At 69.0% G+C, this 221,550-nt stretch carries 213 protein-coding genes, 3 tRNA genes, 3 rRNA genes and 2 pseudogenes (2 of these 221 running past the window's edge); 101 read left to right on the top strand and 120 right to left on the bottom strand.

Annotated elements, in window-relative coordinates; all coding sequences use genetic code 11:
- Together yaaA and K8940_RS21680 are read right to left on the bottom strand one after the other, a co-directional pair.
- On the bottom strand, window positions 1–513 hold the 5' portion of the coding sequence (gene yaaA / locus K8940_RS21675) for a peroxide stress protein YaaA (RefSeq protein ID WP_223392109.1). The gene continues 255 nt to the left of window position 1, outside the view; only the first 513 of its 768 coding nucleotides appear in the window; it begins with the start codon at window positions 511–513; the stop codon falls past the left edge of the window.
- Between the two features lie 42 nt (window positions 514–555).
- On the bottom strand, window positions 556–954 hold the full coding sequence (locus K8940_RS21680) for a DUF1801 domain-containing protein (RefSeq protein WP_223392110.1): 399 nt from the start codon (window positions 952–954) through the stop codon (window positions 556–558).
- Between the two features lie 91 nt (window positions 955–1,045).
- On the opposite strand from K8940_RS21680, the gene K8940_RS21685 reads away from it, so the two are divergent.
- The gene (locus K8940_RS21685; RefSeq protein WP_223392111.1) at window positions 1,046–1,348 is read left to right on the top strand and encodes a hypothetical protein; all 303 of its coding nucleotides are present in this window, start codon (window positions 1,046–1,048) and stop codon (window positions 1,346–1,348) included.
- A gap of 10 nt (window positions 1,349–1,358) precedes the next feature.
- Here the strand turns inward: K8940_RS21685 and K8940_RS21690 are convergent, their stop codons facing one another.
- Genes K8940_RS21690 through K8940_RS21705 form a run of 4 tightly spaced genes read right to left on the bottom strand, consistent with a single transcriptional unit; the run spans window position 1,359 to window position 5,662 of the window.
- Window positions 1,359–2,768, bottom strand: coding sequence for an FAD-binding oxidoreductase (locus K8940_RS21690; protein ID WP_223392112.1), 1,410 nt, complete (start codon window positions 2,766–2,768; stop codon window positions 1,359–1,361).
- A gap of 23 nt (window positions 2,769–2,791) precedes the next feature.
- Window positions 2,792–3,769, bottom strand: coding sequence for an L-threonylcarbamoyladenylate synthase (locus K8940_RS21695; protein WP_223392113.1), 978 nt, complete (start codon window positions 3,767–3,769; stop codon window positions 2,792–2,794).
- Window positions 3,700–4,995, bottom strand: coding sequence for a YceI family protein (locus K8940_RS21700; RefSeq protein ID WP_223392114.1), 1,296 nt, complete (start codon window positions 4,993–4,995; stop codon window positions 3,700–3,702). The genes K8940_RS21695 and K8940_RS21700 overlap by 70 nt, the downstream gene beginning before the upstream one ends.
- A 34-nt stretch (window positions 4,996–5,029) precedes the next feature.
- Window positions 5,030–5,662, bottom strand: coding sequence for a YceI family protein (locus K8940_RS21705; RefSeq protein WP_223392115.1), 633 nt, complete (start codon window positions 5,660–5,662; stop codon window positions 5,030–5,032).
- A 183-nt stretch (window positions 5,663–5,845) separates the two neighbouring features.
- On the opposite strand from K8940_RS21705, the gene K8940_RS21710 reads away from it, so the two are divergent.
- Complete coding sequence (locus K8940_RS21710) at window positions 5,846–7,603, top strand: acyl-CoA dehydrogenase (protein ID WP_223392116.1); 1,758 nt, start codon at window positions 5,846–5,848, stop codon at window positions 7,601–7,603.
- Between the two features lie 52 nt (window positions 7,604–7,655).
- Here K8940_RS21710 and K8940_RS21715 read toward each other — a convergent pair whose 3' ends face one another.
- Complete coding sequence (locus K8940_RS21715) at window positions 7,656–8,633, bottom strand: alpha/beta fold hydrolase (protein WP_223392117.1); 978 nt, start codon at window positions 8,631–8,633, stop codon at window positions 7,656–7,658.
- A 147-nt stretch (window positions 8,634–8,780) separates the two neighbouring features.
- Between K8940_RS21715 and K8940_RS21720 the strand changes: the two genes are divergently transcribed.
- Window positions 8,781–9,203, top strand: a complete 423-nt coding sequence (locus tag K8940_RS21720) for a MarR family winged helix-turn-helix transcriptional regulator (RefSeq protein ID WP_223392118.1) — start codon at window positions 8,781–8,783, stop codon at window positions 9,201–9,203.
- 143 nt (window positions 9,204–9,346) lie between these two features.
- Here K8940_RS21720 and K8940_RS21725 read toward each other — a convergent pair whose 3' ends face one another.
- On the bottom strand, window positions 9,347–9,829 hold the full coding sequence (locus K8940_RS21725) for a peroxiredoxin (protein ID WP_125155039.1): 483 nt from the start codon (window positions 9,827–9,829) through the stop codon (window positions 9,347–9,349).
- 129 nt (window positions 9,830–9,958) lie between these two features.
- Between K8940_RS21725 and K8940_RS21730 the strand changes: the two genes are divergently transcribed.
- Window positions 9,959–10,564 carry a YqgE/AlgH family protein gene (locus K8940_RS21730; RefSeq protein WP_223392119.1) on the top strand — a complete coding sequence of 202 codons (606 nt, stop codon included), beginning with the start codon at window positions 9,959–9,961 and terminating at the stop codon, window positions 10,562–10,564.
- A gap of 9 nt (window positions 10,565–10,573) precedes the next feature.
- Here the strand turns inward: K8940_RS21730 and K8940_RS21735 are convergent, their stop codons facing one another.
- The 12 genes from K8940_RS21735 to coxB form a co-directional block, all read right to left on the bottom strand.
- Window positions 10,574–12,241 (bottom strand): putative bifunctional diguanylate cyclase/phosphodiesterase, encoded by a 1,668-nt coding sequence (locus K8940_RS21735; protein WP_223392120.1) that lies wholly within the window; start codon window positions 12,239–12,241, stop codon window positions 10,574–10,576.
- A 36-nt stretch (window positions 12,242–12,277) separates the two neighbouring features.
- Window positions 12,278–12,856: a GNAT family N-acetyltransferase gene (locus tag K8940_RS21740; protein ID WP_223392121.1), complete on the bottom strand. Its 579-nt coding sequence runs from the start codon at window positions 12,854–12,856 to the stop codon at window positions 12,278–12,280.
- A 40-nt stretch (window positions 12,857–12,896) separates the two neighbouring features.
- Entirely contained in the window at window positions 12,897–14,165 is a 1,269-nt protein-coding gene (locus K8940_RS21745; RefSeq protein ID WP_223392122.1) for a M16 family metallopeptidase, read from the bottom strand.
- Window positions 14,166–14,211: 46 nt separating this feature from the next.
- Window positions 14,212–15,609, bottom strand: a complete 1,398-nt coding sequence (thrC, locus tag K8940_RS21750; protein ID WP_223392123.1) for a threonine synthase — start codon at window positions 15,607–15,609, stop codon at window positions 14,212–14,214.
- Entirely contained in the window at window positions 15,609–16,295 is a 687-nt protein-coding gene (locus tag K8940_RS21755) for an SURF1 family protein (RefSeq protein ID WP_223392124.1), read from the bottom strand. Before K8940_RS21755 ends, thrC begins: the two co-directional genes overlap by 1 nt.
- Window positions 16,288–16,650 carry a DUF983 domain-containing protein gene (locus tag K8940_RS21760; protein WP_223392125.1) on the bottom strand — a complete coding sequence of 121 codons (363 nt, stop codon included), beginning with the start codon at window positions 16,648–16,650 and terminating at the stop codon, window positions 16,288–16,290. The genes K8940_RS21755 and K8940_RS21760 overlap by 8 nt, the downstream gene beginning before the upstream one ends.
- Window positions 16,651–16,722: 72 nt before the next feature.
- A complete protein-coding gene (locus tag K8940_RS21765) occupies window positions 16,723–17,595 on the bottom strand; it encodes a cytochrome c oxidase subunit 3 (RefSeq protein WP_223392126.1) in 873 nt (290 codons plus the stop codon).
- A gap of 71 nt (window positions 17,596–17,666) precedes the next feature.
- Window positions 17,667–18,323, bottom strand: a complete 657-nt coding sequence (locus K8940_RS21770) for a cytochrome c oxidase assembly protein (protein WP_223392127.1) — start codon at window positions 18,321–18,323, stop codon at window positions 17,667–17,669.
- Window positions 18,304–18,462, bottom strand: a complete 159-nt coding sequence (locus tag K8940_RS21775; RefSeq protein WP_223392128.1) for a hypothetical protein — start codon at window positions 18,460–18,462, stop codon at window positions 18,304–18,306. The genes K8940_RS21770 and K8940_RS21775 overlap by 20 nt, the downstream gene beginning before the upstream one ends.
- Complete coding sequence (gene cyoE / locus K8940_RS21780) at window positions 18,459–19,481, bottom strand: heme o synthase (RefSeq protein WP_223392129.1); 1,023 nt, start codon at window positions 19,479–19,481, stop codon at window positions 18,459–18,461. Before cyoE ends, K8940_RS21775 begins: the two co-directional genes overlap by 4 nt.
- A 105-nt stretch (window positions 19,482–19,586) precedes the next feature.
- A complete protein-coding gene (ctaD, locus tag K8940_RS21785) occupies window positions 19,587–21,251 on the bottom strand; it encodes a cytochrome c oxidase subunit I (protein ID WP_223392130.1) in 1,665 nt (554 codons plus the stop codon).
- 22 nt (window positions 21,252–21,273) lie between these two features.
- Window positions 21,274–22,215: a cytochrome c oxidase subunit II gene (coxB, locus tag K8940_RS21790; RefSeq protein WP_223392131.1), complete on the bottom strand. Its 942-nt coding sequence runs from the start codon at window positions 22,213–22,215 to the stop codon at window positions 21,274–21,276.
- A gap of 388 nt (window positions 22,216–22,603) precedes the next feature.
- Between coxB and K8940_RS21795 the strand changes: the two genes are divergently transcribed.
- From K8940_RS21795 to tldD, 4 genes are all read left to right on the top strand, one after another.
- Window positions 22,604–22,930, top strand: coding sequence for a PadR family transcriptional regulator (locus K8940_RS21795; RefSeq protein ID WP_223392132.1), 327 nt, complete (start codon window positions 22,604–22,606; stop codon window positions 22,928–22,930).
- Complete coding sequence (locus K8940_RS21800; RefSeq protein WP_223392133.1) at window positions 22,927–23,490, top strand: DUF1700 domain-containing protein; 564 nt, start codon at window positions 22,927–22,929, stop codon at window positions 23,488–23,490. The genes K8940_RS21795 and K8940_RS21800 overlap by 4 nt, the downstream gene beginning before the upstream one ends.
- Before the next feature lie 18 nt (window positions 23,491–23,508).
- The gene (locus tag K8940_RS21805) at window positions 23,509–24,327 is read left to right on the top strand and encodes a GIN domain-containing protein (protein ID WP_223392134.1); all 819 of its coding nucleotides are present in this window, start codon (window positions 23,509–23,511) and stop codon (window positions 24,325–24,327) included.
- A 64-nt stretch (window positions 24,328–24,391) separates the two neighbouring features.
- Window positions 24,392–25,828, top strand: a complete 1,437-nt coding sequence (gene tldD, locus K8940_RS21810) for a metalloprotease TldD (RefSeq protein ID WP_223392135.1) — start codon at window positions 24,392–24,394, stop codon at window positions 25,826–25,828.
- Here tldD and K8940_RS21815 read toward each other — a convergent pair.
- A pseudogene (locus tag K8940_RS21815) lies at window positions 25,825–26,321 on the bottom strand (GNAT family N-acetyltransferase). The gene tldD and the pseudogene K8940_RS21815 sit on opposite strands and share 4 nt — an antisense overlap.
- A gap of 200 nt (window positions 26,322–26,521) precedes the next feature.
- Between K8940_RS21815 and K8940_RS21820 the strand changes: the two are divergent.
- On the top strand, window positions 26,522–28,612 hold the full coding sequence (locus K8940_RS21820) for a TonB-dependent receptor plug domain-containing protein (RefSeq protein ID WP_223392136.1): 2,091 nt from the start codon (window positions 26,522–26,524) through the stop codon (window positions 28,610–28,612).
- Window positions 28,613–28,740: 128 nt separating this feature from the next.
- Here K8940_RS21820 and K8940_RS21825 read toward each other — a convergent pair whose 3' ends face one another.
- Entirely contained in the window at window positions 28,741–30,624 is a 1,884-nt protein-coding gene (locus tag K8940_RS21825; protein ID WP_223392137.1) for a peptide MFS transporter, read from the bottom strand.
- A 212-nt stretch (window positions 30,625–30,836) separates the two neighbouring features.
- Here K8940_RS21825 and K8940_RS21830 point away from each other — a divergent pair, with 212 nt between their 5' ends.
- Both K8940_RS21830 and K8940_RS21835 read left to right on the top strand, forming a co-directional pair.
- The gene (locus K8940_RS21830) at window positions 30,837–31,364 is read left to right on the top strand and encodes a DUF427 domain-containing protein (protein WP_223392138.1); all 528 of its coding nucleotides are present in this window, start codon (window positions 30,837–30,839) and stop codon (window positions 31,362–31,364) included.
- A gap of 84 nt (window positions 31,365–31,448) precedes the next feature.
- Window positions 31,449–31,595, top strand: coding sequence for a hypothetical protein (locus K8940_RS21835; protein ID WP_223392139.1), 147 nt, complete (start codon window positions 31,449–31,451; stop codon window positions 31,593–31,595).
- An 8-nt stretch (window positions 31,596–31,603) separates the two neighbouring features.
- On the opposite strand, the gene K8940_RS21840 is transcribed toward K8940_RS21835, so the two are convergent.
- The 3 genes from K8940_RS21840 to K8940_RS21850 form a co-directional block, all read right to left on the bottom strand.
- On the bottom strand, window positions 31,604–32,122 hold the full coding sequence (locus K8940_RS21840; RefSeq protein WP_223392140.1) for a molybdopterin-binding oxidoreductase: 519 nt from the start codon (window positions 32,120–32,122) through the stop codon (window positions 31,604–31,606).
- Window positions 32,123–32,180: 58 nt separating this feature from the next.
- A complete protein-coding gene (locus tag K8940_RS21845; RefSeq protein ID WP_223392141.1) occupies window positions 32,181–33,542 on the bottom strand; it encodes a glutamate--cysteine ligase in 1,362 nt (453 codons plus the stop codon).
- A 140-nt stretch (window positions 33,543–33,682) separates the two neighbouring features.
- Entirely contained in the window at window positions 33,683–34,399 is a 717-nt protein-coding gene (locus tag K8940_RS21850) for a 16S rRNA (uracil(1498)-N(3))-methyltransferase (RefSeq protein WP_223392142.1), read from the bottom strand.
- Window positions 34,400–34,445: 46 nt separating this feature from the next.
- Between K8940_RS21850 and ppk2 the strand changes: the two genes are divergently transcribed.
- Window positions 34,446–35,207 carry a polyphosphate kinase 2 gene (gene ppk2 / locus K8940_RS21855; RefSeq protein WP_223392143.1) on the top strand — a complete coding sequence of 254 codons (762 nt, stop codon included), beginning with the start codon at window positions 34,446–34,448 and terminating at the stop codon, window positions 35,205–35,207.
- On the opposite strand, the gene K8940_RS21860 is transcribed toward ppk2, so the two are convergent.
- Window positions 35,204–35,590 carry an iron chaperone gene (locus K8940_RS21860; RefSeq protein WP_223392144.1) on the bottom strand — a complete coding sequence of 129 codons (387 nt, stop codon included), beginning with the start codon at window positions 35,588–35,590 and terminating at the stop codon, window positions 35,204–35,206. The genes ppk2 and K8940_RS21860 overlap by 4 nt on opposite strands.
- 150 nt (window positions 35,591–35,740) lie before the next feature.
- Here K8940_RS21860 and K8940_RS21865 point away from each other — a divergent pair, with 150 nt between their 5' ends.
- The gene (locus K8940_RS21865) at window positions 35,741–37,522 is read left to right on the top strand and encodes a DUF4153 domain-containing protein (protein ID WP_223392145.1); all 1,782 of its coding nucleotides are present in this window, start codon (window positions 35,741–35,743) and stop codon (window positions 37,520–37,522) included.
- Here K8940_RS21865 and K8940_RS21870 read toward each other — a convergent pair whose 3' ends face one another.
- Genes K8940_RS21870 through K8940_RS21880 form a run of 3 tightly spaced genes read right to left on the bottom strand, consistent with a single transcriptional unit; the run spans window position 37,523 to window position 39,922 of the window.
- Window positions 37,523–39,316, bottom strand: coding sequence for an ABC transporter ATP-binding protein (locus tag K8940_RS21870; protein ID WP_223392146.1), 1,794 nt, complete (start codon window positions 39,314–39,316; stop codon window positions 37,523–37,525).
- Window positions 39,317–39,358: 42 nt separating this feature from the next.
- On the bottom strand, window positions 39,359–39,637 hold the full coding sequence (locus K8940_RS21875) for a DUF454 family protein (RefSeq protein WP_223392147.1): 279 nt from the start codon (window positions 39,635–39,637) through the stop codon (window positions 39,359–39,361).
- Between the two features lie 39 nt (window positions 39,638–39,676).
- Window positions 39,677–39,922 carry a hypothetical protein gene (locus tag K8940_RS21880; protein ID WP_223392148.1) on the bottom strand — a complete coding sequence of 82 codons (246 nt, stop codon included), beginning with the start codon at window positions 39,920–39,922 and terminating at the stop codon, window positions 39,677–39,679.
- 152 nt (window positions 39,923–40,074) lie between these two features.
- On the opposite strand from K8940_RS21880, the gene ubiA reads away from it, so the two are divergent.
- Window positions 40,075–41,016 (top strand): 4-hydroxybenzoate octaprenyltransferase, encoded by a 942-nt coding sequence (ubiA, locus tag K8940_RS21885; RefSeq protein WP_223392149.1) that lies wholly within the window; start codon window positions 40,075–40,077, stop codon window positions 41,014–41,016.
- Between the two features lie 4 nt (window positions 41,017–41,020).
- Here the strand turns inward: ubiA and K8940_RS21890 are convergent, their stop codons facing one another.
- Entirely contained in the window at window positions 41,021–41,371 is a 351-nt protein-coding gene (locus K8940_RS21890; protein WP_223392150.1) for a lysozyme inhibitor LprI family protein, read from the bottom strand.
- 67 nt (window positions 41,372–41,438) lie between these two features.
- On the opposite strand from K8940_RS21890, the gene K8940_RS21895 reads away from it, so the two are divergent.
- From K8940_RS21895 to K8940_RS21920, 6 genes are all read left to right on the top strand, one after another.
- Complete coding sequence (locus tag K8940_RS21895) at window positions 41,439–42,392, top strand: fatty acid desaturase family protein (RefSeq protein WP_223392151.1); 954 nt, start codon at window positions 41,439–41,441, stop codon at window positions 42,390–42,392.
- 85 nt (window positions 42,393–42,477) lie between these two features.
- Window positions 42,478–43,137: a class I SAM-dependent methyltransferase gene (locus tag K8940_RS21900; RefSeq protein WP_223392152.1), complete on the top strand. Its 660-nt coding sequence runs from the start codon at window positions 42,478–42,480 to the stop codon at window positions 43,135–43,137.
- A gap of 43 nt (window positions 43,138–43,180) precedes the next feature.
- On the top strand, window positions 43,181–43,534 hold the full coding sequence (locus K8940_RS21905) for a VOC family protein (RefSeq protein WP_223392153.1): 354 nt from the start codon (window positions 43,181–43,183) through the stop codon (window positions 43,532–43,534).
- A 52-nt stretch (window positions 43,535–43,586) separates the two neighbouring features.
- Window positions 43,587–44,123, top strand: a complete 537-nt coding sequence (locus K8940_RS21910) for a hypothetical protein (protein WP_223392154.1) — start codon at window positions 43,587–43,589, stop codon at window positions 44,121–44,123.
- 79 nt (window positions 44,124–44,202) lie between these two features.
- The gene (locus K8940_RS21915; protein ID WP_223392155.1) at window positions 44,203–44,640 is read left to right on the top strand and encodes a YkgJ family cysteine cluster protein; all 438 of its coding nucleotides are present in this window, start codon (window positions 44,203–44,205) and stop codon (window positions 44,638–44,640) included.
- Window positions 44,637–45,170, top strand: a complete 534-nt coding sequence (locus tag K8940_RS21920) for a YkgJ family cysteine cluster protein (protein ID WP_223392156.1) — start codon at window positions 44,637–44,639, stop codon at window positions 45,168–45,170. Before K8940_RS21915 ends, K8940_RS21920 begins: the two co-directional genes overlap by 4 nt.
- Here the strand turns inward: K8940_RS21920 and K8940_RS21925 are convergent.
- Complete coding sequence (locus tag K8940_RS21925) at window positions 45,167–46,027, bottom strand: SDR family oxidoreductase (RefSeq protein ID WP_223392157.1); 861 nt, start codon at window positions 46,025–46,027, stop codon at window positions 45,167–45,169. The genes K8940_RS21920 and K8940_RS21925 overlap by 4 nt on opposite strands.
- 35 nt (window positions 46,028–46,062) lie before the next feature.
- On the opposite strand from K8940_RS21925, the gene K8940_RS21930 reads away from it, so the two are divergent.
- The 14 genes from K8940_RS21930 (at window position 46,063) to K8940_RS21995 (ending at window position 59,059) form a co-directional block, all read left to right on the top strand.
- Window positions 46,063–46,419, top strand: a complete 357-nt coding sequence (locus K8940_RS21930) for an MmcQ/YjbR family DNA-binding protein (protein ID WP_223392158.1) — start codon at window positions 46,063–46,065, stop codon at window positions 46,417–46,419.
- Entirely contained in the window at window positions 46,416–47,057 is a 642-nt protein-coding gene (locus K8940_RS21935) for a Pr6Pr family membrane protein (protein WP_223392159.1), read from the top strand. Before K8940_RS21930 ends, K8940_RS21935 begins: the two co-directional genes overlap by 4 nt.
- A 20-nt stretch (window positions 47,058–47,077) precedes the next feature.
- A complete protein-coding gene (locus tag K8940_RS21940; protein ID WP_223392160.1) occupies window positions 47,078–47,917 on the top strand; it encodes an aldo/keto reductase in 840 nt (279 codons plus the stop codon).
- A 66-nt stretch (window positions 47,918–47,983) separates the two neighbouring features.
- Complete coding sequence (locus K8940_RS21945) at window positions 47,984–48,955, top strand: DUF6624 domain-containing protein (protein WP_223392161.1); 972 nt, start codon at window positions 47,984–47,986, stop codon at window positions 48,953–48,955.
- 121 nt (window positions 48,956–49,076) lie between these two features.
- Window positions 49,077–50,351, top strand: coding sequence for a glutamate-5-semialdehyde dehydrogenase (locus K8940_RS21950; RefSeq protein WP_223392162.1), 1,275 nt, complete (start codon window positions 49,077–49,079; stop codon window positions 50,349–50,351).
- Window positions 50,317–51,000: a nicotinate-nucleotide adenylyltransferase gene (locus tag K8940_RS21955; protein WP_223392163.1), complete on the top strand. Its 684-nt coding sequence runs from the start codon at window positions 50,317–50,319 to the stop codon at window positions 50,998–51,000. The genes K8940_RS21950 and K8940_RS21955 overlap by 35 nt, the downstream gene beginning before the upstream one ends.
- Before the next feature lie 133 nt (window positions 51,001–51,133).
- On the top strand, window positions 51,134–51,565 hold the full coding sequence (gene rsfS, locus K8940_RS21960) for a ribosome silencing factor (RefSeq protein WP_223395952.1): 432 nt from the start codon (window positions 51,134–51,136) through the stop codon (window positions 51,563–51,565).
- A gap of 176 nt (window positions 51,566–51,741) precedes the next feature.
- Window positions 51,742–52,206, top strand: a complete 465-nt coding sequence (gene rlmH / locus K8940_RS21965; protein ID WP_223392164.1) for a 23S rRNA (pseudouridine(1915)-N(3))-methyltransferase RlmH — start codon at window positions 51,742–51,744, stop codon at window positions 52,204–52,206.
- A 15-nt stretch (window positions 52,207–52,221) separates the two neighbouring features.
- Window positions 52,222–53,283: a murein hydrolase activator EnvC family protein gene (locus K8940_RS21970; RefSeq protein WP_223392165.1), complete on the top strand. Its 1,062-nt coding sequence runs from the start codon at window positions 52,222–52,224 to the stop codon at window positions 53,281–53,283.
- A gap of 114 nt (window positions 53,284–53,397) precedes the next feature.
- A complete protein-coding gene (locus tag K8940_RS21975; RefSeq protein ID WP_223392166.1) occupies window positions 53,398–54,789 on the top strand; it encodes a S41 family peptidase in 1,392 nt (463 codons plus the stop codon).
- Window positions 54,790–54,950: 161 nt separating this feature from the next.
- Window positions 54,951–56,132: a divergent polysaccharide deacetylase family protein gene (locus K8940_RS21980; protein WP_223392167.1), complete on the top strand. Its 1,182-nt coding sequence runs from the start codon at window positions 54,951–54,953 to the stop codon at window positions 56,130–56,132.
- 38 nt (window positions 56,133–56,170) lie between these two features.
- Complete coding sequence (locus K8940_RS21985; RefSeq protein ID WP_223392168.1) at window positions 56,171–56,659, top strand: RNA pyrophosphohydrolase; 489 nt, start codon at window positions 56,171–56,173, stop codon at window positions 56,657–56,659.
- A 31-nt stretch (window positions 56,660–56,690) separates the two neighbouring features.
- Window positions 56,691–58,295, top strand: coding sequence for an alpha/beta hydrolase (locus tag K8940_RS21990; protein WP_223392169.1), 1,605 nt, complete (start codon window positions 56,691–56,693; stop codon window positions 58,293–58,295).
- 14 nt (window positions 58,296–58,309) lie between these two features.
- Window positions 58,310–59,059, top strand: coding sequence for an alpha/beta hydrolase (locus K8940_RS21995; RefSeq protein ID WP_223392170.1), 750 nt, complete (start codon window positions 58,310–58,312; stop codon window positions 59,057–59,059).
- Here the strand turns inward: K8940_RS21995 and sugE are convergent.
- The 10 genes from sugE to K8940_RS22045 all read right to left on the bottom strand — a co-directional run bounded on the left by sugE (window position 59,056) and on the right by K8940_RS22045 (window position 66,591).
- Window positions 59,056–59,385 carry a quaternary ammonium compound efflux SMR transporter SugE gene (gene sugE / locus K8940_RS22000; protein WP_223392171.1) on the bottom strand — a complete coding sequence of 110 codons (330 nt, stop codon included), beginning with the start codon at window positions 59,383–59,385 and terminating at the stop codon, window positions 59,056–59,058. The genes K8940_RS21995 and sugE overlap by 4 nt on opposite strands.
- A 127-nt stretch (window positions 59,386–59,512) precedes the next feature.
- Window positions 59,513–60,274: a hypothetical protein gene (locus K8940_RS22005; protein ID WP_223392172.1), complete on the bottom strand. Its 762-nt coding sequence runs from the start codon at window positions 60,272–60,274 to the stop codon at window positions 59,513–59,515.
- Window positions 60,275–60,433: 159 nt separating this feature from the next.
- Window positions 60,434–60,694: an ATP synthase F1 subunit epsilon gene (locus tag K8940_RS22010; RefSeq protein WP_004621865.1), complete on the bottom strand. Its 261-nt coding sequence runs from the start codon at window positions 60,692–60,694 to the stop codon at window positions 60,434–60,436.
- The gene (locus tag K8940_RS22015) at window positions 60,694–60,945 is read right to left on the bottom strand and encodes a hypothetical protein (protein ID WP_223392173.1); all 252 of its coding nucleotides are present in this window, start codon (window positions 60,943–60,945) and stop codon (window positions 60,694–60,696) included. The genes K8940_RS22010 and K8940_RS22015 overlap by 1 nt, the downstream gene beginning before the upstream one ends.
- The gene (gene atpD / locus K8940_RS22020) at window positions 60,945–62,558 is read right to left on the bottom strand and encodes a F0F1 ATP synthase subunit beta (protein ID WP_223392174.1); all 1,614 of its coding nucleotides are present in this window, start codon (window positions 62,556–62,558) and stop codon (window positions 60,945–60,947) included. The genes K8940_RS22015 and atpD overlap by 1 nt, the downstream gene beginning before the upstream one ends.
- A gap of 47 nt (window positions 62,559–62,605) precedes the next feature.
- Window positions 62,606–63,484: a F0F1 ATP synthase subunit gamma gene (locus tag K8940_RS22025; RefSeq protein WP_223392175.1), complete on the bottom strand. Its 879-nt coding sequence runs from the start codon at window positions 63,482–63,484 to the stop codon at window positions 62,606–62,608.
- Between the two features lie 34 nt (window positions 63,485–63,518).
- Window positions 63,519–65,051 (bottom strand): F0F1 ATP synthase subunit alpha, encoded by a 1,533-nt coding sequence (gene atpA / locus K8940_RS22030; RefSeq protein ID WP_223392176.1) that lies wholly within the window; start codon window positions 65,049–65,051, stop codon window positions 63,519–63,521.
- A gap of 49 nt (window positions 65,052–65,100) precedes the next feature.
- Window positions 65,101–65,655: a F0F1 ATP synthase subunit delta gene (locus K8940_RS22035; RefSeq protein WP_223392177.1), complete on the bottom strand. Its 555-nt coding sequence runs from the start codon at window positions 65,653–65,655 to the stop codon at window positions 65,101–65,103.
- A 203-nt stretch (window positions 65,656–65,858) separates the two neighbouring features.
- On the bottom strand, window positions 65,859–66,098 hold the full coding sequence (locus K8940_RS22040) for a hypothetical protein (protein WP_223392178.1): 240 nt from the start codon (window positions 66,096–66,098) through the stop codon (window positions 65,859–65,861).
- Window positions 66,099–66,252: 154 nt separating this feature from the next.
- On the bottom strand, window positions 66,253–66,591 hold the full coding sequence (locus K8940_RS22045; protein WP_223392179.1) for a CC_3452 family protein: 339 nt from the start codon (window positions 66,589–66,591) through the stop codon (window positions 66,253–66,255).
- A 363-nt stretch (window positions 66,592–66,954) separates the two neighbouring features.
- On the opposite strand from K8940_RS22045, the gene K8940_RS22050 reads away from it, so the two are divergent.
- From K8940_RS22050 to K8940_RS22070, 5 genes are all read left to right on the top strand, one after another.
- Window positions 66,955–68,274 carry an acyl-CoA dehydrogenase family protein gene (locus K8940_RS22050; protein ID WP_223392180.1) on the top strand — a complete coding sequence of 440 codons (1,320 nt, stop codon included), beginning with the start codon at window positions 66,955–66,957 and terminating at the stop codon, window positions 68,272–68,274.
- A gap of 80 nt (window positions 68,275–68,354) precedes the next feature.
- Window positions 68,355–68,990 (top strand): LemA family protein, encoded by a 636-nt coding sequence (locus tag K8940_RS22055; protein WP_223392181.1) that lies wholly within the window; start codon window positions 68,355–68,357, stop codon window positions 68,988–68,990.
- Between the two features lie 109 nt (window positions 68,991–69,099).
- Window positions 69,100–69,873, top strand: a complete 774-nt coding sequence (locus K8940_RS22060) for a TPM domain-containing protein (protein WP_223392182.1) — start codon at window positions 69,100–69,102, stop codon at window positions 69,871–69,873.
- Between the two features lies 1 nt (window position 69,874).
- Window positions 69,875–70,576 (top strand): TPM domain-containing protein, encoded by a 702-nt coding sequence (locus K8940_RS22065; RefSeq protein WP_223392183.1) that lies wholly within the window; start codon window positions 69,875–69,877, stop codon window positions 70,574–70,576.
- A gap of 59 nt (window positions 70,577–70,635) precedes the next feature.
- On the top strand, window positions 70,636–71,043 hold the full coding sequence (locus K8940_RS22070; RefSeq protein WP_223392184.1) for a YybH family protein: 408 nt from the start codon (window positions 70,636–70,638) through the stop codon (window positions 71,041–71,043).
- A 1-nt stretch (window position 71,044) separates the two neighbouring features.
- Here the strand turns inward: K8940_RS22070 and K8940_RS22075 are convergent, their stop codons facing one another.
- Window positions 71,045–72,802, bottom strand: coding sequence for an N-acyl-D-amino-acid deacylase family protein (locus tag K8940_RS22075; RefSeq protein ID WP_223392185.1), 1,758 nt, complete (start codon window positions 72,800–72,802; stop codon window positions 71,045–71,047).
- 107 nt (window positions 72,803–72,909) lie between these two features.
- The gene (locus K8940_RS22080) at window positions 72,910–75,300 is read right to left on the bottom strand and encodes a TonB-dependent receptor (RefSeq protein ID WP_223392186.1); all 2,391 of its coding nucleotides are present in this window, start codon (window positions 75,298–75,300) and stop codon (window positions 72,910–72,912) included.
- A 264-nt stretch (window positions 75,301–75,564) separates the two neighbouring features.
- Here K8940_RS22080 and K8940_RS22085 point away from each other — a divergent pair, with 264 nt between their 5' ends.
- The gene (locus K8940_RS22085; RefSeq protein WP_223392187.1) at window positions 75,565–76,752 is read left to right on the top strand and encodes an acetyl-CoA C-acyltransferase; all 1,188 of its coding nucleotides are present in this window, start codon (window positions 75,565–75,567) and stop codon (window positions 76,750–76,752) included.
- Window positions 76,753–77,055: 303 nt separating this feature from the next.
- Window positions 77,056–77,193, top strand: a complete 138-nt coding sequence (locus K8940_RS22090; RefSeq protein ID WP_223392188.1) for a hypothetical protein — start codon at window positions 77,056–77,058, stop codon at window positions 77,191–77,193.
- Between the two features lie 72 nt (window positions 77,194–77,265).
- On the opposite strand, the gene K8940_RS22095 is transcribed toward K8940_RS22090, so the two are convergent.
- Window positions 77,266–79,164 carry a methyl-accepting chemotaxis protein gene (locus tag K8940_RS22095; protein WP_223392189.1) on the bottom strand — a complete coding sequence of 633 codons (1,899 nt, stop codon included), beginning with the start codon at window positions 79,162–79,164 and terminating at the stop codon, window positions 77,266–77,268.
- A 228-nt stretch (window positions 79,165–79,392) separates the two neighbouring features.
- Entirely contained in the window at window positions 79,393–82,302 is a 2,910-nt protein-coding gene (polA, locus tag K8940_RS22100) for a DNA polymerase I (protein WP_223392190.1), read from the bottom strand.
- A 126-nt stretch (window positions 82,303–82,428) separates the two neighbouring features.
- Here polA and K8940_RS22105 point away from each other — a divergent pair, with 126 nt between their 5' ends.
- From K8940_RS22105 to K8940_RS22120, 4 genes are all read left to right on the top strand, one after another.
- Window positions 82,429–83,787, top strand: coding sequence for a TonB family protein (locus K8940_RS22105; protein WP_223392191.1), 1,359 nt, complete (start codon window positions 82,429–82,431; stop codon window positions 83,785–83,787).
- A gap of 193 nt (window positions 83,788–83,980) precedes the next feature.
- Complete coding sequence (locus K8940_RS22110; RefSeq protein WP_223392192.1) at window positions 83,981–85,009, top strand: aspartate-semialdehyde dehydrogenase; 1,029 nt, start codon at window positions 83,981–83,983, stop codon at window positions 85,007–85,009.
- A 91-nt stretch (window positions 85,010–85,100) separates the two neighbouring features.
- On the top strand, window positions 85,101–86,006 hold the full coding sequence (rarD, locus tag K8940_RS22115; protein WP_223392193.1) for an EamA family transporter RarD: 906 nt from the start codon (window positions 85,101–85,103) through the stop codon (window positions 86,004–86,006).
- A 21-nt stretch (window positions 86,007–86,027) separates the two neighbouring features.
- Window positions 86,028–87,467 carry an MFS transporter gene (locus K8940_RS22120; protein WP_223392194.1) on the top strand — a complete coding sequence of 480 codons (1,440 nt, stop codon included), beginning with the start codon at window positions 86,028–86,030 and terminating at the stop codon, window positions 87,465–87,467.
- Here K8940_RS22120 and K8940_RS22125 read toward each other — a convergent pair.
- From K8940_RS22125 to ahcY, 4 genes are all read right to left on the bottom strand, one after another.
- Window positions 87,412–88,212, bottom strand: coding sequence for a transporter (locus K8940_RS22125; protein WP_223392195.1), 801 nt, complete (start codon window positions 88,210–88,212; stop codon window positions 87,412–87,414). The genes K8940_RS22120 and K8940_RS22125 overlap by 56 nt on opposite strands.
- 62 nt (window positions 88,213–88,274) lie before the next feature.
- Window positions 88,275–89,402, bottom strand: a complete 1,128-nt coding sequence (locus tag K8940_RS22130; protein WP_223392196.1) for a serine hydrolase domain-containing protein — start codon at window positions 89,400–89,402, stop codon at window positions 88,275–88,277.
- A 3-nt stretch (window positions 89,403–89,405) separates the two neighbouring features.
- A complete protein-coding gene (locus K8940_RS22135) occupies window positions 89,406–90,254 on the bottom strand; it encodes a bifunctional hydroxymethylpyrimidine kinase/phosphomethylpyrimidine kinase (protein WP_223392197.1) in 849 nt (282 codons plus the stop codon).
- 111 nt (window positions 90,255–90,365) lie between these two features.
- Window positions 90,366–91,757 carry an adenosylhomocysteinase gene (gene ahcY / locus K8940_RS22140; RefSeq protein ID WP_223392198.1) on the bottom strand — a complete coding sequence of 464 codons (1,392 nt, stop codon included), beginning with the start codon at window positions 91,755–91,757 and terminating at the stop codon, window positions 90,366–90,368.
- Between the two features lie 181 nt (window positions 91,758–91,938).
- On the opposite strand from ahcY, the gene K8940_RS22145 reads away from it, so the two are divergent.
- Complete coding sequence (locus K8940_RS22145) at window positions 91,939–92,700, top strand: hypothetical protein (protein WP_223392199.1); 762 nt, start codon at window positions 91,939–91,941, stop codon at window positions 92,698–92,700.
- A gap of 1 nt (window position 92,701) precedes the next feature.
- Here K8940_RS22145 and K8940_RS22150 read toward each other — a convergent pair whose 3' ends face one another.
- A complete protein-coding gene (locus K8940_RS22150) occupies window positions 92,702–95,014 on the bottom strand; it encodes an ATP-binding protein (RefSeq protein WP_223392200.1) in 2,313 nt (770 codons plus the stop codon).
- A gap of 165 nt (window positions 95,015–95,179) precedes the next feature.
- Between K8940_RS22150 and K8940_RS22155 the strand changes: the two genes are divergently transcribed.
- Window positions 95,180–95,581, top strand: a complete 402-nt coding sequence (locus K8940_RS22155; protein ID WP_223392201.1) for a metallopeptidase family protein — start codon at window positions 95,180–95,182, stop codon at window positions 95,579–95,581.
- Complete coding sequence (locus tag K8940_RS22160; protein ID WP_223392202.1) at window positions 95,578–95,997, top strand: SWIM zinc finger domain-containing protein; 420 nt, start codon at window positions 95,578–95,580, stop codon at window positions 95,995–95,997. Before K8940_RS22155 ends, K8940_RS22160 begins: the two co-directional genes overlap by 4 nt.
- Here K8940_RS22160 and K8940_RS22165 read toward each other — a convergent pair.
- Complete coding sequence (locus K8940_RS22165; protein ID WP_223392203.1) at window positions 95,994–96,479, bottom strand: GFA family protein; 486 nt, start codon at window positions 96,477–96,479, stop codon at window positions 95,994–95,996. The two genes, K8940_RS22160 and K8940_RS22165, sit on opposite strands and share 4 nt — an antisense overlap.
- Window positions 96,480–96,594: 115 nt before the next feature.
- Here K8940_RS22165 and K8940_RS22170 point away from each other — a divergent pair, with 115 nt between their 5' ends.
- Window positions 96,595–97,218, top strand: coding sequence for a class I SAM-dependent methyltransferase (locus tag K8940_RS22170; RefSeq protein WP_223392204.1), 624 nt, complete (start codon window positions 96,595–96,597; stop codon window positions 97,216–97,218).
- Here the strand turns inward: K8940_RS22170 and K8940_RS22175 are convergent.
- Complete coding sequence (locus K8940_RS22175) at window positions 97,215–97,919, bottom strand: NAD-dependent deacylase (RefSeq protein WP_411675571.1); 705 nt, start codon at window positions 97,917–97,919, stop codon at window positions 97,215–97,217. The genes K8940_RS22170 and K8940_RS22175 overlap by 4 nt on opposite strands.
- 157 nt (window positions 97,920–98,076) lie before the next feature.
- Here K8940_RS22175 and K8940_RS22180 point away from each other — a divergent pair, with 157 nt between their 5' ends.
- Both K8940_RS22180 and K8940_RS22185 read left to right on the top strand, forming a co-directional pair.
- A complete protein-coding gene (locus K8940_RS22180) occupies window positions 98,077–99,204 on the top strand; it encodes a ferritin-like domain-containing protein (RefSeq protein WP_223392206.1) in 1,128 nt (375 codons plus the stop codon).
- A 173-nt stretch (window positions 99,205–99,377) separates the two neighbouring features.
- On the top strand, window positions 99,378–99,911 hold the full coding sequence (locus K8940_RS22185; RefSeq protein WP_223392207.1) for a lipocalin family protein: 534 nt from the start codon (window positions 99,378–99,380) through the stop codon (window positions 99,909–99,911).
- Here K8940_RS22185 and K8940_RS22190 read toward each other — a convergent pair.
- Window positions 99,908–100,921 (bottom strand): 2-hydroxyacid dehydrogenase, encoded by a 1,014-nt coding sequence (locus K8940_RS22190; protein ID WP_223392208.1) that lies wholly within the window; start codon window positions 100,919–100,921, stop codon window positions 99,908–99,910. The two genes, K8940_RS22185 and K8940_RS22190, sit on opposite strands and share 4 nt — an antisense overlap.
- A 129-nt stretch (window positions 100,922–101,050) precedes the next feature.
- Between K8940_RS22190 and mmcB the strand changes: the two genes are divergently transcribed.
- Complete coding sequence (gene mmcB, locus K8940_RS22195) at window positions 101,051–101,521, top strand: DNA repair putative endonuclease MmcB (RefSeq protein WP_223392209.1); 471 nt, start codon at window positions 101,051–101,053, stop codon at window positions 101,519–101,521.
- Here the strand turns inward: mmcB and K8940_RS22200 are convergent, their stop codons facing one another.
- Together K8940_RS22200 and recQ are read right to left on the bottom strand one after the other, a co-directional pair.
- The gene (locus K8940_RS22200; RefSeq protein ID WP_223392210.1) at window positions 101,522–101,845 is read right to left on the bottom strand and encodes a hypothetical protein; all 324 of its coding nucleotides are present in this window, start codon (window positions 101,843–101,845) and stop codon (window positions 101,522–101,524) included.
- Between the two features lie 48 nt (window positions 101,846–101,893).
- Window positions 101,894–103,735: a DNA helicase RecQ gene (gene recQ / locus K8940_RS22205; protein WP_223392211.1), complete on the bottom strand. Its 1,842-nt coding sequence runs from the start codon at window positions 103,733–103,735 to the stop codon at window positions 101,894–101,896.
- Window positions 103,736–103,969: 234 nt separating this feature from the next.
- Here recQ and K8940_RS22210 point away from each other — a divergent pair, with 234 nt between their 5' ends.
- Complete coding sequence (locus K8940_RS22210) at window positions 103,970–105,928, top strand: transglycosylase domain-containing protein (RefSeq protein WP_223392212.1); 1,959 nt, start codon at window positions 103,970–103,972, stop codon at window positions 105,926–105,928.
- 37 nt (window positions 105,929–105,965) lie between these two features.
- Here K8940_RS22210 and K8940_RS22215 read toward each other — a convergent pair whose 3' ends face one another.
- The 3 genes from K8940_RS22215 to K8940_RS22225 all read right to left on the bottom strand — a co-directional run bounded on the left by K8940_RS22215 (window position 105,966) and on the right by K8940_RS22225 (window position 108,719).
- Complete coding sequence (locus tag K8940_RS22215; protein ID WP_223392213.1) at window positions 105,966–106,685, bottom strand: M48 family metallopeptidase; 720 nt, start codon at window positions 106,683–106,685, stop codon at window positions 105,966–105,968.
- A 46-nt stretch (window positions 106,686–106,731) separates the two neighbouring features.
- Window positions 106,732–107,994 (bottom strand): polyhydroxyalkanoate depolymerase, encoded by a 1,263-nt coding sequence (locus K8940_RS22220; protein WP_223392214.1) that lies wholly within the window; start codon window positions 107,992–107,994, stop codon window positions 106,732–106,734.
- A gap of 134 nt (window positions 107,995–108,128) precedes the next feature.
- Window positions 108,129–108,719 carry an SCO family protein gene (locus K8940_RS22225; RefSeq protein WP_223392215.1) on the bottom strand — a complete coding sequence of 197 codons (591 nt, stop codon included), beginning with the start codon at window positions 108,717–108,719 and terminating at the stop codon, window positions 108,129–108,131.
- Window positions 108,720–108,794: 75 nt separating this feature from the next.
- Here K8940_RS22225 and K8940_RS22230 point away from each other — a divergent pair, with 75 nt between their 5' ends.
- Window positions 108,795–110,195 carry an ActS/PrrB/RegB family redox-sensitive histidine kinase gene (locus K8940_RS22230; protein ID WP_223392216.1) on the top strand — a complete coding sequence of 467 codons (1,401 nt, stop codon included), beginning with the start codon at window positions 108,795–108,797 and terminating at the stop codon, window positions 110,193–110,195.
- 76 nt (window positions 110,196–110,271) lie between these two features.
- A complete protein-coding gene (gene spdR / locus K8940_RS22235; RefSeq protein ID WP_223392217.1) occupies window positions 110,272–110,829 on the top strand; it encodes a stationary phase response regulator transcription factor SpdR in 558 nt (185 codons plus the stop codon).
- A gap of 42 nt (window positions 110,830–110,871) precedes the next feature.
- Here spdR and K8940_RS22240 read toward each other — a convergent pair whose 3' ends face one another.
- The 3 genes from K8940_RS22240 to K8940_RS22250 form a co-directional block, all read right to left on the bottom strand.
- Window positions 110,872–111,657, bottom strand: a complete 786-nt coding sequence (locus K8940_RS22240; protein ID WP_223392218.1) for an SDR family oxidoreductase — start codon at window positions 111,655–111,657, stop codon at window positions 110,872–110,874.
- Between the two features lie 208 nt (window positions 111,658–111,865).
- Complete coding sequence (locus K8940_RS22245; RefSeq protein WP_223392219.1) at window positions 111,866–112,153, bottom strand: 4a-hydroxytetrahydrobiopterin dehydratase; 288 nt, start codon at window positions 112,151–112,153, stop codon at window positions 111,866–111,868.
- 29 nt (window positions 112,154–112,182) lie between these two features.
- Window positions 112,183–112,824 carry an HAD-IA family hydrolase gene (locus K8940_RS22250; protein ID WP_223392220.1) on the bottom strand — a complete coding sequence of 214 codons (642 nt, stop codon included), beginning with the start codon at window positions 112,822–112,824 and terminating at the stop codon, window positions 112,183–112,185.
- A gap of 84 nt (window positions 112,825–112,908) precedes the next feature.
- Between K8940_RS22250 and K8940_RS22255 the strand changes: the two genes are divergently transcribed.
- Window positions 112,909–115,008 carry an AsmA family protein gene (locus K8940_RS22255; protein WP_223392221.1) on the top strand — a complete coding sequence of 700 codons (2,100 nt, stop codon included), beginning with the start codon at window positions 112,909–112,911 and terminating at the stop codon, window positions 115,006–115,008.
- Here K8940_RS22255 and K8940_RS22260 read toward each other — a convergent pair.
- Together K8940_RS22260 and K8940_RS22265 are read right to left on the bottom strand one after the other, a co-directional pair.
- A complete protein-coding gene (locus tag K8940_RS22260; protein WP_223392222.1) occupies window positions 114,998–115,789 on the bottom strand; it encodes a CPBP family intramembrane glutamic endopeptidase in 792 nt (263 codons plus the stop codon). The genes K8940_RS22255 and K8940_RS22260 overlap by 11 nt on opposite strands.
- A 34-nt stretch (window positions 115,790–115,823) precedes the next feature.
- Complete coding sequence (locus K8940_RS22265; protein WP_223392223.1) at window positions 115,824–116,141, bottom strand: antibiotic biosynthesis monooxygenase family protein; 318 nt, start codon at window positions 116,139–116,141, stop codon at window positions 115,824–115,826.
- A 417-nt stretch (window positions 116,142–116,558) separates the two neighbouring features.
- Here K8940_RS22265 and K8940_RS22270 point away from each other — a divergent pair, with 417 nt between their 5' ends.
- Window positions 116,559–116,834 (top strand): YjhX family toxin, encoded by a 276-nt coding sequence (locus K8940_RS22270; RefSeq protein WP_223395953.1) that lies wholly within the window; start codon window positions 116,559–116,561, stop codon window positions 116,832–116,834.
- 43 nt (window positions 116,835–116,877) lie between these two features.
- Here the strand turns inward: K8940_RS22270 and rsmD are convergent, their stop codons facing one another.
- Window positions 116,878–117,441: a 16S rRNA (guanine(966)-N(2))-methyltransferase RsmD gene (gene rsmD / locus K8940_RS22275; RefSeq protein WP_223392224.1), complete on the bottom strand. Its 564-nt coding sequence runs from the start codon at window positions 117,439–117,441 to the stop codon at window positions 116,878–116,880.
- On the bottom strand, window positions 117,441–118,052 hold the full coding sequence (locus K8940_RS22280) for a TMEM175 family protein (protein WP_223392225.1): 612 nt from the start codon (window positions 118,050–118,052) through the stop codon (window positions 117,441–117,443). Before K8940_RS22280 ends, rsmD begins: the two co-directional genes overlap by 1 nt.
- 132 nt (window positions 118,053–118,184) lie before the next feature.
- Between K8940_RS22280 and K8940_RS22285 the strand changes: the two genes are divergently transcribed.
- Window positions 118,185–119,174, top strand: a complete 990-nt coding sequence (locus K8940_RS22285; protein WP_223392226.1) for a CPBP family intramembrane glutamic endopeptidase — start codon at window positions 118,185–118,187, stop codon at window positions 119,172–119,174.
- Here the strand turns inward: K8940_RS22285 and K8940_RS22290 are convergent.
- Window positions 119,171–120,415, bottom strand: coding sequence for a pseudouridine synthase (locus K8940_RS22290; protein ID WP_223392227.1), 1,245 nt, complete (start codon window positions 120,413–120,415; stop codon window positions 119,171–119,173). The two genes, K8940_RS22285 and K8940_RS22290, sit on opposite strands and share 4 nt — an antisense overlap.
- A 54-nt stretch (window positions 120,416–120,469) precedes the next feature.
- Between K8940_RS22290 and tadA the strand changes: the two genes are divergently transcribed.
- Window positions 120,470–120,970, top strand: coding sequence for a tRNA adenosine(34) deaminase TadA (gene tadA, locus K8940_RS22295; RefSeq protein WP_223392228.1), 501 nt, complete (start codon window positions 120,470–120,472; stop codon window positions 120,968–120,970).
- Here tadA and K8940_RS22300 read toward each other — a convergent pair.
- Window positions 120,963–121,382 carry a hypothetical protein gene (locus K8940_RS22300; protein ID WP_223392229.1) on the bottom strand — a complete coding sequence of 140 codons (420 nt, stop codon included), beginning with the start codon at window positions 121,380–121,382 and terminating at the stop codon, window positions 120,963–120,965. The genes tadA and K8940_RS22300 overlap by 8 nt on opposite strands.
- A gap of 130 nt (window positions 121,383–121,512) precedes the next feature.
- On the opposite strand from K8940_RS22300, the gene pseB reads away from it, so the two are divergent.
- Both pseB and pseC read left to right on the top strand, forming a co-directional pair.
- Entirely contained in the window at window positions 121,513–122,553 is a 1,041-nt protein-coding gene (gene pseB, locus K8940_RS22305; protein WP_223392230.1) for a UDP-N-acetylglucosamine 4,6-dehydratase (inverting), read from the top strand.
- Window positions 122,550–123,707 (top strand): UDP-4-amino-4,6-dideoxy-N-acetyl-beta-L-altrosamine transaminase, encoded by a 1,158-nt coding sequence (pseC, locus tag K8940_RS22310; protein ID WP_223392231.1) that lies wholly within the window; start codon window positions 122,550–122,552, stop codon window positions 123,705–123,707. Before pseB ends, pseC begins: the two co-directional genes overlap by 4 nt.
- Here the strand turns inward: pseC and K8940_RS22315 are convergent.
- The 3 genes from K8940_RS22315 to K8940_RS22325 form a co-directional block, all read right to left on the bottom strand.
- The gene (locus tag K8940_RS22315; protein ID WP_223392232.1) at window positions 123,704–124,018 is read right to left on the bottom strand and encodes an EthD family reductase; all 315 of its coding nucleotides are present in this window, start codon (window positions 124,016–124,018) and stop codon (window positions 123,704–123,706) included. The two genes, pseC and K8940_RS22315, sit on opposite strands and share 4 nt — an antisense overlap.
- A gap of 91 nt (window positions 124,019–124,109) precedes the next feature.
- On the bottom strand, window positions 124,110–124,334 hold the full coding sequence (locus tag K8940_RS22320; RefSeq protein ID WP_223392233.1) for a hypothetical protein: 225 nt from the start codon (window positions 124,332–124,334) through the stop codon (window positions 124,110–124,112).
- A 152-nt stretch (window positions 124,335–124,486) separates the two neighbouring features.
- Entirely contained in the window at window positions 124,487–126,184 is a 1,698-nt protein-coding gene (locus K8940_RS22325) for a hypothetical protein (protein WP_223392234.1), read from the bottom strand.
- A 246-nt stretch (window positions 126,185–126,430) separates the two neighbouring features.
- Here K8940_RS22325 and K8940_RS22330 point away from each other — a divergent pair, with 246 nt between their 5' ends.
- The 5 genes from K8940_RS22330 to K8940_RS22350 all read left to right on the top strand — a co-directional run bounded on the left by K8940_RS22330 (window position 126,431) and on the right by K8940_RS22350 (window position 129,936).
- Window positions 126,431–127,144 (top strand): response regulator transcription factor, encoded by a 714-nt coding sequence (locus K8940_RS22330; RefSeq protein ID WP_223392235.1) that lies wholly within the window; start codon window positions 126,431–126,433, stop codon window positions 127,142–127,144.
- Window positions 127,119–128,735, top strand: a complete 1,617-nt coding sequence (locus K8940_RS22335; RefSeq protein WP_223392236.1) for an ATP-binding protein — start codon at window positions 127,119–127,121, stop codon at window positions 128,733–128,735. Before K8940_RS22330 ends, K8940_RS22335 begins: the two co-directional genes overlap by 26 nt.
- Window positions 128,732–129,178: an HPr kinase/phosphorylase gene (locus tag K8940_RS22340; protein WP_223392237.1), complete on the top strand. Its 447-nt coding sequence runs from the start codon at window positions 128,732–128,734 to the stop codon at window positions 129,176–129,178. Before K8940_RS22335 ends, K8940_RS22340 begins: the two co-directional genes overlap by 4 nt.
- 75 nt (window positions 129,179–129,253) lie before the next feature.
- The gene (locus tag K8940_RS22345; RefSeq protein WP_223392238.1) at window positions 129,254–129,661 is read left to right on the top strand and encodes a PTS sugar transporter subunit IIA; all 408 of its coding nucleotides are present in this window, start codon (window positions 129,254–129,256) and stop codon (window positions 129,659–129,661) included.
- Window positions 129,658–129,936 (top strand): HPr family phosphocarrier protein, encoded by a 279-nt coding sequence (locus tag K8940_RS22350; RefSeq protein ID WP_223392239.1) that lies wholly within the window; start codon window positions 129,658–129,660, stop codon window positions 129,934–129,936. Before K8940_RS22345 ends, K8940_RS22350 begins: the two co-directional genes overlap by 4 nt.
- 6 nt (window positions 129,937–129,942) lie before the next feature.
- On the opposite strand, the gene K8940_RS22355 is transcribed toward K8940_RS22350, so the two are convergent.
- Window positions 129,943–131,331 (bottom strand): PLP-dependent aminotransferase family protein, encoded by a 1,389-nt coding sequence (locus K8940_RS22355; protein ID WP_223392240.1) that lies wholly within the window; start codon window positions 131,329–131,331, stop codon window positions 129,943–129,945.
- A 121-nt stretch (window positions 131,332–131,452) separates the two neighbouring features.
- On the opposite strand from K8940_RS22355, the gene K8940_RS22360 reads away from it, so the two are divergent.
- On the top strand, window positions 131,453–132,325 hold the full coding sequence (locus K8940_RS22360) for a DMT family transporter (protein ID WP_223392241.1): 873 nt from the start codon (window positions 131,453–131,455) through the stop codon (window positions 132,323–132,325).
- Between the two features lie 314 nt (window positions 132,326–132,639).
- Here the strand turns inward: K8940_RS22360 and K8940_RS22365 are convergent, their stop codons facing one another.
- Window positions 132,640–133,881: a serine hydrolase domain-containing protein gene (locus K8940_RS22365; protein WP_223392242.1), complete on the bottom strand. Its 1,242-nt coding sequence runs from the start codon at window positions 133,879–133,881 to the stop codon at window positions 132,640–132,642.
- A 348-nt stretch (window positions 133,882–134,229) separates the two neighbouring features.
- Between K8940_RS22365 and K8940_RS22370 the strand changes: the two genes are divergently transcribed.
- Both K8940_RS22370 and K8940_RS22375 read left to right on the top strand, forming a co-directional pair.
- Window positions 134,230–135,168 carry a pepsin/retropepsin-like aspartic protease family protein gene (locus K8940_RS22370; protein ID WP_223392243.1) on the top strand — a complete coding sequence of 313 codons (939 nt, stop codon included), beginning with the start codon at window positions 134,230–134,232 and terminating at the stop codon, window positions 135,166–135,168.
- 94 nt (window positions 135,169–135,262) lie between these two features.
- A complete protein-coding gene (locus K8940_RS22375; protein ID WP_223392244.1) occupies window positions 135,263–135,418 on the top strand; it encodes a hypothetical protein in 156 nt (51 codons plus the stop codon).
- Between the two features lie 10 nt (window positions 135,419–135,428).
- Here the strand turns inward: K8940_RS22375 and bioB are convergent, their stop codons facing one another.
- Window positions 135,429–136,460 carry a biotin synthase BioB gene (gene bioB / locus K8940_RS22380; protein ID WP_223392245.1) on the bottom strand — a complete coding sequence of 344 codons (1,032 nt, stop codon included), beginning with the start codon at window positions 136,458–136,460 and terminating at the stop codon, window positions 135,429–135,431.
- A 137-nt stretch (window positions 136,461–136,597) separates the two neighbouring features.
- Between bioB and K8940_RS22385 the strand changes: the two genes are divergently transcribed.
- Window positions 136,598–138,079 (top strand): CHAD domain-containing protein, encoded by a 1,482-nt coding sequence (locus tag K8940_RS22385; protein ID WP_223392246.1) that lies wholly within the window; start codon window positions 136,598–136,600, stop codon window positions 138,077–138,079.
- A 64-nt stretch (window positions 138,080–138,143) separates the two neighbouring features.
- On the opposite strand, the gene K8940_RS22390 is transcribed toward K8940_RS22385, so the two are convergent.
- From K8940_RS22390 to sdhC, 12 genes are all read right to left on the bottom strand, one after another.
- Window positions 138,144–138,220: transfer RNA gene (locus K8940_RS22390), tRNA-Met, on the bottom strand.
- A 59-nt stretch (window positions 138,221–138,279) separates the two neighbouring features.
- Window positions 138,280–138,394: ribosomal RNA gene (rrf, locus tag K8940_RS22395) — 5S ribosomal RNA — on the bottom strand.
- A gap of 103 nt (window positions 138,395–138,497) precedes the next feature.
- Window positions 138,498–141,286 (bottom strand): 23S ribosomal RNA (locus K8940_RS22400).
- 254 nt (window positions 141,287–141,540) lie between these two features.
- Window positions 141,541–141,616 (bottom strand) — tRNA-Ala (locus K8940_RS22405).
- 66 nt (window positions 141,617–141,682) lie between these two features.
- Window positions 141,683–141,759, bottom strand: a tRNA-Ile gene (locus K8940_RS22410).
- Between the two features lie 190 nt (window positions 141,760–141,949).
- A 16S ribosomal RNA gene (locus K8940_RS22415) occupies window positions 141,950–143,435 on the bottom strand.
- The 16S, 23S and 5S rRNA genes sit together here with 3 tRNA genes alongside, the layout of an rRNA operon.
- Window positions 143,436–144,246: 811 nt before the next feature.
- Complete coding sequence (locus K8940_RS22420) at window positions 144,247–144,567, bottom strand: 2Fe-2S iron-sulfur cluster-binding protein (RefSeq protein WP_223392247.1); 321 nt, start codon at window positions 144,565–144,567, stop codon at window positions 144,247–144,249.
- Between the two features lie 30 nt (window positions 144,568–144,597).
- Window positions 144,598–145,836, bottom strand: coding sequence for an NAD(P)/FAD-dependent oxidoreductase (locus K8940_RS22425; protein WP_223392248.1), 1,239 nt, complete (start codon window positions 145,834–145,836; stop codon window positions 144,598–144,600).
- Between the two features lie 209 nt (window positions 145,837–146,045).
- On the bottom strand, window positions 146,046–146,828 hold the full coding sequence (locus K8940_RS22430) for a succinate dehydrogenase iron-sulfur subunit (RefSeq protein WP_223392249.1): 783 nt from the start codon (window positions 146,826–146,828) through the stop codon (window positions 146,046–146,048).
- A 7-nt stretch (window positions 146,829–146,835) separates the two neighbouring features.
- Window positions 146,836–148,623: a succinate dehydrogenase flavoprotein subunit gene (gene sdhA / locus K8940_RS22435; protein WP_223392250.1), complete on the bottom strand. Its 1,788-nt coding sequence runs from the start codon at window positions 148,621–148,623 to the stop codon at window positions 146,836–146,838.
- Window positions 148,623–149,078, bottom strand: a complete 456-nt coding sequence (gene sdhD, locus K8940_RS22440) for a succinate dehydrogenase, hydrophobic membrane anchor protein (protein ID WP_223395954.1) — start codon at window positions 149,076–149,078, stop codon at window positions 148,623–148,625. The genes sdhA and sdhD overlap by 1 nt, the downstream gene beginning before the upstream one ends.
- A complete protein-coding gene (sdhC, locus tag K8940_RS22445) occupies window positions 149,045–149,452 on the bottom strand; it encodes a succinate dehydrogenase, cytochrome b556 subunit (RefSeq protein ID WP_223392251.1) in 408 nt (135 codons plus the stop codon). Before sdhC ends, sdhD begins: the two co-directional genes overlap by 34 nt.
- 183 nt (window positions 149,453–149,635) lie before the next feature.
- Between sdhC and K8940_RS22450 the strand changes: the two genes are divergently transcribed.
- Window positions 149,636–151,072: a PAS domain-containing sensor histidine kinase gene (locus K8940_RS22450; protein ID WP_223392252.1), complete on the top strand. Its 1,437-nt coding sequence runs from the start codon at window positions 149,636–149,638 to the stop codon at window positions 151,070–151,072.
- 6 nt (window positions 151,073–151,078) lie between these two features.
- On the opposite strand, the gene K8940_RS22455 is transcribed toward K8940_RS22450, so the two are convergent.
- On the bottom strand, window positions 151,079–151,663 hold the full coding sequence (locus K8940_RS22455) for an NUDIX domain-containing protein (protein WP_223392253.1): 585 nt from the start codon (window positions 151,661–151,663) through the stop codon (window positions 151,079–151,081).
- A gap of 9 nt (window positions 151,664–151,672) precedes the next feature.
- Window positions 151,673–152,791 carry a cell division protein ZapE gene (gene zapE / locus K8940_RS22460; protein WP_223392254.1) on the bottom strand — a complete coding sequence of 373 codons (1,119 nt, stop codon included), beginning with the start codon at window positions 152,789–152,791 and terminating at the stop codon, window positions 151,673–151,675.
- A 109-nt stretch (window positions 152,792–152,900) separates the two neighbouring features.
- Here zapE and K8940_RS22465 point away from each other — a divergent pair, with 109 nt between their 5' ends.
- The 7 genes from K8940_RS22465 (at window position 152,901) to trxA (ending at window position 162,943) form a co-directional block, all read left to right on the top strand.
- Complete coding sequence (locus K8940_RS22465) at window positions 152,901–153,776, top strand: 1-acyl-sn-glycerol-3-phosphate acyltransferase (RefSeq protein WP_223392255.1); 876 nt, start codon at window positions 152,901–152,903, stop codon at window positions 153,774–153,776.
- Window positions 153,773–154,219, top strand: coding sequence for a tRNA (adenosine(37)-N6)-threonylcarbamoyltransferase complex ATPase subunit type 1 TsaE (gene tsaE / locus K8940_RS22470; RefSeq protein ID WP_223392256.1), 447 nt, complete (start codon window positions 153,773–153,775; stop codon window positions 154,217–154,219). Before K8940_RS22465 ends, tsaE begins: the two co-directional genes overlap by 4 nt.
- Window positions 154,209–155,315, top strand: a complete 1,107-nt coding sequence (amgK, locus tag K8940_RS22475) for an N-acetylmuramate/N-acetylglucosamine kinase AmgK (RefSeq protein ID WP_223392257.1) — start codon at window positions 154,209–154,211, stop codon at window positions 155,313–155,315. The genes tsaE and amgK overlap by 11 nt, the downstream gene beginning before the upstream one ends.
- Window positions 155,312–156,040 (top strand): N-acetylmuramate alpha-1-phosphate uridylyltransferase MurU, encoded by a 729-nt coding sequence (murU, locus tag K8940_RS22480; RefSeq protein WP_223392258.1) that lies wholly within the window; start codon window positions 155,312–155,314, stop codon window positions 156,038–156,040. Before amgK ends, murU begins: the two co-directional genes overlap by 4 nt.
- A complete protein-coding gene (addB, locus tag K8940_RS22485) occupies window positions 156,037–159,024 on the top strand; it encodes a double-strand break repair protein AddB (protein ID WP_223392259.1) in 2,988 nt (995 codons plus the stop codon). Before murU ends, addB begins: the two co-directional genes overlap by 4 nt.
- Window positions 159,021–162,491, top strand: coding sequence for a double-strand break repair helicase AddA (addA, locus tag K8940_RS22490; protein WP_223392260.1), 3,471 nt, complete (start codon window positions 159,021–159,023; stop codon window positions 162,489–162,491). The genes addB and addA overlap by 4 nt, the downstream gene beginning before the upstream one ends.
- Window positions 162,492–162,610: 119 nt before the next feature.
- Window positions 162,611–162,943, top strand: coding sequence for a thioredoxin (trxA, locus tag K8940_RS22495; protein ID WP_223392261.1), 333 nt, complete (start codon window positions 162,611–162,613; stop codon window positions 162,941–162,943).
- Between the two features lie 62 nt (window positions 162,944–163,005).
- On the opposite strand, the gene K8940_RS22500 is transcribed toward trxA, so the two are convergent.
- From K8940_RS22500 to K8940_RS22530, 7 genes are all read right to left on the bottom strand, one after another.
- On the bottom strand, window positions 163,006–163,113 hold the full coding sequence (locus K8940_RS22500) for a hypothetical protein (RefSeq protein WP_223392262.1): 108 nt from the start codon (window positions 163,111–163,113) through the stop codon (window positions 163,006–163,008).
- An 86-nt stretch (window positions 163,114–163,199) separates the two neighbouring features.
- Window positions 163,200–164,516 (bottom strand): bifunctional folylpolyglutamate synthase/dihydrofolate synthase, encoded by a 1,317-nt coding sequence (locus K8940_RS22505; protein ID WP_223392263.1) that lies wholly within the window; start codon window positions 164,514–164,516, stop codon window positions 163,200–163,202.
- 8 nt (window positions 164,517–164,524) lie between these two features.
- On the bottom strand, window positions 164,525–165,454 hold the full coding sequence (locus tag K8940_RS22510) for an acetyl-CoA carboxylase carboxyltransferase subunit beta (protein WP_223392264.1): 930 nt from the start codon (window positions 165,452–165,454) through the stop codon (window positions 164,525–164,527).
- 12 nt (window positions 165,455–165,466) lie between these two features.
- Complete coding sequence (gene trpA / locus K8940_RS22515) at window positions 165,467–166,294, bottom strand: tryptophan synthase subunit alpha (protein WP_223392265.1); 828 nt, start codon at window positions 166,292–166,294, stop codon at window positions 165,467–165,469.
- Window positions 166,295–166,306: 12 nt separating this feature from the next.
- Window positions 166,307–167,527 (bottom strand): tryptophan synthase subunit beta, encoded by a 1,221-nt coding sequence (trpB, locus tag K8940_RS22520; RefSeq protein ID WP_223392266.1) that lies wholly within the window; start codon window positions 167,525–167,527, stop codon window positions 166,307–166,309.
- Window positions 167,528–167,542: 15 nt separating this feature from the next.
- Entirely contained in the window at window positions 167,543–168,199 is a 657-nt protein-coding gene (locus K8940_RS22525; protein ID WP_223392267.1) for a phosphoribosylanthranilate isomerase, read from the bottom strand.
- Window positions 168,200–168,265: 66 nt separating this feature from the next.
- On the bottom strand, window positions 168,266–168,535 hold the full coding sequence (locus K8940_RS22530) for an usg protein (protein ID WP_223392268.1): 270 nt from the start codon (window positions 168,533–168,535) through the stop codon (window positions 168,266–168,268).
- Window positions 168,536–169,161: 626 nt separating this feature from the next.
- Between K8940_RS22530 and K8940_RS22535 the strand changes: the two genes are divergently transcribed.
- Complete coding sequence (locus tag K8940_RS22535) at window positions 169,162–169,761, top strand: YdeI/OmpD-associated family protein (protein ID WP_223392269.1); 600 nt, start codon at window positions 169,162–169,164, stop codon at window positions 169,759–169,761.
- 141 nt (window positions 169,762–169,902) lie between these two features.
- On the opposite strand, the gene K8940_RS22540 is transcribed toward K8940_RS22535, so the two are convergent.
- Window positions 169,903–172,188, bottom strand: coding sequence for an NADP-dependent malic enzyme (locus K8940_RS22540; protein WP_223392270.1), 2,286 nt, complete (start codon window positions 172,186–172,188; stop codon window positions 169,903–169,905).
- Between the two features lie 251 nt (window positions 172,189–172,439).
- Between K8940_RS22540 and dapB the strand changes: the two genes are divergently transcribed.
- From dapB to K8940_RS22565, 5 genes are all read left to right on the top strand, one after another.
- Complete coding sequence (dapB, locus tag K8940_RS22545) at window positions 172,440–173,228, top strand: 4-hydroxy-tetrahydrodipicolinate reductase (RefSeq protein ID WP_223392271.1); 789 nt, start codon at window positions 172,440–172,442, stop codon at window positions 173,226–173,228.
- 52 nt (window positions 173,229–173,280) lie between these two features.
- Window positions 173,281–176,535 (top strand): YdbH domain-containing protein, encoded by a 3,255-nt coding sequence (locus K8940_RS22550; protein ID WP_223392272.1) that lies wholly within the window; start codon window positions 173,281–173,283, stop codon window positions 176,533–176,535.
- A gap of 35 nt (window positions 176,536–176,570) precedes the next feature.
- Window positions 176,571–176,756 carry a YnbE family lipoprotein gene (locus K8940_RS22555; RefSeq protein WP_223392273.1) on the top strand — a complete coding sequence of 62 codons (186 nt, stop codon included), beginning with the start codon at window positions 176,571–176,573 and terminating at the stop codon, window positions 176,754–176,756.
- Between the two features lie 14 nt (window positions 176,757–176,770).
- Window positions 176,771–177,127: a YdbL family protein gene (locus tag K8940_RS22560; protein ID WP_223392274.1), complete on the top strand. Its 357-nt coding sequence runs from the start codon at window positions 176,771–176,773 to the stop codon at window positions 177,125–177,127.
- Between the two features lie 102 nt (window positions 177,128–177,229).
- Window positions 177,230–178,102 (top strand): EamA family transporter, encoded by an 873-nt coding sequence (locus K8940_RS22565; protein ID WP_223392275.1) that lies wholly within the window; start codon window positions 177,230–177,232, stop codon window positions 178,100–178,102.
- Here K8940_RS22565 and cysQ read toward each other — a convergent pair.
- Both cysQ and K8940_RS22575 read right to left on the bottom strand, forming a co-directional pair.
- Window positions 178,099–178,881: a 3'(2'),5'-bisphosphate nucleotidase CysQ gene (gene cysQ, locus K8940_RS22570; protein ID WP_223392276.1), complete on the bottom strand. Its 783-nt coding sequence runs from the start codon at window positions 178,879–178,881 to the stop codon at window positions 178,099–178,101. The two genes, K8940_RS22565 and cysQ, sit on opposite strands and share 4 nt — an antisense overlap.
- The gene (locus tag K8940_RS22575) at window positions 178,878–179,069 is read right to left on the bottom strand and encodes a DUF3553 domain-containing protein (RefSeq protein ID WP_223392277.1); all 192 of its coding nucleotides are present in this window, start codon (window positions 179,067–179,069) and stop codon (window positions 178,878–178,880) included. Before K8940_RS22575 ends, cysQ begins: the two co-directional genes overlap by 4 nt.
- 65 nt (window positions 179,070–179,134) lie before the next feature.
- Between K8940_RS22575 and chpT the strand changes: the two genes are divergently transcribed.
- The 3 genes from chpT to K8940_RS22590 all read left to right on the top strand — a co-directional run bounded on the left by chpT (window position 179,135) and on the right by K8940_RS22590 (window position 181,116).
- Complete coding sequence (gene chpT / locus K8940_RS22580; protein WP_223392278.1) at window positions 179,135–179,812, top strand: histidine phosphotransferase ChpT; 678 nt, start codon at window positions 179,135–179,137, stop codon at window positions 179,810–179,812.
- 102 nt (window positions 179,813–179,914) lie between these two features.
- The gene (locus K8940_RS22585; protein ID WP_223392279.1) at window positions 179,915–180,292 is read left to right on the top strand and encodes a response regulator; all 378 of its coding nucleotides are present in this window, start codon (window positions 179,915–179,917) and stop codon (window positions 180,290–180,292) included.
- Window positions 180,289–181,116, top strand: a complete 828-nt coding sequence (locus K8940_RS22590) for a CheR family methyltransferase (protein ID WP_223392280.1) — start codon at window positions 180,289–180,291, stop codon at window positions 181,114–181,116. The genes K8940_RS22585 and K8940_RS22590 overlap by 4 nt, the downstream gene beginning before the upstream one ends.
- Here the strand turns inward: K8940_RS22590 and K8940_RS22595 are convergent.
- The 5 genes from K8940_RS22595 to K8940_RS22615 all read right to left on the bottom strand — a co-directional run bounded on the left by K8940_RS22595 (window position 181,077) and on the right by K8940_RS22615 (window position 185,078).
- Window positions 181,077–182,192, bottom strand: a complete 1,116-nt coding sequence (locus tag K8940_RS22595) for a hypothetical protein (protein ID WP_223392281.1) — start codon at window positions 182,190–182,192, stop codon at window positions 181,077–181,079. The genes K8940_RS22590 and K8940_RS22595 overlap by 40 nt on opposite strands.
- A 171-nt stretch (window positions 182,193–182,363) precedes the next feature.
- Complete coding sequence (locus K8940_RS22600) at window positions 182,364–182,498, bottom strand: entericidin A/B family lipoprotein (RefSeq protein WP_125159551.1); 135 nt, start codon at window positions 182,496–182,498, stop codon at window positions 182,364–182,366.
- Between the two features lie 95 nt (window positions 182,499–182,593).
- Window positions 182,594–184,228, bottom strand: a complete 1,635-nt coding sequence (locus K8940_RS22605; protein ID WP_223395955.1) for a sensor histidine kinase — start codon at window positions 184,226–184,228, stop codon at window positions 182,594–182,596.
- A gap of 56 nt (window positions 184,229–184,284) precedes the next feature.
- A complete protein-coding gene (locus tag K8940_RS22610) occupies window positions 184,285–184,890 on the bottom strand; it encodes a sigma-70 family RNA polymerase sigma factor (protein WP_223392282.1) in 606 nt (201 codons plus the stop codon).
- A 2-nt stretch (window positions 184,891–184,892) separates the two neighbouring features.
- Window positions 184,893–185,078, bottom strand: coding sequence for a NepR family anti-sigma factor (locus tag K8940_RS22615; protein WP_081612907.1), 186 nt, complete (start codon window positions 185,076–185,078; stop codon window positions 184,893–184,895).
- 228 nt (window positions 185,079–185,306) lie between these two features.
- Between K8940_RS22615 and K8940_RS22620 the strand changes: the two genes are divergently transcribed.
- Window positions 185,307–186,104: a response regulator gene (locus K8940_RS22620; protein ID WP_223392283.1), complete on the top strand. Its 798-nt coding sequence runs from the start codon at window positions 185,307–185,309 to the stop codon at window positions 186,102–186,104.
- A gap of 149 nt (window positions 186,105–186,253) precedes the next feature.
- On the opposite strand, the gene K8940_RS22625 is transcribed toward K8940_RS22620, so the two are convergent.
- From K8940_RS22625 to K8940_RS22640, 4 genes are all read right to left on the bottom strand, one after another.
- Window positions 186,254–186,514 carry a hypothetical protein gene (locus K8940_RS22625; protein ID WP_223392284.1) on the bottom strand — a complete coding sequence of 87 codons (261 nt, stop codon included), beginning with the start codon at window positions 186,512–186,514 and terminating at the stop codon, window positions 186,254–186,256.
- Window positions 186,515–186,526: 12 nt separating this feature from the next.
- A complete protein-coding gene (locus K8940_RS22630) occupies window positions 186,527–186,763 on the bottom strand; it encodes a hypothetical protein (protein ID WP_223392285.1) in 237 nt (78 codons plus the stop codon).
- 284 nt (window positions 186,764–187,047) lie between these two features.
- Complete coding sequence (locus K8940_RS22635) at window positions 187,048–187,509, bottom strand: OmpA family protein (RefSeq protein WP_223392286.1); 462 nt, start codon at window positions 187,507–187,509, stop codon at window positions 187,048–187,050.
- 107 nt (window positions 187,510–187,616) lie between these two features.
- Entirely contained in the window at window positions 187,617–187,961 is a 345-nt protein-coding gene (locus K8940_RS22640) for a YMGG-like glycine zipper-containing protein (RefSeq protein WP_223392287.1), read from the bottom strand.
- 136 nt (window positions 187,962–188,097) lie between these two features.
- Between K8940_RS22640 and K8940_RS22645 the strand changes: the two genes are divergently transcribed.
- Together K8940_RS22645 and K8940_RS22650 are read left to right on the top strand one after the other, a co-directional pair.
- A complete protein-coding gene (locus tag K8940_RS22645; RefSeq protein ID WP_223392288.1) occupies window positions 188,098–188,961 on the top strand; it encodes a diacylglycerol/lipid kinase family protein in 864 nt (287 codons plus the stop codon).
- A 10-nt stretch (window positions 188,962–188,971) separates the two neighbouring features.
- Complete coding sequence (locus K8940_RS22650; protein ID WP_223392289.1) at window positions 188,972–189,760, top strand: metallophosphoesterase family protein; 789 nt, start codon at window positions 188,972–188,974, stop codon at window positions 189,758–189,760.
- A gap of 56 nt (window positions 189,761–189,816) precedes the next feature.
- Here K8940_RS22650 and K8940_RS22655 read toward each other — a convergent pair whose 3' ends face one another.
- The 4 genes from K8940_RS22655 to K8940_RS22670 form a co-directional block, all read right to left on the bottom strand.
- Window positions 189,817–189,996 carry a DUF1328 domain-containing protein gene (locus tag K8940_RS22655; RefSeq protein WP_223392290.1) on the bottom strand — a complete coding sequence of 60 codons (180 nt, stop codon included), beginning with the start codon at window positions 189,994–189,996 and terminating at the stop codon, window positions 189,817–189,819.
- Between the two features lie 96 nt (window positions 189,997–190,092).
- A complete protein-coding gene (locus tag K8940_RS22660) occupies window positions 190,093–190,713 on the bottom strand; it encodes a superoxide dismutase (protein ID WP_223392291.1) in 621 nt (206 codons plus the stop codon).
- Between the two features lie 233 nt (window positions 190,714–190,946).
- Complete coding sequence (locus K8940_RS22665; protein ID WP_223392292.1) at window positions 190,947–191,345, bottom strand: hypothetical protein; 399 nt, start codon at window positions 191,343–191,345, stop codon at window positions 190,947–190,949.
- Window positions 191,342–191,683: a hypothetical protein gene (locus K8940_RS22670; RefSeq protein ID WP_223392293.1), complete on the bottom strand. Its 342-nt coding sequence runs from the start codon at window positions 191,681–191,683 to the stop codon at window positions 191,342–191,344. The genes K8940_RS22665 and K8940_RS22670 overlap by 4 nt, the downstream gene beginning before the upstream one ends.
- A 217-nt stretch (window positions 191,684–191,900) precedes the next feature.
- Here K8940_RS22670 and K8940_RS22675 point away from each other — a divergent pair, with 217 nt between their 5' ends.
- Window positions 191,901–193,739, top strand: a complete 1,839-nt coding sequence (locus K8940_RS22675) for an HWE histidine kinase domain-containing protein (protein WP_223392294.1) — start codon at window positions 191,901–191,903, stop codon at window positions 193,737–193,739.
- Window positions 193,740–193,752: 13 nt separating this feature from the next.
- On the opposite strand, the gene K8940_RS22680 is transcribed toward K8940_RS22675, so the two are convergent.
- A complete protein-coding gene (locus tag K8940_RS22680) occupies window positions 193,753–194,964 on the bottom strand; it encodes a CaiB/BaiF CoA transferase family protein (RefSeq protein ID WP_223392295.1) in 1,212 nt (403 codons plus the stop codon).
- Window positions 194,965–195,085: 121 nt separating this feature from the next.
- Between K8940_RS22680 and K8940_RS22685 the strand changes: the two genes are divergently transcribed.
- Complete coding sequence (locus K8940_RS22685; RefSeq protein ID WP_223392296.1) at window positions 195,086–195,718, top strand: DUF4142 domain-containing protein; 633 nt, start codon at window positions 195,086–195,088, stop codon at window positions 195,716–195,718.
- A 59-nt stretch (window positions 195,719–195,777) separates the two neighbouring features.
- Here the strand turns inward: K8940_RS22685 and K8940_RS22690 are convergent, their stop codons facing one another.
- Window positions 195,778–199,368 carry a M1 family aminopeptidase gene (locus K8940_RS22690; protein WP_223392297.1) on the bottom strand — a complete coding sequence of 1,197 codons (3,591 nt, stop codon included), beginning with the start codon at window positions 199,366–199,368 and terminating at the stop codon, window positions 195,778–195,780.
- A gap of 14 nt (window positions 199,369–199,382) precedes the next feature.
- The gene (locus K8940_RS22695) at window positions 199,383–200,261 is read right to left on the bottom strand and encodes an ABC transporter ATP-binding protein (protein ID WP_223392298.1); all 879 of its coding nucleotides are present in this window, start codon (window positions 200,259–200,261) and stop codon (window positions 199,383–199,385) included.
- 214 nt (window positions 200,262–200,475) lie between these two features.
- Here K8940_RS22695 and K8940_RS22700 point away from each other — a divergent pair, with 214 nt between their 5' ends.
- From K8940_RS22700 to K8940_RS22710, 3 genes are read left to right on the top strand one after another with little or no spacing between them, the layout of a single operon-like run.
- The gene (locus K8940_RS22700) at window positions 200,476–201,156 is read left to right on the top strand and encodes a fumarylacetoacetate hydrolase family protein (RefSeq protein ID WP_223392299.1); all 681 of its coding nucleotides are present in this window, start codon (window positions 200,476–200,478) and stop codon (window positions 201,154–201,156) included.
- A gap of 8 nt (window positions 201,157–201,164) precedes the next feature.
- Window positions 201,165–201,797 (top strand): maleylacetoacetate isomerase, encoded by a 633-nt coding sequence (gene maiA, locus K8940_RS22705; protein WP_223392300.1) that lies wholly within the window; start codon window positions 201,165–201,167, stop codon window positions 201,795–201,797.
- Window positions 201,798–202,457, top strand: a complete 660-nt coding sequence (locus K8940_RS22710) for a carbonic anhydrase (protein WP_223392301.1) — start codon at window positions 201,798–201,800, stop codon at window positions 202,455–202,457. It abuts the gene before it with no gap.
- A gap of 5 nt (window positions 202,458–202,462) precedes the next feature.
- Here the strand turns inward: K8940_RS22710 and pbpC are convergent, their stop codons facing one another.
- From pbpC to K8940_RS22730, 4 genes are all read right to left on the bottom strand, one after another.
- Window positions 202,463–204,631 carry a penicillin-binding protein 1C gene (gene pbpC, locus K8940_RS22715; protein WP_223392302.1) on the bottom strand — a complete coding sequence of 723 codons (2,169 nt, stop codon included), beginning with the start codon at window positions 204,629–204,631 and terminating at the stop codon, window positions 202,463–202,465.
- Between the two features lie 27 nt (window positions 204,632–204,658).
- Window positions 204,659–209,722 carry an alpha-2-macroglobulin family protein gene (locus K8940_RS22720; protein ID WP_223392303.1) on the bottom strand — a complete coding sequence of 1,688 codons (5,064 nt, stop codon included), beginning with the start codon at window positions 209,720–209,722 and terminating at the stop codon, window positions 204,659–204,661.
- A gap of 114 nt (window positions 209,723–209,836) precedes the next feature.
- Window positions 209,837–210,658 (bottom strand): carbonic anhydrase, encoded by an 822-nt coding sequence (locus K8940_RS22725; RefSeq protein ID WP_223392304.1) that lies wholly within the window; start codon window positions 210,656–210,658, stop codon window positions 209,837–209,839.
- 73 nt (window positions 210,659–210,731) lie between these two features.
- Window positions 210,732–211,205 carry an Lrp/AsnC family transcriptional regulator gene (locus tag K8940_RS22730; RefSeq protein WP_223392305.1) on the bottom strand — a complete coding sequence of 158 codons (474 nt, stop codon included), beginning with the start codon at window positions 211,203–211,205 and terminating at the stop codon, window positions 210,732–210,734.
- 119 nt (window positions 211,206–211,324) lie between these two features.
- Here K8940_RS22730 and ald point away from each other — a divergent pair, with 119 nt between their 5' ends.
- Complete coding sequence (gene ald, locus K8940_RS22735) at window positions 211,325–212,437, top strand: alanine dehydrogenase (protein ID WP_223392306.1); 1,113 nt, start codon at window positions 211,325–211,327, stop codon at window positions 212,435–212,437.
- A 157-nt stretch (window positions 212,438–212,594) separates the two neighbouring features.
- On the opposite strand, the gene K8940_RS22740 is transcribed toward ald, so the two are convergent.
- Together K8940_RS22740 and K8940_RS22745 are read right to left on the bottom strand one after the other, a co-directional pair.
- Window positions 212,595–213,299 carry a glycosyltransferase family protein gene (locus K8940_RS22740; RefSeq protein ID WP_223392307.1) on the bottom strand — a complete coding sequence of 235 codons (705 nt, stop codon included), beginning with the start codon at window positions 213,297–213,299 and terminating at the stop codon, window positions 212,595–212,597.
- Window positions 213,300–213,465: 166 nt separating this feature from the next.
- Complete coding sequence (locus K8940_RS22745) at window positions 213,466–214,344, bottom strand: bifunctional regulator KidO (protein WP_223392308.1); 879 nt, start codon at window positions 214,342–214,344, stop codon at window positions 213,466–213,468.
- Here K8940_RS22745 and K8940_RS22750 point away from each other — a divergent pair.
- Window positions 214,337–215,432: pseudogene (locus K8940_RS22750) on the top strand (XdhC family protein). The gene K8940_RS22745 and the pseudogene K8940_RS22750 overlap by 8 nt on opposite strands.
- Here K8940_RS22750 and K8940_RS22755 read toward each other — a convergent pair.
- Window positions 215,429–216,184 (bottom strand): creatininase family protein, encoded by a 756-nt coding sequence (locus K8940_RS22755; protein WP_223392309.1) that lies wholly within the window; start codon window positions 216,182–216,184, stop codon window positions 215,429–215,431. The pseudogene K8940_RS22750 and the gene K8940_RS22755 overlap by 4 nt on opposite strands.
- A 145-nt stretch (window positions 216,185–216,329) precedes the next feature.
- Between K8940_RS22755 and K8940_RS22760 the strand changes: the two genes are divergently transcribed.
- From K8940_RS22760 to K8940_RS22775, 4 genes are all read left to right on the top strand, one after another.
- On the top strand, window positions 216,330–217,289 hold the full coding sequence (locus K8940_RS22760) for a GAF domain-containing protein (RefSeq protein WP_223392310.1): 960 nt from the start codon (window positions 216,330–216,332) through the stop codon (window positions 217,287–217,289).
- 113 nt (window positions 217,290–217,402) lie between these two features.
- Window positions 217,403–218,923, top strand: a complete 1,521-nt coding sequence (gene adh, locus K8940_RS22765) for an aldehyde dehydrogenase (RefSeq protein WP_223392311.1) — start codon at window positions 217,403–217,405, stop codon at window positions 218,921–218,923.
- Between the two features lie 117 nt (window positions 218,924–219,040).
- On the top strand, window positions 219,041–220,984 hold the full coding sequence (acs, locus tag K8940_RS22770) for an acetate--CoA ligase (RefSeq protein ID WP_223395956.1): 1,944 nt from the start codon (window positions 219,041–219,043) through the stop codon (window positions 220,982–220,984).
- A gap of 95 nt (window positions 220,985–221,079) precedes the next feature.
- Window positions 221,080–221,550, top strand: partial view of an SRPBCC family protein gene (locus tag K8940_RS22775; protein ID WP_223395957.1) — the 5' portion only. 87 nt of this gene lie beyond the right edge of the window; 471 of the gene's 558 nt are visible here — the first part of the coding sequence; the start codon lies at window positions 221,080–221,082; its stop codon lies off the right edge, out of view.

A 221,550-nucleotide genomic window follows, 5' to 3' on the forward strand; every position in this document is an offset into this window, starting at 1 on the left:
CTGGCTGGCCAGGTTCACCAGGGTGGGATCCGTATGCCCCTCGGCGGCGGCGTTCAGGGTCTTGGAGATCGTCTCGCCCCAATAGTCGTAAAGATTATGGCCGCGCTTGGTCTTCAGGCGCGTGCCCATCTCCAGGCGATAGGGCTGCAGGGCGTCGAACGGACGCAGCACGCCGTACAGACCCGACAGGATCCGCAGGTGGTCCTGGGTCCACTCCAGGGCGGGACGGTCCAGCTCGCGCGCGGCGAGGCCCGCATAGACGTCGCCATTGAAGGCGATCACGGCCTGCAGGCCCTCTTCCAGCTCGGAGTCGAAGGCCTGGAACCGCTCGCGGTTCAGCTTGGCCAGGGCGTCGGAGATATGCATCAGGCGTTTGAGGTCGGCGGCCGTCAGCTTGCGCGTGACCTTGGCCAGCTCGACGATCTGGGCCTTGAGCTCAGGCGTCGTCAGAGGCAGGGCCTGGGCGGGCGCGGTGAAGTCCAGCGACTTGGCGGGCGAGATGACCATCAGCATGAGCGGGGAGATAGAGGCTTAAGCGCGACGGCGCCAGCTATGTCATTCCCCGGAATCGACACGTCGCCGCATGTCCCTATGGGCGGCCAAGATCAGGTCAGCCAACGCCGCCTCGGCCACCGGCCGCCCCCAGTGGATCTTCACGTGCCGCATGCGCTTGCCGCCGCCTTCCAGCAGGCCCGCGGGATCCTCCAGCGCCGCGCCCTCGTAGAAGCCGACGCTCACGTGCGCCTTGAAGGCGTCGACATAGGCGAAGGCGACGTCCTCGACACAGGCGGTCGGATGGCCATCGTGCATCAGCTCGCGGACGTCGGGGCCGCTCTCACGGAGGCGCTCGAACCAGGACCGAGCGACCTGGCGCAGGGGGTCGTCCCCGGACAACCAGGCCTGGACCTCGGCGTCGCGCCGCACGGCGCTGGGAAACCTGAACAGCGTGCTCACGCCGCCAGATTGGCGCCTTGGCCGAGGAAGTCGAGGGGATACCCGACGGCTGAGCCTCGACCCCGGCGCGCGGCGAGGCTATCAGCGGCGCATGACCCAATCGCTCGGCCTCGCCGCCGCCCTCGCCTGGCCCGTCCCGATGATCGTGGCCCTGTTCCTGGTCGCGCGGGACCGGACGCTGAAGTACCGCATCCTCTGGGCCGTGGTCTGCTTCGTCGGCATCGGGGCGCTGTGGGTGCAGCAGTCGACCGGCCGTTGGGGCTTCATCCCGGTGGCGATCAACCTTCTGGGGCCAGGCTCGCAGCCAGGGTTCTACAAGGCGACCTTCCCGGCCGGCGCCGTCGCCGTGCTGATCCTGCTGTGGCTGCGCGCCCGCAAGCGCGCGAGCCTCTAGACCAGAGCCCTCAGAACAGGATCCGGGGGTTCATGATCCGCTTGGGATCCAGCGCCCCGCGGATCGCCCGCAGGGCGGCGACCTCGATCGGATCCTTGTAGGTCAGGGCCTCGGCCGTCTTCATCGCGCCCAGGCCGTGCTCGGCGCTGATCGAGCCCGAGAAGGTCGCGGTGATGTCGTGGACGATCTTGGCGCCCGCCTCACGCAGGGCGTCGTGGGCGTCGTCGTCGGCGCCCGGAGCCCTCAGCACGTCATAGTGGACATTGCCGTCGCCGACATGGCCGAAGGCGACGATGCGCGTTCCGGGAAAAGCCTTCTCGATCGCGGCGTTGGCCTGGCCGATGAAGTCGGGAATCTTGGAGACCGGCACCGAGATGTCGTGCTTCCACACCGCGCCTTCCGGCTTCTGGCCCGCCGAGTGCCCCTCGCGGATGTGCCAGAAGGCCTTCATCTGGGTTTCGGTCTGGGCCACGGCCGCGTCGGCGATCAGGCCGCGCTCCAGGGCGCCGGTCAGCAGCCTTTCGAGGGCCGCCTCGGCCGCGCCGGGCTCGCCGCTGGCGATCTCGATCAGCACGTACCAGGGATGCTCGGTCGGCAGCGGGTCGCGCAGGCCCGGCACGTTGCGGACCGTCAGGGCGAAGCCCAGCCGGCCCATCAGCTCGAAAGCCTCGACCGCGCCGCCCGTCTCGTCCTTGGCCCGGGCCAGCAGCTGGATGGCGTCGGCCGGCGAGCCCAGGCCGACGATCGCCACCGCCCGCGAGGCCAGGGGCGCGTGCAGCTTCAACGAGGCGGCGGTGACGACGCCCAGCGTGCCCTCGGCCCCGATCAGCAGCTGCTTGAGGTCGTAGCCGGTGTTGTCCTTGCGCAGGCGCTTGAGGCCCTTCCAGATCTCGCCGTTGGGCAGGACGGCCTCGATCCCCAGCACCTGCTCGCGCATCATGCCGTAGCGCAGGACGGCCGTGCCGCCGGCGTTGGTCGAGATCAGCCCGCCGATCGTGCACGAGCCTTCCGAGGCCACGCCCACCGTGAAGCGGCGACCGACCTTGGCCGCCTGCTGGTGGGCCTCGTACAGGGTGACGCCGGCCTCCAGCACCATGGCGTCGTCGATCGGGTCGACGTCGCGGATCGCCGTCAGCTTCTGGGTCGACAGCAGGATCTCGCCGTGCGGGATCTGGCCGGCGACCAGGCCGGTGTTGCCGCCTTGCGGCGTGATCGCCACGCCCTCGGCCGCGCAGATCCCCACCACGGCGGCGACCTCGGCGGTCGTGCGCGGGGTGACCAGCAGCGGCGTCTCGCCCGTCCAGCGGCCGCGCCACTCGACCAGCTTGGGCGCGATCACGTCGGGATCCTGACTCCACCCGCCCTCGCCGAGCACGGCCTTCAAGCGGGAGACGACATCGGCGGGAACGGGCTTGGTCATGGTGGGATCATACCCCTGGAAAGTCAGCCGATGAAGCCCGCCGCGCGGCGCAGGCGGTCGTTGATCGCCTCGCCCAGGCCGTCTTCCGGGATGGGCGCGACGGCGATGGCCGAGGGCTTGGTGCGGTCGGCGGCGCGCAGGAACGAGAACAGATTGGCCGCGGCCTCGGCCAGATCGCCGGTCGGGCTGAGATTGAAGATCCCCTCCCCGCTGGCGCCGCCGCCGAACGCCAGATAGGCCTCGCCCGCCTCGGGCGCCTTGGCGTTGATCCGCACCGGGGCGTCGGGGGCGTAGTGCAGGGCCAGACGGCCCGGCGAACGCTTGGCGTCATCGTCGGCCTCGGCCAGCGGGCCGACGATCTGCTGCAGCTGCACGCGGGTGACGGCGCCCGGACGCAGCAGACGCGGCTGGCCCTCCAGCACCGAGACGACCGTGGACTCCAGGCCGACGGCGCAGGGTCCGCCATCCAGCGCGGCGGCGGCCTTGTCGCCGGTCTCGGCCACGGCGTCGGCGAAGGTGGTGGGGCTGGGCCGGCCCGAGCGGTTGGCCGAGGGGGCCACGACCGCGCCGCCGAACGCCTCCAGCACCGCGTGCGAGATCGGATGACCCGGCACGCGGATGGCCACGGTGTCCAGGCCCGCGCGGGCCAGGTCGCAGACCGCGCTCGTATCCTTGATCGGCGCGACGATGGTCAGAGGGCCCGGCCAGAATTCGCGGGCCAGGGCGTAGGCGCGATCGTCGAGATCGGCGATCCGGGCGGCGGTCTCCAGGTCGGCGACGTGGGCGATCAGCGGGTTGAAGCGTGGTCGGCCCTTGGCCTCGAAGATCGCCGCCACGGCCGCCGGATTCGAGGCGTCGGCCCCAAGCCCGTAGACCGTCTCGGTCGGCAGCAGCACCAGCCCGCCGGCGCGCAGCGCGTCGGCGGCCTTGGCTATTTCGTCTTGGCGGTCAGCGCGAAGCTCACCGTCACCTTCGCCGCGATTTCGTCCGTCGACGCCCATTCGCCCTGTCCAACTCCGAACGTCGTCCGGTCCAGGGTGGTTACACCGCGCGCGGTCGCCGTGTCGCCGTCGATCTTCAGGGTGAAGGGCAGGCTGAGCGGCTTTTTCACGCCGCGCAGGTCCAGGGTCCCGTCGGCGACGTACTTGTTCTCACCGGTCTTGCGGAACTTGCTCGCGGCGAAGACGGCCTTGGGATGCGCGGCGGTGTCGAAGAAGTCGCCGCTGGGCAGGCTTTCGTCGCGCTGGGCGTCGCCGGTGGCGGCCGAGGCCATGTCGATGGTCACCGTGACCTTGGAGCGGTCCAGGGCCTGCGGCGAGAACAGGATGTCGGCCTTCCAGGTCTTGAACTGACCCTCGATGGCGCTGCCCGACCAGGTGGCGGTGAAGCCCAGGGACGCGCCCTTCTGGACGGTCCAAGCGACGGGATCCTTCAGGGCCGCTTCCGGAGCGGCCTCGGCGGCGGCGGGCGCGGCGGCGGTCGGCGTCTCGGCGGTTGCGGCCGGCGGCGAGGCGGCGGGGGCCTCGACCGGCGCGGGCTCGGGCGTCGCGGGGGCGGTGGGCGCGGCCGCCTTGACGGCCGGCATGTAGAGATAGCCGGCGGCGATCACCGCGATCAGGCCGGCGGCGGCCAGCCAGGCGCGCGGCTCCTTGATCCCCGGCTTGGCGCCTGGCGCCATGTTCCCGAACACCTCGTCCTTATCGAGGATCTGGTGCTTGGCCACCGCGCCCAGGTGCAGGACCAGAAGCAGGTAGGTCAGCTTGACCAGCACGCCGTGGCCGATCTCGCCGATCTCGTGCCAGACATGCTTGGGCGCGGCGGCCAACTCGGGCAGGCCCGGGATGTGCGGCCACGGGATCGCGCCGAACAGCAGGGTCGGGATCGGCACGCGGCTGGTCGAGACCAGGATCCAGCCCGTCAGCGGCAGGCCGATCATGATCACATAGAAGCCGATGTGCACCAGCTTGGACGCCGCCTGCTCCCACTTCGGTTGCCCCTCGAGCGCGGCCGGCGGCTTGTTGAACAGCCGCCAGGCCAGCCGCAAAAGGCTGAGCAGCAGGATGGTGATGCCGATCGACTTGTGCAGCTGGAACAGGGCGTAGGTGGTCGGCCCCTTGGGACCGTCCCCCATCCGCCAGCCCAGGATGATCTGGAAGATGATGGCCGCGGCGATCAGCCAGTGAATGACGATCGCCACCGTCGTGTAACGCGTACGGCTCGCGGCCATGGACATCTCCCAGACTTCCTAGATCAAGCTTGGCTTACTTCTTTTCGAACTCGACCTCGATGTTCAAGGTCACGTCGTCGCCGATCAGCGGGACATACTTACCCACGCCGAAGTCCGAGCGTTTGATCGTTGTCACGGCCGAGAAGCCCGTGCGCGTCTGCAGAGGGTTCATCCCCGAGCCGACGCCGTTGAAGGTGACGTCCAGGACGACCGGCTTGGTCACGCCATGGAAGGTCAGGTCGCCGGTCACCGAGCCGTGCTGGCCGTCGCCGACATTGATCGCCGTCGAGACGAAGGTGATGGTCGGGTACTTGGCCGCTTCCAGCCAGCCGTCACCGACCAGCTCCTTGCTGAACTTCAGGCCGAAGGCGTCGGCGCCAGTGGCGGTGTCCAGCGAGCCCGGATCGACCGTGACGTTGATCTTCGAGGCTTCCGGAGCCTTGGGATCATAGGTGAAGTCGGCGTCCAGCTTGGTGAAGCGCAGGGTGTAGTTCGAGAAGCCCATGTGCTTGAGCTTGGCGGTCAGCACCGCGTGGGTCTTGTCGAGCACATAGTGACCGGCGGGCAGGTCGGCCGGCTTGGTCGAGGTCACGCCCGGCGCGGCCAGCGCGGCGGGGGCCGTGAAGAGGGCCACGGCGAGGGCGGCATAGGCGTAGGGACGGATCATCGGGGGAGAGCTCCTAAAACTAGAACAGCACTAGTTACGGTTCCCCGACTTAGGCACTCCAGCACGGCTTTGAAGGGCCAGCCGATCACGAGACCGTGATCCTGCACATAAAGCTGTGGCCGACTTGGTGACGCCGCGTCACCCCGCCTAAAGAGTGGCCGAGATTTTTGGAGTTCCCCGGCCATGACCTACCGCGCCCCCGTCCGCGACCTCGCCTTCTCTCTGCGTCATGCGGCGGATTTCGGGCGGCTGGCCGACGCCTTCCCCGAGGCCGACGCCGACACGGTGGCGGCGGTGCTGGAGGCGGCGGGCGCGTTCGCCGCCGACGTGCTGGCCCCGCTGAACCGCCAGGGCGACCTGGTCGGCGCCCGGCTGGAAAACGGCGTGGTGCGCAGCGCTCCGGGGTTCGCCGACGCCTACAAGCAGTTCGCCGAGGGCGGCTGGGCCAGTCTCGCCGCGTCGCCGGAACATGGCGGCCAGGGTCTGCCCAAGACGCTGGAGGTGGCGGTGCTGGAGATGGTCCAGGCGGCCAACATGGCCTTCGGCCTCTGCCCCATGCTGAGCCTGGGCGCGATCGAGGCGCTGGAGCACCACGGCGACGACCGCCAGAAGGCCCTCTATCTGCCGAAGTTGGTCTCGGGCGAGTGGACCGGCACCATGAACCTGACCGAACCCCAGGCCGGCTCGGACCTGGCGGCCCTGACCACGGTGGCCACGCCGGATGGCCAGGGCGGCTGGAAGATCACCGGCCAGAAGATCTTCATCACCTGGGGCGACCACGACGCGGCCGACAACATCGTCCACCTGGTCCTCGCCCGCACCCCCGACGCGCCTCCCGGGGTGAAGGGGATCTCGCTGTTCCTGGCCCCGAAGGTGCTGGTGGGCGCGGACGGCTCGCTGGGCGAGCACAACGCCCTGCGGGTCGGCGGGCTGGAGCACAAGCTGGGCATCCACGGCTCGCCCACCTGCGTGATGCTGTTCGAGGGCGCCAAGGCCGAGCTGGTCGGCGGGCTGGGCCAGGGCCTGCCCAACATGTTCACGATGATGAACGCCGCCCGGCTGCAGGTCGGCACGCAGGGCACGGCCATCGCCGAACGCGCCTACCAGCAGGCGTTGAACTTCGCCCAGGAGCGCGTCCAGGGCCGCTCGGCCTGGACCGGCGCCAGCCCGGCCCGGATCTTCGACCATCCGGACGTGCGCCGCACACTGGTTCTGATGAAGGCCCATATCGAGGCCGCGCGCGGCATCTGCCTGTCGACCGCCGTCGCCGCCGACCTCTCGCGCGCCGCCGCCGACGAGGCGACCCGGACCAGCGCCAAGCTGCGCGAGGAACTGCTGACCCCGATCGCCAAGGCCTGGTCGACCGACGTCGGCGTCTGGGTGGCCTCCCAAGGGCTGCAGATTCACGGCGGCATGGGCTTCATCGAGGAGACCGGCGCGGCCCAGCACTATCGCGACGCCCGTATCGCCCCGATCTACGAGGGCACGAACGGCATCCAGGCCATCGATCTCGTAGGCCGCAAGCTGATGCTGGGCGAAGGCCAGGCGCTCGGCGACCTGATGGACGACATCCGCGACACGATCGAGACGCTGGTCGCCGGCGATCTCAAGGCCGTTGGCCTGCGCCTGGAGGCGGCCCTGGACGCTGCGGCCTCGGCCACCGCGTGGCTGATCGAGCGTCGCACCAAGTCGATGCCCGACGCCCTGTCGGGCGCCTCGGCCTATCTGAAGCTGCTGGGCGACGTGGTCGGCGGCTGGATGCTGGCCAAGGGCGCCCTGGCCGCCGCGGGCGAAACCGATACGGCCTGGGCCGAGAGCAAGCGGGCCCTGGCCCGGGTGTTCGCCGAAGCGGTGCTGGCCCAGGTCCCGGGCGCGGCGGCGGGGGTGATGATCGGGGCCGAGGACTTCGCGGCGATGACGCCGGACGTGCTGGGGGCCTGACGCGAAAGCGCCCGTCCGCAGGGACGGGCGCCGCCACGCGATCGCTAGAGTCCTAAGCCTTGAAGAAGGCCAGGAGGTCGGCGTTGATGATGTCGGCGTGGGTGGTGGCCATGCCGTGGGGCAGGCCCGGATAGGTCTTCAGCGTACCCTTCTTGAGCAGCTTGATGCCGATCAGGGCGCTGTCGGCGATCGGGACGATCTGGTCGTCCTCGCCGTGCATCAGGAAAACCGGGACGTCGACGGTCTTCAGGTCGTCGGTGAAGTCGGTCTCGGAGAAGGCCTTGATGCAGTCGTAGTGGGCCTTGGCCCCGCCCTGCATGCCCTGGCGCCACCAGTTCTCGACGACGGCGGGGCTGACCTTCGCGCCGGGACGGTTGAAGCCGTAGAACGGACCGGCGGCCACGTCGTGGAAGAACTGGGCGCGGTTGGCGACCAGCGAGGCGCGGAAGCCGTCGAACACCTCGATCGGCAGGCCGCCGGGGTTCTTGTCGGACTTGACCATGATCGGCGGCACCGCGCCGATCAGCACGACCTTGGCCACGCGGCCGGGCTTGGCGCGCGCCGCGTAGTGGATCGCCTCGCCGCCGCCGGTCGAGTGGCCGACGTGGAAGGCGTTCTTCAGGTCCAGGTGGTCGGCCAGGGCGATGACGTCGGCGGCGTAGGTGTCCATCTCGTTGCCGGTGTCGGTCTGGGTCGAGCGGCCGTGACCGCGACGGTCATGGGCGATGACGCGAAAGCCCTGCAGGCGGAAGAACATCATCTGAGCGTCCCAGTCGTCGGCGCTCAGCGGCCAGCCGTGGTGGAACACGATCGGCTGGGCGTCCTTGGGGCCCCAGTCCTTGTAGAAGATCTGCACGCCGTCCTGGGTGGTGACGAAGCCGCTTTCGGCGCGATCCTTGCCGGCGGCCTTGGCGGGGGTGGCGGCCTTCGGGGTCGCGGCCTGGGCGGAAGCGCCCAGCGAGGCGGCGGCGGCGAGACCGAAGCCGGCGGTCATCACGCCGCGGCGAGAAGCTTGGTTCGACTGGCTCATGATCATCCCTCATTTCCTTGTCCGCGATAATCGTTATCGCGATAACGAAATAGCTAAACCCGAACCGAGGGCCTGTCCAGCATTTTATTTATCGCGATATCCTTTTTCGTGGTAAGAAAGAGTCAGTAGCGAATGGAGACGCCGCCGATGCGCCCCTTGGATCAGCAGATCTGCTTCACCCTGTACGCCACCAGCATGGCGATCACGCGCGCCTACAAGCCCCTGCTCGACGAGCTGGGCCTGACCTATCCGCAGTATCTGGTGCTGAGCGCGCTGGGCGAGAACGACGGTCTCACCATCGGCGGCGTCGCCGCGCGGCTGGACCTGGAGTCCAGCACCGTGACGCCGCTGGTCAAGCGCCTGGAGGCCGCCGGCCTGGTGGAACGCCGGCGCGGGCTGGAGGACGAGCGCAAGGTCGAGGTGACGATGACCAAGGCCGGCGCCGCCCTGCTGGAGCGCTCGGCCTGCCTGGGCGACCTGATGCTGGACCGGTCCGGCATGGACGGCGAGGCGCTGGAGGCGCTGAACCAGAAGATCCTGGCCCTGCGCGGATCGATCGTCGGGAAGTAGGCGGCGAGGCCGCGAAAATCCTCTTCCTACCGGGAGAGGTGTCGGTCCTAAGGGACGACGGAGAGGGAAGACGCAGGCTCGGCCACGCTTCCCCCTCCGGTCACTTCGCGACCACCTCCCCCGCCAGGGGGAGGATCAAGATCCTACAGCTGCTCCAGCAGGTACTCGGCCGACGAGACCTTGAACTGGCCGGCTTCCTCGACGTTCAGCTGGGTCACGACGCCGTCCTTGGCGATCAGCGAGTAGCGCTGCGAGCGCGGGCCCATGCCGAACTTCGACCCGTCGAAGTCCAGGCCGATGGCGCGGGTGAAGTCGCCGTTGCCGTCGGCCAGCAGCAGGACCTCGCCGTCGATGCCCTGGTCCTTGCCCCAGGCCTTCATCACGAAGACGTCGTTGACCGAGACACAGGCGATCGTATCGACGCCCTTGGCCTTCAGCTCGGCGGCCTTCTCCTTGAAGCCCGGCAGGTGCTTGGCCGAGCAGGTGGGGGTGAAGGCGCCAGGAACGGCGAACAGGGCGACGGTCTTGCCCTTGAAGATATCGTCGCTGGTGATCGGCGCCGGCCCTTCGGCCGTGCTGGTCATGAAAGTCGCCGCGGGCAGCGTGTCGCCAACCTTGATCGCCATGGGCCGTGTTTCCTCGTGTGTGCGATTGAATTGCGACTGATCGAATATCCCTCGGCGAGCCGGCCGCCAAGCACGCTTTGATGCGTTGTACGACTTGAAACCGTCACATCGAAAGCCAATGCTCGACCCATGGCCAGCTCCATCGAAGACGACGACCTTCCTGGCGACGAAGACGCCGAGTTCCTGACCGGGCGCCTGCTGGTGGCCATGCCCGGCATCGACGACCCGCGCTTCGAGCGGACGGTGCTGTATCTCTGCGCCCATGACGAGGAGCAGGCCATGGGCCTGGCCGTGAACCGCCCGGTCGACGGCCTGACGGTGTTCGAACTCCTGGAGCGGCTGGGCGTGAAATCCGACATCCAGGCGCCCAGCGACCTCGTCCTGCTGGGCGGGCCGATCGAGCGCGAGCGGGGCTTCGTCCTGCACACCGACGACTTCAACTCGCCGGACTCGACCCTGCCGGTGGCCGACGGCGTCGGCCTGACCGCCACCCGCGACGTGCTGGACGCCATGGCCAGCCCCCTCAAGCGCCCGCGCAAGGCCGTCCTGGCCCTGGGCTACGCCGGCTGGGGCCCGGGACAGCTGGAGCAGGAGCTGCGCGACAACATCTGGCTGATCTGCGACGCCGACGAAGGTCTGCTGTTCGACGAGGATCACGAGCACAAGTGGACCCGGGCGCTGGCGAAGCTGGGGGTCACGGCGGATCACCTGTCGGCGACCGCCGGGCGGGCTTAGCCCCTTGGCCTAGCCTCGCGCCTTCACCGGCGCGGCGCCGTCGACATAGGCCTCGTTCAGATAGACCTCGGCTTCCTGCGGCGACAGGGCCGGCGCGTAGCCGAAGCCCTGGCCGTAGTCGCAGCCCAGGGTCTGCAGGAGGCGGGCCATTTCGGCGTTCTCGACCCCCTCGGCGACGACTTCCAGGTCCAGGTCCTGGCCCAGCTTGACGACCGAGCGGACGATCTTGGCCGAGCCGGCGTTGGAGCCCATGGTGCGGACGAAGTAGCGGTCGATCTTCAGCGTGTCGAACGGCAGGCGCGTCAGGTACGACAGCGACGAGAAGCCGGTGCCGAAGTCGTCCAGCGCCAGGCCGGCGCCGGCCTCGCGCAGGGTGCGCAGGATCACGGCGGCCCGCTCGGGGTCGCGCATGATGTCGCTCTCGGTGACTTCCAGCTTCAGGGCGCCGCGCGGCAGGCGGTTGACGCGCAGGGTCTCGGCCACGTCGGCCACCAGGCCAGGGCGGTCGATCTCGCCGGTCGATAGGTTGACGCTGACGGTCAGGGCGCCCATCGCCGGGTGGGCGTCGCGCCAGGTGGCCAGCTGCTTGGCCGAGGTGTGCATCATGTGCGCCCCCAGCTCGCTCATCAGCCCCATCTCTTCGATCAGCGGCAGGAACTCGTCGGGCGGCAGCATGCCCCGGCGCGGGTGGATCCAGCGGGCCAGGGCCTCGAAGCCCGACAGCGCGCCGGTCGACAGGCGCACGACGGGCTGGAAATACGGAGTGATCTCGCCACGGCCGATGGCGCCGCGCAGGTCGGCCTCCAGCGCCAGGCGCGAAAGTCCGTCGGTCTCCATCGAGCGGCCATAGGCGGCGGCTCCGCCGCGACCGGCGGCGGACGCGGCCTCGACGGCCAATTCGGCGCGGCGCAGCAGCTCGGCCGCGTCGGGCGCGTCGAGCCCGCCTTCGGCCGAAACCGCGCCGATCGACAGGGTCGGGTGGATGTCGAAGCCGGCCACGCGCAGCGGCTGCTCCAGGGCCGAGCGCAGCACCTCGGCCGGCTCGTAGCCCTTGGGCTCGCACAGCACGGCGAACTCGTCCTCGCCAATGCGGCCCATCACGGCCTCGGCCGGGAAGGCGGCGGCCAGGCGCGAGCCGAGGGCGGCCAGCACCAGGTCGGCGCGCTCGTGGCCCAGGGCCTCGTTCAGGCGACGCAGGCGATCCAGGTCGGCCACGACCAGTTCGTGCACGCCGTTCTGACGCAGGCGCTCGCGGGCGCGGGCGATGAAGCCGCGACGGTCCAGGAGACCGGTCAGCTCGCAACGTCCGGACGCGGTGAATTTCGTTTCGGGCGCGACAACGCCGGCGGCGCGGACGCCCTCCTCCAGCCAGACGCCGCGCCAGAGGCAGATGTCGCCGCCGCGCACGCGGAAGCGGGCGATGACTTCCGAACCCGGCTCGCGAGTCTTGAGGACTTCCTCGGCCTGGGCGCGATCCTGCGGCAGGGCCAGGGCCCGGAAGGCGGCGGACGAGCACTCCGGGGCCAGCGGGCCCAGGCCCAGGGCGCGCGCCGCGCCGTTCAGGCGCAGGCGGTCGGCTTCGGGCTCCCAGATCCACAGGGCGACGTCGGCCCCGCCCAGCGCTTCAAGCGTGGCCGTGGTGTCCCAGATCCGTCGCTCACCCGTACGAAAAGACATGCCCGTCCCAAACTCGTCGGCGGCAGTCCCCAGCGCTTACTCGGGCGCGACCATGCCGAACAGACGATGATCTCGCCAACCGCCGTTAATTTTCAAATAAGCGGGCGCGTATCCTTCCTCCAAAAACCCGCATTTCAGCAAAAGCGCGGCCGAGGCCTGGTTTTCGGGCATGCAGGCGGCTTCAAGTCTGTGGAGGCCCAGACCCTTGAAAGCAAAGCGGATCACCACCTCGACCGCGTCGCGCATGTGGCCCTGACGCGTGAACGGCTGGCCGATCCAGTAGCCGACCGAGCCGGTCTGAGCGACGCCACGTCGCACGTGGAAAAGCCGCACGGCGCCGACCAGGGCGTCGTCGGCCCGGCGGAAGATGAAGAACGGATAGGCCTCGCCCAGCTCCAGCTCGCGGGCATAGGCCGACAGGCGGGCGCGGAAGGCCGCGCGGGTCAGGTCATGCTCGGGCCAGGTCGGCTCCCAGGGCTCCAGGAACGGGCGGGACTTGGCGCGCAGGGTCGCCCAGGCGCGATGGTCGCCGGGACGCGGAGGCCTCAGATAGACCTCACGTCCCTCCAGGCGCAGGCGGGGACGCGGCTTCAGGAACGGCAGCAGGACGGACACGGACGAAGCTCTGAATCGATCACGGCCGCACCTTCCGCTGTCACGCCGCCTGGAACAACGCCTTGGAGAACGCCTCGCCGGCCTTCAGCGCCGACTTGGCCCCGAGGACGGCGGTGGCGGCCTGGCCGCTCAGAAGCCGCTGGCCCAGGCGCGCGACGTCGGCGGCGGTGACCGCGTCAACCTCGGTCGCCAGCTCCGACGGCGGATAGAGACGGTCGAACAGCAGCACCTGCCCCGCGCCCTGCTCGGCCCGCGACAGCGGCTGTTCCCGGGCCATGAACATGTGGGCCTTCAGCTGGGCCTTGGCGCGGGCCAGCTCGGCCTCGTCGATGCGCTGCGCCAGCTTGGCGACTTCTTCGGCGCAGACCTTGGCGGTCTCGACCGCGTCGCCGGCCGCGCAGCCGGCATAGATGCCCAGGCCGCCATGGTCGGCGTAGGTGTCGGCATAGGCGTCGATATTGTAGGCTAGACCCCTCTTCTCGCGGGCTTCCTGGAACAGGCGCGAGGACATGCCCCCGCCCAGGGTCTCGGCGAAGATCCGCAGGGCGAAATAGTCGCCGTGACGCGAACCGCAGGCGGGCAGCATGAACACCAGATGCGCCTGTTCCAGTTTGCGGGCCTCGGCCTGGGGCCCGCCGACGAAGGCCGCGGGCGCGGGGATCTCGGCGCCGGGCGCGGCGGGCAGGTCGCCGAAGGCGCGCTCGGCGGCGGCCATCAGCTCGGCCTCGTCGACCGCGCCCGTGGCGCTGATCACCAGGCGGTCGGCGGCGTAAAGGGCCGCGCGCCAGTCCGACAGGGCCTCGACCGTGGCGGCCTCGACGGTCTTGTCGCTTCCCAGGATCGGACGGCCCACCGGGTGGTCGCCCCAGCTCGCGCGCTGGATCAGGTCGAAGACATAGTCGTCGGGCGCGTCGGCGGCCTCGGCGATCTCCTGGGCGACGACCTGCTTCTCGCGGGTCAGGTCGGCCGGATCGAGCGTGGGGCGGCGGAGCAGATCGGCGATGACGTCCATGCCAAGGCCCAGGCCGCCCTTCAGGGCGCGGACCTGGAAGCTGGTGCGCTCGTAGCCGGTGGCGGCGTTGATCGAGCCGCCCTGGTTCTCGATGACCTCGACGATGTCGCGGGCCGAGCGGCCGCCCGCGCCCTTGAACACCATGTGCTCCAGCAGATGCGACCAGCCCGACCGCGCCGGGTCCTCATAGGCCGCCCCGCGTCCCGCCACGACCGTCAGGGCCAGGGTTTCGAGGCCCGGCATCGGGTCGCAGACGACGCGGACGCCGTTGGGGAGGGTGCGGAGTGTCGTCGTCATGAGGCGCGGTATCTAGGCGCTCGCGCGGCTAGATACCAGCTTTCCCTCAGCTATTGGCCGCGAAGGTCCGCACGAAAGCCTTCACCGACGAGCCGTCGGCGGGCAGACGCTCGAACTTTTCCGGCTTCTTGGAGAGGTCCGGCGTGGCGCGCGGCGTGCTGGGCAGCAGGCCCGTGGCGGCCTGGACCGCCTCGGGGAACTTGGCCGGGTGGGCGGTCGACAGCACGACAACAGGCGTCGAGGCCGGGACGTCCACGCCCACGGCCGCGGCGAGGCCAACGGCCGTGTGCGGATCGACCACCTCGCCGGTCTCGTTCAGGGTCGACAGCATGGTCTTGGCGGTGTCGGCCTCGCTGACCGACGCGCCGCGGAACAGCTCGCGCATCCAGGCGTGGGCGCCCGGCGGGATGTCCAGCAGGCCGGTGTCGGCGAAGGCGCGGAAAGCCCGCCCCGTCTCGGTGCCGTCGCGACGGACGGCCTCGAAATAGAGCCGCTCGAAGTTGCTGGCGACCTGGATGTCCATGGCCGGGCTCTGGGTGGCGGCCACCGCGCCGCGCGAATAGCGGCCGGTCTCGATGGCGCGGGCCAGGATGTCGTTGGAATTGGTGGCGGCGGTCACCGAGTGGATCGGCAGGCCCAGCTTCTTGGCCACAAAGGCGGCGTAGGCGTCGCCGAAATTGCCGGTCGGCACCACGAAGGCCACTTCCCGCTCGGGCGCGCCCAGGGCCACGGCCGAGGTGAAGTAGTAGACGCTCTGGGCCGCGATCCGCGCCCAGTTGATCGAGTTGACGCCCGACAGGTCGACCGCGTGGCGGAACTGGTCGTCCTGGAAGGCCTGCTTGACGATGGCCTGGCAGTCGTCGAACGAGCCCAGGATCGAGACGCAGGCGACATTGGCGTCGGTGGCCGTGGTCATGAACCGGCGCTGCACCTCGCTGATGCGGCCTTCCGGGAAGAGGGCGACGATGCGGGCGTTCTTGCGGCCCCGGAACGCCTCGACGGCCGCGCCGCCGGTGTCGCCCGAGGTGGCGCAGATGATGGTCATCTTCCGCGACTGGCGCTCGAGCACGTAGTCATAGAGACGGCCCAGCAGCTGCATCGCCACGTCCTTGAACGCCAGCGTCGGGCCGTGGAACAGCTCCAGCAGGTAGCGGTTGGGCGTCAGCTGCTTGATCGGCGTGACGGCCGTATGGGCGAAGCTGGCATAGGCCTCGTCGCACATCTGGGCCAGGTCGGCGGCCGGGATGTCGTCGCCGACGAACTTGCCGACCACGGCGGCGGCCACCTCGGCATAGGGCTTGCCGGCGAAGGCGGCGATGTCCTTGGCCGTGAAGCTGGGCCACTCGGCGGGCACGTACAGGCCGCCATCGGGGGCCAGGCCGGCCAGCACCGCATCCAGGAAGCCGATGGACGCGGACTGGCCGCGGGTCGAAACGTAGCGCATCAGGGTCTCAGTCTCCGCCAGAGCATGGCGGCATAGATAAACAGCAGGGTTACGGCAAGACCGAACCACGTCAGGGCGTATTCCAGGTGCCGATTGGAAATTTCTGCCGGCAGCGGCGCGGGGGTGATTCCGGCCGGCGCGGGCGTTTCGCTTTCGGCCATCAGCACCAGCGGCGCGGGCTTGCGACCGGGGAAGCGCTTGAGAATCTCGGCGCGATCGCCGCCCAACTGCTTGATCGGGGTCAGAACGCCGACGACCCGGCGCGGCGCGTCGAAGGATCGCGGCGCCGGCGCGACCTGGCCCGTCAGGGCCGGAACGACGCCACGGTCCACCAGGATCATGTTGTAGGGGCCGGCCAGGACCGCGCAGGGGGCCTGGGCGCGCCAGACCACGTCACCGTCGCGAATGCCGTAGACCAGCGGCAGCGGCGGACCGGCGACGTCGCCGCAGTCGACGCTGACCCGGGTCCAGGCCAGGTCCTCGGGCCGCGCCTCGGCCGTGAGCACCTGGATCAGCGGCAGGGCCGGCGCGGTCTTCAGGGCCTCGATCCGCGCGAGCACACCTTCCTTCCAGTGCAGGCGCTGGACCTGCCAGGCGCCCAGGCTACAGAGGATGGCGAACGCGACGCCCGTGGCGACCGTCAGGCCGATCGGGAAGCCGGGTTTCTTGGGTTGAGGCTCAGACATCGCGGCGGCCGGCTTCCGAGGCCTTCTGGGCGATCTGGGCGGCGACCATCAGGCCCTTGGCCGGGCGCATCAGCCCAAGCGTGATGACCAGCACCGCCGGCAGCCAGACGATCAACAGGGCCCAGACCGGCCAGTTCCAGGCGAACATCGAGAACAGCGCCCCGAACGCGCAGATCGACCCGGCGATCAGGATCACGAAGGTCGCCGCCCCGTCGCCGGTCTCGAACTTGCCCAGCTCGAAGCCGCAGGCCTCGCAGGTCGGGGCGACCTTGAGGAAGCCGTCGAACAGATGGCCTTCGCCGCAGTGGGGACACAGGCCGCGCGCGCCGGCGGCGTAGGGATTGGTCTTGGTCATAAGCGCCAGGCCTTAAAACGAAAAAGGCCCGGAACGCTGGTCTGCGTTCCGGGCCCCTCGGGATCTTGCGATCTAGTGGGCCGAGGCCCCGAAGATCACGTAGATGAACGCGAACAGGAACAGCCAGACCACGTCCACGAAGTGCCAGTACCAGGCGGCCGCCTCGAAGCCGAAGTGCTGCTTGGGCGTGAAGGCGCCGTTCAGCAGCCGGATCAGGCAGACGATCAGGAAGACCGTGCCGACGAACACGTGGAAGCCGTGGAAGCCGGTGGCCAGGAAGAAGGTCGAACCATAGAGGCCCGAGTTGGCGGCGGCTTCCGAGTAGAACAGCTGCTCGTGGTTGATGTGGGCGTATTCGTAGACCTGGATGGTCGTGAACAGCGCGCCCAGCAGGATAGTCAGGATCAGGCCCCACTTGGCGCCCTTGCGGTCGCCGACCTGCAGGGCGTGGTGCGCCCAGGTGACGGTGGTGCCCGAGAGCAGCAGGGTCAGGGTGTTGACCAGCGGCAGGTGCCAGGGCGAGACGGTCTCGACGCCGGCGGGCGGCCAGGTGGCCCAGGCGGTGCGGACTTCCTCGATCGCCGACAGGGTGCGGTGATGATGGAACAGCGCCATCTCGAAGAACATCCAGAACCACGCCACGAAGAACATCACTTCCGAGGCGATGAACAGGATCATGCCGTAGCGCAGGCCGATCGAGACGACCGGGGTGTGGTCGCCGGCCTTGGCTTCCTTGGCCACGTCCGACCACCAGCCGAACATGGTGTAGAGCACACCGGCGATGCCGGCGGCGAAGATGGCCCAGTTGCCCTTCTCGATGCCGAGCACGCCGCCCTTGATCCAGCCGATCAGACCGATCGCCATGACGGTCGCGGCCATCGAGCCGACGAACGGCCAGGGGCTGGGCGGAAGGATGTGGTAGTCGTGTTTGACGGCGCCGGCCATGTTGCTGCTAACCCTTATATCCCTCTGATCCCGGTCGTGGTTTCCCCCCGCGCCGAAATCGTTGTGAAACGCTATAGCCCCCTCGACGGTGCGCCGCCAAGGGGTTCCACGATGCGCGGCGTCGCCGAAGCGGCCACTTTAGTGTTCTTGCCGTCGTCGACGGCCGGGAAGAACGTGTAGCTGAGCGTGATCTCGTTCTTGCCCTTGGTCTCGGGATCGTCCGCGAATTGGGGATCCACGAAGTAGACGACCGGGAACTCCACCGTCTGGTGGGGCTGGATCGTCTGGCTGGAGAAGCAGAAGCACTCCAGCTTCTGGAAGTACGGCCCCGCCGATTCCGGCACCACGTTGTACAGCGCCCGGCCGGTCTGCGGCTTGTCGGTGGGGTTGGTGACCTTGAAGAAGGCCAGGCCCGTATCGCCGATGCGGATGTCCTGGCTGGCCTGCATCGTCTGGAACTGCCACGGCAGCTCGCGGATGTTGGCGTCGAAGCGGATCGTGACCTTGCGGTCCAGGATCCTGGTCGGCTTGGCCTCGGCCTTGCGGACGGTGCCGTCGAAGCCCGTGGCCTGGCAGAACAGCTTGTACAGCGGCACGGCGGCATAGGCCGCGCCGACCATGCCGAAGAACGCCGCCGCGCAGATCAGGGCCACCTTGCCGTTGCGGCGGGCGGCCAGTTCCTGCGGGGTGAGTTCGCTGTCCGGTTTCTTAGTGCGGGTGCGCGACATTGCCGCCGAGCCTCACGAGGGTGACCACGAACACCAGGACGACGAACACCGCCAGGCCCAGGGCCAGGGCGATGTTGCGGCCATCGCGGGCCTTCTTAGCCGCGTCCTTGGCGGCCTTGTTGTCGACCGGTTGATTCACTTGAGCAGCTCCAGGGCGTGCACGCCCGCCACGGCCTCGCCCAGCAGGGCGGCGAACAGGGCGAAGAGATAGAGGATAGAGAAGGCGAACAGGTTGCGCGCGGCTTTCGAGCCGGCGGCCTTTTCATCCTCGGTGACGTCGTAGAGGGCGCGGTCGGCCACGCGCGGGTCGGCCGCGTCGCCGGCCTTGCTGGCGAACACCCGCCAAGCCAGGACCAGGAACACCGCCCCGCCCAGGGCCGCCACGGCCAGGTAGATCGGGCCGCCCAGGCCGGTCAGCACCGGCGACAGGCAGATCGGGATCAGCAGCAGGCTGTAGAGCAGGATCTGCTTGCGCGTCTCCTTGGCGCCCTTGACCACCGGCAGCATCGGCACGCCGGCCTTGGCGTAGTCGGTGGTGACGTACAGCGACAGCGCCCAGAAGTGAGGTGGGGTCCAGAAGAAGATGATCGCCACCATCAGCCACGCGTTCAGCGGCGCGTGGCCGGTTGCCGCGGCCCAGCCGATGGCGGGCGGCAGGGCGCCGGCCAGGCCGCCGATGACGATGTTCTGCGCCGTCCAGCGCTTGAGCCACATCGTGTAGACGACGGCGTAGAAGACGATGGTGAAGGCCAGCAGGCCGGCGGCGAACCAGTTGATGGCGAAGCCGAGGAACATCACCGAGAGCAAGGAGAGCACCACGCCCAGCGAGGCGGCTTCCTCGCCCTTGACCTTGCCGGCGGGCACCGGACGGCCGCGCGTGCGGCGCATCTGACGGTCGATGTCGGCGTCGTACCACATGTTCAGCGCGCCCGAGGCGCCGGCCCCGATGGCGATGCACAGCACCGCGATCGCGCCCAGCACGGGGTGGATCGGCGCGCGCGCGGCCAGCAGGCCGGTCAGGCCGGTGAACACCACCAGCGACATGACGCGCGGCTTCATCAGCTGGAAGTAGTCCTGCCAGCGGGCGGTCTGAGTCAGATCAGACTTTTGCGTGTCCGGCGAAACGGTGTCCGGAGTCATGGCGGCGGTCTTCGACATCGGATGTGACTGTAAACGGTCTTCAATGGGCGAAGGGCGCGGCCCAGACCCTTAAGGATCCCGACCGCGCCCCTCTTTTCGGTCCAGTGTTCGGACGACGGCGACCTAATGGTGGCTGTCTTCCTTGATCACCGGCGGTTCGCTGAACTGGTGGAACGGCGGCGGCGAGGACAGGGTCCATTCCAGCGTGGTGGCGCCTTCGCCCCACGGGTTGGCCTCGGCCTTGCGGCGACGGATCGCGGCTTCCAGCAGCACGACCAGGAAGATGCCGACGGCGGCGACCGTGATCATGTAGCCGACCGACGACCAGTAGTTCCACTTCGCGAAGGCTTCCGGATAGTCGACATAGCGACGGGGCATGCCTTGCAGGCCCAGGAAGTGCTGCGGGAAGAACACCAGGTTCACGCCGACGAACATCACCCAGAAGTGGGCCGCGCCGAGGAACTCGTTGTACTTCACGCCCCACATCTTCTCGAACCAGTAGTAGAAGCCCGCGAAGATGGCGAAGACGGCGCCCAGCGACAGCACGTAGTGGAAGTGGGCCACCACGTAGTAGGTGTCGTGCAGGCTGTAGTCGATGCCGGCGTTCGACAGGACGACGCCGGTGACGCCGCCGACCGTGAACAGGAAGATGAAGCCCATCGCCCACAGCATGGGCGTCTTGAAGCTGATCGAACCGCCCCACATCGTGGCGATCCAGCTGAAGATCTTCACGCCCGTCGGGACGGCGATGATCATCGTGGCGGCCACGAAGTAGGCGCGCAGGTTGATGCTCATGCCGACGGTGTACATGTGGTGCGCCCACACGACGAAGCCGACGAAGCCGATGGCGACCATCGCGTAGGCCATCGCCAGGTAGCCGAAGACCGGCTTCTTGGAGAAGGTCGAGACGATATGGCTGATGATGCCGAAGCCCGGCAGGATCAGGATGTACACTTCCGGGTGGCCGAAGAACCAGAACAGGTGCTGGAACATGACGGGGTCGCCGCCGGCGGCCGGGTCGAAGAAGTGGGTGCCGAAGTTACGGTCGGTCAGCAGCATGGTGATGGCGCCGGCCAGGACGGGCAGCGACAGCAGCAGTAGGAAGGCGGTGATCAGCACCGACCAGGCGAACAGCGGCATGCGGTGCAGGGTCATGCCCGGCGCGCGCATGTTGAAGATCGTGGTGATGAAGTTGATCGCGCCCAGGATCGACGAAGCGCCGGCCAGGTGGAGCGACAGGATCGCCAGGTCCATGGCCGGACCCTTGTGACCGATGGTCGACAGCGGCGGATAGATCGTCCAGCCGCCGCCGAAGCCGTGGCCCGGGCCGCCGTCGACGAACATCGAGGTGACCAGCAGGATCCAGGCGGCGACCAGCAGCCAGAACGAGATGTTGTTCATCCGCGGGAAGGCCATGTCCGGCGCGCCGATCATGATCGGCACGAACCAGTTGCCGTAGCCGCCGATCATGGCGGGCATGACCATGAAGAAGATCATGATCAGGGCGTGGGCGGTGACCACGGCGTTGAAGCCGTGCTTGCCCTTGAACAGGCCGAGCTGGGCCAGCAGGCCGTTATCGGTGAACACCTGGATGCCCGGGTGCATCAGCTCCCAGCGGATCAGGCCCGACAGGGCGCCGCCGACGATGCCCGCCATGATGGCGAACAGGATGTACAGCGTGCCGATGTCCTTGTGGTTCGTCGAGAAGAACCAGCGGGCGAAGAAGGGCGGCTTGTGGTCGGCGTCGTCGTGACCGCCGTGGCCATGAGTGTCTGCGGCGTGAGCCATCGGACTTCTATCCTACGTAGTCTTAGGCCGCCGGCGCGGCGGGAGCCGCGGCCGGAGCGGAAGCGGGGGCGGCGGCCGGAGCCGAGGCGGGGGTCGCGGCGGCTTCAGCCGGAGCGGCCGGCGCGGCGGCCGGGGCCGGCGGAGCGACCTTTTCCTTAACCCACGCGTCGAACTGGGCCTGGGTCACGACCTGGATCTCGATCGGCATGTTCGAGTGATCGACGCCGCAGAGTTCCGAGCACTGGCCGTAGTAGACGCCGGTCTTCTCGGCCTTGAACCAGGTTTCGTTCAGGCGGCCCGGGATGGCGTCGATCTTCAGGCCGAACGCCGGCAGGGCGAAGGCGTGGATCACGTCGGCGCCGGTGACCTGGACGCGGACGACCTGGCCCACCGGCACGACCATCGCCTTGTCGGCGGCCAGCAGGTACGGGACCTTCTTGGCGTCGGCCTGCTCCTTGGTGAGCGGCAGCGACACGATCTCGCTGATCTTCTGGTCGGGATACTCGTAGCCCCAGTACCACTGATAGCCCGTGGCCTTCACGGTCATGTAGGGCTTGGGCATGTTGTTGTAGTGGAACAGCAGGCGGAACGAGAAGATGGCGATGACCATCAGGATCAGGACCGGAACGACCGTCCAGATGATCTCGACCGTGGTGTTGTGGCTGAACTTGGCCGGGACCGGGTTCGCCTTCTTGTTGTAGCGGACCACGATCCAGATCAGCAGGCCCAGCACCAGCAGGGTGATGGCCGTGATGATCGGCATCAGGACCAGGTTGTGGAACTGGATCGCGTGGTGCTTCAGCTCGGAAGCGGCCGGCTGAAGGTCGATCGCCCCCGGCGTCGGCTGGCCCAGCAGATCCTCGGCGAGGGCGTTCCCCGCGAACATCACCGAAAACACCATTGAGGCGGCGAGCGCGGACGCGCCCGACATGATCCGCCGAATCCCCGAAAATTGCGCCTTCATATCCCTCACGGCCCGTTTCGGCGGCGATTTGTCCCCGATCGATTGACCTCGATCAAAGCCACGCCGCGCCGAGTCTGCGTATTACGACCCTCGATACGACCCCCTGCAATCGACGTCGCTCAAAGGTGAGTCGCGCGTCGACGCCCAGTCCGCCCGATGGTCGGTCCGAGGCTGCATACGCGCATCGCCAGCGGTTGCCAAGCACCAGAGACCACGCGCGCGCCATGGGATTGCGCGGTCCTCCCCGACATGGGCCGCCCCAGTTAAGAACCCCTCTCAACAAAGCCGAGAACGGCGTTCCGCATCATTACGTATTGTTCATGGCCAGGTACCTTGCGATGCCCAGTACCACTCGATACAAGGGAGCATCCAAGGAGGCGAGGACATCGTGCCCGAAGCCATTGAAATTCAATTGAAGAAAGGCGTGCTGGCGCTGTGCGTGCTGGCCCTGCTCTCGCACGCCGACAGCTACGCCTACGAGATCGCCAGCAGGCTCACGAAGGACATCGATATGGGGGAAGGGACGATCTATCCGCTGATGCGCCGCATGCAGTCGGATGGGCTGGTCGAGACCTATCTGGTGGAAAGCCAGAGCGGTCCGCCGCGCAAATACTACCGCCTGACCGCCGCCGGGCGCCAAAGCCTGACGCAGCAGAAGGCCGAATGGAGCGCCTTCGCGCAGGCGGTCAACGACATCGTGGGAGCCGCCGCATGACCCGCGCCGAGTTCATCACCCGCCTGCGTCGGGGCCTGGCCGGCCTGCCGGTGACCATGATCGCCGACATCGTCGCCGACCACGAGGCCCACTTCGCCGACGCCCAGGCCGCCGGCCGCAGCGAGGCCGAGACGGCCGCCGCGCTCGGCGATCCCGACCGCCTGGCCCGCGAGCTGCGCGCCGAGAACGGCCTCAAGCAGTGGGAAGAGCGGAAGAACCCTTCCAACGCCCTGGCCGCCGTCATCGCCCTGCTGGGCCTGGGGGCCCTGGACGTCATGATCCTGCTGCCCGTCCTGATGGGCGTGCTGGGCGCGCTGTTCGGAATCCTGGTGGCCGTGGTGGCGATCTTCGTCTCCGGCGGCTTCGTCTTCGCGGTGGGACCGCTGACCGCCCCGCCCGGCGGTCCGATCACCGCCTTCCTGGCGGGCCTGGGCCTGATGGGCCTGGCCACCTGCCTCGGCGCCCTGCTGACCCTGGTCACCGTCGGGGTCTTCAACGCGGTCGTCTGGTACGCCCGCCTGCACTACCGGCTGCTGAAGCCGGCCATCGAACAAGTCTGAGCGGAACAGGAGGGGACCATGTTGATCCGCAATACGCTCATCGTCGCCGGGGCCAGCTTCGCGCTCGCCGTCGGCTGCTTCGCCGGGGTGGCGGCCATCGCCGGCCCGGAGATCATGAAGAACGGCTGGACGCTGCCATTCGACAACGATGGCGACATCGTCGTCGTCCGCGACAACGGCAAGGTGATCCACGCGGGCCGCCGCGCCGCCCTGCGGGGCGGTCCGACCGAGCCCAGCATCGACCGCACCTTCGCCTGGACCGGCAAGGACGCGCTGCAGATCGACCTGCCGGTCGACGTTGTGTTCGTCCAGGGCGCCGAGGCCCGGATCGTCGCCTCGGGGCCGAAGTCCTATATCGACCGCCTGCGCGTCGACGGCGGCCACATCCGCCTGGCCGACGGCGATGACGGCGACCACGACAGCGTCACGATCAACGTCTTCGGCGTGCATGTGCAAAGCGACTCCGAGCGGGTGAAGATCACCGTCATCGCCCCCGACGTCACCAAGTTCGACGTGCGCGGCTCGGGCGATCTCGACATCCGCCGGTACGAGCATCCGGCCCTCGCCTTGACCGTCAGCGGCAGCGGCGACGTCGAGGCCGCCGGCCGGGTCGAGGCGATCGCGATCGACAATTCGGGCTCGGGCTACGTCAACCTGGCCGACCTGAAAGCCAAGGACGCGGTCGTCGACGTCTCGGGCAGCGGCGGCGGCGCGATCTTCGCCACCAACAAGGCCAAGATCGACATCTCCGGCAGCGGCGACGTCGAGCTGCGCACCGAGCCCAAGTCGGTCAGCAGCGAGATCACCGGCTCCGGCAACGTCCGCCGCGAGTACTGATCCCGCCACATGTGACAAAAGGGGCGGGGTGACGGACGCGTTCGGAAAGCCTACCTGTAAGGCCATGAACGCTCCGATCCCCGCCTCCTCCCTTTCGCTGCTGGACGCCGCCGGCGTCGATCCCGACAACGCCCGGGCGATCCTGGGCGAGGCCCTGGCCGGCGCCGATGACGGCGAACTGTTCCTCGAGCGCTCCGAGAGCGAGGCCTTCGTCTTTGACGACGGGCGCCTCAAGAGCGCCTCCTACGACAGCGGCGAAGGCTTCGGCCTGCGCGTGGTGGCCGGCGAGACCGCCGGCTACGCCCACGCCGCCGAGATCAGCGAAGCCGCCATCCGCCGCGCCGCCGATTCGGCCAGCCTGGCCAAGCGCGGCCACGCCGGCGTCGTCGCCGAGGGCCCTCGCGCCACCAACGAAAAGCTCTATGGCGAGGACAATCCGGTCTCCTCGCCCGACTTCTCCGACAAGGTCAGCCTGCTGCAGGAGATCGACGCCTTCGCCCGCGCCCGCGACCCGCGCGTCGTTCAGGTCATGGCCTCGATGGCCGGCGAGCGCCGCGTGGTCGAGATCCTGCGCGCCGACGGCAAGCTGATCCGGGACGTGCGCCCGCTGGTGCGGGTCAATGTCCAGGTCACCGTCGAGAAGGACGGCCGCCGCGAGAGCGGTTCGTCCGGCGCCGGCGGCCGCGCCGGTTTCTCGGCCTGGATCTCTCCAGACAAGTGGCAGGGCCAGGTCGACGAGGCCCTGCGCATGGCGCTGGTGAACCTCGACGCCGTCGCCTGCCCGGCCGGCGAGATGGACGTGGTCCTGGGTCCGGGCTGGAACGGCGTGCTGCTGCACGAGGCCGTCGGCCACGGCCTGGAAGGCGACTTCAACCGCAAGGGCATCAGCGCCTTCTCGGGACGCATCGGCGAGCGCGTGGCCGCCAAGGGCGTCACCGTGTTCGACGACGGCTCCATCCCCGGCCGTCGCGGCTCGCTGACCGTCGACGACGAGGGCACCCCGACCGAGCGCACCATCCTGATCGAGGACGGCATCCTGGTGGGTTACATGCACGACCGCATGAGCGCGCGCCTGATGGGCATGAAGGCCACCGGCAACGGCCGCCGGCAATCCTACGCCCACATGCCGATGCCGCGGATGACCAACACCGGCATGCTGGCCGGCAACGACGACCCGCAGGAAATGATCGCCTCGCTGAAGCGCGGTCTCTACTGCGCCAATTTCGGCGGCGGCCAGGTCGACATCACCAACGGCAAGTTCGTCTTCCAGTGCACCGAGGCCTATCTGGTCGAGGACGGCAAGATCACCGCCCCGGTCAAGGGCGCGACCCTGATCGGCGACGGTCCCAGCGCCCTGACGCGGGTCACGATGATCGGCAACGACTTCGGCTTCGACCCCGGCATCGGCGTCTGCGGCAAGTCCGGCCAGGGCGTGCCCGTGGGCGTGGGCCAGCCCAGCCTGAAGATCACCGGCCTGACCGTGGGCGGGACGGCGGTCTAGAGCCGCCGCTCCAAGTAGGTGACGACCTTCTTCCCGCCATGGATCGCGGCCGTCCCCACGGTCACGAACCCCAGCGCCGCGTGGAAGGCGTCGGACGCCGGATTGGGCGGGTCGGCATTGACCTCGCAGACAATGCGCTCGTGGCCGGCCGCCCTGGCCGCCGCGAACAGGTCGTCATAGAGCCGCCGCGCCAGGCCCCGGCCCCGCGCACTGTCAGCCACCACCACCCGGTCGACATAGACAAAGGTCGGTAGCGCTCGCGGAACCACAGGAAGTTGACGCTGTCATAGTCGGCGGCCTGGTCGAAGGTCAGCAGCAGGGCGTCGGCCACGCCCACGCGGCGGGCCACGAAGGCCTCGGCCACCAGATGCGCCAGCCGCTCGGGCTCCAGCCACGACAGCGCCACCGCGTGGGCGTTGTTCAGCGCCAGAAGCGCCTCGCCGTCCGCGCCGGTGAAGTCCCTCGTCGTCAGCGGTGTCACGGTGTCGGCCATTCGCCCCCCTCTTCGGACGCCAGTCCCTAGGCCGCGCCAAGCCCCACCGCAAGCGGCCAGGCGCGGGTGATCACCGACAACATGTCGGCGATTTAATCCACATTTCACGCTTGTAACTTTCTTCGCGCGGCGGCCAGCGCCACCGTCCCTCACGACGGAGAGGCGGGCCCGGGGAGGGCCCTTCAGGGGACCGAACGCCGATGCTCGCGACCGCGCTGCTGATCGCCCTGGCGAGTGTCACGCCCCTCGACGACGACCGGGCCGTCGGCGCGGCCGCGACCTCGACCACCCCCGCCTCCCCCAACACCTCGTCCCCCGCATTGGCTGACGTCGAGGACGTCGATCCCGCCCAGCGCGGCGTCATCCCCTACGCCCCCGCGTTCTTCGCCGCCGCCCAGCCCAGCACGGCGCTGGACATGATCACCCGCCTGCCCGGCTTCACCCTGGACCAGGGCGACAGCGCGCGCGGCTTCGCCGGGACCGCCGGCAACGTGCTGATCAACGGCGAGCGTCCGACCACCAAGAGCGAGTCGCTGGAGGACATGCTGCGGCGGATCGCGGCCCCGACGGTCGAGCGCATCGACCTGATCCGGGGCGGCGCGCCGGGGATCGACATGCAGGGCCGCACGGTGATGGCCAATATCGTGCTCAAGCGCACGGTGCAGGTCCAGAAGGTGGCCAACCTGCAGACCTACGTCTATCCGGACGGCTTCCTGGGCCCGGTCCTGGAGCTGGAGGGCTCGCGCCGCGAGGGCGACAACGCCCTGGAAGGCTCGCTGAAGGCCACCCGCGACCGCACCGACAACACCTTCGACGGCGCCACACGCCTGCGGACCAACGGGGCCGGCGTCCCGGTCACCAAGGACGCCCTGAAGGGCTACGACGTCTTCGAGAACTACATCGTGCGCGGCGCGGTGCAGCGGCCGATGCTGGGCGGCAAGACGCGGGTGAACGCCAAGATCGAGTACTTCACCTTCGATCGCGACGTGACCGCCACCCGCGTGTTCCCGGCGCCGGGCCGCGAGCTGAACGGCGAGACCGTGGAGGACTGGGCCGGCGAGTTCGGAGCCCGCTACGACGCGCGCCTCTCGCCGCGCACCGACCTGCAGCTGGTCCTGCTGCAGAACCTGGAACGCGAGACCTACGGCTCGACCTTCGAGACCCCCGGCCTGTTCGTCGACTACACCTCCAGGACCGACACCGGCGAGAGCATCCTGCGCTCCGAGCTCAAGCACCGCCGCAGCGACAGCCTGTCGTTCGAGGCCGGGCTGGAAGGCGCCTACAACGTCCTGGACGGCGACACGCGCTATGCCGAGAACGGCGTCGCCATCCCGCTGCCGGCCGCCCAGGTCAAGGTCGAGGAGCTGCGCGGCGAGCTGTCGGGCAAGACCATCTGGCGGGCCAGCCCCAAGCTGAACATCGAGGCGGGGGCGCGGCTGGAGGTCTCGCGCATCAGCCAGAGCGGCGACACGGACCTGGCCAAGTCGTTCTTCTATCCCAAGCCCCGGGTGCTGGCGACCTGGTCGCCGACCACCACCGACCAGCTGCGCGTCCGCTTCGAGCGCGAGGTCGGCCAACTGGACTTCGGCGACTTCGTCTCGTCGGCCGGGACCGAGACCGGCACGGTCGACGCCGGCAATCCGGACCTGGTGCCCGAGCGCAAGTGGGTCATGGAGACGGCCTGGGAAAAGCGCTTCTGGGGCGGCGGCGCCCTGGTGGTCAGCTGGCGCCACGCCGAGCTGCAGGACGTGGTCGACGTCATCCCGATCAACACGGTCTTCGAGGCGCCGGGCAATATCGGCGACGGCAGGAGCGACGTCTACCAGGCCAACCTGACCCTGCCGACCGACAAGCTGGGCGTCAGCGGCGGCCAGCTGAAGGCGCGCTTCTCGTGGGCGCAAAGCGAGGTCCGCGACCCGGTCACCCACGCCAAGCGGCGGATCTCGGGCCAGACGCCGTTCACCTGCAACGTCAGCTTCACGCGTGACATGCCGGGCGGCCGGTGGAGCTGGGGCGTCATCACCAACTGCCAGAACGAGGAGCGCTATTACCGGATCGGCGAGGTGCGCACCTTCAAGTTCGAGCAGTGGCTGGAAGGCTTCGTCGAATGGCGGCCGCGCAAGGACCTGACCATCCGCACCGAGCTGGCCAACTGGACCAGCCGCCACAAGACCCGCACGCGCGTGATGTACGCCGGCAGCCGGGCCTCGGGGATCGTCACCCAGGTCGAGCAGCGCGAACTGCCGTTCGAGCCGTACCTGTTCGTCAAGGTGCGCAAGAGTTTCGGGTAGGGAGCGGAAACGGTCCTGGCGGTCTGAGCCTCCGTCAGGACCGTCCCTACCCGGAGTGAGGCGTGGCCCCTCCACGCCTCCGTGAAGGGCCCCGGATCGTCGCCGGGGCCCTTCTTTGCGCCCGGGCTCTAGGCCTCTGTCGGATCCGCGATCGTCTCGTCGGCGCCGTGCGACCATGTCTTGAGGATCGGCGACAGGATCAGGAACAGCACGCCCAGGCCGATGGCGGCCAGGCCGATCACCTTGAAGACCAGCAGCGACTGGACCATGGCCGCGCCCGGATCCAGCACCTGGCCGCCGATGGTCTCGGTCGAGGCGATGGCGGCGATCCAGCTGCCGAACAGATTGGCCATGGCCAGCGCCATGTACCAGACGGCCATCACGAACGAGACCATGTGCAGCGGCGACAGCTTGGTCATCTGCGACAGGCCGACCGGCGACATGCACATCTCGCCGCCCGTGTGCAGCATGTACATCAGCACCAGGAAGACCAGCGGCATGCGGAAGGCGCCATCGGCGAAATGGGCCCCGACCAGCAGGATCAGGAAACCGGCCCCGACCTGGATCAGCGACAGGCCGAACTTGATCATCGGATTGGGATTGATCCCGCGCGCGGTCAGCAGCGTCCACAGGGCGGCGAAGACCGGGGCGAAGATCAGGATCCAGCCGGCGTTGATCGCCTGGGTCTGGGCGGCGTTGAAGTCGGTGTTGATCCAGAACTTGCCGACCGTCGAGATCCCGGCCGCGGCGAGCTGGGAAGGCGCCCCCAGCACCACCGCGCCGCCGAACCATTCCACCGGCTTGGACAGCAGCTTGAGGTCGACATTGGTGGCCGCGAACAGGTTCAGCGACGAACCGGCCTGTTCGAACAGGGTCCAGAACACCACCGCGCCCAGCACCAGCACCGTGGCCAGCAGCAGGCGCTCGCGCTCGACCTTCTGGCACTTGGCGAAGGCGAACCACAGGATGTAGCCCAGCGAGCCGAACATGCCGGCCAGCAGGGTGACGTTGACCACCGGCGTGCGCTGCACGACCAGGAACACCGCGATCACCGCCAGGATCGAGACCCCGTAGATGACCAGTTCGCGGGTGATCGGGCCGGCGACCTTCTCCTTCAGGTTCGCGCCTTCCGGCGGCTCGCCCTTGCCCAGCAGCCAGGGCTTGCCCAGCACGAAGATCACGAAGCCGGCCAGCATGCCCAGGCCGGCCGCGCCGAAGCCGGCCCACCAGCCGACATTGACCCCCAGGATGCCGCACAGGATCGAGGCCCAGAACGAGCCCAGGTTGATGCCGAAATAGTAGAGGGTGAAGCCGGGGTCCCGGCGCGGATCGCCCTGCGGATAGAGCTGGCCGACCAGGGCCGCGACGTTCGACTTCATGAAACCCACGCCGACGATGATCAGCGACAGGGCCAGCCAGAAGATGTTCAGGTACGTCGGGTCGCGGCCGGTGACATCCAGCTTGTACTGGCCCTTGGGCAGTACGGCGGGCAGGCCGGCGTCGGCCGGCAGGTCCTTGATCGCGAAGTCGCCCTTCTCGGTGGCGGTGACGTCGTAGGGCTTGCCCGCCACGATCATCTTGGCCACCCGCTCCTCGCCGCGGCCGGCGGCCTGGAACTCGTAGGTCTGGCCGGCGTAGGTCAGGGTCTGGACGGCCGGCTTGCCCTCGACCGCCATGGCCAGGTGGCCGGCGACCAGCAGGATGGCCCCGAACGCCACGGCCTTGCGGGTGCCCAGATAGCGGTCGGCCAGGAAGCCGCCCAGCAGCGGCACGATGTAGACCAGCGAGGTGTAGGAGCCGTAGTGGCCGCTGGCGACCTTCGGGTCGAACAGGAAGTGCTGGGTCAGGTAGAAGATCAGCAGGCCGCGCATGCCGTAGTAGGAGAAGCGCTCCCACATCTCGGCCAGGAAGCAGATGATCAGGCCGCGCGGATGGCCCTTCAGCAGTTGGACCAGAACGGGTACGCCGGTCACGAGCGTGACCAGGATGCCCGCGGCGATAACGATGTTCATACGCTAGCCTTGAAACGTGCGAGGGGCGCGGACCCGACCCCCCATGGTCAAATCACCCCGCCGGCCCCAATTTGGCGGGGAGAAGATCACGCGTCAGGCGGTTTCACAAGCAACGCCTTGCCGGGCGGTTCTCGCATTCCGTGTTCGACTTGAAGCTTTGCGGCGGGCTCGCGCGTTTGCGGAAAGACCCCATATTCACGCGGGAGGCCCCGATGAAGATCCCCGACGAAAGCCATCCGATCACCCTGACCCGCGCGCCGACGACGGTGCGCGTGCTGTTCGAGGGACACGAGATCGCCGACAGCGACGACGTGCTGGTCCTGAAGGAAGCCAGCTATCCGCCGGTCTACTACTTCCCGCGCGACGACGTGCGGATGGTGTTCCTGCGCCGGACCGACAAGGTCACCCACTGCCCCTACAAGGGCGACGCCAGCTATTTCACTATCTATCGCGACGCCCAGGTGATCGAGAACGCGGTGTGGTCCTACGAGGACCCGTTCCCCGCCGTCGGCCAGATCGGCGGCCGCGTGGCCTTCTATCCCGAGCACGTCGAGTTCCAGCTGGGCGCGCGCACCGCGGCCGAGACGGAGGCGCTCGATGTCGACGAAGCGGTCCGCCACACCGACAGCGGCGCGGGAACCAGCCAGGCCGAGCACTGGAAGCCCAATGTCGACATGCCCGATCCCGACCGGATCGAGCGTGACCTGGATCAACCCTACAAGGGCGTCGGCGCGCTATAGGTCCCGCCAGGCTTAAGCCCCTTTTAACCATTGGGAGCGTGACCATGAGGTCCAGCTCCCGTCAGAGGGGCGCGGAGGAAGACCATGGCCTACGTCTCGTATGATCGGACGTCTGCTGTTCACGCGACGACCACGCCCCAACGCAAGCTTGCCTGGGGCCGCCTGCTGGCGCTGGCGGCGACCATCAGCCTATGGACGGGAATCATCGCGGTGGCGCGAGTGATCCTGTAGCGCCGATTTCAGTGCGCGTGACTCGGCGCCCCGGGCGTCGAACCGGCCTCGCCGAACCGCGCGAGCGTGATCCGCGCGACCATGCGCGCCGACCGCGCGGGGCGCAGATCGCCCTCGACAATCACCTTGAACGGTCCGTCCTTGGCTGATAGCGGCGCGCCGTCGGCGCGGTCGGCCAGGATCATGCGGTTCGGCCGCGTGCGCGGATCGGCCTCGGCCAGGCCGAAGGCGACGCGATAGCCGTCCTTCGCCTCGACCAGCACGACATCGGCCAGGGCGGGTCCTTGCAGCGCCTCGCCGGTCGGCGCGCCGACCTTGGCCAGCACGTCGATCAGCAGCGGTCCCTCGTAGTCATGGCTTTCGCCATGACCGGCAAACCTCACCGTCACGCGCGGCAGGGCCGCGATGTCGGCGGCGGTCAGCGTCGTCGTTCGGCCGTCGACGCTGACCAGGGCGAGCTCCTGCGCCAGAACGGGCGTCGCGCCCAGGACGAGGGCAGCGGCGAGCAGGATCGGACGAAGCGACATGAAACCCTCGTTATGTATTTTAGCTACATAACGAGGCGACGGCCTGTTCGGCCAGGATTTAGTAGGCGCAGTCGGTGAACACCCGGCCGATGTCGCCCTTCCAGGCGCCCTCGTAGAGGGACAGCAGGCGCTCGGCGGGCGTGATCCCGCTGTCGGCGATCTGTTCCAGCTCACCCAGATAGATGGTCTCGTCCAGGAAGCCGCCGTTCAGCTGGGCGCGGTTCTTCAAGCCCGACTTGGCGATGGCCACGAAGTCCCTGGCCACGTCCTGGGCGGTGCGGCCGGCGACCTTGGCCTTCAGGCCCAGCTTCGGCACGTCACGGCGCAGGCCCTCGCGGTCCTCGAGCGTCCAGCCCTTGCAGAGGTCCCAGGCCCCCGCCAGGGCCGCGTCGTCGTAGAACACGCCGGTCCACAGGGCCGGCAGGGCGCAGAGACGGCTCCAGGGCCCGGCGTCGGCGCCGCGCATCTCCAGATAGGTCTTCAGACGCACTTCCGGGAAGGCCGTGGTCGTATGGTCGGCCCAGTCCTTGATCGTGGCGATCTCGCCCGGCAGCTCGGGCAGCTTGCCCTCGATGAAGTCACGGAAGCTGCGGCCGGCGACGTCGATGTACTTGTCGCCGCGCTTGACGAAATACATCGGCACGTCGAGGGCGTAGCGGGCGTAGCGCTCGAAGTCGAAGCCGTCCTCGAACACGAAGTCCAGGAGGCCTGTGCGGTTCGGATCGGTGTCGGTCCAGACATTGGCCCGGGCCGAGAGGAAGCCATTCGGCTTGCCTTCCGTGAACGGAGAATTGGCGAACAGGGCCGTGGCGATCGGCTGCAGGGCCAGGCTCATGCGGAACTTGGCGACCATGTCGGCTTCGCTGGAGAAGTCGAGATTGGCCTGCACCGTGCAGGTGCGCAGCATCATGTCGAGGCCGAGGTTGCCGACCTTGGGCATGTAGTTGCGCATGATCACGTACCGGCCCTTGGGCATGATCGGCACCGCCTCGCGCGTCCACAGCGGCGAGAAACCCAGGCCCACGAAGCCCAGGCCCAGCTCGTCGGCGACGGCCTTGACCTCGTCCAGGTGCTGGCCGGTCTCCTCGCAGATGTCGTGCATGGTCGCCAGGGGCGCGCCGGAGAGCTCGAACTGGCCGCCCGGCTCCAGGCTGATGTTCGCGCCGTTGCGCTCCAGGCCGATGATCGTCGGGCCTTCCATCACCGGCTTCCAGCCGAAGCGCTGCAGGCCGGTCAGCAGGGCGTGGACGCCCTTGTCGCCCTCGTAGGGAACCGGCGCGTGCGAGCCCAGATAGAAGCCGAACTTCTCGTGCTCGGCGCCCACGCGGAAGGCTTCCTTGGGCTTGCTGCCCCGGGCGAAATAGTCGGTCAGATCGGCGAGCGTCAGCGGACGCTCTTGGACGCTAGCGGTGTCGGCCATGCAAGCCGTCCCTCCCCAGGGGTTGCGATGCAGAGGGAAGAGAGGGCCCATGCTCTCCGCCGACGGCGATACTAATCGGTCACGCCCAGTTGGGCGTTTTCTTTGCGAACCTCAAGGGGTCACCTTGAGCATATATTTTTCTAGCGCCAGTCCCCGGCGGCCGCCTGCCACAGCGTCATCGCCGAGATCGCCGCCGTATCGGCCCGCAGGATTCGCGGCCCCAGGGACACCGGCGTGACGAAGGAAAGCCCCCGCAGCCGCTCGCGTTCCTCGGGGGCGAAGCCGCCTTCCGGGCCGATCAGGATCGCGGCTGGCGCGCCCGTTCCCGCCAGCGCTTCGATCGCCGGCCTGGCGTCGCCGCCCTCGTCGCAGAATACCAGGCGTCGCGCGGGATCCCAGCCGTCGAGGATCTTGTCCAGCTTCTCCGGATCCAGCACCTCGGGCACGTCCAGGCGGCCGGTCTGCTCGGCGGCCTCCATGGCGATGGCGTCCAGGCGCCCCAGCTTGACGAAGTCGACGTTCGTCCGCCGGGTGACGGTCAGCCTGACCCTGCGCGCGCCCAGCTCTGCGGCCTTCTCGACGATGGTCTCGACCCGGCCGCGCTTGACCATGGCGACGATCAGGTCGAGGTCCGGCCCGATCTCCATCGGCCGGGTCTGGTCCTCGACCTTCAGCAGGCAGCCGCGCTTGGTCGACTCGACGATGGTCGCCCGCCACTCGCCGTCGCGGCCGTTGAACAGCAGAAGCTCGGCGCCCACGGCCAGACGCATCACCGAGGTCAGGTAGCGCGACTGGTCGACGCTGGGGACGACGCCGGCGCCGGCGGAGAGATCGTTGGGAACGAAAAGACGGATCATGCGGCTCTTCTAGCGCAACTCTGATTTCCGGGGGTAGGCTCGGCGCATGAGCAAGTCAGACGACTACGACAACGAACTTCGCCAGCTGCAGCTCGCCCTGATCGAGATGCAGAAGAAGGCCATCAAGGACAGCTGGAAGATCCTGGTCATCTTCGAGGGCCGCGACTCGGCCGGCAAGGACGGCACGATCGCCCGGGTGACCGAGCACCTGTCCAAGCGCGCCACCACCGTCGTCGCCCTGCCCAAGCCGAACGAGCGCGAGCGCAGCGAGTGGTACTTCCAGCGCTATGTCGACTACCTGCCGGCCTGCGGCGAGGCGGTGATCTTCAACCGCTCTTGGTACAACCGCGCCGGGGTCGAGCGGGTGATGGGCTTCTCCACGCCCGAGCAGCAGGAACAGTTCCTCAAGGACGTGCCGGCCTTCGAGCGGATGCTGGTCGAGAACGGCCTGCGCTACGTCAAGTTCTGGCTGGATATCGGCCGCGAGGAGCAGGCCCAGCGCCTGAAGGCCCGCCGCGAGGATCCGCTGAAGGCCTTCAAGACCAGCGACCTGGACAAGGTCGCCGAGGAGAAGTGGGACGACTACACCGCCGCCCGCGACGAGATGCTGATGCGCACCCACAGTGACATCGCGCCGTGGATCTGCGTGCGCGCCGACCACAAGAAGGCCGCGAGGCTCAACGTCATCCGCTGGCTGCTGCACGCGGCCGGCGACAAGAAGCTGGTCAAGGGCGTGGCCAAGCCCGACCCCAGCGTGATCTTCTCGTTCGAGCCGGCGGCGCTGAAGGATGGGCGGCTGGCGCGCTAGCGCCGCGCCTTCCGCGCCGCGCGCTCGGCGACGATCTCCAGGTTCTGGACGATGCGGCGCTGGACGATGTCGGCGATCAGCTCCGGCGGCAGGGGGCTGTCGGGCTGGAAGCGGATCGTGCCCTTGGCGGTCTCGAAGCCGGCGAGCCGATCGGCGAACTGGTCGATCACCGCGCCCGGATAGAAGGCGCAATGCTTCGCGGCCGCGCCGAAGTGGACGAGATTGCCGTTCAGCTTGAAGGTCGGCAGGCCGTAGCTGATCGCCTCCACGGCCTCGGGCGCCAGGGCGCGGATCTGGCCGCGCAGGGTCTCCAGCGCCTCGCGCTGGTCGGGCGGCAGCTTGGCCAGGTAGTCGTCGATCGAGGCGGCGGGCGGCTTCATCATCGGTCGGATCTCCGGAACGCGGCCATCGGGCCACGAAACAAGGACGGACGGGAAGACCTCGCGCCGACAGCCCGGCGAAAGGAAGCCGGTCCAGCTTCACAACCGCGCGAGGGCGTGGTGCTGTGACGCCAGCAAGGGAGACGCCGAGGCATGACGGACGCGACGGAGGCCAGGACGGCCCGGACCACCGCCCTGACCCGGCTGGCCATCGGCCTGGCGCAGGGCATCGCGCTGTTCCTCCTGCAGAAGGCCGACGAATCCAAGTCCTGGCCCGCCACCCAGCCGCTGCTCTACGCGCCGCTGCTGGTCTGCGCCCTGATGGTCCCGCTGATCCCGCTGGCGGCGCTGTCGGCCATGCGGCGGACCTTCCTGATCGGCTGGAGCCTGATCGCCGCCGCCGTGGCCGCGATCCTGGCGGTCCACGCCGCCTGGACCGGCGCGGCCCCCGACCGGATCGGCGCCGGCCCGCTGTCGCCGCCGCTATTCATCGCCGTGGCCGCCCTGCTGTTCATCGCCCACCACCTGGTCCAGCCGGCCGAGGCCGTGCGCCGCCCCGTGGCGCCCTATGCCGACTATTTCGACCTGGCCGGGACCAACGCCGTGCGGCTGTTCCTGTCCCTGGCCTTCACCGGGGCCTTCTGGCTGCTGCTGTTCCTGGCCGCCGCCCTGTTCAAGCTGATCGGGGTCGAGGCGATCCAGAAGCTGATCGGCGAGACCGCCTTCGCCTTCCCGGCCACCGGCCTGATGTTCGCCGCCGCCGTCCACATGGCCGTGCAGCTGACCGAGGCGCGGGCCGGACTAGTGCGCGGCGTGCGGACCGTGGGCCTCGTCCTGCTGGCCTGGCTGCTGCCGCTGATGGTGGTGATCGCGGGCGGCTTCCTGGCGACCCTGCCGTTCACCGGCCTGGCCCCGCTGTGGGGCACCAAGGCCGCCACCGCCCTGCTGCTGGCCGCGGCCGCCGCCCTGATCGTCCTGATCAACGCCGCCTACCAGGACGGGGCCGAGGCGCCGCACGCGATCCTGCGCTGGGCCGCCCGCGCCGCCAGCCTGCTGCTGATCCCGATCGTCGTCCTGGCCGCCTACGCCCTGTGGCTGCGCGTCCATCAGTACGGCCTGACGCCGGACCGGGTGTTCGCCGGCGCCTATCTGGTCGTGGCGATCGGCTTCACCCTTGGCTACGCGATCGCGGCCCTGAAGCCCGGCCCGTGGATGCGGCCGCTGGAGCGGGCCAACCTGATCATGGCCGTCGTCTCGGTGCTGCTGCTGATCGCCCTATTCACCCCGATCGCCGACCCGGCGCGGCTGTCGGTGGCCAGCCAGGTGAAGCGTCTGGAAAGCGGCCGGGTCCCGGCCGACAAGTTCGACTTCCAGTTACTGCGGTTCGACAGCGGTCGGTATGGGCGCGACGCGCTGGAGAGGCTGAAGACCAACAGCGGCGCAGAGATCGCCAAGCGCGCTGGCGAGGTGTCAACGCGGACCGCCAGGACGACCCCGTCGTCCACGGGCCCGGACCTTGGCGTGATGGCGGTCTATCCCGTCGGCAAGACCCTGCCCGAGAGCTTCCGGGCCCAGGACTGGAGCAAGGATGACTCCGGATCGATGTGCGCCATCACCGGCATGCGCTGCTCGGCCCTGGTGCTCGACGTTGATGGCGACGGCGTCGACGAGGTGCTGCTGACCAACGGCGCCTCGCTGGACGTGATGGCCCTGGCCGATGGCCAGTGGCGCAAGGTGGCCGAGGCGTTCTCTTCCTGCGACGGGATCGACATCGACGCCGCCCTGAAGGCCGGGACGGTCCGCATGGGCGAGCCGACCGCGCGCCGCGACCTGCTGTTCGGCGACCAGCGCCTGGTGCTGCGCCCGGCGGAGAAGGGCTGTGCGGTCAACACGCCGCCACTGAAGGACGCCCTCGTCACCCTGGACAGAAAGTAGCTAAGCCACCCCCGCGCTGATCGCGTTCAGCCGGGCATAGACCCCGCCCGCCGCCGTCAGTTCGGCATGGCGGCCTTCCTCGACGACGCGGCCGTTCTGGAAGACCAGGATCCGGTCGGCGCCGCGCACGGTCGACAGGCGGTGGGCGATGACGATCGTGGTGCGGCCCTCCATCAGCGCCTCGGCGGCGGCCTGGACCTGGCCCTCGGTCTCGACGTCCAGGGAGGAGGTCGCCTCGTCCAGGACCAGGATCGGCGCGTCGGCCAGGAAGGCGCGGGCGATGGCCACGCGCTGGCGCTCGCCGCCCGACAGCTTGACGCCGCGCTCGCCGACCAGCGTGTCGTAGCCCTGCGGCAGGCGCAGGATGAAGTCGTGGGCGCGGGCCTTCTTCGCGGCGGCCTCGACCTCCTCGCGCGTGGCGTCCGGCTTGGCGTAGGCGATGTTCTCGTAGAGCGACCGGTGGAACAGGGCCGGGTCCTGCGGCACCACCGCGATGGCGCGGCGCAAGCTGGTCTGGGTGACCTTCGAGACGTCCTGGCCGTCGATGACGATCGCCCCGTCCTGCAGGTCGTGCAGGCGCTGGACCAGCTTGACGAAGGTCGACTTGCCCGAGCCGGTCGGGCCAACCAGCGCCACCCGCTCGCCCGGCGCGATCCTCAGGCTGAAGTGGTCGTACAGCGGCGCGCCGGCCGCCTTGTAGCGGAAGGTCACGTCGCGGAATTCGATCGCGCCGGCGCCGGGCTTGAAGTCCGGGGCCCCGGGCGCGTCCGCGACCTGGGGCGACAGGCGCGTCCAGGCCGCGACATCCTCGGTGTCGTCGATGCCCTTCTGCAGCATGCGGATGTTCTCGCCCAGGTTCCGCAGGTAGCCGCTCATCAGCATGAAGGCGGTGATGGCGAAGGCGACGTCGCCGGGCGTGGCCGTCCCCTTGGCCCAGGCCCAGACCATCGAGCCGGTCAGGCCGGCCTGCAGCACCACCAGCAGCAGGTTCTGGCCCAGCCATACGTCGGTGAAGCGGCTCCAGGTGACCATCACCGCGTCACGCCAGGCGGCGGTGACCTCGGCCAGACGCGCGGCTTCGCGCTGCTCGGCGCCGAAGCTCTTCACGGTCGGGTTCGAGGTGACGGCGTCGGCCAGGGCCCCGCCGATCTGCGAGTCCAGGGCGTTGGAGCGCAGGTTGCTGGGCCGCACGTAGCGCTCGGTGATCCACAGGTTCACCGACAGATAGGCCACCACGACCACCAGCGAGACGGCGCCCGCCATGGGCTGGCGCAGCAGCATGCCGATCGACAGGCCGACCAGCACGATGATCCCGGGGCCCAGCCAGATGGTCACCGCGTCGGTGACGCTGTCATAGCCCCACATGGCGCGGGTCAGCTTGCGCACCGTCGCGCCGGCGAAGCTGTCGGCGTGCCAGTCGGACGAGAAGGCCTGGACCTTGGCGAAGCCCTCGTTGGTCATCTCCTCCATGTTCCGGGCCGCCAGCGGGATCCAGAACCGGTGGGCGATGTTGCGCACCACCGCGAAGGCCAGATAGACGCCGACGAACACGCCCAGGGCCTGCCAGGCGCCCACATCGCCGCGCGGCTTGCTTGTGACGGTGTCGACCAGGTGGCCCGAGGCGTAGGGCAGGGCCAGGTCGAAGGCGATCGCCACCAGGGTCAGGGTCACGCCCAGGCCGAACAGCACCGGCCGCCGCTTCCAGAAGCGGGCCACGAAGGCCAGCACCTGGCGGTTCGACAGGGCGCGCTTGCGGGCGCCGATTTCGGTTTCGTCCTCGATATCGTCGGTCATGGCGAGGCGTAGATAAGCGTTTTCGCCGTCTTTCGCGACCCGTCAGCGGCGCTGCTTGCGCCCGCCGCCGAACGGCCGCCAGCGCAGGAACCAGACGATCGCCGGGCCGACGACCGGCACGCGCAGCATCGGCCGCACGGCGTGGGGGCGGGTCTTCAGGAAGCACAGCACCGCGCCGATCCAGAACACCGTGGTCGGCATCCCCGGCACGAACGCCCCCACGGCCCCCGTGGCCAGCAACGCCCCGCCGACGCCATCCAGCGCCCACCGCTCCGTGCGGGTCAGGGGGCGACGCGGCTTGCGACGGGGTTTGAGACTCATTCTCAGACGCTAACGCTTTGGCGCCGTGGTCGCAAAGTCTCAGAACGCCTCGGCCACCCCGCCCCCCCGGCGGGCCGGGCGGCCGTCCATGCCACGACGGATCCTCGGGCCGAACTTGGTCGCGGCGGTCAGGCGGGCGACCATGCGGCGATCGCCGGCCCGATCGAACAGCTCGGCGGCGGCGGTCCAGAGCGCGGTCGTCACCGGGTGCGGCAGGACGATCCCGGCCCCAGCGCCCGCAACAAGCAGGCTCCAGCCGGACAGGCGAATGGCGGCGGTGGTCATGGCGGGCTCCTGCGATCGACTTGCAAAAAGACCTTCGTCCATGGCGTTCGATAAATCCAATTGATCGTTCCTGTCGGCGAGATTGGTTTTGCCTATGATACCCGCTCGGCCGGTCTTTCCCCGCGCCGCGATTGCGGGTTAAGCCTCACGGCATGAGCACCGCGCCCACCGCCATCCTGCCCGACGCCGTCGCGACCAACTGGGTCGACCGCCACGCGCCGCCGGGCTTGAGGCCCTGGCTGAAGCTGGGTCGGTTCGATCGACCGGCGGGGATCTGGCTCCTGATGCTGCCCGGCTGGCAGGGCATCGCCCTGGCCGCCGCCGAGCAGGGCCGCTGGCCCAATCCGCTGCTGCTGCTGGCGGTGTTCGTCGGCGCGGCCCTGATGCGGGCGGCCGGCTGCGCGTTCAACGACATCGTCGACCGCGACTTCGACGCCCAGGTGGCCCGCACCGCCATGCGCCCGATCCCCGCCGGCCTGATCACCGTCAAGCAGGCCTGGCTGTTCCTGGTCGGCTGCAGCCTGGTCAGCCTGCTAATCCTGCTGTGCCTGGGCTGGGTGGCGATCGGGCTGGGGGTTCTGTCGCTGGGCCTGGTCGCGGCCTATCCCTTCATGAAGCGGATCACCTGGTGGCCTCAGGCCTGGCTGGGCCTGACCTTCAACTGGGGCGCCCTCCTGGGCTACGCCGCCGCCGTCGGGCATCTGTCCTGGTCGGCCGCCCTGCTCTACGCCTCGGGGATCTTCTGGACCCTCGGCTACGACACGATCTACGCCATCCAGGACATCGAGGACGACGCCCTGGCCGGCATCAAGTCGTCGACCCGGCGGCTGGGATCGCGCGTTCAGATCGGCGTGGCCGGCTTCTATCTGGCCTCGTTCTGCTTCGTGGTCGCGGCCGGCTGGGTGGGGAATATCGGCCCGCTGTTCCTGCCGCTGGCGGCCCTGTTCGCCCTGCACCTGTCGCGCCAGGCCGCCGCCGTCCGCGTCGACGATGGCCCCGGCGCGCTGAAGCTCTTCAAGTCTAACGCGATCGCCGGCCTGATCGTGTTCGCCGGCCTGGTGGCGGGACTGTGGAAGCCGGGCGTGAGCTTCTAGCCGCCTAGAACGGTCCCTGCCGGTAGACGCGGTCCATGACCGTGTTCAGCTGGCGGATGCGGTCGTCGTAGCTGCGTCGCAGGCAGGCCTGGTTGGCGCCGCAGCGCGCCCGCGCCTTCAGCCAGACGCGCTGGTCGTCCATGATCGCGCCGCGCCCGCCCATCGGCACGAGGTGGCGGGTGATGCCGTACAGCTGGTCCATCCGCACGTCCTGGTCGTTGAGGTCGCGATGGGCGCAGATCGCCTTCTCGTCGGCCGCGCGGGCCTTGCGGCAGTCGAAACTGGCGGCGGCGGCGGGCAGGGCCGTGGCGGCGCAGGTCGCGGCCAGGACGAGGACGGGGATCAGTCGGCGCATCGGCGGCTCCGGAATGTGACGTCGGGTCATGCTGTCGGGACCAACCTGAATGTGCGATGATCGTTCCATGGCCGTCGCAGCGCGCGTCAAACCCCAGGACCTGTTCACGCCCGAGGAATGGACGAAGATCTCGGCGCGCTCGTCCTGGCGCGGCGTCCTGATGGTCGCCCACGCCTGGGCCGTGATCGTCGCCGCCGGCGCGCTGTTCGTCCTGTTCCCCAACCCGCTGACCTACGTCCTGGCCGTGATGCTGATCGGCGCGCGGCAGCTGGGCCTGGCCATCCTGATGCACGAGGCCGCGCACGGCGGCCTGCATCCGAACCTCAAGGTCAACGACTGGCTGGGCGAGTGGCTGTGCGCCGCCCCGACCGGCGCGTCCCTGGCCAGCTACCGGCCCTACCACCTGACCCACCACAAGTTCGCCCAGCAGGCCGAGGACCCGGACCTGGTCCTGTCCGCGCCGTTCCCGACCACGCGGGCGTCGCTACGGCGGAAGATCGTCCGCGACCTGACCGGCCAGACCTTCTTCAAGCAGCGGTTCGGGCCGCTGCTCGGCAAGCTCCGAGGCTCCTCCGGCGACCAGCCCAAGGGCGCGATCTTCGCCGGCGAAGTGGCGCGGCAAAGGCCGTTCCTGCTGTGGAACCTCGGCATCCTGGTCGTGCTGTCGGCGATGGGCCTGTGGTGGGCGTGGCTGGCCCTCTGGATCGTGCCGATGGCCACCTGGTTCCCGCTGGTCACCCGCCTGCGCAACATCGCCGAGCACGCCCTGGTGGCCAAGGACGAGCCCGATCCGTTCCGCCACGCCCGCACCACCCACGCCAACTGGCTCGAGCGCGCCCTGATCGCGCCCTACCACGTCAACTTCCACGCCGAGCACCACCTGTTCATGCACACCCCGTGCTGGAACCTGCCGCTGGCCCACCGGCTGCTGGAGAAGAAGGGGCTGACGTCCGGCATGCTGACGGCGCCGGGCTACCTGACCGTGCTGAAGGCCGCGTCGAGCAAGCCGGCCGCCGCCTAGTCTCGGGCGTGCTCTCTTTTGTTGGCGAGGCTGTTTTTCTGGTTCGGCTGTTCCACATCCGGACCAGACAGGCTCTAAGCGCCTCATGATCGTCCAGACCCTGGAAGGCCGCCGCGCCTTCATTCGCGACAACACGCGCTTCCAGCCGACGCCGCATGCGCCGGAGCTGTCGCTGCACCTGGCCGACGAGATCACGCCGATCTGGAAGCTGACCGAGGAGGCGCTGGAGGAGATCGGCCTGCCGCCGCCCTTCTGGGCCTTCGCCTGGGCCGGCGGCCAGGCCCTGGCGCGCTACATTCTGGACAACCCCGAAATCGTCGCCGGCAAGCGGGTCATCGACTTCGCGACCGGCTCGGGCATCGTCGCCATCGCCGCGATGAAGGCGGGCGCGGCGAGCGTCCTGGCCGCCGACATCGACGTCTTCTGCGAGGCGGCCGTGAGCCTGAACGCCGAGGCCAACGGGGTCGCGGTCGGCTTCACCGATGTCAATCTGCTGGACGCGCCGCCACCGGAAGCCGACGTGCTTCTGGCCGGCGACATCTGCTACGAGAAGCCCATGGCCGAGGCGGTGATGGATTGGTTGCGCCAGGGTCGGGCCGCCGGGGCCGGCGTGCTGATCGGCGACCCGGGCCGCACCTATTTCCGCAAGGACGATCTGGTGAAACTGGCCGAGTACCAGGTCGAGACCACCCGCGAGCTCGAGGACTTCGCCGTGAAGCGGACCAGCGTCTGGACTCTGCCGTGACGGCGAACTAGAACATTTGCGGAACATTGTTTGAGGAGCGTCCATGCGCGAAGACGGCAAGATCGACTACATCGAGTGGCCCGGCGGCGATCTGCCCGCGACCAAGAGCTTCTATTCGGCCGCGTTCGGCTGGAGCTTCGTCGACTACGGTCCCGACTATGTCGCCTTCGAGGGCCAGGGTGCCGACGGCGGCTTCACCAAACCGCAGGAGGGCGCGACCGACCGCCCGCTGGTCATCCTCTACGCCCACGACCTGGAAGCGATGCTGGATAAGGTGACTAAGGCCGGCGGCGTGATCACCGCCCCGATCTTCAGCTTCCCGGGCGGCCGCCGCTTCCACTTCACCGACCCGTCCGGCAACGAGCTGGGCGTGTGGAGCGCGACCGGCGTCGAGTAGGCGCCGAGGCCGACTCATGCGCGGATCGGCGACCGAGTTCGAGGGGGTGAGCATGCGCGTATCGAGCGTGGGCGTTTTGTGGCTGGCGATGAGCGGAGCGGCGTGGGCGGAGGATCCGCCGCCAGCGCCCGTCCCGGCCGAGGTGCGGGCGCTGGAGGGCTGCTGGCGCGGCGCCGGCGACGTCATGGGCAAGCCGGTCGAGATCGTCCTCTCGGCCAGGCCCGTCGCCCTGGGAACGATGCTGACGGTGGACGCCGACAGCCGGGCCAAGGCCGACGCCAAGGACCGCTACGCCGCGCACCTGATCTTCGGCGGTCGCGGCGCGCCACCGAAGGACGGGGCGGCCATCGGCGTCTCCGGCTTCTGGTCTGACAGCTTCGGCGGCGATTTCACCGCCGTCGGCCAGGGCGCGGCCCAGCCGGGCGGCTTCGACATCGCCTACGCCTATCCGGACGCCAGCTTTGTCAACCGCTGGCGGCGAGAGGGCGACACCCTGACCTGGACCATCGTCGCCAAGATGGGCGGGAAGGAAAATGCGTTCGCCCGCTACGAGCTGGCCCGCTCGGCCTGCCCGGCGCCGCTCGGCTAGGCGCTCGCCCGCATCAAACCGTCACACACCGCCGCTAATGTCCGCCTCCTGACGATTGGCCCAGCTTGGGCGGGGGACGATGGGCGAGAAGAGCTGCGGCGGTTGCGGCATGTGCTGCAAGCTGATGGGCGTGACGGCGCTGGCCAAGCCGCCCCACGCCTGGTGCGGCCATTTCCGAAAGGGCGCGGGCTGCGCGATCTATGCCGATCGCCCGACCGCCTGCGCCGACTTCGCCTGCTACTGGCTGAAGAGCGAAGGCCTGGGCGAGGAATGGCGGCCGGATCGGGCGCGCTTCATCCTGCACCGCGAGGACCAGGGCCGCCGCATGGTGGTCGAGGTCGATCCGGCCAGCCCCGAGGCCTGGCGCAAGGCGCCCTACCACGCCACCCTGCGCGCCTGGGCCGCGCGCGGCGCCGCCGACGGCCTGACCCTCAACGTGCTGGTCGGCCAGCGCGGCTTCGAGATCCGGCCCGATCGCGACATCGACCTGGGGCTCGTGCGGAGCTTCGCGGCATGACCGAGGCGATGACCATACCGACGCCCGCGCTGAACAAGACCTGCGGGTCATGCGGCCTGTGCTGCAAGGTCCTGGCGATCGAGGCCCTGGACAAGGCCGACGGCGTCTGGTGCTCGCACTTCAAGAAGGGCGGCGGCTGCGGCAACTACGCGCTGCGGCCGGCGGCCTGCCGCGGCTTCCACTGCCTGTGGCTGACCTCCGACAAGCTCGGCGACGAATGGCGGCCCGACAAGGCCGGCTTCGTCATGTACTCCGACCGCGACGGCAAGCGGCTGAACGTCGTCGTCGACCCCGGCAAGCCGGCCGCGTGGCGGCGCGAGCCGTACTATTCGTATATCAAGGCCATGTCGCGCCGGGCCTTCGACGGCTACGAGCTGGTGGTCTGCGTCGGCGACCGCCGCATCGTGGTGTTCCCCAGCGAGGAGATCGACCTGGGCGTCCTGCCGCCCGACCGCAAGCTGGTCAGCGGCTATGTCGAGCGCGACGGCGGCCTAACCCCCTTCGCCATGGTGCTGGCTGACGCCGACTAGAAGCGCGGGTGGAACGCCCTCGGGCTCCACCCGAAATCCCGGACGGCCTCGCCGGAGTCGAAGGTCAGGTCCTGGCCCATCCGCGTCCCCATGGCCGTGGTCGCGCCCGGATAGAACGGCTTGGCCAGGCGCATGACCAGGGCGAACAGCCAGGTCGGCATCGGCAGGCTGCGCGGCGTCTTGCCCAGACCCTCGAACACCCGGTCAACCATCACCCGGTAGGTCACCGTCTCGCCGCCGACCAGGTTGTAGGCCCGGTTCCGCGTCGCCGGCGCATGGGCCGCCGCCAGCGCGCCGGCCGCCAGGTCCGCCGCGTGCACCGGCTGGCGCAGGCCCTCGCCCGCGCCCGACAGCGGCATGACGTGGAAGCGCTTCACCAGGCGGGCGATGCGGCTGACGTTCTCGTCATGGCCTTCGTCGTAGATCAGGGTCGGACGCAGGATGGTCCACGCCACACCGTGTTCGGCGCACCAGGTCTCGACCGCCGCCTCGGCCCCGGCCAGTTCCAGCGCCACGCCCCGCTCGCCCGCGTCCGGCGAGCCGGTCTTGGTGAAGCGGCTGGTCGAGGAGAAGGCGATCAGCCGCGCCATGCCCCGCGCTTTCAGCAGCGGCAGCACGCCCGGCAGCAGCCAGATCGGCGACAGCGAGAACACCGTCGCCGCCACGGGCAGGTGCTCGGCCAGGTCCGCGTCCCTGAGGTCGCCGCCGACCCAGCAGGCGTCCTCCGACGGCGGTCGGCGGCTGAAGGCGACCGGGTCGAGGTCCTCGGCCTTGAGCCGCTCCAGCAGGTGGCCGCCGATCAGGCTGGTCGCGCCCAGCACCAGCACCGGCGTCTTCAGGGTGTTCTCGGTGTCCATTCGCTAGATATAGTCATGGTTGGCGGAGGGAGCCCATGACCTACGAAGACGTGAGAGCCTTCGCGTTCAAACTGCCCGGCGTCGAGGACGGAACGTCCTACGGTCGGCCTTGCCTGAAGGCGCACGGCAAGTTCCTGACCCGCCTGTTCGAGGACGGCGAGAGCCTGGTCTGTCCCGCCGTGCCGTTCGACGAGCGCGAGATGCTGGTCGAGGCCGAGCCGGACGTCTTCCACTTTACCGACCACTTCAAGAACTACCCCTACGTCCTGGTGCGCCTGGCCCAAGCCCATCCGGGGACGGTCGAGCGCCTGGTCACCCGGCAGTGGCGCGCCACCGCGCCGAAAAAGCTGCTGAAGGCCTGGGACGAAGCCCATCCGATGGAGGCTCCATGAAGGCCTGGCGCATCCTGATCGCGATCGTCGCCGTCCTCGGCCCAGCCCTGCAGTATGGCCTGATGGTCTATGACGAGACCCTGGCCTCGGCCGCCGTGAAGTCGGTCGAGTTCTTCAGCTACTTCACCATCCTGTCCAACATGCTGGCCGCCGCGGCCCTGATCGCGCCGCTGGTCGCGCCGTCCGGCCGCTTCGCGACCTGGGCCGAACAGAGCGGCCCGCGCGCGGCGATCGCCACCTACCTGACCATCACGGCGGTGGTCTATCACACCCTGCTGGCCAGCCAGTGGAGCCCGCAGGGCCTGCGCTTCGTCTCCAACGCCATCCTGCACACGGTCACGCCGCTGGCCTATCTGATCGACCTAGCCCTGCGCGGCGGCCGGGGCGAGGCGCGGTGGATCGCGGCGGCGAAGGCCATGGCCTTCCCGGTCCTGTTCGGAGCCTGGACCCTTGTCCACGGGGCGCTGTCTGGCTTCTATCCGTACCCGTTCATGAATGTGGCCAGGCGCGGCTATCCCGCCGTGGTGCTGACCATGGCCGAGATGAGCCTGGCCTTCGCCGCTATCGCCCTGGTCTTCATCGCTTTCCTGCGCGTTCGAACCAAGACGTCGGGCGAACCCGCCCCTATATCCGCCTGACCGCCCTTTCGGAGTTGTCCATGTCCAAGCTCGTTCCCGCCGTCCGCTCGGGCGACGTCCTGATCCCCGCCTTGGGCTTCGGCACCTGGCAGCTGGAGAATGGCGCGGCCGTGCCGCTGGTCGAGAAGGCGCTGGAGGTCGGCTATCGCCACATCGACACCGCCCAGATCTACGGCAACGAGCGCGACGTCGGCGCGGGCGTCAAGAACAGCGGGATCAAGCGCGACGAGATCTTCCTGACCACCAAGGTCTGGATCGACAAGTTCGCCGACGGCGACCTGCAGCGTTCCGCCGAGAAGAGCCTGGAGCGCCTGGGCGTCGACCATGTCGACCTCCTGCTGCTGCACTGGCCGAAGCCCGAGGTGCCGTTGGCTGAAACCCTGAAGGCGCTGAACGAGGTCCGCTCGCGTGGCTGGACCCGCGCCATCGGCCTGTCGAACTTCCCCTCGGCCCTGCTGGAGGAGGCCACGAAACTGTCGGAGGCCCCGATCGCCACCGACCAGGTCGAGTACCACCCCTACCTGTCGCAGAGGACCCTGATCGCTAAGGCCCACGCCCTGGGGACCTCGATCACCGCCTGGTCGCCCCTAGCCCAGGGCAAGGTGGCCACGGACCCGACCCTGGTCGAGATCGGCCGCGCCCACGGCAAGACCCCCGGCCAGGTCACCCTGCGCTGGATCATCCAGCAGGGCGTCATCGCCATCCCGCGCACCAGCAATCCCAAGCGCGTCGAGGAGAACTTCGACATTCTCGACTTCACCCTGTCGGATGACGAGATGACCCGCATCCACGGCCTGGCCCGTCCGGACGGGCGGCTAGGGAACTGGCTGGACAAGGCCTACGCCTGGGACTCCGAATAGCGCTCAACTTGCCACCCTCGCTCGCCCGCTCCACAATCTTCGATTGACGGGACTCGGAGCGGGCGGATGGCGATGCTGAAGGTGGGGGCGCTGGTCGCGGCCTTGGCGATGGCGCCCCTCACCATGCCTGCCGAGCTTCCGCTGGACGCCCTGCTGAAGGATCCGGCGGCGGCCCGGGTCTTCGACTACTGGCGCCTGCGCGAAGGCCGTCCGCCCGAGGCGATCGAACCCGTCCGCGCATCGGTCTACGCGGCCATGAAGCTGCGGAACATCGAAGAGCCCGAACGCTGCTTCAGCGACGCCGAGATCGAGATCCATGTGGGCCTGAAGGGCGTACAGACCGCCGCGTCCGCCCGCCAGTGGCGCGAGGACCGCGACGCCGCCGCCGGGGCTGTCCGACGCTTCGACCAGGCGATCGCCGCGCTGATGAACGGCGACTCCAGCGGCGAGGCGACGCTGGACGGCTTCATCCGCCCCTATGTCGCCCGCGCCAGGGCCGCCAGGACCGCACGGGGTCGCGAGTTGGCGCTGCGCGCCGCTCGAGACCAGGCCATCCGCCGGGGCTTCGAGAACGAGGCCCTGCTCGGCCCCCTCACCCCCTCAGCCCACGGCCAGGCCAACTGGCGGCTGTGGAACCGCGTCTGCCGGATCGACGCCGACAACGTGGCCTGGATCAAGCGCGAGGTGCGCGACCACGGCTGGTTCGAGATCTCGCGCTATGGGCGGGAGGCGGAAAAGGACGCCTGGATGCTGGCCCAGCACGCCGATGACGACATCCCTTTCCAGACCGAGGTCCTAGCCCGACTGGACAAGCTGCGCGCCCGGGGCGAGACCGATCCGAAGAGCTACGCCTATCTCTACGATCGGGTCGCGATCAACACCGGTCGCCCGCAACGCTATGGCACCCAGGGCGGCTGCCGGGATGGCCAGCGCTACACGTTTCCGCTCGAGGATCCCGCCAAGGTCGATCAGCTGCGGGCCGAAGTCGGGATGGCCTCCCTGGCCGAATACAATGCGCTGTTCACCTGCCGCCGCTGATCACGTCAGACAAACTCCATCCGTTTTCAGACGAAGCCGGTTTCATCCGGCCCTGAAAGCGCCTAGGTAAGCCTCAACCTGAGCATAACTTTCCAGGCTCACGAGGATTAGGACAGGGACGATGGACGACGCGGGCGCCAGCTTGCAGGCGACGATGGCGGGGATGGGCCGGACGGCCCGCGAGGGCGCGCGCGCGCTTCGTCTCGCCACGCCAGAGCAGCGCACCGCCGCCATCCGCGCCATGGCCGCCGCGATTCGCGAGGACGCCGCCGCCATCCTGGCCGCCAACGCCAGGGACCTGGCCCGCGCCGCCGCCAACGGCCTGACCGCACCGATGCAGGAGCGCCTTTTGCTGGACGAAAAGCGTCTGGAAGGCGTGGCCGCCGGCGTCGAGGCCGTGGCCGCGATCCCCGATCCCGTCGGCGTGGCGACCTCGCGGTGGACCCGGCCCAACGGCCTGGACATCAGCCGCGTGCGCACCCCTATCGGCGTGATCGCCATGATCTACGAAAGCCGCCCGAACGTCACCGCCGACGCCGCGGCGCTGTGCGTGCGCTCGGGCAACGCGGTGATCCTGCGCGGCGGCTCGGAGTGCATCGACTCCAACCTCGCCATCCACGCTTCGATTGAACGCGGTTTGAAGGCCGCTGGCCTTCCCGCCGCCGCCGTCCAGATCGTCAAGACCCCCGACCGCGCCGCCGTCGGCGCCATCCTGTCGGGCCTGGACAAGGCCATCGACCTGATCATCCCGCGTGGCGGCAAGAGCCTGGTCGCCCGCGTCCAGGCCGAAGCCCGCGCCCCGGTGCTGGGCCACCTGGAAGGCCTCAACCACGTCTTCGTCCACGCCGCCGCCGACGTGAACAAGGCCGTCGACATCGTCGTCAACGCCAAGCTGCGCCGGGTGTCGGTCTGCGGCTCGGCCGAGACTCTGCTGGTCGACAAGGCCGCCGCCGACGTCCTGCTCCCGCCGATCGCCCGCGCCCTGGTCGAGGCGGGCTGCGAGCTGCGCGGCGACGCCGCCGCCCGCGCGATCGAACCGGCCATGAAGGCGGCGACCCAGGAAGACTGGACCACCGAATACCTGGCCCCGATCCTGGCCGTGGCCGTGGTCGACGGCGTGGCCGGCGCGGCCGCCCACATCGCCGCCTACGGTTCGGGCCACACCGACGCCATCGTCACCGAGGACGCTTCGGCCGCCGACGCCTTCGTGGACGAGGTCGACAGCGCCATCGTGCTGGTCAACGCCTCGACCCAGTTCGCCGATGGCGGCGAGTTCGGCTTCGGGGCCGAGATCGGCATCGCCACCGACAAGCTTCACGCCCGCGGTCCGGTCGGGGCCGAGCAACTGACGACGTTCAAGTATGTGGTTCGCGGGACCGGCCAGACTCGTCCCTGAGGCCGGTCGGCCCAAAGCCCAGCGCCTCGGGTTCCACCTGGAGCCCGGGATGCGCGTCGGCCTGTTCGGCGGCAGCTTCAACCCGGCGCACGAGGGCCACGCCCACGTCGCCGAGACGGCCATGCGCCGTCTGGAGCTGGACCGCGTCATCTGGCTGGTCTCGCCGCAGAACCCGCTGAAGGCCTCGCACGAGACGCGGCCCCTGGCCGAACGGCTGGCCGAGGCCCGCCGCTGGGCGCGCGGCTCGGGCATGGTCGTCTCCGACGCCGAGACGCGGCTGGGCTCGCAATACACGATCGACACCCTGCGCGTGCTGCGGGCGCGCTATCCGGGGGTGAAGTTCGTCTGGGTGATGGGGGCCGACAGCCTGGCCACCTTCCACCGCTGGCGCGGCTGGACCCAGATCATGCGCGAGGTCCCCGTCGCGGTGATCTCGCGGCCCTGGATCGCGCTGAAGGCCCGCACCGCCCCGGCCGCCCGCCGCTTCGCCTTCGCCCGTTGGCCGGCCAGCGCCGCCGCCCGCCTGCCAGACGCCACCGCCCCGGCCTGGGTCTATCTGACCGGCCCGCTGAACTTCGCCTCTTCGACCGCCATGCGGGCCCGGCAGAAGGGGGAGTCGACGGCGATGCGCTCCCGTCAGAAAGGCTGAAGGCCAAGCTTTCCAGCGCGACACGAAGGCTTCACGTCGAGCGACGAAACGGCGTTCGGCCATCAATCCCTCACGTTTTCCCCAATTCCGTGCTATGGGGGATATCCACAGCGACCCCATAAGGAGCAATCCGCTGCGTAGCGACCCCGCGCAAAGTGCGCACGAAGGCTCGGCCGGCGCCGAGTCCTCGACTGAATCCCCGGGCCTGAGTCTGCCCCTCGACGTGAAGGCGCTGGAGCGCCTGATCCTCACCCGCCTGGACGACGACAAGGCCCAGGACATCGTCCACATCGACCTGACGGACAAGAGCTCGGTCGCCGACAGCCTGATCGTGGCGTCCGGCCGTTCGCACCGTCACGTCGGCGCTCTGGCCGATCACATCCTGCGGGCGCTGAAGGAAAACGGCTTCGGCAAGGCGCGGGTCGAAGGCCTGCCGCACTGCGACTGGGTGCTGATCGACGCCGGCGACGTCGTCATCCACCTGTTCCGCCCCGAAGTGCGCAGCTTCTACAACATCGAGAAGATCTGGGCGGTCGACGCCCCGCACCGCACGGCCGCGAACTGATCTTTGCGCGAGCCTTAAAGCCGCTCATCCCCGCGAAAGCGGGGACCCAAGCGGCGCTCGCGGATTGATCATCGGCCGCGCCACAGCCCGAAATTCGGCTTGGGTCCCCGCTTTCGCGGGGATGAGCGAATGAGGGGTTCGACAGGATTGGATGTCGATCCGCTAGAGCTGTCCCGATGAAGATCACCATCCTCACCGTCGGAAAGCTCGGCCGCATGGTCGAGGCGCAGCTGGCCGTGGACTATGCGTCCCGCGCCACGGCGTCCGGCCGCGCCCTGGCCCTGGGTCCGGTCGAGATCGTCGAGGTCGAGGCCCGCAAGCCCGGCAAGGCCGCCGAGGCCGAGGTGCTGCGCCCGCACCTGGAGGGCGCCCACGTCATCGCCTGCGACGAGCACGGCAAGGTGCGCAAGAGCCGCGACTTCGCGACCCACCTGGCCAGGCTGCGCGACGACGGGACCCGGCGGGTGGTGTTCCTGATCGGCGGCGCCGACGGCCTGGATCCATCGATCCTGTCCACCGCCCAGGAGACCATGGCCTTCGGGCCGCAGACTTGGCCGCACGCCCTGGCCCGGGCGATGCTGGCCGAGCAGATCTATCGCGCCGCCACCATCCTGTCGGGCTCGCCCTATCATCGCGATTGAGGCAGTAAGGACGGGATGCTTCGCCGCCCCTCGCTTCCGGTCATCGCCTTCGCCGCCGCCCTCGTCGCCGTCCCCACGGCCGTGGTCGGCTGGCAGCGCGCCGACCAGGCCATCGAGGCCCAGCGCGCCAAGGACCGCCAGCAGGCGGCCGACACCCGCCGCGAGATCCAGGACCTGCGGGCCGAACTCGATCGCCTAGACCACGCCCGCCTCGCCGCCGGGGCCGACGTCGACGCCAAGCGCGCCCGGCTGGAGGCCCTGAACGCCCGCGAGCGCTCGATCCTGGCCGACCTGGGCGTCAACCGGCAGCGGCTGTCGCTGCTGTTGTCGGCCCTGCAGCTGTTCCGCCGCGATCCGCCGCCGGCCCTGCTGGTCTCGCCTGACAACGCCCGCGACGCCGTGCGGGCCGCGATCCTGATCCGAGCCATGACCCCGGAACTGCAGCGCCGCGCCGACGCCTACGCCCGCCAGGCCACGGCCGTCGGGACCCTGCGCCGCGAGGCCGCCGCCGCCTCGGCCGAGCTGTTCACCGCCGAGAGCGTGGTCGCCGACCGCAAGGGCGAGATCGAGCGGCTGATCATCGAGAAGACCCAGCTGGAGCGCGCCTTCGCCCACGAGGCCCTGGCCGAGGAAAGCGAGTTGCGCACCCTGGGCGCCCTCACGGACGGCCTGGGTCGGGTCGAGGCGACCGGTCCGCTGCACCTGCGCGCCCCCGCCGCAGGGGCCATCGTCCGCCGCTTCGGCCAGGAGATGCCGGCCGGCGGCAAGTCGCCCGGCCTGACCCTCCGCGTCGACAAGGGCCTGACCGTCACCGCGCCCGCCGCCGGAACCGTCGAATACTCCGGCGCGCTGAACGGCTGGGGCGCGGTGCTGATCCTGAGGTCACAGGGCGCCTATCACCTGGTGCTGGCGGGACTGGACCAGATAACGGCGTCACCCGGACAATCTGTCGCGGCCGGCGCCCCCATCGGGAAGATGCCGGATCATGTATCCTCCGATCCGGAACTCTATATGGAGGTCCGGGAGAACGGCGAACCGGCGGACCCGGAACGTTGGCTCAAACAAGAGTCGCGATAGTCGGCTTTTTCGGTAATTGTGGCCGTAATTACACCTACGGCCACTGTCAGTGGTTGGTTGGGGCTAAACACGGAAAGCGGCGCCACGCGTCGCCAGGGAGCCTTCTGGGCCTTAATGCGCAAGTATCTGCTCATCGGCGTTTCCGCCTTCGTCCTCGGCGCGGGGACCATGGCCTATATCAGCCCCATCGCCCAGGCGAACAACGCGCCGAAGACCAAGACCTACAAGATGCTGGAGCTCTTCGGCGACGTGCTGGGCACGGTCGAGGACCAGTACGTCACCGAGGTCGACGACAAGAAGCTGATCGAGGCGGCGCTGGACGGCATGCTGACCAGCCTGGACCCGCACTCGGGCTACCTGTCGCCCGACAGCTACGAGGACATGCAGGACACCACGCGCGGCGAGTACGGCGGCCTCGGCATCGAGGTCACCAGCGAGGACGGCGTCGTGAAGGTCATCTCGCCGATGGACGGCACCCCGGCCTCGCGCGCGGGCATCCAGGCCGGTGACTACATCACCGCCGTCAACGGCCAGAGCGTTCTGGGCCTGACGGTCACCGAGGCCGTCAAGCAGATGCGCGGCACGGCCGGCGAGGCGGTCACCCTGACCATCGCCCGCGACAAGACCGATCCGTTCGACGTCAAGCTGGTCCGCGAAGTGATCAAGCCCAAGGCCGCCATCGCCAAGATGGAAGGCGACTACGGCTATGTCCGCCTGCCTGGCTTCAACGAGAAGGCCACCGACGCGGTGGTCGCCTCGATCAACGACCTGAAGGCCAAGAACCCGCAGATGAAGGGCCTGATCCTGGACCTGCGCAACAACCCCGGCGGCCTGCTGGACCAGGCGGTCGGCGTGGCCGACGTGTTCCTGGACGGTGGCGAGGTGGTCAGCCAGCGCGGCCGCGATCCGCGCAACATCCAGCGCTACAACGCCCGTCCCGGCGACCTGCTGAACGGCATGAAGATGGTTGTGCTGATCAACCAGGGCTCGGCCTCGGCGGCTGAGATCGTCGCCGGCGCCCTGCAGGACCGCCACCGCGCCGAACTGGTCGGCCTCACCAGCTTCGGCAAGGGCTCGGTGCAGACGGTGATCCCGCTGCGCGGCGGAGCCGACGGCGCCCTGAAGCTGACCACAGCCAAGTACTTCACGCCGTCGGGCCGCTCGATCCAGAAGACCGGCATCGCCCCGGACCTCGAGGTCGCCCAGACCCGCGACCAGGCCCAGGACATCGCCAACCGCGTCTGGTTCAGCGAGGCCAGCTTCAAGAACGCGCTGAACGCCGACGAGGGCAAGAGCCGCCAGGGCGTCCACACCCCGGCCGAGGCCCCGCCGACGGGCTTCGACGACAAGAAGGGCGACTTCCAGTTGCAGCGCGCCATCGCCGTGCTGAACGCCGGCTCGGTCGCCGCCACGCCCAAGCTGCCCAAGCCGGCGGCCAAGGTCGCCGAGGTCACCGCCAAGGCGGCCGCCGCGGCCGGCAAGGCCCCGGTCACCCAGAACAAGTAGGGCCTCCGGCCTTACCCAGATCAGCGCCGCTCCGGGAAACCGGGGCGGCGTTTTTCGTTCGCCCGCGCCCATGCCCGCGACGTCGCGCCGCGCCGCCGCCGGCTGATCGCAGGATCTCGTTAACCATATGTTCGAAGCTTCCCCGCTAGCGTGTCCCGGTCATGGCCGTCACGTTCTCGCGCAAGCCCGCCTATGCCGCCGCCGCGCCCGCCGAGGGCGGATCCGGCGATCTGCGCGCCAAGCTGATGGCGGCCCTGAGCAATCCCTATATCGGCGCCAGCGGCGCGGCCTGCCTGTTCCTGACCTCGCTGGCGACCCTGGTTCTGATCACCAGCGACCCCCACGCCGGCGCGCCGGTGATTCGCCTGGAGCTGACCAAGATCGGCGCGACCAAGAACGCGCCGGAGGGCTGGCGCGAGGCGCTGAGCGGCGATCCGGCCCATGAAGCCGACTTCGTTCCCGGCCAGTTGGGCCTGTCGCGCAGCCCCTTCGCGCCCGTCGCCGCCGAGGCCGGCGGCGAGACGCCGATCGAAGACCTTCAGAACCTGCCGCCCATCCAGCAGGGCCCGGGCCTGGCCCAGGCCCCGATCGCCGGCCTGACCGCGCCCGGTCCCGGCGGCGGCCCGCTGCCGATCATCGCCGCGGATGGTCGCACCGCGGCGGAGGCCTATGCCCGCCCGTTCACGTCCAACGGCCGTCCCAAGGTGTCGGTGGTCATCGGCGGCCTGGGCCTCAACGCCCAGACCACCCGCGCGGCGATCGAGACCTTGCCGGGCGAGATCACCCTGTCGTTCGCGCCCTATGCCGAGGGCCTGCAGGGCTGGATCGACCTGGCCCGCGCCCACGGCCACGAGGTGCTGCTGGAGACCCCGATGGAGCCGGCCGACTATCCGGCCAACGATCCGGGCCCCTACACCCTGATCGCCGCCAACCGGCCGGAAGACACTGTGCGCAAGCTGGAATGGCTGATGTCGCGCGCCAGCGGCTATTTCGGCCTGTCGAACTATCTGGGCGCCCGCTTCGTCGAGAGCGACACGGCGATGTCGACCTTCAACGCCGTGCTGAAGGCCCGGGGCCTGGCCTTCGTCGACGACGGCCTGGCCTCGCGCCGCGGCGGCCCGATCCCGCGCGCCTCGGCCGACCGGGTGATCGACGACGAACTCTCGGCGGGCGCCATCGACGCCCAGCTGCGGGCGCTGGAGAACGGCGCGGCCGGTCGCGGCCAGTCGCTGGGCTCGGGCTTCGCCTATCCGGTGACCATCACCCAGGTGCGCATCTGGTCCGCCGGCCTGCAGGCGCGCGGCCTGCAGCTTGCCCCAGCGTCAGCCCTAGCGCACCGTTAAGCTAGCGCGCCACCTGAACTCGTGGAACAAGGCTCGGGATGACCGAGCTCGACTACCCCCAGCATCGCCCGAACGTCGGCGTCGTCCTGTTCCACCAGGATGGCCGCGTCTGGCTGGGCCGGCGCCACAAGCAGGCGCCGCCGTACAACTGGCAGTTCCCGCAGGGGGGCGTCGACGAGGGCGAGGACCTGGAGGCCGCCGCCCGCCGCGAGCTGGCCGAAGAGACCGGCGTCACCTCCGTCGCGCCGCTGGGCCGCACCGAGGGGTGGCTCACCTATGATTTCCCGCCCGAGATCCTGACCAACGAGAAGCGCTCGCGCGGCTGGCGGGGGCAGAAGCAGGTCTGGTTCGCCTATCGCTTCATCGGCGAGGAGTCGGAGATCGATCTGGAGGCGGACGAGCACATCGAGTTCGACGCCTGGAAATGGGGTAGGCTCGACGAAACGCCCGAACTGATCGTACCTTTCAAGCGCGGGGTCTACGAAGCGGTGGTCACCGCGTTCGCGGGGTTCGCGCGGGGCGCCTGAAACGGGCGTCCGTCGCGGTGGGGAGAACGGAATGGCGGACACGGTTCTGCTGATTCACGGCTACGGCTGCGGAGGGGACGTCTGGGGTCCTGTCGCCGCGCGGCTGCGCGCCGAGGGCTACCGGGTCGAGGCCCCGACCATCCGGTCGGCGGTGCGCACGGTCGAGGGTCCGCGCGCGGGCCTGGCCGGGCTGACCCTGGCCGACTACGTCGCGGAGATGAGCGCCCTCGCCCAGACCCTGGCGAAGGAGACGGGCAAGAAGCCGCTGGTGTTCGGTCACTCGATGGGCGGGCTGATCGCCCAGAAGGTCGCCGAGGCCGGCCACGCCGCGGCGCTCGTCCTGTTCGCCCCCGCCTCGCCCCCCGACGCGCGCGGCAAGCCCAAGCTCACGCCGGTCTTCACCTTCCTGAACCTGGCCCTGTCCTCCAAGCCGGAGACCAAGGCTGGCAAGATGTGGAAGGCGGGCTTCAAATTCGGCGTGGTCAACGCCGTGCCGTCCGCGCGGCACGACGAGCTCTACGCCAAGATGGTCCATGACAGCGGCCAAGTGCTGGCCGACCTGGCCTGGCCGCACAAGGATCCCAACAAGACCGCCTATGTAGACGCCAGCAAAGTCACCGTGCCCGTGCTGGTGCTCGCGGGCGCGCTGGACCGCACGACGCCGGTCGAAGACGTCCGCCTAGTCGGCAAGAAATACGCGACCGCCGACTACAAGGAATACCCGAACAACGCCCATTATCTCATAGATGAGCCCAACACGATGAAGATCCTCGACGACCTGATCGCCTGGCTGAGCGGCAAGAAGCCGACGACGGCCCCCACCCCCGCGCCGGCTCCCGCCGCGGCCAAGCCCCCCGAGCCCACGCCAGCGCCCGCGCCGGTGAAGGCGGCGGAACCGACCCCGGCTCCCGCCCCCGTCGCCACGGCGCCGACGCCCGCACCGGCCCCCGCGCCGAAGCCGGCGCCCGCTCCGGCGGCCAAGGCTCCGGCTAAGGCTCCGGCCAAGCCGAAGGCCGAGGCCAAGCCGAAGGCGGCCGCGAAGGCTCCCGCCAAGGCCCCGGCGAAGGCCAAGCCGGCCGCAAAACCGGCCCCAGCGCCGGCCGCCAAGGCCGCGCCCAAGGCCGCCGCGCCGAAGAAGGCTGCGCCCGCCGCCAAGGCTCCGGCCAAGGCCCCGGCCGCGCCGAAGCCCGCCGCCAAGGCCGTCGCCGCGCCGAAGACCGTGGCCCCGAAGGCCGCGGCTCCCAAGGCCGCCGCCAAGCCGAAGGCGGCGCCCGCGCCGAAGGCCGCCCCCGCCAAGGCCGCCCCCAAGGCCGCGTCGACGCCCGCTCCGGCCAAGGCGAAGGCCGCTCCGGCCGCCAAGGCTCCGGCCGCCAAGGCTCCGGCCGCCAAGGCTCCGGCGACCAAGGCTCCGGCCAAGGCCGCCGCCCCGAAGACCGCCGCGCCCAAGGCTCCGGCCGCCAAGACCGCGGCTCCGGCCAAGCCGAAGGCCGCCGCCGCGCCGAAAGCCGCCGCCGCCAAGGCCCCGGCCGCCAAGAAGCCTGCGACAAAGGCGCCGCCAAAACCTCGCCCAAGTCGGCGAAGTAAGTGTAGGCTGAACCCCGCCGGCTGCTTCGTCGGCGGGGTTTCTTCGGCCTGATTTTTAGGGCGTTCATGCGCACACCCGTGATCATGGTCCACGGCGCTTTCTGCGGCGGCTGGACCTTCGACGCCTTCCGCGCGCCGTTCGAGGCGGCGGGGCATGACGTGCTGACGCCCGACCTGATCGGCCACGACGGCGCGAGCAGCGCCGCCGGCGCCTCGATGGCCGACTACGCTCGCCAGATCGCGCGCCTGGCCGAGGCCTGCGAGACGCCGCCGATCCTGATCGGCCACTCGATGGGCGGCCTGGTCGCCCAGATGGCCGCCTCGCGCGCCAAGATTTCCAAGCTGATCCTGCTGGCCCCGTCCGCCCCCTGGGGCGTCGCCGGCGCCAGCCTGGAGGAGGCCGTCTCGGCCGTCAGCCTCTACACCTTCGGTCCCTACTGGCTGCAGGCCATCGCGCCCGACTACGGCGTCGTGCGGCGCTACAGCGTCGACAAGCTGGCCCGCCCCGAGCGCAAAGCGATCTTCGCCCGCATGACGGCCGAGAGCGGCCGGGCGCTGTGGGAGACGCTGAACTGGTGGCTGGACCCGTTCATGACCACCTCGGTCTCGGCGCCCGGCTGCCCGGTGCTGGCCATCGCCGGCGGCCAGGACGTCATCCACCCGCCCGCCACGGTCCGCCAGACGGCCGCGCGCCTGGGCGGGCGCGTCGAGGTGTTCCCCGAGATGAGCCACTGGCTGCCTGGGGAACCGGGCTGGGAAGCGGTCGCCCAGCGCTGCCTCGACTTCATCGCCCTGGAAGGCCGCGCGGCGGCCTAGGCGGCGGAGCCGGGGCTGAAGATCTTCAAGCCCAGGATCCCGGCCACGATCAGGCCCAGGCACACCAGCCGGGCGGCGGTCGCCGGCTCCTTGAACAGCAAGATGCCGACGATGGCCGTGCCGACCGCGCCGACGCCGGTCCAGACGGCGTAGGCCGTGCCCAGCGGCAGGGTCTTCACCGCCCAGCCCAGCAGGGCCATCGACAGCACCAGGCTGACGGCGGTGAAGGCGATCGGGATCGGCTTGGTGAAGCCTTCCGTGAACTTCAGGCCCACGGCCCAGCCCACTTCGAAGACACCGGCGATGAGGAGGATGATCCAGGCCACGACGAGCCCCTTTCCACAAGGTGGGGTCGTCCCCGAAAACGGCCTTCGCGAAAAGCGAAAGGCGCGGGGGTCGTCCCCCGCGCCTCGCCTAGATAGAAGCCATGCCCGCCAGGGGCAAGGCGCAGCCTTAGCGGCTGCTGGTGCTGTACAGGATCTGGGCGCGCTCGAAGTTCTTGCCGACCGAGCTTTCGTCCAGCTTCTTCAGGCGCATGTAGACCAGGCCCGCGTGGCCGCCGGCCCAGGCGTCGTCCCACGACACGGTGAAGCGACGGAAGTCGCTGCCGACCGTCTGGTCGTTGCGGATCAGGCGCAGCTGCGGGCTGTTTTCCCAGGTCGCCCAGTCGTGCAGGCCGTTGGCCAGTTCCTGAGCCTGTTCCGGGGTCTGGGCGTAGTCGATGGTGACCGTGCAGACGTTCTTGTTCGAGCCCGGGTTGTCGAGCGTGATGTTGTACGGCTTGCCGAGATCGAGGACCTGCTGCTCCTTCTTCTTCTTGAAGCCGTAGTCCTTGGTCAGCTGGGCGAAGTCGCCGCCGGCGACCTGCGGCTTGCAGACCTTGTCCAGCACGTCGAGCAGCTTCAGGGTCACGGGATCGGTGGTCTTCGGACCACGGACCGGCGCGGTGTAGGTCTCGGCCGGGGCGCCGGCGGCCGGCGCGGCGACGGGCGGAGCGGCCTGGTCAGTCGGCGCCGCAGCGGGAGCGGCTTGATCGGCCGGGGCCGGAGCAGCGGCCGGAGCCGGAGCGGGAGCGGCGGCGGGCGCCGGAGCGGTGGTTTCCTGAGCAACGGCGGTGGTCGAGACCGCGCCCCCAAGCGCGATAACGGGTGCGATCAGGCTGACGAGCGCAAGGCGCATAGGCTGGATATCCCCAACAAGACGAGAGGTCGGCATTAAAACCGACAGGCGGTCCCTCGCAACCCTTATGGCTACCGATTGAGGCGGAGATTGGGTCACAAGTGTAATTTTTTCTCGCCCAGCACAGGCGAGACACGAAAACGCCCCCGTCCGCAAGGAACGAGGGCGCTTTGAAACCTATCAGCGAACCCGGAATCAGGCCGCTTCGACGGCGTGCTCGGCCAGGATCGTCAGGCCGTCCGGGCCGACATCCGCGAACCCACCTTGGATGTCGAACACCTTGGTCGTCGCGCCGTCCTTCACGGTCACCTTGCCTTCGCGCAGGGTGGTCATGAACGGGGCGTGGCCGGCCAGGACGCCGAAGTCGCCTTCCGAACCCGGAGCCTGGACCAGGTCCACGTCGCCGGAGAAGAGTTCCCGTTCGGGGGCCACTAGGGAAAAGTGCAGCTTGGCCATCAGTTGAAGGTCTCCTCGACGCCGCCCAGGGCGGCTTCGATGTCTTCGTCGGTCTGAATCTCGGTGCCGCAGAAGGGGCAGAAGCGGATGGTGGCCAGCACCAGGCCCGTCTCGCCCTCTTCCTCGCGTTCGCCGAGATTCAGCAGGATCAGGCCGCTATCGTGCTCGATGAGGCTGGCGGTCGTGTCCGGGGACACGGCTTCCGCCAGCTCCTCGCAGCAGAATTGGCCCAGATCGGCGTCTTCGGTCATCAGGCTTCGGCCGCCATCTTTTCGGCCTTGGCCACGGCTTCCTCGATCGGGCCGACCATGTAGAAGGCGCCTTCCGGCAGGTGGTCGTACTCGCCTTCGACGATGCCCTTGAACGAGCGGATCGTGTCCTTCAGCTGGACGAAGGCGCCCGGCGTGTTGGTGAACTGCTCGGCGACGTGGAAGGGCTGGCTGAGGAAGCGCGAGATTTTGCGGGCGCGCGAGACGACCAGCTTGTCCTCTTCCGACAGCTCGTCCATGCCCAGGATGGCGATGATGTCCTTCAGGGCCTTGTACTGCTGCAGGACTTCCTGGACCGAGCGGGCGACGTTGTAGTGCTCTTCGCCGATGACCAGCGGGTCCATGATCCGCGAGGTCGAGTCCAGCGGATCGACGGCCGGGAAGATGGCCTGGGCGGCGATGTCGCGCGACAGAACGGTGGTGGCGTCCAAGTGGGCGAACGAGGCGGCGGGCGCCGGGTCGGTCAGGTCGTCGGCGGGGACGTAGATGGCCTGGACCGAGGTGATCGAGCCCTTGTTCGTCGAGGTGATGCGCTCCTGCAGGTTGCCCATCTCGGTGGCCAGGGTGGGCTGGTAGCCCACGGCCGAGGGGATGCGGCCCAGCAGAGCCGACACTTCGGCGCCGGCTTGGGTGAAGCGGAAGATGTTGTCGACGAACAGCAGCACGTCCTTGCCTTCCTCGTCACGGAAGTATTCCGCGATCGACAGGCCGGTCAGGGCGACGCGGGCGCGGGCGCCCGGGGGTTCGTTCATCTGGCCGTAGACCAGCGCGCAGCGCGAGCCTTCGGTCGAGCCGTTGTTGGCCTTGGGGTCGACGTTGACGTTCGACTCGATCATCTCGTGATAGAGGTCGTTGCCTTCGCGGGTGCGTTCGCCCACGCCGGCCAGAACCGAGTAACCGCCGTAAGCCTTGGCGATGTTGTTGATCAGTTCCTGCATCGTCACGGTCTTGCCGACGCCGGCGCCGCCGAACAGGCCGATCTTGCCGCCCTTGGTGTAGGGGCACATCAGGTCAATGACCTTGATGCCCGTGACCAGCACTTCAGCGGTGTTGGTCTGCTCGGCGAAGGTCGGGGCGTCGCGGTGGATCGGGCGCGACAGGGTCGACTGGATCGGGCCCTGCTCGTCGATCGGCTCGCCGATGACGTTCATGATGCGGCCCAGCGTGCCCGGACCGACCGGAACGCGGATCGACTCGCCGGTGTCGCGCACCGGCTGGCCGCGAACGAGGCCTTCGGTGGCGTCCATGGCGATGGCGCGGACGGTGTTCTGACCCAGGTGCTGGGCGACTTCGAACACCAGGCGCTGGCCGGTGGCGGTGTTGGTCGTCTCGACGGCGTTCAGGATCGCCGGCAGCGGGCCGTCGAACTCGATGTCGACGACGGCGCCGATGATCTGGACGAGGCGGCCGGTGGCGCCGTTCAGGTTGACGGCGGTGTTGGCCGGAGCCTTCGAGGCGGCCGGCTTCTTGGCGGCGGGAGCCTTAGCGGCGGCCGGAGCCTTCGTGGCGGCGGCCTTCGGAGCAGCCGCGGCCTTGGGGGCGGCGGGCTTCTTGGCGGCGGCGGTCGCCGGCTTTGCAGCGGGGGTCTTGGCCATGGCGTGCGGTCTTTCGGTCTCTGCGTGCTTGTGTCGTTAGGCTTGGATCAGACGGCTTCGGCGCCGGAGATGATCTCGATCAGCTCCTTGGTGATCTGGGCCTGGCGGGAACGATTGTACTCGAGGGTGTAGCGCTTGATCATGTCGCCGGCGTTGCGCGTGGCGTTGTCCATGGCGGTCATCTGGCTGGCGTAGAAGCCGGCCATGTTGTCCAGCAGGGCCGACAGGATCTGAACCGTCAGGTTGCGCGGCAGCAGGGTTTCGAGAATGGCCTCTTCCGAGGGCTCGTACTCGTAGACCGCGCTGGCGCCCATCGCGGGAGCCACGCCGCCTTCAACCACCGCCGGGATCAGCTGCAGCGCCGTCGGGGTCTGGATGACCACCGACTTGAAGCGGCTGTAGAACAGCGTGACCACGTCGATGTCGCCGGCCTCGTAGAGGCGCGTGACGACGTCGGCGATCGGCTGGGCCACCGACAGGGTGAACTGGCGATAGGCGGACAGGTCGAAGTTCTCGACCACCTTGGCGCCGTAGGGGCGCTTCAGCTGGGCGCTGACCTTCTTGCCGACGCAGACGATCTTCACGTCCTTGCCCTGGGCGATCAGGCTGTCGATCTGCTGGCGCGCGGCCCGCACGATCGACGACGTGAAGCCGCCGGCGAGGCCGCGATCGGCGGCCGCGACGATGATCAGGTGACGATCATCGCGACCCGTGCCGGTCAGCAGGGCCGGAGCCCCGTCGCCGGACACGCCGGCCGCGAGATTGGCGATGACCGAAGCCAGGCGCCGAGCATAGGGACGAGCGGCCTCGGCCGCCTCCTGGCTCCGGCGCAGCTTGGCCGCCGCCACCATCTGCATCGCTTTCGTGATCTTCTGCGTCGCCTTGACGCTCGAGATCCGATTGCGCATTTCCTTCAAGCTGGCCATTCGGCGCTACTCTCTCCGAGCGTTCCGAGGGGGCTTAGGCGAAGGTCGCCGAGAAGCTGTCGAGCGCGCTCTTCAGCGTGTTCTCCAGATCCTTGTCGAGGGCCTTCTTGGTGCGGATGCCGTCCAGCAAATCCTTGTGCTGGCTGTGCAGACGGGCCAGGAACTCGGTCTCGAACCGGCGAACCGACGAGGTCGGGATCTTGTCCAGATAGCCGCGCGTGCCGGCGTAGATCACGCAGACCTGCTCTTCGACCGACTGCGGGGCGTACTGCGGCTGCTTCAGCAGCTCGGTCAGGCGTTCGCCGCGGGCCAGCATCTTCTGGGTCGAGGCGTCCAGGTCCGAGCCGAACTTCGCGAAGGCGGCCATTTCACGATACTGGGCCAGTTCGCCCTTAATCGGACCGGCGACTTGCTTCATCGCCTTGATCTGGGCCGACGAACCGACGCGCGACACCGAGATGCCGACGTTCACGGCCGGGCGGATGCCCTGGTAGAACAGGTCGGTTTCCAGGAAGATCTGGCCGTCGGTGATCGAGATCACGTTGGTCGGGATGTAGGCCGACACGTCGTTGGCCTGGGTTTCGATGATCGGCAGGGCCGTCAGCGAGCCCGAACCGTTGTCCTCGTTCAGCTTCGCGGCGCGTTCCAGCAGGCGCGAGTGCAGATAGAACACGTCGCCCGGATAGGCTTCGCGGCCCGGCGGGCGGCGCAGCAGCAGCGACATCTGGCGGTAGGCGACGGCTTGCTTGGACAGATCGTCATAGATGATCAGGCCGTGCAGGCCGTTGTCGCGGAACCACTCGCCCATGGCGCAGCCCGAGAACGGCGCCAGGTACTGCAGCGGGGCCGGCTCCGAGGCCGAGGCGACGACGACGATCGTGTATTCCAGAGCGCCGTGCTCTTCGAGCGTCTTGACGATCTGGGCGACGGTCGAGCGCTTCTGGCCGATGGCGACGTAGACGCAGTAGAGCTTGGCGCTCTCGTCCTTGCCGGCGTTGACGGCCTTCTGGTTCAGGATGGTGTCGATGGCGACGGCGGTCTTGCCGGTCTGACGGTCACCGATGATCAGCTCGCGCTGGCCGCGGCCGACCGGGATCAGGGTGTCGATCGACTTCAGGCCGGTCTGCACGGGCTCGTGCACCGACTTGCGCGGGATGATGCCCGGAGCCTTTACGTCGACGCGGCGACGCTCGGTGTACTGGATCGGGCCCTTGCCGTCGATCGGCTCGCCCAGCGGGTTGACGACGCGGCCCAGCAGGCCACGGCCGACCGGCACGTCGACGATTTCGCCGAGGCGGCGGACTTCGTCGCCTTCCTTGATGGCCTGGTCCTGGCCGAAGATCACGGCGCCGACATTGTCGCGCTCGAGGTTCAGGGCCATGCCCTTCACGCCGGCCTTCGGGAATTCCAGCATTTCACCGGCCTGGACGTTGTCCAGGCCGTAGATGCGGGCGATGCCGTCACCGACGGACAGCACTTGGCCGACGTCCGAAACGGCGGCTTCTTCGCCGAAGTTGGCGATCTGCGACTTGAGGATGGCCGAGATTTCGGCGGCGCGGATGTCCATGGTCTTCTGGGCTCTCTGCGATCTAATTTTTTAAGGCGCGCTTATACGCTCAGGCGCGCTTCAGGGCGAATTTCAGGGAATCGAGCTTCGAACGGAGCGAAGCGTCGAAGAGACGCGAACCGACGCGCACCTTCAGCCCGCCCAGCAGGGACGGGTCGACGCGCGTGGAAACTTCGGGGGTCTTGCCCAGGGCCGAGGCCAGGGCGGTCTGCACGCCCTTCAGCTGGGCGGGCGAGAGGGCGGTCGCCGAGACGACCTCGGCGGTGACGACGCCGCGGTGCTTGGCCGACAGATCGATGAAGGCCGAGATCGCGCCCAGCAGGTCGCCGGTGCGGCCGTTGGTGGCCACCAGGCCCAGGAACTTCGTGGTCAGCAGGTCGAAGCGGGCCTTCACGGCCACGGCCACGAGGCCCTTGCCCTTGTCCTCGGCCGAAAAGGCGGGCGAGTCGATCAGGCGGCGCAGGTCGGCGCTGTCGGCGACCATCGCCTTCAGGCTCTTCAGATCGGCCTCGACCTTTTGCAGGGAGCCGTTCTCGATCGTCAGTTCGAAGAGGGACTGCGCATAGCGCTGACCCGCATCCGTCGCCTTGGTTTCGTCCGCCACTTGGTATCCGCCCGGTGCGTTGCAAATGGCCGCGAACAAGAAGGTTAACCCTTATCGCGGCTTAAAGGCTTGAGCGCGCTTGAAAAAAGCGCATGGACGGCCGGCGCGTAAACGCCGCCCCGTCCGAAGCCGCGCGCCTGATAACACGGGCCTTTCGCGGTCGCAACCAAGCGGCGCGCCTGTTGGCGGGCAAGCCCCGGCGATCAGTCCCCGGCGCGACGGAACACGGCCGAGGCCGAAGCCGCCAGCGCGCCGTCCGGGCGACGCAGTTCGCCCTGGGCGAAGACCAGGCTGCGGGTCGCCCGCTCGATCCAGCCCTTCGGCTCCAGGCCGTCCGCCCCGGCGTCGGAGGCGTAGTCCACGGTCATCGAGGCCAAGGCCGTTCCCTCGCCCGCGGCCTTGCGCAGAACGGTTTCCAGCTGTGCGGCCAAGCTCGTGTCCATGCCCAACACCTAGTACGCCGTCCGAAAAAGAAAAGAGGCGGCGGAAGGATCCCGCCGCCCCGTACAGGCGAATGCTCGAGGAAACAGCCAGACGGGGCCGGAGAAACGACAGCCCCAAAGCGTCTGGTACTAGAGGTAAAGCGAATACGTGTTCTTACTTAGCCGAGGCCAGGGCCGAACCGCCCTTGGCCGAGGCGTTGCAGCGGGTCAGGTCGTCGGCGTCCAGCGACTTGGTTTCGCCGCCGAAAGCCGCGACGCGGCCCACTTCCTTGGCGAGCGCCTTGCAGGCGACCGCGGTGAGAGCCCGCGAGGGAGCTTGGGTCGAGACGCATTCGGCGCCCTCGCAGACGAAGACGGCGCCGCCGGCGACGACCTTGGTCTTGGCGGCGACCGGCGCATCCAGGGCGGCGGCAATGCGGCCGTCGGCGAAGGCCGAACCGGCGAACATGGAGACGGAAAGAGCGGCGACGGCCGCCAGGGAACGGAGCTTCATCAGAAAGCCCTCCGGTGTTGGGGAAGTTGCGGTCAGATCGTTGATCGGTGATAAGCGGTACTGGCCGCCCGGACCTCGCCACCCTGTCTAGGCCTGGCCGCACCGGTATCCCCACCGGTGCTTCGGATCCGAACTAAGCATCGCTTAGATATCAGTGATCAGAAATTGCGCAAGCTCAATTTCGCATGCGCATCGATTTTTCAGAAAACGGAAGTTTCCGGCCGAACGCGGCGAGGCGCGCGCGGAAACGGCGAGCGCCACTCGACCGCCTCCCGTCGCGCCAGTTCCCAAGGGGCACGGTTGGCCGCGATCGCGCGTCGCGCTTTAGTCTCTGCATAATCACAAGACGCGCGCGAGGGAGGCTTGCCCATGGACTTCCAACTGCCACCGGAGCTGACCGCCTATCTGGCCGAGCTCGACGCCTTCATCGAGAAAGAGATCGCGCCTCTGCAGGCGCGCGACGACAACGACCGCTTCTTCGACCACCGCCGCGAATGGGCCCGGACTGACTGGGACATGGGCGGCCTGCCCCGCCACGAGTGGGAGGAACTGCTGGCCAAGGCCCGCAAGCTGGCCGACCAGGCGGGCCACTACCGCTTCGCCCTGCCATCAGCCTACGGCGGCAAGGACGGCTCCAACCTGTGGATGGCGGTGATCCGCGAGCACCTGGCCAGCAAGGGCCTCGGTTTGTTCAACGACCTGCAGAACGAGCACTCGATCGTCGGCAACAATCCGTTCGTGCTGATGATCCGCGACTTCGGCCGACCCGACCAGCAGCACCTGATCACCGACATGCTGGACAAGGGCGCCTTCCGCCCGACCTTCGGCCTGACCGAACCCGACCACGGCTCGGACGCCACCTTCATGGAGACCCGGGCGGTCCGCGAAGACTATCACGGCGAGGCCGGGTGGCGGATCAACGGCGAGAAGATGTGGACCACGGGCATGCACGCGGCCACCCACTGCTGCCTGTTCGTCCGCACCTCGGGCGAAGACGGCGACGCCCGGGGGATCACCGCCTTCCTGGTCCCGGCCCACGCGCCCGGCGTGAAGATCGAGGAGTACCTCTGGACCTTCAACATGCCGACCGATCACCCCCGGGTCAGCTTCACCAATGTCTGGGTCCCGGAGAGCGCGATGTTCGGGCCGGAGGGCGGGGGTCTCGCGCTGGCCCAGCACTTCGTGCACGAGAACCGCATCCGCCAGGCGGCCTCCAGCCTGGGCGCGGCGGTCTTCTGCATAGAAGAAAGCATCAAGTACGCGCGCGCGCGCAAGCCGTTCGGCAAGGCCCTGGCCGAGAACCAGGCCATCCAGTTCCCGATCGTCGAGCTGTCGACCCAGGCCGAGATGCTGCGCCTGCTGATCCGCAAGACCGCCTGGGAGATGGACCAGATGACCAAGGTCGAGGTCGAGAAGCGGCTCTCGGACAAGGTCTCGATGTGTAACTACTGGGCCAACCGCCTGTGCTGCGAGGCCGCCGACCGGGCCATGCAGATCCATGGCGGTATCGGCTATTCCCGCCACAAGCCGTTCGAGCACATCTATCGCCACCACCGCCGCTACCGGATCACCGAGGGCAGCGAGGAGATCCAGATGCGCAAGGTGGCCGCCTGGCTGTTCGGCTACATCGGTCCGCGAAAACAGGCCTTCGCCCAGGAACGGCCCGACATGGATAAGGTTTAATCCGTCGCGACCTGACGTGTATCAATGGGCGCGCTATCTAACAGCGGTACGCGGGCATACATGTTCGCGCAGGAGGCTCCATGAACCGTCTCGTCCGTAATGCTTCGCGCGTCGCCCTGATCGTCGCCATTCCCGCGACGCTGGCCGGCTGCGGCATCAACACCATTCCCACCCAGGACGAGGCCACCAAGGCCGCCTGGGCCGAGGTGCAGAACCAGTACCAGCGCCGCGCCGACCTGGTGCCGAACCTGGTCGCCACGGTGAAGGGCTACGCGGCCCAGGAAAAGGACGTGCTGACCGCCGTCACCCAGGCCCGCGCCAGCGCCACCCAGGTCAAGGTCGACGCCTCGACCATCACCGACCCCGCCCAGTTCCAGAAGTTCGCCGCCGCCCAGGACCAGCTGTCCGGCGTGCTGGGCCGTCTGATGGTTATCCAGGAGCAGTATCCGGACCTGAAGTCGAACCAGAACTTCCTGAGCCTCCAGAGCCAGCTGGAAGGCACCGAGAACCGCATCGCCATCGCGCGGCGCGACTACAACGAGGCCGCCCAGAAGTACAACACCACCCTGCGCACCTTCCCCAGCATCCTGTGGGCCAAGACCGTCTACAGCGGCCAGAAGCCGGCCCAACTGTTCCAAGCCACCGCCGCGGCGCAGAGCGCCCCGACCGTGGATTTCTCGAGCCCGCCGACGGCGACGCCGCCGAAGGTCCAGTAACTTGCCTCTCCTCCGCTCATCCCCGCGAAAGCGGGGATCCAAGCCGAGCCTGACGGTTTCGCGCGGCGTCTCCGTGGCCAAGTCCGCTTGGGTTCCCGCTTTCGCGGGAATGAGCGGATTTTTGGTGGCGCTGGTGGTGGCCATGGCGATGGCCCTGCCCGCCTTCGCCGCGCCCAAGTTCCCGCCGCTGACCGGCCGGGTGGTCGACGACGCCCAGATCCTGTCGCCGGACGTCGAGCGCGACCTGACCACCAAGCTGGAAAACCTTGAGACCACGACCGGCCGCCAGTTGGTCGTGGCCACGGTGCCCAGCCTGCAGGACTATCCGATCGAGGACTACGGCTACCAGCTGGGCCGGACCTGGGGCATCGGCGAGAAGGACAAGGACACGGGCGCGATCCTGCTGGTCGCGCCCAACGAGCGGAAGGTGCGGATCGAGGTCGGCTATGGCCTGGAGCCCGTCCTGACCGACGCCCTGTCCAGCGTCATCATCCAGAGCGCCATCCTGCCGAAGTTCCGCGACGGCGACATGGAAGGCGGCATCGTCGCGGGGACCAACGCCCTGGTCGAGCAGCTCAGCCTGCCCGCCGACCAGGCCAAGGCCCGCATCGAGCAGGCCAGCCAGCCCGAGCAACACAAGGCCAAGGGCTCGCCGATCGTCGGATTCCTGATCTTCCTGTTCGTCATCTTCGTATTTTCCAGCCTGTTCCGGGGCCGTCGCCGAGGCGGCCTCTCCTCGGCCCTGCCGTGGATCATCCTGGGCGCGCTGAACAACAGCGGCCGAGGCGGCGGAGGCTGGAGCGGCGGCGGGGGCGGCGGCGGGGGCGGCTTCTCCGGCGGCGGCGGATCGTTCGGCGGCGGCGGCAGTTCGGGGAGCTGGTGAGATGGCGACACGCATGACCCCGCAGGACCTCGACCGCATCGCCGGCGCGGTCGCCGAGGCCGAGAAGACCACCGCCGGCGAGATCTTCTGCGTCCTGGCCCCCGAGGTGTCGGACTATCGCGAGACCCCGCTCGTCTGGGCGGCGGCGACCGCCCTCGTGCTGCCGGCCGCGGCCCTGTTCGCCGGCTTCCGGCCCGAGATGCTGACCCGGCTGTTCGGCGGCTGGAGCGTCGGCCACGCCTCGGCGCTGGACGGCGCGATCCTGTCGGCGCTCTCCACCTATATCGCCCTGCAGCTGGCGGTATTCGTGGTCGCGGCCCTGGTCGTCTCGATCCCGTCCGTGCGCCGCGCCCTGACGCCCGCCTCGCTGAAGGCCGCCCGGGTCAAGCGCGCGGCCATGGAGCAGTTCCTCAGCCACGGCCTGCACATCACCCGCGACCGCACCGGCGTCCTGATCTTCGCGGCCCTGGCCGAGCATCGCGTCGAGGTCATCGCCGACGAGGGCATCTACAAGGCCGCGCCGAACGCGGTGTGGGACGACGTCGTGGCCGACCTGGTCGGCGGCCTCAAGGCCGGCCGCGTCGCCGACGGCTTCGTCGCCGCCGTGGGCCGCGCGGGGACGATCCTGGCCGAGCACGTCCCGCCACGCGGCGACGACCGCAACGAACTGCCCGACGGTCTGACCATCCTGCCGAAGCGCTGAAGGTTCGGGAAACCTAAGCCGGTTCGCGCGCTTTCCTGATGACCAGCAGGAGAGCCGCCATGTCCGATTTCGACACCTTCCTCGACATCCGTCGCCAAGCCGCCCAGGCCTATGTGAACGGCAAGGTCGGACCGTTGGACCGGCTGGCCGCCACCGCCTGCCCCGCCAGCTTCTTTCCCCCGCACGGCGGACGCGAGGAGGGCGCGGATAGGGTGGCGGACGTCTATGCGCGCGACGCCATCTCCTTCGTCGAGGGCGGCGAGACGACGCTGGAGATCCTGCACAGCGACTCGGTCGGCGACCTCGCCTACTGGACCGGGTTGCAGCACGCCAGGGTTCGGCTCAACGGCCAGGACGAACCGGTCGAGATGCACCTGCGGATCACCGAACTGTTCCGGCACGAGGACGGCGCCTGGAAGCTGATCCACCGCCACGCCGATCCGCTGGCCGAGGCGACGGCGGACTGAGCTACTCCGCCGCCAGGGCCAGCGGCGCGGCCTGGCCCCCGCGCACCAGCCGCCCCGGCAGCGCGCCAGTGGGCTCGCCGTCGCGCTGGGTGACGACGCCGGCGACGATCGTGGCGACATAGCCGTGGGCTTTCTGGACCAGGCGTCGCCCGCCAGCCGGCAGGTCGTGGGCGACGCGCGGCGCGTCCAGGCGGAGTCCTTCGTAGTCGATGACATTGAGGTCGGCGCGGTAGCCCGGCGCGATCAGGCCCCGGTCCAGCAGTCCCACCGCCTGGGCCGTGTCGCGGGTCTGGCGGGCGATCATGGTCTCCAGCGGGATGCGAGGCCCTCGCGCGCGGTCGCGGGTCCAGTGGATCAGGTTGCTGGTCGGGAAGCTGCCGTCGCAGATCATGCCGACATGGGCCCCGCCGTCCGACAGGCCCGGCACGGTGTCGCGATGGGTCAGCATCCGGAAACTGGGCTCCAGCGAGCCGTCGGCGTAGTTCAGGAACGGGTGGTAGAGCATGCCGCGCCCGTCGCGCTCCAGCATGGCGTCGAGAGCGACCTCGGCCGGGGCCCGGCCGGCGGCCTCGGCCAAGGCCGCGACGCTCTTGTCGGCGGTCGGTTCGTAGTCCGGATCCGCGCCCATCGGATACATGATGTCCCAGGCTCGCAGCGCCCGGCCGGCGAAGGGCCCTTGCGGATCGGACTCCTCGGCCAGCAGGCGGGCGCGGAAGGCCGGATCGCGCAGGGCCGCGACACGCTCGGCCAGGGACAGGCCGGCGATCTCGCCATAGGTCCGCGTCTGGCTGAACGGGTTGAGCGTCAGCTCCAGGCCGAACAGCACGCCCACGGGGCGGCCGCAGACCTGGGCCTTCATCGGCAGGCCGGCGTCGACGGCGGCCGACAGGGCCGCCAGCATCGCCTTCCAACCGCCGGGCGACTTGGGGCTCTGGACCAGCGAGAACGACAGCGGCCTGCCCGAACGCTCGACGATGCGACGGACCATGGCCAGCTCGGCCGCGCCGTCGGGAAAGAAGTCCGACACCAGCTGCAGCACGCCCTTGCCGGCGGCGGCCAAACCTTTGGCGATACCGGTCAGCTCGTCCTCGCCCGCGGTCAAGGTCGGGGTCGGCTGGCCGTCGCTGGTCCGGTGGTTCAGGGTGCGCGAGGTCGAAAAGCCCAGGGCCCCGGCCTCGACCGCGCGCTTGGCGAGGGCGGCCATGGCGGCGATGTCGGCCTCCGTCGCCGGCTCGCGATCGGCGCCGCGCTGGCCCATCACATAGACGCGCAGGGCCGCGTGCGGCAGCTGGGCGCCGACATCCACGTCGAAGGCGCGGCCGGCCAGGAAGTCGAGATAGTCGGGAAAGCTCTCCCAGGCCCAGGGCAGCCCCTCGGTCAACACCGGAAACGGGATGTCTTCGACGCCCTCCATCAGCCGGATCAGCCGGTCGTGGTCCTGCGGCCGGCATGGCGCGAAGCCGACGCCGCAATTGCCCATGACCACCGTGGTGACGCCATGGCCGGAGCTGGGATCCAGCCGCCCGCTCCAGGTCGCCTGGCCGTCATAGTGGGTGTGGATGTCGACGAAGCCCGGGGTGACGATCCGTCCTCGGGCGTCAATCTCCTCTGCGGCCGCCGCCAGGTCCAAGCCGATGGCGGCGATGCGGCCGTCCCTGACCCCGACATCGGCGATCACGCCCGGCGCGCCCGAGCCGTCGAACACCGTCCCGCCTCGCAGAACCAGATCGTAGGCATACTCCGCAGCCTTGGCAGCCATGCCCGCGTCCTCCCTTATGGTTGGGATGAGCGTCCGTCCGCGCCGAGAGGGCGTCAAGCTTACCCCGGCGGAAGGGGGCGGTCGCCGGGGCGACCGCCCTTTAGTCCCTAGAACGCCTTGCGCACCGTCACGCCCGCCGTGCGCGGCTGGCCGACGGAATAGCCCAGGCGCGCCCGGCCGCCGCGTTCGCGATCGAAGGACAGCAGGGCGTTCTCGTCGAACAGGTTGTTGACGTAGAGGGTGATGTCGACCCCGTCCTTCATCTCGACCCCAGCGCTGAGATTGACGATCTCGTAGCTGGGCAGCTTCAGGTTCACGACCGTGGGAACCAGCCCCGTCGCCCCGCCGAACGCCAGGTTCGAGACGAACGCGCGCGGGTTGTTCTCCTGGTCGCTGGCCTGGGTGAAGCGGCTGCCGACGTGCTGGACCGAGGCCTTCAAATAGCCGTTGGCGCCGTCCCAGACCTCGCGGCTGTAGGTGACGTCGAACGAGACCTGGAACTTGGGCACCGACGGCAGGCGGTTGCCCTCGCGGATGCCGCCGATCACCGCACCCGTCCCGTCCTTGACGGTCGAGTCGAACTCGGCCTCCAGCAGGCTGCCCGACAGGCCGATGTCGAGGCCGGAGGCCAGGCGGGCCGAAACCTCGGCCTCGACGCCCTTGGTGTGGGCCTTGGCCACGTTGAACACCACGCGCGAGCTGCACGAGCCGGCGTCCAGGGTGGTCTGCAGGTTCTTGATGTCGGTGTAGAACACCGCGCCGTTGAAGCGGACGCCGCCGAAGCGCGACTTCACCCCGCCCTCGTAGTTCCACAGCGTCTCGTCGTCATAGGACTGGTAGCCGCCGAAGATCGCCGCGTCCTGCGCCGAGCACAGCGGCAGGTTCAGCGGATCGTTGACCCCGCCCAGGCGGAAGCCCTTCGAGGCCTGGGCGTTGAAGGTGACGTTGTCGGCCGCCTCGTAGCTCAGCAGGAAGCGCGGGGTGAAGCCGTCCGACGAGGTCTTGTCGGTGCGGTTGTCGCCGTTGGCGAACAGGCCGCCGGACTTGAACTGCCGCGTCTCGCTGAAGTCGTAGTAGCGGCCGCCAGCCGTCGCGGTCAGCTTGCCGAGCGTGTAGTTCACCTCCCCGAACACGGCCTTCTGCTTGATGTCGTAGGGCAGGTAGGCGTTGTAGGGCGAGTCCGACGGGAAGCCGTTCGCGACCGCGGTGGAAGTGCCCGCGCCCAGCACGGCGTTGGTATAGGCGTCGTAGCCGGGGGTCGGCAGGCGCTGGTTGTAGACGCGGTCGACCTTCGAATAGAAGCCGCCGACCACCCACTGGAACGGCCCGTCGCCGGTCGAGGCTAGGCGCAGTTCTTGGGTGAACTGCTCCAGGTCGGTGGTGTCGACCAGCTTGGACGGCAGCAGCACCGCCGCGGCGGGAAAGCCAAGATCGACCGACACGCTGCCGGTCAAGGCGCTGGCGTCGCGGTTCACCGTGATGTCGCGGTTGATGTAGCTGGTCACCGAGGTCAGGGCCGCGCCGCCCAGGTCGAGGTTGGCGGTCAGGTCGGCCAGCAGGGTGTCGTCGGCGAAGCTCTCGTCCAGCAGCAGGTACTGCTCGCGCTCGTCCAGCTGGATCTTGGGCCGGGTGGTGGTGTTGTTGTTGGCGAAGAGGTTGAACACCTCCTGGCGGTTGAAGCCGTGGGCGCGGATCTCCTGGTAGACCACGCGGGGGGTCAGGCTGAAGGTCTCGGACGGCTGGATCAGGAAGGCGATCCGCCCGCCGCGCCGCGTGCCGTCGTTGACGTTCTTCTCGACCTTGCCGCCTTCCTTGCGGGCGTCGATGAAGCCGCCGTAGCGGGTCAGGTAGCCGACCGCGCGCATGGCGACCTTGTCGGACATCGGGATGTTAACCGCCCCCTTCACGTGGCCGCCGAAGTCGTCGCCGCCGACCAGATTGGCGTTGGCCTCGAACACGCCCTCGTTGACGCCCAGCTTGGGCTGGTTGGTGATGTAGCGGATCGTGCCACCGACCGAGCCCGAACCGAACAGCGTGCCTTGCGGGCCGCGCAGGGTCTCGACCCGGTTCAGGTCGAAGAGGTCTATGTCGGGCGTGAACAGCGACAGCGAGATCACCGACTCGTCGAGATAGACCCCAACCTGCTCCTTCACGCCGGGCTGGTCGCGGACCACCTGGCCGGCGGAGACGCCGCGCACCGACACCTGGCTCTGGCCGGGACCGAGGTTCTGGATCGTCAGGCCCGCCACGTTGCGCGACAGGTCCTCCAGGGTGACCGCGCCCGAACGCTGGATGTCCTTCTCCGTCTGGGCGTTGATCGAGAAGGGGATGTCCTGGATCGTCGCGTCGCGCTTGGTGGCGGTGACGATGATCTCATCGACCGAGGTCTGGTCCGCCTGCTGGGCCAGGGCCAGGGCGGGGATGGCGAGAACAGCGGCGAGCGCGCTGGCGCCCAGCAGCGCGCGACGCGCCTGGCGGCGCGGTGTAGCGATGGTCATGATAACCTCCCGAACGTCGTTTTTCCGGCCGCGAGGTCGAGCCCGCGACACAATCTCAGCGTTCATCCCGGAATCAGGGAAAGTCAACGCGAAACGAAGATCAGGAAAATCAGCGTTTTAGACACCGGTGTCGCGCCGTTTCGAAAACGCCGTACGGAAGCTGACCGCGCTTTCCCTTTACGCGCACGTGATCTTTCGCACCGCGAAAAGCCGGTCTAGGGTGGCGGCAATTCAAACTAATGTTTTAACGGGGAGTGCGCCTCTATGCGCGAAGCGGTCATCGTCTCTTACGCCCGCACGGGCCTGGCCAAGTCCAACCGCGGCGGCTTCAACAACACCCATGGCGCGGCCATGGCTGGCCACGCGATCCAGCACGCGGTGAAGCGCGCCGGCCTGGACGGGCCGGAAGTCGAGGACGTCGTGCTGGGCTGCGGCGGTCCGGAAGGGGCCACGGGCATGAACGTCGCCCGCAACGCCGCCATCTGGGCGGGCCTGCCGGTGACCACCTCGGGCCAGACCGTCAATCGCTTCTGCTCGTCGGGCCTGCAGGCGATCGCCACGGCGGCCAACTACGTCCGCAACGACGGCGCGCCGGTCGCCATCGGCGGCGGCGTGGAGTCGATCTCGCTGGTGCAGGGCGGCGGCCACATGAACCGCTTCCACATCACCGAAGACAAGCTGATGAAAGAAAAGCCGGCCCTGTGGATGGCGATGATCGACACCGCCGACATCGTCGCCAAGCGCTACGGCGTCAGCCGCGAGTACCAGGACGAATATTCGCTGCGCAGCCAGCAGCGCATCGCCGCCGCCCAAGCCGCCGGCCTGTTCGATAACGAGATCGTGCCGATGGCCACCAAGATGAAGGTGGTCAACAAGGAGACCAAGGAAGAGAGCCTGGTCGACTACGTCGTCACCAAGGACGAGTGCAATCGTCCGGAGACCACCCTCGAGGGCCTCGCCAAGCTGGAACCCGTCAAGGGTCCGGGCAACTTCATCACCGCCGGCAACGCCAGCCAGCTGTCGGACGGCGCGGCCGCCGTCGTGGTGATGGAGGCCAAGGAGGCCGCCAAGCGCAACCTCGAGCCGCTGGGCCTGTTCAAGGGCTTCGCCATCGCCGGCTGCGAGCCCGACGAGATGGGCATCGGCCCGGTCTTCGCCGTGCCGCGCCTGCTGGAACGCCACGGCCTGAAGGTCGACGACATCGACCTCTGGGAGCTGAACGAGGCCTTCGCGTCGCAGTGCCTCTACAGCCGCGACCGCCTGGGCATCGATCCCGAGAAGTACAACGTCAACGGCGGCTCGATCGCCATCGGCCACCCGTTCGGCATGACCGGGGCCCGCTGCGCCGGCCACCTGCTGCTGGAAGGCAAGCGCCGCAAGGCCAAGCTGGGCGTGGTGACCATGTGCATCGGCGGCGGGATGGGCGCCGCCGGCCTGTTCGAAATCTTCTGATTTCGATCAGGACGGAGGACGGCGCCCATCAACGAAAGTGGCTGAGATCGCTCTGGCGATCTCAGTGGGGCGCCGCCGGCCTGTTCGAGATCTTCTAGGTTCGTTCGGAAAGTTCCCTCGAGCGCGTCAAATAAGCCCGGGAACCGTCAAGGCGGTTTCCGGCCTTTCTTGTTGGATCAGGACGCCGCCGGACCTTCCAAAACCTTGTTCGGCGAAACTCTTGAACCCGGCGTTGGCGGGGCCATCTAGGCCTTCGTCAGCGTCCGCGATTGTCGCTTCACGACGCAGACCCGAGACAGGACCATGGCCAGCAAGGCCTTCTTCGCCGTCGCCCTCCTCATCGCCGCCGCCATCGGCCTGGCGTTGCCGACCCCTGGCGCGAGCCACCCGCCGCAGCCGACCAAGTCGTCGTTCGAGACCATCGCGCTGAACAAGGGCTGACGCGGAAAGGGCTCCCCGGTTTCCCGGAGAGCCCTCGCTATCTCATGGGTCGTTCGGAAGAGCGACTGACGATCAGAATTCTTCCCAGTCCTCGTTGACGGCCACGGCGGTGTTGCCGCGCGAGATCGGCGCGGACGGGCGCGAGGCCGGCCTGGCCTTGGAGACCGGCGCGGGCGGACGGGCGGCGGGCGCCGACATCACGGGAGCCGGCGCGGAAGCGGCCACGGCCTGGGCCCGGTTCACGCGGAAGCGCGCGACCATCTCCGACAGCGACTTGGCCTCGTTCTTCAGCGAGTGGGTGGCGGCCGTGGCCTCTTCCACCATGGCGGCGTTCTGCTGGACGACCTGGTCCATCTGGTTCACGGCGCTGTTGACCTCGTTCAGGCCCGTGGCCTGTTCGGTGGTCGAGGCCGAGATCTCCTGCATCAGGGCGTCGATCGAGGCGACCTGCTCGACAATGCGGCTCAGGGCCTCGCCGGTCTGACCGACCAGGTCCACGCCGGTCTCGACCTGGGCGGTCGAGGTCGAGATCAGGGTCTTGATCTCCTTGGCGGCGTCGGCCGAGCGCTGGGCCAGGGCCCGGACTTCCTGGGCGACGACCGCGAAGCCACGGCCGGCTTCGCCGGCGCGCGCCGCCTCGACGCCGGCGTTCAGGGCCAGCAGGTTGGTCTGGAAGGCGATCTCGTCGATCACGCCGATGATCTGGCTGACCTGGTTCGACGAGGTCTCGATCTCGGTCATGGCCGAGACGGCCTGGCTGACGATGTGGCCCGAGCGTTCGGCGTCCGAACGCGCGGTGGCCACGACCTGCGAGGCCTCCTTGGCGCCGGCGGCGGTCTTGCGGACCGTGGCGGTGATCTCGTCCAGGGCGGCGGCGGTCTCTTCCAGGCTGGCGGCCTGCTGCTCGGTGCGGCGCGAGAGGTTGTCGGAGGCGTCGGCGATCTCGTCTGTGCCGCTGTTGACCCCGCCGGTGGCCGCGCCGATCGCCTGGATCGCCTGTTGCATGCGGTCGGCGGCGGCGTTGAAGTTGGTCCGCAGGCTCTCGGTCTTCGGCGCGAACGGCGTGTCGATGCGGTGCGTCAGGTCACCGCCGGCAAGGCGGTCGAGGGCTTCGTTCAGGGCCGTGATGGCGAGCCCGTCCTCGCGCGCGGCCTCGGCCTTTTCGGCCTCGTTGGCGGCGCGCTCGCCGTCGGCGGCCTCGCGATGTTCGGCGGCGGCCCGCTCGACACGGATCTTCTCGATCGCGGCGTCCTTGAAGAAGGCGACGGCGGCGGCCATGTCGCCGATCTCGTCCTTGCGGCCCTGGGCGGGCACGGCCACGGTGTTGTCACCGGCGGCCAGGCGGCGCATGGCGTTGGTCATGGCCGCGACCGGCTTGGCGATGGCGCCCGTCAGCAGCAGCCCGCCGCCGATGGCGATGCCGGCGGTGATCAGGATGCCGACGGCCAGGGCCAGGGTCGATTCCATCGAAGCCTTCTTCTGGGCGGCGGCTTCCGTCGCCAGTTCGGCCTCGGCGTTCTTGGTGATGGCCTCGATGGCGTTCTCGACCGGCTCCACGGCCTTGTCGGCGACGCCGTCGTGCTTGACCAGCTCGACCGCCTGCGGACGGGTGGCCGGATCGGCGCCCAGAGTCTCGCTGGGCTCGATGGCCTGCTTGCGATAGTCGGCGTAGGCGGCGTCGACCGCGGCGATGCGCGCCAGGTCTTCCTGGTCGCCGTCGGCCAGGGTGCGCAGTTCGTCCAGCGCCTTCAGGAACTTGGGCTTGTGCGCCTCTTCCAGGCGCTTGACGTAGTAGCTGTCGCCCGACAGCAGGAAGCCGCGCAGCGAGTTCTCCTGGCGGGTCAGACGGAAGGACGCCGTATCCGCCTGGCGCAGCATCTCATAGGCGCGCTCGGTGCGTTCGACGGAGTGCCCGAGGCTCACCTTGTTGGCGTAGAGAACCACGCCCATCAGCATGATCGTGGTAAGCATGACAGCGAAAACCGCCATCAGCTTGTGGGGGATCTTTAGGTCGCCAATGGACACGGGCGGGCTCCTCGTCTCGGGGACGACGACCGCTAAACCTCGGATAACACTACTCTTTGAACTGCACTAGGGTTCGCGGGCGTCACCCAAGCAGTGGGCCTACAACCGTTGCCGGGGCATTAACCCTGATGCGGCGCGATGTCGCAGTTTTGACAATTCCGCGAAATTTTACATTTAGTGCGCCTCGTCCCAGTTGAGCGCGGCGCGGGCCTCGACCGTGAGCGGCACGGACAGCGCCACGGCCGGCTCGGCGGCCTTCTCCATGACGGCCCGGATCACGTCGCAGGCGCGGTCGGCCTCGCCCTCCGGGGCCTCGAAGACCAGTTCGTCGTGCACCTGCAGCAGCATCTTCGCGTCCAGTCCCGCGGCCCGAAGGGCGGCGGGCATGCGGATCATCGCCCGGCGCATGACGTCGGACGCGGCGCCCTGGATCGGGGCGTTGATCGCCGCCCGCTCGGCGAACTGGCGCTGGCCGACCGACTTGGACTGGATCTCGGGGATGGTGATCTTCCGCCCGAAGATCGTGCTGACATAGCCGTGCTCGCGCACGAAGGCCTTGGTCGCGTCCATATAGGCCTGGATGCCGGGGAAGCGCTCGAAATAGGTCTTGATATAGGCCCCGGCCTCGCCCTGGCCGATGCCCAGCTGGTTGGCCAGGCCGAACGCGCTGATGCCGTAGACGATGCCGAAGTTGATGGCCTTGGCCCGGCGACGGATCATCGGGTCCATGCCCTCGATCGGCGTGTCGAACATCTCCGAGGCCGTCATGGCGTGGATGTCCAGGCCCTCCTGGAAGGCCTTCTTCAGCTGCGGGATGTCGCCGATGTGGGCCAGGAGACGCAGCTCGATCTGGCTGTAGTCGGCGCTGATCAGCACCTTGCCCGGCTCGGCGATGAACGCCTTGCGGATCTTGCGGCCTTCCTCGGTGCGGACGGGAATGTTCTGCAGGTTGGGATCGGATGACGACAGCCGCCCCGTCGTCGTCGCGGCCAGGGCGTACGAGGTGTGGACCCGGCCAGTCGACGGCGCGATCGCCGCGATCAGGTTCTCGGTATAGGTGCCCTTCAGCTTCGACAGCTGGCGCCAGTCCAGCAGGACCCGGGGCAACTCGTGCTCCAGGGCCAGGCTCTCCAGCACGTCGCTGTCTGTCGACCACTGGCCGGTGGCGGTCTTCTTGCCGCCCTTCAGGGCCATCTCGCCGAACAGCACGTCGCCGATCTGCTTGGGGCTGCCCAGGTTGAACGGACGCCCCACCAGCTCCTGGGCGCGGGCCTCGAACTGGGCCATGCGCAGCGAGAACTCGTTGGACAGCAGGCGCAGGGCCTCGGGGTCGACGCGCACCCCGTTGTTCTCCATCCGCGCCAGCACCGCCGGCAGCGGCCGCTCCAGGGTCTCGTAGACGGTCAGGAGGCCCTCGCGCGCCAGGCGCGGCTTCAGGGTCTCGTAGAGACGCAGGGTGACGTCGGCGTCCTCGGCGGCGTAGGCCGTCGCCTCGGGCAGGGTCACGTGCTTGAAGCTGATCTGGCCCTTGCCCGTACCGCACACCTGCTTGAACGGGATCGGCTTATGGCCCAGCCACAGCTCCGACAGCTCGTCCATGCCGTGGCCGTGCAGCCCCGCTTCCAGCACGTAGCTGATCAGCATGGTGTCCTCGATGGGCGAGACCTCGATCCCGTGCCGCGAGAGGACGGCGATGTCGTACTTGGCGTTCTGGGCCACCTTCAGCACCGCCGGATCCTCCAGCAGCGGCTTCAGGGTGGCGATCACGTCGGCCAGGGGGATCTGCTCGATATCGGCCGGCGCCTCGAAGGCCAGGCCGTCGGCCTTCTCGCAGTGGCTGATCGGGATGTAGCAGGCCTCGCCCGGGGCGATGGCCAGCGACACGCCGCACAGGCCGGCGGTCGCCGAGGACAGGGCGTCGGTCTCGGTGTCGAAGGCGACGACACCCTTGGCCGTCGCCTTGGCGACCCAGGCCTTCAGGGTCTCGATGTCGCGGACGCAGGCATAGGCGGCGTGGTCGACGGTGATCGGCTCGGCCACCGGGCTGGCGGCGGCGCGGGCCGCCGCGCCCATGTACGAGATGGTGCTGACGGGCGCCTTGGGCTGGGCGCCCGCGCCCAGACCGGCCGGCCGGTCCAGCGTCCCCGGCGTCGCCGCGGCCGAGCCGTCGCCGACCCGGCGGGCCAGGGTGCGGAACTCCATCTGCTCGAGGAAGGCCGCCAGGACTTCCTTGTCCGGCTCGCGCACGGTCAGCTCGTCCAGCGGCTGGGGCAGCGGCGTGTCGCAGTCCAGCTTCACCAGGGCCCGCGACAGGCGGATCTGGTCGGCGAACTCGATCAGGGTCTCGCGGCGCTTGGGCTGCTTGATCTCGCCAGCGCGGGCCAGCAGCGTGTCGAGGTCGCCATATTCGTTGATCAACTGGGCGGCGGTCTTGATCCCGATGCCCGGGGCGCCCGGCACGTTGTCGACGCTGTCGCCGCACAGGGCCTGCACGTCGACGACCTTCTCAGGATAGACGCCGAACTTCTCGAACACCTGCTCGCGCTCGATGCGCACGCCCTTCATCGGATCGAACATCGAGACGCCGTCGCCGACCAGCTGCATCAGGTCCTTGTCGGACGAGACGATGACCGCCTCGCCGCCCACTGCCCTGGCCTTGCAGGCATAGGCGGCGATTAGGTCGTCGGCCTCGTAGCCGGGCAGCTCGATGGCCGGCACGCCGAACGCCAGCGTCGCCTCGCGCACCAGGGGGAACTGCGGGATCAGGTCCTCGGGCGGCGGCGGACGGTGGGCCTTGTACTGGTCGTACAGATTGTTTCGGAACGTCTTCTCAGAGTGGTCCCAGATGACCGCCAGGTGCGTGGGCGTGTCGCCCTGCATGTCGCGCATCAGCTTCCACAGCATGTTGCAGAAGCCCTGGACGGCGCCCACCGGCAGGCCGTCGCTCTTGCGGGTCAGCGGCGGCAGGGCGTGGTAGGCGCGGAACAGATAGGCCGAGCCGTCGACGAGGAAGAGCCGGACGGCGGGGCCGTCCTGGGTCAGTTCGGAAGCGTTCGGAAGCGGGGGCGCGGCGACGTCGGTCATGGCGGCAACATAGGGACCTCGGCGCGCGTCGGAAACCCTCTGGCGGCCGGCGAATAGCTGACTTATCCTCGACCTAAGGTCGAGCGCCGAAGGGGTCGCGCGCCGCCCTTCGCTCGGGGTTCCATCGTGCTGTCGCGTAAGCTTCTGCTGGTCTCGCTCATGGCTGGCCTTTCGGTCGCGTTCGCCCACCAGGCCCGGGCCGAGGACGAGGACGACCTAGCCCACGTTGGGGCCGGCGGCGGCTGGAGGCCGCACTTCACGGTCAAGGTCCCGCGCGACAAGATGAAGGCCGCCTACCCCAAGGGCGCGACCGTCACCGGCAAGGCCGCCCTGGACTGCACGGCGGCCGACGGCGGCAAGCTGGTCGACTGCAAGGTCGCCCAGGAGAACCCCGCCGGCCAGGGCTTCGGCCAGGCGGCGTTGTCGGTGGTGGGATACGAGCGGATCAAGGCCACGGACGACGCCGGCGCCGCGACGACGGGACGACCGGTGCGGACCTTCTTCGAATTCCTCGGCCCCGGCGACGCCAATCCCAACTGGCTGCGCAAGCCGACCGGCCAGGAGATCGCCAACGTCTTTCCCAAGAAGGCCATCGAGGACGGCGTCGGCGGCAAGGCGACGATCGGCTGCCAGGTGACGACCGAGGGTTTCCTGCAGAACTGCAAGGTGCTGTACGAGTCGCCGAAGGACTACAATTTCGGCGCGGCCGGCCTGCAACTAACGCCGCAGCTGCGCATGACCCCCAAGATGCGCGGCGGCAAGGCCGTGCCCGGCGGCACGGTGGCCATCCCGATCAACTGGGAGGCGCCCTCGCCCTCCTCGATGATGACCAGCACCACGGTCGTCCTCGACCCGCCGTGGACCATCGTCCCCACCCAGGCCGAGGTCAACGCGGCCTGGCCCAAGGAGGCGGCGGGGTTGGCCTCGGGCCAGGCGGCCCTGCGCTGCGGCCTCGACCGCTCCGGCCGCCTGCGCGGCTGCGACGTGATTTCGGAGAGCCCGCGCGGCAAGGGCTTCGGCAAGGCGGCCCTGTCGCTGTCGAAGTCGTTCGGCGTCACCTTCGCGCCCGAGGACGCAAAGACCGCCAGGACCTTCAAGATCGATGTGCCGTTCCGCTTCCGCGACCCCGCCACGCCCGATACGCGCAAGCTGACCAAGCCCCGCTGGATCCGCACCCTGTCGCCCGAGGGCATGGCGTCGGTCTATCCCGAGGCGGCGGTCAAGGCCGGGGTCCGCACTGGACAGGGCGCGGCGACCTGCACCGTCACCGCCACCGGCGAGCTGACCAGCTGCCAGGCCGCCCGCGAGACGCCGGCCGGCCTCGACTTCGGCGCGGCGGCGATCAAGGCGGCCGGGATCATGCGCATGAACCCGTGGACCAAGGAGGGCGACAGCGTCGACGGCCTGGTCATCACCCTGCCGATCACCTTCACCCTCGAGAACGACGAGCCCGCCGCGGCGGGCGCGGCCAAGCCGGGCCCATAGCCGCGCGGCGCAAGAATCATCCTCGAACACCGCGCGAAGCCTGGCCATGGCGGTGCGCCTTGCCGGCTTTGGCCGCCGATCGGGGATGAACCCGCGTCCGCTGGCGAAACCCCGCCTTGCGCCCGCCGGGCATGAGGCGTACGGAACCGCGCTCCGCACCCTTTCGCGGACGACAGTATTTCAGGAGAGCGCGATGGGTTACCGGGTCGCCGTGGTCGGCGCCACGGGCAATGTGGGCCGCGAGATGTTCAACATCCTCGAGGAAGTGAAATTCCCCGTGGACAAGATGCACGCCATCGCCAGCCGCAAATCCATCGGCGTCGAAGTCTCCTTCGGTAGCCAGATCCTGCGGTGCGAGGACCTGGAGACGTTCGACTTCTCGACCGTCGACATCGTGCTGATGAGCGCCGGCGGCGCCATCTCCAAGGCCTGGGGCGAGAAGATCGGCGCGGCCGGCCCGATCGTCATCGACAATTCCAGCCACTTCCGGATGGACCCAGACGTGCCGCTGGTGGTGCCGGAAGTGAACCCGAACGCCGTCGACAAGCTGCCCAAGAACATCATCGCCAACCCCAACTGCTCGACCGCGCAGCTGGTGGTAGTGCTGGCCCCCCTGCACGCTGAAGCCAAGATCAAGCGGGTGGTCGTCTCGACCTACCAGTCGGTGTCGGGCGCGGGCAAGGAAGGCATGGACGAGCTGTGGGAGCAGACCAAGGGCGTGTTCGTCCTGGGCGCCCCGCCGCCCAAGAAGTTCACCAAGCAGATCGCCTTCAACGTCATCCCGCACATCGATGTGTTCATGGAGGACGGCTACACGAAGGAAGAGTGGAAGATGATGGCGGAGACCAAGAAGATCCTGGATCCGTCGATCAAGCTGACCGCCACCGCCGTGCGCGTGCCGGTCATGGTCGGCCACGCCGAGTCGGTGAACATCGAATTCGAGACCCCGCTGGACGAGGAAGACGTCCGCGAGATCCTGCGCGACGCCGACGGCGTGGAAGTCATCGATAAGCGCGAGGACGGCGGCTACATGACGCCGAAGGAAAGCGCCGGCGAATTCCCGGTCTATGTCTCGCGCATCCGCACCGACCCGACCGTCGAGAACGGCATCGCGCTGTGGTGCGTGGCCGACAACCTGCGCAAGGGCGCGGCCCTGAACGCCGTGCAGATCGCCCAGCTGCTGCACGACAAGGGCCTGATCAAGCAGAAGACCCCGGCCTAGGACCCCTATCCGCAACAAGCGGGTGGAAATCAGGGCTCCCGGGGCAGATGTCCCGGGAGCCTTTTTCTTTCCTGACGATAAGGACGACGCCATGTCGGCGAGCGTGAACCAGACCCAGGCCGAGACACGGTCGGCCTACGTCGCCGGCGTCGGCTGCTACGTGCTTTGGGGCTTCCTGCCCCTGTACTTCCACCTGCTGTCGAACCTGGGCGTACCGCCCTGGGAGATGATCGCCCACCGCTCGCTGTGGTCGGTGCTGTGGGCGGCGGGCCTCGTCCTGATCGCCAGGCAGGGCGGCCAGGTCGCCCAGGTGCTGCGCCAGCCCAAGACCCTGGGGGTCCTGGCGCTGTCGACCCTGGCCATCTTCAGCAACTGGACGATCTACGTCTTCGCGGTGAACGCCGGCCATGTGATCGAGGCCAGCCTCGGCTACTATATCAATCCGCTGATGAACATGGCCGCCGGGGCCCTGCTGTTTCGCGAGCGCATGACCGTCGAGGGCAAGGTCGCGATCGGCTTCGCGGTCGTCGGCGTCGGCATCCAGACCCTGGCCCTGGGCCACCTGCCGATCGTGTCGCTGGGCCTGGCCCTGACCTTCTGCGCCTATGGCATCCTGAGGAAGCAGGTGAAGGCCGACGCTCAGACCGGCCTCTTCGTCGAGTGCGCCTACCTGGCCCTGCCCGGCCTGTTCTACGTGCTGCACCTGCAGGCCAGCGGCCAGGGCCACTTCGGCGCCGGCGTCACCGCCCTGCTGGCCCTGGCCGGCCCCGCCACGGTGATCCCGCTGGCCCTGTTCGCCTGGTCGGCCCGCCGCCTGCCCCTCAGCGCCCTGGGCTTCCTGCAGTTCATCGCGCCCACGCTGCAGTTCCTGCTGGGCGTCGCGTTCGGCGAGCCATTCACGCCGCTGCGGGCCCTGTCGTTCGCGTTCATCTGGCTGGGCGTGGCCGTGTTCGCCTATGGGGCCTGGAAGCGGACGCGGGTGCTGGCGCCGGCCTGAAGACCAGGCCATGGTCGCGGCATGGCAAGTTCGAACAGGCCGAACTCGAACAGGGACGAGACGATCTCCAAGGGTCGCGGCCGGCTGATCCTGGCCGCCACGGTGCTGGGCTCCAGCCTGGCCTTCATCGACGGCTCGGTGGTCAATGTCGCCCTGCCCGCCATCCGCCAGGCGCTGAAGGCCGACCCGGCCGAGATCCAGTGGATCGTCAACGCCTACCTCCTGCTGCTGGGCTCGCTGGTCCTGATCGGCGGCTCGGCCGGCGACCGCTGGGGCCGGCGGCGGATGTTCATGGCCGGCGTCGTCCTGTTCGCCCTGGCCTCCCTGGCCTGCGCCCTGGCTCCGAACGTCCAGCTGCTGATCGCCGTCCGCGCCGTCCAGGGCCTGGCGGCCGCCTTCGTCGTGCCGGCCAGCCTGGCCATCCTGGGCGCGTCGTTCGACGAAAAGGCGCGCGGCCCGATGATCGGCGCCTGGGCCGGCTTCGCGGCGGTGACCGCCGCCGTCGGCCCGGTGCTGGGCGGCTGGCTGGTCGACGCGGTGTCGTGGCGCGCCATCTTCCTGATCAACCTGCCGATCGCCGCCGCCACCGTCTGGCTGGCGCTGAAGGCCGTGCCCGAGAGCCGCGACCCCGACGTCGACCACCTGGACTGGCGCGGCGCGATCCTGGCGGCCGCCGGCCTGGGCGTCCTGACCTGGGGCCTGACGGCGGCGGGCGAGCGTGGCTGGCATAGCCCGGCGGTCTGGAGCGCCCTGGTCGCCGGCGTCGCGATCCTGGCCGGCTTCGTTTTGGCCCAAGCGCGCGAGACGCATCCGATGATGCCGCTGTCGCTCTATCGCTCGCCGACCTTCAGCGGCGCCAACCTCCTGACCCTGGCGCTCTATTTCGGCCTGACCGGAGCCTTGTTCTTCCTGCCCTACGAACTGATCGCCAAGCACGGCTACAAGGCGGCCGAGGCCGGGGCGACTCTGCTGCCGCTGTCGGCGGTGATGGGGACGCTGTCGGGCGTCTCGGGTCGCGTCGCCAACAAGGTCGGCGCCCGCGCCATGCTGACGGTCGGCCCGATCACGGCCGGGATCGGCTTCGCCCTGCTGGGCGCGCCGTGGATCGCCAGCGGCTTCTGGACCGGCGTGCTGCCCGGCCTGCTGGTGCTGGCCCTGGGCATGACGATCAGCGTCGCGCCCCTCACCAGCACGGTGATGGCGGCGGTCCCGTCCAGCCATTCCGGCGTCGCCTCGGGGATCAACAACGCCGTAGCCCGTGTCGCTGGCCTGCTGGCCGTGGCAGTGCTGGGGCTCGTCTATTTCGCGCCCGGCGGCGGGGGCTATCCGTGGGTGATGGGCATCAGCGCCGCGGCGGCGATCGCGGCCGGCCTCGTGGGCCTGGCGACCATCAGAACCCCGAGCCCTAGAACCGATGCGCCACGCCCACCACCAGCTGCAGGTCCGGGGTCCGACGGTTGAGGCCGACATAGGCCGAGGCGTCGAACTGGACGTCCTTCAGGCTCGCCGGGGTCCAGGCGGCGGTCAGGTCGAAGCTGGTCTGGGTGACCCGGCCGGCCGAGTCGTCGTCGACATCGACCCACAGCTCCGCGCCCAGGTTCACCGGCCCGACCATGCGGCCCACGCCGCTGGCCAGAACGTAGCCGGCGTGGCGGCCCGAGCCGTCGGCGTCGGGCCGGGCGTCGAGCTCGGGCGACAGGCTCAGCGACCAGTCGTCGTTCAAGGGGATCGAGACGGGGACGATCACCCCGCCCTGCCAGGCGTCGCCGCCGATCCCGTCCGCCCCGGTGGGCGCGACGACGAACGGCTGGACGGCGACCGACAGGCCATCGCCCGCCGGGTTCCTCAGCGACCACCGCAGGGCCAGGCTCAGGTCGCCAGCGCCGGACACGGCCCCGACGACGCCCTGGTCCTTGGTCCGCACGCGCTCATAGGGCGTCCAACTCAGCTGTCCCTCGACCGTCGAGGCCAGGCCCAGCCGCAGCTCCAGCCCGCCATAGGCGATGTCGTGGGTCGAGACTCCGTCGCTCTTGTCCAGGGTCGCGTCGACGCCGCTGACCTCGACCTGGAAACGGCCCTTGTCCAGCACGCACGGCGGCGAGCCCTTGCCCGGACGGTCGGGACAGAAGTCGCGCTCTTCGGCGTGAACGCTTCCCGCGAGGGCCAGGGCGGCCAGCGCCAGCGCGGCGATACGGATCGAAACCATGCGTCTCTCCTTCGGACGCGACGCTACAGGCTAGGCTTCAACGGTCTCTAAAGCGAGGCCCTCTACAGGCTGGCGTAGGCCGCCTCGATCAGGCGCACGGCGCGTGGGTCACCGATCAGGGCATTGCCCTGCTTGTTCATCACATAGGCCCCCGAGACACCGCGCGTGGGGTCGGCGAACGCGCACGAGCCGCCCCAGCCGGAGTGGCCGAACGCGTCGAGCGTGGGGCCATAGAACAGGTTGGGCTCGTTGCGCATGAAGCCCGCGCCCCAGCTGATCTCGTAGGGCAGCACCAGGTCCCGGCCGCGGATGCGCTGGGCGCTGGCGGCCTTGATCCCGGCTGGGGTCAGGATCGAGCGGCCGTCCAGGCTTCCGCCGCTGGCCAGGGCGCCCATCAGACGGGCCAGGGCGGGGGCGGTGGCGTGGCCGTTGGCCGAGGGGATCTCGACCCGCCGCCACTCGGCCGCACCCTTGCCGCCCGGCGAGGACCAGGGCTTGAGGAAGGCGGCGGTCACGGCGGCGTTGATCTCGCCGAACTGCGGCAGGGCCGTCGGACGCATCAGCTCGGCGACGCGGCCGTGCTCGCTGTCGGGCAGGCCGATCCAGAGGTCCAGGCCCAGCGGCCCGGCGATGTCCTCGCGCAGCGCGGTCCCCATCGTGCGGCCGTCGACTCGGCGGAAGATCTCGCCGGCGATGTAGCCGAAGGTCACCGGATGATAGCCGCTGGCCGAGCCGATCGGGAACAGCGGGGCCATGGCCGCCAGCTTGGCGCAGGTGGCGTCCCAGTCGAACCAGATCGAGGGATCGGTCTCGTCGGGAAAGCCCGACAGCCCCGCCTGGTGCGACATCGCCTGCTCGATGGTGACGTCCTGCTTGCCGGCTTGCGCGAACTCGGGCCACACGTCGGCGACGGGTTGGTCGTAGGCCAGGCGGCCCTCGTCGACCAGCCGCGCGACCAGCAGGGCCGCCACGGCCTTGGTCGTCGAGAACAGGGCCGTCAGGGTGTCGGGACCGAAGGCGACCTCGCGCTTGCGGTCGGCATGGCCGCCCATCAGGTCGACGACGATCTCACCGTCGATGGCGAAGGCGAAGCGCGCGCCCAGCTCGCCATTATTCTCGAAATTGGCCGCGAAGGCGTCGCGGACGCGGGCGAAACGGTCGGGGCACAGCCCGGTGATGTCGATGGTCATGGGCTAGGCCAGGCGCTCGATGCGGACGGAGGGAGAGGTCTGCTTGATCCGCGCGCCCATGGCCACGATCGGCAGCTCGGGCGCGTTCCAGAGATTGGCGGCGGCGACGGTCTCGGCCACGCCGCCGACGGCGCGGGCCAGGCCGTGCGAGGCGGTCTGCCCCTCGATCAGCGCGGCGGCGTAGAGGGCGGTCAAGAGGTCGCCGGTCCCGTTGGGCGCGCGGTCGGCTTCGGCGTGCAGGGCCAGCCAGGCCTCGCCGTCGCCAGCCAGGACCGCGCCGATCTCGTCGCCGCGCCGGACGGACGAGACCAGGGTGGGCTTGCCCAGCGCCCGCGCGGCGGTCGCGGCCGCCATGGGCTCGCGGGCGTCGACGCCCGTCAGCCTGTGCAGCTCCCAGGCGTTGCAGGCGACGACGTCGGCGCGCGGCGCCAGCTCGCCGATGATCGCCTCGGCGGTCTCGACAGGCACGTAGAGGCCCTTGCCCTCGTCGCCCATGGTAGGATCGACGACGATGGTCGGAGCGGGGGCGAAGGCGCGTCCGCGCGGCGCGGCGCGGACGGCGTCGATCGCCCGGGCCGCGCCCTGGACCTGGGCGGCGGTGGCGAAGTAGCCGGTGATCACGACGTCGACCAGGCCGAACAGGCCGTTGGCCTGGATGCCCTCCAGCATGCCCTCGAAGGTCTCGATCGGCGTCGCCGCGCCGCCGGGCGCGCCCCAGCCGGGGTGGCGGCCGAACAGCACGGTCGGCACGACCATGGCGTCGATCCCGAACGGGGCCAAGGCGGCGGCCTGGGCGCTCGCGCCGACCTGGCTGCCGGCGACGTGGCTGGAGAGGATCAAGGCTAGCGGCATGACCAAGCGATTAGCCGAACCCCGCGACCTTGAACAGCAAGGCGGGCCGGAAAAACGAAAGGCCCGCCGCGGTGCGCGACGGGCCCTCCGAGGATCCTGACGAGGCGGGATCTAGTAGCGGTAGTGGTCCGGCTTGAACGGACCGGCTTCCGGCACGCCGATATAGTCGGCCTGGTCCTTGCGCAGCTGGGTCAGCTTGGCGCCCAGCTTCTCCAGGTGCAGGAAGGCGACCTTCTCGTCCAGGTGCTTGGGCAGGGTGTAGACTTGGTTCTCGTACTTGGCCTTGTTGGTCCACAGTTCGATCTGGGCCAGGGTCTGGTTGGTGAACGAGGCCGACATCACGAACGAAGGGTGGCCCGTGGCGTTGCCCAGGTTCACCAGGCGGCCTTCCGACAGCACGATCAGCTTCTTGCCGTCCGGGAATTCCACGTGGTGGACCTGCGGCTTGATCTCGTCCCACTTGAAGTTGCGCAGGCCGGCGATCTGAATTTCCGAGTCGAAGTGGCCGATGTTGCAGACGATGGCGTTGTTCTTCATCCGCCGCATGTCTTCGACCGTGATGACGTCCTTGTTGCCGGTCGCCGTGACGAAGATGTCGGCCTTGTCGGCGACGTCGGCCAGGGTCTGGACCTCGTAGCCTTCCATGGCGGCCTGCAGGGCGCAGATCGGGTCGACTTCGGTGACGATCACGCGGGCGCCGCCTTGGCGCAGCGAGGCGGCCGAGCCCTTGCCCACGTCGCCATAGCCGCAGACCACCGCGACCTTGCCCGACAGCATGACGTCGGTGCCGCGACGGATCGCGTCGACCAGCGATTCACGGCAGCCGTACAGGTTGTCGAACTTGCTCTTGGTGACGCTGTCGTTGACGTTGATGGCCGGGAACGGCAGCTCGCCCTTCTGGGCCATCTGGTACAGGCGGTGGACGCCCGTGGTGGTCTCTTCCGAAACGCCGCCGATGGCCGACCGGATGGCCGAGTAGAAGCCCGGCTTCTCGGCCAGGTACTTCTTCATCACGGCGTAGAGGGCTTCTTCTTCCTCGTTCTGCGGATTGTCGAGGATCGACGGATCCTTCTCGGCCTTGGGGCCCAGCACGCAGAGCAGGGTGGCGTCGCCGCCGTCGTCGAGGATCAGGTTCGGATAGCCGCCGTCGCCCCACTCGAAGATCTTGTGGGCGTATTCCCAGTACTCGACCAGGTTCTCGCCCTTGAAGGCGAAGACCGGGATGTTGGCGGCGGCGATGGCGGCCGCGGCGTGATCCTGGGTCGAGAAGATGTTGCACGAGGCCCAGCGGACTTCCGCGCCGAGAGCCACCAGGGTCTCGATCAGCACGGCGGTCTGGATGGTCATGTGCAGGCTGCCGGCGATGCGGGCGCCCTTGAGGATCTGCTTGGGGCCGTACTCGGCGCGCGTGGCCATCAGGCCCGGCATCTCGGTCTCGGCGATGGCGATTTCCTTGCGGCCGTAGTCGGCGAGCGAGATGTCCTTGACGATGTAGTCGGCCACGTGCGGCTCCTGCCCGAATGGGTGTTGGGGGTGAAGTCTTGGAGCGCTTATAGCGCGCCAGGCCCTTCCGAGCAATTAACGCATAAAGATATCTTTATATCCGCAACGCCGGACCGGCTCCGTCAGCTTGACAGCCGCGCGGTTCGCGCCGCCTGATCTCGGCGTCCGTAGGAGGTCCTCGATGCTTGGCGTGCTTCTGTTTTCGCTTCTCGCTCCGGCCGAGTCCGGCGTGCTGGACGCGGCCGGCCTGAGGCAGGCCATGGAAACGGCCGCCCAGACCCGCGACGCTTCGTCGCTGACTGGGCGCAAGTTCCGCATCGTGAGGCCCTTCGCCGACCAGAAGGTGGTGAAGTACAAGGCCTTCAAGCAGTCGGCGCGGTGGAGCTACGACCGCGACAAGCGGGCCATGGTCACGACGATCGGCCTGGGCCAGATCACCGACCAGAACTTCGACGGCTACAAGGCCGCCGGGCTGGAGGCGCTGCCGCCGCTGCAGTCGCTGTACTTCGACGTCGACGCTCGCAGCGCGCCCACCAAGTTCCGGACCGAGACCCGCGACGGCTACAATCTGGACGTCGGCTCCTCGACCCGCGCCGCCAGCTTCGGCCTGGCCATCCCCTTCAAGGATGGCGGCCCCTCGGCCCTGCCCGAGGGCTTCTCGCCCCTGGTGATCGGTCAGACGCGCGGCACCAGCGCCCAGGCCTCGCGCTGGGCGGCCGCCATGATCGTGGTCTACGAGGGCGAGATCACCGACCTGACCAAGACCGGGGTATTCTGTGGCGCCTATCACGGCCAGGTCTCGTCGCACGAGATCACCGGCGACACGCCGATGATGATCCAGGATAAGCAGTGCTTCATCACCGCCCGCATCGACCGGGTCGAGGTGATCCGCGACGGCCAGGTGCTGGCCGACTGGCGCAAGCCGCCCAAGCTGGGCCTCTAGGCTAGAAGCCCAGCTCCGGCTGCATGGCGCCGGGCTGCTGGGTCTCGGGCAGGTGGCAGGTGAAGGTCGAGCCGGCGCCCGGCTCGCTCTCCAGGGCCACCCAGCCGCCGTGCAGCTCGACCAGCGCCTTGACCAGGGCCAGGCCCAGGCCGGGACCGCCGCGATCGCGGCCGACGAAGCGGTCGAAGATGTGGGCCTGGACGTGGAACGGCACGCCTCGGCCGGTGTCGGAGACGTCCAGCCGCACCTCGCCCAGGGCGCGACGGGCCTGCAGGGTGACGCGGCCGCCGGGCGGGGTCTGGCGCAGGGCGTTGTCGACCAGATGGGCCAGGGTCTGGGCCAGGCGCTTGGCGTCGCCGCGGATCAGACCCACGTCCTCCTCGCACTCGACCGCCAGGGTCACCGCGCCCAGCTGGGCGTCCTTCAGGGCGCGCTCCTGGGCGTTCAGCAGCAGGTCGGCGACGCGGATGTCCTCGATCTCCAGGGCCATCTCGCCGGCGTCGATCTGGGCCATGTCCAGCACGTCGTCGATCGAGCGGGCCAGCTGGGTGGCGGCGGCGCGGACGGCGGCCACGTGGTTGCGGCCACGTTCGGAGATACCCTCGGCGCGCTCCAGCAGCTCGGAATAGCCGATGATCGTCGTCAGCGGCGTACGCAGCTCGTACGAAACGTTGCCGACGAAGTCGCGCTTCAGCCGCTCGGCCTCGGCCAGGGCGGCGGACCGGTCGGCCAGGGCGCTCTGCAGGTCGCGGGTGTCGGTGACGTCGGCGAAGGCGATCAGGGTCGCGCCGTCCGGCAGCGGCCGGCTCTGGTAGACGACGATGCGGTCGTCCGAGGTCCGCACCTCGCCCGAGGTCGGGGCGCGCATCTGCGGATCCGGATCGGCCACCCGGCCCTTCAGCTCGCGCCAGAACGCCAGGTCGTGCAGGCGCGGCACGCACAGCTCGACCACGCCCTCGAAGTCGCCGGCCGCCTCCAGGGCGAAGGCGCTGACGTTCCAGAAGGTTTCGAAGGCCTCGTTGTGCAGGCGCAGGCGCCCGTCCGAGCCGAACACGGCGACGGCGTCGTTCAGCTTGTCCAGCGTGGCCTGCTGCACCTGGATCAGGGCGTTGTACTGGGCCTTCAGGCGCAGTTCGCCGGTGATGTCGGAATAGATCAGCAGCATGCCGCCCAGCGGGTGCGGCTGGCGCACGACCTTCAGGGTGCGGCCGTCGGGAAGGTGCCACAGGTCGTCGGCCTGGGGGCCCAGGTCCTCATAGCGGGTCAGCTCGGCGGCCTTCCAGCTGGCGTAGTCGATGGTCTCGGGCAGGCGGCGGCGCTGACGCAGGCGGTCCAGCACCTCGCCATGGGTCGGACGCTCGTCCAGCCACGCCCGCTCCAGGCCCCACAGCTCGGCGAAGGCGGTGTTGTGATATGACAGCCGCCGCGTCTGGCTGAAGATGGCCACGGCCTCGGCGATGTGGTTGAGGGTCTCGTCGTGGGCCTCGACATGCTTCTTGAAGGCGTCGCGGACGTCCTCGATCTCGGTGACGTCGACGCAGAACACGCCCACCCCGCCGCCTTCCAGCGGCTGGGCCGACACGCGGAACGCCCGGCGTCGGCCGTCCAGGGTGATCCAGCGCAGGGCCTCGCGGCGCTCGCCCTTCTCGGCGGCCTCGATGGCCAGGGCGTCGGCGGCGCGGTCAAAGCTACGGCCGGCCAGGGCCTGGGCCGAGACCGAGGTCGCCCCGACCGCGCGGATGAAGGCGTCGTTGCCCCAGGTCGGCTGGCCGTCGGCGGCGGCGATCCAGGCGGGCTCGGCCACGCTGTCGACGAAGGCGGCGAAGCGCGGCGCGGACGGCAGGCCGGCGTCGCCGCCGCTGGCGGGCGCCAGGCGCAGCCAGGCCAGGGCGCCCGCCGAACGGCCCTCGATCGAGATCCAGCCGCCCGTCCCCCGCGCCTCGAAGGCGCAGGCCTCGCCGCGCTCGAACAGGGCGGTCAGCTTGTGGGTGTTCTCGGGATCGGTGGCGGCCAGGGCGGCGACCACCGCCTGGGGCTCGGCCGCGACGCCCAGCACCCGGGCGCAGGCGGCCAGGCCCTCGGGGCCGGCGGCCAGCCGCGGATGGCCGTCCTCGACGGCCAGCACGGCGGCGTCGAACGCCTCGACCCAGGCGGGCGCGTCGTCCGCGCCGCCGCCCTGCTGGACCAGCCGCGCCTTCAGCGCCGCGATGCGCGCCTCGAAGCTCCGGCGCTGGCCCAGCGACCACAAGGTGACGCAAATGGCCAAGCAAACCGCGCCGGCCGCCGCCGCGAGGATCAGGTCGTACGAAGTCATCAGGCGCGTCGCTTACCCCAGCGGGTCCCCAGCGGATCGTCGAATCAGAATCCCAGATTAGTCGGGCCATGACCAGAGCGCGATCAAGGACGGGTGTGGCGGTCCGTCGCGATTTAACCACATCGGGCGCTGGCGTCCCGCTCCAATCGCTCTATTTGGAGGCTCATGACCTGGTCCGCCCGCCTCGCCCCCTCGCTCGACGACTTCGCCGTCCTGGCCCAGCAGGCCTTCGACGCCCTGCCCGACGGCTTTCGCAAGCTGTCCGGCGACGTGGTGATCCGGGTCGACGACTTTCCGTCCGAGGACGTGCTGGACTCGCTCGGCATCGAGGACGCCTTCGAGCTGACCGGCCTCTACCAGGGCGTGGACCTGGGCCGCCGCTCGGTGCTGGACTACGGGACCGAGCCGTCGCGGGTGTTCCTGTACCGCCGCCCGATCCTGGACGAGTGGGCCGAGCGCGGCGACGTCTCGCTCGGCGACCTGATCACCCACGTGCTGGTCCACGAGATCGGCCACCATTTCGGCCTGTCGGACGACGACATCCACCGCATCGAGGACGAGGAATGAGCCAGCCCGACACCCCGCTCTTCGACACCGAGGCCTGGCGCGAGCGCATGGACGAGCGCTGGTTCGACACCGGCGTGGCCATGGCCGAGAAGGGCGACGTCGACCTCGTCTCGATCGAGGACGAGAAGGTCACCGCCCACGTCATCGGCAGCGTCGGCGACCTCTATGTCGTGCAGCTGTGGGCGCCCGCCGGCGAAGGGACCTGCACCTGCCCCGGCTTCGAGAAGTTCGGCGCCTGCAAGCACCAGGCGGCCGTGGTCACCGCCGCCAACGCGGCCGACCTTTCCAAGGTTCGCGACCGCATGGCCCAGCTCCGCGACGGTCTCGCCCTCGACAGCAAGGACGCCCTGATCGAGCGCCTGGCCGAACTTGCGCGGTTGCAGCCGGCCGTGCTGGCGGCGCTGGAAGGCCGCTAGAGGAAGTCGTCGACGGCCGCCCGTCGCTTGGCCTTCGGCTTGGGCCGCTCCCACATCACGCCGGGATAGCCCTTCAGCGGGACCAGCTTGCCGCCGCCGTAGGCCCAATCCGGCGCCTGGTCGAGGGCCGTGTGATAGCGCGGCTCGCGGCCCGTGCGCGTGTCGAAGAGCGCCCGGGGCAGGTTGACCATGGTCGGGGCGCGCTTGCGCTCCATGAAGAGCGGCGTCCCGCAGCGCCCGCAGAACCCCCGGGTCGTCCCCTCGTGTTCGTGGCGAGTCACCAGGTCCTCGCCCTCCAGCCAGTGGAAGCGGCTGCGATAGCTTCCGACATAGGTGACATAGGCGCAGCCCTGGGCGCGGCGGCTGGCGGCCGAATGGTCGTGGAACGCCCACCGCGCCGGGACGCCGATGGCCAGGCGGACAGCGCCGCACGCGCAGGCGCCTTCGGCTTCCTCGGCGGGTGGCTTGAGGGTCTTGGGCATGGGCGGCTCCGGAACGCGTGCGTCCGAATAAACCCCATTGCTGCCAGATCTGTCAGGAGGCCGGCTTGACCGGGCGCGCGGCGAGCGGCCTGCTGTCGGCGGGGAGGAACGCCGAATGGCTGCCTGGTACGACCGTCACATCCTGCCGAGACTGCTGTGCTGCGCGTGCGGCGCGCCGTCTATCCGCGAGCAACGGGTCCGGATCGTGCCCCAGGCCAGGGGCCGGGTGCTGGAGCTGGGGATCGGCGGCGGCCTGAACCTGGCCTTCTACGATCCCGCCGCCGCGACCAGCGTGACCGGCGTCGATCCCTCGCCCGAGCTGCGCGCGATCGCCGAGGCCGCGCCGCGACCCCAGGGCCTGGCCGTCGAGATCGCCGCCGGCGAGGCCGAGCGCCTGCCGTTCGCCGACGCCAGTTTCGACACCGTGGTCTGCACCTTCACCCTGTGCTCGGTCCGCTCGACGGCCGCCGTGCTGTCCGAGACACGGCGGGTGTTGCGGCCAGACGGCCGGTTCCTGTTCTGCGAGCACGGCCTGTCGCCCGACGATGGCGTGGTCCGCTGGCAGAGGCGCCTGGAGCCGATCTGGACCCGCCTGGCCGGCGGCTGCCACCTGACCCGACCGGTCTCGGCGGCGATCGAAACGGCAGGCTTCGCGCTGGGCGAGACCCGGCGCTTCTACCTGGACAAGGTCCCCCGCCCGATGGGCTGGTGCGAGCAGGGCGTGGCCCGGCCCGCCTAGAGGCCGTTCAGCACCCGCTCCACCCAGGCCGGCACGACCTCGCTGGCCGGCCCATAGTGCTTCTCGCCGAAGACATAGGCGTTGGCCGAGGGCTCCAGATTGATCTCGCAGGTCGCGACGCCCATCGCCCGCGCCTCGGTGACGAAGCCGGCGGCCGGGTAGACCGAACCCGAGGTGCCGATCGAGACGAAGAGGTCGGCCTCGGCCAGGGCGTCCTCGATGGCGTCCATGTGGAGCGGCATTTCGCCGAACCAGACCACGTGGGGCCGCGCCCCGCCGTCGCGACCGCAGGCCTCGCACACGGCCTCGGCGGTCAGCGGGCCCGGATCGGGGCGCAGGGCCTGGCAGTGGGCGCAGCGGGTCACGGCCAGTTCGCCGTGCATGTGGACCACGCGCCGGGAGCCCGCCTTCTCGTGCAGGTCGTCGACATTCTGGGTGCAGAGCCACAGGTCGCCGCCGCGCGCCGCCAGGGCGGCCTCCAGCCGCGCCAGAGCGACGTGGGCGGCATTCGGCGAGGCCTCGGCCAGGTTGGCGCGGCGGGCGTTGTAGAAGGCGCGGACCTTGGCCGGATCCCGGGCGAACCCCTCCGGCGTGGCGACCTCCGAGAGGTCGTACCGGGTCCACACCCCGTCCTTGTCGCGGAAGGTGCCCAGGCCGCTCTCGGCCGAAATCCCGGCCCCGGTCAGCACGAAGATCTTCATTCCGTTCACCAACTTAAGTTTCGTCGCAAACCTGACGCCTCCGTCATTTTTAATTTGACCAACGTCAAGAGTTGAGTTGACAGTGTTCAGATAGCCGAAGACCCGCGCAAGACGGGCTCGGCACGACGGACGTCGCACGGCCATAGGGAGCGCCGACATGACCGACAAGAACATCACCAAGGACGCCATGTACGACGCGGTCGCGCCGGACGACTTCGAGTCGATGCTCGAACTCGACCGCTACGGCAACCGCTCCAGCGCCTTCGACAAGATCATCTCGGCCACCCACGACCACTTCTGGGATCCGCTGGACAAAGCCTATATCGACTTCGACGAGCCGTTCGACATGGAGAACCAGGCCCTGGTTCCCGAGGATCTCGTGATCGCCCTGTCGACAGACTACGTCTCCGACCACCTTTCCGACCCCAAGCAGCGCATCCGCTTCATCAACCAGTCGGTGCTGCGCAGCTTCTCGTCGATCCTGCATGGCGAGCAGGGCGCGCTGAACCTGTCGGCCAGCCTGTGCCACGTGCTCAAGGACCAGGGCGCGCAGGAATACGCCGCCAACCAGACGCGCGAGGAAGCCCGCCACGTCACGGCCTTCGCCAAGTACATCAAGGCCCGCTGGGGCAAGCCGGTCGAATGCGGCCCGGCGCTGAAGACCCTGCTGGTCGAGATCATCGGCGCGCCCGAGGTCTACAAGAAGATCATCGGCATGCAGATGCTGGTCGAGGGCCTGGCCATGGGCGCCTTCGCCACCTTCTTCAACCAGATCCATGATCCGGTGGGCAAGAAGCTGCTGCAGCTGGTGATGACCGACGAGGCCTTCCACCACAAGTTCGGGAAGATCTGGGCCGACCGTACGGTGCCGAAGCTCTCGGCCGAGGAGCACGCCATCATCGAGGACTGGGCGGCGCACTGCTTCCAGACCCTGCTGTTCAATCTGGTCTCACCGCACCAGCAGCTGGATCTCTACGCCGAATTCGGCCTGGATCCGGACAAGGTGGTCGAGGAGTACGGAAAGATCATGACCGACGACCTGCGTCGGGAGAACATGAAGGAGCAGACCAACATCTTCCGGGTGCTGGTCAAGACTCTGCTCAACGCCGGCATCATCACCGACCGCACCAAGGCGTTCTACGCCATGTATGTCGACCTCGAGGAGCTGAAGAGCGAGGGCGAGCGGATGGTCGGCGACGACATCGCCGAGGAAGGCATCCGCCACCTGCAGGCCATCAACTTCAAGAACCGTCCCACGGCCGCGATCAATATCGCGGCCGAGTAGAAGAGAAGGCTGGCCGCGATCAACATCGCGGCCGAATAGGAATCCCACCGCCTGCCTAGGCGCGCACCGCCCCGCCGGAACCCCGGCGGGGCGGTCGTCGTTTCTGGCGTCCCGCGCCCATCCGATGAACGTCCGCGGCCGTATCCTCTCCGCCAACCGCTTCCGGAGGTTCCATGCGCACCGCCCTGCTCGCTCTGCCCCTCTTCCTCGCGCTCGGCGCCTGCGTCTCGGGTCCGAGCGGCAATCCCAAGCCGCCGCAGCCGGCCAAGAGCGTCGAGCTCGATCGCTACCTGGGCCGGTGGTACGAGGTCGCCCGCTACGACATGCGGTTCGAGAAGGGCTGCGAGGGCGTCACCGCCGACTATTCTAAACGCCCCGACGGCCTGATCCGCGTCGTGAACACCTGTCGCCAGGGCGCGGTCGACGGCCCGATCAAGGCCAGCGAGGGCAAGGCCAAGGTCGTGGACACCGCCACCAACGCCAAGCTGAAAGTCAGCTTCTTCGGTCCATTCTGGGGCGACTACTGGGTCCTGGACCACGCCGACGACTACAGCTGGTCGATCGTCGGCGAGGGCTCGGGCCGCTATCTGTGGCTGCTGTCGCGCGAGCTCCCGACCGAGGCCGACCGCGCGGCCCTGACCGCGCGCGCCAAGGCGCTGGGCTATGACACGGCGATGCTGCGGCAGACCAAGCAGCCGAAAGGCTAGGCGCCCTTCACCACCGCCGCCACCACCCGGTTGACGGGCTCGCGCCCGGCCTCGATCTCGGCGAGGCTGGCCAGGGTCGTGCTGGCGATCGCGCCCAGGGCCTCCTCGGTGAGGAAGGCCTGGTGGCCGGTGATCAGCACGTTCGGGAAGGTCAGCAGACGCTGGAACACGTCGTCCTGAATGATCTCGTTGGAGAGATCCTCGAAGAACAGGTCGGCTTCCTGCTCGTAGACGTCCAGGGCCACGCCGCCGACCTTGCGCGATTTCAGCCCCTCGATCAGCGCGTTGGTGTCGATCAGGGCGCCGCGGCTGGTGTTGACGATCAGGACCCCGGGCCGGGCGTCGGCGATCACCCGGGCGTCGATCAGGTGGCGGGTCGCGGGCGTCAGGGGACAATGCAGCGAGATCAGGTCGGCCTCGCGCAGCAGCGTCTCGACCGGGACGTAGCGGACGCCGGCCGCGACCAGTTCGGGATCCTGATGGACGTCGCTGGCCAGGACCTCGCAGCCGAAGCCGATCCGCAGCATCCGCGCGACCAGGGCGCCGATGCGGCCGGTTCCGACCACCCCGGCGACGCGGCCCGACAGGTTGCGGCCGATCAGGCCGTCCAGCGCGAAATTGTTCTCGCGAACCCGGCTCCAGGCCCGGGGGATGTTGCGATCGACGGCCAGGATCAGGCCCAGGGTGAACTCGGCCACCGCCTCGGGCGAATAGGCCGGCACGCGCACCACCGTGACGCCCAGGGCCTCGGCGGCGTCGAGATCGACATTGTTGTAACCGGCGCAACGCAGGGCGACCGTCCGGACCCCGACGGCGGCGAGGGCCTCCAGCGCGGCGGCGTCCAGCCGGTCGTTGACGAAGACGCAGACCGCCGGATAGCCGCCGGCCAGCCGCGCGGTCGTCGCATCGAGGCGGGCGTCGAAATAGTCGATCTCGTGCCCGAACGCGCCATTAGCCGCGTCCAGGAACCGGCGGTCATAGGCCTTGGCCGAAAAGACGGCGATGCGCATCGTGCTTCCCCTGTTCCCCCCCTGTTGAACAGCCGCGGGGCTGAGCGCGCAACTCCGTAAAAGACCGCCCGAAAGACACACATGTCCCTCCGGCTTGATCCGCGAACAAAGCTGGAACATGATGACGTCGTGGACGTAATCATCGAATTTCAGAGCCGCCCAGAGACCACACGCCCGGAGACCACCCTGGCCGTGACGCGGGGCGCCGCGCGGCTGCTGGTCGACCTGGGCTACGCGCCACTGGCCGAGGTGACCCTGCCCAACGGGCGGCGGGCCGACCTGATGGCGCTGGGTCCGAAAGGCGATGTGCTGATCGTCGAGGTGAAGTCAGGGCTGGAGGACTTCCGGGTCGATCGGAAGTGGGGTGAGTACGCGCCTTATTGCGACGCCTTCTATTTCGCCGTGGCGCCGCACTTTCCCGAAGGGATCCTGCCGGACGAGCCGGGGCTGGTCGTCGCCGACAGCTTCGGCGGCGCGGTCGTGCGCGAGGCGCCGGTCACCCCCCTGGCGCCGGCGCGTCGCAAGGCGCTGACGCTGGCCTTCGCCCGCCTCGCGGCCTTGCGGGCCGCGGGCGTGAACGCCGAACGGCTGACGCTGTAGCTAGTCCAGGTTCCGGGCGATCAGGAAGCCGACGCCCAGGCCGATGGCGAAGGCGCCCAGGGCCACGCCCATCGGATGGTCCTCGGCGACATGGTGGGCCACCTGGGCCTTGTCGCGGGTCCAGGCCGCGCCGACCTTGGCCTTCTCGGTCGCGAAGGTGCGGGTCTGCTGGGCCACCTCAGTGGCGGTCTCGCGCGCCGACTTCACGGCTTTGCTGACCGCTTCCTTTGCCTGCTTGGTCTTTTCGGCGGTCGTCTTCTTCGCGCCGTCCAGCGCGGCGGCGGCGGATGAGGTGTCGGGAGTGAAGCTGCTGATGTCGGTCATGGGGGGAGGCTCCTCGGCTTGACCCCGTACCAACTCATCCGGAGCCGTTTAGTTCTCCCGCACCACCTTCAAAACCGCTTCGCCGTAGCGATCCAGCTTGCCCTGACCCACCCCGCCGGCCTTGCCGAGGGCCGCCAGGCTGCCGGGCCGGGCGGCGGCGATCTCGGCCAGGGTGGCGTCGTGGAAGATGACATAGGGCGGCACGTGCTGCAGCTGCGCCTGCTCCTTGCGCCACGACCGCAGGGCCTCGAACAGCACCTGGTTCTCGGCGGGGATGGTCAGGGCCTTGCCCTCGCGGCGCTTGCGGGCGCTGCTGGCGCGGCCGGTCTCGGGGACCTCGGCCATCTGGCGCAGGGCCACGCGGCGCTCGCCGCGATAGACCTGGCGCACGCCCTCGACGTCGCCCAGGCCGATCAGCGGCCGGCCTTCATTGGGATCCTCGCGCAGCAGGCCCTCGAAGATCAGGGTGTCGAACAGGTCGCGCCAGACTGGCTGGCTGAACTCGCGGCCGATGCCGAAGGTCGGCAGCTGGGCCTCCTGCGGCGTGACGTCCTTGGTCTTGCCCAAGAGATGGTCGATCAGCCGCCCGCGCCCGAACCGGCCGCCCATGCGGTGGACGGCCGACAGGGCCTTCTGGGCCGCCTCGGTGGCGTCGATCCCGGTCGGCGGCGCGACGCAGACGTCGCAGACCCCGCAGCGGGCCACGCCCTCCTCGCCGAAATAGCGGCGGACGGCGGCGGCGCGGCAGGTGACGCCCTCCAGCATCGAGTAGAACTGGCGCAGCTTGCGCGATTGGACCTGCTTGACCTCGTCGGGGGCCTCGCGCGTCTCGATGCGGCGGCCCGCCCAGGCCATGTCGGCCGAGCCGTACAGGGTGATGCCCTCGGCCGGCTGGCCGTCGCGGCCGGCGCGGCCGACCTCCTGCCAATAGGCCTCGATGGCGGCCGGCGGGTCAGCGTGGATCACGAAGCGGACGTCGGGCTTGTCGACGCCCATGCCGAAGGCGATCGTCGCCACCATCACCGCGGCGTCGGCTTCGAGAAAGTCCTCCAGCCGGCGAGCGCGGACGGCCTTGTCCAGGCCGGCGTGGTAGGCCAGGGCCGGCACGCCCTCGGCGTTCAGCTTCTCGGCCAGCTTTTCGGTGCTGTCGCGGCTGCCGGCATAGACGACGCCGGCCCGGCCGGGGCGCTCCAGCACGAGCTCGACCACCCGGTCGTGCCCCTTGCCGCGCTTGCGCTCGGCGCTGAGCGCCAGCTCGGGGCGGGCGAAGCTGTCGACAAACTCGGCCGCGCCCTGCAGGCGCAGTTCGGCGCGGATGTCGTCGCGGGTCCGGGCGTCGGCGGTGGCGGTGACGGCCAGGCGCGGCACGTCGGGGAACAGCTCGGCCAGCCGCCCCAGCATCCGGTATTCGGGCCGGAAGTCGTGGCCCCACTGGCTGACGCAGTGGGCCTCGTCGACGGCGATCAGGGCCAGCGGCGTGCGGCCCAGGCGATCCAGCATCCACGGCTGCATCAGGCCCTCGGGCGACAGGTACAGCATATCGACCTCGCCGGCGTCGATGCGCCGCCAGATGTCGCTGCGCTCGTCCAGCGAGATGTTGCTGTCCAGCCGCTCGGCCGCCACACCCGCCTGGCGCAGGCCCTGGACCTGGTCGGCCATCAGGGCGATCAGCGGCGAGATCACCAGGCCCACCCCCGGCCGGATCAGCGACGGTATCTGGTAGCACAGGCTCTTGCCGCCGCCGGTCGGCAGCACGGCCATGGCGCTGTGGCCGGCCAGGATCTCGTTGATCACCCCGGCCTGCATCCCCCGGAAATCGGCGTGGCCGAACGTGCGCCGCAGGACGTCGCGAGCGTGGTCGAGCTCTGGAGAATCGGGAGGAACGTACACGGCCGCTCTTTTGGCAGCCTCGGACGGCTTGGCCAAGTGTTGGAGGGCCGAGGGCGTCATGGTCGGTCGCCGCTCCATGGACTCAATTTCAGGTAGCAATATGGCCCGAGCGAACCTTCGCCACAAGCACGCCTTAAGGATCGTTCACGTCTCGTCAATCTTGTCGCGCGTTGTGTGGGCATCGGCTAAACGGAACGCGCTCGAGACCTCGCGCGCGCAGGATACAGGACGACCATGGCGAACGGACCCTTCGGCGGGAACAAGGCGGCCAGGCCGCAACGGACCCCGCTTCAGGCCCTTGTCTACTGGGGGACTGTCCTGGGCGTCTGGGGCCTGATCTTCGTCGTCGCCTTCTTCGCCGTGTTCGCCAGCGACCTGCCCGACACGTCCAAGCTCTACGACGTCAAGCGCCAGCCCTCGATCAACTATCTGGATCGCTCGGGCGCCCTGCTGGCCGTGCGCGGCAGCCAGTACGCGCCGCCGGTCGACATCGACGCCCTGCCCAAGTACGTGCCGGCCGCCTTCGTGGCCATCGAGGACCGCCAGTTCTACCACCACTTCGGCTTCAACCCCTGGGGCATCGCCCGCTCGCTGGTGTGGAACGCCACCCATGACGGCGGCCCCCAGCGCGGCGGCTCGACCATCACCCAGCAGCTGGCGCGGAACCTGTTCCTCAGCCCGGCCCAGAACTATCGCCGCAAGGCCCAGGAGCTGATCCTGGCCGTGTGGCTGGAGATGAAGTTCTCCAAGAAGCAGATCCTGGCCCTCTATATGAACCGGGTCTATTTCGGGGCTGGCGCCTACGGGATCGAGGCCGCCTCGCAGCGCTATTTCAACAAGCCCGCCAAGGACCTGTCGATCGGCGAAGCGGCCCTGCTGGCCGGCATGATGAAGGGCCCGGCCCGCTATTCGCCGGTCTCGGCCAAGGAGCGCGCCGCCCGCCGCGCCACCATCGTCCTGGACGAGATGGTGCGCATCAAGGCCATCACGCCCGAGCAGCGCGACCAGGCCTTCAGCACCCCGGTGCAGGTCTCGGCCACCCTGGCCAACCAGCGCGCCCAGTACTTCACCGACTATATCGACGCCCAGGTCCGCTCGCTGGTTGGCGAACCGACCGAGGACCTCGTCGTCGAGACCACCCTGGACCTGCCGATCCAGGTCTCGGCCGAGCGCGCCGTGAAGCTGGGCGTCGAGGGTCATGGCGCCCAAGGCGTGCAGCAGGCGGCCCTGGTCGCCATCGACGGGGAAGGCCGCATCCGCGCCTATGTCGGCGGCGCCGACTACGCCGACAGCCAGTTCGACCGCGCCACCACGGCCCGCCGCCAGGCCGGCTCGGCCTTCAAGCCGTTCGTCTACCTGACCGCCATGGAGCAGGGCCGCACGCCCGCCGTCATGGTCGTCGACGAGCCGATCAAGATCGGCAACTGGGAGCCCCGCAACTACACCGGCAAGTACCTGGGTCCCATGACCCTGCAGACGGCCCTGGCCCAGTCGATCAACACGGTCGCCGCGCGCCTGGCCAACGAGGTCGGCACCAGCAACGTCGCCGCCACGGCCCGTCGCCTGGGCATCACCAGCAAGATCCAACTGGACCCGTCGATGGCCCTGGGCGCGGTCGAGGTCAGCCCCATGGAAATGGCCCAGGCCTACGCCCCGTTCTCGAACGGCGGCTTCCTGGCCAAGGGCTACGGCATCGAGCGCATCCGCACCGCCAGCGGCAAGGTGCTCTACGACCACGGCGTCGAGAAGGCCGAGCGCTCGGCGGTGATCGGCTCGCCGGCCCTGCAGTACATGAACCAGATGATGCGCGAGGTCGTCGCCTCGGGCACGGGCGCCCGCGCCAAGGTCGGCGGCTACGACATCGCCGGCAAGACCGGCACGACCAGCGACTACAAGGACGCCTGGTTCGTCGGCTACACCGGCGGCTTCGTCACCGCCGTCTGGACCGGCAAGGACGACAACACCGCGATGAAGCGGGTCACCGGCGGCGGCGCCCCGGCCGAGATCTGGCGCACGTTCATGACCGCCACCCTGCCCCGCCTGAAGGCCACCCCCATCCCGGGCGGCATGGTCGAGCCTCCGCCCTCGACGGACCCGATCGGCGACCTGATCGACCCGTCGACCACGCCCGAAGGCCCGGCGGCCGAAACCCCCGGCGGCGCTCCGCCGCCAGCGGACCAGCTGCCTTACTGAGATCCAGGATCCCCCAAAGCGGGAGGATTTTCAGACACTAGGCCCCGATCGCGTGAAGCTCCGCCGCGTGGGCCCGGAGCCACGCGCGGTGCGGCGCGGGATTACCCGCCAGCTGCTCGCACAGCGCCCAGAACCTCGGGCCGTGGTTGGCCTCGATCAGGTGGGCGCATTCGTGGGCGGCGACATAGTCGGCCACCGCCGCCGGCGCCAGGATCAGTCGCCAGCTATAGCGGATCGCCGCGGGCGCCCTCGGCGTCGCGGGCCGGCACGAGCCCCAGCGGGCCTTCGGGTCGGCGACGGCCACCGAAGGCATCGGGCGGCCCAGGGCCGAAGCGTGGACGGCGGTGCGTTCGGTCAGCACGGCCAGCGCCTCGCGCTTGGCCAGCCGGATGACCTTCATCCCCCAGTTGGCGTCGTCGGGCGCGACGATGCGCCCCTCCTCGAGACGGGCGCGGCCGGGGCCGACCTCCAGGCGATAGGGCCGGTCGTTCAGGCGCAGGATCCCGCCCGGCGCCAGGCTCATCCGCTCGGGCAGGGCGGCCAGCTGCTTGGCGATCCAGCCGGACTTCTCCTGAGCGAAGGCCACGGCCTCGTTCAGGCGGCGAGGGCTGGGGGCCAGGGCGACGATCTCGGACTTGGCGCGGTCGACGCGCAGCGAGACGCGTCGCGCCCGGCCGTCCACCCGCAGGCGAACGGGCCAGCCGCCGATCTCCAGTCGATCACCGTCGGAAAAGCGTTGGGCCGAGCGCGCGAACATCAGTCGCTAAGATCGTGTGCGTCGAGGTTCGCCGCAAGGCGGCGGATCAGGCCCCGCCCCCGAAATTCGGATCGCACTTGAGGATGAACGATCGCACGCGCGGATAGATCTCCTCGCGGAACCGGCGGCCGTTGAACACGCCGTAGTGGCCGACGCCGGGCTGGACATAGTCCAGCTTCAGGTCCTCAGGGATGTTCGGGCACAGGCCGTGGGCGGCCTGGGTCTGGCCGATGCCGGAGATGTCGTCGTTCTCGCCCTCGACCGTCATCAGGCCGATGTCGGTGATGGCCTCAGGCTTCACCCGCGCGCCGCGATGCATCAGCTCGCCCTTGGGCAGCAGGTACTGCTGGAAGACGATGTCGATGGTCTGGAGATAGAACTCCTCGGTCAGGTCCAGGACCGACAGGTACTCGTCGTAGAACTCCAGGTGCTTGTCGGCGCTGTCGCCGTCGCCTTTCACCAGGTCGTCGAAATAGCGCTTGTGGGCCTCCTGGTGGCGCTCAGCATTCATGCTCATGAAGCTGGCCAGCTGGACGAACCCCGGATAGACGCGCCGGCCCGCGCCCGCATAGGGCGGCGGCACCGTGTAGATCATGTTCGACTGGAACCAGGTGAACGGCTTTTCCTCGGCCAGCTGGTTGGTCACGGTCGGCGACAAGCGCGCGTCGATCGGCGAGCCCATGAAGGTCATGCTGGCCGGGCGCGAGGGATGGTTCTGCTCGGCCATCAGGGCGGCGGCGGCCAGGACCGGCGGACCGGGCTGGCAGACGGCCACGACATTAGGGCGCGGCCCCAGCACGGCCAGCATCTGGACGATGTGGTCGATATAGTCGTGGAAGTCGAAGCGGCCCTCCAGGACCGAGACCTCGCGGGCGTTGACCCAGTCGACGATGAACACCGCGTGGTCGGGCAGGAAGGCCTCGACCGTGCCGCGCAACAAGGTCGCGTAGTGACCTGAAAGGGGAGCGACGATCAGCACGGCGGGGTCGAGGCTGAACTTGCCGGCCCGGCGCATGTCGGCCATGTCGCGGTCGAACTGGATGAGGCGCGCCCAGGGGCTCTCCCAGACCACGGTGGGACGGACGCGCACGTCGACCTGGCCGACCTTGACCGTGTCGATGTTCCACTTCGGCTTGCCATAGCGCCGGGTGACGTTGGCGAAAAGATCCGCGCCGGCGTGCATGCGCCGGCCCAGGGCCGTGTCCGCAGCCGGATTCAGCGGCGATCCCCAGAAGTCCCGGGCCGCCCGCGCCGCGAGGCGCATCGGAGTGGAGGCGTAGTAAGCCGCCTCGTGTAGGGCGTAAAGCATGGCGCATCCGCGATGTTGCAGCGCAACATAACACGCTCACGCCTAACAGAGTCTACCTTTTCGAGACTTTTTGCGTCGCGTCATGGCGTCGCTCGCGCGCTCGCTCTTCGGGCGAGGGGAAGAAGGGAGAAGCTCTACCCCTCGCGCATCGCGTCCGAGATTCGGCGAGCGATGTCCTCGGGCGGCAGGTTGTAGGGGATCACCGTCTTGAAGCGGCCCTTGGGGTCCATCAGGTAGATCGCCGTCGAGTGGTCCATGGTGTAGCCGGGACCGTCGCCGACCTTGGCGTAGTAGACCTTATAGGCCTTGGCCGCGGCCTTGACCTGCTCTTCCGTACCGGTCAGGCCGATCGTCGATTTGGGGATGTAGTCGGCCGACAGATAGGTCTTCATCTGCTGGGGCGTGTCGCGCGCCGGGTCGATCGAGATGAAGACGATCTGCAATTTGTCGGCCTTGGGACCCAGTTGCTCCGTCGCCGCCGACAGGGCCTGCAGCGTGCCGGGGCAGACGTCCGGGCAATAGGTGAAGCCGAAGAACACCGCGCTCCACTTGCCCTTCAGCACCTTTTCGGTCGCCGGGGTGTTGTTCTGGTCGACCAGCTGGAACGGCCCGCCGACCGCGGCGACCGGTTCCGACTTGAAGACTCCCGCATTCCACGCCAGGCCCGCGGTCACCGCAAGGCCCAGGACGCAGGCCAGGATCAGAACGAGGCGGTGACGAGGCATGTGCGTTTCATCCTTTTGCGGCCGCCCGATCTTTTCACTCTCGCCAGGCGGGAGATTATGGTCAATCTTGCGGTCATGACCGACGTTTCGTTCGCGAGAGCGCCCGACGATCAACGTCATAAGGGGCTCGATAAGCCGGGCGAAGAACCGGCGCAAGACGACGCCTGGTCCTGGACCGCGCCCGGGCTTCGCCGTGGACGCTTAAGGGTCCGAACCCTTCTGGCGCAGCGCTGGCTGTCGGTGGTGGGCCAGACCGCCGTGTTGCTGGTCGCCGGCCTTGCGCTCAAGCTGCAGGTGCCGTGGGCGCTGTGCTTCACCCTGATCGCCCTGTCGGCGTGGCTGAATGTCCTGCTGGGCCTGGCGTCCAGCGGTCAGCGCCTGGCGCGCGACGGCGAAGCCACCGCCCAGATCGCCTTCGACATCCTGCAGCTGTCGGGCCTGCTGTACCTGACCGGCGGGGCGCTGAACCCGTTCTCGCTGCTGCTGATCGCGCCCGTGACCCTGGCGGCGGCCACCCTGCCGGCGCGTTACGCCATGGGCCTGGGCCTGCTGGCCATCGCCTCGTCGGTGGCCCTGGCGCTGTTCCACATGCCGCTGCCGACCGTGGCTGGCCACGCGCCCGTCCTCGATCCTAGCCCGCTGATGCTGTGGTCGATCGTCACGGCGCGGATCTTCGGCATCGTCATCACCGCCGCCTACGCCTGGCAGGCGGCCAGCGAGTCCGCGCGGATGGAGCTGGCCCTGAACGTCACCGAGACCGTGCTGGCGCGCGAGCAGCGCCTGTCAGCCCTGGGGGCCCTGGCCGCCGCCGCCGCCCACGAGCTGGGCACGCCGCTGGCCACCATCTCGGTCGTCTCCCGCGAGATGGCCCGCAACGCCGCCAGCGAGGAGATCCGCGAGGACGCCGAGCTACTGATCGGCCAGGCCGCTCGCTGCCGCGAGATTCTGCAGCGCCTGACCGAGATGCCCGAGGCCAAGGACGCCGTGCACGAGCGGATGAGCCTGGTCCAGCTTGTCCAGGACGTGATCGAGCCGCACCTGGTGCACGGCATCCGCGTCGAGGCCGTGGTCAACGGTCCGGCCGGCGAGGCCGCGCCCGACATCTGGCGGCGACCCGAGATCATCCACGCCATGACCTCGATCGTCGAGAACGCGGTCGACTTCGCGCGCAGCGAGGTGATCGTCATCGCCCGCTTCGACGCGCGCTACATCGTCATCGAAGCCCGCGACGACGGCGCCGGCTTCTCGCCCGAGGTGCTGGCCAAGCTGGGCGAGCCGTACGTTACGACCCGCCCCGGCGCGGAAGGGTCGCGGACGGGCCATATCGGCATGGGCCTGGGCTTCTTCATCGCCAAGACCTTGCTGGAGCGAACCGGCGCCACGGTGGATTTTCGCAATGGACGCCGCGGCGGCGCCGTGGTCTCGGCCCGCTGGCCGAGACCCGCGCTTGAAGCTCCCGGATATACGGGGGCTTGATGTACGACGCGGATAAGGGAAAGTATGGGTCGTTATTTGGCCTGTTGAGTATTGGCCCGGGGAGGGGCTGACTTCTATGGCGGATATCGGAGAGCTGGTTTCGGCGCTGCCGGACAAGTCGCTTCTTCTGTTGGACGACGACGGACCTCTGCGGACCCGGCTGGGACGGGCCCTGGAGCAGCGCGGCTTCGAGGTCACGCTGGCCGCCTCCGTGGCCGAGGCGCTGACCATCCTGCGCGGCGCCGCGCCGGCCCACGCCGTGCTCGACATGCGGCTGGAGGACGGCTCGGGCCTGAAGGTGGTCGAGGCGGTGCGCGACGCCCGGCCCGACGCCAAGGTCATCATGCTGACCGGCTACGGCAACATCGCCACGGCCGTGGCGGCGGTGAAGGCGGGGGTGGTCGACTACCTCTCCAAGCCCGCCGACGCCGACGACGTGGCCCGGGCCCTGCTGGCCGCCAAGGACGCCGCCCCGACGCCGCCGGAAAACCCGATGAGCGCCGACCGCGTCCGCTGGGAGCACATCCAGCGCGTCTACGAGATGTGCGGCCACAACGTCTCGGAAACCGCCCGCCGGCTGAACATGCACCGCCGGACGCTGCAGCGGATCCTGGCCAAGCGCGCGCCGCGTTAGGTCGAGAGCCCTCCCCCGCGTCGCGAGGGAGGGCCTATCCCGTCACATCGCCGAGATCCCGCCGTCCAGGCGCATCTCGGCTCCGGTCATGAACTTGCTCTCGTCGCTGGCGAGGTAGAGCACCGCATTGGCGATGTCGCTCGGCTCGCCGATGTGGCCCAGTGGGATCTGGCGGCCCAGCTTGGCGTGGGCCTCCTCCTTGCCCAGGCGCTGGCTCAGCGGGTCCAGGATCGGGGTGTCGATGAAGGTCGGGTGGATCGAGTTCGAGCGGATGTCGAGCCCCTGCTTGGCGCAGTAGAGGGCGATGTTCTTGCTGAGCAGCCAGACCGCCGCCTTCGAGGCGTTGTAGGCCGGCGAATTGTGGTTGGCGATCAGGCCGGCGATCGAGCTGATGTTGACGATCGAGCCGGGCTGGTTGGCCCGCATGTAGGTCAGAGCGTGCTTGGCCCCCAGGAAGACGCTGTCGACATTGATCGCCATGATCCGCTTCCAGAGGTCGAACTCCATGGCCTCCAGCGGCTTGTCGCCCGCGACGCCGGCGTTGTTCAGCAGCACCGAGATCCCGCCCATCAGGCTGTTGGCCTTTTCCAGCGCCTCGATCCACTGGTCTTCCTGGGTGACGTCCAGATGTAGGGCGAAGGCCGTCCCCGCGCCATGCTTGGCGTTGAGCTCGGCCGCCACCGCCTCGGCGCCGGCCAGATTGATGTCGGCCAGCGTGACCTTGGCGCCTTCCTCGGCCAGGCGACGCGCGGCCGCCGCGCCCAGCCCCTGGGCTCCGCCGGTGATGAAGGCCTTCTTGCCGGCGACCCGGCCCATGCTCTGCGCCATGCGGCGTCCTCCCAATTATAATTCAAACGGGAGTTTGAACCGGGACACAGCATGAGGGAAGCCCCATCTCTCCTCCCTCTCTGGGGGAGAGGGACCGCCGAACGGCGGTGGAGGGGGCTTGGGGGCGAGGCCTGTTCAGCACCGCTTCGCGGACCCCTCCGTCTCGATGCGTTCCGCATCGATCCACCTCCCCCTAATGGGGAGGAGGTTATGCTGCGGCGCTGTCCATGAACTTCGCGAGCTGGACGTCCAGTTCGGTCACCCCGTCGGCGTCGTGGGTGGTCAGCAGCACCTCGACGCGGTTGTAGACGTTGAACCATTCGGGGTGATGGTCGAGCTTGTCGGCCATCAGGGCCACGCGGGTCATGAAGCCGAACGCTTCGTTGAAGTCGCCGAACTTGAACGTCTTGGCGATGGCGTCCTGGTGGTCCTTGGCGGCGCTCCAGCCGTCGAGCTGAGCGATCGCCGCGGCGGCGCCGATGCGGGGGCGGGACATGGAGACTCCTCCGAGAAAGCTTCGCCCCCTCAGAACGCCAATCCAGTCGCTTCGGCAAGGTCGTTCAGCAGCTGGTCCTCGGTCGAGACCTTGATGGCCTTCATGCCCAGGACCGCCGCCGGCTTGCAGTTGATCCCCAGGTCGTCGAGATAGACGCAGGCCTCGGGCGCGACGCCCAGCAGCTCGCACATCATCTGGTAGATGCGCGGATCGGGCTTTCGGACCCCGGCCTTGGAGCTTTCGATCACCGCGTCGAACAGGGCCATGATCTCGCCCACCGCCAGGGCTTTCTCGGCGCTCTGGGCCATGCCGGGGCCGTGGCCGGTGGGCACGTTGTTGGTGATGCAGCCGACCTTGAACCGCGCCTTGCAGACCTTCAGCGCCTCCATCACCCGAGGTCGCAGGTCGCCATAGAGCAACGGCAGAACCTCGGCCCCGCGCACGGGATGGCCCAGCCGCGTCGCCTCCTCCAGGAACAGGCCGTCGAAGGCGGCGGCGTCGATCTCGGCCCGCTCGAACCGGGCCCAGGCGTTCACGTCGCCATTGGTCGCGTTCACCGTGCGGATGAAGTCCGAGGGCAGGCCGCGCTCGACCTCGTAGCGGCGGAAGGCCTCGAACGGCGAGGTCGTGAACACGCCGCCGAAATCCCAGATCACCGCCTCGATGGCCATCGGCCGCCCCCCTGAAACAACTGTTTGACCCAGGCTATCGCCGCCGGGCGGAGAGGGGAAGCCCGGCCGGTCGGGAACGCGACCGTGGTCCTCGCGCGTTGTGAAGGATCAACCGGAGCCACGATCCTGTCGACCGCCGACGCCATCCTGCCCCCGAAGCCGCCCCGGAATCCGTTCCGGGGCCTGTCGCGGCGCGCCCGGATCGGCATCGGCGCGGCCCTCGCTTTGGTCGCGGCGATCATCATCTTCCTGGTGATCTTCGACTGGAACTGGCTGCGTGGACCCGTCAGCCGCTACGCCTCGGCCCAGATGCAGCGCGAGGTGGCGATCACCGGCGACCTGCGCGTCCATCCCTGGTCGTTCCAGCCCAAGGCCGAGGTCTACGGCGTCCGCATCGGCCAGCCGGCCTGGGCCAAGAGCGTCGACCCCGAGGCCGGCCAGATGGCCCGGATCCAGCGTATCGCCGTGCAGGTCAAGATCTTGCCGCTGCTACGCGGCGACGTCATCCTGCCGTTCTTGGCCGTCGACAAGCCCGATGTGCGCCTGCTGCGCGACAAGGACGGCAAGGCTAACTGGACCTTCGGAGCGGCCCGAAGCGACAAGCCGCTGAAGCTGCCGGCCATCCAGCGCTTCGTCATCAACGAGGGTCGCTTGCGCGTCGACGACCGCCAGCGCGGCGCGCTGTTCGTCGGCACGGTCAACGCCCAGGAGCAGGCCGGCCAGCGGGGCGGCCGCTTCGTGCTTGAGGGCAAGGGCAGCCTGAACAAGGCCGGCTTCCTGGCCCAGGTCACCGGCGGTCCCCTGCTGAACATCACGCCCAGCAAGCCCTATCCGTTCGACGCCGAGGTGCGCGCCGGCTCGACCCACATCCTGGCCAAGGGCCAGGTGACCAGGCCGTTCGACCTGGGCCGGTTCGAGACCCAGCTCAGCATCGCCGGCGCCGATCTGAACCGCCTGCACGATCTTACCGGCCTGACCCTGCCCAATACCCCGCCCTACAAGGTCTCGGGCCATCTGGTGCGTAAGGGCGACCGCTACGACTTCGAGACGCTGTCGGGGCGGATCGGCGACAGCGACATCCGTGGCGACCTCTTCGTGCTGACCGGGCGCGAGCGGCCCTATCTGGAGGCCAACCTGCGCTCGCGCCGCCTCGACTTCGACGACCTGGGCAGCCTGTTCGGCGCCGCTCCGGCCACCGGCCGCGGCGAAACCGCCTCGGCCGGCCAGAAGGTCGAGGCCGCTCAGCGCGACGCGACCCAGCGCCTGCTGCCCGACGCCACCCTGCAGGTCGACCGCGTCCGCGCCATGGACGCCAAGGTCAGCTATCGCGCCGACACGGTGAACGCCCCCAACCTACCGCTGCGCAAGGTCAGCCTGGAGCTCACCCTGGACCAGGGCATGCTGACCATGGACCCGGTCGCCTTCACCTTCTCGCGCGGCGATCTGAAGGGCACGGTGCGGCTCGACGCCCGTCCGGCCGTGCCAAAGACTGACGTCGACGTGCGCCTTACCAACGCCCGCCTCGAGGACTTCATCCCGATCATGAGCGACGGCAAGCGCGCCATCGAGGGCCCGGTCATGGCCCGCGCCAAGCTGTCTGGGACGGGAAACAGCGTCCATCGCGCCGCGTCCAGCGCCAATGGCTCGGTCACCCTGGTGGCCCCACGCGGCCAGATCCGCCAGGCGTTCGCCGAACTTCTGGGCGTCAACGCCTCGAAGGGCCTGATCCTGCTGCTGTCCAAGAGCGACAAGGAAACCCCGGTCCGCTGCGCCGTCGCCGACTTCGACGTCAAGAACGGCGTCATGACCACCAACCACCTGGTGGCCGACACCGGCGTGGTGCTGGCCAAGGGGCGGGGCACGATCAATCTGGAGACCGAGCGGATGGATTTCCGCATCGAGGGCGACAGCAAGAAGCCGCGCCTGGTGCGCCTGTTCATCCCGATCACCATCAAGGGTCCGTTCCTGGCTCCGAAGATCGGACTGGAGCCCGGCAAGGCCGTCGGCCAGGGCGGCGTCGCCGCGGCCCTGGGCTCGCTGATCAACCCGCTGGCCGCCCTGCTGCCCTTCGTCACCACCGGTGAAGCCAAGGACGCCGACTGCGCCGGCCTGGTCAGCGAGGCCCGCCAGTCCGGCGCGCCGGTCAAGGTGGCGCAGACGACGCCGGCGAAGGTCAAGAAGTAGAGCGCGCTTCGCCTAGCCGCTCCCGCGTCATTCCCAGCACGCCCAGCGCGAAGACCGCCGCCATGACGTGGCTGGCGACCTGGTAGGCGCTAACATAGTGCGCCCCCGTCGCCGGAAACACGGCGATGCGGCTGAGGTTGAGCAGGGCGTGGAACAGCACCATGGCGAACAGGCTGGCGCCGGTCGCCGCGTAGAGCCAGGTCATGATGATCCGCAGGGCGATCGCGCCCAGCAGCCACCAGGCCATGTCCGCCCACGACGCGCCGACCGCCGCCATCGACGGCAGGTGGCCCGCCCACCAGGCCAGCGCCAGCACGAGGCTGCCGCCCAGGGCGCCCCAGCGCCGCCGCAGCGGCGCGAAGGCGTAGCCCATCCAGCCGATCTCCTCGCCGGCGGCCAGCGCCAGGAACAGGACGAACAGCGCCGCCAGCCGCGCCAGGCTGGGCGTCAGGAGCGGATCGTCGAAGCCGAACAGCCGCGGCGCGCCCCAGCTGGACAGGTAGAGGACCGGCGGAATCAGGATCACGGCGGCGATCCAGCGCGGATCTCGCAGAGCGGCGACGTCGAAGGCGCGGGCGACGAGCCCCGCCGCCGCGCGCCAGCCGCCGCTCCAGACGCGGAGGCCCAGCGCGACGGCCATGGGCGTGAACCCCAGGGCCAGGTCCGAGACCGGTATGCGCAGCGGGCCGATCACCCCCAGGCGCCCGCTCGCCAGCCAAAGCGGAACCGCGAGCGCCAGCACCCAGAGGAAGAAGACCAGCGCCGAACGTTCGGACTTCATCGCTCGCCCCTCCATGCCAGCGCCCGCTTTTCTGTCAGCGCTCGAAGGTCATGGCGACCTCGTAAAGACCCGGATGGGCCTCGCCGAAGCGCCGATTGCGATCGATGAAGCCGCCCTTCGTCAGGCGCTCGATCACCGCCCGGGCGGCGTCGAGGCTTTCGGTCTGGGCGTAGTTGACCACGCGGGTCCCATCCAGGCTGCGATGCAGGCTGGCCGACAGCCAGCCGGGCTCGTCACGCGCATAGGCGGCCGCCTTGGCCAGGTGGTCGATCAGCGCCTGCTGGCCGCCCGGCGGAACGGTGAAGACGTTGATCTGGGTGATGACGCCGGTCTCGGCGCGGATCAGAGGCACGAGCATTGCTCCATTCGTGAGCCCGCGCGCGGTCGTGGGATTGACTGTTCGCCACGCGCAGGTCGCCGGCGCGGGGCGCGCCAAAGCCTGCCGTGGGTTCACCGCGTGGGGCGGGAACGGAGCTCCGCCAGCATGGCGGGGGATCGGGCTTACCGTCTGCCGATCCAGGTCCTTTTCGACCCGGCGACCCTATACCGGCCGCCGCCACCCGGGAAGGTCGCGGCTTGAGCTTCGCCGCGTCCTGCCCCATCTTGCCCGTCACCAACCTCTCTTGTGTGGTTCATGTCCGAGATTGTGCGCGAGGTCCGGGCCTAACAGGCTCCGAACCCCGGTTCGAAAGTCGATCAGGCCCGTTTCCGCCGCGCGTCACCCGCGGGTGGACGCGTGATCACGCGCCTCGATCTCTCGGACAATCCCTTGAACATCTCCAAACCGCAGCAGCGGACCCTGCACGCCCTGGCCCAGGGCGGCCGCATCGAACTCGAACGCGACGAGAAGGGCCGCATCGTCACGGCCGACTGCCTGACCCGCGACGGCTGGACCCTGACCGACTGCACGGTCGGGGTCTTCCAGTCGCTGAAGCGCAAACGGCTGATCGCCAGCCAGGACGGCGGCCCCTACCGGATCACCCGGCTGGGCCTCTCCAACCTGCGCGCCCAGCTCGACAACCGGGTGGGCGCGAAGGCCTGGTAGCTAGGCGGCGTGCGGCCGGTGGCGGCCCGCCACGCGCCCAGTATCAGACCAGCTTGTAGAAGAGGACGCGCGCGGCGCCGTAGTCGCGCGCGTCGATCTGTTCGAAACCCTCCAGCACGGGGTCGGTCTCGTCGCGACCGCGCTCGAACATCAGGATCGCGCCGGGCGCCAGCCAGTCGTGGGCCTTCAGCTCGGCCACGGCCTTCTCGCCCAGGCCCTTGGCGTAGGGCGGGTCCAGGAAGGCGATGTCGAACGGCGCGCCGGCGCTGGCCGGGCGCGGGCCCAGGTCGGTGGCGTCGCGGCGATGCACGCGGGTGACGCCGAACAGGTGCATGGCGTCGATGTTCTCGCGGATCGCCCCGCGCGCGGCGTCATCGGTCTCGACGAACAGGCAGAAGCCGGCGCCGCGTGACAGGGCTTCCAGGCCCAGCGCGCCCGAGCCGGCGAAGACGTCGATCACCCGCGCCCCATGCAGCTCCGGCGCCCAGGCGGCGTGCTCCAGGATGTTGAACACGGCCTGGCGGGCGCGGTCGGAGGTGGGGCGGGTGGCCCCGCCCGGCGGGGCGACGATGGCCTTGCCGCGATACTGGCCCGAGACGATGCGCATCAGGCGGCTTTCGGCGTGAGGCGACGGCCGATCAGGTTGAGGCCGACCACCAGCGCGGCCAGCAGCGCCCAGCCCCAAGGTTTGACCAGGCTGAAGATCGTCAGCCCGCACATCAGGCCCGGCAACAGCGCCACGCGCAGCAGCACGAACACCGCCTCGCCCGTCGGCATCGGCTCAGTCAGCTTGCCCACGAAGGCGGCGTAGGCCCAGACCAGGCCCATGGCCAGGCCGATCAGCGCCACGTGGCCGATATAGACCAGCACGGCCTCGCCGCCCCGGCTCTCCCACAGGAGCTCGGTGATCAGCGGCAGCAGGGCGATCAGGCCCAGGACCACCAGGTTGAAGGCGTCCAGCCAGCCATTGGCCCGGACTAGGCGGGCGAACACCCGGCGGTGGCTGAACCAGCAGACCCCGACTACCGCGAACGACACGGCGTAGGCCAGGAGCTTCGCGCCCATCTGGGCGAACAGGTCGGCCACGCCATGCCAGTGGTGCGGCGGATGGATCTCGATGGCCAGCAGGGTGATGGCGATCGCGAAGACGGCGTCCGAAAACAGCACCAGCCGGTGCAGGTGCCCTGGACTGGAATCGCCCGAATTCGTGTCGCTCATGCCCATTTCCTATCTTGGCCCTTACAACTGGTAACCGGATGTGTGCCGTCCCGCGCGCGCTGCGGCAAGCCGGCGCTTTACAAGATCGTGGCCGGGCCTTCTTAGTCGCGCCAATGGCGATGGACGCCAAAGGTGAAAGGCGATCGGGCGATGCGCATGGGCGAGCTGATGGAGGCGGTGAGGCGGTCGCGCTTCCTGGCCGACCTGTCGCCCTATGATCGCGATCCGTGGCGGACCGTGTTCGCCGTGCCGATCGGCATGCTGGCGGCCGCTGTCGCGGCCCTGTTGGGCGGGGTCTTCGCCATCCTGGTCGCGGTGCTGGTGGTCAGCGGCCTGGACGGCGCGCCGGCCACGGGCCACCTGTTCGCCGTCTTTTCCGACCCGAACCTGGCCGAACCGTCGGGTCGCCAGTCGCTGTTCATCCTGGCGGTGCTGGCCGGGGTGAACCTGGGCGCGGCGGTCGGCTTCGTGTTCGCGGCCGGCGCCATCCACCACCGCAAGATCACCGACTACGTCAATCGCGGCCAGCCCGTGCGCTGGCGCCTGCTGGTCGGCGGCCTCGTGCTGGTCGGCGTGGTGATGATCGCCGTGACCGCCGTCGCGGCCCTGACGGGCGAGGCGCTGGATCCGCCGCTGTGGAAGGTCTCGCCTAACCTGGCCGGCCGCGCGCTCTACGCCGCCATGGCCGTGGGCCTGCTGGTCCTGGCCGCCGCCGCCGAGGAGCTGGTGTTCCGGGGCTGGCTGCTCAAGCAGAGCGCCGCCTATGTCCGCGATCCGGTCGTGCTGATGACCCTGAACGGCCTGCTGTTCGCCGCCATCCACCTGGACCCCAACATCGACGCCTTCGTGGTCCGCGCGGCCATGGGCGCGGGCCTGACCTGGATGGCGCTGCGACTGGGCGGCATCGAGCTGGGCATCGGGGCCCACGCGGCCAACAACGCCGTGATCCTGCTGCTGATCCGGCCGATGACCACCCGCCCCGATGCGCCGCACGAGTTCAAGGCCGGGCTGATCGCCAGCGCCCTGGTGGTGCTGGCCGGCTTCATCGGCGTGGCCGAGCTGTCGGTGCGCTGGCCGGCCCTGCGCCGCTGGACCGGCGCCTCGACCCCGGCCGCCGCCTAGCGCTTGGGACCACGCGCGGCCGGGCCGCGCGAGGGCTTCGGCCCCGGACGCCCCGCCGGCCGCCCCGGCTTCTCCGACACCCGACGGGCCGCGCCTTCAGCGGGCCTCGCGTCCGCCTTGGGGGCGGGACGCGCCGCCGGCTTGCCGCGTGCGACGGGCTTGCGGTCGTCGATGAACTTGGTCTCGATCGACTTGGGCGCACGCTTGGGCTTGGCCGCGCCCTTGGCCGGGGCGTGCGGCGAGACCTTCTTCTTCGGCTTGGCCCAGCCGGCCTTGTAGACCGGCTTCTCGGGCCGTTCGGGCGTGTCGGGCTTGAGGTCGCGGTCGGCGCGCGGAACGCCCCGGCGCTGCAGGTCGCCGCCGCCGGCCGTGCCGGGCGCCTTCACGGCGTTGGCGATCCCGCCGAACTTCGGACGGTCGCCCGTCGGCATGTTCTCTTCGGGGACGACGCCCTCCAGCAGCTCGCGGATGACCCGGGGGCCGACTTCTTCGATCTGGCCAGCAGCCAGGGTCCCCAAGGCAAAAGGCCCGTAGGACAGGCGGATCAGGCGATTGACCTTCAGGCCGATCGCTTCCAGCACCTTGCGGACCTCGCGGTTCTTGCCTTCCGAGAGCGAGACCGTGATCCAGATGTTCTTGCCGCCGCCGGCCTTTTCATGGGCCTTGTCCAGCTTGGCTTCGATCGCGCCGTACTTGACGCCCTCGACGGTGACGCCGTCCTTCAGCGTGTCCAGCTTGGCCTGGGTGGTGTCGCCGAAGGCCCGGGCGCGATAGCGGCGGACCCAGGCGTTGCTGGGGGTCTCCAGCGCCCGAGACAGCTCGCCGTCGTTGGTCAGCAGCAGCAGACCCTCGGAGTTCAGATCCAGACGCCCGACCGAGATCAGGCGCGGCAGCTCCTTGGGCAGCGATCCGAACACCGTCGGTCGGCCCTTGGGGTCGTTGTGGGTGGTCATCAGCCCCGTGGGCTTGTGGTAGCGGAAGATCCGCGTCGGCTCGCGCTCGGCCACCAGCTGGCCGTCGACGGTGAGGAAATCGCCCGGCGCGACCTTGACCGCCGGGGTGGTCAGCACCTTGCCGTTGATCGCCACGCGACCGGCCTCGATCAGCCGTTCGACCTCGCGCCGCGAGGCCACGCCGGACCGCGCCAGCGCCTTGGCGACCCGCTCGCCGGGACCGCCGTCGAGCTCGCCGTCTTGACCCTCGAGTTCAGGCTCGTACAGGGGGTCATGGGGTTTGGTCATGCTCGGCGTCCTTCTGGGGCTGGGCGCATCTCTCGATGGGCTTGAAAAAATCTAATGCACACCGATCAGGACCAGGATCAAGGCTTGGAGCAGGATCGGCGGATGATGCGCCTGGCGCTCGACGCCGCCCGCGCGGCCGCCGAGGCCGGGGAAACCCCGGTCGGCGCGGTGATCCTGGACCCTAGGACCGGCGAGGTGATCGCCACAGCCGGCAACGGCCCGATCGCCGCCCACGACCCCACCGCCCACGCCGAGATCGCGGCGATGCGGGCGGCGGCGGCCAGGCTGGAAAACTACCGGCTGACCGACCTGACCCTGGTCGTGACCCTGGAGCCCTGCGCCATGTGCGCCGGGGCGATCAGTCACGCGCGGATCGGCCGGGTGGTGTTCGGGGCCGAGGATCCGAAGGGCGGCGCGGTCGTCCACGGCCCGAAATTCTTCGCCCAGCCCACCTGCCACTGGCGGCCGGAGGTCACCGGCGGGGTGCTGGCCGAGGAGAGCGCCGAATTGCTGCGGGGCTTCTTCCGCGCACGCAGGAAGACCAAGCTCAGCTGAGCATCGCCGAGCCCATCAGGACCTTGGCGCCGGGCTTGCCCAGCACCTGGTCGCAGGCCTTCTGCAGCTCGCGGCCAACATAGTCCATGTCCGGGGCGATCCCGCCGCGCAGGCCGGCCGCGTAGACCATCAGCACCTGGGCGAAGGCCGCCCGCAGGCGCGGCGTCGAGGCCTGGGCCCGCGCCATCAGCACCGGATCCTTGGCCTCGATGCCGGTGTCGACCGTCATCACCCCCCGGCGGCCGTCGCGGCGCAGGACCACCGCGTTGATCGGATCCAGCTGGAAATAGGTCGGCGGCGCCTTCTTCTCTTCCTTGCCATGCGCGGAAGCGAAGGCGTTGGCGGGCATGACCAGAGGACCGCCAGCGAGGGCGGCGGCCAGGGCGATCGGGAGGAGGCGATGGCGGCGCATGACGCCTTGCTACCGCGAGGCGGTTGACGTCCTCTTTACGCCTCTGCGCGCATCAAGGGGCGTTAACCACGATTCGTCGCCGAGCCCCGTCTTGGGCCTGGAGGCTGGCGGACGTCGCAGGAGGCTGAACTTGGGCCGTTTTTCCCCCAAATCCCTCGATCTGGACGGCAAGGTGATCCTGGTCACCGGCGGCACCGGCTCGTTTGGCCGGAGATTCATCGAGACCGTGCTGCGCCGCTATGACCCGCGGAAGGTCATCGTCTATTCCCGCGACGAATTGAAGCAGAGCGACATGCAGATCGAACTGCGCGAGCAGTTCGACGACAAGACCGTCGCCAAGACGCGCTTCTTCCTGGGCGACGTCCGCGACCGCGAGCGCCTGACCCTGGCCCTGCGCGGCGTCGATATCGTCATCCACGCCGCCGCCCTGAAGCAGGTGCCGGCGGCCGAATACAATCCCTCGGAGTGCATCCACACCAACGTGCTGGGCGCCGAGAACGTGGTCTGGGCCAGCCTGACCAACCACGTGAAGCAGGTGGTGGCCCTGTCGACCGATAAGGCCTGCAACCCGACCAACCTTTATGGCGCGACCAAGCTGGCCTCGGACAAGACCTTCGTGGCGGCCAACAACCTGTCGGGCGACATCGGCACGCGCTTCGCTGTCGTCCGCTATGGCAACGTGGTGGGCTCGCGCGGCAGCGTCGTGCCGCTGTATCGTCGCCTGCTGGCCAACGGCGCGACCGAGCTGCCGGTCACCGATCCGCGCATGACCCGCTTCTGGATCACCCTGAACGAGGGCGTCGACTTCGTGCTGTCGTCGCTGACCATGATGCGCGGCGGCGAGATCTTCGTGCCCAAGATCCCTTCCATGGCCATGCCCGACCTGGTCAAGGCTATGTCGCCGGACGCCGGCATGAAGGTGATCGGCATCCGCCCGGGCGAGAAGCTGCACGAGATCATGATCAGCGCCGACGACTCGCGCTCGACCGTCGAGTTCGAGGATCGTTTCGCCATCGAGCCCAACTTCGCCGAGTTCGGCCGCACGCCCTATGGCGCGGCGGACGGCGCCAAGCCCGTGGCCGAGGACTTCTCGTACAGCAGCGACAACAACCACGACTGGCTCTCGCCCGAGGGCCTGCTGGCCATGCTGGAGGAGAAGGCCGCGCGATGAGCGGCTTTCTTCCCTACGGCCGCCAGACGATCGAGGATGACGACATCGCCGCCGTCGCCGAGGCCCTGCGCGGCGACTTCCTGACCACCGGCCCGACGGTCGAGGCGTTCGAGACCGCCTTCGCCGCCAAGGTCGGAGCCCGGCACGCCATCGCCGTCTCGAACGGCACGGCCACCTTGCACCTGGCCATGATGGCCCTCGGGGTCGGTGAGGGCGATGTCTGCGTCGCCCCCTCGGTCACCTTCCTGGCCACCGCCAACTGCGCCCGCTACGTCGGGGCCGAGGTGGTGTTCGCCGACGTCGATCCCGACAGTAGTCTGATGACCCCCGACACCCTGGCCGGGGCCCTGGATCGCGCCCGCGACAAGCGGGTGAAGGCAGTGCTGCCCGTCCATCTGCGCGGCGACGTCTGCGACCTGCCGGCGCTAAAGGCCCTAGCCGACGCGGCGGGCGCGGCGCTGGTCGAGGACGCGCCCCACGCCCTGGGCTCGATCGGGACCTTCGGCGGCGTCGCGCATCCCGTCGGCGACGGCGCCTATTCCAGCTTCGCCAGCTTCTCGTTCCATCCGGTCAAGACCCTGGCCACTGGCGAGGGCGGCATGCTGACCACCAACGACGCCGACCTGGCGGCCAAGGCCCGCCTGCTGCGCTCGCACGGCATGGTCCGCCAGCCCGGCGGCGATCCGTGGTGGTACGAGATGCCCGAGCTGGGCTTCAACTATCGCATCCCCGACGTGCTGTGCGCCCTGGGCCTGTCGCAGCTGAACAAGCTGGACCGCTTCGTCGCCCGCCGCCGCGACCTGACCGCGCTCTACGCCCGCCGACTGCCCGAGCGCGCGCCCAAGGCGCGGCTTGCCGCGAGCCCGGCGCATTCGAACCCGGCCTTGCACCTCTTGACCGTGCTGATCGACTTCGAAGGCCTGGGCCTGACCCGACGCGCCGTGGTCGAGGCGCTGAAGGCCAAGGGCGTCGGGACTCAGGTCCACTACATCCCGGTCCACCGTCAGCCCTACTACGTGAACCGCCAGGGCCTCGCCGACCTGCCCGGCGCGGACGCCTGGTACGCCCGCTGCCTGACCCTGCCGCTGTATCCAGCCATGACCGACGGCGATGTCGAACGGGTGGTCGACGCGCTGGCGGAAGTGCTGGGCTAGTCCGCCGCCACGCTGATCTGGGCGATTGGCTGGATGTCGGTGAAGTTCGCGACGTCGGCCATCACCTCCGGCGCGCGGGCGCTGGTCAGGGAGGCCTGCATCGCTTCGGCGTCGCGGAAGAAGAGGTGGGCGATCGTCACGAACGGCGCGGGCCCGCCATCGCCGCTCGACAGCCCTCTGAGCACCTGAACGTCCGTCAGACCCGTCGGCGCGAAGGCTTCCCTCGCCAGCGGGATATGGATGTCCCGGTAGTAGTCGTGGTCGAACTTCGCGCCGTCGCGGGCGGGATAGAGGACGGTGAACACAGCCATGGCGATCTCCAGGAGGCGGAGCGATGGCGACCCCAACGGCCGCCCGGGCTCAGCCTACCGGGCGCCGTCGGGGAAGAGTCAAAGGGTCGGTTCAGAAGACCATGAAGACCGAGCCGGGAGGACCGGACTGGGCGATCGCGGTCAGTTCCGTGATCTCCAGGGCGCCGGCGTCGCGGAGGGTCAGCCTGGCGCCGTTCACCAGCTTGTTGGCCACCGCCGCCAGTTCATCGGGCGTGTAGTCATTGGCGCTCAGCTCGAAGCCGCCGCCCGCGCGCGCGATGGCGATCAGGTCGCCCACGCTTTTCTTGTTCGCCATGGAGTTCTCCCGATTTGAGTTGTGGGACGTCGTGTCCGCCCCTGCCGGACCGATTCAACTGACAAGCGAAAAAGAATCGAGTCGCCCGCGAATGTCGAGGCCGGCCACGGAAACTTGACCGTGAGACTCGACCACGGCGATGCGGCGCCGGTTCAGGCGGCCTGGCCGACCAGCGTCTTGATCAGGTCCATCGTCTGCGGTGAGTCCTGAAGCTGCTCGCGAGACCCCGGATCCCGGGCCAGTTTCAGCGCCTCGACACGGGCTCGGTCGGCGACGGGGCCGGTCGGGCCGGCCTCGCCCATGGCCAGCTTGGCCAGCAGGGTCAGGCGGTGGGGCAGCGGCGCGGGTGCGCGGACCAGCATGGTCAGCAGCCGCGAGTCCGCCTCGATCAGGGCCCCGATGTCGCCCAGCTTGGCGCAGAGGGGTTCGTAATCCTCGCGCACCAGGCCCGACCGGGTCAGCGAGCGCTGGAGGACGGCCAGGTGGCTGAGCTTGGCGACCGGCGAGTCCGGCCCCTGGCGCAGCTCCTTCTCGAAGCGCATGGCGCTGATGTTGGCGTTCAGCCAGCGGGAGGCGTTGCGCTTGTTGACCGCGCCCATGACGTTCTCGGCCAGGCGGATCAGCATCTTGATCTCTTCGTGGGCCGAGCGGTCACGGCCCAGAAGCGACTCGATGAAGTCGCCGTTCAGCAGGGTCTTGGAGCGCGTGGTGAAGGCGCCCTGGATGTCCTCGGCCTGCAGGATGCGGCCGGCCGCGGCCGTCAGGCTCATGGCCAGGGCGCGCAGGAACTCGATCTCGGCCTCGGCGTCGCTCGGCTTCAGGCGACGGACGCCGTTCAGCTCGGTCAGGACGCGTTCGGCGATGGCCTTGCGGACACTGGGGAAATCGTCGCCGGCCAGCCATTCGCTGAGACGACGGGCCGTGCCCGACAGCTCGGGCATGCAGCCCCGAACGCTGGCCTCGATGCGGATCAGGGCCTCGACGGCGGCGCCGCCGGTCATGCGGGTCATGGCCGCCAGGGTCGAACCCAGGTCGTCCTTGGTGTCCAGAAGGTCGGCCATGCCGGCGCGCGAGCCGATGATCTCGGCCAGCGGCTGCTCGATGGCGCCCAGGGCGGCGGCGCGGGCGCGGGGCTCGGTCGGCGCGGCGTCGGCCAGGTCCAGCAGGCGGGCGATCTTCTCCGACCAGTTGGCGGCGGGAGCGATCGAGGCCGCGACGCCGGCGCCCAGCAGGAAGGCGCGATCCGGGTCCGCGACCAGGCGCTCGGCCGCCTTGGCGAAGCCTTCCTTGTCGAGGTCCGGCAGGTCGCCCTTCTTGAAGGACTTCATCAGGTTGGCGACGGTGCGCTCGACCAGGCCCTGGAAGTGGCGGATGACCTCGTGCACGGTCTGGCCGCGCGCCTCGGCTTCCGGAATGGCGATCTTCTGCAGCGCGTGCTGCAGGTCGGTGCCGGAGGCCTCTAGCTGCTCGACCAGATCGGGACGGTGCAGCAGTTCGAACGGGGTGGCCTTGTGCCGGTTCAGCCAGCCTTCCAGCAGGCGGCCGATACGGTCACGGGCGTGGGCGGTATAGAGGTCGGCGGGCTGCACGCAGAGGGGGTCGCGCTCTTCGACCTCCTTCTTGGGCTTGCCGCCGTCGACCATGCCCTTGGTGAAGATGGCGATGGACTTGTACTCGCCCGTCGACGGGTCGAGGGTTTCCTTGCTGACGCGAACGGCGACGGCGCGGCCCTGCTCCAGAACGTCTTCGGCGACCTGCAGCGCGTGCGCGCGGTTCTCCGAGGCGATCTCGAGCGTCCACTGCGCGCCGACTTTCCGCCGGACAAAAAGCTCGTAATGGACTTGGCTCATGCCCCACTCGCCCCAGGAAACCTTAATGGTCCAGGAACCCTCACTATGGGTCTCAAGACCTTAAGGTGAGGTTGAGGCGCCGGTTTTCCGATACAGAGCGGGCGGATAGGCCCCAATCACGCCTTCGTGGGGCCGCAAAGCCCGGCCAGAAGCCTTGGGAAAGCTTTACCGCGCCACGCGTTGAAGCTGCGTCGGTCGATCGATAAGATCGCCGGACGACGGAAGGTATAGGACAAGAACGACGAAATGGCCGCCATCACCCTCATTGACGACGACGAGAACATCGTCGCCTCGGTCTCGCTGGCGCTGGAAAGCCACGGCCACGCGGTGAAGGCCTATTACGACGGGGTCGCGGGGCTCGAGGCCGTCGAGGCCAGCCCGCCGGACCTGGTGATCCTGGACGTGAAGATGCCTCGCATGGACGGGATGGAGGTGCTGCGGCGCCTGCGCCAGACCTCCGAGATTCCGGTGATCATGCTGACGTCCAAGGACGACGAGATCGACGAGATCCTCGGCTTCAACCTCGGCGCCGACGACTACATGCACAAGCCGTTCAGCCAGCGCCTGCTGCTCGAGCGGGTGAAGGCCGTGCTGCGCCGCGCCCGTCCGGACGAGGAAGAGGTCGGCGGCGCGGCCGCGGCCGGAGCCGCCGGCTCCAAGGTCATGAAGCGCGGCAAGCTGACCCTCGACCCGGCCCGCCACGACAGCCTGTGGGACGGCCGCCCCGTGCGCCTGACCGTCACCGAGTTCCTGCTGCTGCAGGCCCTGGCCCAGCGCCCGGGCTTCGTGAAGAGCCGCGACAACCTGATGGACGCCGCCTACGACGATCAGGTCTATGTCGACGACCGCACGATCGACAGCCACATCAAGCGCATGCGCAAGAAGTTCCGTCAGGTCGACCCGGAATTCGACTCCATCGAGACCCTGTACGGCGTTGGCTATCGTTACCGCGAAGCCTGAGCCGAACGCCGCGGGCGCGGCTGAACCCAGGCGGCGCTTCGCCTGGCCGCGCGGGTCGCGGCTCGGTCGGCTGATCATCACCCTGAACGTCCTGGCCCTGGCGATCGTGATCGTCGGGGCCTTGGTGCTGAACGAGCTGCGCTCGGGCCTGATCAACGCCCGGATCGACAGCCTGACCACCCAGGGCCAGCTGATCGCCAAGGTGATCAACGAACTGGCCACACAGGGCGACCCCGAGCCCACCCTCGACGCCGCCGCCGCCAGCCAGATCCTGCAGGTGCTGTTCATCCAGCACTCGCAGCGCGCCCGGCTGTTCGACGCCCAGGGCAAGGTCCTGGCGGATTCCTTCGTGGTCGCCGACCGCGTCGACTGGAAGGTGCTGCCCCCCGCCCGCAAGCCTGGCCAGAACAACGACGGCGGCCGTCTGGCCCCGCGTGAGGCGGCCAAGGCCGAGAAAGCGCGCGCGGCGCTCGTCGACGAGGTCGCCCAGGCCGTGCGGAGCGGCCGCGCCGTCACCGGCATGCGCGTCTCCGAGGACGGTGAGCGGGTGGTGTCGGTCTCGATTCCGATCCAGCGGGTCCAGGCGGTGCTGGGCGTCCTGACCCTGGAGGCCGGCGGCGTCGACGAGATCATCTCGGCCGAGCGCAAGGCCCTGCTGCCGTTCATCGTCGTGGCGATGATCGCGATCGTCATCTCCAGCGTTCTGCTGCACCGCCTGATCGCCGTGCCGGTGCTGCGCCTGGCCCGCGCCGCCGACCATGTCCGCCTGCAGGGCGCACGCGCCATCTCGCTGCCCGACCTCTCCGAGCGCCGCGACGAGGTCGGCGACCTGTCGCGCTCGCTGGAGGACATGACCCACTCGCTGTCCGAGCGCATGGACGCCATCGAGCGCTTCGCCGCCGACGTGGCCCACGAGATCAAGAACCCGCTGACCTCGATCCGCTCGGCCATCGAGACCCTGGACCTGGTCAGCGACCCGGCCGCCCGGGCCCGGCTGCTGGCCATCCTGCAGAACGACGTCAACCGCCTGGACCGCCTGGTCACCGACATCTCCAACGCCTCGCGCCTGGACGCCGAGCTGTCGCGCGAGCATCCCAAGGTGGTGGACCTCTCGCGCCTGCTGACCGAGATCGCCGGGCTCTACGAGGCCCAGTTGCGGCCCGGCGAGGCTCCCGGCAGCGTGCGGGTCGGCCTGCGCATCGCCGATCCCTCGCCGCCTTCCACGATCCTGGGCCGCGAGACGCCGATCGGGCAGGTGTTCCGCAACCTGGTCGACAACGCCCGCTCGTTCAGCCCCGCCGACGGCGAGGTGCGCATCCAGCTGGCCCGCACCCGTGGCCATCTCCTGGTCATGGTCGAGGACGACGGTCCGGGCATACCGCCCGACAACCTCGAGACCATCTTCGAGCGTTTCTACACTTCGCGCCCCAAGGGCCGGGCCTTCGGCGGCAATTCGGGCCTGGGCCTGTCGATCGCCCGCCAGATCGTCGAGGCCCACGGCGGGACGATTCGCGCCGAGAACCGCATGGACATCGCCGGCGGGATCGCCGGCGCCCGCTTCGTGGTCGAGCTGCCGAGCGTCCACGAATGAGCGACTCGGATATCCGCCACGCCGGCCTGATCGCCCTGCGCCAGGACGGCCTGTGGCGCGGCGCGCTGATCGAGGGTCCCTCGGGCGTCGGCAAGAGCGACCTGGCCCTGCGCGCCCTCGAGGCCGGCTTTCGCCTGGCGGCCGACGACCGCGTGATCGTCTTCACCGCCGGCGGCCGCCTCTATGGCAAAGCTCCCGAGACTCTGGCCGGCCTGATCGAAGTCCGCGGCCTGGGCGTGGTCGCCGAACCGGCCCTGCCCTTCTGCGAGATCGCCCTGCTGGTCCGCTGCGTCGAGCGTCCCGAGGCCGTCGAACGCCTGCCCGACCCGCGTTCCGAGGCCATGCTGGGCATTGCCGTCCCCGTCTTCGACCTGTGGCCGCGAGAACCCGCCGCCCCCGCGAAAATCCGACGCATGATGCAGTCTCTTGGAGTCCAATCCTAACGGGCGTATCAAGGCCGCCCGCGCGACGCTCTCCCGGTCGCGCCGGGAATGGGGATCCCGTTTGAGATACAAGGCATGATCGGGCTCGTGATCGTGACGCACGGGCGTCTGGCGGAGGAATTCGTTTCCGCCATGGAGCATGTGGTGGGGCCGCAGGCCGCCGTGAAGGCGATCTGCATCGGCCCGGAAGACGACATGGAACGTCGCCGCTCGGATATCCTGAAGGCCTGCGCCGCCGTCGATGTCGACAGCGAGGGCGTCATCCTGCTGACCGACATGTTCGGCGGCACGCCCAGCAACCTGGCCATCTCGGTGATGGAGCAGACCAAGGCCGAGGTCATCGCCGGCCTCAACCTGCCGATGCTGATCAAGCTGGCCAGCGTGCGCCAGCGCGAGAGCCTGCAGGCCTGCGTCGCCCACGCCCAGGAGGCTGGACGCAAGTACATCTCCGTGGCCTCCTACGTGCTCGCCGGGGAAAAGTGACGGGCATGACGTCAAGGACGGTCGAGATCATCAACGAGCGCGGCCTGCACGCCCGCGCCTCGGCCAAGTTCGTGAAGACGGCGTCCGGCTTCGACGCCGAGGTGACCGTCAGCCGCGAAGGGTCATCGGTCGACGCCCGCTCGATCATGGGCCTGATGATGCTGGCCGCCGGCATCGGCTCGACCATCGACATCACCGCCGAGGGCCCCGAGGCCCAGGCCGCCGTCGAGGCCCTGTGCGAACTGGTCGAGAACCGGTTCGACGAGGAGCGGTAGGCCGCCTCAGCCGCGCGCCAGCGCCGCCTTCAGCACCTGAAAGACGCGCGGGTCGCGCATCTGCCCGACATTGAACCGCATGAAGTCCGGCGCGGTCTGGGCCGCGCTGAACACGTTTCCCGGCGCCAGGATCACGTCCTCGTCCAGGGCCAGGCGGGCGACGTTGGACGCGTCCCGGCCGTCCGGCAGCCGTCCCCACAGATAGAACCCGCCGCGCGGCGTCACCCAGGCGCGTACCCCGAGGTCCGCCAGCCGCGCCGTCGCCTCACGCCGCGCCCCCGACAGCCGTCGCCGCAGCGCCTCGACGTGTCGGCGATAGCCGCTGTCCATCAGGCTGTCGAAGACCAGTCGGGCGGCCACCGGACTGGCCCCGCCGAAATGGGTGGCGACCTGCAGGTCGACCATCGCCTCGATCCAGTCGGGCCGCGCGGCGATGTAGCCGCAGCGCGTCGAGGCCGACAGGGTCTTGGAGAAGCTGCCGATGCGGATGACGTTGACCAGGCCGTCGAAGGCCGCCAGGCGCGGCGAGGGATCGGGCTCGAACTCCGCGAAGATGTCGTCCTCGACGATGACCAGGCCGTGGGCCGAGGCGACCGTCAGCAGCCGGTGAGCGGTCTGTGCCGACATCGTCGCGCCGGTCGGATTGTGGATCGCCGAATTGGTGATGTAGAGGCGCGGCCTTTCCTCGGCCAGCACTTGCGCGAAGCGCGCCACGTCGGGGCCCGTCGGCGTATAGGGCGCGCTGACAATCCGCGCCTTGTGGGCCCGCAGCAGGGCCTGGAAGTTGAAGTAGCAGGGATCGTCGACCAGCACCGCGTCGCCGGGCTTGAGCAGGAACCGGCAGATCAGGTCGATCGCCTGGGTGCCGGACGTGGTCAGCAGCACCTGGTCGGGCCCGATGTCCAGGCCGTCGGCCGCGCCGCGCCGGGCCAGCAGGCGGCGCAGCTCCGGCAGCCCGCGCGACGGCCCGTAGTCGGCCAGCAGGGCGTCATCGGCGCGGGCCAGGCCGCGCATGGCGCGTCGCAGGATCGCGTTGGGCATCCAGTCCGGCGGCAGCCAGCCGCAGCCGGGCTTCAGCGCCGCCGCCGTCGCGTCCAGCGACTGGCGCGACACCCACAGCGGATCGATGGCGCGATCGGCGCGGGTCTCGAGATCGTTGACGGCCGGCGTGACGGCCCCGGCCGAGACATAGAAGCCCGACCCCGGCCGCGAGAGCACGACGCCCTCCGAGACCAGGCGGTCATAGGCCTCGACGACGGTCGAGGGCGACGCCTTCAGGGTCGCGGCCAGGGCGCGGATCGAGGGCAGGCGGTCGCCGTGCGACAGCGACCGGCTGGCGATCCGGCCGCGGATCGCCGCCATCACCTCGCCTGTCCGGCTCGTGGTCTGGCTCATGACATCGCCTCAACTGTGTGGCTCTTGATAGCATACAGTTCGGTCTAGATTGTACGGATCGTTCCTGGGCCGCGCGCCGCCTTCTCGCCTATGCCTCGACGCTTCTCGCGGGGGACGACGGATGGAACAGGCATCGCAGGAATCGGCCAAGGGCTGGGGCAGCGGCCTCCTGGGCGTGATCATCTTCAGCGGCTCGCTGCCGGCCACGCGCGTCGCGGTGGAAGGGTTCTCGCCGGTGTTCCTGACCTCGGCCCGCGCCGTGATCGCCGCCCTGCTGGGCGCGGTCCTGCTGCTGGCCCTGAAGCAGAAGCCGCCAGCCCGGTCCGACCTGCGCGCCCTGGCGGTCGTCGCCCTGGGCGTGGTGGTCGGCTTTCCGCTGCTGACGGCCCTGGCCCTGCGCCACGTCTCGGCGGCCCACTCCATCGTCTTCGTCGGCCTGCTGCCCCTGGCGACGGCCATCTTCGCCGTGCTGCGCGGCGGCGAGCGACCCCGGCCCGCCTTCTGGATCTTCTCGATCGTCGGCAGCCTGTCGGTCGCCGGCTTCGCCGTCTCGCGCGGCGGCGCGGGATCGCTGATCGGGGACCTGCTGATGGTGGCGGCGATCGTCGCCTGCGGCCTGGGCTACGCCGAGGGCGCGGTGCTGTCGCGGCGTCTGGGCGGCTGGCAGGTGATCTGCTGGGCGCTGGTCCTGGCCCTGCCGGTCATGGCCCTGGTTGCTCTCGTCACCCTGCCCGCCAGCTGGCGCGGTGTCGGGACCCCGGCCTGGCTGGGCCTGGCCTATGTCTCGGTGTTCAGCATGCTGGTCGGCTTCGTGTTCTGGTATCGCGGCCTGGCCCTGGGCGGCATCGCCAAGGTCGGCCAGCTGCAGCTGCTGCAGCCGTTCTTCGGCCTGGCCCTGGCCGGCCTCCTGCTGCACGAGCCGATAGCCCCGGCCATGATCGCCGCCGCCGCCGTGATCGTCCTCTGCGTCGCCGGCGCCAAGCGGTTCGCGTGAGATAAAGGGGGCGGCGCGGGTCTGGGGAGGGTGGATCTCCGATCTCTCCTCCCCCTCTGGGGGAGGTGGCCCAGAGGGCCGGAGGGAGAAGCCGCATGCCCCCTCAGTCGCTCCGCGACAACGCCCCCAAGAGGGGAGCAGAATCGGCATTCGGTCGATTTCAGATGTTGGCTCGGCGCTTGGAAGACGGAGAACGCGGCGGCCGCAGGGCGTCCGTCTCCGTTTGAGATAAGCGAACCGTTCTCTCTGATCAGCCGATAGCTCTGTTGTGTTCCGCCGAGTGAGGCTGCCCCATCTGGCGCCATGAGCGCCGATTAGACCAAGGACTTCAGCCGGTCGATCCCGGTTGCCTGCCGAACGATCAGGGATGCAAGCGCATTTCCGTTCGCGGCATTGGTGAAGACGACGATCGCTCGCCCGCGGCGGGCGTCGCCGACGCCCAGCGTTTTGAAGATCCCGTAATTGCTGCCGCTGTGTTGGAACAGCGGGCCCGCTGAAGATTGTTCGAGTTCCCAACCCAGTCCGCGCGCAATGTCGCGCCCGCGCACGTCGAGCTGAGGGGTGAGCATCGCCCGCCGGGCCGCATCGCTGATCTCCCAGCCCGCCCGCCCCGGCCGGTCCATCATCAGCAGCATGTACCTCGCATAGTCGGACGCCGTCGTCAGGAGCCCGCCCGCCGAATTGACCAGCAGGTCGTGCGTCGACGGCGTCGTCTTCGGATCGGTCTCGCGCATCGCCGAGATCGAATCTTCGTAGGTCCATGACGCGATCGGCTTGCGCCACTGCGAAGCGACCCGAAGCAGCCGGTCGCCCAGCTCGCGCGTGGGCTGGGGAGGAAGCGCCCGCTCGCCTTCTGGAGGCTCGGAATGGCCAAAGACCGCTGACTTGGCGATCTGTTCGTCCCAGCCGAAACTGCTGTGAGACATTCCAGCCGGACCGAACAGCTTCGCCTGCATCACACTGCCAAGGCCCATTTCCATAATCGTTTCGACGACCAACTGGAGCCAGATGAAGGCTTCGCCCGAATAGGTGTAACGCGATCCAGGCATTTGACTTGTGACGAGCGGCGCGGAAGCCCAGTTGGGCAAGCCGGTCGAATGCGCCAGCACATGCCGGGCCGTGATCCGTTCCAGATTCGGGTCATCACCCAGATTCGCAGGCCGGCGGTACGCGACGAGCGGCGTGTCGAGGTCCAGGCGCTTTTCATCGACCAGCCGCATCACGACATAGGCGAAGACCGGCTTGGTCATCGATGCCGCTTCAAACAACGTGTCCTCCCGCACAGGGTCGCGGGTGAGAACGTTTTTCACTCCGAAGCTGCCGCTCCAGGTGAGCTTTCCCCGGTCTATGACTGCAATGGCGACGCCGGGCACCCCGGCAATCCGCATGAAACGTGGAAGCTCCTGAACCAGATCTTCCGACGGAATCCAGGCGCCGCCGTCCGGGCATCGGGCTCGCGGACGGGCGTGGGCAGACGTCGACCCGCCGCTGACGGTCAGTGCTGCGGATCCAATCAGCAAAGCCCGCCGCGCGAACATCGTTCCAGAAGGACTCATCTAGGTTTCCATAGGCCGGCGCGAAAGTCTTGCGGTCTGGCGGCCGTATTTCAAGGGATGATCGCGCGTAGGTTGGCAGGATATTCTCGTCGGCACCGCGCGCGGTCGAGAAGCCGTTCGACGACGGAGACCTTCAGATCGCGACGGCGAGTCATTGCCGGTCTCGGTGAACACCGGCCCTGAAATGAGGGGGATGGACCAGCGGCGCCAAAGGTCGGTCGTCGGCGCCGGGAAGCGGACCCAGCGAACGTCCGAGAAGGGTGGAGATTGGACCTCAGGCGCCCTCAACCTTGACGTTAAATGCTGGCGGATTAGCCTCAAAGAGAGGTGGCGATCGTGGAGGTTGGCGTGTCGGTTTTGGCTCTGATCTTCAGTGGCTTGCTGGCGGGGCAAAGCGTCTCACCACCGAACCCATCGCCTTCTCCGCCTGCGACGAGCTCCGAGATTCAAGTTAAGGTGCGTTTCGCGCCCCAAGCTGCCCACAAGCCCGCGGCGTATGAACTGGTTCGTGGCCACGTGACCTTCAGGGCCGTAGTGGCGGGGCGCGACGTTTGGGCTCTGCTGGATACCGGGGCGGAGCGCAGCCTGATCGACACGACACTGGCGGCCGACGCCGGTCTCCAAATCGGCGCGCCGCAGGGGATGGTCCGAACATCCACCGGGTCTTCGATCCCGAAGCGGCGGGTGTCTGATGTCCAGATCAGGATTCCTGATCAACTTGAGATTCAGAGCCCCGCCGTGGCCGGTTTTGACATGGCCGCGCTATCGGCGGCGATGGGCCGCAAGATCGAATTCATCCTGGGGGGCGACCATCTGTCCCAGCTCGCGGTCAAGCTGGACCCGGCAAAGCGAACCCTCGACCTCTACCCATCGGGCGTGTTGCGGCCTCCCGCAGGCTTTCCGTTCCTGCCCCTCAAGGACGGCTACCGGATTGAGATAGACGTCGACGGCAAACCCGTCGTCATCGAAGTTGACCTGGGCGCCGCCGGCGCCCTTACGCTTGAGCCGAACGCCTGGCGGCGGGTCGGACCAGCCAATGCCAGCGTCCAGCGAGGGGAAACCGTTGGCGTGGACGGGCTCAAGCGGGCTGCGGATTTCGGCGTCCTGCCCGTCGTGAGCCTTGGCGCCAATCGCTACACGAACGTTAGGACCAAGATCTTCCCTTGGTCTGGTGACGACACTGAAGGCGCGATCGGCATGGATCTGCTGGATCAGCTTTTCATTGTGCTCGATGCCAAAGCTGGAAAGATGTGGCTCGCACCGCCGGCTGGCATGCCGCGTGGCTGAAGCGCTAGGTTGGGTTAAACGCCGATGTCCGCAACGGGCCGTAAGCGGCCTCCCGGGTCGGTGCAGCCTTAGATCTCTTGGAGGCTGCCGCCATGTGACCACGCTCCTGGACGAGGCCGAGCACGACATGCGCATCCTGACTCGCGAATACCCGCCGCAAGTGCTGGCGGAATATCTGGCGGGCGCCGCCGAGACGCGACGTGAGTTCGAGGACGGGCGGCGCGAGATCCTGCTGAACCCGCGCGCCTGATCGTACGGTCCTACTCCGCCGCGACGACCTCGTGCGCGTGGTCGTGCGCCTCGACATGGACCTTGCCGCCCATGGGCCGCAGGTCGAGGTCGTGGAACAGCTTGCTGTCCTCGTCCATGCCGGGCAGCGGGGTGGTCAGGAGCTTGCCGCCGACGAAGATGGAGTTGGCGCCGGCCATGAAGCACAGGGCCTGCAGTTCGCGGCTCATGCCCTCGCGGCCGGCCGACAGGCGGACCATGGACCGGGGGCAGACGATGCGGGCCACGGCGATGGTGCGGACGAACTCGATGGCGTCGATCTGCTTGTCGCCGTCGGCCAGGATCCTGTCGCCCAACGGGGTGCCGCTGACCGGGACCAGGCCGTTGATCGGCAGGCTGTCGGGATGGGCCGGCAGAGTGGCCAGTTGGTGCAGCAGGCCGGCGCGGTCGCGGCGCTGCTCGCCCATGCCGACGATGCCGCCGCAGCAAGTGCTCATGCCCGCGTCGCGGACATGGGCCAGGGTGTCCAGCCGCTCCTGATAGGTGCGGGTGGTGACCACGTCCTTGTAGTAGTCCGGGCCGGTGTCGAGGTTGTGGTTGTAGTAGTCGAGGCCGGCGGCCTTCAGGGCCTTGGCCTGGTCGGCGGTCAGCATGCCCAGGGTGGCGCAGGTCTCCAGGCCGAGCGCCTTCACCTCGCCGATCATTTCGGTCAGCTTGGGCAGGTCGCGGTCCTTCAGCTCGCGCCAGGCCGCGCCCATGCAGAAGCGCTGGGCCCCGCCGTCGCGGGCGGCGCGGGCCTTGGCCACCACGTCGGCGGCGGCCATCAGCTTCTCGGCCTTGAGGCCGGTCTTGAAATGGGCGCTCTGGCTGCAATAGCCGCAGTTCTCGGCGCAGCCGCCGGTCTTGACCGACAGCAGCTGCGACAGCTGCACCTCCGACGGATCGAACCCCGCCCGGTGCACGCTCGCGGCCTGGAACACCAGCTCCATGAACGGCAGGTCGAACAGGGCCTCCACCTCGGGAAGCGTCCAGTCGTGGCGGGGGGCGGCGTTGATTTGGCTCATGGCGCGCACGTTTGGACCCGTGTCAAAGACTTGGCAAGACGCTTGGGCCCGCGCCTCGGGCAAGACCCTTGGCAAGACGGCGGAGACAGGTCATAGCGCTGTCGGAGCCAGGCGAGCGCTCTGGAGTTGATCAGGTCATGGATCGCGAGATCGAGCTGAAATTCCTGATCCCGCCGGAATCGGCGGCGCTGGCCCTGGCCCAGCTGCACGGCGAGGGCGCGGTGCGCCAGCTGGACGCCACCTATTTCGACACCCCAGACCACGCCCTGCGCAAGGCCGGCTTCGGCCTGCGCGTCCGCGACGGCGAGGGCGGCCGCAAGCAGACCCTGAAGTCGGCCTCGGCCGGCGGCGTCTTCTCGCGCGGCGAATGGGAGACGGCGATCGCCGGGCCCGATCCGGACCGCGACGCCCTGGCCCGCACGCCGGCGGCCGCCATGCTGGACGGCGAGACCCTGACCCCGGTCTTCACCACTCGGGTCGAGCGCGTCGTTCGCATCGTCCATGTCGGCGACGCCATCATCGAGGCGGCGCTCGACCGGGGCGAGCTCAGCGCCGACGGCCGTCGCGCGCCGGTCTGCGAACTGGAGCTGGAGCTGAAGGCCGGCCAGCCGGGGGCGCTGTTCGACCTGGCCCGCGAGCTGGCCAAGCGCACGCCGCTGCGGCTGTCGCTGATCAGCAAGGCCGAGCGGGGCTACGGCCTCGCGGCCGGCGTCGACGCCCCGGCTCCGCGCCGGCAGGCCGCCGCCCTGGACCCGGCCGCCAGCGTCGGCGAGGCGCTGCAGGCGCTCGGCCAGGCCGATCTGGCCCACCTCTGCGCCGGCCTCGAGGCCCTGCGCGAACGGCCCGAGCCGGACAGCGTCCACCAGGCGCGGGTCGCCACCCGGCGGCTGCGGGCGCTGCTGAAGATCTTCAAGCCGCTGGCCCGGGACGAGGCCGCCCGGCGGCTCGACGCGGAACTGGCCTGGCTGGCCGGCGAGTTCGACGCCGCCCGCGACCTCGACGTCTTCGTCGGCGAGGTCTGGAACGCCAGCGCCGCCGGCGCGGCCTTCGCCGGTCGCGACGCCTTCGAGCGCGGTCTCGAGGCCGCCCGCGCCAACGCCTATCTCCGCATGGAGGCGGCGCTGGAAAGCCCGCGCGCCCGCGACGTGCTGCTTGAGGCCGCCGCCTGGCTGGAAGCCGGCGCCTGGACGACAGATCCGGGGCTCGCCGAGGTCCGCGACGGCCCGGCCGCGGCTCACGCCGCCAAGGTGCTGGAACACCGCCTCAAGCAGGTGAGGAAGCGCGCCAAGGCGTTCTCCGACCTCGACGCCCAGGCCCGCCACAGGCTGCGCCTGAAGGGCAAGACCCTGCGCTACGCGGCCGAGGACCTGGCGGGGTTGTTTCCGGAGCATCCCAAACGCGCCGAACGCTTCATCGCCGCTTCGCGCGCCGTGCAGGACATCCTGGGCGCTCTGAACGACCGCAGCGTCCGCCAGACCCTGATTGAGACCGTCAGCCACGGCGACGCGACGACTGCCCGCGACGCCGCCCGGATCGCCCTGGCCGACGACGAGACGGAGCTCCTCGACCGGGCTCGCCGGGCGCTGGACGACCTGCTCGACGCCAAGCCGTTCTGGTGAGGCTGGAAGATGAGACCAGAAACGCAAAAAGCCGCCCGAAGGCGGCTATTGCTTGGAAGACCCTTGGGTGCGGGGACAGGATTTGAACCTGTGACCTTCAGGTTATGAGCCTGACGAGCTACCGGGCTGCTCCACCCCGCGTCAGGGTGTTTGATTGTGATGGCAGGGCTTGGACTTAATCGGAGATATCCTTTTGGCGGACCTGGCGGCGACCTACTCTCCCGCGCCTTGAGACGAAGTACCATTGGCCCAGGGGGACTTAACGACCGAGTTCGGAATGGGATCGGGTGGGGAACCCCCGGCAAAGCCACCAGGTCAGCGAAAAGGATATCAGTCGCTCTCTTGCGAGAGCGAAGATTGTGAAGAAGACATCAGTGTCTGAAGTAGAGCCATGCGTTTGCATGGGTTTGACTGAAGAACGATCAAGCCTATCGAGCTATTAGTACCGGTAAGCTCCATGCGTCGCCGCACTTCCACACCCGGCCTATCAACGTGGTGGTCTTCCACGGCTCTCAGCGAGACCTTGTTTTGAGGTTAGTTTCCCGCTTAGATGCTTTCAGCGGTTATCTATTCCACACTTAGCTACCCTGCTGCACAGCTGGCGCCATGACAGGTCCACCAGAGGTGTGTCCATCCCGGTCCTCTCGTACTAGGGACAGATCCTCTCAAGTCTCGTACACCCACGGCAGATAGGGACCAAACTGTCTCACGACGTTCTGAACCCAGCTCACGTACCACTTTAATCGGCGAACAGCCGAACCCTTGGGACCTGCTCCAGCCCCAGGATGTGATGAGCCGACATCGAGGTGCCAAACTTTGCCGTCGATATGGACTCTTGGGCAAAATCAGCCTGTTATCCCTAGAGTACCTTTTATTCGTTGAGCGATGGCCCTTCCACGCAGGACCACCGGATCACTATGGCCGACTTTCGTCTCTGCTCGACTTGTCAGTCTCGCAGTCAGGCGGGCTTATGCCATTGCACTCGACGACCGATTTCCGACCGGTCTGAGCCCACCATCGCGCGCCTCCGTTACACTTTGGGAGGCGACCGCCCCAGTCAAACTGCCCGCCACGCCATGTCCCGGACCCGGATAACGGGCCGCGGTTAGACGTCAGCAACAATAAGGGTGGTATTTCAAGGATGGCTCCACCGGAACTGGCGCCCCGGTTTCATAGCCTCCCACCTATCCTACACATGTTGCTGCTAACGCCAAGGCGAAGCTGCAGTAAAGGTTCATAGGGTCTTTCCGTCTGACCGCGGGAACCCCGCATCTTCACGGGGAATTCAATTTCGCTGAGCCTATGCTGGAGACAGTGGGGAAGTCGTTACGCCATTCGTGCAGGTCGGAACTTACCCGACAAGGAATTTCGCTACCTTAGGACCGTTATAGTTACGGCCGCCGTTTACCTGGGCTTCAATTCAGAGCTTGCACCCCTCCTTTTAACCTTCAGGCACCGGGCAGGCGTCAGACCCTATACGTCGCCTTGCGGCTTCGCAGAGCCCTGTGTTTTTGATAAACAGTCGCTACCCCCTGGCTTGTGCCACTCTCATCTGGTTGCCCAAAAGAGAGTCACGCTTATCCCGAAGTTACGCGTGCAATTTGCCGAGTTCCTTCAGCATAGTTCTCTCAAGCGCCTTGGTATACTCTACCTGCCCACCTGTGTCGGTTTCGGGTACGGTCTCCGTTGGAGTTATTTCCAGGGACCTGTTCACTGCCGGGAGCAATCCAATAAGCCCCGACAATTTACCAGATCCGTCACTTCCAACTGGTTCAGGAATATTCACCTGATTCCCATCGACTACGCCTTTCGGCCTCGCCTTAGGGGCCGACTAACCCTGCGCAGATTAGCTTTACGCAGGAACCCTTGGGCTTTCGGCGAGAGGGTCTCTCACCCTCTTTATCGCTACTCATGTCAGCATTCTCACTTCCGATACCTCCAGCAAGGCTCACGCCTCACCTTCATCGGCTTACGGAACGCTCCGCTACCGCGTACACAGAGTGCACACCCATACCTTCGGCGACTGGCTTGAGCCCCGTTACATTTTCCGCGCAGGTTCGCTTGACCAGTGAGCTGTTACGCTTTCTTTAAATGATGGCTGCTTCTAAGCCAACATCCTGGTTGTCAAAGCAAACCCACATCGTTTCCCACTTAGCCAGTACTTGGGGGCCTTAGATGATGGTTAGGGTTGTTTCCCTTTTCACGACGGACGTTAGCACCCGCCGTGTGTCTCCCGGATAGTTCTCTTGGGTATTCGGAGTTTGATTAGAATTGGTACAGCTCGCGCCGCCCGCATCCATTCAGTGCTCTACCCCCCAAGGAATACGTCCGAGGCACTACCTAAATAGTTTTCGCGGAGAACCAGCTATGTCCAGGTTTGATTGGCCTTTCACCCCTATCCACAAGTCATCCGAGAATTTTTCAACATTCACCGGTTCGGTCCTCCAGTAAGTGTTACCTTACCTTCAACCTGCTCATGGATAGATCACCTGGTTTCGGGTCGTCATGCGACGTACTTATTCGCCCTATTCAGACTCGCTTTCGCTGCGCCTACACCTAACGGCTTAAGCTTGCACGGCACATGAAGTCGCTGACCCATTATACAAAAGGTACGCCGTCACCACGCGCGGTGGCTCCGACTGCTTGTAGGCTTCCGATTTCAGGTTCTGTTTCACTCCCCTTGTCGGGGTGCTTTTCACCTTTCCCTCACGGTACTTGTTCGCTATCGGTCATTGAGGAGTACTTAGGCTTGGAGGGTGGTCCCCCCATGTTCAGACAGGATTTCACGTGTCCCGCCCTACTCGAGTCTGTCGCTATTTGACGCTTACGGGGCTATCACCCACTATGGCTGTGTTTCCCAACACATTCAGCTTTATGTCACGACAGCACTGGCCTGGTCCCGGTTCGCTCGCCACTACTACGGGAGTCTCGGTTGATGTCCTTTCCTCCGGGTACTGAGATGTTTCAGTTCCCCGGGTTTGCTTAATGAACCCTATGTATTCAGGTCATTATACCTTTTCTGATCAACCGATCGCCGCTCCAGCCGAAGCTGAAGCAAAGTCGGGTGACCATAAAGGTGGGTTTCCCCATTCGGAGATAGCCGGATCAAAGGGTGCTCGCGCCTCCCCGGCTCTTATCGCAGCGTGCCACGTCCTTCATCGCCTCTCAATGCCAAGGCATCCGTCAGAAGCCCTTATGCGCTTGATCGTTCTCAGCAAAACCCATGCATAATCGACCCTAGCCGCATCTCGCGGGAAGGGATCGAGCATGAGCTCTACCTTTAGTCAGACAATGATGTCTTCTTAAGTCCATCCTTAAACCAGGTCCGTATCCCAGGGGTGAGCTACGGTTGGCGGAGGAACCCTGCCTTCACAATGTCATTTCGCAGCTGGCTCGAAAGCCAGTGCAAACTTGATCATTCCTCGATCGCGATCTCTTCGACTGTCCGATGACAGGAGAGATGGTGGAGCCAGACGGATTCGAACCGACGACATCCTGCTTGCAAAGCAGGCGCTCTACCAACTGAGCTATGGCCCCTCACACTCGGTGTGAGTTGCTTGCCCAGCGGGAGCTGGTCGGTTGCGGTTCCGTAGGATGGAAGAGTGGTAGGCCCGATAAGACTTGAACTTATGACCTCACGCTTATCAAGCGTGCGCTCTAACCAACTGAGCTACGGGCCCATAGGCCGCTCAGATCAAACCCGACCCTCAGGCCAGGCCCGCTCCAGGGCTCGCGATCGCCTCGACCGCCTAACGGCGACCAAGGAGTGGAAAGAGAAACGAAGACGGCGGCGATCCGCTCATTTGTGCGCATCTAGTGCGCTGTCTGGAGCTTCAATAGTCTCGTGAGAGACTGGAGAAGCATCCTTAGAAAGGAGGTGATCCAGCCGCAGGTTCCCCTACGGCTACCTTGTTACGACTTCACCCCAGTCGCTGACCCTACCGTGGTCGCCTGCCTCTCTTGCGAGTTAGCGCAGCGCCTTCGGGTAAAGCCAACTCCCATGGTGTGACGGGCGGTGTGTACAAGGCCCGGGAACGTATTCACCGCGGCATGCTGATCCGCGATTACTAGCGATTCCAACTTCATGCTCTCGAGTTGCAGAGAACAATCCGAACTGAGACGACTTTTAGGGATTGGCTCCCCCTCGCGGGATTGCAGCCCTCTGTAGTCGCCATTGTAGCACGTGTGTAGCCCACCTTGTAAGGGCCATGAGGACTTGACGTCATCCCCGCCTTCCTCCGGATTAACTCCGGCAGTACGATTAGAGTGCCCAGCCAAACCTGATGGCAACTAATCGCGAGGGTTGCGCTCGTTGCGGGACTTAACCCAACATCTCACGACACGAGCTGACGACAGCCATGCAGCACCTGTGTCCCAGTCCCCGAAGGGAAAACCACATCTCTGTGGCGGTCCAGGCATGTCAAAAGGTGGTAAGGTTCTGCGCGTTGCTTCGAATTAAACCACATGCTCCACCGCTTGTGCGGGCCCCCGTCAATTCCTTTGAGTTTTAATCTTGCGACCGTACTCCCCAGGCGGAGTGCTTAATGCGTTAGCTGCGTCACCGACATGCATGCATGCCGACAACTAGCACTCATCGTTTACGGCGTGGACTACCAGGGTATCTAATCCTGTTTGCTCCCCACGCTTTCGAGCCTCAGCGTCAGTAACGGACCAGTATGTCGCCTTCGCCACTGGTGTTCTTCCGAATATCTACGAATTTCACCTCTACACTCGGAGTTCCACATACCTCTTCCGTACTCAAGACTGCCAGTATCAAAGGCAATTCCAAGGTTGAGCCCTGGGCTTTCACCTCTAACTTAACAGTCCGCCTACGCTCCCTTTACGCCCAGTAATTCCGAGCAACGCTAGCCCCCTTCGTATTACCGCGGCTGCTGGCACGAAGTTAGCCGGGGCTTCTTCTCCGGGTACCGTCATTATCGTCCCCGGTGAAAGAATTTTACAATCCTAAGACCTTCATCATTCACGCGGCATGGCTGCGTCAGGCTTTCGCCCATTGCGCAAGATTCCCCACTGCTGCCTCCCGTAGGAGTTTGGGCCGTGTCTCAGTCCCAATGTGGCTGATCATCCTCTCAGACCAGCTACTGATCGTCGCCTTGGTGAGCCTTTACCTCACCAACTAGCTAATCAGACGCGGGCCGCTCCAATGGCGATAAATCTTTCCCCCGAAGGGCACATCCGGTATTAGCTCAAGTTTCCCTGAGTTGTTCCGAACCAAAGGGCACGTTCCCACGTGTTACTCACCCGTCCGCCACTAATCCCGAAGGATCCGTTCGACTTGCATGTGTTAGGCCTGCCGCCAGCGTTCGCTCTGAGCCAGGATCAAACTCTCAGGTTGAGTTGACATTGACTCCAGCTATTTGACCGAGGGGAAAACCTCAGTCGCGTATCTGGTTTGCATAGTTTCTTGACGAGTTCCCATCACACAATGACCAACACCAAAGCGTCAGCCACCGTATTAATGGTGTCTTCAAGAGACCGCATTTGTCAGCGTCGAAGGTAGACCTAAAGTCTACCGCCAGAGCGCCGCCGCCTGCGTTTCTCTTTCCAAATCAACAATGTCAAAGACCCGAACCGCCGAAGCGGCCCCACCGTTTAGCGCCCAGTGTCGGCGGAGGCGGCTATCTATCCAACCTCGTATCTCGTGTCAAATCGTTTTTTTCAAAACGTTTCGAACCGGACCGGCGAAGCCGGGAAATCCCGGAGACACCAGAGCGGCCAGCTTCTAGAGAAGCCAACCTTGCCAGTCAACCAGTTATTTTGAAGAAACTTCAGAACAACTACCTGAATGACTTAACACCGCGCCGCTGAATTCTTGCGAACTCTTGTCTGCGATGTTTCGGAGCGGCGCTTCTAAAGAGGCGACATTCCGAAGTCAACCAACTCTTTTGACTTTTTCGACGCTCCGGAGAACCGGGATCGAAGAGACAAAAAGAGGATCCTCGGGCCGCCATGGCCGCCCTTGCGGATCCGTCATCGAGTCGATTGGAGCGCGGTGTTTAGCGAAGCGTCTGAACCGATGCAACTCCCTTTCGGGGGTCGCGTCGTCCGGTCGCGATGCCGTTCCGAGCGAGGCGGTGATCTAGTCCTCCGTCGGACGACTGGCAACCCCCTCGCGACAATATAACGACGCTCTTTTGACGTCGTAACTAGTGCTGGCTTTCCGGCAGCCGCACCACCAGGCCGTCCAGCGCGTCGCTCACCTTGATCTGGCAAGACAGGCGGCTGTTGGGCTCGACGTTCTCGGCGAAGTCCAGCATCGACTCCTCCATGGCCGACTTGTCGCCGGTCCTGTCCAGCCAGGCTTCGTCGACATAGACATGGCAGGTCGCGCAGGCGCAGGCCCCGCCGCAGTCGGCGTCGATGCCCGGCACGTTGTTCTTCACGGCGCCTTCCATGACGGTCAGGCCCGGCTTCACGTCGAGCACGTGTTCGGCGCCGTCGTGTTCGATGTAGGTGATCTTAGCCATGCGGTTTTTCTCTATTCCCCTCTGGCGAACTTAGGCCGCCACTTCCTTCATGGACACCGTAGGATCGGCGAGCTTTTCGGCGCTCACCGGCGTGCGTTTGGCGATCAGCTGCTTGCCGGCCATGAACTCGGGCGGCGCGTTGACCGCCTCGACGGCCTGCAGCAGGTCGCCCTTCAGATGGAAGACCGCGAACCTGGCGGCGACGACGTCGCCGCGCACCACCTGACGGTCGGCCTCGAACGGCAGGCCGGCGATCTGCAGCTTCAGATCATACTGGTCGGACCAGAACCACGGCACCTCGGGCGCGGGGCCCGGCCGGCCCAGAATCGCCGAGGCGGCCTGCTTGGCCTGCTCTAGGGCGTTGGGCACGCTTTCCAGGCGGAACTGGCGCTCATAGAGCGGCAGCGGACGATGGGTGACGTCGCCGATCGCGAAGATCGACGGATCGTTCGTCCGCGCCTCCAGGTCGACGACCACGCCATTGGCGGTCGCGAGACCCGCGTCCTTGGCCAGTTCGTCATTGGGAACCGCGCCGACCCCGACCAGGGCGGCGTCGCAGGCGACCACCCGACCATCGGAGAACTTCACGCCCGTGACGTGGCCGTCCTGGCCCTCGAAGCCCGCGACGCCGGCGTTCAGCTCGAACGTGACGCCGTGCTTGCCGTGATAGTCCTGGAAGAAGAGCGACAGGGTCTCGCAGGCGACGCGGGCCAGGACCCGGCTCTCGCGCTCGACGACCATGGCGTGGCTGCCCAGCGCCCGGGCCGAGGCGGCCGCCTCCAGACCGACATAGCCGCCCCCGATCACGGCCAGGCGCTTGTCCGGGCCCAGGGCGTGCTTGAGCAGCTCCGCGTCAGCCGCCGTGCGCAGGGCCAGGACGCCGGCCAGGTCCGAACCGGGAATCGGCAGCGCGCGAGCGCGGGCGCCGGTGGCCAGGATCAGGAAGTCGTAGGCAATGACCTCGCCCGAGGCCAGGGTCACCGTCTTCTCAGAGCGATTGATCCGCTCGGCCACGCCCTGCAGGCGCAGCATGACGTTGTTCTCGGCGTACCACTCGGCGGGCTTCAGCGAGAGCGACTCGGCGTCGGCCTCGCCCTTCAGCCAGGCCTTGGACAGCGGGGGGCGCTGGTAGGGCAGCAGAGGCTCGTCGCCGATCAGGACGATCCGGCCTTCGTGACCGTACTGACGCAGGAACGCGGCGGCCGAGCCGCCCGCGTGCCCCGCGCCGACGATGACGACGCATGCGTTCTGATTGGCTTCAGCGCTCAACGACGCCCTCCCTTTCGTCAAAAATGACGCCGGCGTCACCTATTGGCAAGCGCCTTCGACAGAGGCGGATATAGAGCGCGTCAGGGAAAGTGTCTGCGATTTCGCGCCCGGACGCGCTGCTCACTTGGAGATGGAGCCTGCGAAGGCAGGCTCCACGCGGGGCGGCCCGTTTCCGAAGCCGCCCCGCGCCTGTCTTTGTAAGAAGCCCGTCAGACGACGCGCTCGACCATCATCTTCTTGATCTCGGCGATGGCCTTGGCCGGGTTCAGCCCCTTCGGGCAGACCTGGGCGCAGTTCATGATCGTGTGGCAACGATACAGCTTGAAGGGATCCTCAAGCGCGTCGAGGCGGTCGCCGGTGGCCTCGTCGCGGCTGTCGATCAGCCAGCGATAGGCGTGCAGCAGGGCCGCCGGGCCCAGATACTTGTCACCGTTCCACCAGTAGCTGGGGCACGAGGTCGAGCAACAGGCGCACAGGATGCACTCGTAGAGGCCGTCGAGCTTCTCGCGGTCTTCCGGCGACTGCTTCCACTCGGTCTGCGGTTCGGGCGTGTCGGTGTGCAGCCAGGGCTCGATCGAGGCGTACTGGGCGTAGAACAGCGTCAGGTCCGGGATCAGGTCCTTGACCACCGGCATGTGCGGCAGCGGGCTGATCTGGACGGCCTTGCCCGGCACCTCGGCCCAGCCGTGGGTGCAGGCCAGGGTGTTGCGGCCGCCGATGTTCATCGAGCACGAGCCGCAGACGCCTTCCCGGCACGACCGGCGGAAGGCCAGGGTCGGGTCGATGGTGTTCTTGATGTAGAGCAGGGCGTCCAGGACCATGGGGCCCACGGCGTCCATGTCGACGTCGTAGGTGTCCCAGCGCGGATTGCCGCCCGCTTCGGGGTCGTAGCGGTAGATCTTGAAGGTCTTGACCTTCTTGGCCCCGGCCGGCGCGGGCCAGTGCTTGCCCGACTTGACCTGCGAGTTCTTGGGGAGTGCGAGTTCGACCATCGTACCCTCAGTAGACCCGTTGCTTCGGCGGGATGTAGGCGATGTCGTCCGACATCGTGTAGCTGTGCACCGGACGGTAATCGATCTTCACCTTGCCGGACTCCATGTCGAGCCAAGCCAGGGTGTGCTTCATCCATTCGGTGTCGTTGCGGTCGGCGAAGTCCTCGCGGGCGTGGGCGCCGCGGCTCTCGGTGCGGTTGGCCGCGCCGTTCACGGTGACCACCGCCTGGCCGATCAGGTTGTCGAACTCCAGGGTCTCCATCAGGTCGGTGTTCCACACCAGACCGCGATCGCTGACCTGGAGGTCGGCCTTCTTGTCCCAGACCGCCTGCAGGCGATCGACGCCGCTGACCAGGCTCTCGCCGGTGCGGAACACCGCGGCGTCTTCCTGCATGGCCTTCTGCATCTCCAGACGCAGGTCAGCGGTGCGGGTCGAGCCCGAGGCGTTGCGGAAGCGGTCGAAGCGGGCCAGATGGCCGTCGGTCTGGACGTCCTTCAGTTCCGGCTGCTTGGCGCCCGGCTTGAGGATCTCGGCGCAGCGCAGGGCCGCGGCGCGACCGAAGACCACGAGATCGATCAGCGAGTTCGAACCCAGGCGGTTGGCGCCGTGCACCGACACGCAGGCCGCTTCGCCCACGGCCATCAGGCCCGGGATCACCTGGTCGGGATTCTCGCCCGACTTGGTGACGACCTCGCCGTGATAGTTCGTCGGGATGCCGCCCATGTTGTAGTGGACGGTCGGCAGCACCGGGATCGGGGCCTTGGTCACGTCGACGCCGGCGAAGACCTTCGCCGTTTCCGAGATGCCCGGCAGGCGCTCGGCCAGGATCTTGGGATCCAGGTGATCGAGGTGCAGGAAGATGTGGTCCTTGTTCGGGCCCACGCCGCGGCCTTCGCGGATCTCGATGGTCATCGCGCGGCTGACCATGTCCCGGGGCGCCAGGTCCTTAACCGACGGCGCGTAGCGCTCCATGAAGCGCTCACCTTCCGAGTTGGTCAGGTAGCCGCCCTCGCCGCGAGCGCCTTCGGTGATCAGGCAGCCCGCGCCGTAGATCCCCGTGGGGTGGAACTGCACGAACTCCATGTCCTGCAGCGGCAGGCCAGCGCGCAGCGCCATGGCGTTGCCGTCGCCCGTGCAGGTGTGGGCCGAGGTGGCCGAGAAGTAGGCGCGGCCGTAACCGCCCGTGGCCAGGATCACCATCTGGGCCTGGAAGCGATGCAGGGTGCCGTCGTCGAGCTTCCACGCCGTCACGCCGCGGCAGACGCCGTCGTCCATGATCAGGTCGAGGGCGAAGTACTCGATGAAGAACTCGGTGTCGTGGGCCAGAGACTGGCCGTACATCGTGTGCAGCATGGCGTGACCGGTGCGGTCGGCCGCCGCGCAGGTGCGCTGGATCGGGCCTTCGCCGTAGTTCTTGGTCATGCCGCCGAAGGCGCGCTGGTAGATCTTGCCGTCGGCCGTGCGCGAGAAGGGCACGCCCCAGTGCTCGAGCTCATAGACCGCCGCCGGGGCGTTGCGGGTCAGGTACTCGATGGCGTCCTGGTCGCCCAGCCAGTCCGAACCCTTGACGGTGTCGAACATGTGCCAGCGCCAGTCGTCGTGGCTCATATTGCCCAGCGAGGCCGAGATGCCGCCCTGCGCGGCCACGGTGTGGCTGCGGGTCGGGAACACCTTGGTGATGCAGGCGGTCTTGAGGCCGGCCTGGGCGGCGCCCAGCGCGGCGCGGAGGCCCGAGCCGCCGGCGCCGACGACGACGACGTCGAACTTGTGGTCGATGAACTTGTAGGCCGACATCAATGGGCTCCGGTCACGGTCAAGGCGACCTTGAGGATCGAGAAGATCCCCACGGCGCCGGCCAGCACGCAGACGAACAGATTGCCGATCACCAGGGCCGACTTGCTCGTGAATTTGTGGACGTAGTCCTCGATCACCACCTGGACCGCGTTCGACAGGTGCACCAGGGCCGAGACCAGCAGCAGGACCAGCAGCACGGCGTTCACCGGCTGGCCGATCCAGGCGGCGACCGTGTGCTGGTCGGCGCCGATCAGCTTCAGGGCGCTGTAGACGCCCCACAGGCTCAGCGGCGCCAGGGCCAGGCCCGAGACGCGCTCGGTGATGAAGTGCGAGACGCCGTGGTGCGACGAGCCCATGCCCCGGGCGCGCGACAGCGGCGTGCGGAACTGGATGGGCTGGAAGAGGTCGTTCTTGCTCATGATCAGAACGCTCCGTTCGCGCCGGCGATGACCCAGGTGACGATCGTCGCCACGACCGCGAAGGCGATCGCCATGGCGCCGGTCATGTCGGCGATGCGGGGTTGGAAGCCCCTGCCGGTGTCCCAGAAGGTCTGGCGGATCGTGTAGGCGACGTTGAAGAAGACCGCGAAGGTCTCGCCCAGCAACACCAGCTTGCCGATCGGCGAGCCCAGGACGCCGCGATAGACGTCGTAGGCCTCAGGGCCAGCCGCCAGGGCGGCGGCCCAGCCGGCCAGGATCACGGCGCCGACCCACAGGCCGACGACGCAGGCGCGGTGCAGGATCGAGCAGGCCATGGTGATATGCCAGCGCCAAACCTGCAGGTGCGGCGACATCGGGCGCTCGGGAAGCCCCCGGCTCGTGTCGGTCATGGGAGGTCCAACCTCAGTAGCCTTTGTGCGTTGCGGGACGCTTTTAAGCGCGAAGGCCAGGGTGTCAATTAAACGGCGCCCTCTTGAGAAACGTTCGCAGCTCCCCGCGTTGGGGGAGTGGGGAACCCTAAAGGCCAAGGTTACGTTAACGTCGCTCGCTCCAGGGGGGAACAAGAGCGCTTCATGTCCAGTCCGATCGATTTCAAGGCGGTGTTCGAGCGGATTTCGACGCCATACATGCTGATGGATCATGAGTTGACCATCATCGAGATGAACCCGGCCTACATCGCGGTCACCGGCCGGGCGCGCGAGGACATCCAAGGTCGCTACCTGTTCGATGCGTTCCCGGCTCAGGGCGAAAGCCGCCGCCTGCTCGAGGAGTCGCTGCTGCGCACCCGCGACACCGGCGAGACCGACGTCATCGCCATGATCCACTACGCCATCCCGGGTCCTGACGGCGAAGGCTTCGAAGATCGCTACTGGAGCGCAACCCACACCTATGTGCCCACCGAGGATGGGCGCGGGTACATCCTGCAGAACACGCAGGACATCACCGAACTTCGGCGCCTGAAGGACGCCGCCTTCCGGCCCGAGGCGCCACCGACCACGACAATGCTCGGCGATTCCGTGCTGCGACGCGTCGAGACCCTGCAGTCGCAGAGCGTGCAGATCCGCCGTCTCTTCATGCGCGCCCCCAGTTTCGTGGCGGTGCTGCGCGGCCCGAACCACGTCTTCGACTTCGCCAATGACGCCTATCTGCGGCTGATCGGCCGTCATGACATCGTCGGGCGTCCCCTGGTCGAAGTCCTGCCCGAGATCGAGAGCCAGGGCTTCGTGCGTTTGCTGGACGAGGTGCGCCGTTCGGGCGAGCCGTTCCTGGGACGCGAGCTCAGTGTGATGCTGGCGCGTGAAAAGGGCGCGCCGCCCGAGGAGCGCTTCCTCGATTTCATCTACCAGCCCATCGTCGAGGCCGACGGCTCCGTCTCCGGCGTGTTCGTCGAGGGCTCGGATATGACCGACCGGGTGCTGGCCAACCAGCGCCAGCGCCTGCTGCTCGACGAGCTGAACCACCGCGTGAAGAACACCCTGGCCACCGTCCAGGCCATCGCCCAGCAGACGCTGCGCGGAGCGGCCACGCCCGAGGTCTTCGCCGCCGCCTTCGAGGCGCGGCTGCTAGCCCTGTCCCAGACCCACAACGCCCTGACCGACAGCCAATGGGCGGGCGCGGGACTGCGCCAAATCCTGCTGCAGGAGCTGGGCCCCTACGGCGACGAGCGGATTCTCATGAGCGGCCCGGACGTCCACCTGCCCGCCCGCGTGGCCCTGTCGCTGGGCATGGTGTTCCACGAACTGGCCACCAACGCCGCCAAGTACGGGGCGCTGTCGACCAGCGGCCGGCTGTTGCTGGACTGGTCGTTGTCGGAGGACGGCGAGACCCTGCGTTTCGAATGGCGGGAGACCGGCGGTCCGCCTGCCCGACGGCCGCAGCGCAAGGGCTTCGGCTCGCGCCTGATCGAACGCAGCATCACAGCGGAATTGCGCGGCGAGATCCGGGCCGACTACGGAGACGAAGGGCTGGTCGTGCGGTTCGAGACGCCCCTGGCCCGCGACTTCGCCTAGGCGCGGTCAGGCCCTGAACACCGTCAGGGACAGGTGCTGCAGCAGCATGATGGTCTTGGCGTCGCGGATGCGGCCGTCGGCGATCATGGCCAGGGCCTCGTCAATCGTCGGCTCCAGAACCTCGATGTCCTCGCCCTCGTCGGGATGGCCGCCGCCGTCGCCGATCCGCATCGAGGCGTCGTACTCGGCGACGAAGAAGTGCAGGATCTCGGTCACCGAGCCTGGGCTCATGAAGGCCTCGAACACCTTGCGCACCGCGTCCAGGCGATAGCCCAGCTCCTCCTCGACCTCGGCCCGGATCCGGACCTCGGGCGCGGCGTCGTCCAGCAGGCCCGCCGCGGCCTCGATCAGAAGTTCGTCATAGCCGTTGACGAAGGCCGGCCAGCGGAACTGCTTGACCAGCAGCACCGTGCGATTGGCGAGGTTGTAGGGCAGCAGCACCGCGCCGTTGCCCCGATCGTAGTGCTCACGGCTCTGGGTCTGCCAGGCCCCGTCGCGCCGCTTCCAGTCGAAGGTCGTCGTCTTCAGGACATACCAGTTGTCGGAGAGCAGCTTGGTCTCGCGGACGCGGACCCGATCCTTGACGCTCATGGTGCTCTCCTAGTCCCGAACCCGGGCCACATAGTCGGCCGAACGCATTTCCTGCAGGCGCGAGACCGTGCGCTCGAACTCGAAGGCGCCGTCGCCTTCGGGGTACAGCGCCTCGGGCTCGGCGTCGGCCAGGGCCACCAGCTTGGCGTCGGCCTCGTAGAGGGCGTCGATCAGGGTGTTGAACCGCTTGGCCGCGTCGCGTCGTTCGGGCGTCAGGCGCGGCACGTCCTCCAGGAAGATCGTGTGGAAGCGCTCGGCGATCGCCAGATAGTCCTGCGGGCCCAGCGCCTGCTGGCACAGGCTGGCGAAGGACGAGCGCAGCAGGCCGCCAGCGGCGCGGGGCAGGCGCATCTTGCGGCCCAGCACCTCTAGCGTCGCGCCGGTCTCGGGCGCGCCGTCCAGCATGTCGGCCCACAGGCGGTCGAACTCGGCCAGGCCCGCCTTGTCGTTCGGGGCCAGCCAGGTGCGGGCCGCGCGCAGTCGATCCAGGCGGAAGTCGACCGGTCCGCGCACGGCGACGACATCCAGCGCCGACTTCAGCATGTCGATGAACGGCAGGAAGAGCTGGCGGTTGAGGCCGTCCTTGTAGAGGTCGTCGGGCGGCCGGTTCGAGGTCGCGACCAGGGTGACGCCCCGCGCGAACAGGGCCTCGAACAGCCGGCCCAGGATCATGGCGTCGGCGATGTCGGTGACCTGCAGCTCGTCAAAGCACAGCAGGCGGGCGTTTTGCGCGATCAGCTCGGCGGTGGGCGCGATCGGGTCGTCGCCCTTGGACTGGCCGAAGCGCGCCTTGCGGGCGGCGGCGTCGCCCTTGCGCCAGGCGTCGATGTCGGCGTGGACCTCGGCCATGAAGGCGTGGAAGTGGATGCGGCGCTTCCTGGCCACCGGCGCGCTGTCGAAGAACAGGTCCATCAGCATGGACTTGCCGCGCCCCACCGGGCCCCAGAGATAGACCCCGCGCTGGCTCTTGGGCTTGCGGCCGAACAGCGAGAAGCCGGGCTCGCCGGCGGCGTCCAGGTCGGCTTCCAGCCGCGACAGGGCCTCGACGGCGGCGGCCTGGGCCACATCGGGCTTGATCTCGCCTTGGGCCAGGCGCTCGCGATAGGCGGTGCGGAGGGATGTCGGCATCGAGATGTGCGGTTAGCGCGTGAGGGCCGGCAATGGAAGCCCGCACGGACGCCGATCCTGGCGTCATCCGTCGGCTGACAGCTCCGACGACGCGGCCTAAGCTCCCGTCATGGTTCATGTTCCGGCCGTCGGGGCGATCGGGGCGCGACAGACGCCCGAGCCCCACATCATCGATGTCCTGATCGCCGAGCGCGCCCCGCGCCTGACCGGGTCGGCGATCTGGCCCCTGGTGCGACCGCCGCTCTACGGCCTGCTGGACTACGGCAAGGCACGGCGGATGGCGCAGACCCTCTGTCAGCTGGGCGGCCGGGCGGCGCTGGAGCATGTCTCGGACCTGCTGGCGCTGAAGGTCGAGGTCCGGGGCCTGGAGAACCTGCCTGGCGCCGGCCGGGCCATCGTGGTCGCCAATCACCCCACCGGCATCGGCGACGGCGTGGCCGTCCATGACGCCCTCAAGGCCCGGCGGCCAGACATGATGTTCTACGCCAACGCCGACGCCCACCGGGTCTGCCGCCGCTTCGACGAGGTGCTGATCCCCGTCGAATGGGTCGAGGAAAAGCGCAGCCGAGAACGCATGCGCCTGACCCTGTCGATGACCCGCGAGGCCATGGAGGCCGAACGCGCCCTGATGATCTTTCCGGCCGGCCGCCTGGCGGTGAAGGGCGCGGACGGACGTCTGACCGACCCGCCCTGGATGACCTCGGCCGTCTCGATCGCCCGCAAGTACGGCGCGCCGATCGTCCCGGTCCACCTGACCGGCCCGTGGTCGACCCTGTTCCACCTGTTCGACGGGCGCTGGAAGGAACTGCGCGACATCACCCTGTTCCACGAGCTGCTGAACAAGAAGGGCCGGCGCTTTTCGCTGATCGTCGGGGCGCCGATCGACGCCGAGGCCTTGCCCCATGACGCCGGAGAGGCCACGGAGGTCCTGAAGCGCTATGTGGAGCGCGTGCTGCCGACCGATCCGACGAGCTTTCTGACGTGACCACCGTTTTCCTCGCCGACGAGGCGGCGACCCAGGATCTGGGCCGCAAGCTGGCCGCGTCCCTGCGGCCCGGCGACGCCCTGTGCCTGACCGGACCACTCGGGGCCGGCAAGTCGACCCTGGCCCGCGCCCTGATCCGCGCCCTGACGACGCCGGACGAGGAGGTGCCCAGCCCGACCTTCACCCTGGTGCAGTTCTACGAGACGGCCGCCTTCCCCCTGGCCCACTTCGACCTCTACCGCCTGTCGGACCCCGACGAGGCCTACGAGATCGGCCTGGACGAGGCCCTGGACGACGGCGTCGCCCTGATCGAATGGCCTCAAAGGCTGGAAGGGCGTTTGCCCGCGACTCGGCTCGATATAGACATCGCCCTCGACGGCGACGCGCGGCGCGTCGTCATCGTACGGCACGGCGATTTCGAAGGACGTTCCCTTGAGTTCTGAGCCCCAATTTAAGTCTGAAAGAGGGGCGGCCAAGGCCGCGTTCCTGGGGGCCCACGGTTTCGGCGACGCCCATCGCCAGCCGCTGAGCGGCGACGCCTCGACGCGGGCCTATGAGCGCCTGCGCCGTGGGGACGAGCGCTTCATCTTCATGGACCAGCCGCCAGCCCTGGAAAGCGTCGTCTGCCCGCCCGGCGCCACCGACGCCGAGCGCCTGGCCCTGGGTTACAACGCCGCCGCCCGCCTGGCCGCCGGCTCGGTCGCCGCCTTCGTCGCCACCGCCGACTATCTGCGCCGACGCGGCCTCTCGGCCCCGCGCATCTTCGCCTACGACGTCGCCCAGGGCCTCGCGGTCCTGGAGGACCTGGGCGATGGCCTCTACGCGACCTTGATCGCCGAGGGCCAGGACGAGCGCCCGCTGTACGAGGCCGCCGTCGACCTGCAGGTGGCGCTGCACGCCGAGACGCCGCCCGACGTCCTGGCGGTCGACGACGTCCGCTGGCCGCTGCTGACCTATGACAAGCTCGCGTTGAAGCACGCCACCGACACCTTCCTGGAATGGTGGCCGCAGTTCGCCGGCATCCCGGCGTTCAGTCCCGAGGCCGTGGCCGCGTGGGACGCGCTGTGGGCGCCCGTCTGGGTGCGCGGCGAGGCCGGGGCCAGCGTCTTCACCCATCGCGACTACCACGCCCAGAACCTGCTCTGGCTGCCCGAGCGCGAGGGTGTCGCCCGCGTCGGCCTGCTGGACTTCCAGGACGCCCTGCGCGCCCATCCCGCCTGGGACCTGACCCACCTGCTGCAGGACGCCCGCCGCGACGTCTCGCCGGACCTGGAGACGGCCATGCTGGACCGCTACCTGGCCGCCCGCCCCGGCGCCAACCGCGAGGCCTTCGTCGCCGACTACCGCGCCCTAGCCGCTTCGAACGCCGCCCGGATCCTGGGTAGGGTCTTCGCCCGCCAGGCCCTGCTGGGCCGTCGCCAGTACGAGGCTTATATGCCGCGCACCTGGCGCTACCTCGAGCGGAACCTGGCCGACCCGGCGATGGCGGGTCTCAAGGCCTGGTTCGACCGCCACGTCCCGGCGGAGGCTCGCCGATGAGCAAGGCTCCCAAGCTCGCGATGGTGCTGGCCGCCGGCCTCGGCACCCGCATGCGTCCGCTGACCAACGACCGCCCGAAGGCCCTGGTCGAGGTCGCCGGCAAGGCCCTGATCGACCACATGCTGGACCGCCTGGCCGCCGCCGGGGTCGAGACCGCCGTGGTCAATGTCCACTACTTCGCCGACCTGGTCGAAACCCACCTGAAGGCCCGCGAGGCCAAGGGGCTGGGGCCGAGGATCGTCATCTCCGACGAACGCGCCCAGGCCCTGGAGACCGGCGGCGGCATCAAGCACGCCCTTCCGCTGCTGGGCGAAGGACCGGTGTTCGTGGCCAATATCGACTCGATCTGGATCGAGCACGCTGGCGCGGCCGTCGACGCCGTGGCCGCCGCCTGGGATCCGGAAGCGATGGACGTGTGCCTGATGCTGGCCTCGACCGCCGGCTCGCTGGGCTTCCATGACAGCGGCGACGTCTTCCTAGGCGAGGACGGGGTCGTGCGCTTCAAGGATCCCGGCGAGATGGCGCCCCTGGTCTATGTCGGCGTCCACATCTGCAATCCGGCGATCACCGCCGACGGCCCCGAGGGTCCGTTCTCGCTGCTGCCCCTGTGGAAGCGCCTGGCCGCCGACCACCGCGTCCATGGGGTCGCCCCCGACGGACTCTGGATGCACGTCGGCGATCCGAACGCCAAGTTGGCGGCCGAAGCCAAGCTCGCCGAAGAATGAGCGGCCCGGCCCCCTTCTTCGAGCGTGAGGGGCCGCGCTGGTTCTCGATCCCCGCCCATCGCCCGTTCGTCGACGACCTGGCGCGCGGCCTGCTGAACACGCTGGAGCCGCTGGGCCCCGAGGCCCTGCCCCGCGCCACCGTCCTGACCCCGACCCGACGTGGGGCTCGGGCGCTTGCCGACGCCTTCCTGGCGGTCGGTGGTGGGCGCGCCCTGCTGCTGCCGCAGATCCGGCCGCTGGGCGACCTGGACGAGGGCGAGCCGCCGTTCGAGCCGGGCGACCTGGCGCTGGACCTGCCGCCGGCCATTTCCTCGCGCCGCCGGCGGTTCGAGCTGGCGCGGCTGGTCGTCGACCACGGCGACAAGCTGTCGTTCAAGCCGGGCCCGGTCCAGGCCCTGGAGCTGGCCAAGGCCCTGTCCGACTTCCTCGACAGTTGCCAGATCGAGGAGATCCCCTTCGAGGACAAGTTGGACGGCCTGGCCGAAGGCGACCTCGCCCAACACTGGCAGGTCTCGGCCAAGTTCCTCAAAGGCGTGCTGGGCGCCTGGCCCAAGCGGTTGGGCAGCCTGGGCCTGATCGACGTCTCCGAGCGCCGGGTGAAGCTGCTGCGCGCCCTGGAGAGGCAGTGGTCGGAAAGTCCGCCCACCGAGGTGCTGGTCGCCGCCGGCTCGACGGGCACCGCCCCGGCCACCGCCGACCTGCTGCGCGTCGTGGCCGCCGCTCCGAAGGGCGCCGTCGTCCTGCCCGGCCTCGACGAGGACCTGGCTGACAGCGCCTGGACCCAGATCGAGGGCTCCCAAGGCGAACAGCATCCGCAGGGCGCGATGAAGCGCCTGCTGGACCGCGCCGGCGTCGCCCGCTCGGACGTCCGCGCCTGGGTTGCCGACGTCGACAGCCGGGGCCGCTGGCGCCGAAGGATCGTCAACGAGGCCCTGCGCCCGGCCGAGGCCACCGCCGACTGGCTGGCCCAGATCGCCGCCCTGCGCGCCGAGGCCCCGGGGCTCGACCCGATCGCCGAGGGCCTGACCGGCTTCTCGGTCATCGCCGCTCGCGCCGAGGAGGAGGCCGCCGGGGCCTGCGCCTTGCTGCTGCGCGAGGCGCTGGAGGATCCCGAGCGGACCGCCGCCCTGGTCACGCCCGACCAGACCCTGGCCCGCCGGGTGATGACCCGATTGCAGCGCTGGGGCGTGATTCCCGACAGCTCGGCCGGCGCGCCGCTGGCCGCCGCCGGTTCGGCGATCCTGGCCCTGCACCTGGCCCGCCTGGTCGAGGAGCCCCTGAACCCCGTCCGTCTGCTGGCCTTCGCCAAGCACCCGCTGGTGCTGGGCGAGGACGAAGCCTCGGCCGCCGCCATGTTGGAGCGCAAGGGCCTGCGCGGCGCCGCGCCGGGCTCGAAGGATGTCCTGCGCAAGCGGTTGAAGGACGCGCCCGAGGCCCTTGCCCTCTGCGACCGGGTCCTGGCCGCCGTCGACCACGCCGCCGCCGTCTATGCCGACGGCTTCGCCCCGCCCTGCCGCGCCGCCCAGGCCCTGGTCGAGGCGCTGGAAGGCCTGATCGCCCCCAACCGCCTGTGGGCCGGCGGCGCGGGCGAGTGCCTGGGCGCCCTGATGGCGGCCCTGATCCAGGACGGCGAGCCCCTTCCCGACGCTTCGCCCCAGGCCTTCGCGGACATCTTCGACCGGCTGGTCAACGAGGAGACCGTCCGCGTCGGCGGCGCCACCCACCCCCGGCTGCGCATCCTGGGCGCCATCGAGGCCCGCCTGGTCCGCGCCGACCGCCTGGTGCTGGCGGGCCTGGAAGAAGGCGTCTGGCCGCAGGGCGCGCCGATCGATCCGTTCCTGTCGCGACCCATGCGCCAGCGCCTGGGCCTGCCGCCGCCCGAGCGTCGCGTCGGCCTGACCGCCCACGACTTCGCCCAGGCCGCCAGCGCCCCCGACGTGGTGCTGGTCCATTGCGAGCGGCGCGGCGGCGCGCCCGCCGTCGAGTCGCGCTGGCTGTGGCGGCTGAAGACCCTGGCCGCCGGCGCGGGCCTTGCCCTGCCGCGCCGCGACGACGTGCTGGACTGGGTCCGCGCCCTCGACGCCCCCGCGCCCTACGCCCCGATCGGCCCTCCCGCGCCCGTCCCGCCGGTTGAGGACCGGCCGCGCAAGATGGCCGTCACCCGCGTCGAGGCCCTGACCCGCGACCCCTACGCCGTCTGGGCCCGCGACATTCTCAAGCTCTACCCGCTGGAACGCCCCGACGAGCCGGTCGAGGCCCGGGCGCGGGGGACGGCGATCCACGCCGCCTTCGAGACCTTCGCGGAGACCTTCCCCGACGCCGTCCCGGCCGACGCGGCCGCCGTCTTCGAGAAGCTCTATGTCGACGCCCTGGTTCACGCCGGCATGCCGCCGACCGCCCTGGCCCGCGAGAAGGCCCTGGCCCGCGAGGCCGCCCTGTGGGTCGCCGACTGGGAGCGCCATCGCCGCACGACCGCCCGCAAGATCGTCGTCGAGGCGGCGGGCGAACTGTCGCTCAGCATCAACGGCCGCCCCTTCACCCTGACCGCCAAGGCCGACCGGCTGGAGCCGACGGCCGACGGGACGGCGCACATCCTCGACTACAAGACCGGCGCCGCGCCGTCGCAGAAGCAGGTCGACACCGGCTTCTCGCCGCAGCTGACCCTGACGGCGGCGATCCTGATGCACGGCGGCTTCCCGGACCTGGGCAAGCCGACGCCTGGCGACCTGACCTATGTCCGCGTCACCGGCCGCAAGCCGGCGGGCGAGGAGCAGGTCCGCGCTCTGGCCGGCGAGGAAAGCGCCGCCGCCGCGACCAAGGCCCTGGACGGCCTCTCGACCCTGATCGCTCGCTATGACGACCCCGCCGAGCCCTACCGCTCGCGGGTCGCGCCGCAGTTCGTCAAGGAGCATCCCGGCGACTACGCCCATCTGGCGCGGGTGTTCGAATGGTCGACCAGCGGCGACGATGGGGAGGGCGAATGACGGCGCTCCACGATCCCCAGCGCATCGCCGCCGATCCGGCGATCTCGGCCTTCGTCACCGCCAACGCCGGCTCGGGCAAGACCAAGACCCTGATCGACCGGGTCGCGCGCCTCTTGCTGGCGCGGGTCAAGCCCGAGGCGATCCTCTGCGTGACCTACACCAAGGCCGCCGCGGCCGAGATGCAGCGACGCCTGTTCGAGCGGCTGGGCAAATGGTCGGTGACCAGCGACGCCGACCTTCGCGCCGAGTTGGCCAAGCTGGTCGGCGAGCCGGAGGCGACCTACGACGCCAAGCGCCTGTCCGAGGCCCGCGCCCTGTTCGCCCAGGCGCTGGAGACGCCTGGCGGCCTGAAGATCCAGACCATCCACGCCTTCTGCGAGAAGCTGCTGCGCCGCTTCCCGCTGGAGGCCGGGGTCTCGCCCGGCTTCACGGTCATGGACGACCAGGCCAGCGCCGCCATCGCCCGCGCCGCCCGCCGCGCCACGGCCGCCTGGGTCGACACGCACGAGGACGCCTTCGCCCAGGCCTACGCCCGGTTCTCGGTGGCGCTGGACTTCCTGAGCTTCGAGGCGATGTTCGCGGGCTTCGAAACCCGGCGCGGCCAGATCATGGACTATGTCCGGCGCTGTGGCGGCCTGTCGGAGGCTGTCGCCGACGCCTGGGCGCGCTGTGGGTTCGACGAACCGACCTCGGCCGCCGAGCTCGCCGCCCTGGCCATGGCCCGTCTGGACCTGGGCGCCTGGCGGGCGGCGGCCACGGTGCTCTTCGACGGCGGCGGCAAGCAGGACGCCAAGTCCGCAGAGGCCCTGGCGGCCGTGGCCCGCGATCCTGACGCGACGCTCGATCTCGCCCTCCGCGCCCTGTTCACCGAGGGCGGCGAGGGCACGCCGGCGACCTGGCCGGCCAAGACCTCGGGTCTCAAGAGCCGCGAGGACCTGCGCGAGGCCCTGCTCCTCGAACAGGCCAAGCTGGAAGCCGCCCGCGAGCGGGTCCGCGCCGCCAAGGTGGCCGAGGACACGGCCGACGCCCTGCGGCTGGCGGTGCTCTATGTGGAATCGCACCGGATCGAGAAGGAGGCGCGCGGGGCGCTCGACTTCACCGACCTGATCGACAAGACCCGCGTGCTGCTGACCGAGAAGGTCGAGGCCGCCTGGGTGCTCTACAAGCTGGACGGCGGCGTCGATCACATCCTGCTGGACGAGGCCCAGGACACCGCGCCCGAGCAGTGGGAGATCCTGCGGGCCCTGACCGCCGACTTCTTCGCCGGCGAAACCTCGGAAGGCTGGAGCGGCCGCCGCGCCGAGCGGACCCTGTTCGTGGTCGGCGACGAAAAGCAGTCGATCTATTCATTCCAGGGGGCCGATCCGCAACGGCTGCTGATCGAGACCCAGGGCTACATCGCCCGCATCGAGGCCGTCGGTGCGGTCGGCAAGGGCGTGCCGCTGACGGTGTCGTACCGCTCGACCCGCGAGGTGCTGAGCTTCGTCGACGCCCTGTTCTCCGATCCCGAGACCCGCGAGGGGGTGCCGCCGCCGGTCGGCCAGGACCTGGTTCGCCACGAGCCGTTCCGGAAGGACGGTCCCGGCTGCGTCGACCTGTGGCCCCTGACCCGCGAGCTGCCCGGCGAGGAGCGCGAGGCCTGGGAGGCGCCGGTCGATTCAGAGGGGGAGAGGAGCGCCAACCGCCGCCTCGCCGAGGCCATCGCCGCCGAGACCGCCGCCATCCTGGCGCGTGGCGACGCGGTCTTCGACAAGGAGATCGGCCGCCACCGCGCCGCCCATGCCGGCGACATCCTCGTGTTGGTCCGCCGCCGCAAGGTGCTGTTCGAGGAAATCCTGCGGGCCCTGAAGCGGCGCGGCGTGCCGGTGGCCGGGGCCGACCGGCTGTCGCTGTCCAGCCACATCGCCTTCGAGGACCTGCTGGCGCTGGGCCGGTTCATCCTGTTCCCGGATGACGACCTCACCCTGGCGGCGCTGCTGAAGACGCCGTTCTGTTCACTGACCGACGAGGACGTCTACGCCCTGGCCAAGGGCCGCCGCGCCACCTTGTGGGCCGAGCTGCGGCGCCGGGCCGAGGAGCGCCCCGAGTGGACGTCGGCGCGGGCGGTGCTGGACTGGGCGATCACCGAGGGCCGCAAGCGCCAGCCATTCGAGTTCTTCGCCGGCTGGCTGGGCTTGGCCGACGCCGATGGACGCTCGCACCGCGCCAAGGTGCTGACCCGCCTGGGCGCCGAGGCCGAGGAGGCGCTGGACGAGTTCCTGGCCCAGGTGATGGAGGCCGAACAGCGCGGCGTCCGCGACCTGGAGGCCCTGGTCGCCGACTTCGCGGCCCTGGACATCGTGGTCAAGCGCGAGATGGAAGGCGCCCGCCGCGAGGTGCGGGTGATGACCGCCCACGGCTCCAAGGGCCTGGAGGCGCCGATCGTCTTCCTGCCCGAGACCACCGTGAAGCGCGGGGCCGGCGGCTCGCCGCTGCTGGTGACCGAGGATGGCGCGCTGCTGTGGTGCGGCTCCAGCAAGGGCGACTGCGACGCCTCGGCCAGAGCCCGGAAACTCCGCGAGGACAAGGAAAGCCAGGAGGCCCTGCGCCTGCTGTACGTGGCCCTGACCCGGGCGCGGGACCGGCTGATCCTGTGCGGCCGCATCGACGCCCGGACCAAGGACGACAAGGTCGGCGGCTGGTACGCCGCCGCCCGCGCCGCCTTCGCCCATCCCGACATCGCGCCGGACGTTCGGATCATTGGCGAGGACGAGACGGCCTTCCTGCGCTACGGGCCCGATCCGGTCAGCGCGCCGCGCGTCGAGGACGATGTCCGCGCGCCGACGGTCGCGCCGGCGTGGATGACCCGGACCGCGCCACCCGAGCCGGCGGCCGCCCGCTACGCCGCCCCGTCGCGGATCGAGGACAACGCCCGCGTTCCCGCCCCCTCGCCGCTGGCCAGGGTCTCGGGCCTGGGCCGCTACCGCCGGGGCGAGATCGTCCACAAACTGCTGCAGCTACTGCCCGACGTCGCGCCGGATCAGCGCGGCGGAGCGGCCCAGCGCCTGCTGGCCGCCGAGCGCGACCTGACCGACGACCAGCGCGAGGAAATGGCCCTGGCCGCGTTCGGGGTGCTGAACGACGCCCGCTTCGCCGCGGTGTTCGGCCCCGGCTCTCGCGCCGAGGTGGCCCTGGCCGGAACCAGCGCGCACCTGCCCAAGGGCCTGGCCGTCTCCGGCCGGGTCGACCGGCTGGTGGTCGACGAAGGGCGGGTCCTGGTCGTCGACTACAAGACCAATCGCCCCTCGCCCGACCGGATAGAGGACGCCGATCCGGCCTATCTGGCCCAGATGGCGGTCTATGCCGCCGTGCTGCGCGAGGTGTTCCCCGGACGCACCGTCGAGGCGGCGCTGGTGTGGACGGACGGCCCCAAACTGATGCCGGTTCCAGAAAAGGTGATGGTCGAGGCGCTCGCCCGCCTGGTTTAGGCCGTTGCCGGGCTCGTCGCGTGATCCTACATCTTCCGCAAGCGACCGGAACGAATCCGGTCACATTGACCTTATCGCGTCCTCCGCGCCGAGCGCGTGACGCCAGACTGGAGCAAGCCATGAGCACCGTTGTGGTGACCGACGCCTCTTTCGAATCCGACGTCCTGAAGGCCAGCAAGCCCGTGCTGGTGGACTTCTGGGCCGAGTGGTGCGGTCCGTGTAAGCAGATCGCCCCGGCCCTGGAGCAGATCTCGGAAGAGCTGGCCGACGTCGTCACCGTCGCCAAGGTCAATATCGAGGACAGCCCGACGACCCCGTCGCGCTACGGCGTCCGCGGCATTCCGACCATGATGCTGTTCCGCGACGGCCAGATGACCTCGATGAAGGTCGGCGCCATGCCCAAGGCCAAGATCCTGGAATGGCTGAACGAAGCCGGCGTCCAACCGGCCTAGTCGGCTTGCAGGCCTGAATTGAAGACGCCCGCTCCGGTCTCCGGGGCGGGCGTTTTTCGTTGTCACTTCTTCCCCGTGACAATGAACGGCGAGACCGCGACGGGCGGGGCCTTCTTCTCGGCCTTCGGTTTGCGGATTTCCTTGTTCGACTTCTTCTGACCCTTGGCCATGTCGGCGTTCCTGCCAGGACGGGCGCGCTCGCCGAGGATGTCCGGCGGGCCGTGCCGCCCTATCGGCGTGCGCCAGCCTTACGCGCTTAGACCGGCCAAGTCTCGGGGCTCATGGCCAGCACCTCGCCGGCCAGGTAGAGCGAACCGCAGATCAGGACGTGGGGCGTCGGCTCGAGCTGGAGCGCGCGACCCAGGGCGTCCTCGACGGAATCGCAGGCCGCGGCGCGCAGCCCGGCCAGTTCGGCCGAAGCGGCGGTCTCGGCGGCGCTAGCGGCGGCGTGGCCCTCGAAGGTGACGGTGAAGACCTTGGTCGCCACGCCCCGGAACGGACCGAAGAAGCCGGGCGCGTCCTTGTTGGCCAGCAGACCCGAGATCAGCGCCACGGGCCGACCGTCGCGGGCGGCGAGGTCGGCGACGGCGCGGGCGACCGCCCGGCCGGCGTGCGGATTGTGGCCGCCGTCCAGCCAGAGATCGGCCCCGGCGGCCTTGGCGCGCCGGGCCAGCGGGCCAGCGGTCAGGCGCTGGAAGCGGGCGGGCCAGACCGCGCCGGCGATTCCCCGTCCCATGGCGGCCTCGTCGATGCGGGAATCGCCCAGCGCCAGCAGGGCGGCGACAGCCAGGCCGGCGTTGGCGAACTGGTGGTCGCCCGGCAGCGAAGGCGCCGGCAGGTCCAGCAGGCGGTCCTGCATCTGGACCAGAAGCCGGCCGCGCTCGTTCCAGGCGTCGAAGTCACGGCCCATCAGGGTCAAATCGACGCCGGCCAGGGCCGCGGTCGTGTCGAGCACGTCCTCGGCTTCAGGGTCCTGGCGGGCCGAGACGACCGGAGCGTCCGGCTTGATGATGCCGGCCTTCTCGACGGCGATCTGGGCGATCGTGTCGCCCAGGAACTCGCGATGGTCGATGTCGATCGGCGCGATGACGCTCACGGCCGGCCGCTGGATGACGTTGGTGGCGTCCAGGACGCCGCCCAGCCCGACCTCGACGATGCAGAGGTCGGCCGGGACCTCGGCGAAGGCGACGAAGGCCGCCGCCGTGGTGATCTCGAAGAAGGTGATCGGCAGGCCGGCGTTGGCCGCCTCGACGCGGTCGAGCACGTCGGCCAGATGGTCGTCGGTGATCAGGGTTCCGGCCAGGCGGATACGCTCGGCGAAGCGGACCAGGTGCGGTGAGGTGAAGACGTGGACCTTGAGGCCCGCCGCCTCGGCCATGGCCCGCAGATAAGCGACCGTCGAGCCCTTGCCGTTGGTGCCGGCCACGTGGATCACCGGCGGCAGGCGACCTTGAGGATCGCCCAGCGCCGCGCACAGCCGCCGCATCCGGTCCAGCGACAGGTCGATCAACTTCGGGTGCAGCGCCTTCAGCCGCTCCAGGGCGGCGTCATGGGCGCGAAGGTGCTCGGCCAAGTTCGAGCTCAGGCCGCCTTGCGGTTGCGGCCCATCATGAGCGTGCCGAGAACCGAACCCAGCACTTCGGGCAAGTCCTTGCGGTGGGTGACGCGGTCGACCATGCCCTTTTCGACGAGGTATTCCGAGCGCTGGAAGCCCGGCGGCAGGGTCTCGCGGATGGTCTGCTCAATGACGCGCGGACCGGCGAAGCCGATCAGGGCGCCCGGCTCGGCCAGGTGGATGTCGCCGAGCATGGCGTAGGAGGCGGTGACGCCGCCGGTGGTCGGGTCGGTGAGGACCACGACGTAGGGCAGGGCCGCGTCCTTCAGTTCGTTGATGGCCAGGGTCGTGCGGGCCATCTGCATCAGCGACAGCGCGCCTTCCTGCATGCGGGCCCCGCCGGCGGCGGTGAAGGCGATCATCGGGACCTGGCGCTCCAGGGCGGCCTTGGCGGCGGCGATGAAGCCCTCGCCAGCGGCCATGCCCAGCGAACCGCCCATGAAGGCGAAGTCCTGGACCAGCACCACGGCGTCGACGCCGGCGACCTTGCCGTAGCCGATGGCCATGGCGTCCGGCTCGCCCGTCGCCTTGCGGGCGGCGACCAGCCGGTCCTTATAGGGCTTGCCGTCCGAGAACTGCAGCGGATCCTCGGGAACCGCCGGGGTCGGCAGGGCCTCGTACTGGCCGTCGTCGAAGGTGAACTTGAAACGGGCTTCCGGCCCGATCCGCATGTGGCGACCGGCCGGCGTGACCCACAGGGCCGCCTCCAGGTCGGAGCGGAAGATCATTTCGCCCGTGTCGGGGCATTTGACCCAGAGGTTCTCGGGCGTCTCGCGCTTGGCGAACGCGCCGCGCACGCCGGGGGCGATGCGCGACAGCCAGCCGCCACGGCGGCCTTCGGCCGGCGCCTTGGATTTGTCGCCCTTCTTCGGGTCCTGGGGTTCAGCCATAGCCATAGCCTTAGAGCCTCACTTCGTCCCGACTCGCGCCGAACGCACAGCCTTAGCCAGCTCCGACGCTTTTAGAAGAACCTTCTCGGTCACGTTTTCGTTCAACCGAGCGGCGGATTCGATTTCGTCCACGAGCGCCGAGCCCACGACGGCCGCGTCGGCCACGCGGGCCACCTCGGCGGCGCGTTCGGCCGTGCGGATGCCGAAGCCGACAGCGACCGGCAAGCCCGAGGCCTTGCGGATCCGTTCGACGGCCGGCGCCACGGCGTCGGCGTCGGCTTCCTTGACCCCGGTCACCCCGGCGACCGAGACGTAATAGACGAAGCCCGAGGTGCGACGGATCACGGCCGGCAGGCGCTTGTCGTCCGTCGTCGGCGAGGCCAGGCGGATCAGAGACAGGCCTTCGGCTTCAAGCGCGTCCGACAGCGGGTCGGCCTCCTCGGGCGGGCAGTCGACGACAATCAGGCCATCGACCCCGGCCTCATTGGCCTGCTTGGCGAAGGTTTCGAAGCCGCGGTTCACCAGCGGATTCAGATAGCCCATCAGGATGATCGGCGTGTCCTGGTCGCCCTCACGGAAGGCGCGGACGATGTCCAGCGTGCCGTTCAGCGTCATCTTCTTGGCCAGGGCGCGCTGGCTGGCGCGCTGGATGGTCGGGCCCTCGGCCATCGGGTCCGAGAACGGGAAGCCCAGCTCGATGATGTCGGCGCCGGCGGCCGGCAGGCCCTTGACGATCTCGAGCGCGGTCGCCGCGTCCGGGTCCCCGGCCATGACATAGGCCACGAAAGCGGCGCGGCCCTCGGCCTTCAGCGCCGCGAAACGGCGGTCGATACGGTCTTTGGTCAAGTGTCGCTTACCCTAGATCGAACGCCCGAGGGCGTCGGCCACGGTGAAGATGTCCTTGTCGCCCCGGCCCGACAGGCAGAGCACGATGACGCCGCCCTCGCCGATCTCCTTGGCCAGCTGCGGCAGCTTGGCCAGGGCGTGGGCGCTTTCCAGGGCCGGGATGATGCCCTCGAGCTCGGCGCACAGCTGGAAGGCCTTCAGGGCCTCGTCGTCGGTGCAGGTCAGGTACTGGGCCCGGCCGATGTCGTGCAGGAACGAGTGCTCCGGCCCGATGCCCGGATAGTCCAGGCCCGCCGAGATCGAGTGGGCGTCCTGGATCTGGCCGTCCTCGTCCTGCAGCAGATAGGTCTTGTTGCCGTGCAGGACGCCGGGACGGCCGCCGGTCAGGGACGCGGCGTGCTTGTCGGTCTCCAGGCCATGGCCCGAGGCCTCGACGCCGTAGATCTTGACGCTCTCGTCGGCCAGGAACGGGTGGAACATGCCGATGGCGTTCGACCCGCCGCCGACGCAGGCGACCACCGCGTCCGGCAGGCGGCCCTCGGCCTCCTGGATCTGCTCGCGGGTCTCGGTCCCGATCACCGCCTGGAAGTCTCGAACCATGGCCGGATAGGGGTGCGGGCCGGCGGCGGTGCCGATCATGTAGTAGGTGTCGTGGACGTTGGTGACCCAGTCGCGCATCGCCTCGTTCATGGCGTCCTTCAGGGTCGCCGCGCCCGAGGTCACCGGTCGCACTTCGGCGCCCAGCAGGTTCATGCGGAAGACGTTGGGCTTCTGCCGGGCGACGTCGACGGCGCCCATATAGACGACGCAGGGCAGGCCGAAGCGAGCCGTGACGGTGGCCGAAGCCACGCCGTGCTGGCCGGCGCCGGTCTCGGCGATGATCCGGGTCTTGCCCATGCGCTGGGCCAGCAGGATCTGGCCCATGCAGTTGTTGATCTTGTGCGCGCCGGTGTGGTTCAGCTCCTCGCGCTTGAAATAGATCTTCGCGCCGCCGAGGTGCTTCGAAAGCCGTTCGGCGAAATAGAGCGGGCTGGGGCGGCCGACATAGTGCGTCAGGTAGCCCTTCAGCTCCTTCTGGAAGCTGGGATCGTTCTTGGCCTCGGTGTAGGCGCGGTCCAGCTCCAGCACGAGCGGCATCAGCGTCTCGGCCACATAGAGGCCGCCGTAGTCGCCAAAGCGGCCCTTGGCGTCCGGATAGGCGGACCAATCGTTGGGCTTGGAAGGGGCGTTCACAGGCTCATCCAACAGCTAGACGCGTTTGACGGCGTCGAGAAACGCCGTGATCAGAGCGGGGTCCTTTAGGCCCGGACCGCGCTCCACGCCAGAGGAAACGTCCACGATCGGGGTTCCCGAGATCTTTACGGCCTCGGCCACGTTCCACGGATCCAGCCCTCCGGCCAGGAAATGCGGGCGAGAAAATCGCCGGCCGGCCAGCAGGCCCCAGTCGAAACGTGCGCCGGTTCCACCAGGCAGGGCGGAACCTTCCACGGGCTTGGCGTCGAACATCAGGTGTTCGGCGACCGTGTCGAAGGCCTGGGCCTGATCGACGTCGGCCGAGGCCGAGACCGAGAAGGCCTTGATCACGCCGACGCCGGAGCGGGCGGCGATCTCGCGGACCCGCGAGGGGGTCTCCTTGCCGTGGACCTGGATCAGGTCGGGCCGCATCGTGGCCATCAGGCGGTCGATGAGGGCGTCGTCGGGATCGACGGTGACGGCCACCGTCTTCACGCCGCGACCGCGAACCGGCTCGACCAGCCGCGCGGCGGTTTCGGGCGCGACGTCGCGCGGGCTCTTGTCGAAGAAGACGAAGCCCAGGAACGCCGCCCCGCCATCGAAGGCGGCCTTCACCGTCTCGGGCGTCGACAATCCGCAGATCTTGGCCCCAACACGGGGAAGAATGGTCATTGCGGTGGGGAGTTACGTGCGGGGAACCGCCGATGCAAGCCCAGCAAATCTCACTGCCCCAAAAGCTCACTGTAAAGTGAGCACCCCGTTCACGGCCCGCCATTCGCGCGGCCCGACCAGCCGGTTGTGGGCGATCCGCACCGAGTGCAGCACCCCGTCCAGCTCGCGGCTCCAGAAGTCGAGGAAGCCCTTCAGGGTCGGGAATTTCGGAGCCAGATCGTACTCCTGCCAGACATAGAGCTGCAGCAGGTGGGGATGGTCGGGCAGGTGATAATGAATCTCGGCCGTCGTCAGGCCATAGCCCCGCATCTGCAGTTCGAACGCACTGAACGTCATAGGACACTCCACGCGAAAGACACTGGAAGGGTCCGTCCACTGACCGAGTCGCTCAAGAGACGCGATGTCGCACGGCCGCGCCGCTTCACGCGGAGACCGCTGAAGGGATGGAAAGGGACGCGGAGCGCCCGGGCGTCGCCCGGAGGATGAGCAGTTTGATACCGTTTCGACGAAGCCAGAGCGCTCCGCGTGGCGCGTTATCCGGTGAGCCCACGAGGCGCGGGGTCTTAACCCGCTCTCACGAGAGGCCCCCGACGGGCGGGCCGGGGCGACGACCCCGGTCCCGGAACGCCCGGGCGATTTCAGCCCGGACCTGTCGCGGTCGCCGAAGCCTTCGCCGCCAGCCTTTCGTCCCGATGTTTCAGGGAGCCCGTGCTGGATCCGTCGCGAAGACGCCTTCCCGAAGAAAGACCGGCGAGCGCTTCCCGCTCGACCACCCCTGACAGCCGTCACGATCGCCGGCCGGACGTCCCTTTCAAGCCATCAGGTGCAGTTAGTATGGGGGCGCCCGTGAACGCGGATCATTCGCGCGCTCATCTTTTTCGGAAGGCATTGATCCGGCGCGGCTTTATCTCGAAAAGAACGGGGATACAGCCTCCCCAGTCCCCGTCGTCGCAGAGATTTCGATGGCCCCGATCAAGGTCGATCCCGCCCACGTCCATGAGTTCGTCGACGCCGAGGCCTTCCACGCCTGGCTGTCGAGGAACCACGACAAGGTCCCCGAGGCTTGGATCAAGATCCACAAGCTCGGCTCGGGCCTTCCGTCGATCAACGCCAAGCAGGCGATCGACGTCGTGCTGTGCTGGGGCTGGATCGACGGCGTGAAGAAGAGCTTCGACGAGAAGAGCTTCCTCCAGCGCTACACGCCGCGCGGCAAGAAGAGCATCTGGAGCCAGATCAATGTCGACAATGTCGCGCGGCTGATCGACGAGGGCCGGATGACGCAGCACGGTCTGCGCGAGGTCGAGGCGGCCAAGGCCGACGGCCGCTGGGACCGCGCCTACGCCAGCGGCAAGGACATGAAGATCGAGGGCGATCTGCTGGCGGCCATCGAGGCCAGTCCGAAGGCGAAAGAGATGATAGCGACGCTGTCAGCCCAGAACCGCTTCGCCCTCGCCTTCCGGGTCCACAACATGAAGACCGAGGCGGGTCGTAAGAAGAAGATCGCCGACCTGGTCGCCATGCTGGATCGGGGCGAGACGCCCTACCCGCAGAAGAAAAGGTAAGGGCCGGCCGGCGCCGCAAGGGGTGGGCGCCGACCGGAGGGCTTACGCGTCGGCTTACTCTTGCCAACGGGATCTAGATGGGACCGGACGTCGGCCGTTTAAGAGCCGTGCGACGCCCTGTCGCGGAGGTTGCGGCCAAGCCTATTCCGCCGTGTCGTCGACCGGCTGGTCGTAGGCCGCCATCATCGCCATGTTCAGGATCTTGGACACCGAGGCCGACAGCGGCGCGATCTGCACCGATTTGGAAAGACCCAGCAGCACCGGCCCGATCACCGTGGCCCCGCCCAGCGACTGCACCAGCTTGGTGGCGATCGAGGCCGAGTGGATGGCCGGCATGATCAGGATGTTGGCGCTGTCGGTCAGGCGCATGAACGGATAGTTGGCGCGCCGTTCCGGATCCAGGGCCAGCTCGGGCGGCATCTCGCCCTCGTACTCGAAGTCGACGGTCATCTCGTCGAGCATCGCCACGGCCTCGCGCACCTTCTCCGAGCGCAGGCCCATCGGGTTGCCGAAGGTCGAGTAGCTCATGAAGGCCACGCGCGGCTTGAAGCCCAGGCGCTTGACGGCGCGGGCGGCCTCGCAGGCGATCTCGACGATCTCGTCGGCCTCGGGCAGTTCGGTGACGTTGGTGTCGGCCACGAAGATCGTGCGGCCCTTGGCCAGCACCACGCTCATGCCCATGATCCGGCCGCCGGGGGCCGGGTCGATGACGCGCAGCACCTCTTCCAGGGCCTGGTCGAAGCTGCGGGTCACGCCGGTGACCATGCCGTCGGCCTCGCCCAGCGCCACCATCGAGGCGGCGAAGCTGTTGCGGTCCTGGTTGATCAGGCGCTGGACGTCGCGCTTCAGATAGCCCTGGCGCTGCAGGCGCTTGTAGAGCGCGTCGACATAGTCCGGATTGCGGTCGGACAGGCGCGCGTTGACGATCTCCAGGTCGGCGGCCTCGGGATCCAGGCCCACCAGCTTCATGTTCTCGTGCACCAGGTTCTCGCGGCCGCACAGGATGGCCCGGCCGTAGCCGCCCGTCTGGTAGGCGTAGGCGGCGCGGATGACGCTGGGATCCTCGCCCTCGGCGAACACGATGCGCTTGGGATTGGCCAGGACCGCGTTCGAGATCTTCTGCAGGAAGCCAGCGGTCGGATCCAGGCGCTGGGCCAGGCCCGCGCGATAGGCGTCCATGTCGGCGATCGGCTTGCGGGCCACGCCGGTGTCCATGGCCGCCTGGGCGACGAACGGCGGCACGTACCAGATCAGGCGCGGGTCGAAGGCCGAGGGGATGATGTAGTTGGGGCCGAACTTCAGCTGGCGGCCGTGATAGGCGGCGGCGACCTCGTCCGGCACGTCCTCGCGGGCCAGCATGGCCAGGGCCTGGGCGCAGGCGATCTTCATCTCGTGATTGACGCGGCGGGCCCGCACGTCCAGCGCGCCGCGGAAGATGTAGGGAAAGCCCAGGACGTTGTTGACCTGGTTGGGATAGTCCGACCGGCCCGTGCCCATGATCGCGTCCTTGCGGACCTTGTGCACCTCCTCCGGGGTGATCTCCGGATCGGGATTGGCCATGGCGAAGATGACCGGGTTGGGGGCCATCGAGGCGATCATTTCGGGGGTGAAGGCGCCCTTGGCGGACAGGCCCAGCAGCACGTCCGCGCCCTCGACGGCCTCGGCCAGGGTGCGCTTGTCGGTCTTGACCGCGTGGGCGCTCTTCCACTGGTTCATGCCGTCGGTGCGGCCCTGGTAGAGCACGCCCTTGCTGTCGACGGCGATGACGTTCTCGGGGCGGACGCCCATGGCCTTGATCAGCTCAAGCGAGGCGATGCCCGCCGCGCCGGGGCCGTTCAGCACCACCTTCACGTCCTCGATCTTCTTGCCGGTGATGTGGCAGGCGTTGATCAGGCCGGCGGCGCAGATGATCGCCGTGCCGTGCTGGTCGTCGTGGAACACCGGGATGTCGAGCAGCTCCTGCAGCTCGGTCTCGATACGGAAGCACTCGGGGCTCTTGATGTCCTCCAGATTGATGCCGCCGAAGGTGATGCCGATGTTCTTGACCACCGTGATGATCTCGTCGGGATCCTTGGAGTTGACCAGGATGTCGATGCTGTCGACGTCGCCGAAGCGCTTGAAGAGCACGGCCTTGCCCTCCATCACCGGCTTGGAGGCCAGCGCGCCGAGATCACCCAAACCAAGAATGGCGGTGCCGTTCGAGATCACGGCGACCATGTTGCCCTTGGAGGTATATTCGTAGGCCGCGTCGGGATCGGCGGCGATGGCGTGGACGGGAACGGCGACGCCGGGCGAATAGGCCAGCGACAGATCGCGCTGGGTCGCCATCGGCTTGGTCGGGGTCACCGCCAGCTTGCCGGGCTGGGGGTAACGGTGGAAGGCCAAGGCCTCCTCATCCGTGAAGGTCTTGCGTTCCGCGTCGCTCATCCGGCGTTTCCCATTCCTGCTGCGCAAGTCGAAGAAGGGGCGCGCCGATCGATGCGAACGCGCCCTTATGCGCCGCCAGCGTAGCGACGGCGGCGGAGCGTCACAACCGGGCGAACTCCGAAAATCCCAGCAAACGCTTGTTGGGATTGGCGTTGCGTCAACCTCGCTGACCTTCGGGAAGCCGGCGCGAGGTTGACCTCGGGGGGCGGAATGGGTGATTTGCCGGGCTAGGTTTCGTGTCGGAGAGCGCCTTGTCCCAGCCCGTGAAGATCGCCGTCGCCGGCGCCCTCGGCCGCATGGGCCAGGCCGTGGTCCAGACGCTGGACGGCCGGACCGACGCGATCGTGGCCGCCCGCTTCGACCGCCCGGGCGTCGAGGGCGAACACCTGGTTGGCGCCGACGCGGCCCTGGCCGCCGCCGACGCCGTCATCGACTTCACCGTGCCCGAGGCCTCGGCCCTGCTGGCCGAGGCGGCCGCCGCCCGCGCGGTCCACCACGCCCACGCCCCGGCCCTGATCATCGGCTCGACCGGCTTCACCGACGACCAGCTGGCCCGCATCGACGCCGCCGCCAAGAAGGTCGCCATCGTCCGTTCGGGCAACTATTCGCTGGGCATCAACATGCTGATGGGCCTGGTGCGCCAGGCCGCCGCCGCCCTGCCGGCCCAGGACTGGGACATCGAGGTCTACGAGGCTCACCACAAGCGCAAGGTCGACGCCCCCTCGGGCACGGCCCTGATGCTGGGCGAGGCCGCCGCCGGCGGGCGCGGGGTCGGACTGGGCCAGGTCGCCGACCGCGGCCGGGACGGCGTCACCGGTCCCCGCAAGGAAGGCGCGATCGGCTTCTCGGTCGTGCGCGGCGGCGGGATCATCGGCGAGCACAGCGTGATCTTCGCCGGCGAGTCCGAGAGCCTGACCCTGTCGCACTCGGCCATCGACCGGGGCCTGTTCGCCCGGGGCGCCATCGCCGCCGCCGTCTGGGTCAGGGGCAAACCGCCCGGCCTCTACGACATGCAGGACGTGCTGGGTTTCTCGAGGTAGGGATCTAAAGCTTGGCCGGGGGGCTTCTTAGGGATCTAGACTTCAGGACCTGATGGACGACCCCGCGACCACCCCCGAACCGAACAGCCCGCCTCCCAAGAGTTCATCTGGGCGCGCCTGGGATCGCGCGCGCCTGGTCGATCTCGGCCTGGAAGCCGTGTCGCTGTCGATGCTGGCCTTCATCGCCACCGGCCTGGTCGTCTGGTCGGGTCGGCGCGAGATCAGCCGAGAACTGGCCGAGGCCTGGCTGCGCGACCACGGGATCGAGGCCGCCGTCGAGCTGGACGACCTGGACGCCACAGGCTTCACCGGCAAGATCCGTCTCGGCGCGCGCGACAATCCGGTCTTCTCGGCCGATCGCCTGGAGGTGGCCTACGACCTGGCCGCGCCCTGGAATGGCGAAAAGTTCGGCGTCCAGACCCGCGCCGTGCGCCTGGTCCGCCCCCGTGTGCTGGCCAGCATCGACGCGAAGGGTCAGGTGCGCTTCGGCGCCCTGCAGCCCCTGATCGACGAGGCGCTGAAGTCGCCCCGCAAGCCCAACGTCCCCGGCCCGGCCATCCTGGTCGAGGACGCGCGGCTGGACCTCATCACGCCCGGCGGCCGCGCGCGGATCACCGGCGACGCCAGCCTGGACGACGGCCAGCTGCTGCGCCTCGACGGTCGCCTGGCCCCGCTGCGCTACGCCGTCGACAACCTGGCGCTGGACAGCAAGGGCGCGACGGTCTCGGCCCGCAAGCGCGGCGACCGGCTGACCATCGAGGTCTCGGTGGCCATCGACAGCCTGGACAGCGAGACCGCCGACCTGGCCGGCGCCGCCGCCAGCCTGTCGGCCGACCTGCCCTATCCAGACCTGGCCAAGCTGACCGCCAGTGGTCCGCTGGAGGCGCGGCTGGCGGTGCGCGCCGACGGCGGCCGGCTGGGCGACGGCCAGGCGCGGACCCTGGCCGGCGACCTGGCCCTGGCCGGCCGGATCGAGGGCGGACTGGACAACTTCGCCTTCCTGGGCCGCGCGCGGGGAGGCCTGCGCGGCGCGCGGCTGTCGGCCCCGTCCCTGGACGCCCGCGACGCCAGCCTGGCCCTGGAGCTCACCCGCGTCTCGGCCGGCCGGGCCCAGGGCCGTGTCACCGCGCGCGGCGCGGCCAGCGCCGAACTGCGCGCCGGCGAGGCCGTGGCCGGCGGCGCGGCCTTGCGCGGCCTGCGGGCCGGCGTCCGCTCCGACAATCTGGGCCTGACGTTGGGGGGCGGGACTGTCGCGGTCGACGGCCCCCTGGCGGTCGACGCCGAGGCCGCCCGGCTGGCCGGCGGCGCGCTCGCCCTGGCCTCGGCCCGGCTGAACGCCCGGGGCCGGATCGACCAGGGAGCCCAGGGCCTGACCCTGGCGCTGGACGGCTCGGCCGGCGGCCGCAGCGGGATCTCCGGCCCCGACGCCGAGCGCCTGGCCGCCCTGATCCCCAACCCCGCCTATGGCAAGCCGTTGTCCCAGGCCCTGCGAACCTTCGACCTGTCCCTGCCCGCCGTCGGTCTGGACCTGAAGGGTGGGCGCACGCGGGTGACCCTGGCCAAGGAAGCTCGCCTGTCCGCGCCCAACGGCGTGGTCCTGAGCGCCAACGCCCCGAAAGGCCTGCTGCTGGACGCCGGGCCGGATGGCGCGCGCGGCGGGCTGCAAGCCGCGCTGTCGGGCGGCGGCCTGCCGGTCGTCAAGATCGCCGCGCCCACCTGGCGCGCCAAGGGCGGGGTGGTGACCTCGCCCCTCTCCATCGCCACCGACAACTTCGACCTGCCGCCGATCCAGGGCGTCAGCGGCAAGGTCGACGGTCAGGCGCGCATCGCCGGCGGCCGCTTCACCCTGACCACGGCCAAGTGCGTCCCGATCACCGCCAAGGCCTACGCCCTGGGCGAGAACCCCGTCACCGACGTCAAGGCCAGCCTGTGCCCGGCCAAGGCCCCGCTGGTCGCGGCCGGCGCGAACGGCTGGAGCGCGGCCCTGCGCTTCGAGAACGGCGAGGGCGCGCTGGCCGTCGCCGAGGCCAAGCTGCAGAACGTCAAGGGCGAGGCGACGTTCGGAGGGACCGGCGGTTTCGACCGGGCCAGCGTCCGGGTCGACGGCGCGGCGGTGACCGACGCCGCCCCCGAGCGCCGCTTCAACAGCATCCTCGCCAAGGGCGGCCTGACGCTGTCGGGCGGGGTGTGGGGCGGGACCTTCCAGGCCACGACGCCGGTCGGGGCGCCGCTGGGCGAGATCCGCCTGCGCCATGTCGTGGCCACCGGCAAGGGCCGGGCCGACATCGACGCCAGCAAGCTGGCCTTCGCCAAGGGCGGGCTGCAGCCGGCCGAGCTGTCGCCGATGGCCGCCTTCGCCAAGAACGCCCAGGGCCCGGCCAGCTTCACCGGCGTCTTCGCCTGGGATGCGCAGGGCGCGACCAGCCGGGGCCGGTTGGTGGTCGACAGGATGGATTTCACCAGCCCGATCGGCTTCGTGGCCACCCTGGATGGCGCGGTCGCGTTCGACAGCCTGGCCCCGCTGACCACCGCCCCGAACCAGACCCTGAAGATCGTGCGCATCGACAGCCTGGTGCCGCTGACCGCGATCGAGTCGGTGTTCCAGCTGGGCGCGGACGCCCTGCACATCTCCAAGGCCACGTTCGAGGCCGCCAAGGGCCGCATCTCCATCGAGCCGACGGACGTGCCGTTCGAACCCGGCAAGACGATCAGCGGCGTCATCGTCATCGAGCACCTGGACCTGGGCGAGGTGCTGGCCGCCTCGTCCCTGGCCGACAAGGTCAAGGCCCAGGCCGTGGTCGACGGCCGCCTGCCCTTCACCTTCGGGCCCGAGGGCCTGCGCTTCCAGCAGGGCAAGATCCAGGCGATCCAGCCGGGTCGCATCGAGCTGTCGCGCGCGGCCCTGACCAGCGTCGAGGCCAGCCCCACCGACAGTCCCGGCGCGCCGCCCAGCCAGCCCGCCCAGGTCAACGCCATCCAGGACTTCGCCTACCAGGCCATGGAGAACCTGGCCTTCGACCAGCTGGAAGCCGGCGTGAACAGCACCGACAAGGGCCGCCTGGGGGTCCTGTTCCACATCAAGGGCGAGCACGACCCCAAGGTCGCCGAGAAGGCGCGGGTCGGGATCCTGGACCTGTTGCGCGGCAAGGCCTTCAACAAGCGCATCGCCCTGCCGGCCAAGACGCCGGTCGACCTGACCCTCGACACGTCGCTGAACTTCGACGAGCTTCTGGCGGCCTGGCGCCGCTCGTTCGCCGAGGAAGAGGCCACGACCACCGAATCCCGTTCAGGTCCGGTTCAACCGTGACCGGCCATCCTGAACACGAACTGGAGATCAGACGCATGAAGAAGCGCGCCCTCTTGCTGGGCCTCGTCGCGACGGGAGCGCTCGGCGCGGCCGCCTGCACGCCCACCGTCCGCGTGAAGGTCGACCCGATCAATATCTACGCCAAGCTGGACGCCGACGTGCGCGTGCGACTGGACAAGGAAGTCCAGACGCTGATCCAGCAGAACCCGAACCTGTTCTAAGAGGAGGAACCGACATGATCCGCAAGACGATGACGGTTCTGGCGCTGGGCCTGGCGATGGCCGCCGGCGGCGCCAACCTGGCCCTGGCCCAATCGGCCGCCGCCAAGGCCGCCGTGGACTCGGCCAAGGCCGCCGGTACGGTCGGCGAACAGGCCGACGGCTATCTGGGCATTGTGTCCGGCGGCGACGCCGGCCTGCGCTCGGCCGTGGCCGAGATCAACACCGGCCGCGCCGCCGCCTACAAGGACATCGCCGCCAAGACGGGCGTGACCCCCGAGGCCGCCGGTCAGGCCACCGCCAAGCAGCTCTACAGCCGCCTGGCGCCCGGCCAGTACTGGAAGCCGCTGGATGGCGGCTGGGTGAAGAAGTAGTCGCCGCAAAGCGCCCCCTCCCCCTCGCGAAACGGGGGAGGTTGGGGGTGCGATGCGGTCACGCATCGTGACGGAGGGGGCGTCACGGCCTAGATAGGCCTCATGCCCGCCGCCCGCCAACGCTTCCTGCCCTATGCCGCCCTGCTCGGGGCCATCGCCACGCTGTGCGTCGGCACCTCGCTGGCCAAGGGCCTGTTTCCGCTGGTCGGGGCGCAGGGGACCAGCGCCTATCGGGTCGGTTTCGCGGCCCTGATCCTGGTTCTCGTCTGGCGGCCCTGGAACCACCCCATCGCCCGCGCCGACCTCGGCCGGATCGCGCTGTACGGCGCGGTGATGGGCCTGCTGAACCTCAGCTTCTACATGGCCATCCGCACCATCCCGCTGGGCCTGGCCGTGGCGATCGAGTTCACGGGCCCCCTGGTCGTGTCCGTGGCCAGCTCGCGCAAGCTGATCCACTTCGTCTGGATCGGTCTGGCCGTCGTGGGCCTGGCCCTGCTGCTGCCGATCGATCCCGGCGCCCAGCGGCTGGATCCCGTCGGGGTCAGCTTCGCCTGCGTCGCCGCTGTGATGTGGGCGCTGTACATCATCCTGGGCAAGCGGACCGGCCACCTGCACGCCGGACGCTCGGTGGCCCTGGGGATGGTCACCGCGGCCCTGATCGTGGTGCCGATCGGCTTCGCCTCGGCCGGGACCGCCCTGTTCCAGCCCAAGCTGATCGCCCTGGGCCTGGTGGCGGCGGTGCTGTCCAGCGCCATCCCCTATTCGCTGGAGATGATCGCCCTGCGCGCCATTCCCAAGCGGACGTTCGGCGTCATGCTCAGCCTGGAGCCGGCGGCGGGCGCCCTCGCCGGCCTGGTCATCCTGCACGAGCGCTTGGTCCTGACCCAGTGGCTGGCCATCGCCGCCATCGTCGCGGCCTCGGCCGGGGCGATCCTGACGACGCCGCCGGAAACGGGGATCGAGGACGCGCCCTAGCGCTGTCCGCCCCGCGCCACGAACCAGCCGTTGCGGAAGCCCTGGTCGGCCTTGCCGTAGGTGAAGGGCGAGCCGTCCGGCTGGGTGAACGTCCCACCGGCCGCGACCAGCACCGCGTGGGCCGCGGCGGTGTCCCATTCCGACGTCGGGCCATGGCGCGGATAGATGTCGGCCGAGCCCTCGGCGATACGGCACATCTTGATCGAGCTATCCATCGGCGCGCGCAGGTCGAAGCCGTACTCGGCGGCCAGTTCGGCGGCCTTTTCCTCGCGCATGGTGTGGCTGACCAGGCCCAGGGCCTGGCCGGTCGGCCAGGGGCGGATGCGGGCCGGCGTCTCGGCCCCGTCGACGCCCTCGCGCTTGACCGCGCCGTCCGCTGTCGTGAACCACACCTCGCCCGTGGCCGGGGCGCAGACGGCGCCGGCGACCGGCACGCCATGATCGATCAGGCCGATATTCACCGTGAAGTTGGGATCGCCGCGCACGAAGGCCTTGGTGCCGTCGACCGGATCGACCAGGAAGAAGCGCGGCCCCACCGCGTCCGGCGTCCCGAACTCGCTGGCGTGCTCCTCGGAGATCACCGTGACGTCCGGATAGAGCTCGGCCAGGCGTTGCAGGATCAGGCGTTCGCCGGCGCGGTCGGCCTCGGTGACAGGGCTCTCGTCGGCCTTCTGGGCCACGGCCAGCTCGGTCTTCCAGAACGGCAGGATGACCACCGCCGCCTCTTCGGTGATCTTCGCGAGGGCTCGGCCCCAATCCGCGAGGTTGTCGTTGCTCATTCTTGCCCTCTGGGGTCGTCGCCGACGAAAACCAGACGCACGCGCGTGGCGTCGATGGTCTGCTTGCCGGCCTCTTCGAAATTGACGGTCACGCGGTGTCCGATCACGGACTGAACCTGGCCCAGGCCCCAGTCGGGCTGGCCGGGATGGCGCACCAAAACGCCGGGCTCTAGAAACGGATCGGTCACGGGCGCTTTCAATAGAGGGCCAGCCCCGTTTGCCAAAGCCTCAAATCACGGCAGAGTTCGCCGCCATGACCGACACCGTTTCCGAGACCCCGACTCCCGCGTCCCCCGAAACGGACGTCCAGGGCCCCGACTTCGCCGCCATGCTGGCCGCGCGCCTGTGCCACGACTTCATCAGCCCGGCCAGCGCCATCGTCTCGGGCCTGGATCTGCTGGACGACCCGGCCGCCCAGGACATGCGCGACGACGCCATGAACCTGATCGCCTCGTCGGCCCGCAAGCTGGCCGATCTGCTGCAATTCACCCGCGTGGCGTTCGGGGCCTCGGCCTCGGCAGAGAACTTCGACTCCCGCGAGCTGGAAAAGCTGGCCCAGGGCGTGTTCGCTCACGTCCGGCCGACCCTGGACTGGCAGATCGAGCCGCAGGCGATGAACAAGCCCTCCTCGCGCGCCATCCTCAACATCGCCCAGATCGCCGCCAGCGCCCTGCCGGCCGGCGGCGTGGCGACGGTCAAGGGCGTGGCCGCCGACGGCCGCTTCTCGATCATCGCCGACGCCAACGGCCCCCGCGCCCGCCTGCGGCCCGAGGTGTTGGCCGGCCTGAAGGGCGAACCCCTGGCCGAAGGCCTGGGCGGTCCGTGGGTGCAGGCGGCCTATCTGAACGCCCTGGTCCGCGCGGCCGGCGGCCAGATCGCCGTCGAGCTGGGCGAGGAACGCGCCAGCATCGCCGCCTGGGTCCCGGCCTAGGGGGGCTTCGCGCCCCGTTTCGACTGTTTTCATTTGTCGCACCCCGATCCGGGGTTCGGCAAACCGCTCCTTAACCAGACCGCGCGACGATGGCCGTCTGGATTGGAGCGCGCCGTGAAGACCTGTCTCGTGGTCGACGACAGCCGGGTGATCCGCAAGGTCGCCCGCCGGGTCCTCGAGGACATCGGCTTCGAAATCGCCGAGGCCGCCGATGGCATCGAGGCCCTGGCGTGGTGTCGCGCGGCCATGCCCGACGCCGTGCTCCTGGATTGGAACATGCCGGTGATGAACGGCATCGAGTTCTTGCGCCAACTGCGCTCCGAGCCCGGCGGCGACGCGCCCAAGGTCATCTTCTGCACGGTCGAGAACAGCATCGACCATATCCGCACGGCCCTGGAGGCCGGGGCGGACGAGTACATCATGAAGCCGTTCGACGGCGACATCATCGAGGCGAAGTTCGCCGAGGCGGGGCTGCTGTGACCCCCGAGGACATGGACCTGCTGGCGGCCCTGGGCCGCGCCCGCGCCGGCGTGCGGGTCGAGGTCGAGAAACCCTATCTGATCGAAAGCCGCCTGGCCCCGCTGGCCCGGCGCGAAGGCTACGAGTCGATCGAAGCCCTGATCGAGGGCCTGCGCGCCCATCGCGAGGAGCGTCTGATCTGGGCCGTGGTCGAGGCCCTGTGCCGCTGCGAGACCACCTTCTTCCGCGGTCGCGAGGCCTTCGCCCAGCTGCGTGACGAGGTGCTGCCGGCCCTGTCGCAGCGCCGCGAGACGCCGATCCGGATCTGGAGCGCCGCCTGCGCCACCGGCCAGGAGGTCTATTCGATCGCCATGGCGGCCGCCGAGTCGACGCGGATGGCGACCGGCGCGCGGTTCGAGTTCTTCGGTTCCGACCTCTCCGAGCGCTGTCTGGAGAAGGCCCAGGCAGGTCTCTACACCCAGTTCGAGGTCCAGCGCGGCCTGCCGATCCGCCTGCTGGTCGAGCATTTCGAGAACCACGACGACACCTGGATGATCTCGCCGCGCATCCGCCAGATGGTGCGCTGGAAGCGGATCAACCTGCTTTCCGACCTGTCGGCCATGGGTCGCTTCGACGTGATCCTGCTGCGCGGCGTGCTGCGCGGCATGCACGCGGCCCTGCGCGGCAAGGTGATCCAGTCGCTGGTCGCCCTGCTGCCGTCCGACGGCGTGCTGGTGCTGGATCCGGAAGACGACATCGCCGGACTGGACGACCTGCTGGTCGCCGCGCCCGGCCAAGCCGGGATCTATCTGCGCGATCCGTCGGTGCGCGCCGCCGCGGCGTAGGCCTTAGCGGGCGCCCGCGCCAGGGTCGCGCCGCCCATCAGGCCGCCTACGGCCTCTCCCAGCTTGGTCATCGGCCCCACCGGCGCCGGCGTCACCGCCGCGAACGACGGCGCCAGCTTGCGAAACAGGATCGGCGGCGCCTCGGGCCCGACGATGGCCTGGTGCAGGTCCATCAGGTCGACCACCTCGCGCGCGGCCCGGCGCCACCGCACCGGCGGGGCGATGCCGTGCGGGGCCGGGGCGCGGCAGTCGGAGAAGTCGGGCCTCAGGCCGCAGCCGGCCTCGATCGCCGCCTCGACCTGGCGGGCATAGGCCTGATCACGGGCCAGGCGGTCGACATCGACCACCAGGTCCGCCTGCGGCAGGGCCTTCAGGTACGAGCGCAGCCACACGGCCAGGAAGGCCTGGAACGAGACGCTGGCCGGGGCGCGCTTGAGCTTGCCGCGCACGGCGGCCAAGCGCTGGTCTAGCGTCCCGCCAGTATTGAAGTCATGGCCCAGCAGGGTGAAGGCGACGTCCTCGCAGCCGGCCATTTCCGACAGCAGGACATAGTGACAAAGCTCGAAATAGGTTGGCCGGGGGCGCTTGCGCAGCGAATAGAACGACAGCCACTGCTGCACCGGGTCGCGGACCAGCATGACGTGGAAGCCGCCGAACCGGCGCTTGAGCCAGCCCACCCGGCCCAGGGTGCGGCAGCAGGCCAGGACCGGCGTCTCGCCGCGCTGGCGGGCCGCGTCGACCAAGCCTTCCACATAGGCCTGCTGAGCCAGGTCGCTGGCCTCGGGCTCGATCCAGAAGCGGTCGAGGGCGAAGCTGGCGTCGAAGGCTTTGACCCCGCCGGCCGGGTCCAGGACGACCTCAAATTCCTTGAGGTAGGGATCGGTCCCGCCCGGATGGCGCAGGCCGCTGTTGTCGGGGGTCTCGGCGTTGATCGTCCGGGCCGTCACCCGCGCCAGCTGCTCGTGCCACGGCTCGTAGTAGGCGCGCACGCCGGCCAGGGCCCGGAAGCGATGCCAGACATAGGTGCTGGAACAGCGCCAGCCGCTGTGGACGAAGACGGTGGTGGTGTTCGGCAAGCGCCCGGAGCCCTCGATGAGGCCGCAAGCGTGGCGGGTCAAGTTTGCAGCGCGATGGCGACGGACCGCCCTGAGGTTGCAGGGCCGAAACACTTCGGCGGTTGCTGAAAGACAAGAAGGCCCGCCGGCGGACCGGCGGGCCTTCAAAATCAGGAAAGGGTCGAAAGGCCCTTACTTGACGTCCTTGGCCGTTTCGCTGACGGCCTTGCCGGCCGACGAGACGTCCTTGCCGGCGCCTTCGACGGTGTTGCAGGCCGCGACCGACAGGGACGCGAGGGCGGCGGCGATAATCACGAGTTTCCGCATGGTCTTCTCCGGTGTTCGCCCCAGGCATCGGGGAAGGAGGGGCGTGTGAATAAGTGCCCCCAGAGAACGTCAGCGGCGAAGCTAGGTTCCGGATTTCAGGCGGCGGGCGCCACGGCCTGCGGCGTGGGGAAGATCAGCCGCACGGTCAGGCCCCTCGGCGTCTGGCTCTCGAACGAGACCTTGCCGCGCAGCTGGCGCGCGAAGGCGGTCATCAGGGTGCGCCCCACCCCGCCGCCCAGGCTGTCGGCCGCGCCGGGGCCGTCGTCGCTGATCGACAGCTCGGCCTCCTCGCCGCGCACGTGGAACCCGACCGCCAGCGTGCCGCCATTGGGTCCGAACGCGTGCTTCTGGGCGTTGGTGATGGCCTCGACGGCGAACAGCGCGATCGGGGCCAGGCGGTCCGGGTCGATGACCAGCGGGTCGGCGTGGACCTCGGTGCGCACCAGCGGCGAGGTGCTCATGTCGTTGGCCAGGAGCTGGGCGGTCAGCTCCTCCAGGAACGGCCGCAGGTCCACCCGCTTGAGATCCGGCCCCTGGTAGAGGGCGCGGTAGATCTGGGCCAGGGCGGTGATCCGCTGGCGCGTGTCGTTCATCGCCGCCTTGGCCGCCGGATCGGCCAGCGCCCGCTGCTGCATGTTCAGCAGCGAGGTGATGATCTGCAGGTTGTTCTTCACCCGGTGATGGATCTCGCGCATCAGCGCGTCCTTCTCGGCCAGGCTGTCCATCAGCGAGGCGTCGCGGGTGACGATGGTCCCGGCCATGGCGTCGAGGGTGGCGGCCAGCTCGCGGATCTCGGGCGGCGCGCGCTCGGCCTGCAGGGGGCGAACGGTGAAGCGGCCCCGCGCGTAGATCGCCGCCACGCGCTGCAGGTAGACGATCCAGCGGACCACCCCGCGCTCGGCCACCCACAGCACCGTGGCCAGGGCCAGGAAGAAGGCCAGCAGCGGCAGCAGCATGCGCGAGATCGGGTTGATCCAGGCCCAGGACAGCAGGCCGGGCTCGGGCGCCGACAGGATGACGAAGACATTGTTGTCGGTCATCGGCGCCGCCGAGTAGGTGCGCGTCCGATTCTCGAGGTCGTGGCCGTTCCACAGGGCCGAGCCGTCCTTGGCCGCCTCGCGAAGCCAGCGATTGGGCACGGTCTCGAAGACCTGGGGATCGGTGGCGGCGAAGATCCGGCCGTTGGTGTCGGCCAGGGCCACCTCCGCGCCGTCCGGCATGAAGCGGCTGGCGGTCTCCAGCTTGAGGTCGCCCAGGGTCAGGACCGCGGCCATCGCCCCGTCGAAGCGCTCAGGCGTGCCGGCGCGCACCGCCGCCAGCACCGCAGGCTCATTGGCGTAGGCGGCGCCGGGATCGGCCGCGACGACCATTCGGGCGCCGTCGCGCAGCGCCTGGAACCACGGCCGCGCGCCGCGCTGGGCGTCATAGGGCGTGGTGGCGGCGGCGCAGGCCACGCGGCCGCGCACGTCGAAGCGAATCAGGTTGGCGTAGCCGGTGAGGCGCGCGCGCACGTCGGCCAGGCGCTGGGCGCACTCCAGCCCGATCGAGCCGGGGCCCAGGGTCTGCAGCAGGCCCCCGGCGGCCTCGATGCGAGCGTGGGCGATCGTCGCGCTGTAGCCCGCGGCCAGTTCCAGGCTCTGGCGACGCGCGTCGGCCTCCGCCCGGAAGGCGAAGATCGACTGCAGGCCGCCGAGGATGAGCACCGGCAACAGGGCCACGCACAGCGCCACGGCCAGGCGGACCCGAATGGAGGTAACGGCCTGCGCGGCGCGCCCGGCGAGGGCGTTCACCGAAGAGAGCTCAGCCGCTCCGCGTCGGCCAGGATCGCGTGCATGGCGTCGCCCGCCGCGCCGCCGTCACGATCATAGGCCCCCGCCTCGAGAATGGCCTGCAAGGCCCGGCGGGCCCGGCTGACCCGGCTCTTCACCGTGCCGACGGCGCAGCCGCAGATGTCGGCCGCCTCCTCGTAGGCGAAGCCGCCGGCCCCGACCAGGATCAGGGCTTCGCGCTGTTCGGCCGGCAGCATGGCCAGGCCCAGGCGCAACTCGTCCAGGGCGACGGGCGCTTCCGGATCGTCGACCGCCACCAGGGTCCGCTCGGCGGCTTCCTGGTCCAGCTGGCTCTGGCGCCAGCTGCGGCGCTTCTCGGAATAGAACTGGTTGCGCAGGATCATGAAGGTCCAGGCCTTCATGTTGGTGCCCAGCTGGAAGGACGCGCGCGCGTCCCACGCCTTCATCATGGCGTCCTGCGCCAGGTCGTCAGCGGCCGTCGGGTCCCCGGTCAGGGTGCGGGCGAAGGCGCGCAGATGCGGGATGAGAGTGACCAGCTCGCGCTTGAACGCGTTGTCACGGGCGGGATCGGGCTCGGAGCGGCCGACGCGCGGTTCGCTCATGCTCAACGACCTCCCGCCGGCGGTTCAGCCTTGCGCAGGATGTCGAGGAATTCGTCGGGCACAGGCTCGTTGACGACCTCGTCGAACATCTGGCGCAGCTTCACGCCGATCGCCTGCTGACGCAGGCGCGCCTCGTCCAGCGCCGCGGCGCTCTTGCGTTTGTCTTCCATAGGTACGTGTTCGATCATATCCTCGACACCGAGATGCATCGGCGTCCGCCCCCTTTGGCCGAATGTCTTTCCGCCAGACGACAACGTGGTTTTCCGTACCGGGTTCCATAAGCTTGGGCATAGGATGTCAAAATTCCGCCTTTCACGGAACCGCTCAGTTGAGGGAACGTTATCGACCTTCGACGGAACGGCGCAGCTTCGCCGTTCGTTAAGTTGGTTTCCGAAGACACCGCATCGGGAGGGGTCATGAGTCTTCTTGCTCGGCTGGCGCCGCATCTGCCTTACATTCGCCGCTACGCCCGCGCGCTGACCGGCGACCAGACGACCGGCGATCACTATGTCCGCGTGGCCCTGGAAGCGCTAGCGGCGGGCGAACGCTCGCTGGACGCCGACCTGTCGCCGCGCGTGGCGCTTTATCGCGTGTTCCACGCCATCTGGCTCAGCTCCGGCGCTCAGCTGGAAGCGCGCCGCGACGACGGGGCGACCGGCGACGACGCCGCCCAGCGTCTGCTGCGTATTGCCCCGCGTTCGCGCCAGGCGTTCCTGCTGACGGCGCTGGAGGGCTTCACGCCCACCGAGGCGGCCCAGATCCTGGACTGCGACTTCGGTGAGGTCGAAAGGCTCATCTCCGACGCCCAGGCCGAGATCGACGCCGAACTCGCCACCGACGTCCTGATCATCGAGGACGAGCCGGTCATCGCCGCCGATATCGAGGCCCTGGTCAAGGAACTGGGTCACCAGGTGATCGACATCGCCGCCACGCGCGGCGAGGCCGTCGAGGCCGTCGCTCGCCACAGCCCGGGCCTGGTTCTGGCCGACATCCAGCTGGCCGACGGCTCGTCGGGCATCGACGCGGTCAAGGACATCCTGGGCCGGATGGACGTGCCGGTGATCTTCATCACCGCCTTCCCCGAGCGCCTGCTGACCGGCGAGCGCCCGGAACCGACCTTCCTGATCACCAAGCCCTTCCAGCCGGAAACGGTGAAGGCGGCGATCGGCCAAGCACTGTTCTTCCACCCGCGCCGCACCCGCAAGGCGGCGTAGGCCTTTCTTTTCCCGAACGCGAAACGGCCTTCCGAAAGGGAGGCCGTTTTTCGTTGGGCGCGCGTCTCCAAAAGCAGCCGTAGGGTTGGCGTGAAAAAGGGCGACCTCCCTCGGAGGCCGCCCTTTCCAAGAACAAACCCTCACCAAACCTAAGGCGTCTGGCGGGCCGGCGACTGTTGGGTGTCGTAGCGCTGGGCCTCGGCGGAGGTCTTGGCGCCGTTGTTGACCTCGACCGAGGCCAGGTCGGGCGCGCGCCAGGTCCAGGCGCCAAACAGGGCGATAGCCGCAAGAACGGTCGAGGCGATCAGCACCCAGAAGACGTGCTTGCCCCAGCGGCCCTGGCGGGCCCGGGTGGCGTTCAGGCGCGGCGCGTGCTCGGGCGCGGCCTGTTGGTGAATGTCGGCGGGCATGATTTCTACCTCCTATGGAGTCCACATGCGGGCCGCGTCCGCGTGTTGGCGGTCGTTGAACGCCTGCACCATCCCGGCGGAGGCGCCGACCGCCAGGATCACGGCCAGGGCCATGATCCGCGAACGCAGCTTTTTCTGACGCTGGGTGGGCGTCGAAACGAAAACCGTACCGCCATGTTCGGCCACGTAAGTCCGGATCACGACGTTGCTCCCCTGCCCGGCGGACACCATGTCCGCCTGGAATTTCAACGCCTTGCCGCCTCCGCCGTTCCCCTGAATCGACGCGCAGGAGAAGCGGCGAAAATCACCTGCAAAAAAAATCGCGCGAAGCGGGAACCCATCGCGCGACTTCTCGTTTTCATCAATGCGAAGGCGGCGACGCCCCCCCGACTTGAGGCTGGCGAGAGCCAGCCTGCCGCCTTCGCACCCCCCTTTGTTGATGCGAACTCAGGCGGACCGGGTCACCGGCCCGCCTTTCTTCGTGGGATGGGCCGCCAAGGCGGACCGGCTTCCCGATCCGCCGCCCTTTGGGATCAGCGCGTTTCCAGGTCGAACAGGATGTCGGCCCGGCGGCGCAGCGGCGCGGTCGCGCCCGAGGCGGCCACCGCCCCGGCGTCGCCCACGGCGGCCGCGTCGATGTCGACCTTGCCGAACCCGACCTTGGCCAGGGCCGAGGTCACGGTCTCGGCGCGACGCCTGGAAAGCGCCAGGTTGGCGTCGGACGTCCCGACCGCGTCGGCCAGGCCGATCACCCGCACCGACTTTACCAGGCATCCGCGCGCCTGGGCCTGGGCGCCCGACAGCACCATCCGCGCCTCGCGGGTCAGGGCGGCGCTGTCCTGTTCGAAATAGACCGACGACTGGAAGTCGCCGCAGGTCGGCGGCGCGGCCGCCACGGGCTTGCGTAGCGTGCGCCAGGGTCCTTGCGTCTCGGCGCAGCCGGCCAGGGCCAGGACCGCGCCGCTCAAGGCGATGAACTTGGTCGTCGTCTTCATCCGAACCCTCCTCCACGTCGAACCACCCGACACAAGGTCGTCAGGCACAAGAAAGGCGACCGGCCGGGCCGATCGCCTTCGTTAGGGCGTCGTCGCCTGGCCGCCGACTAGTAGCGGGTGCTGCCGTCTTCCCAATAGTAACGACCGCTGCGGGAGTCGTAGTAGTAATAGCGGCCCGCGCGCTCGTCATAGTACTGGCGGCGATTGACGTTGGTCGCGCCGCAGCCGCCGTCCTCGCGGCAGCCCTTCACGGCGCCGACGGTGCCGCCGAGGGCCGCGCCGACCGCCGCGCCGGTGCTGGCGCTGCCGCCGCCCACATTGTTGCCGATCACGGCGCCCGCCAGCGCGCCCAAGGCGGCGCCGCCGGCGGCGTTGCGTTCCACATTGCCGGTCGAGGTGCACGCCGCGGCGAGCACACCCACGCCCATCAGGGCGATCATGGTCGTCTTCATCTTGGCTCTCCGATCCGAGCTTTCCTGTCCCCTGCCCGAGCAAACGACTCCCGAAGGCGGCGGTTCCGTTTCGAAGCGGAACCATGGCGTGCTTCGGGCCGTTGCGTCCCGCGAGTTTCGAACGGAAGGGGCGCGCGTGAAGCGCATCGACATCGTCGCCAATATCGCCTCCGGATCGGTCGGCCCGGACGCGCCCGCCATCGCCGAGCGGCTGCTGGCCGAGCACGGCGTCTCGGGCGTCGTCCACGCGCCGGCGACCGGCGAGCTCACCGATTGCCTACGCGCGGTGATCGACGGCGCGCCGGACGCCGTTCTGGTGCTGGCCGGCGACGGCACGGCGCGGGCGGCGGCCGAGATGGCCGGCCCCGACGGTCCGCTGATCGCGCCCCTGCCGGGCGGGACCATGAACATGCTGCCCCGCGCCCTCTATGGCGAACGCGACTGGCAGGCGGCGATGAAGGCGTGCCTGGAGGGCGGCGAGGCCCGGATGATCTCGGGCGGCGAGGTCGGCGGACGCCTGTTCTTCGTCGCCGCCATCCTGGGCAGCCCGGCCCTGTGGGCCACGGCCCGCGAGGCCGCGCGCGAGGGCCGGATCGACATCGCTCTGGCTCGAGCCCGGCGGGCCTTCCGCACCGCCTTCTCCGGGCGCCTGCGCTTCACCCTGGACGGCCGCCCCAAGATGAAGGCCGAGGCCCTGACCCTGATGTGCCCGCTGGTCTCGACCGCCCTGGACGCCGAGGAACGGGCCCTGGAGGCGGCGGCCCTGGACCCGTCCAGCGCCCTGGACGTCTTCCGCCTGGGCTTCAACGCCGCGCGGGGCCAGTGGCGCGAGGATCCGTCGGTGGCGGTCGGCCGCTGCCGGGTCGGCAAGGTCTGGGCGCGGGGCCGCATCCCGGCGATCTTCGACGGCGAGCCCGCGCGCCTGGATCCGGAGGCGTCGATCCGTTTCCGGCCCAAGGCGTTCCGCGCCCTGGTCCCGCCGCCCGAAACCGAGGCGTGAGGACTGCGCCGTGAAGCTGGTTCAGGTCTCGGACATCCATTTCGGGGGCGAGAACCAGGACGCGGTCGAGGCGGCCGCGGCCTGGATCGTCGAAGCCGCGCCGGATCTGGTCGTCGCCGCCGGCGACCTGACCCTGGACGGCAAGGTCCCCGAGTTCGACGCCGCGGCGGCCTGGCTGAAGCGCCTGCCCGATCCGATGATCGTCGTTCCCGGTAACCACGACACGCCCTTCGTCGGCCTCGGCGAGCTTTGGGCGCGGTTCACGCGCGGCTGGGGCCGGTTCAAGGACCGATTCGGCGACGAGGACGGCGCGGCTTGGCGCGCGCCAGGGATCACCGTGGCCTCGCTGAACAGCGCGCGCGTCGCCCAGGTCCGCTGGAACTGGTCGAAGGGCGCGGTGTCGCGCGGCCAGATCCGCCGCGTGGTCCGCGAGCTGGAGGCCGCCCCGGCCGACGACCTGAAGGTGGTGGTCTGCCACCATCCGCTGATGGAGATCCTGGGCGGGCCGATGACCGCCAGGGTGCGCGGCGGGGTCGACGCGGCCAACCGCTTCGTCCAGGCGGGGGCGGACGTCATCCTGTCGGGCCACATTCACCTGCCGTTCGTCACCGCCATCCCGTTCGGCGACGGCAAGACCCAGGCGGTCGGTTCAGGCACCCTGTCGCATCGCGAGCGCGGCGCGGCGCCGGGCTTCAACGTCATCGAGATCGAGCCCGGCTGCGTGCGGGTGGCGGCCATGGCCTACGAGCGCGGCAAGTTCGACGTCTGGCGCACCTGGGCCTTCGATCGGAGAGGCTGAAACGAAAACGGCGCGACCCGAAGGCCGCGCCGCTCGTCAGTCCGTGTCGTTCCCGCCTAGCGTGGAGCGCCGCGCCCGCCTCGGAAGGCGTTGCCGGCCAGCGACACCACGAACAGGATCAGGAAGATGAAGAACAGGATCTTGGCGATCCCGATCGACGCGCCCGCGATGCTGGTGAAGCCCAGCAGGGCGGCGATCAGGGCGATCACCAGGAAGGTCACGGCCCAGTTCAGCATGGGTCTCTCCGGGTTGGCCCGGCGGATGCCGGGGGTTGTTGTCTCACCTGGAAACAACGCACCCCGCTCGCCGGGCGTTCCGGAAATCAGCCGGCCTTAGACCGGGGCCGGATAGGCCCAGCCTTGAGCGCCCGACTTGGCCGCGGCGTACTGGCTGTCGGCCAGGGTCCAGTTCAGCACGTTGTCGAACACGGCTTCCAGGAAGCCCTTACGCAGGTTCTGGTAGTCCAGGTAGTAGGCGTGTTCCCACACGTCGGCGACCGCCAGGGCGGTCAGGCCCTGGGTGACCGGGCTCTCGGCGTCGTGGGTCGAGATGACCTTCAGGGCGCCCGAGGCGTCCGAGACCAGCCACACCCAGCCCGAGCCGAAGTGGCCGATGCCCTCGGCGACGAACTTCTCCTTCAGGGCCTCCAGGCCGCCGAAGGTGGAGTCGATCGCCGCGGCCAGATCGGCGCCCGGCGCGGTCTTGGCGGGCGAGAGGCCGTCCCAGAAGAAGGCGTGGTTCCAGGCCTGGGCGGCGTTGTTGAACACCTTGCCCGGGCCGGCGGTCTTGATGACGTTTTCCAGCGAGCCCTTGTCGTCGCCATTCAGCAGGCCGTTCAGGGCCGTGACATACGCAGCGTGGTGCTTGTCGTGGTGGAAGCGCAGCGTGTTGGCGGAGATCGTCGGTTCCAGCGCCTCATAGGCGTAGGGCAGATCCGGCAGCGTGTACGTCATGTTCACTCCATGGGAAGGCGTTCCCATGGAGAGGAAGGGAACGCGCGGAAGGCATCTAGAACGGGCGAGGCCAAAGCGTAAGCTTCTAAAGCGGCCCGGCGCGCTCAACTTTAGTTGAGAAATTCCCCTTGAAACTTGGGGTTTCCCCAAAATCTAAAGGCTGGAAAATCTGAAGACGTGAAAACGCCGCCGGACGTCGCCCGGCGGCGGTGGCGTTCAATAGGAACGCGCGATCAGCGCTGCGGTGGCTTCGGGTCCAGGAAGGCCTTGGCCACGGCGGCGGTCAGGGTCGGGTTCTTCAGGGCGAAGATCCCGGCGGCCAGGCCGATGCCGATCGACATGATCGGGCGATCGCGGACGATCTCGATGATCCGTCCGGTCATGTCGAAGCCGCCGGGGGGCGGAGCGGCCTGACGGTCGCGATGACCCTCGACCTTGCGGGCGGCGATCATGCCGGCCACGGCGACGATCAGGGCCGCGACGGCGGCGACGATCGCGGCCGCGCCCGCCGGCGTGACCAGCGGGACCAGCACCGCGTACAGGGCGAAGGCGGCGGACACGACGCCGACGGCGGCGGCGGCGGCGATCGCCGCGGCCGCGGCCAGCGTCATCAGGGTCTTTTCGAAGATCACCGCTTGCTGCTGCGGCCGCCGGCGATCAGGAGACCGATCAGCACGCCCACGCCCAGGCCGGCCAGGGTGGCGGTGATCGGACGCTCGCGGACGCGCTCGGAGACGTAGCGCTGGGCGTCTTCCAGCTGCTGACCGGCGGTGTCGGTATAGGCGCGGCTCTGGGCGCGCAGGGTCTCGAAGCCCTCGGTCACCGACTTCTCGACGCGCTTGGCGGCCTCGGTCAGCTGGACGCGCGCGGCGTCGGCGGCCTGCGCGAAGCTGCGTTCCGCGTGCTCGACGGCTTCCAGGGCGGCGCCCTTGGCCTTGTCGGCTTCCTTGGCGGCGGGATTGGCGGGCATGGTCATCTCCTGTTCGCGACGCGACCGACTTGAAACGAGGAAGTCTTGGGCGCGGAAGCTGCGCCCCGTCAACGCCGAGCTTAGCGTTGCGGTTCCAAGATACTCAAGGTCGACAAGCTTCACCACCGGGGATTCCCCTGAGGCCCCTCCACAGGCGATCCTTCCTATGATTTCAAAGGCGCTCGCGCCAAACGCGAAGCGGGTCTAAGGTCGAATCATGGAGGACGCCCCCATCGTCAGCGACGATCGCCAGGAAACCGCCCGTCTCAACGCCTTGCGGGCCTTGGACATCCTGAACGGCGCCCCGAACGAGCCGCAATTCCTGCGCTTCGCCCGCCTCGCGGCCAAGCTGTTCGACGCGCCCAAGGCGGCGCTGGTCCTGGTCGACACGGACCGGATCTGGCGCAAGGCCTATCTCGGCTATCCGGGGCCCGAGGCCCCTCGCGAAGGCGACCTGGCCGCCCGGGTGGTCGCCGCCAACGCGCCCATCGGCCTGGCGGTCCCGATCCGCGACGCCCAGGGCCACGCGCTGGGCGCGCTGGTCGTCGAGGGCCCCGGCCTCGGCGGGCCGGCCTCCGACGAGGACGTGCAGGCGCTGGAAGACCTGGCCGATCTGGCCGCCATGAGCCTGGCGGCCAAGCCCTGCGCGGCGCGCAATCTGGAAAGCGAGCGCCTGGACCTGGCCATCTCGGCCGCCAGCCTTGGCGAGTTCGAATGGGACGTCAAACGCGACGTCTTCAAGATCAGCCCGCGCCTGTCCAAGATTTCAGACATTCCGGCGGGCGAGATTCCCGGCGAGGACGGCCAGGCCCTGTACCGCTACCTGCATCCCGACGACCAGGCCTGGCTGAAGGAGTCGGTCGACCAGCAGCTGGCGGAAACCGACCGCTACGAGGCCGAGTACCGTCGCCCCAACGGTCCCGACGGCCGCGAGATCTGGAACCACGGCTCGGGCGTGATCGTGCGCGACGCGGACGGCGAGCCGGCCTATCTGATCGGCGTCGTCCAGGACATCACCGAACGCCGCGCCGAGGAGGAGCAGCGCGAGAACCTGGTCGCCGAGCTGGACCACCGCATCAAGAACCTGCTGGCCGTGGTCCAGTCGGTGGCGGCCCAGTCGGCGCGCAAATCGGCCTCGCTGGACGTGTTCCTGAAGACCTTCGCCGGCCGGCTGAAGTCGATGAGTTCGGCCCACGACCTGCTGAGCGCCGCACGCTGGCGGGGCGCGACCCTGGCGCGGATCGCCGCCGCCGAACTGGGCGGGCTGGCCCCCACCCAGACCCGCTGGGACGGACCGGAGCTGTTCCTGACGCCGCGCGCGGCGGCGGCCCTGTCGCTGGCCCTGCACGAACTGGCCGTCAACGCCATGCGCTACGGCTCGCTCTCCAGCGAGAACGGCAAGGTCGAGGTGGTCTGGCGGCGCACGCCCGAGGGCGGCTTCGCCCTCGAGTGGCTGGAGACCGGCGGACCGCCGGCGACCCCGCCCAAGACCAAGGGCTTCGGCGCCACCCTGATCGAGGACGTCGCCGGCCGCGAGCTGGGCGGCTCGGCCCGGATCAACTACAGGCCCAGCGGCGTCACCGCCATGATCCAGGGCGCGGCCGAGGCCCTGGCCGACGCGCCGCCGATCGAGGTGGAAAGCGCCGCCCCCGAACGCATCGTCGAGACCGTCGTCGCCGCCGACGAGAACGTCCGCCCCGGCGCGATCGCGGGCCTGAAGGTGCTGATCGTCGAGGACTCCCTGCTGCTGGCCCTGGAGCTGGAGGCGGGCCTGGAGGACGCCGGCGTCGAGGTGGTCGGCTGCGCCGCCGAGCTCAGCGAGGCCCTGTCGATGGTCGAGCTGGACTTCGACGTGGCGGTGCTGGACGCCGACCTCAACGGCCAGTCGGTGGCCCCGGTCGCCGAGATTTTGCGCACCATCGGCCGCCCGTTCGTGTTCGCCACCGGCTACGCCGACAAGGCCGCCCCGATGGGCTTCGACGCGCCGATCGTGCGCAAGCCCTACAACGTCCACCAGATCGCGCGGGCGGTGGCGGGGGTGACGGGCAGGGCCTAGGCGAAACGCCCCCTCAGCCCACCACGCCCTTCTCGCGCAGCTTAGCCACCGCCTCCGCGCTCATCCCCGCCACCTGCGTCAGCACCGCGTCCGTGTGCTCGCCCAGGGTCGGCCCCGGCCAGCGCACGCCGCCGGGCGTGTCGGTCAGTTTCGGGAAGGCGTTCTGCATCTTGATCTCGCCGAACACCGGATGGGCCACGGTCACGATCGACTCCCGCGCGACGAACTGCGGGTCCTTCAGCATGTCGGGCGCGCGGTAGATGCGGCCGGTGGCCAGGCCCGCGGCCTCGAGCTTCGGCAGCAGGTCGTCGATGTCCTGGTCGGCGGTCCAGGCGGCGATGCGGGCGTCCAGCTCGTGCTGGTGGACGCCGCGCGCGGCGTGGTCGCGATAGCGGACGTCCTCGGCCAGGTCGGGCCGTCCCATCAGGTCGCACAGCCGCTTGAACAGGGTGTCCTGGTTGGCGCCGATCAGCACCAGCTCGCCGCTCTTGGTCGGATAGACGTTCGACGGCGCGATGCCGGGCAAGACCGCCCCCGAGCGCTCGCGGACATAGCCGGTCAGGTCGTACTCGGTGATCAGGTTCTCCATCACCGTCAGCACGCTCTCGTAGATGGCCGCGTCGACCACCTGGCCCTTGCCCGTGCGCTGGCGGGCGTGCAGGGCCATCATCACGCCCAGGGCCGCGTTCAGGCCCGACAGGCTGTCGCCGATCGAGATCCCGGCCCGAGCCGGGTTGCGGTCGGGCTCGCCCGTGATGTGGCGCAGGCCGCCCATGGCTTCGCCGACCAGGGCGTAGCCGGCGCGCTTCGAATAGGGACCCGTCTGTCCGAACCCGGACACCCGCGCCATGACCAGGCCGGGGTTGGTCCTTGCCAGGTCCTCGTAACCCATGCCCCACTTCTCGAGCGTGCCGGGGCGAAAGTTCTCGACCACCACGTCGGCCTTGGCGATCAGGGCGCGGGCGATGTCGCGGCCTTCCTCGGTGCGCAGGTCGACCGTGACGGACTTCTTGTTGCGGCCGATCACGGGCCACCAGGGCGACAGGCCCTTGGGCTTGGAGCGCCCCCATTGGCGCATGGGGTCACCAACCTTGGGATCCTCCAGCTTGATGACCTCGGCCCCGAAGTCGCCCAGCACCTGGCCGCAGAAGGGTCCGGCGATCAGCGAGCCCATCTCGATCACGCGCAGTCCCGAGAGCGGGCCTTGGGCTCCATTGGCGGCCATTGGTTTATCCCCCTGGGCGCGGAACCGTTCACGGCCCCGTGATGTTTTGTTGAGCACGACGGCGAACCGCGGCGCCGCCTTCATCCCTCTCTAGAAAAAGAACCCAGGGAAAGACAGAGCCATGACCCGTCACTTTATGATCGCCGGCGCCGCCGTGGCGGCGCTGAGCCTCGCCGCGTGCGGCCAGAAGACCGATGAAACCAAGGGCGCCGCCACCCCGGCCGAGCAGGCCGCGACGCCGGACGCCAACCCCGCCGCCACCGTCCCAACCCCGTCGGACGAGACCAAGGCCGACGTGTTCGTCGCCAAGGCCGCCGCCAGCGACCTGTTCGAGATCGAAGCCGCCAAGCTGGCCGCCAAGCGCTCGACCAACCCGTCGGTCAAGAAGTTCGCCGCCGCCATGGAAAAGGCCCACACGGCCACCACCGCGGACCTGAAGTCGGCCATCGCCGCCTCGGGCGCCGCGATCACGCCGCCGACGATGCTGCCCGCCGACCTGCAGGAAGACCTGGACGACCTGAACAAGGCCGACGCCAAGGACTTCGACAAGAAGTACGCCGACAGCCAGGTCGACGCCCACCAGGCGGCCCTGAACCTGCTGCAGCGCTACGCCCAGGACGGCGACACCCCGGCCATCAAGGCCTTCGCCGCCGCCACGGCCCCGAAGGTTCAGGAGCACCTGAACATGGCCGAGGGCCTGAAGAAGGGCTTCGACACCGGCGAGGACGTCGCCAAGGACAACGCCAAGCACTAAGGCCCGGCGCCATCCCGACAGATGACCCGCCGCCCTCCCGGGCGGCGGGTTTTTCGCGTCTACTGTCCGACCTTGGCCGTGTTGTCGTCCCCGTTGCGGTCGATCACCGTGTTGTACGGGTCGATCCCCGCGAAGGTCGGCGCCTTGGCCACCGTGAAGGTGAAGGTCTGCACGCCCGAGCGGACCGAACGGCGCTCGTAGGCGACGACGTGCTTGGCGTCGAAGCCCTTATCGCCGGGCTTGGCCGTGAACAGGCCGATCTCCATGGCCTCGTTCAGCGGCGCGGACGTCTCCTTGCCCTTGCCGTCGGCGTACTTCTTCTGGGCGTCGACCGTGACCGTCACGTCGAACCGGCCGTCGGCCCGCTTCTTCACCGAGGCGCTCTTGGTCTTCAGGTCGTAGAGCGTGATCTTCTCGAACAGGTCGGTGATCAGGGCCTGCTTGTCCGCCGGCGCCTCGGCGCGCAGCAGGGTCAGGAAGTCGGTGGTGATCGGATAGGGCGCGCCCTTGAAGGCGTACTGAGCGATCAGCTTGCGCAGGGCGCGGTTGACCGTCTCCTCGCCCAGCTCGCTTTGCAGCCGGTACATGACCAGTGAGCCCTTGCGGTAATAGACGTAGGGCTGGCTCTCGACCTTGTAGAGCGGCTGCTCGTCGATGACGTCGCCGCCGCGCGCGCGCAGATAGCTGTCCAGCTCGAACTTCAGGAACTTGCGGATCTGGTCCTCGCCATAGGTGTGCTTCATCACCATCAGGGCCGAGTACTGGGCGAAGGTCTCCGACAGCATCGCCCCGCCCTGCTGGTCAGCGCCGATCACCTGGTGGGCCCACCACTGGTGGCCGATCTCGTGCGCGCCGACATAGGTGACCATGTCGATCTTGGTCGGGTCGCGGTAGTCGGAGATGAAGAACATCCCTTCAGACCACGGGATGGTGTTGGCGAACGACTGGGCGAACTGCTCGTAGTCGGGGAACTCCTGGAACCGCAGCTGGCGGAACTGGTAGGGGCTGAAATTGGCGTTCATGTAGTCCAGCGACCGCTTCATCGACGTCTTCATGCGGTCGATGTTCCAGGTGTGCTGGGCGTCGTAATAGACCGCCAGCTCCACGCCCTTGTAGCTCTCCTTGGCGACCTGGTAGCGGGCCGACTGGATCGAGACGAACGGCATGATCGGCGCCTCGGTGACGAAGCGGGCGACGCGGCGATCGCCCTTCACCGTCTCCGAAACCTTGTAGCCCGGCGCGATCGGCGTCTGGTCGGCGTCGGTGGTGACGGTGATGTCCGAGGTGACGAAGTCGGCGTCCTTGCGCAGGCCGTTGAACTGGCGAGACGGCGCGTCGCCCAGCTTGGCCATGCGGCGCTCGGGCGGCAGGCCGTACTTGCGGCGCTTGGCGCGGTCCTGCAGCAGGCCGTCGCGCGACATGCCCAGGATCGGCGCGATCTCCATGTTGTTGATGAAGGTCCCGTTGTCGACGACCCGATGCTCCTGGTCGCTGTTGGGGAAGCCCAGCTGGCCGCGGTCGGTGATGAAGCTCATCTTGCGCTGCTCGCCCGGCGCCATCGGCGTGTCGAAGGCGAAGATGCGGTAGTTGAACTTCTCGAAGGTCTTCTTCGGGCGCGCGCCCTCGATCGACAGGCCCTTGACCTTGAGGTCGCGGTCGAAGCGGACGTGGATCTCCTTCAGCGCCGCGCCGGTGCGGTTCTCGATGACGTACGAGCCCTTGGTCTCGACGCTCGGGGCGTGGGGCTTGAGATCGACGTCCAGGGTCATGGACACGATCTTGGGCTGGGGCGTGTTCTCGAACGGCAGCAGGGTCTTCTCGTAATCGGCCTGCCACTTCTCGTTGTCGATCTTGGTCCGGTAGACGTTCCAGACATTGGTGTTCAGGTAGATGAAGCCGCCCAGGGCCACGAAGGCGACCAGGGACACGCCGGCCAGGACTCCGGCCCCGCCGTTCAGGCGCGAGGGCAGGCGACGCAGGCGCGGCAGCAGGCGGCTCTCGGTCCCGCGCCGCCACAGGCCGTAGGCCAGCACCAGCAGCAGCAGGGCGCAGGCCGTCCAGTAGGCGCGCAGCCACCAGGCGCCGATCCAGAACTTGCCCAGGCCGTTCATATCCGAGAATGGCGTGTCGGTGACCGAGCCGTAGTTGTAGAGCTTGTGCTCGAAGCCCAGGTTCACGAAGGTCAGGGTGGTGACGATGTAGATCACCATCAGGCCCCAGCCGATGAACTTGTGCGGGCTGATCGCCTGCAGGAACACCGCCAGCACCGCCAGCAGGATCCAGTCGACGGCCTGGGGCAGCACGTACCAGAGCAGGTACTTGTCGAGCTCGAAGTTGAAGTAGCCGTGGAAGGCCTGGCTCAGGATCGCGGCGAGCACGCTGACCAGCAGGGTCGAGACCAGAACCAGGCTGATGGCCAGGGTCTTGGGCGCCACGAAGGCCCAGTCGGGCACGGGGGTGGCGTCGATGATCTCGTGGGTCTTCTTCTCGCGCTCGCGCCAGACCAACTCGCCCGAATAGTAGATGGCGATGATCATCGGGATCAGGCCGAACGAGCCCAGCAGCGGCTGCAGCAGCACGCGGGTGACCGGATAGACCACGCCGCCGTAGCGCCCGGCCTCGGTGGCGAACCACAGCGCGCCCATGGCGTTGGCCAGGCCCAGGGCCAGCAGCACGAAATAGGCCGGACTCTTGAACACCTGGCCCATGTCGAGGCGGGTGCGGACGACCAGCTGGGCCCAGGCGGTCTTGCGGTCGAACACCGGCTGGGGCAGCGGACCGGTCAGGGCGGCGGGGGCGGCCTCTTCCCGCGCCTTGGCCTTGCCGGTCTTGACCTTGCGCTGCCCCGAGAGGTCGGCGGACTGGAAGCGGAACAGGCCGTAGGCAAGGGCCAGGAAGCCGGCCGACAGGATCAGCACGAAGGCCCGGTTGAACAGCAGGGCGCCGACCAGCGGCGGGGTCAGGCTGTTGCGCTCGCTGGCGGTCCAGTACTTGGTGACCAGGCCGTAGGCCGAGGTGCCCAGCGGCTCCCCGTAGGCGGCGATCTTCTCGTATTCGGGCCGGTCCAGCGCGATGTTGGCGACGATCCACAACACCATGAAGGCGATGACGCCGACATAGGTCCACATCATCGAGCGGGTGATAGTGGCCAGGGCGAAGAACAGCGCCGAGGTCAGCAGGATCGAGGGCAGGGCCAGGGCGAAGTACGAGAAGAGATAGGCGTGGAGCTCATTGGCCCCGAGGCGCTCGGGATCGATCCACGGCATGAAGGAGCCGATCCAGATCGCCAGCGGCACGACCAGGAACGAGATCGCCGCCGCCAGGAAGGCCCCGGTGAAGCGGCCGTACAGATAGTCGAACTTGCGCACCCGGGTGGAGCGCAGGATCGGCCCGAAGCCCGTCTCGTCGTCGCGCACCACCACATTGGCCACGAAGGCCGTGGTCACGAACATGTAGAAGATCGACAGGATCAGATGGGTCTGGGCGATCGCGAACGGGGCGTTCTTGTGGATGTTGCCGCCGCCGCCGATGCGGATCTGGTCGATCGTCGCCGCCCCGAAGGTCAGCAGGAAGAAGATGGTCGCCACCACCCAGAAGACGGGCGACTTCAGCTGGTAGCGGAGCTCGAAGCCCGCGATCTTGCGAAACATCGCGCCGCTCCCCGTCAGGCCGCCCGCCGGGTGGTCGAGAGGGTGGAGAAGTAGACGTCCTCCAACCCGCCCTCGACCGGCGTGAAGCCCTCACCGGGATTGTCGTCGGACTCGATGTGGATGACCGTCCGACCCGCCAGCAGGCGCGTGGAGATCACCTTGTAGCGGGCCTTGGCCGCCTCGAGCTCGCTCTTATCGATGATCTTCTTCCAGATCCGGCCCTTCAGCCTGGCCACCAGGTCGGTCGGGGCGCCCTCGCTGACGATGCGGCCGTCGCAGATGATGGCCATGGCCGGACACAGGTCCGAGACGTCCTCGACGATGTGGGTCGACAGGATCACCACCACGTTCTCGCCGATCTCGGCCAGGAGATTCAGGAAGCGGTTGCGCTCCTCGGGGTCTAGGCCCGCCGTGGGCTCGTCGACGATGATCAGGCGCGGATCGCCGATCAGGGCCTGGGCGATGCCGAAGCGCTGGCGCATGCCGCCCGAGAAACCGGCGATGGCCTTCTTGCGCACGGACCACAGGTTCACCTGGTTCAGCAGGTGCTCGACCGTCTCCTTGCGCGCCTTGGCGCTGGAGATCCCCTTCAGCACCGCCATGTGGTCCAGCATGTCGTAGGCCGAAACCCGCGGATAGACGCCGAAGTCCTGCGGCAGGTAGCCCAGGGTCTTGCGCAGCTCTTCCGGGTTCTTGAGGACGTCGATGTCGCCGAACCGTATGTGGCCCGAGGTCGGGGCCTGCAGGGTGGCGATGGTCCGCATCAGGGTGGACTTGCCGGCCCCGTTCGGACCCAGCAGCCCGTACATGCCGCGCGGTATCGTCAGGCTGACCTCGTCCAGGGCGCGTGTCCCGTTGCCATAGACGTGGGTCAGATTTTCGATGATCAGCATGCGCGTCCCAAAGCCCCCGATTGAACTCGCCCTATCCCCGCCGCCGACATGACTCGATGGCGCGGACCCCGGCAAGTGAAAGAACGTTTAGGCCGCGCCATCAACCGTAGGATTTCTGAACGGCGACCACTTTGCGTCTTCCTGACGGTTGACCATGCGGCAGACCGCTCGGCGGGGGTTTTGGCGCGCGGATTTTGGGTCTACAGGAGGCGCCATGACGACCTACGCCTTTCCCCCGCACGCCATCCCGACGGTCCCGGTGGAGGGATCCCACACGGTCTTCCCGGTGCGCCGCATCCTGTGCGTCGGCCGCAACTACGCCGCCCACGCGCGCGAGATGGGCGCCGACACCCGCGATCCGCCGTTCTTCTTTTCCAAGCCCGCCGACGCGATCGTCCCGCTGGCCGGCGAGGTCCCCTATCCGCCCGCGACCAGCGATCTGCACCATGAGATCGAACTGGTGGTGGCGCTCAAGAGCGGCGGCGCGAACCTGACGCCCGAGCAGGCCCTGGCGGCCGTGTTCGGCTACGCCGTCGGCGTCGACCTGACCCGCCGCGACCTGCAAGGGCAGGCCAAGGCCAAGGGCCAGCCGTGGGAAGCCGGCAAGGCCTTCGACGCCAGCGCCCCGATCACCGCCATCCGGGTCATGGGCGAACCCGCGCCCGAGGCCGCCGTCACCCTGTCGGTCAACGGCGCCGAGCGCCAGCGCGGCCAGGTGGGCGACATGATCTGGAACATCGGCGAGGTCATCGCCAAGGCCAGCGCGCTGTGGACCCTGGCCGCCGGCGACCTGATCTTCACCGGCACCCCCGAGGGCATCGGCGCCATCGTCCGCGGCGACAAGGTCGTGGGCGAGGTCGAAGGCGTCGGACGTCTTGAGTTCACCCTGGTCTGAGGGCTGGAATGAAGCTCGCTCTCTACAGCGCCAAGCGCGCCAGCGCGCCCTATCGGGTGCGCATCGGCCTGAACCTGAAGGGGCTGGCCTATGAGCTGCGTCCGGTGGACCTGGTCGCAAACGCCCATCACGCCGACGACTACCGCGCGCTGAACGGCCAAGCTCTAGTCCCGACCCTGGAGGTCGACGGCCGGCCTCTGACCCAGAGCCTGGCCATCCTGGAGTGGCTGGACGAGGTCGTCCCCGAGCCGCGCCTGCTGCCGACCGCCCCGTTCGAGCGGGCCATCGTGCGCGGCATGGCCGAGATCATCGCCTGCGACATCCATCCGCTGAACAATCTGCGGGTCCTGCGCCAGCTGACGGCGCTGGAGATCGGCGAGACCGACCGCAACGCCTGGGCCGCCCGCTGGATCAGCGACGGCTTCCGGGCGCTGGAGCCGATGGTGGCCAAGCATTCGGGCGGCTTCGCGTTCGGCGACGCCCCCGGCCTGGTCGACTGCCTGCTGGTGCCGCAGGTGTTCAACGCCGGCCGCTTCAATGTCGACCTGTCCCCGTTTCCGTCGATCGCCGCCGCCGCCGCCCGCGCGGCCAAGCACCCGGCGATCGCCGCCGCCCATCCCGACCATCATCCGGAGCGCTAGATGCTTGAGGACCTGAAAGCCAACAACCGCGCCTGGTCGAAGAGCAAGACCCAGATCGACCCGGAGTTCTTCAAGCGCCTGGAAGGCCAGCAGAGCCCGGAATACCTCTGGATCGGCTGCAGCGACAGCCGCGTGCCGGCCAACGAGATCGTCGGCCTGGATCCGGGTGAGCTGTTCGTCCACCGCAATGTGGCCAACCTCGCCCCGCCGCAGGACGCCAACTACCTGTCGGTGCTCCAGTTCGCCGTCGACGTGCTGAAGGTGAAGCACGTGATGGTCGTCGGCCACTATGGCTGCGGCGGCGTGGCGGCGGCCATCGACGGCCAGCGCCGGGGCCTCGTCGACCACTGGCTGCACCCGATCCGCGAGGTCCACGCCGAGCACAAGCACGAGCTGGAGCAGATCCCGGAAAAGCGCGAGATGCTGGACCGCCTGACCGAGCTGAATGTCGCCCGCCAGGTCCGCAACGTCGCCGCCGACGTCTTCGTCCAGGATGCCTGGGCGCGCGGCCAATCGCTGTCGGTGCACGGCTGGGTCTATTCGCTGCACGATGGCCTAGTGAACGACCTGAACATCGGCATCAGCAGCCGCGAGGACTACGAGCGGGTGGTCGCCGAGACGGTGGTCCAGGACCGTCCGTTCTGGAAGCGCGACGAGTAGACCGGCTAGCCCTTGATCCGCACCCTGGCGGTCGCGCGACGTCCCTGGGCGTCCACCACCGCCAGCTTGTAGAATCCCGGCGCGGCCGGCTTCCAGATCGCGCGGCCGCTGACCGGATCCGGGTCCAGCGGCCGCCCCTCGACATACCAAGTCAGGCCCTCGCCCTCGGCGGCGAGCACCAGGCCGCGCGCCTCGGCCCCCAGGGCGTCGACCTGCACCGACGCGCCGTCGGGCGGGAAGATCAGGCGCGGACCGGCGTCGGCCGCCTGCAGCTTCTGTAGCGCCAGGGGCGCGGCCTTCGGCGCGATCGGACGGGGGGCCGAACTGGGCGTCCCGATGGCGTCGGCGACGTCGAACAACAACGGCAGGGCCGCGTCGCGGCCGGTCAGCCCGCCGCGCGCGCCGCCATCGGCCCGCCCCGTCCAGACCAGGATCGCATAGCCGCCGACCACCCCCGCCGCCACGGCGTCGCGGAAGCCGTACGAAGTGCCGGTCTTGAAGGCCATCGACGGCCCGCCGCGCGTCAGGGCCGACGGCGCGCGGCCACGCGGGGCCGGGGCTTCGCGCAGGATGTCCAGCACCTGCCGGGCCGCCTCGGGACGGACCAGGCGCGTCCCGCCCGAACGCTCGCGGACCTTGGCCTCGTCCTCGGTCCAAGCCAGCGGCTTGGCGATCCCGTCGTCGCCCAGGGCGGCGTACAGCATGACAAGGTCGCGCCAGGTGATCCCCTCGCCACCCAGCGCCAGGGCCAGACCGGCCGCCTTCAGCTGCGCCTTGGGGCGGGCCAGGTGCGCGCCGGCGGCCTCGATGCGGCCGGCGAAGGCTTCGGGACCCAGCTTTTCCAGGGTGGCGACGGCCGGAACGTTCAGCGAGTGAGCCAGGGCCTCGCGCACCGTGACCTTGTCGTGGAACGCCCGGTCGAAGTTCTCGGGCTGGTAGTCGGCGAAGCGGGTGGCGCTGTCGGCCAGCTGGGTGTCGGCGGCGACCAAGCCGTCGTCCATGGCCATGGCGTAGATGAACGGCTTCAGGGCCGAGCCGGGGGAGCGCAAGGCGCGGGTCATGTCGACCCAGCCCCCGGCCCGGTCACGGCCGGCCGAACCGATGGCGGCGCGAACGGCGCGGCCCTTGATCTCGACCACCAGGACGGCGGCTGTAGCGTCGGGCCCCTGGGCGGCCGCCACGGCGGCGGCCATCGGCTCCAGCCGCGTCTGCAGGTCGGCGTCGATCGTCGAGACGACGCTGGCCTGGCTGGCGGGCGCGGCGCGGGCCAGCTCGCCGGCCGCGTGCCAGGCCAGGGCCGGGAACGGCGCGCGGCGCGGCAGGGGCTCATTCTCGGCCTCGTAGGCGGCGGCCTGGCTGATGGCGCGGGCGCGGACCAGCTTGTCCAGCACCGCCCGCCGGGCGGCCTTGGCGGCGTCGGGCCGGCGGTCGGGACGCCGCGCCTCGGGCGACTGCGGCAAGGCGATCAGCAGGGCCTGCTCGCCGTCGGTCAGGCTGGAGGGCTCGTGGCCGAAATAGGAAAGGCTGGCCGCCCGCGCCCCCTCCAGGTTGCCGCCATAGGGAGCCAGGGTCAGGTAAAGGGCAAGGATCTCGCGCTTGGACAGGCGCGACTCCAGCTGCACGGCGCGGACCATCTCGATCAGCTTGGCGCCCAGATTGCGCGGCCGCGGCTCCAGCAGCCGGGCCGTCTGCATGGTCAGGGTCGAGGCCCCGGACGTCACCCGGCCATGGACCAGCGCCGAGCCGACGGCGCGGGCCAGCGACAGGGGGTCGACGCCCAGGTGCCAGAAGAACCGGGCGTCCTCGACCTTGATCAGGCGTTTCTGGAAGGTGGGATCGGTGCGCCGCAGATCGGCCCGGATCCGCCAGCGGCCGTCTTCCACCGGCAGGGCGCGCAGCCAGGCGCCGCGCCGATCCAGGGTGACGGGCGAGGACTGGCGGGCGCGGGTCATGTCCGGCGGGAAGGCGGCGCTCAGCGCGAACAGCGCGACCTCGACGGCGAGCAGGCCGATGAGCACCTTGGTCAGGCGGGGGACGCAACGCGCTTCATCCCCCCACAAACTAAACCGTGTCATCCCGGCCGCAGCGAAGCGGAGAGCCGGGACCCAGGGGTGGCCGCACGGCGCTTGGCTCCTGGGTGCCGGATCGGCCCTGCGGGTCGTCCGGGATGACACGGCATTTCAGATCCCATCCGCTTCCCCTCACGGCCCCGGCGCGATCGTGGCGCGCGAGGCTTCCGAGCGGCCCACGATGGCCGGGCGGTACATGTCCTTGGCCACCGCGCCCGGCAGGAAGAAGCTTCCCGGCGTCACCGCCCGCGCCACATAGGCCAGGGCGAAGGGCTTGTTCCCCTCCAGGTCCAGCGCGGCGATGAAGCGGTCGTCGCGGCTTTCCTGGACGTCGGCGGCGGTCAGCTGACCGAGGAACTTGAACGGACCGTTCTGGGCGTCGTCGGCGCCCAGGGTCGTCTCGATCTCGAAGCCGGCCGGCAGGGCGTCGTCGACCACCAGGGCGGTCGAGCGGGCCTGCTGGTTGTGACCCGAGACCAGCACGATGATCCGGTCGCCCTGGCGGATCGTCGCCGGGTCGACCGCGCCGCCGCCCATCGACAGCAGCCGCTTGGAGACCGTCAGGCCGCTGGCCGAGGCGGGCGGGGCGGTGGTGGGCGTGCCGCGCACGCTGACCGTCCGCCACAGCGTCCCCTTGCCGGCGTTGACGAAGCGGGCGTCGGCCAGCCTGCCCACCGCCCAGCGCGGCGCGCCGCCAGCCGGGGGCAGGGGGTTGGCCCCCTTGGCGTCGATCGCGATCGGGCCCGAGGCCTGGATCAGGGCGTTGGCCGCGTGCAGCAAAGCCGCCTGCTCCTGGGTGTTCAGGGCGTCCGGGTCCTTGCTGGTGTTCTCCAGCCGACCCTGCAGCTGGCGGGCGACATCCATCATGCCGGACTCGGCGGCCAGGGCCGTCAGGACGGCGGTGTCGCGCAGCGGCGACTGGTACCAGTCCTGGGCGTCGCGATAGCCCAGCGAACCGACCGCCTGGCGCATGGCCGAGCGGGCGCGGGCGTTGTCGCCCATTCTTGCAAGACCAGCGGCGACATAGGCCTTGGCCACCGGCTGGGCCTCGTCCTTCATCTGCACGTCGTGCCACCAGCGCAGGCGGGCCAGGTCGCCCTTGCCGGCCTTGGCCATGACGTAGAGGGCGTAGGCGCTGGCGCGGCGGCGCATGCGCTCGGTCGCCTTCTTGGAGGCGTCCTCGTTCGACGCCCACCAACCCGGATATTCCATGCGATAGGCGACCGAGGCCCAGCCCTCCGGCCGGCTGACCTGGCGCATGGCGCCGACGGCCTTGTCGATGGCGGCGTCGGGCACGGCCACGCCTTGGGCGCGGGCCTCCAGCAGGAAGTCGACCACGTAAGCGCCCAGCCACGGGTCAGCCTCGCCGTCGCCCACGCGCCACAGGCCGAAGGCGCCGTCCAGGGTCTGGCGATCCAGCAGCTTGCCCACGGCGCCCGCGAGAGCGGCCGGCGTGCGCTTCAGCTTGGGATCGGTCGAGAAGGTCTGGGCGTACAGCAGCGGATAGGCCGTCGAGACCAGCTGCTCGGTGCAGCCATACGGATAGCGCTGCAAGGCGACCGCGATCGCCGACGGGTCGAAACCCCGGATCGGCGAATAGCTGACCTGCATCGTCACGTCGCCCGCCGCCAGGCCCGAGAGCAGGGCGTAGGACGGGGTGTAGGCCTCGCCCGGGCGCTGGATCTCGGTGGTGGTGCGCACCACGTCGCCCCAGCCCAGGCGGGTCTGGATCGGATAGTCCTTCGACGTCGAGAAGCCGGGACCGGCGACCTTGAAGCCGATCTTGCCGATGCCGGTGACGTCCGGCGCCAGGAAGGGGATCTTCTCAGCGATGCGCTGGCCCAGGATCAGCTGGAACACTTTCCTGAAAGCGACCTTCAGCCCGTTGGTCGAGAAGGCCTCGGCCGTATAGGCGCCCGGCTTGCCCTCGACATTGTGCAGCTCCAGCGTGGCGTAGGCCTGGTCGCCCGGAGCCAGGAAGCGCGGCAGGTTCAGATCGGCCACCACCGGCTGGCGCACGGTCAGCGGCTTGCTCGCGGAACCCACAGCAGTGTCGGTCCAGGCCACGGCCTGGAGGCGCAGTTCACCGTTGAAGTCGGCGGCCGGCAGCTTGACCACCGCCTTGCCGTCCAGGCCGGTCTCGACGATCCCCGACCACAGGGCCACGGTCTTGATCGGCGTGACCGTCAGGCCCTCGCCGCCGACCTCGTCGCCGCCGAAGTTCACATTGGCCGGCGCGCCCAGGTTCGGATCGAGCAGGCGGCCGTAGTCGTCGCGGTAGTTCAGGGTCAGGGCCCGCTTGCCGAAGTACCACTTCACCGGGTCGGGGCTGTCCTGGTGGGTCAGGCGCAGGATGCCCTCGTCCACCGCCGCGATGGTAATCTTGGCCTTCTGGCCAAAGCCCAGGCCCGAGACCTTCACCGGGATCTCGACCGGGGCCTTGCTGTCGATCTTGCTCGGCGTGCCGAGATCCACCGTCAGCTTGCGACCCTTCGGATCGAGCGGGACGTAGACCAGGCCCAGGGCCCGGCGGGGCTTGGGCGAGGCGACCGGGTCGCGCGGCTGGATGACGCTGACCATGACATAGGCCCCGCCGCCCCAGGCGGCCGTGGTCTTGAGGCGCACCGTCGTGCCGTTCTCGCCGACCGACACAGTCTTCAGGTCGATCAGGCGATCGGTGGCGACGGCCACCTGGGCCTCGCCGGCATAGGGCGGCTTCAGGGTGATCTCGACGGTGTCGCCCTGGCTGTAGGTCCTGGTCCCGGCGGACACGCGGACCACGTCGGGAGCCTCGCCCTCGCGGGCGGGGGCGCCCCAGCCGGCCGAGAAGCGGGTGACGGTCCTGGCCCCGTCGGCGCCCTCGACCTCGAGGCGATAGTCGCCCCAGCCCAGGCGTCGGGTCAGCTTGGCGGGGGCGGCGGCGCCGATATTCACCGAAGCCTTGGCCACGATCGCGTCGCGGCTGCTGCGCCGCCACTGCCAGCGGCCGTTCTGCTGGAACCAGTCATAGTCCCAGCGCTCGGCCACCAGGGTGTAGGTCGCGGTCGCGCCAATGCGCTGGCCGGCCGCGTTGACGGCGATGATGTCGAGGCTGACGGGCGGATCGCCCTTGCCGGCCTCTCCCTGGTCGACCTTGACGCCGTAATAGACCGACTTCGGACGCACCTTCAGGTCCAGCCCCTCGCGGACCGGACGGCCGCCCGGCTCGAACACCGAGGCGGTGACCGAAGCCACCAGCGGCTGGGCGGTGTCACCCGCGTCGCCGGTCCCGACCGACAGGATCGCCCGGCCCTCGCCGTCGGTGACGCTCGTACCGAGGTCGATATATTTCTCGTCGAAGGTCTTGGACTGGTCACCCCATTCGAAGCCCTTGTAGGCCGGGAACGGGTCGGTGTCCGCGCGCAGGCGGGCCTCGCCCTGGGTCTGCAGGCCCGCGCCCGGCGCGCCGTACAGGAAGCGGGCCGAGACGTCGACCTTGCGGGTCTCGCCGGCGCCGACCGGGACGGCCTCCTGGCCCGTGGCGGTGACCGCCAGGCGTTGCGGGGCGAAGTCCTCGACCGAGAAGCTCAAGGACCCCGTCGCGTCCTCGATGCCCTCGATGTGCAGCTCGGCGATCCAGCGGCCGCGCGGGGCCGAACGCGGCAGGGCGATGTCGGCCAGCACGGCGCCGGCCTCAGCCCGAGTGAACGGATAACGCTTGAACTCGACGCCCGACGGCCGCTTGACGAGGATCTCGCCCTTGCGGTCGCTGACCGCCTTGGCCAAGCGGTCGCGGACCATGGCGGTCAGGTGGACGGTCTCGCCCGGCCGGTAGATGCCCCGGTCGGCATAGAGGTAGCCGTCGATGTCGGCCGCCACGCTGCGCCCGTCGACGCCACCCTCGGTCCGGCCGCCGACGCCCTGCTTGGAGAGGTCGACCGGCGAGCGGTCCAGGTCCAGAACCGCCAGGTCGCCCTGCGCGCCATAGGCCATGACCATCTTGGCGCGCTCGGCCCCCTGGCCCTTCAGCAGAGGGCGCGGGAAGCGCACGCGGCCGTCGGCGTCGCTGTTGCTCTCGGCCAGGGATTCGCCGTCGGCGGCCACCAGGGCCACGCGGACGCCCGACAGAGTCCTGGCGCTCTTCAGCGAGCGGACCACGACGTCCAGGCTTTCCGAGCCGTCGTAGCCCAGCAGCGCCATGTCGGTGAACACGATCCAGCGGCGGGCCTGGGCGGGGTTGTTGTCGCCGCCGCTCTCGGCGTCGGGATCACGGCCGCCCGAGGCGTCGCGCGCCTTGATGACGAAGGCGCCGGCCTTCATGTCCTTCAGCACCGCGCCCAGCGGGAAGACGGTGGTCGCCTTCTGGCCCGTCGCGCCGCCGGCGACCGGCACAGTCCCCTTCCAGACGCGGCGGCCGTCGTCGCCCACGGCGTCGTCGCCATAGTCGCCGGCCCAGTCGCCTTCGCCTGTCGGATCGGGCGCGCTGATCGACTTGCGGACCAGGTTGCGGTCCGGCACGCGCCAGACCTCGACGGCCAGGGTCTGGACGTTGATCGTCTCGATGGCGACGCCGTCCGCCTCCTCGCGCGGCAGGATCACGCCGTCGCCGGCGAAGCCGACATAAGGAGGCTTTTCACCAAACGTGAAGTCGACGTCGGCGTTGGCGGCCAGGGTCTCGCCGCCCTTGGCGGGCAGGCCCTTGAGCAGGGTGATGCGATGGTCGGTAAAACCGACGCCGCCCAGGCACAGCTCATCGCCCTTGACCCGCACCGAGGGCTGACGGCCCAGGTCCGGCGAGACCAGCACGAAGTCGGCATAGGCCTTGGACGGATCCAGGGCCTTGCTCATGCGGATGCAGGCCAGCGGGTCGGGGCCGCTGCTGTCGACGCGGGTCTGCCAGACCGCGAAGCCGTCGGGCTTGGGAATTCCGCGACGCGGGGCGTTGGCGCCGCGCGGCTTGCCGAACAGCGACCAGGCCTCGCCCTTGACCGACTCGACCCCGGCCGGCTTGCCGCCGCCCAGGAAAAGCCCGCCCTTGCCGACCGCGAAGCCGCCGCCGAAGCCGACGACCAGCGCCCCGGCCACGGCGATGGCCACCGGGCCCTTCAGGGCGTCGGGCCAGCGGTCGGAAACGGTCCGACGAAGCGAATTCCAGCGGGTCCGCCAGGGATTTTGGGTGTCGCGACCACCTTCCGGCGGCGTTTCTTCCGTCGACATCCACGTCTTCCCTGATCCGCGTAGTTCAGGGCGGACTTGAACCTAAGCGTGAACAGGGGTCAACGGCGCGCGTATGGCGACGCTTGGCGAAAGACCAACAGGTCGCCGCTGGGATTACGCGTCGAAAGCGACGACGCCCGTGGTCAGGTCGTAGCAGGCCGAGACCACCTTCAGCCGGCCTTCCTCGATCCGCTCGGCCAGGACGCCGTCGGCGACCTTCAGGCGGCCGGCGATGTCGCGGACGTTGCGGCGGATGGCGGCGTCCTGCAGGTCGGCCGGGTGGGTCTCGTCGGCTTCCAGCACGGCCGGGATGATCGGCAGCACCATCTCGTGCAGGGCCCCGTGCAGCTCCGCGTGCTTCTTGGCGACGTCCACGGCCGCGCCCACGGCGCCGCACTTGGTGTGACCCAGCACCACGATCAGCGGCGCGCCCAGGTGCTCGACCGCGTAGACGATCGAGCCCAAGCCCTCGCGACCGACGGTCGAGCCGGCCACGCGAATCACGAATAGTTCGCCGAGGTTGCAGTCGAAGACCAGCTCCGGCGCCGTGCGGCTGTCGGCGCAGCCGATGACCACCGCGAACGGCTTCTGGCCCTTGGACAGGTCGGCCACCCGCGCCATCGTCGGCAGCATCAGGTTGGCGCCGCCGCGGGCGAAGATGGCGTTGCCCTGCTTCAGGCGGCCCAGGGCCTCGTCGGGCGAGACGTCCTGGACGGGGGCGGCGGGCGCGGGCGGCGGCTCGACCTCCATCGGCTTGACGGCGGCCAGGGCCTTGTCGAGCGCGGCCTTGTCGCCAGCCTGATGCCGAAGAGCGCTGGACGTCCGGCGGCCCTTCTTGGTCAGCAGGTTGGGCGCATGTCCGTCGCCCTCGGCGAAAGCCAGGGCCGGCGCGGCGACGCCCATCAGGGCTCCCAGCAGGATCCGTCTCGAAACCATCTCGTCCCCCGACGCGGCTTGAATGTCGGGCGAAGCCTAGGGTTCAACGGCTCAGGAAAGATTAATCAGGCGCTCATAGCGGCAATTCAGCGCGCTTAACGACAGTGCGCATGGCGATGCTGCTGCTGACGCGGACCACGCCGGGGATGCGGGTCAGCTCCTGGGCGTGGACCCGCTCCAGGTCGTCGACGTCGCGCACCACCAGGCGGAGCAGATAGTCCGAGCCACCGGTCATCAGGTAGCACTCGGCCACCTCGCGGACATTGGTGATCGCCTTCTCGAAGGCGCTGAGCGCGCTCTCGGCCTGGGACGACAGGGTCACCGTCACGAAGACGCTGAGCGGCAGGCCCACCGCCCGCTCGTCGATCACGGCGGCGTAGCGGCCGATGACCCCCGCCTCCTCCAGCGCCCGCACGCGGCGCAGACAGGCGGATTCGGAAAGATTCACCGCCTCGGCCATTTCCACATAGCTGGCCCGGCCCCGCCGTTGCAGCAGGTGCAGGAGCTTCCGGTCGAAACCATCCAGGTCAACGGCGGCTTTCTTCATATGAGCTACATAGCACGCAAGAATCCTGCACAACAGCGGTCGCCGGACACGAAATCACCAGGGAAACTGCGCTCGCCTGAGCGCACAGTCTCGATCAAAGCGCTTTTGGAGGAAGCATCATGCGCGTTGGCGTCCCTTCCGAGATCAAACCGGGCGAACACCGGGTCGGCCTCACCCCCACGGCCGTCCGTGAATATGTCGGCCATGGCCACACCGTCCTGGTCCAGTCGGGCGCGGGCCTCGGCGCCGGCTACGCCGACGAGGTCTATGTGAAGGCCGGCGCGACCATCGCCCCGGACGCCGCCGCCGTCTTCGCTGGCGCGGACATGATCGTGAAGGTCAAGGAGCCGCAGAAGGTCGAGTGGGAGAAGCTCGAGCCGCGCCACATCCTCTTCACCTATCTGCACCTGGCGCCCGATCCGGCCCAGACCGAGGGGCTGCTGAACAGCGGCGCGGCGGCCATCGCCTACGAGACCGTCACCGACGCGCGCGGCGGCCTGCCGCTGCTGGCGCCGATGTCGGAAGTGGCCGGCCGGATCGCGGTGTTCTCGGCCGCCGAGACCTTGCTCAAGCACAATGGCGGCATGGGCCTCCTGCTCTGCGGCGTGCCCGGCGTGCCCCCGGCCCGCGTGGCCGTGCTGGGCGGCGGCGTGGTCGGCAGCAACGCCGCCCGCATGGCCGCCGGCCTCGGCGCCGAGGTCGTGGTTCTGGAACGCTCGATCCCGCGCATGCGCGAGCTGGACGACCTCTATCAAGGCCGCATCCTGACCCGCTACTCGACCTTCGCCGCCGTCGAGGAGGAAATCCTCAAGGCCGACGTGATCATCGGCGCTGTGCTGACCGCCGGCGCGGCCGCGCCCAAGCTGGTCCGCCGCGAGCACCTGAAGCAGATGAAGCCAGGCTCGGTGCTGGTCGACGTCTCGATCGACCAGGGCGGCTGCTTCGAGACCTCCAAGCCGACCACCCACGCCGAACCGACCTATGTGGTCGACGGCGTCGTCCACTACTGCGTGGCCAACATGCCCGGCGCGGCCCCGCGCACCTCGTCGGAGGCCCTGGGCAACGCCACCCTGCCATTCGGCCTGGCGCTCGCCGACAAGGGCCTGGACGCGCTGAAGGGCAACGTCCATCTGGCGCGCGGCCTCAACGTGCTGAAGGGCGAGCTGACCCACCCGGCCGTGGCCGAAGCGCTGGGCAAGACCTCCGTCGACCCGTACGGGGCGTGGAAGTAGGGCTCTAGCCCGACCCCAAACCCGATCTTCCCGGCGAAGGCCGGGACCCAGATCGTATGGCTGTGAAGCGCATGCAAAGACGCCCGCGATTCTGTCCGGACCGCGGGCGTTCTTGCATCTGGGCCCCGGCTTTCGCCGGGGGAAGCGGTTTGAGTGACTACGCCGCGAAGCGCGCGATGTCCTGGCGGCTCTCGACCAAGTCCAGCACGTCGCCCATGCGGAAGCCCGGATCGACCGGATGCAGGGCGTCGTAGACCGAGCGGGCGAAGGCCAGGTCGGCGGCGGTCTTCACCCGCCAGTCAAGGCGCGACCAGTCGCGGGCGGCCTTCAGGTGAGCCTGGCTCCAGCGCTTCGGCTGGTTGCGGATCGCGGCGGTCGGCGAGATGCGGGCCATCGGGTCGCGCTCCTCGGCGGCGGCGTCGCGCAGCACGCCGGCCTTGATCACCTCGACCTCGAGACCGGCCGGATAGGTGCGGTGAACGCGGTTGGAGGTATAGTCGGCGCCGCTGGCCAGGGCCATGCGGACGGCGTCGTCGATGACGCCCGGATCCATGAACGGCGCGTCGCCCTTCAGGCGGACCACGTGGCTGACCGCGCTGATCGCCTCGGCGCAGCGGGCGATGCGGGCCAGGATGTCGGCGCCGGCCCCGCGATGGACGGTGTGGCCCCGCGAGACCAGGAAGCCGGCCAGGGCGTCGTCGGCTGCGTCGGTGCTGGTCACCACGATGATCTTGGACAGGGTCCGCGCGCCGCGCAGACGTTCCAGCTGACGCACGATCATCGGCTCGCCCTGGAGCGTGGCCATCGACTTGCCAGGCAACCGGGAAGACCCCATGCGGGCCTGCAGGACGGCGAGGATCATGACGCGGTCTCCCTTCAGTGGGACCAAGCTAGACCAGACTCATAAAACTCAAGTGAATCAGAAGATTAAAAGGTCTTAACCGACAGGCTTAATTGGCGGGCGCGGACACGCGTCGACGACCGGCCGATCAAGCCGTTCGAACTGTCTCAGGCGATTCTGGAGTTGGTCAGGCGACCCAACGTCGCGGGTCGAGCGCGACCGGATCGTCGATGGCCATCTCGTCCCAGTCGAGGTCCGGCGGCGGGCTCGACGCGGCGGCGACCACGGCCGACAGCTCGGCGGCCGAGTTGCAGCCGACCAGCACGGCCGAGCCTTCCGGGCGCGACAGGGCGAAGCCCAGGGCGGCCTGGAGCGGATCCGAGCGGCCCTCGGCGATCATGCGGCGCACGCGCGACAGGCGGCCGGAGGCGCCCTTCAGCTGGGCCGGAACGCGATCGGGCGGCAGGAACAGCAGGCCGTTCAGGAAGATCGAGCGCAGGTGCACCTCGACGCCCATGCCGGCGATGCGTTGCAGCGAGCCGTCGGCCAGCAGGCGCTGGTCGAGCAGCGAGGCCGGGGCTTGCAGAATGTCGGGCTTGAAGCGCTTGGCCACGCCGACGGGGTCGTCGCTGGCGTGGGCGGCGACGCCGATCTTGGCGAACAGGCCTTGGTCCTTCAGCCGCTGCAGGCGGTCCCACAAGGCCGCGCCATGCGGGCCGAACAGCTCCGAGGGCGAATGGACAATGACCGAATCGGCGCGCTCGACGCCCAGGCGGCGCAAGGTGGCGCGGGCCTCGGCCTCGACGAAGTCGGGACCGCGATCGGCGCGGGCCGAGCCGATGGTGACGCGGAACGGAACCGGGCGAGGAATCAGGTCGCCCAGCATGGTCTCGGCGCGGCCGAACAGCCCCGAGGCGTCCAGCATCGACAGGCGAGCGCGCGCGGCGATGGTCAGCATGTCGCGCGTCTCGATTTCGGGCGAACGCCCGCGCGGCGCGGAGGAGCTCCCGCCGTCGAGGCCGAACTGAGCGGCCGCCAAACCGAGTTTTGAGACCGAAATGGACATCGCCATCCGCGCTGACAAAACACCAACCAGACACGAACGGTACGCGCCAAGGTTTGAACATCAGGTTTCTGGAACCTTGCCGAGGGGTTAATATCGCGCCGATGATCGACGACCGCTCAGACGACGCCTCCGCCCTTCTTTGGCCGATGCACGGCATTGCCGACGACGCCCGCCCGGCCTTGGCCGTCGCGCTTTCGCGCGGCCCCGCCGCCCTGGCCACCATCACCGCCCTCTCCGGAGGCGGACCCCGCCCCGTCGGGGCCCAGATGGTGTTCGGCGAAAATATTGTTTCCGGATTTTTGTCGGGCGGCTGCATCGAGGCCGACGTCGAGACCCACGCCCGCGCGTGCCTCGCCGACGGCCAGCCGCGCCGCCTGGTCTATGGCGAGGGCAGCCCCTGGCCGGACATCCGCCTGCTGTGCGGCGCGCGAATCGAGATCCTGGTCGAGATGATCGCGCCCGACGATCCGGCGGCCCGGACCCTGCTGGACTTGGCCGCCGCCCGGGCCCCGGCCTTCTGGGTCAGCGACGGCCGCAAGCGGCTGTGCGTCGAGGAGCCCCAGGCGCCGTGGGCCGGCGCCTTCGAGCGCGCCTTCGATCCCGCCCCGCGCCTGATCGTGCTGGGCGGCGATCCGACCGCCCTGGCGGTGGCCAGCCTGGGGGCGCAGTCCGGCTTCGAGACCACCCTGGTCCGTCCCAAGGGACCGGAAGCGCCGCCGCCCCTGGCCGAGGTCGCCTATCGCCGCGACGCGGCCGGCGAGGCCCTGGCCGCGATCGGGCTGGACGCCTGGACCGCGGTCGCCGTCTGCGGCCACGACCTGGAACTGGACCACGCGGCCCTGCTGGCCGCCCTGCCCTCGCCCGCGCCCTATGTCGGCTTGCTGGGCGCGCGCCGCCGGCTTCCCGAGCGGTTGGCGCGACTGAAGGCGGCCGGGCTCTCCGACCGCGATCTGGCCAAGCTGCGTGCGCCGATCGGCCTCGATCTGGGCGGCAAGGCCCCGTTCGAGGTGGCGGTGGCGGTGATCGGCGAGATCATGGCCACGCGCCACGGCCAGCCGGCGCTGGAGCGGAGAACGGTCGAAGCCTAGGCCGGAGCCTTCTCGGCCCCGAACGCGGCGATGTCCTCGAGCAGGGCGTTGGCGGCCATGTCCACCAGCTCGCCGCCCTTCTCGGGCGTGGCCTGGGCCGGGTCGGAGCCCATGCGGCCGTCGGCGTAGCGGGCGCGGAAATCCAGGGCCTCGCGGATCGGACCTGTCGGGGCGATCCTGGGCTCGTACGGCGTCGTCTTGATCGTCTCGGGATAGCCCCACTGGGTCACGGCGATCTCGGACGGGGTGGCGTGGCTGCCGTGGCCCGTCGGGAATTGGCGGTTGGCCAGAGCGTTGACGCCGGCCAGGTCCCACCAGTTCTTCAGCTTCAGGGCGAACGGCGCGCGCTGCTGGCGGAAGCTGTAGTCGGCGTAGATCTCCGAGAAGGCCGCTTCGATCGAGGCGACGTTGCCGCCGTGGCCGTTCAGGAAATAGATCCGCGTGAAGCCGTGCGCGCCCAGCGAACGCACCCAGTCGCCGATCGCGGCGATGAAGGTCGAGGGCCGCAGGAAGATGGTGCCGGGAAAGGCCAGGTGATGCTGGGCCATGCCGATGTTGAAGGTCGGGGCCACCAGGATCTTGTCGTTCGCGCGCTTGCTGGCCTCGTGGGCGATGATCTCCGGGCACAGCCAGTCGGTGCCCAGGAGGCCCGTCGGTCCGTGCTGCTCGTTCGAGCCGATCGGCACCACCACGGCCTGGCTGGTCTTCAGGCGGGTTTCGATTTCGGACCAGGTCGACAGGGCCAGCAGCATGGGAAGCACTCCTTCGGGTACGTCGGCAGGCTTTACGCCCAATCTGAATGGGAGCCGACCCCAAAATGCCGCACTTGCGCCCGAGCTTGTCGTCGCGTCATGCTGATCAGCGAAGCCGGGCGAAACCCGGCGCGGAGGAAACGCGATGGCCGAGCCGGGCCATGCCGAACGGGTCTTGTCGGTGCTGCGCGATGGCGCGGCGACGCCGCTGGCCGCCTCGTGGCGCCGCTGCCTGACCCAGCACCACCTCGATCCCGAGAACCGCAAGCCGCCCGAGACCCTGTCGGGCGCCGAGCTGCGCGCGGCCCAGGATCGGATGGGTCCGCTGCTGGCCGCCGCCCAGGACAATCTGGACGCCCTGTTCCAGGCGGTCGGCGACGGCGGCGGCTGCGTGCTGCTGACCAACGCCGACGGCGTGCCGGTCGATCGCCGGGGCGTGGCCGCCGACGATCCTGTGTTCCGCCGCTGGGGCCTTTGGAACGGCGCGGTGTGGAGCGAGGCCCGCGAGGGCACCAACGGCATCGGCACCTGCATCGCCGAGCAGCGGGTGCTGACCATCCACCGCGACCAGCACTTCCACACCCGCAACATCGGCCTCTCCTGCACCGTCGCGCCACTGTTCGACGCCAGCGGCCGCCTGGCCGGGGCGTTGGACGTCTCCTCGTGCCGTCCGGGGATGGAGGGCCTGACCGGCCTGGTCGAGCGGGCCGTCACCGACGCGGCCCGCCGCATCGAGGTCCGCGCCTTCCGCGAGGCCTTCCCCAAGGCCCGCATCGTGCTGCTGCCGGAAACGAGCGCGGACCGGGCCTCGGTGCCGATGCTGGCGGTGGACGGCGACGACGTGGTCATCGGCGCCTCCCGCGCCGCGCGCCTGGCCCTGAAACTGACCGACGAGACCCTGAAGCGCGGCCTGCCCTCGCCGGACCGCTCGACCGATCTTGGCCCCACCGACCTCAACAGGGCCGAACGCGCCGCCGTCCGGCGCGCCCTGACCCAGGCCGGCGGCAACGTCTCGGCCGCCGCCAGCCTGCTGGGCCTGTCGCGCGCCACCCTGAACCGCAAGCTCAAGCGCCTGGACCTGGCGCGCGGCCGCGAATTCCACTGAAGCTGTCTCAGATCTGAGACACCGCCGGCCAGGGCCGGCCCGACCCCGGCTGCGCCGCGCCCGCGCCGGGTCAATCTGCCTCCAAGACGCCGTCAGGCGCATGGAGGAAACTCATGACCAAGCCCGAATTCATCGACTCGCTGTCGCGCCCGCCGTTCAAGGCCCGCTACGACAACTTCATCGGCGGCCGGTGGGTCGCCCCGGCCGACGGTCGCTACTTCGACAACAGCTCGCCCATCCACGGCCGCAAGATCTGCGAGGTCGCCCGTTCGCAAGACATCGACGTCGAGCGCGCCCTGAACGCCGCCCACGCCGCCAAGGACGCCTGGGGCAAGACCAGCGCCGCCGACCGCTCGCGGATCCTGCTGCGCATCGCCGACCGCATGGAGGAGAACCTCGAGATCCTGGCCACGGCCGAGACCTGGGACAACGGCAAGCCGATCCGCGAGACCATGGCCGCCGACATCCCGCTGGCCATCGACCATTTCCGCTACTTCGCCGGCTGCCTGCGCAGCCAGGAAGGTTCGATCTCGGAGATCGACCACGACACCATCGCCTATCACTTCCACGAGCCGCTGGGCGTGGTCGGCCAGATCATACCCTGGAACTTCCCGCTGCTGATGGCCTGCTGGAAGCTGGCTCCAGCCCTGGCGGCCGGCAACTGCGTGGTGCTGAAACCCGCCGAGCAGACCCCGGCCTCGATCATGGTCTGGGCCGAGCTGATCGGCGACCTGCTGCCCGCCGGCGTGCTGAACATCGTCAACGGCTTCGGCATCGAGGCCGGCAAGCCCCTGGCCTCCAGCCCGCGCATCGCCAAGATCGCCTTCACCGGCGAGACCTCCACCGGCCGGCTGATCATGCAGTACGCCAGCCAGAACCTGATCCCGGTCACCCTGGAGCTGGGCGGCAAGTCGCCGAACATCTTCTTCGACGATGTGGCGCGCGAGGACGACGACTTCCTGGACAAGGCCCTGGAGGGCTTCACCATGTTCGCCCTGAACCAGGGCGAGGTCTGCACCTGTCCCAGCCGGGCGCTGGTCCAGGAGTCGATCTACGAGAAGTTCATGGAGAAGGCGCTGAAGCGCGTGAACGCCGTGGTCCAGGGCAGCCCGCTCGACCCCGCCACCATGATCGGCGCCCAGGCCTCCGAAGAGCAGCTGAACAAGATCCTCGGCTACATGGACATCGGTCGCGACGAGGGCGCCAAGCTGCTGGCTGGCGGCAAGCGCAAGATCCTGCCGGGCCAGCTGGCCGACGGCTATTATGTCGAGCCGACCGTGTTCGAGGGCCACAACAAGATGCGGATCTTCCAGGAGGAGATCTTCGGCCCGGTCCTGGCGGTGACCACCTTCAAGACCGAGGAGGAAGCGCTGGCCATCGCCAACGACACCGCCTTCGGCCTGGGCGCCGGGGTATGGAGCCGCGACGCCAACCGCTGCTACCGGTTCGGCCGAGGCATCGAGGCCGGTCGCGTCTGGACCAACTGCTACCACGCCTATCCGGCCCACGCGGCCTTCGGCGGCTACAAGCAGTCGGGCGTGGGCCGCGAGACCCACAAGATGATGCTCGACCACTACCAGCAGACCAAGAACATGCTGGTCAGCTACAGCCCCAAGGCCCTCGGCTTCTTCTGATCCGAGCTGTTCACTAGACACGCGCCAGCCGTATCGACGTGAGAAACCACAATGGTCTTCTTGCGCCGAGCGGCTGGCTTCGCCTATTCCGGCGACCAACAAGATAAGGGAGTACGGCTGGTGAGCGACGGACAGGTTTTCCCGGTTCCCAAGGACCTGGCGGAACAGGCGCATATCGACGCCGCCGCCTATGCGGCCGCCGTGGCCCGGGTCGAGGCTGATCCCGAGGGCTATTGGCGCGACATCGCCGCCCGCCTCGACTGGATCAAGGCCCCCACCCGGATCAAGGACGTCTCCTACGCCAAGGACGACTTCCACATCCGCTGGTACGAGGACGGCGTCCTCAACGTCTCGGCCAACTGCCTGGACCGTCACCTGCCCGCCAAGAAGGACGACGTCGCCCTGATCTTCGAGGGCGACGAGCCAGGGACCTCCAGCACCCTGACCTACGGCCAGCTGCACGAGGAGGTTTGCCGCATGGCCAACGTCCTCAAGGCGCAGGGCGTCCAGAAGGGCGACCGGGTCACGATCTACCTGCCGATGGTGCCGCTGGCGGCGGTGGCCATGCTGGCCTGCGCCCGGATCGGCGCGGTGCACTCGGTGGTGTTCGGCGGCTTCTCGCCCGACAGCATCGCCGGCCGCATCCAGGACTGCGCCTCGCACTTCGTGATCACCGCCGACGAGGGCCGCCGCGGCGGCCGCCGGGTGCCGCTGAAGGCCAATATCGACGAGGCCCTGAACCACTGCCCCTGGGTCGGCAAGGTTCTGATGATCCGCTGGACCGGGGCCGACGTGCCGCTGAAGTCCGGCCGCGACATCGTCTGGCAGGACGTCCGCGACACCGTCTCGGCCGACTGCCCGCCCGAGCCGATGAACGCCGAGGACCCGCTGTTCATCCTCTACACCTCGGGCTCGACGGGGAAGCCCAAGGGCGTGCTGCACACCACGGGCGGCTACCTGGCCTGGGCCTCTTGGACGTTCTGGGCGGTGTTCGACTACAAACCCGGCGAAGTCTTCTGGTGCACGGCCGACGTGGGCTGGGTCACCGGCCACAGCTATGTCGTCTACGGCCCGCTGGCCAATGGCGGGACCAGCCTGATCTTCGAGGGCGTGCCCAACTATCCGACCCCCAGCCGCTTCTGGGAGGTGATCGACAAGCACAAGGTCGAGATCTTCTACACCGCCCCCACGGCCCTGCGCGCCCTGATGCGCGAGGGCGACGACTACGTGACCAAGAACGACCTGTCGTCCCTGCGCGTGCTGGGCAGCGTCGGCGAGCCGATCAATCCGGAAGCCTGGCTCTGGTACCACCGCGTGGTCGGCAAGGAGCGCCTGCCGATCGTCGACACCTGGTGGCAGACCGAGACCGGCGGCATGCTGATCACCCCGCTGCCCGGCGCCACCGACCTGAAGCCGGGCTCGGCCTCCAAGCCGCTGCCGGGGGTCAAGCCGCAGCTGGTCGACGCCGAGGGCAAGGTCCTGGACGGCGCGACCGAGGGCAACCTCGTCCTGACCGACAGCTGGCCGGGCCAGATGCGTACGGTCTATGGCGACCACCAGCGCTTCTTCGACACCTATTTCTCGACCTATCCCGGCAAGTACTTCACCGGCGACGGCTGCCGCCGCGACGCCGACGGCTACTACTGGATCACCGGCCGGGTCGACGACGTGATCAACGTCTCGGGCCACCGCCTGGGCACGGCCGAGATCGAAAGCGCCCTGGTGGCCCACGAGGCCGTCGCCGAGGCCGCCGTGGTCGGCTATCCGCACGACATCAAGGGCCAGGGCGTCTACGCCTATGTGACCCTGAAGGCGGGCGTCGAGGCCACCGACCAACTTCGCAAGGACCTGGTCCTGTGGGTCCGCCACGAGATCGGCCCGTTCGCCGCCCCGGACGTCCTGCAATGGGCGCCGGGCCTGCCCAAGACCCGCTCTGGCAAGATCATGCGCCGCATCCTGCGCAAGATCGCCGAGAACGAACTGGGCAGCCTCGGCGACACCTCGACCCTGGCCGATCCGTCCGTGGTCGATGATCTGGTGAAAAATCGCGCCGGGGCGTGATCCTCGCGCTCCTCTTCCTTGCCTGGACTCCGAGCCGCTTAAAAAACGGCTCCGGGGCCTGACTAAATCAAAGCCGGCGCGTTAGCTTCAGCATGATGCGCCGGCTGGTTCTTCTCCTTGCCCTTCTCGCCTTCGCCGGCCCGGCGCGGGCGGCGGCCGAGTGGGACCTTAAGGATGGCGGCCTTGCGGTCGAGGCCCATGCCGACGACCACGGCCGGGGCCTGGTCCGGGCCAGCATCGACATCGCAGCCCCGCCCGCCGTCGTCTTCCGCGTCATCCTCGACTGCGACCGCGCCGCCCGCATGAGCCCGGGCGTCAAGAGCTGCCGCGTCGTCTCGCGCGCGCCGGACGGGACGGAAATCCGCGAGCACACGGTCAAGTGGGGCTTCTTCTGGCCCGCCATGCACTCCACCTCGCGCGTGACCCTGATCCCGGACCGCGAAATCCGCTTCACCTGCATCGGCGGCGACATCCGCGCCTGCGAGGGCTTCTGGCGGCTGGAACCGCTGGACAACGGCCAGCGCACCCGCGTCACCTACGACCTGTGGGCCGCCGCGCCCGTCGCC

Source organism: Caulobacter segnis (assembly GCF_019931575.1).
In the GTDB taxonomy this organism is placed as follows: domain Bacteria; phylum Pseudomonadota; class Alphaproteobacteria; order Caulobacterales; family Caulobacteraceae; genus Caulobacter; species Caulobacter segnis_C.

What these genes read in the sequence shown, in the direction of transcription:
- K8940_RS21995 (WP_223392170.1), top strand. Translation starts at nt 58,310, where the DNA reads ATGCGCACACCCGTGATCATGGTCCACGGCGCTTTCTGCGGCGGCTGG.
- sdhA (WP_223392250.1), bottom strand. Translation starts at nt 148,623, where the DNA reads ATGTCGGCCTACAAGTTCATCGACCACAAGTTCGACGTCGTCGTCGTC.
- K8940_RS21730 (WP_223392119.1), top strand. Translation starts at nt 9,959, where the DNA reads ATGGCCAGCTCCATCGAAGACGACGACCTTCCTGGCGACGAAGACGCC.
- tadA (WP_223392228.1), top strand. Translation starts at nt 120,470, where the DNA reads ATGCACACCGATCAGGACCAGGATCAAGGCTTGGAGCAGGATCGGCGG.
- murU (WP_223392258.1), top strand. Translation starts at nt 155,312, where the DNA reads ATGAGCAAGGCTCCCAAGCTCGCGATGGTGCTGGCCGCCGGCCTCGGC.
- K8940_RS21755 (WP_223392124.1), bottom strand. Translation starts at nt 16,295, where the DNA reads ATGTCTGAGCCTCAACCCAAGAAACCCGGCTTCCCGATCGGCCTGACG.
- K8940_RS21805 (WP_223392134.1), top strand. Translation starts at nt 23,509, where the DNA reads ATGTTGATCCGCAATACGCTCATCGTCGCCGGGGCCAGCTTCGCGCTC.
- K8940_RS21950 (WP_223392162.1), top strand. Translation starts at nt 49,077, where the DNA reads ATGGACGACGCGGGCGCCAGCTTGCAGGCGACGATGGCGGGGATGGGC.
- K8940_RS21920 (WP_223392156.1), top strand. Translation starts at nt 44,637, where the DNA reads ATGACCGAGGCGATGACCATACCGACGCCCGCGCTGAACAAGACCTGC.
- K8940_RS21845 (WP_223392141.1), bottom strand. Translation starts at nt 33,542, where the DNA reads ATGGCCGACACCGCTAGCGTCCAAGAGCGTCCGCTGACGCTCGCCGAT.
- K8940_RS21840 (WP_223392140.1), bottom strand. Translation starts at nt 32,122, where the DNA reads ATGTCGCTTCGTCCGATCCTGCTCGCCGCTGCCCTCGTCCTGGGCGCG.
- K8940_RS22225 (WP_223392215.1), bottom strand. Translation starts at nt 108,719, where the DNA reads ATGCCTCGTCACCGCCTCGTTCTGATCCTGGCCTGCGTCCTGGGCCTT.
- K8940_RS21890 (WP_223392150.1), bottom strand. Translation starts at nt 41,371, where the DNA reads ATGCGCCGACTGATCCCCGTCCTCGTCCTGGCCGCGACCTGCGCCGCC.
- K8940_RS22325 (WP_223392234.1), bottom strand. Translation starts at nt 126,184, where the DNA reads ATGAGCCAAGTCCATTACGAGCTTTTTGTCCGGCGGAAAGTCGGCGCG.
- K8940_RS22420 (WP_223392247.1), bottom strand. Translation starts at nt 144,567, where the DNA reads ATGGCTAAGATCACCTACATCGAACACGACGGCGCCGAACACGTGCTC.
- K8940_RS22550 (WP_223392272.1), top strand. Translation starts at nt 173,281, where the DNA reads ATGGACGACCCCGCGACCACCCCCGAACCGAACAGCCCGCCTCCCAAG.
- K8940_RS21945 (WP_223392161.1), top strand. Translation starts at nt 47,984, where the DNA reads ATGGCGATGCTGAAGGTGGGGGCGCTGGTCGCGGCCTTGGCGATGGCG.
- K8940_RS22330 (WP_223392235.1), top strand. Translation starts at nt 126,431, where the DNA reads ATGGCCGCCATCACCCTCATTGACGACGACGAGAACATCGTCGCCTCG.
- K8940_RS22610 (WP_223392282.1), bottom strand. Translation starts at nt 184,890, where the DNA reads ATGAGCGAACCGCGCGTCGGCCGCTCCGAGCCCGATCCCGCCCGTGAC.
- K8940_RS22060 (WP_223392182.1), top strand. Translation starts at nt 69,100, where the DNA reads ATGAGCGGATTTTTGGTGGCGCTGGTGGTGGCCATGGCGATGGCCCTG.
- thrC (WP_223392123.1), bottom strand. Translation starts at nt 15,609, where the DNA reads ATGCGCTACGTTTCGACCCGCGGCCAGTCCGCGTCCATCGGCTTCCTG.
- K8940_RS21745 (WP_223392122.1), bottom strand. Translation starts at nt 14,165, where the DNA reads ATGACGACGACACTCCGCACCCTCCCCAACGGCGTCCGCGTCGTCTGC.
- K8940_RS22190 (WP_223392208.1), bottom strand. Translation starts at nt 100,921, where the DNA reads ATGCGCATCGCCGTCTTTTCGGCCAAGGCCTATGACCGCCGGTTCCTG.
- K8940_RS22045 (WP_223392179.1), bottom strand. Translation starts at nt 66,591, where the DNA reads ATGAAGCTCCGTTCCCTGGCGGCCGTCGCCGCTCTTTCCGTCTCCATG.
- K8940_RS21940 (WP_223392160.1), top strand. Translation starts at nt 47,078, where the DNA reads ATGTCCAAGCTCGTTCCCGCCGTCCGCTCGGGCGACGTCCTGATCCCC.
- bioB (WP_223392245.1), bottom strand. Translation starts at nt 136,460, where the DNA reads ATGAGCCAAATCAACGCCGCCCCCCGCCACGACTGGACGCTTCCCGAG.
- K8940_RS21900 (WP_223392152.1), top strand. Translation starts at nt 42,478, where the DNA reads ATGATCGTCCAGACCCTGGAAGGCCGCCGCGCCTTCATTCGCGACAAC.
- K8940_RS22055 (WP_223392181.1), top strand. Translation starts at nt 68,355, where the DNA reads ATGAACCGTCTCGTCCGTAATGCTTCGCGCGTCGCCCTGATCGTCGCC.
- K8940_RS22510 (WP_223392264.1), bottom strand. Translation starts at nt 165,454, where the DNA reads ATGGCTATGGCTGAACCCCAGGACCCGAAGAAGGGCGACAAATCCAAG.
- K8940_RS22240 (WP_223392218.1), bottom strand. Translation starts at nt 111,657, where the DNA reads ATGGCGCAGAGCATGGGCCGGGTCGCCGGCAAGAAGGCCTTCATCACC.
- K8940_RS21835 (WP_223392139.1), top strand. Translation starts at nt 31,449, where the DNA reads ATGGCCTACGTCTCGTATGATCGGACGTCTGCTGTTCACGCGACGACC.
- K8940_RS22125 (WP_223392195.1), bottom strand. Translation starts at nt 88,212, where the DNA reads ATGGTTTCGATCCGTATCGCCGCGCTGGCGCTGGCCGCCCTGGCCCTC.
- K8940_RS22220 (WP_223392214.1), bottom strand. Translation starts at nt 107,994, where the DNA reads ATGCTTTACGCCCTACACGAGGCGGCTTACTACGCCTCCACTCCGATG.
- K8940_RS21705 (WP_223392115.1), bottom strand. Translation starts at nt 5,662, where the DNA reads ATGATCCGTCCCTACGCCTATGCCGCCCTCGCCGTGGCCCTCTTCACG.
- K8940_RS22065 (WP_223392183.1), top strand. Translation starts at nt 69,875, where the DNA reads ATGGCGACACGCATGACCCCGCAGGACCTCGACCGCATCGCCGGCGCG.
- atpD (WP_223392174.1), bottom strand. Translation starts at nt 62,558, where the DNA reads ATGGCCAAGACCCCCGCTGCAAAGCCGGCGACCGCCGCCGCCAAGAAG.
- K8940_RS22675 (WP_223392294.1), top strand. Translation starts at nt 191,901, where the DNA reads ATGGAGGACGCCCCCATCGTCAGCGACGATCGCCAGGAAACCGCCCGT.
- K8940_RS22120 (WP_223392194.1), top strand. Translation starts at nt 86,028, where the DNA reads ATGGCAAGTTCGAACAGGCCGAACTCGAACAGGGACGAGACGATCTCC.
- K8940_RS22210 (WP_223392212.1), top strand. Translation starts at nt 103,970, where the DNA reads ATGGCGAACGGACCCTTCGGCGGGAACAAGGCGGCCAGGCCGCAACGG.
- K8940_RS22040 (WP_223392178.1), bottom strand. Translation starts at nt 66,098, where the DNA reads ATGGACACGAGCTTGGCCGCACAGCTGGAAACCGTTCTGCGCAAGGCC.
- K8940_RS21700 (WP_223392114.1), bottom strand. Translation starts at nt 4,995, where the DNA reads ATGGCCGCGAGCCGTACGCGTTACACGACGGTGGCGATCGTCATTCAC.
- K8940_RS22430 (WP_223392249.1), bottom strand. Translation starts at nt 146,828, where the DNA reads ATGGTCGAACTCGCACTCCCCAAGAACTCGCAGGTCAAGTCGGGCAAG.
- coxB (WP_223392131.1), bottom strand. Translation starts at nt 22,215, where the DNA reads ATGAAGGCGCAATTTTCGGGGATTCGGCGGATCATGTCGGGCGCGTCC.
- ctaD (WP_223392130.1), bottom strand. Translation starts at nt 21,251, where the DNA reads ATGGCTCACGCCGCAGACACTCATGGCCACGGCGGTCACGACGACGCC.
- K8940_RS22640 (WP_223392287.1), bottom strand. Translation starts at nt 187,961, where the DNA reads ATGAAGACGACCATGATCGCCCTGATGGGCGTGGGTGTGCTCGCCGCG.
- K8940_RS22685 (WP_223392296.1), top strand. Translation starts at nt 195,086, where the DNA reads ATGACCCGTCACTTTATGATCGCCGGCGCCGCCGTGGCGGCGCTGAGC.
- rsmD (WP_223392224.1), bottom strand. Translation starts at nt 117,441, where the DNA reads ATGCGCATCGTCTCGGGCCAGTATCGCGGCAAGGCCATCGTCGCCCCG.
- K8940_RS22565 (WP_223392275.1), top strand. Translation starts at nt 177,230, where the DNA reads ATGCCCGCCGCCCGCCAACGCTTCCTGCCCTATGCCGCCCTGCTCGGG.
- K8940_RS22145 (WP_223392199.1), top strand. Translation starts at nt 91,939, where the DNA reads ATGCTTGGCGTGCTTCTGTTTTCGCTTCTCGCTCCGGCCGAGTCCGGC.
- K8940_RS22340 (WP_223392237.1), top strand. Translation starts at nt 128,732, where the DNA reads ATGAGCGACTCGGATATCCGCCACGCCGGCCTGATCGCCCTGCGCCAG.
- K8940_RS22085 (WP_223392187.1), top strand. Translation starts at nt 75,565, where the DNA reads ATGCGCGAAGCGGTCATCGTCTCTTACGCCCGCACGGGCCTGGCCAAG.
- K8940_RS22710 (WP_223392301.1), top strand. Translation starts at nt 201,798, where the DNA reads ATGCTTGAGGACCTGAAAGCCAACAACCGCGCCTGGTCGAAGAGCAAG.
- K8940_RS22345 (WP_223392238.1), top strand. Translation starts at nt 129,254, where the DNA reads ATGATCGGGCTCGTGATCGTGACGCACGGGCGTCTGGCGGAGGAATTC.
- K8940_RS22010 (WP_004621865.1), bottom strand. Translation starts at nt 60,694, where the DNA reads ATGGCCAAGCTGCACTTTTCCCTAGTGGCCCCCGAACGGGAACTCTTC.
- K8940_RS22130 (WP_223392196.1), bottom strand. Translation starts at nt 89,402, where the DNA reads ATGACCATCGACATCACCGGGCTGTGCCCCGACCGTTTCGCCCGCGTC.
- K8940_RS22095 (WP_223392189.1), bottom strand. Translation starts at nt 79,164, where the DNA reads ATGCTTACCACGATCATGCTGATGGGCGTGGTTCTCTACGCCAACAAG.
- K8940_RS21925 (WP_223392157.1), bottom strand. Translation starts at nt 46,027, where the DNA reads ATGGACACCGAGAACACCCTGAAGACGCCGGTGCTGGTGCTGGGCGCG.
- K8940_RS22555 (WP_223392273.1), top strand. Translation starts at nt 176,571, where the DNA reads ATGAAGAAGCGCGCCCTCTTGCTGGGCCTCGTCGCGACGGGAGCGCTC.
- K8940_RS21935 (WP_223392159.1), top strand. Translation starts at nt 46,416, where the DNA reads ATGAAGGCCTGGCGCATCCTGATCGCGATCGTCGCCGTCCTCGGCCCA.
- K8940_RS21760 (WP_223392125.1), bottom strand. Translation starts at nt 16,650, where the DNA reads ATGACCAAGACCAATCCCTACGCCGCCGGCGCGCGCGGCCTGTGTCCC.
- K8940_RS22680 (WP_223392295.1), bottom strand. Translation starts at nt 194,964, where the DNA reads ATGGCCGCCAATGGAGCCCAAGGCCCGCTCTCGGGACTGCGCGTGATC.
- K8940_RS22170 (WP_223392204.1), top strand. Translation starts at nt 96,595, where the DNA reads ATGGCTGCCTGGTACGACCGTCACATCCTGCCGAGACTGCTGTGCTGC.
- chpT (WP_223392278.1), top strand. Translation starts at nt 179,135, where the DNA reads ATGACCGACACCGTTTCCGAGACCCCGACTCCCGCGTCCCCCGAAACG.
- K8940_RS21870 (WP_223392146.1), bottom strand. Translation starts at nt 39,316, where the DNA reads ATGACCGACGATATCGAGGACGAAACCGAAATCGGCGCCCGCAAGCGC.
- K8940_RS21695 (WP_223392113.1), bottom strand. Translation starts at nt 3,769, where the DNA reads ATGGGCGTCGACGGACGAAATCGCGGCGAAGGTGACGGTGAGCTTCGC.
- K8940_RS22655 (WP_223392290.1), bottom strand. Translation starts at nt 189,996, where the DNA reads ATGCTGAACTGGGCCGTGACCTTCCTGGTGATCGCCCTGATCGCCGCC.
- K8940_RS22005 (WP_223392172.1), bottom strand. Translation starts at nt 60,274, where the DNA reads ATGCCGACCTCTCGTCTTGTTGGGGATATCCAGCCTATGCGCCTTGCG.
- polA (WP_223392190.1), bottom strand. Translation starts at nt 82,302, where the DNA reads ATGACCGACGTCGCCGCGCCCCCGCTTCCGAACGCTTCCGAACTGACC.
- K8940_RS22090 (WP_223392188.1), top strand. Translation starts at nt 77,056, where the DNA reads ATGGCCAGCAAGGCCTTCTTCGCCGTCGCCCTCCTCATCGCCGCCGCC.
- K8940_RS21865 (WP_223392145.1), top strand. Translation starts at nt 35,741, where the DNA reads ATGACGGACGCGACGGAGGCCAGGACGGCCCGGACCACCGCCCTGACC.
- K8940_RS22015 (WP_223392173.1), bottom strand. Translation starts at nt 60,945, where the DNA reads ATGACCGAAGACGCCGATCTGGGCCAATTCTGCTGCGAGGAGCTGGCG.
- K8940_RS22755 (WP_223392309.1), bottom strand. Translation starts at nt 216,184, where the DNA reads ATGCTGCTGGCCCTGTCGACCTGGTCCGAAATCGAAACCCGCCTGAAG.
- ppk2 (WP_223392143.1), top strand. Translation starts at nt 34,446, where the DNA reads ATGAGCAAGTCAGACGACTACGACAACGAACTTCGCCAGCTGCAGCTC.
- K8940_RS22660 (WP_223392291.1), bottom strand. Translation starts at nt 190,713, where the DNA reads ATGACGTACACGCTGCCGGATCTGCCCTACGCCTATGAGGCGCTGGAA.
- K8940_RS22155 (WP_223392201.1), top strand. Translation starts at nt 95,180, where the DNA reads ATGACCTGGTCCGCCCGCCTCGCCCCCTCGCTCGACGACTTCGCCGTC.
- K8940_RS22635 (WP_223392286.1), bottom strand. Translation starts at nt 187,509, where the DNA reads ATGAAGACGACGACCAAGTTCATCGCCTTGAGCGGCGCGGTCCTGGCC.
- K8940_RS22150 (WP_223392200.1), bottom strand. Translation starts at nt 95,014, where the DNA reads ATGACTTCGTACGACCTGATCCTCGCGGCGGCGGCCGGCGCGGTTTGC.
- K8940_RS22560 (WP_223392274.1), top strand. Translation starts at nt 176,771, where the DNA reads ATGATCCGCAAGACGATGACGGTTCTGGCGCTGGGCCTGGCGATGGCC.
- K8940_RS22360 (WP_223392241.1), top strand. Translation starts at nt 131,453, where the DNA reads ATGGAACAGGCATCGCAGGAATCGGCCAAGGGCTGGGGCAGCGGCCTC.
- K8940_RS21830 (WP_223392138.1), top strand. Translation starts at nt 30,837, where the DNA reads ATGAAGATCCCCGACGAAAGCCATCCGATCACCCTGACCCGCGCGCCG.
- K8940_RS22355 (WP_223392240.1), bottom strand. Translation starts at nt 131,331, where the DNA reads ATGAGCCAGACCACGAGCCGGACAGGCGAGGTGATGGCGGCGATCCGC.
- K8940_RS21725 (WP_125155039.1), bottom strand. Translation starts at nt 9,829, where the DNA reads ATGGCGATCAAGGTTGGCGACACGCTGCCCGCGGCGACTTTCATGACC.
- K8940_RS22250 (WP_223392220.1), bottom strand. Translation starts at nt 112,824, where the DNA reads ATGGCCATCGAGGCGGTGATCTGGGATTTCGGCGGCGTGTTCACGACC.
- K8940_RS22165 (WP_223392203.1), bottom strand. Translation starts at nt 96,479, where the DNA reads ATGCCCAAGACCCTCAAGCCACCCGCCGAGGAAGCCGAAGGCGCCTGC.
- K8940_RS21970 (WP_223392165.1), top strand. Translation starts at nt 52,222, where the DNA reads ATGCTTCGCCGCCCCTCGCTTCCGGTCATCGCCTTCGCCGCCGCCCTC.
- K8940_RS22245 (WP_223392219.1), bottom strand. Translation starts at nt 112,153, where the DNA reads ATGTCCCGCCCCCGCATCGGCGCCGCCGCGGCGATCGCTCAGCTCGAC.
- K8940_RS21690 (WP_223392112.1), bottom strand. Translation starts at nt 2,768, where the DNA reads ATGACCAAGCCCGTTCCCGCCGATGTCGTCTCCCGCTTGAAGGCCGTG.
- K8940_RS21850 (WP_223392142.1), bottom strand. Translation starts at nt 34,399, where the DNA reads ATGATCCGTCTTTTCGTTCCCAACGATCTCTCCGCCGGCGCCGGCGTC.
- adh (WP_223392311.1), top strand. Translation starts at nt 217,403, where the DNA reads ATGACCAAGCCCGAATTCATCGACTCGCTGTCGCGCCCGCCGTTCAAG.
- K8940_RS22760 (WP_223392310.1), top strand. Translation starts at nt 216,330, where the DNA reads ATGGCCGAGCCGGGCCATGCCGAACGGGTCTTGTCGGTGCTGCGCGAT.
- trxA (WP_223392261.1), top strand. Translation starts at nt 162,611, where the DNA reads ATGAGCACCGTTGTGGTGACCGACGCCTCTTTCGAATCCGACGTCCTG.
- K8940_RS22745 (WP_223392308.1), bottom strand. Translation starts at nt 214,344, where the DNA reads ATGTCCATTTCGGTCTCAAAACTCGGTTTGGCGGCCGCTCAGTTCGGC.
- K8940_RS22260 (WP_223392222.1), bottom strand. Translation starts at nt 115,789, where the DNA reads ATGAAGTCCGAACGTTCGGCGCTGGTCTTCTTCCTCTGGGTGCTGGCG.
- tldD (WP_223392135.1), top strand. Translation starts at nt 24,392, where the DNA reads ATGAACGCTCCGATCCCCGCCTCCTCCCTTTCGCTGCTGGACGCCGCC.
- K8940_RS22290 (WP_223392227.1), bottom strand. Translation starts at nt 120,415, where the DNA reads ATGACCAAACCCCATGACCCCCTGTACGAGCCTGAACTCGAGGGTCAA.
- K8940_RS22535 (WP_223392269.1), top strand. Translation starts at nt 169,162, where the DNA reads ATGGCCCCGATCAAGGTCGATCCCGCCCACGTCCATGAGTTCGTCGAC.
- K8940_RS22465 (WP_223392255.1), top strand. Translation starts at nt 152,901, where the DNA reads ATGGTTCATGTTCCGGCCGTCGGGGCGATCGGGGCGCGACAGACGCCC.
- zapE (WP_223392254.1), bottom strand. Translation starts at nt 152,791, where the DNA reads ATGCCGACATCCCTCCGCACCGCCTATCGCGAGCGCCTGGCCCAAGGC.
- K8940_RS22230 (WP_223392216.1), top strand. Translation starts at nt 108,795, where the DNA reads ATGACCGACGTTTCGTTCGCGAGAGCGCCCGACGATCAACGTCATAAG.
- K8940_RS22530 (WP_223392268.1), bottom strand. Translation starts at nt 168,535, where the DNA reads ATGACGTTCAGTGCGTTCGAACTGCAGATGCGGGGCTATGGCCTGACG.
- K8940_RS21975 (WP_223392166.1), top strand. Translation starts at nt 53,398, where the DNA reads ATGCGCAAGTATCTGCTCATCGGCGTTTCCGCCTTCGTCCTCGGCGCG.
- K8940_RS22215 (WP_223392213.1), bottom strand. Translation starts at nt 106,685, where the DNA reads ATGTTCGCGCGCTCGGCCCAACGCTTTTCCGACGGTGATCGACTGGAG.
- K8940_RS21710 (WP_223392116.1), top strand. Translation starts at nt 5,846, where the DNA reads ATGACCTACCGCGCCCCCGTCCGCGACCTCGCCTTCTCTCTGCGTCAT.
- spdR (WP_223392217.1), top strand. Translation starts at nt 110,272, where the DNA reads ATGGCGGATATCGGAGAGCTGGTTTCGGCGCTGCCGGACAAGTCGCTT.
- K8940_RS22080 (WP_223392186.1), bottom strand. Translation starts at nt 75,300, where the DNA reads ATGACCATCGCTACACCGCGCCGCCAGGCGCGTCGCGCGCTGCTGGGC.
- K8940_RS22670 (WP_223392293.1), bottom strand. Translation starts at nt 191,683, where the DNA reads ATGCCCGCCAATCCCGCCGCCAAGGAAGCCGACAAGGCCAAGGGCGCC.
- K8940_RS22690 (WP_223392297.1), bottom strand. Translation starts at nt 199,368, where the DNA reads ATGTTTCGCAAGATCGCGGGCTTCGAGCTCCGCTACCAGCTGAAGTCG.
- K8940_RS22730 (WP_223392305.1), bottom strand. Translation starts at nt 211,205, where the DNA reads ATGAAGAAAGCCGCCGTTGACCTGGATGGTTTCGACCGGAAGCTCCTG.
- K8940_RS22320 (WP_223392233.1), bottom strand. Translation starts at nt 124,334, where the DNA reads ATGGCGAACAAGAAAAGCGTGGGCGACCTGATCGCCATCGCGCGCGCG.
- K8940_RS21860 (WP_223392144.1), bottom strand. Translation starts at nt 35,590, where the DNA reads ATGATGAAGCCGCCCGCCGCCTCGATCGACGACTACCTGGCCAAGCTG.
- atpA (WP_223392176.1), bottom strand. Translation starts at nt 65,051, where the DNA reads ATGGACATCCGCGCCGCCGAAATCTCGGCCATCCTCAAGTCGCAGATC.
- K8940_RS22620 (WP_223392283.1), top strand. Translation starts at nt 185,307, where the DNA reads ATGAGTCTTCTTGCTCGGCTGGCGCCGCATCTGCCTTACATTCGCCGC.
- K8940_RS21875 (WP_223392147.1), bottom strand. Translation starts at nt 39,637, where the DNA reads ATGAGTCTCAAACCCCGTCGCAAGCCGCGTCGCCCCCTGACCCGCACG.
- K8940_RS21880 (WP_223392148.1), bottom strand. Translation starts at nt 39,922, where the DNA reads ATGACCACCGCCGCCATTCGCCTGTCCGGCTGGAGCCTGCTTGTTGCG.
- rlmH (WP_223392164.1), top strand. Translation starts at nt 51,742, where the DNA reads ATGAAGATCACCATCCTCACCGTCGGAAAGCTCGGCCGCATGGTCGAG.
- K8940_RS22280 (WP_223392225.1), bottom strand. Translation starts at nt 118,052, where the DNA reads ATGAGCGACACGAATTCGGGCGATTCCAGTCCAGGGCACCTGCACCGG.
- sdhC (WP_223392251.1), bottom strand. Translation starts at nt 149,452, where the DNA reads ATGACCGACACGAGCCGGGGGCTTCCCGAGCGCCCGATGTCGCCGCAC.
- K8940_RS22160 (WP_223392202.1), top strand. Translation starts at nt 95,578, where the DNA reads ATGAGCCAGCCCGACACCCCGCTCTTCGACACCGAGGCCTGGCGCGAG.
- K8940_RS21720 (WP_223392118.1), top strand. Translation starts at nt 8,781, where the DNA reads ATGCGCCCCTTGGATCAGCAGATCTGCTTCACCCTGTACGCCACCAGC.
- K8940_RS21800 (WP_223392133.1), top strand. Translation starts at nt 22,927, where the DNA reads ATGACCCGCGCCGAGTTCATCACCCGCCTGCGTCGGGGCCTGGCCGGC.
- maiA (WP_223392300.1), top strand. Translation starts at nt 201,165, where the DNA reads ATGAAGCTCGCTCTCTACAGCGCCAAGCGCGCCAGCGCGCCCTATCGG.
- K8940_RS22720 (WP_223392303.1), bottom strand. Translation starts at nt 209,722, where the DNA reads ATGTCGACGGAAGAAACGCCGCCGGAAGGTGGTCGCGACACCCAAAAT.
- K8940_RS22450 (WP_223392252.1), top strand. Translation starts at nt 149,636, where the DNA reads ATGTCCAGTCCGATCGATTTCAAGGCGGTGTTCGAGCGGATTTCGACG.
- K8940_RS21910 (WP_223392154.1), top strand. Translation starts at nt 43,587, where the DNA reads ATGCGCGTATCGAGCGTGGGCGTTTTGTGGCTGGCGATGAGCGGAGCG.
- addA (WP_223392260.1), top strand. Translation starts at nt 159,021, where the DNA reads ATGACGGCGCTCCACGATCCCCAGCGCATCGCCGCCGATCCGGCGATC.
- K8940_RS21770 (WP_223392127.1), bottom strand. Translation starts at nt 18,323, where the DNA reads ATGTCGCGCACCCGCACTAAGAAACCGGACAGCGAACTCACCCCGCAG.
- cyoE (WP_223392129.1), bottom strand. Translation starts at nt 19,481, where the DNA reads ATGTCGAAGACCGCCGCCATGACTCCGGACACCGTTTCGCCGGACACG.
- K8940_RS22025 (WP_223392175.1), bottom strand. Translation starts at nt 63,484, where the DNA reads ATGGCCAGCTTGAAGGAAATGCGCAATCGGATCTCGAGCGTCAAGGCG.
- K8940_RS21895 (WP_223392151.1), top strand. Translation starts at nt 41,439, where the DNA reads ATGGCCGTCGCAGCGCGCGTCAAACCCCAGGACCTGTTCACGCCCGAG.
- K8940_RS22070 (WP_223392184.1), top strand. Translation starts at nt 70,636, where the DNA reads ATGTCCGATTTCGACACCTTCCTCGACATCCGTCGCCAAGCCGCCCAG.
- K8940_RS22300 (WP_223392229.1), bottom strand. Translation starts at nt 121,382, where the DNA reads ATGCGCCGCCATCGCCTCCTCCCGATCGCCCTGGCCGCCGCCCTCGCT.
- K8940_RS22695 (WP_223392298.1), bottom strand. Translation starts at nt 200,261, where the DNA reads ATGCTGATCATCGAAAATCTGACCCACGTCTATGGCAACGGGACACGC.
- K8940_RS22525 (WP_223392267.1), bottom strand. Translation starts at nt 168,199, where the DNA reads ATGACCATTCTTCCCCGTGTTGGGGCCAAGATCTGCGGATTGTCGACG.
- ald (WP_223392306.1), top strand. Translation starts at nt 211,325, where the DNA reads ATGCGCGTTGGCGTCCCTTCCGAGATCAAACCGGGCGAACACCGGGTC.
- K8940_RS22180 (WP_223392206.1), top strand. Translation starts at nt 98,077, where the DNA reads ATGACCGACAAGAACATCACCAAGGACGCCATGTACGACGCGGTCGCG.
- K8940_RS22540 (WP_223392270.1), bottom strand. Translation starts at nt 172,188, where the DNA reads ATGAGCGACGCGGAACGCAAGACCTTCACGGATGAGGAGGCCTTGGCC.
- K8940_RS21980 (WP_223392167.1), top strand. Translation starts at nt 54,951, where the DNA reads ATGGCCGTCACGTTCTCGCGCAAGCCCGCCTATGCCGCCGCCGCGCCC.
- K8940_RS21825 (WP_223392137.1), bottom strand. Translation starts at nt 30,624, where the DNA reads ATGAACATCGTTATCGCCGCGGGCATCCTGGTCACGCTCGTGACCGGC.
- K8940_RS21990 (WP_223392169.1), top strand. Translation starts at nt 56,691, where the DNA reads ATGGCGGACACGGTTCTGCTGATTCACGGCTACGGCTGCGGAGGGGAC.
- K8940_RS22365 (WP_223392242.1), bottom strand. Translation starts at nt 133,881, where the DNA reads ATGAGTCCTTCTGGAACGATGTTCGCGCGGCGGGCTTTGCTGATTGGA.
- K8940_RS21715 (WP_223392117.1), bottom strand. Translation starts at nt 8,633, where the DNA reads ATGAGCCAGTCGAACCAAGCTTCTCGCCGCGGCGTGATGACCGCCGGC.
- K8940_RS22175 (WP_411675571.1), bottom strand. Translation starts at nt 97,919, where the DNA reads ATGAAGATCTTCGTGCTGACCGGGGCCGGGATTTCGGCCGAGAGCGGC.
- rarD (WP_223392193.1), top strand. Translation starts at nt 85,101, where the DNA reads ATGTCGGCGAGCGTGAACCAGACCCAGGCCGAGACACGGTCGGCCTAC.
- K8940_RS22500 (WP_223392262.1), bottom strand. Translation starts at nt 163,113, where the DNA reads ATGGCCAAGGGTCAGAAGAAGTCGAACAAGGAAATCCGCAAACCGAAG.
- K8940_RS22740 (WP_223392307.1), bottom strand. Translation starts at nt 213,299, where the DNA reads ATGATCCTCGCCGTCCTGCAGGCCCGCATGGGGTCTTCCCGGTTGCCT.
- K8940_RS22185 (WP_223392207.1), top strand. Translation starts at nt 99,378, where the DNA reads ATGCGCACCGCCCTGCTCGCTCTGCCCCTCTTCCTCGCGCTCGGCGCC.
- K8940_RS21985 (WP_223392168.1), top strand. Translation starts at nt 56,171, where the DNA reads ATGACCGAGCTCGACTACCCCCAGCATCGCCCGAACGTCGGCGTCGTC.
- K8940_RS21685 (WP_223392111.1), top strand. Translation starts at nt 1,046, where the DNA reads ATGACCCAATCGCTCGGCCTCGCCGCCGCCCTCGCCTGGCCCGTCCCG.
- K8940_RS22315 (WP_223392232.1), bottom strand. Translation starts at nt 124,018, where the DNA reads ATGGCTGTGTTCACCGTCCTCTATCCCGCCCGCGACGGCGCGAAGTTC.
- K8940_RS21820 (WP_223392136.1), top strand. Translation starts at nt 26,522, where the DNA reads ATGCTCGCGACCGCGCTGCTGATCGCCCTGGCGAGTGTCACGCCCCTC.
- pseC (WP_223392231.1), top strand. Translation starts at nt 122,550, where the DNA reads ATGAGCGGCTTTCTTCCCTACGGCCGCCAGACGATCGAGGATGACGAC.
- K8940_RS22110 (WP_223392192.1), top strand. Translation starts at nt 83,981, where the DNA reads ATGGGTTACCGGGTCGCCGTGGTCGGCGCCACGGGCAATGTGGGCCGC.
- K8940_RS22200 (WP_223392210.1), bottom strand. Translation starts at nt 101,845, where the DNA reads ATGACCGACATCAGCAGCTTCACTCCCGACACCTCATCCGCCGCCGCC.
- K8940_RS22600 (WP_125159551.1), bottom strand. Translation starts at nt 182,498, where the DNA reads ATGCGGAAACTCGTGATTATCGCCGCCGCCCTCGCGTCCCTGTCGGTC.
- K8940_RS22455 (WP_223392253.1), bottom strand. Translation starts at nt 151,663, where the DNA reads ATGAGCGTCAAGGATCGGGTCCGCGTCCGCGAGACCAAGCTGCTCTCC.
- K8940_RS21765 (WP_223392126.1), bottom strand. Translation starts at nt 17,595, where the DNA reads ATGGCCGGCGCCGTCAAACACGACTACCACATCCTTCCGCCCAGCCCC.
- K8940_RS21735 (WP_223392120.1), bottom strand. Translation starts at nt 12,241, where the DNA reads ATGTCTTTTCGTACGGGTGAGCGACGGATCTGGGACACCACGGCCACG.
- K8940_RS21930 (WP_223392158.1), top strand. Translation starts at nt 46,063, where the DNA reads ATGACCTACGAAGACGTGAGAGCCTTCGCGTTCAAACTGCCCGGCGTC.
- K8940_RS22615 (WP_081612907.1), bottom strand. Translation starts at nt 185,078, where the DNA reads ATGATCGAACACGTACCTATGGAAGACAAACGCAAGAGCGCCGCGGCG.
- K8940_RS22385 (WP_223392246.1), top strand. Translation starts at nt 136,598, where the DNA reads ATGGATCGCGAGATCGAGCTGAAATTCCTGATCCCGCCGGAATCGGCG.
- K8940_RS22135 (WP_223392197.1), bottom strand. Translation starts at nt 90,254, where the DNA reads ATGCCGCTAGCCTTGATCCTCTCCAGCCACGTCGCCGGCAGCCAGGTC.
- K8940_RS21915 (WP_223392155.1), top strand. Translation starts at nt 44,203, where the DNA reads ATGGGCGAGAAGAGCTGCGGCGGTTGCGGCATGTGCTGCAAGCTGATG.
- K8940_RS22625 (WP_223392284.1), bottom strand. Translation starts at nt 186,514, where the DNA reads ATGCCCGCCGACATTCACCAACAGGCCGCGCCCGAGCACGCGCCGCGC.
- K8940_RS21955 (WP_223392163.1), top strand. Translation starts at nt 50,317, where the DNA reads ATGTGGTTCGCGGGACCGGCCAGACTCGTCCCTGAGGCCGGTCGGCCC.
- K8940_RS21905 (WP_223392153.1), top strand. Translation starts at nt 43,181, where the DNA reads ATGCGCGAAGACGGCAAGATCGACTACATCGAGTGGCCCGGCGGCGAT.
- K8940_RS22075 (WP_223392185.1), bottom strand. Translation starts at nt 72,802, where the DNA reads ATGGCTGCCAAGGCTGCGGAGTATGCCTACGATCTGGTTCTGCGAGGC.
- K8940_RS22725 (WP_223392304.1), bottom strand. Translation starts at nt 210,658, where the DNA reads ATGGTTTCGAGACGGATCCTGCTGGGAGCCCTGATGGGCGTCGCCGCG.
- cysQ (WP_223392276.1), bottom strand. Translation starts at nt 178,881, where the DNA reads ATGAGCAACGACAACCTCGCGGATTGGGGCCGAGCCCTCGCGAAGATC.
- K8940_RS22700 (WP_223392299.1), top strand. Translation starts at nt 200,476, where the DNA reads ATGACGACCTACGCCTTTCCCCCGCACGCCATCCCGACGGTCCCGGTG.
- addB (WP_223392259.1), top strand. Translation starts at nt 156,037, where the DNA reads ATGAGCGGCCCGGCCCCCTTCTTCGAGCGTGAGGGGCCGCGCTGGTTC.
- ubiA (WP_223392149.1), top strand. Translation starts at nt 40,075, where the DNA reads ATGAGCACCGCGCCCACCGCCATCCTGCCCGACGCCGTCGCGACCAAC.